At 69.3% G+C, this 227,575-nt stretch carries 228 protein-coding genes and 2 riboswitches (2 of these 230 running past the window's edge); of the genes, 137 read left to right on the plus strand and 91 right to left on the minus strand.

Annotation, left to right across the window (positions count from 1 at the left end):
• A protein-coding gene (locus BN977_RS20110; protein ID WP_036404013.1) for a hypothetical protein crosses the window boundary here: on the minus strand, positions 1-35 show its beginning. The gene continues 265 nt to the left of window position 1, outside the view; the window shows 35 of its 300 coding nt (coding positions 1-35); its start codon is at positions 33-35; the stop codon falls past the left edge of the window.
• Between the two features lie 112 nt (positions 36-147).
• On the opposite strand from BN977_RS20110, the gene BN977_RS20115 reads away from it, so the two are divergent.
• The 14 genes from BN977_RS20115 to BN977_RS20180 all read left to right on the plus strand — a co-directional run bounded on the left by BN977_RS20115 (position 148) and on the right by BN977_RS20180 (position 18,971).
• Complete coding sequence (locus tag BN977_RS20115) at positions 148-2,751, plus strand: helix-turn-helix transcriptional regulator (protein ID WP_234709707.1); 2,604 nt, start codon at positions 148-150, stop codon at positions 2,749-2,751.
• Between the two features lie 131 nt (positions 2,752-2,882).
• Positions 2,883-3,188, plus strand: a complete 306-nt coding sequence (locus BN977_RS20120) for a hypothetical protein (protein ID WP_051561739.1) — start codon at positions 2,883-2,885, stop codon at positions 3,186-3,188.
• A 214-nt stretch (positions 3,189-3,402) separates the two neighbouring features.
• On the plus strand, positions 3,403-6,276 hold the full coding sequence (locus tag BN977_RS33520; RefSeq protein ID WP_268817606.1) for an ATP-binding protein: 2,874 nt from the start codon (positions 3,403-3,405) through the stop codon (positions 6,274-6,276).
• The gene (locus tag BN977_RS20130) at positions 6,273-7,793 is read left to right on the plus strand and encodes a response regulator (protein ID WP_234709646.1); all 1,521 of its coding nucleotides are present in this window, start codon (positions 6,273-6,275) and stop codon (positions 7,791-7,793) included. Before BN977_RS33520 ends, BN977_RS20130 begins: the two co-directional genes overlap by 4 nt.
• A 4-nt stretch (positions 7,794-7,797) precedes the next feature.
• Entirely contained in the window at positions 7,798-9,366 is a 1,569-nt protein-coding gene (locus BN977_RS20135) for a peptide ligase PGM1-related protein (protein ID WP_036400949.1), read from the plus strand.
• The gene (locus BN977_RS20140; protein ID WP_036400952.1) at positions 9,366-9,980 is read left to right on the plus strand and encodes a hypothetical protein; all 615 of its coding nucleotides are present in this window, start codon (positions 9,366-9,368) and stop codon (positions 9,978-9,980) included. Before BN977_RS20135 ends, BN977_RS20140 begins: the two co-directional genes overlap by 1 nt.
• 145 nt (positions 9,981-10,125) lie before the next feature.
• A complete protein-coding gene (locus BN977_RS20145) occupies positions 10,126-10,356 on the plus strand; it encodes an Rv2628 protein family (protein WP_227456388.1) in 231 nt (76 codons plus the stop codon).
• 193 nt (positions 10,357-10,549) lie between these two features.
• Positions 10,550-12,403 carry a molecular chaperone DnaK gene (gene dnaK, locus BN977_RS20150; RefSeq protein ID WP_024454569.1) on the plus strand — a complete coding sequence of 618 codons (1,854 nt, stop codon included), beginning with the start codon at positions 10,550-10,552 and terminating at the stop codon, positions 12,401-12,403.
• Entirely contained in the window at positions 12,400-13,008 is a 609-nt protein-coding gene (grpE, locus tag BN977_RS20155; RefSeq protein WP_024454570.1) for a nucleotide exchange factor GrpE, read from the plus strand. The genes dnaK and grpE overlap by 4 nt, the downstream gene beginning before the upstream one ends.
• Before the next feature lie 20 nt (positions 13,009-13,028).
• A complete protein-coding gene (gene dnaJ / locus BN977_RS20160; RefSeq protein ID WP_024454571.1) occupies positions 13,029-14,216 on the plus strand; it encodes a molecular chaperone DnaJ in 1,188 nt (395 codons plus the stop codon).
• Positions 14,198-14,566 (plus strand): heat shock protein transcriptional repressor HspR, encoded by a 369-nt coding sequence (locus BN977_RS20165; protein ID WP_036400957.1) that lies wholly within the window; start codon positions 14,198-14,200, stop codon positions 14,564-14,566. The genes dnaJ and BN977_RS20165 overlap by 19 nt, the downstream gene beginning before the upstream one ends.
• Positions 14,567-14,644: 78 nt before the next feature.
• Positions 14,645-16,894 (plus strand): propanediol/glycerol family dehydratase large subunit, encoded by a 2,250-nt coding sequence (locus BN977_RS20170; RefSeq protein ID WP_036400965.1) that lies wholly within the window; start codon positions 14,645-14,647, stop codon positions 16,892-16,894.
• Positions 16,891-17,223: a diol dehydratase small subunit gene (locus BN977_RS20175; RefSeq protein WP_036400967.1), complete on the plus strand. Its 333-nt coding sequence runs from the start codon at positions 16,891-16,893 to the stop codon at positions 17,221-17,223. The genes BN977_RS20170 and BN977_RS20175 overlap by 4 nt, the downstream gene beginning before the upstream one ends.
• Complete coding sequence (locus BN977_RS20180) at positions 17,220-18,971, plus strand: diol dehydratase reactivase ATPase-like domain-containing protein (RefSeq protein WP_234709647.1); 1,752 nt, start codon at positions 17,220-17,222, stop codon at positions 18,969-18,971. The genes BN977_RS20175 and BN977_RS20180 overlap by 4 nt, the downstream gene beginning before the upstream one ends.
• Here BN977_RS20180 and BN977_RS20185 read toward each other — a convergent pair.
• From BN977_RS20185 to BN977_RS20195, 3 genes are read right to left on the minus strand one after another with little or no spacing between them, the layout of a single operon-like run.
• Positions 18,964-19,857 (minus strand): aldose 1-epimerase, encoded by an 894-nt coding sequence (locus tag BN977_RS20185; protein WP_036400969.1) that lies wholly within the window; start codon positions 19,855-19,857, stop codon positions 18,964-18,966. The two genes, BN977_RS20180 and BN977_RS20185, sit on opposite strands and share 8 nt — an antisense overlap.
• A gap of 14 nt (positions 19,858-19,871) precedes the next feature.
• Positions 19,872-21,020, minus strand: coding sequence for an FAD-binding oxidoreductase (locus BN977_RS20190; protein WP_036400972.1), 1,149 nt, complete (start codon positions 21,018-21,020; stop codon positions 19,872-19,874).
• Positions 21,021-21,035: 15 nt separating this feature from the next.
• The gene (locus BN977_RS20195; protein ID WP_036400974.1) at positions 21,036-22,022 is read right to left on the minus strand and encodes a membrane protein; all 987 of its coding nucleotides are present in this window, start codon (positions 22,020-22,022) and stop codon (positions 21,036-21,038) included.
• Positions 22,023-22,118: 96 nt separating this feature from the next.
• Here BN977_RS20195 and BN977_RS20200 point away from each other — a divergent pair, with 96 nt between their 5' ends.
• Positions 22,119-22,748 carry a TetR/AcrR family transcriptional regulator gene (locus BN977_RS20200; RefSeq protein ID WP_024454577.1) on the plus strand — a complete coding sequence of 210 codons (630 nt, stop codon included), beginning with the start codon at positions 22,119-22,121 and terminating at the stop codon, positions 22,746-22,748.
• Positions 22,749-22,751: 3 nt separating this feature from the next.
• Here the strand turns inward: BN977_RS20200 and BN977_RS20205 are convergent, their stop codons facing one another.
• Positions 22,752-23,420: a GAP family protein gene (locus BN977_RS20205; protein ID WP_024454578.1), complete on the minus strand. Its 669-nt coding sequence runs from the start codon at positions 23,418-23,420 to the stop codon at positions 22,752-22,754.
• A gap of 77 nt (positions 23,421-23,497) precedes the next feature.
• Between BN977_RS20205 and BN977_RS20210 the strand changes: the two genes are divergently transcribed.
• Positions 23,498-24,898, plus strand: a complete 1,401-nt coding sequence (locus tag BN977_RS20210) for a guanine deaminase (protein ID WP_051561741.1) — start codon at positions 23,498-23,500, stop codon at positions 24,896-24,898.
• A 7-nt stretch (positions 24,899-24,905) separates the two neighbouring features.
• A complete protein-coding gene (locus BN977_RS20215) occupies positions 24,906-25,856 on the plus strand; it encodes a putative antibiotic biosynthesis monooxygenase (protein ID WP_036400979.1) in 951 nt (316 codons plus the stop codon).
• 5 nt (positions 25,857-25,861) lie between these two features.
• Here BN977_RS20215 and BN977_RS20220 read toward each other — a convergent pair whose 3' ends face one another.
• The 3 genes from BN977_RS20220 to BN977_RS20230 form a co-directional block, all read right to left on the minus strand.
• On the minus strand, positions 25,862-26,272 hold the full coding sequence (locus BN977_RS20220; RefSeq protein WP_036400982.1) for an Rv0361 family membrane protein: 411 nt from the start codon (positions 26,270-26,272) through the stop codon (positions 25,862-25,864).
• A gap of 1 nt (position 26,273) precedes the next feature.
• Positions 26,274-26,891: a CYTH domain-containing protein gene (locus BN977_RS20225; protein ID WP_024454582.1), complete on the minus strand. Its 618-nt coding sequence runs from the start codon at positions 26,889-26,891 to the stop codon at positions 26,274-26,276.
• Positions 26,892-26,952: 61 nt separating this feature from the next.
• The gene (locus BN977_RS20230; RefSeq protein WP_036400985.1) at positions 26,953-27,693 is read right to left on the minus strand and encodes a GntR family transcriptional regulator; all 741 of its coding nucleotides are present in this window, start codon (positions 27,691-27,693) and stop codon (positions 26,953-26,955) included.
• A gap of 53 nt (positions 27,694-27,746) precedes the next feature.
• Here BN977_RS20230 and BN977_RS20235 point away from each other — a divergent pair, with 53 nt between their 5' ends.
• The 7 genes from BN977_RS20235 (at position 27,747) to BN977_RS20265 (ending at position 37,777) form a co-directional block, all read left to right on the plus strand.
• On the plus strand, positions 27,747-30,626 hold the full coding sequence (locus BN977_RS20235; protein WP_036400987.1) for an FAD-binding and (Fe-S)-binding domain-containing protein: 2,880 nt from the start codon (positions 27,747-27,749) through the stop codon (positions 30,624-30,626).
• A gap of 78 nt (positions 30,627-30,704) precedes the next feature.
• Positions 30,705-33,251 (plus strand): ATP-dependent chaperone ClpB, encoded by a 2,547-nt coding sequence (clpB, locus tag BN977_RS20240; protein WP_036400990.1) that lies wholly within the window; start codon positions 30,705-30,707, stop codon positions 33,249-33,251.
• A gap of 149 nt (positions 33,252-33,400) precedes the next feature.
• Positions 33,401-34,222, plus strand: coding sequence for a trehalose monomycolate transport factor TtfA (ttfA, locus tag BN977_RS20245; protein WP_036400993.1), 822 nt, complete (start codon positions 33,401-33,403; stop codon positions 34,220-34,222).
• Positions 34,219-35,004 carry an SDR family NAD(P)-dependent oxidoreductase gene (locus BN977_RS20250; RefSeq protein WP_036400996.1) on the plus strand — a complete coding sequence of 262 codons (786 nt, stop codon included), beginning with the start codon at positions 34,219-34,221 and terminating at the stop codon, positions 35,002-35,004. The genes ttfA and BN977_RS20250 overlap by 4 nt, the downstream gene beginning before the upstream one ends.
• On the plus strand, positions 35,005-35,898 hold the full coding sequence (locus tag BN977_RS20255) for a hypothetical protein (RefSeq protein WP_051561743.1): 894 nt from the start codon (positions 35,005-35,007) through the stop codon (positions 35,896-35,898).
• A 90-nt stretch (positions 35,899-35,988) separates the two neighbouring features.
• Complete coding sequence (locus BN977_RS20260) at positions 35,989-36,633, plus strand: TrmH family RNA methyltransferase (protein WP_036400999.1); 645 nt, start codon at positions 35,989-35,991, stop codon at positions 36,631-36,633.
• Between the two features lie 25 nt (positions 36,634-36,658).
• Complete coding sequence (locus tag BN977_RS20265; protein ID WP_036401001.1) at positions 36,659-37,777, plus strand: glycoside hydrolase family 76 protein; 1,119 nt, start codon at positions 36,659-36,661, stop codon at positions 37,775-37,777.
• On the opposite strand, the gene BN977_RS20270 is transcribed toward BN977_RS20265, so the two are convergent.
• The 3 genes from BN977_RS20270 to BN977_RS20280 all read right to left on the minus strand — a co-directional run bounded on the left by BN977_RS20270 (position 37,768) and on the right by BN977_RS20280 (position 40,280).
• Positions 37,768-38,997, minus strand: coding sequence for a threonine/serine exporter family protein (locus BN977_RS20270; RefSeq protein ID WP_036401003.1), 1,230 nt, complete (start codon positions 38,995-38,997; stop codon positions 37,768-37,770). The genes BN977_RS20265 and BN977_RS20270 overlap by 10 nt on opposite strands.
• Before the next feature lie 21 nt (positions 38,998-39,018).
• Positions 39,019-39,690 carry a VTT domain-containing protein gene (locus BN977_RS20275; protein ID WP_036401004.1) on the minus strand — a complete coding sequence of 224 codons (672 nt, stop codon included), beginning with the start codon at positions 39,688-39,690 and terminating at the stop codon, positions 39,019-39,021.
• Positions 39,691-39,785: 95 nt separating this feature from the next.
• Positions 39,786-40,280, minus strand: a complete 495-nt coding sequence (locus tag BN977_RS20280) for a lipoprotein LpqH (RefSeq protein WP_051561745.1) — start codon at positions 40,278-40,280, stop codon at positions 39,786-39,788.
• 92 nt (positions 40,281-40,372) lie between these two features.
• Between BN977_RS20280 and fbaA the strand changes: the two genes are divergently transcribed.
• On the plus strand, positions 40,373-41,410 hold the full coding sequence (fbaA, locus tag BN977_RS20285; RefSeq protein WP_024451626.1) for a class II fructose-bisphosphate aldolase: 1,038 nt from the start codon (positions 40,373-40,375) through the stop codon (positions 41,408-41,410).
• Positions 41,411-41,465: 55 nt separating this feature from the next.
• Here the strand turns inward: fbaA and BN977_RS20290 are convergent, their stop codons facing one another.
• Together BN977_RS20290 and BN977_RS20295 are read right to left on the minus strand one after the other, a co-directional pair.
• Complete coding sequence (locus BN977_RS20290; protein WP_024451627.1) at positions 41,466-42,188, minus strand: SDR family oxidoreductase; 723 nt, start codon at positions 42,186-42,188, stop codon at positions 41,466-41,468.
• Between the two features lie 25 nt (positions 42,189-42,213).
• Positions 42,214-42,990 (minus strand): SDR family oxidoreductase, encoded by a 777-nt coding sequence (locus BN977_RS20295; RefSeq protein ID WP_036401006.1) that lies wholly within the window; start codon positions 42,988-42,990, stop codon positions 42,214-42,216.
• Between the two features lie 131 nt (positions 42,991-43,121).
• Between BN977_RS20295 and BN977_RS20300 the strand changes: the two genes are divergently transcribed.
• Positions 43,122-44,045 (plus strand): helix-turn-helix transcriptional regulator, encoded by a 924-nt coding sequence (locus BN977_RS20300; protein ID WP_036401008.1) that lies wholly within the window; start codon positions 43,122-43,124, stop codon positions 44,043-44,045.
• Positions 44,042-44,473 carry an ester cyclase gene (locus BN977_RS20305; protein ID WP_036401010.1) on the plus strand — a complete coding sequence of 144 codons (432 nt, stop codon included), beginning with the start codon at positions 44,042-44,044 and terminating at the stop codon, positions 44,471-44,473. Before BN977_RS20300 ends, BN977_RS20305 begins: the two co-directional genes overlap by 4 nt.
• Positions 44,474-44,495: 22 nt before the next feature.
• Here the strand turns inward: BN977_RS20305 and BN977_RS20310 are convergent, their stop codons facing one another.
• Positions 44,496-45,200, minus strand: coding sequence for an Rv0361 family membrane protein (locus tag BN977_RS20310; RefSeq protein WP_024451630.1), 705 nt, complete (start codon positions 45,198-45,200; stop codon positions 44,496-44,498).
• Between the two features lie 81 nt (positions 45,201-45,281).
• Here BN977_RS20310 and BN977_RS20315 point away from each other — a divergent pair, with 81 nt between their 5' ends.
• Positions 45,282-45,698: a DUF3151 domain-containing protein gene (locus tag BN977_RS20315; protein ID WP_024451631.1), complete on the plus strand. Its 417-nt coding sequence runs from the start codon at positions 45,282-45,284 to the stop codon at positions 45,696-45,698.
• Here the strand turns inward: BN977_RS20315 and BN977_RS20320 are convergent.
• From BN977_RS20320 to BN977_RS20335, 4 genes are all read right to left on the minus strand, one after another.
• Positions 45,695-46,588, minus strand: a complete 894-nt coding sequence (locus BN977_RS20320) for a cation diffusion facilitator family transporter (RefSeq protein WP_036401012.1) — start codon at positions 46,586-46,588, stop codon at positions 45,695-45,697. The two genes, BN977_RS20315 and BN977_RS20320, sit on opposite strands and share 4 nt — an antisense overlap.
• A 42-nt stretch (positions 46,589-46,630) precedes the next feature.
• Positions 46,631-47,410, minus strand: coding sequence for a site-2 protease family protein (locus tag BN977_RS20325; protein WP_036401014.1), 780 nt, complete (start codon positions 47,408-47,410; stop codon positions 46,631-46,633).
• Positions 47,411-47,491: 81 nt separating this feature from the next.
• Positions 47,492-48,844 (minus strand): hypothetical protein, encoded by a 1,353-nt coding sequence (locus BN977_RS20330; RefSeq protein ID WP_036401017.1) that lies wholly within the window; start codon positions 48,842-48,844, stop codon positions 47,492-47,494.
• Between the two features lie 456 nt (positions 48,845-49,300).
• A complete protein-coding gene (locus tag BN977_RS20335) occupies positions 49,301-49,921 on the minus strand; it encodes a hypothetical protein (RefSeq protein WP_036401019.1) in 621 nt (206 codons plus the stop codon).
• An 81-nt stretch (positions 49,922-50,002) separates the two neighbouring features.
• Here BN977_RS20335 and BN977_RS20340 point away from each other — a divergent pair, with 81 nt between their 5' ends.
• The 3 genes from BN977_RS20340 to BN977_RS20350 all read left to right on the plus strand — a co-directional run bounded on the left by BN977_RS20340 (position 50,003) and on the right by BN977_RS20350 (position 52,239).
• Positions 50,003-51,298: an adenylosuccinate synthase gene (locus tag BN977_RS20340; RefSeq protein WP_036401022.1), complete on the plus strand. Its 1,296-nt coding sequence runs from the start codon at positions 50,003-50,005 to the stop codon at positions 51,296-51,298.
• Positions 51,295-51,939 (plus strand): PaaI family thioesterase, encoded by a 645-nt coding sequence (locus BN977_RS20345; RefSeq protein ID WP_024451637.1) that lies wholly within the window; start codon positions 51,295-51,297, stop codon positions 51,937-51,939. The genes BN977_RS20340 and BN977_RS20345 overlap by 4 nt, the downstream gene beginning before the upstream one ends.
• A gap of 96 nt (positions 51,940-52,035) precedes the next feature.
• Positions 52,036-52,239, plus strand: coding sequence for a cold-shock protein (locus tag BN977_RS20350; RefSeq protein ID WP_024451638.1), 204 nt, complete (start codon positions 52,036-52,038; stop codon positions 52,237-52,239).
• Between the two features lie 68 nt (positions 52,240-52,307).
• Here the strand turns inward: BN977_RS20350 and BN977_RS20355 are convergent, their stop codons facing one another.
• Positions 52,308-52,772, minus strand: coding sequence for a DUF5994 family protein (locus BN977_RS20355; RefSeq protein ID WP_036404027.1), 465 nt, complete (start codon positions 52,770-52,772; stop codon positions 52,308-52,310).
• A 444-nt stretch (positions 52,773-53,216) separates the two neighbouring features.
• Here BN977_RS20355 and BN977_RS20360 point away from each other — a divergent pair, with 444 nt between their 5' ends.
• The gene (locus BN977_RS20360) at positions 53,217-53,900 is read left to right on the plus strand and encodes a hypothetical protein (RefSeq protein WP_036401024.1); all 684 of its coding nucleotides are present in this window, start codon (positions 53,217-53,219) and stop codon (positions 53,898-53,900) included.
• A 131-nt stretch (positions 53,901-54,031) separates the two neighbouring features.
• Here BN977_RS20360 and BN977_RS20365 read toward each other — a convergent pair whose 3' ends face one another.
• The 5 genes from BN977_RS20365 to BN977_RS20385 are packed head-to-tail and all read right to left on the minus strand — an operon-like array spanning position 54,032 to position 58,988.
• On the minus strand, positions 54,032-54,223 hold the full coding sequence (locus tag BN977_RS20365; protein WP_024451641.1) for a ferredoxin: 192 nt from the start codon (positions 54,221-54,223) through the stop codon (positions 54,032-54,034).
• Positions 54,224-54,225: 2 nt separating this feature from the next.
• The gene (locus BN977_RS20370) at positions 54,226-55,428 is read right to left on the minus strand and encodes a cytochrome P450 (RefSeq protein WP_036401027.1); all 1,203 of its coding nucleotides are present in this window, start codon (positions 55,426-55,428) and stop codon (positions 54,226-54,228) included.
• 9 nt (positions 55,429-55,437) lie between these two features.
• Positions 55,438-56,244 carry an alpha/beta fold hydrolase gene (locus tag BN977_RS20375; RefSeq protein WP_036401029.1) on the minus strand — a complete coding sequence of 269 codons (807 nt, stop codon included), beginning with the start codon at positions 56,242-56,244 and terminating at the stop codon, positions 55,438-55,440.
• The gene (locus tag BN977_RS20380; protein WP_036401031.1) at positions 56,244-56,996 is read right to left on the minus strand and encodes a 5'-methylthioadenosine/adenosylhomocysteine nucleosidase; all 753 of its coding nucleotides are present in this window, start codon (positions 56,994-56,996) and stop codon (positions 56,244-56,246) included. Before BN977_RS20380 ends, BN977_RS20375 begins: the two co-directional genes overlap by 1 nt.
• Positions 56,997-57,005: 9 nt before the next feature.
• Positions 57,006-58,988 carry an MMPL family transporter gene (locus BN977_RS20385; protein WP_036401033.1) on the minus strand — a complete coding sequence of 661 codons (1,983 nt, stop codon included), beginning with the start codon at positions 58,986-58,988 and terminating at the stop codon, positions 57,006-57,008.
• 50 nt (positions 58,989-59,038) lie between these two features.
• Between BN977_RS20385 and BN977_RS20390 the strand changes: the two genes are divergently transcribed.
• A complete protein-coding gene (locus tag BN977_RS20390; protein WP_024451646.1) occupies positions 59,039-59,509 on the plus strand; it encodes a MarR family winged helix-turn-helix transcriptional regulator in 471 nt (156 codons plus the stop codon).
• Here BN977_RS20390 and BN977_RS20395 read toward each other — a convergent pair.
• Positions 59,496-61,091: a Na+/H+ antiporter gene (locus BN977_RS20395; RefSeq protein WP_036401036.1), complete on the minus strand. Its 1,596-nt coding sequence runs from the start codon at positions 61,089-61,091 to the stop codon at positions 59,496-59,498. The two genes, BN977_RS20390 and BN977_RS20395, sit on opposite strands and share 14 nt — an antisense overlap.
• 45 nt (positions 61,092-61,136) lie before the next feature.
• On the opposite strand from BN977_RS20395, the gene BN977_RS20400 reads away from it, so the two are divergent.
• The 11 genes from BN977_RS20400 to alr all read left to right on the plus strand — a co-directional run bounded on the left by BN977_RS20400 (position 61,137) and on the right by alr (position 71,363).
• Positions 61,137-61,466 (plus strand): UBP-type zinc finger domain-containing protein, encoded by a 330-nt coding sequence (locus BN977_RS20400; RefSeq protein ID WP_024451648.1) that lies wholly within the window; start codon positions 61,137-61,139, stop codon positions 61,464-61,466.
• Positions 61,467-61,489: 23 nt separating this feature from the next.
• On the plus strand, positions 61,490-62,725 hold the full coding sequence (purT, locus tag BN977_RS20405) for a formate-dependent phosphoribosylglycinamide formyltransferase (RefSeq protein ID WP_024451649.1): 1,236 nt from the start codon (positions 61,490-61,492) through the stop codon (positions 62,723-62,725).
• Positions 62,722-63,159 (plus strand): Rv0361 family membrane protein, encoded by a 438-nt coding sequence (locus tag BN977_RS20410; RefSeq protein ID WP_109762469.1) that lies wholly within the window; start codon positions 62,722-62,724, stop codon positions 63,157-63,159. Before purT ends, BN977_RS20410 begins: the two co-directional genes overlap by 4 nt.
• Positions 63,160-63,211: 52 nt before the next feature.
• On the plus strand, positions 63,212-63,643 hold the full coding sequence (locus BN977_RS20415; protein ID WP_036401042.1) for a rhodanese-like domain-containing protein: 432 nt from the start codon (positions 63,212-63,214) through the stop codon (positions 63,641-63,643).
• A gap of 8 nt (positions 63,644-63,651) precedes the next feature.
• Complete coding sequence (locus BN977_RS20420) at positions 63,652-64,869, plus strand: O-succinylhomoserine sulfhydrylase (RefSeq protein WP_036401044.1); 1,218 nt, start codon at positions 63,652-63,654, stop codon at positions 64,867-64,869.
• 3 nt (positions 64,870-64,872) lie between these two features.
• Positions 64,873-65,283 (plus strand): hypothetical protein, encoded by a 411-nt coding sequence (locus tag BN977_RS20425; RefSeq protein WP_024451653.1) that lies wholly within the window; start codon positions 64,873-64,875, stop codon positions 65,281-65,283.
• A gap of 12 nt (positions 65,284-65,295) precedes the next feature.
• Positions 65,296-66,690: an FGGY-family carbohydrate kinase gene (locus tag BN977_RS20430; RefSeq protein WP_036401047.1), complete on the plus strand. Its 1,395-nt coding sequence runs from the start codon at positions 65,296-65,298 to the stop codon at positions 66,688-66,690.
• Positions 66,691-66,701: 11 nt separating this feature from the next.
• Complete coding sequence (locus BN977_RS20435; protein ID WP_036404028.1) at positions 66,702-67,616, plus strand: LysR family transcriptional regulator; 915 nt, start codon at positions 66,702-66,704, stop codon at positions 67,614-67,616.
• A 150-nt stretch (positions 67,617-67,766) separates the two neighbouring features.
• Positions 67,767-69,224 carry an APC family permease gene (locus BN977_RS20440; RefSeq protein WP_234709648.1) on the plus strand — a complete coding sequence of 486 codons (1,458 nt, stop codon included), beginning with the start codon at positions 67,767-67,769 and terminating at the stop codon, positions 69,222-69,224.
• 13 nt (positions 69,225-69,237) lie between these two features.
• Complete coding sequence (locus BN977_RS20445; RefSeq protein WP_051561748.1) at positions 69,238-70,254, plus strand: aminotransferase class IV; 1,017 nt, start codon at positions 69,238-69,240, stop codon at positions 70,252-70,254.
• Positions 70,248-71,363 carry an alanine racemase gene (gene alr, locus BN977_RS20450; protein WP_036401049.1) on the plus strand — a complete coding sequence of 372 codons (1,116 nt, stop codon included), beginning with the start codon at positions 70,248-70,250 and terminating at the stop codon, positions 71,361-71,363. Before BN977_RS20445 ends, alr begins: the two co-directional genes overlap by 7 nt.
• Here alr and BN977_RS20455 read toward each other — a convergent pair.
• Complete coding sequence (locus BN977_RS20455) at positions 71,330-72,193, minus strand: SDR family oxidoreductase (protein ID WP_036401051.1); 864 nt, start codon at positions 72,191-72,193, stop codon at positions 71,330-71,332. The two genes, alr and BN977_RS20455, sit on opposite strands and share 34 nt — an antisense overlap.
• A gap of 20 nt (positions 72,194-72,213) precedes the next feature.
• Positions 72,214-73,317, minus strand: a complete 1,104-nt coding sequence (locus BN977_RS20460; protein ID WP_036401053.1) for an FAD-dependent oxidoreductase — start codon at positions 73,315-73,317, stop codon at positions 72,214-72,216.
• Between the two features lie 68 nt (positions 73,318-73,385).
• Here BN977_RS20460 and BN977_RS20465 point away from each other — a divergent pair, with 68 nt between their 5' ends.
• Positions 73,386-74,036: a TetR/AcrR family transcriptional regulator gene (locus BN977_RS20465; RefSeq protein WP_036401056.1), complete on the plus strand. Its 651-nt coding sequence runs from the start codon at positions 73,386-73,388 to the stop codon at positions 74,034-74,036.
• On the opposite strand, the gene BN977_RS20470 is transcribed toward BN977_RS20465, so the two are convergent.
• Positions 74,033-74,311 carry a barstar family protein gene (locus BN977_RS20470; protein WP_036401058.1) on the minus strand — a complete coding sequence of 93 codons (279 nt, stop codon included), beginning with the start codon at positions 74,309-74,311 and terminating at the stop codon, positions 74,033-74,035. The genes BN977_RS20465 and BN977_RS20470 overlap by 4 nt on opposite strands.
• Positions 74,308-74,661 (minus strand): guanyl-specific ribonuclease, encoded by a 354-nt coding sequence (locus BN977_RS20475; protein ID WP_036404035.1) that lies wholly within the window; start codon positions 74,659-74,661, stop codon positions 74,308-74,310. Before BN977_RS20475 ends, BN977_RS20470 begins: the two co-directional genes overlap by 4 nt.
• Positions 74,662-74,802: 141 nt before the next feature.
• Between BN977_RS20475 and BN977_RS20480 the strand changes: the two genes are divergently transcribed.
• Together BN977_RS20480 and BN977_RS20485 are read left to right on the plus strand one after the other, a co-directional pair.
• Complete coding sequence (locus BN977_RS20480; RefSeq protein WP_036401061.1) at positions 74,803-75,912, plus strand: LLM class flavin-dependent oxidoreductase; 1,110 nt, start codon at positions 74,803-74,805, stop codon at positions 75,910-75,912.
• 9 nt (positions 75,913-75,921) lie between these two features.
• On the plus strand, positions 75,922-76,212 hold the full coding sequence (locus BN977_RS20485) for a hypothetical protein (protein WP_024451667.1): 291 nt from the start codon (positions 75,922-75,924) through the stop codon (positions 76,210-76,212).
• Here the strand turns inward: BN977_RS20485 and BN977_RS20490 are convergent.
• Together BN977_RS20490 and BN977_RS20495 are read right to left on the minus strand one after the other, a co-directional pair.
• A complete protein-coding gene (locus tag BN977_RS20490) occupies positions 76,194-76,937 on the minus strand; it encodes a class I SAM-dependent methyltransferase (protein WP_051562115.1) in 744 nt (247 codons plus the stop codon). The genes BN977_RS20485 and BN977_RS20490 overlap by 19 nt on opposite strands.
• Before the next feature lie 14 nt (positions 76,938-76,951).
• Positions 76,952-77,695: an MBL fold metallo-hydrolase gene (locus BN977_RS20495; protein ID WP_036401065.1), complete on the minus strand. Its 744-nt coding sequence runs from the start codon at positions 77,693-77,695 to the stop codon at positions 76,952-76,954.
• Positions 77,696-77,731: 36 nt separating this feature from the next.
• On the opposite strand from BN977_RS20495, the gene fgd reads away from it, so the two are divergent.
• Entirely contained in the window at positions 77,732-78,742 is a 1,011-nt protein-coding gene (gene fgd / locus BN977_RS20500; protein WP_024451670.1) for a glucose-6-phosphate dehydrogenase (coenzyme-F420), read from the plus strand.
• Positions 78,743-78,775: 33 nt separating this feature from the next.
• On the opposite strand, the gene BN977_RS20505 is transcribed toward fgd, so the two are convergent.
• From BN977_RS20505 to BN977_RS20515, 3 genes are read right to left on the minus strand one after another with little or no spacing between them, the layout of a single operon-like run.
• Positions 78,776-79,558 carry a GntR family transcriptional regulator gene (locus BN977_RS20505; protein ID WP_036401069.1) on the minus strand — a complete coding sequence of 261 codons (783 nt, stop codon included), beginning with the start codon at positions 79,556-79,558 and terminating at the stop codon, positions 78,776-78,778.
• Between the two features lies 1 nt (position 79,559).
• Complete coding sequence (gene fabG / locus BN977_RS20510) at positions 79,560-80,333, minus strand: 3-oxoacyl-ACP reductase FabG (RefSeq protein WP_036401071.1); 774 nt, start codon at positions 80,331-80,333, stop codon at positions 79,560-79,562.
• A 9-nt stretch (positions 80,334-80,342) separates the two neighbouring features.
• The gene (locus tag BN977_RS20515) at positions 80,343-81,332 is read right to left on the minus strand and encodes a phosphotransferase enzyme family protein (protein WP_036401073.1); all 990 of its coding nucleotides are present in this window, start codon (positions 81,330-81,332) and stop codon (positions 80,343-80,345) included.
• Positions 81,333-81,583: 251 nt separating this feature from the next.
• Here BN977_RS20515 and BN977_RS20520 point away from each other — a divergent pair, with 251 nt between their 5' ends.
• The 6 genes from BN977_RS20520 (at position 81,584) to BN977_RS20545 (ending at position 89,690) form a co-directional block, all read left to right on the plus strand.
• Positions 81,584-83,143, plus strand: a complete 1,560-nt coding sequence (locus BN977_RS20520; RefSeq protein ID WP_036401075.1) for an APC family permease — start codon at positions 81,584-81,586, stop codon at positions 83,141-83,143.
• A gap of 6 nt (positions 83,144-83,149) precedes the next feature.
• The gene (locus BN977_RS20525; RefSeq protein WP_036401078.1) at positions 83,150-84,418 is read left to right on the plus strand and encodes an aspartate aminotransferase family protein; all 1,269 of its coding nucleotides are present in this window, start codon (positions 83,150-83,152) and stop codon (positions 84,416-84,418) included.
• Entirely contained in the window at positions 84,415-84,804 is a 390-nt protein-coding gene (locus BN977_RS20530) for a YybH family protein (protein WP_036401081.1), read from the plus strand. The genes BN977_RS20525 and BN977_RS20530 overlap by 4 nt, the downstream gene beginning before the upstream one ends.
• Before the next feature lie 200 nt (positions 84,805-85,004).
• Complete coding sequence (locus BN977_RS20535) at positions 85,005-86,465, plus strand: HNH endonuclease signature motif containing protein (protein WP_036401082.1); 1,461 nt, start codon at positions 85,005-85,007, stop codon at positions 86,463-86,465.
• Positions 86,466-86,505: 40 nt separating this feature from the next.
• Positions 86,506-88,581, plus strand: a complete 2,076-nt coding sequence (gene pta, locus BN977_RS20540) for a phosphate acetyltransferase (protein ID WP_036401085.1) — start codon at positions 86,506-86,508, stop codon at positions 88,579-88,581.
• Positions 88,581-89,690, plus strand: a complete 1,110-nt coding sequence (locus BN977_RS20545; RefSeq protein WP_036401087.1) for an acetate kinase — start codon at positions 88,581-88,583, stop codon at positions 89,688-89,690. The genes pta and BN977_RS20545 overlap by 1 nt, the downstream gene beginning before the upstream one ends.
• Here the strand turns inward: BN977_RS20545 and BN977_RS20550 are convergent.
• The 3 genes from BN977_RS20550 to glnX are packed head-to-tail and all read right to left on the minus strand — an operon-like array spanning position 89,687 to position 94,301.
• On the minus strand, positions 89,687-91,978 hold the full coding sequence (locus BN977_RS20550) for a serine/threonine-protein kinase PknG (RefSeq protein WP_036401089.1): 2,292 nt from the start codon (positions 91,976-91,978) through the stop codon (positions 89,687-89,689). The two genes, BN977_RS20545 and BN977_RS20550, sit on opposite strands and share 4 nt — an antisense overlap.
• On the minus strand, positions 91,978-92,985 hold the full coding sequence (locus tag BN977_RS20555) for a glutamate ABC transporter substrate-binding protein (protein ID WP_036401090.1): 1,008 nt from the start codon (positions 92,983-92,985) through the stop codon (positions 91,978-91,980). The genes BN977_RS20550 and BN977_RS20555 overlap by 1 nt, the downstream gene beginning before the upstream one ends.
• A complete protein-coding gene (gene glnX / locus BN977_RS20560) occupies positions 92,985-94,301 on the minus strand; it encodes a protein kinase G-activating protein GlnX (RefSeq protein ID WP_024451682.1) in 1,317 nt (438 codons plus the stop codon). The genes BN977_RS20555 and glnX overlap by 1 nt, the downstream gene beginning before the upstream one ends.
• Before the next feature lie 103 nt (positions 94,302-94,404).
• On the opposite strand from glnX, the gene BN977_RS20565 reads away from it, so the two are divergent.
• Positions 94,405-94,887, plus strand: coding sequence for an NUDIX hydrolase (locus BN977_RS20565; RefSeq protein ID WP_036401093.1), 483 nt, complete (start codon positions 94,405-94,407; stop codon positions 94,885-94,887).
• Here the strand turns inward: BN977_RS20565 and thiE are convergent.
• The gene (thiE, locus tag BN977_RS20570; RefSeq protein ID WP_036401096.1) at positions 94,877-95,512 is read right to left on the minus strand and encodes a thiamine phosphate synthase; all 636 of its coding nucleotides are present in this window, start codon (positions 95,510-95,512) and stop codon (positions 94,877-94,879) included. The genes BN977_RS20565 and thiE overlap by 11 nt on opposite strands.
• Before the next feature lie 34 nt (positions 95,513-95,546).
• A riboswitch (TPP riboswitch) is annotated at positions 95,547-95,658 on the plus strand.
• Between thiE and thiO the strand changes: the two genes are divergently transcribed.
• The 12 genes from thiO (at position 95,648) to BN977_RS20630 (ending at position 105,789) form a co-directional block, all read left to right on the plus strand.
• A complete protein-coding gene (gene thiO / locus BN977_RS20575) occupies positions 95,648-96,640 on the plus strand; it encodes a glycine oxidase ThiO (RefSeq protein WP_036401099.1) in 993 nt (330 codons plus the stop codon). Its footprint overlaps the riboswitch before it by 11 nt.
• A gap of 7 nt (positions 96,641-96,647) precedes the next feature.
• Positions 96,648-96,845, plus strand: coding sequence for a sulfur carrier protein ThiS (gene thiS, locus BN977_RS20580; protein WP_024451685.1), 198 nt, complete (start codon positions 96,648-96,650; stop codon positions 96,843-96,845).
• A 52-nt stretch (positions 96,846-96,897) separates the two neighbouring features.
• The gene (gene thiG / locus BN977_RS20585; protein ID WP_234709710.1) at positions 96,898-97,605 is read left to right on the plus strand and encodes a thiazole synthase; all 708 of its coding nucleotides are present in this window, start codon (positions 96,898-96,900) and stop codon (positions 97,603-97,605) included.
• Positions 97,602-98,357, plus strand: a complete 756-nt coding sequence (locus BN977_RS20590; RefSeq protein WP_036401105.1) for an SGNH/GDSL hydrolase family protein — start codon at positions 97,602-97,604, stop codon at positions 98,355-98,357. The genes thiG and BN977_RS20590 overlap by 4 nt, the downstream gene beginning before the upstream one ends.
• Positions 98,354-99,250, plus strand: a complete 897-nt coding sequence (locus BN977_RS20595; RefSeq protein ID WP_036401108.1) for an ABC transporter ATP-binding protein — start codon at positions 98,354-98,356, stop codon at positions 99,248-99,250. The genes BN977_RS20590 and BN977_RS20595 overlap by 4 nt, the downstream gene beginning before the upstream one ends.
• The gene (locus BN977_RS32920) at positions 99,247-99,915 is read left to right on the plus strand and encodes an ABC transporter permease (RefSeq protein WP_036401110.1); all 669 of its coding nucleotides are present in this window, start codon (positions 99,247-99,249) and stop codon (positions 99,913-99,915) included. Before BN977_RS20595 ends, BN977_RS32920 begins: the two co-directional genes overlap by 4 nt.
• Positions 99,916-99,940: 25 nt before the next feature.
• Positions 99,941-101,434 (plus strand): M28 family metallopeptidase, encoded by a 1,494-nt coding sequence (locus tag BN977_RS20605; RefSeq protein ID WP_036401112.1) that lies wholly within the window; start codon positions 99,941-99,943, stop codon positions 101,432-101,434.
• Positions 101,431-102,828, plus strand: a complete 1,398-nt coding sequence (locus BN977_RS20610) for a M28 family peptidase (protein WP_036401114.1) — start codon at positions 101,431-101,433, stop codon at positions 102,826-102,828. Before BN977_RS20605 ends, BN977_RS20610 begins: the two co-directional genes overlap by 4 nt.
• An 8-nt stretch (positions 102,829-102,836) precedes the next feature.
• Positions 102,837-103,112 (plus strand): hypothetical protein, encoded by a 276-nt coding sequence (locus BN977_RS20615; RefSeq protein ID WP_036401116.1) that lies wholly within the window; start codon positions 102,837-102,839, stop codon positions 103,110-103,112.
• 48 nt (positions 103,113-103,160) lie between these two features.
• Positions 103,161-104,249: a type III polyketide synthase gene (locus tag BN977_RS20620; RefSeq protein WP_024451693.1), complete on the plus strand. Its 1,089-nt coding sequence runs from the start codon at positions 103,161-103,163 to the stop codon at positions 104,247-104,249.
• Between the two features lie 5 nt (positions 104,250-104,254).
• Positions 104,255-104,749 carry an isoprenylcysteine carboxyl methyltransferase family protein gene (locus BN977_RS20625; RefSeq protein WP_036404037.1) on the plus strand — a complete coding sequence of 165 codons (495 nt, stop codon included), beginning with the start codon at positions 104,255-104,257 and terminating at the stop codon, positions 104,747-104,749.
• On the plus strand, positions 104,746-105,789 hold the full coding sequence (locus tag BN977_RS20630; RefSeq protein ID WP_036401119.1) for an NAD(P)/FAD-dependent oxidoreductase: 1,044 nt from the start codon (positions 104,746-104,748) through the stop codon (positions 105,787-105,789). Before BN977_RS20625 ends, BN977_RS20630 begins: the two co-directional genes overlap by 4 nt.
• Here the strand turns inward: BN977_RS20630 and BN977_RS20635 are convergent.
• The gene (locus BN977_RS20635; protein ID WP_024451696.1) at positions 105,770-107,041 is read right to left on the minus strand and encodes a uracil-xanthine permease family protein; all 1,272 of its coding nucleotides are present in this window, start codon (positions 107,039-107,041) and stop codon (positions 105,770-105,772) included. The two genes, BN977_RS20630 and BN977_RS20635, sit on opposite strands and share 20 nt — an antisense overlap.
• A 17-nt stretch (positions 107,042-107,058) precedes the next feature.
• Here BN977_RS20635 and BN977_RS20640 point away from each other — a divergent pair, with 17 nt between their 5' ends.
• On the plus strand, positions 107,059-108,690 hold the full coding sequence (locus BN977_RS20640; protein ID WP_036401122.1) for a SulP family inorganic anion transporter: 1,632 nt from the start codon (positions 107,059-107,061) through the stop codon (positions 108,688-108,690).
• A 41-nt stretch (positions 108,691-108,731) separates the two neighbouring features.
• Here BN977_RS20640 and BN977_RS20645 read toward each other — a convergent pair whose 3' ends face one another.
• Positions 108,732-109,502 carry an SDR family NAD(P)-dependent oxidoreductase gene (locus BN977_RS20645; RefSeq protein ID WP_036401125.1) on the minus strand — a complete coding sequence of 257 codons (771 nt, stop codon included), beginning with the start codon at positions 109,500-109,502 and terminating at the stop codon, positions 108,732-108,734.
• 14 nt (positions 109,503-109,516) lie between these two features.
• Positions 109,517-110,350, minus strand: a complete 834-nt coding sequence (locus tag BN977_RS20650) for a sugar phosphate isomerase/epimerase family protein (protein WP_036401127.1) — start codon at positions 110,348-110,350, stop codon at positions 109,517-109,519.
• Between the two features lie 197 nt (positions 110,351-110,547).
• Between BN977_RS20650 and BN977_RS20655 the strand changes: the two genes are divergently transcribed.
• From BN977_RS20655 to BN977_RS20670, 4 genes are read left to right on the plus strand one after another with little or no spacing between them, the layout of a single operon-like run.
• Entirely contained in the window at positions 110,548-111,882 is a 1,335-nt protein-coding gene (locus BN977_RS20655; protein WP_036401130.1) for an MFS transporter, read from the plus strand.
• Positions 111,882-112,712: a transketolase gene (locus BN977_RS20660; protein ID WP_036401133.1), complete on the plus strand. Its 831-nt coding sequence runs from the start codon at positions 111,882-111,884 to the stop codon at positions 112,710-112,712. The genes BN977_RS20655 and BN977_RS20660 overlap by 1 nt, the downstream gene beginning before the upstream one ends.
• 23 nt (positions 112,713-112,735) lie before the next feature.
• Positions 112,736-113,686 (plus strand): transketolase family protein, encoded by a 951-nt coding sequence (locus BN977_RS20665; protein ID WP_036404039.1) that lies wholly within the window; start codon positions 112,736-112,738, stop codon positions 113,684-113,686.
• 43 nt (positions 113,687-113,729) lie between these two features.
• A complete protein-coding gene (locus BN977_RS20670) occupies positions 113,730-114,389 on the plus strand; it encodes a GntR family transcriptional regulator (RefSeq protein ID WP_036404041.1) in 660 nt (219 codons plus the stop codon).
• A gap of 5 nt (positions 114,390-114,394) precedes the next feature.
• Here the strand turns inward: BN977_RS20670 and BN977_RS20675 are convergent, their stop codons facing one another.
• The 5 genes from BN977_RS20675 to thiC form a co-directional block, all read right to left on the minus strand.
• Complete coding sequence (locus tag BN977_RS20675) at positions 114,395-114,664, minus strand: DoxX-related protein (RefSeq protein ID WP_036401136.1); 270 nt, start codon at positions 114,662-114,664, stop codon at positions 114,395-114,397.
• A gap of 20 nt (positions 114,665-114,684) precedes the next feature.
• A complete protein-coding gene (locus BN977_RS20680) occupies positions 114,685-115,230 on the minus strand; it encodes a septum formation family protein (RefSeq protein ID WP_036401139.1) in 546 nt (181 codons plus the stop codon).
• The gene (locus BN977_RS20685) at positions 115,227-115,841 is read right to left on the minus strand and encodes an alpha/beta hydrolase family protein (RefSeq protein ID WP_036401142.1); all 615 of its coding nucleotides are present in this window, start codon (positions 115,839-115,841) and stop codon (positions 115,227-115,229) included. The genes BN977_RS20680 and BN977_RS20685 overlap by 4 nt, the downstream gene beginning before the upstream one ends.
• The gene (gene thiD / locus BN977_RS20690; RefSeq protein WP_036401144.1) at positions 115,831-116,667 is read right to left on the minus strand and encodes a bifunctional hydroxymethylpyrimidine kinase/phosphomethylpyrimidine kinase; all 837 of its coding nucleotides are present in this window, start codon (positions 116,665-116,667) and stop codon (positions 115,831-115,833) included. The genes BN977_RS20685 and thiD overlap by 11 nt, the downstream gene beginning before the upstream one ends.
• Positions 116,664-118,226, minus strand: a complete 1,563-nt coding sequence (thiC, locus tag BN977_RS20695; RefSeq protein ID WP_036401146.1) for a phosphomethylpyrimidine synthase ThiC — start codon at positions 118,224-118,226, stop codon at positions 116,664-116,666. The genes thiD and thiC overlap by 4 nt, the downstream gene beginning before the upstream one ends.
• A riboswitch (TPP riboswitch) is annotated at positions 118,218-118,330 on the minus strand. It overlaps the preceding gene by 9 nt.
• Positions 118,331-118,426: 96 nt before the next feature.
• Here thiC and BN977_RS20700 point away from each other — a divergent pair.
• Positions 118,427-120,166 carry an MFS transporter gene (locus BN977_RS20700; RefSeq protein ID WP_036401148.1) on the plus strand — a complete coding sequence of 580 codons (1,740 nt, stop codon included), beginning with the start codon at positions 118,427-118,429 and terminating at the stop codon, positions 120,164-120,166.
• A 238-nt stretch (positions 120,167-120,404) separates the two neighbouring features.
• Here the strand turns inward: BN977_RS20700 and BN977_RS20705 are convergent, their stop codons facing one another.
• Entirely contained in the window at positions 120,405-121,007 is a 603-nt protein-coding gene (locus tag BN977_RS20705) for a hypothetical protein (RefSeq protein WP_036401150.1), read from the minus strand.
• Between the two features lie 266 nt (positions 121,008-121,273).
• On the opposite strand from BN977_RS20705, the gene BN977_RS20710 reads away from it, so the two are divergent.
• From BN977_RS20710 to BN977_RS20740, 7 genes are read left to right on the plus strand one after another with little or no spacing between them, the layout of a single operon-like run.
• Positions 121,274-122,224 carry an alpha/beta hydrolase gene (locus BN977_RS20710; RefSeq protein WP_036401152.1) on the plus strand — a complete coding sequence of 317 codons (951 nt, stop codon included), beginning with the start codon at positions 121,274-121,276 and terminating at the stop codon, positions 122,222-122,224.
• Positions 122,221-123,063, plus strand: coding sequence for an SDR family NAD(P)-dependent oxidoreductase (locus BN977_RS20715; protein WP_024451708.1), 843 nt, complete (start codon positions 122,221-122,223; stop codon positions 123,061-123,063). The genes BN977_RS20710 and BN977_RS20715 overlap by 4 nt, the downstream gene beginning before the upstream one ends.
• A gap of 11 nt (positions 123,064-123,074) precedes the next feature.
• A complete protein-coding gene (locus BN977_RS20720) occupies positions 123,075-123,995 on the plus strand; it encodes a reductase (RefSeq protein WP_024451709.1) in 921 nt (306 codons plus the stop codon).
• 9 nt (positions 123,996-124,004) lie between these two features.
• Positions 124,005-125,459, plus strand: coding sequence for a flavin-containing monooxygenase (locus BN977_RS20725; RefSeq protein ID WP_036401155.1), 1,455 nt, complete (start codon positions 124,005-124,007; stop codon positions 125,457-125,459).
• Positions 125,460-125,468: 9 nt separating this feature from the next.
• Positions 125,469-126,215, plus strand: a complete 747-nt coding sequence (locus BN977_RS20730; protein WP_036404045.1) for a MerR family transcriptional regulator — start codon at positions 125,469-125,471, stop codon at positions 126,213-126,215.
• Positions 126,212-126,535, plus strand: coding sequence for a methyl-accepting chemotaxis protein (locus BN977_RS20735; RefSeq protein WP_051251965.1), 324 nt, complete (start codon positions 126,212-126,214; stop codon positions 126,533-126,535). Before BN977_RS20730 ends, BN977_RS20735 begins: the two co-directional genes overlap by 4 nt.
• Positions 126,535-127,110, plus strand: a complete 576-nt coding sequence (locus BN977_RS20740) for a class I SAM-dependent methyltransferase (RefSeq protein ID WP_036401157.1) — start codon at positions 126,535-126,537, stop codon at positions 127,108-127,110. Before BN977_RS20735 ends, BN977_RS20740 begins: the two co-directional genes overlap by 1 nt.
• Here the strand turns inward: BN977_RS20740 and BN977_RS20745 are convergent.
• From BN977_RS20745 to BN977_RS20775, 7 genes are read right to left on the minus strand one after another with little or no spacing between them, the layout of a single operon-like run.
• Positions 127,079-127,741 carry a YoaK family protein gene (locus BN977_RS20745; protein ID WP_051561753.1) on the minus strand — a complete coding sequence of 221 codons (663 nt, stop codon included), beginning with the start codon at positions 127,739-127,741 and terminating at the stop codon, positions 127,079-127,081. The two genes, BN977_RS20740 and BN977_RS20745, sit on opposite strands and share 32 nt — an antisense overlap.
• Entirely contained in the window at positions 127,738-128,505 is a 768-nt protein-coding gene (locus tag BN977_RS20750; protein WP_036401161.1) for an exodeoxyribonuclease III, read from the minus strand. The genes BN977_RS20745 and BN977_RS20750 overlap by 4 nt, the downstream gene beginning before the upstream one ends.
• Complete coding sequence (locus BN977_RS20755) at positions 128,496-131,924, minus strand: ATP-binding protein (protein WP_036401163.1); 3,429 nt, start codon at positions 131,922-131,924, stop codon at positions 128,496-128,498. The genes BN977_RS20750 and BN977_RS20755 overlap by 10 nt, the downstream gene beginning before the upstream one ends.
• A complete protein-coding gene (locus BN977_RS20760) occupies positions 131,917-132,585 on the minus strand; it encodes a DUF4194 domain-containing protein (protein WP_084172635.1) in 669 nt (222 codons plus the stop codon). The genes BN977_RS20755 and BN977_RS20760 overlap by 8 nt, the downstream gene beginning before the upstream one ends.
• Complete coding sequence (locus BN977_RS20765) at positions 132,582-134,015, minus strand: DUF3375 domain-containing protein (protein WP_036401165.1); 1,434 nt, start codon at positions 134,013-134,015, stop codon at positions 132,582-132,584. The genes BN977_RS20760 and BN977_RS20765 overlap by 4 nt, the downstream gene beginning before the upstream one ends.
• Positions 134,008-134,895 carry an N-acetylglutamate synthase, CG3035 family gene (locus tag BN977_RS20770; protein ID WP_036401168.1) on the minus strand — a complete coding sequence of 296 codons (888 nt, stop codon included), beginning with the start codon at positions 134,893-134,895 and terminating at the stop codon, positions 134,008-134,010. Before BN977_RS20770 ends, BN977_RS20765 begins: the two co-directional genes overlap by 8 nt.
• Positions 134,896-134,905: 10 nt before the next feature.
• Positions 134,906-135,499 carry a peptide deformylase gene (locus BN977_RS20775; protein WP_036401170.1) on the minus strand — a complete coding sequence of 198 codons (594 nt, stop codon included), beginning with the start codon at positions 135,497-135,499 and terminating at the stop codon, positions 134,906-134,908.
• A 130-nt stretch (positions 135,500-135,629) separates the two neighbouring features.
• Between BN977_RS20775 and BN977_RS20780 the strand changes: the two genes are divergently transcribed.
• From BN977_RS20780 to BN977_RS20805, 6 genes are read left to right on the plus strand one after another with little or no spacing between them, the layout of a single operon-like run.
• Positions 135,630-135,938: a nucleoid-associated protein NapA gene (locus BN977_RS20780; protein WP_024451719.1), complete on the plus strand. Its 309-nt coding sequence runs from the start codon at positions 135,630-135,632 to the stop codon at positions 135,936-135,938.
• 19 nt (positions 135,939-135,957) lie between these two features.
• Entirely contained in the window at positions 135,958-136,422 is a 465-nt protein-coding gene (locus BN977_RS20785) for a LytR C-terminal domain-containing protein (protein ID WP_036401172.1), read from the plus strand.
• Positions 136,423-136,432: 10 nt separating this feature from the next.
• Positions 136,433-137,107 carry a superoxide dismutase[Cu-Zn] gene (gene sodC, locus BN977_RS20790; RefSeq protein ID WP_036401176.1) on the plus strand — a complete coding sequence of 225 codons (675 nt, stop codon included), beginning with the start codon at positions 136,433-136,435 and terminating at the stop codon, positions 137,105-137,107.
• Entirely contained in the window at positions 137,088-138,218 is a 1,131-nt protein-coding gene (locus BN977_RS20795) for a glutamate--cysteine ligase (RefSeq protein WP_036401179.1), read from the plus strand. The genes sodC and BN977_RS20795 overlap by 20 nt, the downstream gene beginning before the upstream one ends.
• Positions 138,215-138,622, plus strand: a complete 408-nt coding sequence (locus BN977_RS20800; protein WP_109790257.1) for a hypothetical protein — start codon at positions 138,215-138,217, stop codon at positions 138,620-138,622. Before BN977_RS20795 ends, BN977_RS20800 begins: the two co-directional genes overlap by 4 nt.
• Positions 138,619-139,251 (plus strand): LON peptidase substrate-binding domain-containing protein, encoded by a 633-nt coding sequence (locus BN977_RS20805; protein WP_109790258.1) that lies wholly within the window; start codon positions 138,619-138,621, stop codon positions 139,249-139,251. The genes BN977_RS20800 and BN977_RS20805 overlap by 4 nt, the downstream gene beginning before the upstream one ends.
• A 1-nt stretch (position 139,252) precedes the next feature.
• Here the strand turns inward: BN977_RS20805 and mnhG are convergent, their stop codons facing one another.
• Genes mnhG through BN977_RS20835 form a run of 6 tightly spaced genes read right to left on the minus strand, consistent with a single transcriptional unit; the run spans position 139,253 to position 145,283 of the window.
• The gene (mnhG, locus tag BN977_RS20810) at positions 139,253-139,579 is read right to left on the minus strand and encodes a monovalent cation/H(+) antiporter subunit G (protein WP_428847405.1); all 327 of its coding nucleotides are present in this window, start codon (positions 139,577-139,579) and stop codon (positions 139,253-139,255) included.
• Complete coding sequence (locus tag BN977_RS20815; protein ID WP_036401184.1) at positions 139,579-139,845, minus strand: monovalent cation/H+ antiporter complex subunit F; 267 nt, start codon at positions 139,843-139,845, stop codon at positions 139,579-139,581. The genes mnhG and BN977_RS20815 overlap by 1 nt, the downstream gene beginning before the upstream one ends.
• The gene (locus BN977_RS20820) at positions 139,842-140,366 is read right to left on the minus strand and encodes a Na+/H+ antiporter subunit E (RefSeq protein ID WP_024451762.1); all 525 of its coding nucleotides are present in this window, start codon (positions 140,364-140,366) and stop codon (positions 139,842-139,844) included. The genes BN977_RS20815 and BN977_RS20820 overlap by 4 nt, the downstream gene beginning before the upstream one ends.
• Positions 140,367-140,374: 8 nt before the next feature.
• Positions 140,375-141,964, minus strand: coding sequence for a Na+/H+ antiporter subunit D (locus BN977_RS20825; RefSeq protein WP_024451763.1), 1,590 nt, complete (start codon positions 141,962-141,964; stop codon positions 140,375-140,377).
• Positions 141,961-142,419: a Na(+)/H(+) antiporter subunit C gene (locus BN977_RS20830; RefSeq protein ID WP_024451764.1), complete on the minus strand. Its 459-nt coding sequence runs from the start codon at positions 142,417-142,419 to the stop codon at positions 141,961-141,963. The genes BN977_RS20825 and BN977_RS20830 overlap by 4 nt, the downstream gene beginning before the upstream one ends.
• Positions 142,416-145,283 carry a Na+/H+ antiporter subunit A gene (locus BN977_RS20835; protein ID WP_036401188.1) on the minus strand — a complete coding sequence of 956 codons (2,868 nt, stop codon included), beginning with the start codon at positions 145,281-145,283 and terminating at the stop codon, positions 142,416-142,418. The genes BN977_RS20830 and BN977_RS20835 overlap by 4 nt, the downstream gene beginning before the upstream one ends.
• A gap of 146 nt (positions 145,284-145,429) precedes the next feature.
• Between BN977_RS20835 and BN977_RS20840 the strand changes: the two genes are divergently transcribed.
• Complete coding sequence (locus BN977_RS20840) at positions 145,430-146,770, plus strand: FAD-dependent monooxygenase (protein WP_036401190.1); 1,341 nt, start codon at positions 145,430-145,432, stop codon at positions 146,768-146,770.
• Here BN977_RS20840 and BN977_RS20845 read toward each other — a convergent pair.
• On the minus strand, positions 146,720-147,169 hold the full coding sequence (locus BN977_RS20845; RefSeq protein ID WP_051561755.1) for a DUF1707 domain-containing protein: 450 nt from the start codon (positions 147,167-147,169) through the stop codon (positions 146,720-146,722). The two genes, BN977_RS20840 and BN977_RS20845, sit on opposite strands and share 51 nt — an antisense overlap.
• 142 nt (positions 147,170-147,311) lie before the next feature.
• On the opposite strand from BN977_RS20845, the gene BN977_RS20850 reads away from it, so the two are divergent.
• The 9 genes from BN977_RS20850 to BN977_RS20890 all read left to right on the plus strand — a co-directional run bounded on the left by BN977_RS20850 (position 147,312) and on the right by BN977_RS20890 (position 159,172).
• Positions 147,312-147,749, plus strand: a complete 438-nt coding sequence (locus BN977_RS20850; protein ID WP_024451768.1) for an SRPBCC family protein — start codon at positions 147,312-147,314, stop codon at positions 147,747-147,749.
• 319 nt (positions 147,750-148,068) lie between these two features.
• Complete coding sequence (locus tag BN977_RS20855; protein ID WP_051561757.1) at positions 148,069-150,783, plus strand: phosphoenolpyruvate synthase; 2,715 nt, start codon at positions 148,069-148,071, stop codon at positions 150,781-150,783.
• The gene (locus tag BN977_RS20860; protein ID WP_036401193.1) at positions 150,776-153,967 is read left to right on the plus strand and encodes an AMP-binding protein; all 3,192 of its coding nucleotides are present in this window, start codon (positions 150,776-150,778) and stop codon (positions 153,965-153,967) included. The genes BN977_RS20855 and BN977_RS20860 overlap by 8 nt, the downstream gene beginning before the upstream one ends.
• On the plus strand, positions 153,964-154,209 hold the full coding sequence (locus BN977_RS32925; protein WP_051561761.1) for an acyl carrier protein: 246 nt from the start codon (positions 153,964-153,966) through the stop codon (positions 154,207-154,209). The genes BN977_RS20860 and BN977_RS32925 overlap by 4 nt, the downstream gene beginning before the upstream one ends.
• A complete protein-coding gene (locus tag BN977_RS20870; RefSeq protein ID WP_036401196.1) occupies positions 154,206-155,288 on the plus strand; it encodes an SDR family oxidoreductase in 1,083 nt (360 codons plus the stop codon). Before BN977_RS32925 ends, BN977_RS20870 begins: the two co-directional genes overlap by 4 nt.
• Positions 155,285-156,118: a nucleoside-diphosphate kinase gene (locus BN977_RS31535; RefSeq protein WP_051561763.1), complete on the plus strand. Its 834-nt coding sequence runs from the start codon at positions 155,285-155,287 to the stop codon at positions 156,116-156,118. The genes BN977_RS20870 and BN977_RS31535 overlap by 4 nt, the downstream gene beginning before the upstream one ends.
• A complete protein-coding gene (locus BN977_RS20880) occupies positions 156,115-157,047 on the plus strand; it encodes an AfsA-related hotdog domain-containing protein (protein WP_051561765.1) in 933 nt (310 codons plus the stop codon). The genes BN977_RS31535 and BN977_RS20880 overlap by 4 nt, the downstream gene beginning before the upstream one ends.
• Positions 157,034-157,876: a UbiA family prenyltransferase gene (locus tag BN977_RS20885; protein ID WP_084172636.1), complete on the plus strand. Its 843-nt coding sequence runs from the start codon at positions 157,034-157,036 to the stop codon at positions 157,874-157,876. The genes BN977_RS20880 and BN977_RS20885 overlap by 14 nt, the downstream gene beginning before the upstream one ends.
• 12 nt (positions 157,877-157,888) lie before the next feature.
• Entirely contained in the window at positions 157,889-159,172 is a 1,284-nt protein-coding gene (locus tag BN977_RS20890) for a glycosyltransferase (RefSeq protein WP_036401202.1), read from the plus strand.
• Here the strand turns inward: BN977_RS20890 and BN977_RS20895 are convergent.
• From BN977_RS20895 to BN977_RS20935, 9 genes are all read right to left on the minus strand, one after another.
• Positions 159,169-160,452: a cytochrome P450 gene (locus BN977_RS20895; protein WP_051561767.1), complete on the minus strand. Its 1,284-nt coding sequence runs from the start codon at positions 160,450-160,452 to the stop codon at positions 159,169-159,171. The genes BN977_RS20890 and BN977_RS20895 overlap by 4 nt on opposite strands.
• Positions 160,445-161,692 carry a phthiocerol/phthiodiolone dimycocerosyl transferase family protein gene (locus tag BN977_RS20900; protein WP_036401204.1) on the minus strand — a complete coding sequence of 416 codons (1,248 nt, stop codon included), beginning with the start codon at positions 161,690-161,692 and terminating at the stop codon, positions 160,445-160,447. The genes BN977_RS20895 and BN977_RS20900 overlap by 8 nt, the downstream gene beginning before the upstream one ends.
• 105 nt (positions 161,693-161,797) lie before the next feature.
• Positions 161,798-162,106, minus strand: coding sequence for a hypothetical protein (locus tag BN977_RS20905; protein ID WP_036401206.1), 309 nt, complete (start codon positions 162,104-162,106; stop codon positions 161,798-161,800).
• Positions 162,107-162,122: 16 nt separating this feature from the next.
• Complete coding sequence (locus BN977_RS20910; RefSeq protein WP_051561768.1) at positions 162,123-163,028, minus strand: M12 family metallopeptidase; 906 nt, start codon at positions 163,026-163,028, stop codon at positions 162,123-162,125.
• A gap of 148 nt (positions 163,029-163,176) precedes the next feature.
• Positions 163,177-165,318 carry an AAA family ATPase gene (locus tag BN977_RS20915; RefSeq protein ID WP_036401208.1) on the minus strand — a complete coding sequence of 714 codons (2,142 nt, stop codon included), beginning with the start codon at positions 165,316-165,318 and terminating at the stop codon, positions 163,177-163,179.
• Between the two features lie 10 nt (positions 165,319-165,328).
• A complete protein-coding gene (pssA, locus tag BN977_RS20920) occupies positions 165,329-166,198 on the minus strand; it encodes a CDP-diacylglycerol--serine O-phosphatidyltransferase (protein ID WP_024451781.1) in 870 nt (289 codons plus the stop codon).
• A 13-nt stretch (positions 166,199-166,211) separates the two neighbouring features.
• Positions 166,212-166,922: a phosphatidylserine decarboxylase gene (locus BN977_RS20925; protein ID WP_036401211.1), complete on the minus strand. Its 711-nt coding sequence runs from the start codon at positions 166,920-166,922 to the stop codon at positions 166,212-166,214.
• Positions 166,923-166,946: 24 nt separating this feature from the next.
• Complete coding sequence (gene moeA / locus BN977_RS20930; RefSeq protein ID WP_036401214.1) at positions 166,947-168,149, minus strand: molybdopterin molybdotransferase MoeA; 1,203 nt, start codon at positions 168,147-168,149, stop codon at positions 166,947-166,949.
• Complete coding sequence (locus BN977_RS20935; protein WP_036401217.1) at positions 168,149-169,075, minus strand: SDR family NAD(P)-dependent oxidoreductase; 927 nt, start codon at positions 169,073-169,075, stop codon at positions 168,149-168,151. The genes moeA and BN977_RS20935 overlap by 1 nt, the downstream gene beginning before the upstream one ends.
• Before the next feature lie 62 nt (positions 169,076-169,137).
• Here BN977_RS20935 and BN977_RS20940 point away from each other — a divergent pair, with 62 nt between their 5' ends.
• Positions 169,138-169,953, plus strand: coding sequence for an HAD-IIA family hydrolase (locus BN977_RS20940; protein ID WP_036401220.1), 816 nt, complete (start codon positions 169,138-169,140; stop codon positions 169,951-169,953).
• Here the strand turns inward: BN977_RS20940 and BN977_RS20945 are convergent.
• The gene (locus BN977_RS20945) at positions 169,950-171,680 is read right to left on the minus strand and encodes a DEAD/DEAH box helicase (protein WP_024451786.1); all 1,731 of its coding nucleotides are present in this window, start codon (positions 171,678-171,680) and stop codon (positions 169,950-169,952) included. The two genes, BN977_RS20940 and BN977_RS20945, sit on opposite strands and share 4 nt — an antisense overlap.
• A gap of 157 nt (positions 171,681-171,837) precedes the next feature.
• Between BN977_RS20945 and BN977_RS20950 the strand changes: the two genes are divergently transcribed.
• Positions 171,838-172,578 carry a polysaccharide deacetylase family protein gene (locus BN977_RS20950; RefSeq protein WP_234883934.1) on the plus strand — a complete coding sequence of 247 codons (741 nt, stop codon included), beginning with the start codon at positions 171,838-171,840 and terminating at the stop codon, positions 172,576-172,578.
• Here the strand turns inward: BN977_RS20950 and BN977_RS20955 are convergent.
• Positions 172,525-173,466 (minus strand): SDR family NAD(P)-dependent oxidoreductase, encoded by a 942-nt coding sequence (locus tag BN977_RS20955; RefSeq protein ID WP_051561770.1) that lies wholly within the window; start codon positions 173,464-173,466, stop codon positions 172,525-172,527. The two genes, BN977_RS20950 and BN977_RS20955, sit on opposite strands and share 54 nt — an antisense overlap.
• 101 nt (positions 173,467-173,567) lie before the next feature.
• Here BN977_RS20955 and BN977_RS20960 point away from each other — a divergent pair, with 101 nt between their 5' ends.
• The 3 genes from BN977_RS20960 to BN977_RS20970 all read left to right on the plus strand — a co-directional run bounded on the left by BN977_RS20960 (position 173,568) and on the right by BN977_RS20970 (position 176,903).
• Entirely contained in the window at positions 173,568-174,107 is a 540-nt protein-coding gene (locus BN977_RS20960; RefSeq protein WP_036401223.1) for a TetR/AcrR family transcriptional regulator, read from the plus strand.
• A gap of 190 nt (positions 174,108-174,297) precedes the next feature.
• Entirely contained in the window at positions 174,298-175,923 is a 1,626-nt protein-coding gene (gene groL / locus BN977_RS20965; protein ID WP_036401226.1) for a chaperonin GroEL, read from the plus strand.
• A gap of 146 nt (positions 175,924-176,069) precedes the next feature.
• A complete protein-coding gene (locus BN977_RS20970; protein WP_036401228.1) occupies positions 176,070-176,903 on the plus strand; it encodes an endonuclease domain-containing protein in 834 nt (277 codons plus the stop codon).
• 62 nt (positions 176,904-176,965) lie between these two features.
• On the opposite strand, the gene BN977_RS20975 is transcribed toward BN977_RS20970, so the two are convergent.
• Positions 176,966-178,285, minus strand: a complete 1,320-nt coding sequence (locus tag BN977_RS20975) for an MFS transporter (RefSeq protein WP_036401230.1) — start codon at positions 178,283-178,285, stop codon at positions 176,966-176,968.
• 70 nt (positions 178,286-178,355) lie between these two features.
• A complete protein-coding gene (locus tag BN977_RS20980) occupies positions 178,356-179,429 on the minus strand; it encodes an oxygenase MpaB family protein (protein WP_051561772.1) in 1,074 nt (357 codons plus the stop codon).
• Positions 179,430-179,478: 49 nt separating this feature from the next.
• Between BN977_RS20980 and BN977_RS20985 the strand changes: the two genes are divergently transcribed.
• Entirely contained in the window at positions 179,479-180,105 is a 627-nt protein-coding gene (locus tag BN977_RS20985; protein ID WP_165576359.1) for a TetR/AcrR family transcriptional regulator, read from the plus strand.
• A gap of 15 nt (positions 180,106-180,120) precedes the next feature.
• Here BN977_RS20985 and BN977_RS20990 read toward each other — a convergent pair whose 3' ends face one another.
• From BN977_RS20990 to BN977_RS21000, 3 genes are read right to left on the minus strand one after another with little or no spacing between them, the layout of a single operon-like run.
• Positions 180,121-180,720, minus strand: a complete 600-nt coding sequence (locus BN977_RS20990) for a TetR/AcrR family transcriptional regulator (RefSeq protein ID WP_036401233.1) — start codon at positions 180,718-180,720, stop codon at positions 180,121-180,123.
• A complete protein-coding gene (locus tag BN977_RS20995; protein WP_036404077.1) occupies positions 180,717-181,568 on the minus strand; it encodes an oxidoreductase in 852 nt (283 codons plus the stop codon). Before BN977_RS20995 ends, BN977_RS20990 begins: the two co-directional genes overlap by 4 nt.
• Positions 181,569-181,624: 56 nt before the next feature.
• The gene (locus BN977_RS21000; protein WP_036401235.1) at positions 181,625-183,346 is read right to left on the minus strand and encodes an N-acyl-D-amino-acid deacylase family protein; all 1,722 of its coding nucleotides are present in this window, start codon (positions 183,344-183,346) and stop codon (positions 181,625-181,627) included.
• A 22-nt stretch (positions 183,347-183,368) separates the two neighbouring features.
• On the opposite strand from BN977_RS21000, the gene BN977_RS21005 reads away from it, so the two are divergent.
• The 7 genes from BN977_RS21005 (at position 183,369) to BN977_RS21035 (ending at position 190,141) form a co-directional block, all read left to right on the plus strand.
• Entirely contained in the window at positions 183,369-183,746 is a 378-nt protein-coding gene (locus tag BN977_RS21005) for a VOC family protein (RefSeq protein WP_024454669.1), read from the plus strand.
• A gap of 37 nt (positions 183,747-183,783) precedes the next feature.
• Positions 183,784-184,749: an SDR family NAD(P)-dependent oxidoreductase gene (locus BN977_RS21010; protein ID WP_036401237.1), complete on the plus strand. Its 966-nt coding sequence runs from the start codon at positions 183,784-183,786 to the stop codon at positions 184,747-184,749.
• A gap of 135 nt (positions 184,750-184,884) precedes the next feature.
• Positions 184,885-186,207, plus strand: a complete 1,323-nt coding sequence (locus BN977_RS21015; RefSeq protein WP_131590187.1) for a hypothetical protein — start codon at positions 184,885-184,887, stop codon at positions 186,205-186,207.
• Between the two features lie 46 nt (positions 186,208-186,253).
• The gene (locus tag BN977_RS21020; protein WP_036404079.1) at positions 186,254-186,775 is read left to right on the plus strand and encodes a mycothiol transferase; all 522 of its coding nucleotides are present in this window, start codon (positions 186,254-186,256) and stop codon (positions 186,773-186,775) included.
• A gap of 53 nt (positions 186,776-186,828) precedes the next feature.
• On the plus strand, positions 186,829-188,340 hold the full coding sequence (locus tag BN977_RS21025; protein ID WP_036401242.1) for an aldehyde dehydrogenase family protein: 1,512 nt from the start codon (positions 186,829-186,831) through the stop codon (positions 188,338-188,340).
• 60 nt (positions 188,341-188,400) lie between these two features.
• Entirely contained in the window at positions 188,401-189,261 is an 861-nt protein-coding gene (gene ppk2, locus BN977_RS21030; RefSeq protein WP_024454675.1) for a polyphosphate kinase 2, read from the plus strand.
• Between the two features lie 28 nt (positions 189,262-189,289).
• Positions 189,290-190,141 (plus strand): hypothetical protein, encoded by an 852-nt coding sequence (locus tag BN977_RS21035; protein WP_036401244.1) that lies wholly within the window; start codon positions 189,290-189,292, stop codon positions 190,139-190,141.
• Here the strand turns inward: BN977_RS21035 and BN977_RS21040 are convergent.
• Positions 190,121-190,381: a hypothetical protein gene (locus BN977_RS21040; protein ID WP_036401246.1), complete on the minus strand. Its 261-nt coding sequence runs from the start codon at positions 190,379-190,381 to the stop codon at positions 190,121-190,123. The two genes, BN977_RS21035 and BN977_RS21040, sit on opposite strands and share 21 nt — an antisense overlap.
• Positions 190,382-190,386: 5 nt before the next feature.
• Positions 190,387-192,372: a prolyl oligopeptidase family serine peptidase gene (locus BN977_RS21045; protein WP_024453255.1), complete on the minus strand. Its 1,986-nt coding sequence runs from the start codon at positions 192,370-192,372 to the stop codon at positions 190,387-190,389.
• Between the two features lie 33 nt (positions 192,373-192,405).
• On the opposite strand from BN977_RS21045, the gene BN977_RS21050 reads away from it, so the two are divergent.
• Positions 192,406-192,906 (plus strand): DUF779 domain-containing protein, encoded by a 501-nt coding sequence (locus BN977_RS21050; RefSeq protein ID WP_024453254.1) that lies wholly within the window; start codon positions 192,406-192,408, stop codon positions 192,904-192,906.
• Here the strand turns inward: BN977_RS21050 and BN977_RS21055 are convergent.
• Positions 192,890-193,753, minus strand: a complete 864-nt coding sequence (locus BN977_RS21055; protein WP_024453253.1) for a cyclopropane mycolic acid synthase family methyltransferase — start codon at positions 193,751-193,753, stop codon at positions 192,890-192,892. The two genes, BN977_RS21050 and BN977_RS21055, sit on opposite strands and share 17 nt — an antisense overlap.
• Before the next feature lie 198 nt (positions 193,754-193,951).
• Here BN977_RS21055 and lpdA point away from each other — a divergent pair, with 198 nt between their 5' ends.
• The gene (gene lpdA / locus BN977_RS21060) at positions 193,952-195,346 is read left to right on the plus strand and encodes a dihydrolipoyl dehydrogenase (RefSeq protein WP_036401249.1); all 1,395 of its coding nucleotides are present in this window, start codon (positions 193,952-193,954) and stop codon (positions 195,344-195,346) included.
• Between the two features lie 6 nt (positions 195,347-195,352).
• A complete protein-coding gene (locus BN977_RS21065; RefSeq protein WP_036401252.1) occupies positions 195,353-195,622 on the plus strand; it encodes a hypothetical protein in 270 nt (89 codons plus the stop codon).
• Between the two features lie 3 nt (positions 195,623-195,625).
• Here the strand turns inward: BN977_RS21065 and BN977_RS21070 are convergent, their stop codons facing one another.
• Positions 195,626-196,177 carry a carboxymuconolactone decarboxylase family protein gene (locus tag BN977_RS21070; RefSeq protein ID WP_036401254.1) on the minus strand — a complete coding sequence of 184 codons (552 nt, stop codon included), beginning with the start codon at positions 196,175-196,177 and terminating at the stop codon, positions 195,626-195,628.
• Positions 196,174-197,616, minus strand: coding sequence for an acetate metabolism transcriptional regulator RamB (gene ramB / locus BN977_RS21075; RefSeq protein ID WP_036404081.1), 1,443 nt, complete (start codon positions 197,614-197,616; stop codon positions 196,174-196,176). Before ramB ends, BN977_RS21070 begins: the two co-directional genes overlap by 4 nt.
• A 65-nt stretch (positions 197,617-197,681) precedes the next feature.
• Here ramB and BN977_RS21080 point away from each other — a divergent pair, with 65 nt between their 5' ends.
• The 4 genes from BN977_RS21080 to BN977_RS21095 all read left to right on the plus strand — a co-directional run bounded on the left by BN977_RS21080 (position 197,682) and on the right by BN977_RS21095 (position 201,992).
• Entirely contained in the window at positions 197,682-198,479 is a 798-nt protein-coding gene (locus BN977_RS21080; RefSeq protein WP_227456288.1) for an acyl-[acyl-carrier-protein] thioesterase, read from the plus strand.
• A gap of 271 nt (positions 198,480-198,750) precedes the next feature.
• The gene (gene aceA, locus BN977_RS21085) at positions 198,751-200,037 is read left to right on the plus strand and encodes an isocitrate lyase (protein WP_036401256.1); all 1,287 of its coding nucleotides are present in this window, start codon (positions 198,751-198,753) and stop codon (positions 200,035-200,037) included.
• A gap of 108 nt (positions 200,038-200,145) precedes the next feature.
• Entirely contained in the window at positions 200,146-201,000 is an 855-nt protein-coding gene (locus BN977_RS21090; RefSeq protein ID WP_036401259.1) for a 3-hydroxybutyryl-CoA dehydrogenase, read from the plus strand.
• Positions 201,001-201,119: 119 nt separating this feature from the next.
• Positions 201,120-201,992, plus strand: a complete 873-nt coding sequence (locus BN977_RS21095) for a cyclopropane mycolic acid synthase family methyltransferase (RefSeq protein WP_024453245.1) — start codon at positions 201,120-201,122, stop codon at positions 201,990-201,992.
• A gap of 21 nt (positions 201,993-202,013) precedes the next feature.
• On the opposite strand, the gene BN977_RS21100 is transcribed toward BN977_RS21095, so the two are convergent.
• The 3 genes from BN977_RS21100 to BN977_RS21110 form a co-directional block, all read right to left on the minus strand.
• Positions 202,014-202,907, minus strand: a complete 894-nt coding sequence (locus tag BN977_RS21100) for a DUF559 domain-containing protein (RefSeq protein ID WP_051561776.1) — start codon at positions 202,905-202,907, stop codon at positions 202,014-202,016.
• Between the two features lie 110 nt (positions 202,908-203,017).
• Positions 203,018-203,887, minus strand: coding sequence for a polyphosphate kinase 2 family protein (locus BN977_RS21105; RefSeq protein ID WP_036401261.1), 870 nt, complete (start codon positions 203,885-203,887; stop codon positions 203,018-203,020).
• 16 nt (positions 203,888-203,903) lie between these two features.
• On the minus strand, positions 203,904-204,596 hold the full coding sequence (locus BN977_RS21110) for a TetR/AcrR family transcriptional regulator (RefSeq protein ID WP_036401264.1): 693 nt from the start codon (positions 204,594-204,596) through the stop codon (positions 203,904-203,906).
• 104 nt (positions 204,597-204,700) lie between these two features.
• Here BN977_RS21110 and BN977_RS21115 point away from each other — a divergent pair, with 104 nt between their 5' ends.
• The 5 genes from BN977_RS21115 to BN977_RS21135 all read left to right on the plus strand — a co-directional run bounded on the left by BN977_RS21115 (position 204,701) and on the right by BN977_RS21135 (position 207,983).
• Positions 204,701-206,020: a DUF445 domain-containing protein gene (locus BN977_RS21115; protein ID WP_051561778.1), complete on the plus strand. Its 1,320-nt coding sequence runs from the start codon at positions 204,701-204,703 to the stop codon at positions 206,018-206,020.
• Positions 206,021-206,107: 87 nt separating this feature from the next.
• Positions 206,108-206,602, plus strand: coding sequence for a helix-turn-helix domain-containing protein (locus tag BN977_RS21120; protein WP_036401266.1), 495 nt, complete (start codon positions 206,108-206,110; stop codon positions 206,600-206,602).
• A 19-nt stretch (positions 206,603-206,621) separates the two neighbouring features.
• A complete protein-coding gene (locus BN977_RS21125) occupies positions 206,622-207,251 on the plus strand; it encodes a heparin-binding hemagglutinin (protein WP_024453239.1) in 630 nt (209 codons plus the stop codon).
• 38 nt (positions 207,252-207,289) lie between these two features.
• Positions 207,290-207,574, plus strand: coding sequence for a DUF2516 family protein (locus BN977_RS21130; RefSeq protein ID WP_024453238.1), 285 nt, complete (start codon positions 207,290-207,292; stop codon positions 207,572-207,574).
• A 13-nt stretch (positions 207,575-207,587) separates the two neighbouring features.
• Entirely contained in the window at positions 207,588-207,983 is a 396-nt protein-coding gene (locus tag BN977_RS21135) for a DUF2599 domain-containing protein (RefSeq protein ID WP_036401268.1), read from the plus strand.
• Here the strand turns inward: BN977_RS21135 and BN977_RS21140 are convergent.
• From BN977_RS21140 to BN977_RS21155, 4 genes are read right to left on the minus strand one after another with little or no spacing between them, the layout of a single operon-like run.
• Positions 207,980-208,849: an LmeA family phospholipid-binding protein gene (locus tag BN977_RS21140; RefSeq protein ID WP_024453236.1), complete on the minus strand. Its 870-nt coding sequence runs from the start codon at positions 208,847-208,849 to the stop codon at positions 207,980-207,982. The genes BN977_RS21135 and BN977_RS21140 overlap by 4 nt on opposite strands.
• Entirely contained in the window at positions 208,846-209,652 is an 807-nt protein-coding gene (locus tag BN977_RS21145; RefSeq protein WP_036401270.1) for a carbon-nitrogen hydrolase family protein, read from the minus strand. Before BN977_RS21145 ends, BN977_RS21140 begins: the two co-directional genes overlap by 4 nt.
• 10 nt (positions 209,653-209,662) lie before the next feature.
• On the minus strand, positions 209,663-210,442 hold the full coding sequence (locus BN977_RS21150) for a class I SAM-dependent methyltransferase (RefSeq protein WP_191262561.1): 780 nt from the start codon (positions 210,440-210,442) through the stop codon (positions 209,663-209,665).
• Positions 210,439-210,960: a DUF2505 domain-containing protein gene (locus BN977_RS21155; protein WP_036404089.1), complete on the minus strand. Its 522-nt coding sequence runs from the start codon at positions 210,958-210,960 to the stop codon at positions 210,439-210,441. The genes BN977_RS21150 and BN977_RS21155 overlap by 4 nt, the downstream gene beginning before the upstream one ends.
• On the opposite strand from BN977_RS21155, the gene BN977_RS21160 reads away from it, so the two are divergent.
• Together BN977_RS21160 and BN977_RS21165 are read left to right on the plus strand one after the other, a co-directional pair.
• Positions 210,959-212,041, plus strand: coding sequence for a UDP-N-acetylmuramate dehydrogenase (locus BN977_RS21160; RefSeq protein ID WP_051561780.1), 1,083 nt, complete (start codon positions 210,959-210,961; stop codon positions 212,039-212,041). The genes BN977_RS21155 and BN977_RS21160 overlap by 2 nt on opposite strands.
• Positions 212,042-212,056: 15 nt before the next feature.
• On the plus strand, positions 212,057-213,379 hold the full coding sequence (locus BN977_RS21165; protein ID WP_036404091.1) for a L,D-transpeptidase: 1,323 nt from the start codon (positions 212,057-212,059) through the stop codon (positions 213,377-213,379).
• On the opposite strand, the gene BN977_RS21170 is transcribed toward BN977_RS21165, so the two are convergent.
• The gene (locus BN977_RS21170; RefSeq protein ID WP_036401275.1) at positions 213,363-214,112 is read right to left on the minus strand and encodes an SDR family NAD(P)-dependent oxidoreductase; all 750 of its coding nucleotides are present in this window, start codon (positions 214,110-214,112) and stop codon (positions 213,363-213,365) included. The genes BN977_RS21165 and BN977_RS21170 overlap by 17 nt on opposite strands.
• Positions 214,113-214,305: 193 nt before the next feature.
• On the opposite strand from BN977_RS21170, the gene BN977_RS21175 reads away from it, so the two are divergent.
• The 6 genes from BN977_RS21175 (at position 214,306) to regX (ending at position 220,295) form a co-directional block, all read left to right on the plus strand.
• Positions 214,306-215,628, plus strand: coding sequence for an ROK family protein (locus BN977_RS21175; protein WP_036401277.1), 1,323 nt, complete (start codon positions 214,306-214,308; stop codon positions 215,626-215,628).
• Between the two features lie 28 nt (positions 215,629-215,656).
• Positions 215,657-216,964, plus strand: coding sequence for a D-inositol-3-phosphate glycosyltransferase (mshA, locus tag BN977_RS21180; RefSeq protein ID WP_109790326.1), 1,308 nt, complete (start codon positions 215,657-215,659; stop codon positions 216,962-216,964).
• Positions 216,965-216,966: 2 nt separating this feature from the next.
• Complete coding sequence (locus BN977_RS21185; protein ID WP_036404093.1) at positions 216,967-217,473, plus strand: type III secretion system chaperone family protein; 507 nt, start codon at positions 216,967-216,969, stop codon at positions 217,471-217,473.
• Positions 217,474-217,486: 13 nt separating this feature from the next.
• Complete coding sequence (locus BN977_RS21190; protein WP_036401282.1) at positions 217,487-218,230, plus strand: phosphoglyceromutase; 744 nt, start codon at positions 217,487-217,489, stop codon at positions 218,228-218,230.
• A 123-nt stretch (positions 218,231-218,353) separates the two neighbouring features.
• The gene (locus BN977_RS21195) at positions 218,354-219,538 is read left to right on the plus strand and encodes a sensor histidine kinase (protein WP_024453226.1); all 1,185 of its coding nucleotides are present in this window, start codon (positions 218,354-218,356) and stop codon (positions 219,536-219,538) included.
• A gap of 70 nt (positions 219,539-219,608) precedes the next feature.
• The gene (regX, locus tag BN977_RS21200; protein WP_024453225.1) at positions 219,609-220,295 is read left to right on the plus strand and encodes a two-component sensory transduction protein RegX; all 687 of its coding nucleotides are present in this window, start codon (positions 219,609-219,611) and stop codon (positions 220,293-220,295) included.
• A gap of 4 nt (positions 220,296-220,299) precedes the next feature.
• Here regX and BN977_RS21205 read toward each other — a convergent pair whose 3' ends face one another.
• A complete protein-coding gene (locus tag BN977_RS21205) occupies positions 220,300-221,088 on the minus strand; it encodes a DUF3109 family protein (protein WP_227456287.1) in 789 nt (262 codons plus the stop codon).
• 34 nt (positions 221,089-221,122) lie between these two features.
• Here BN977_RS21205 and BN977_RS21210 point away from each other — a divergent pair, with 34 nt between their 5' ends.
• The 8 genes from BN977_RS21210 to BN977_RS21240 all read left to right on the plus strand — a co-directional run.
• Positions 221,123-222,097: a Ppx/GppA family phosphatase gene (locus BN977_RS21210; RefSeq protein WP_024453223.1), complete on the plus strand. Its 975-nt coding sequence runs from the start codon at positions 221,123-221,125 to the stop codon at positions 222,095-222,097.
• On the plus strand, positions 222,094-223,056 hold the full coding sequence (locus tag BN977_RS21215; RefSeq protein ID WP_036401285.1) for an Rv0497 family membrane protein: 963 nt from the start codon (positions 222,094-222,096) through the stop codon (positions 223,054-223,056). The genes BN977_RS21210 and BN977_RS21215 overlap by 4 nt, the downstream gene beginning before the upstream one ends.
• A gap of 4 nt (positions 223,057-223,060) precedes the next feature.
• Positions 223,061-223,906, plus strand: coding sequence for a sugar phosphate isomerase/epimerase family protein (locus tag BN977_RS21220; protein ID WP_036401288.1), 846 nt, complete (start codon positions 223,061-223,063; stop codon positions 223,904-223,906).
• 48 nt (positions 223,907-223,954) lie between these two features.
• A complete protein-coding gene (proC, locus tag BN977_RS21225) occupies positions 223,955-224,806 on the plus strand; it encodes a pyrroline-5-carboxylate reductase (RefSeq protein WP_024453220.1) in 852 nt (283 codons plus the stop codon).
• A gap of 139 nt (positions 224,807-224,945) precedes the next feature.
• Entirely contained in the window at positions 224,946-225,176 is a 231-nt protein-coding gene (locus BN977_RS21230) for a cell division/environmental response transcriptional regulator (protein ID WP_024453219.1), read from the plus strand.
• Positions 225,177-225,255: 79 nt separating this feature from the next.
• Positions 225,256-225,357, plus strand: coding sequence for a 30S ribosomal protein bS22 (locus BN977_RS32030; protein ID WP_003402602.1), 102 nt, complete (start codon positions 225,256-225,258; stop codon positions 225,355-225,357).
• 29 nt (positions 225,358-225,386) lie between these two features.
• Entirely contained in the window at positions 225,387-226,484 is a 1,098-nt protein-coding gene (locus BN977_RS21235) for an SDR family oxidoreductase (protein WP_036401292.1), read from the plus strand.
• 43 nt (positions 226,485-226,527) lie between these two features.
• Positions 226,528-227,575 carry the 5' portion of a lysophospholipid acyltransferase family protein gene (locus BN977_RS21240; RefSeq protein ID WP_036401295.1) on the plus strand. Its footprint extends 17 nt past the window's final position, so the window shows 1,048 of its 1,065 coding nt (coding positions 1-1,048); it begins with the start codon at positions 226,528-226,530; the stop codon falls past the right edge of the window.

The raw sequence follows: 227,575 nt of genomic DNA on the forward strand, positions 1-227,575 counted from the left end.
GCGACGACGGAGAACCTGCCGGCCGCGCGCTTCACGGTCTTGTGCATGGACACAGACCTTAGCGGCCGGCGGCGGCCTGACCTGCCGGATCGGTGGCTCAAGCGGCCGCCCGGCGGGTGCGGTTCTCCTAAGCTTCTGGGGGTGCGCATGTCCTGGCCGTTGACCGGCCGGTCTGCCGAGATGAGCGCGATCGCGGCGGCCATCGTGGCCCCGGGGGTTCCCGGGGTCGTGGTGTGCGGCGCCGCGGGTGTCGGTAAGAGCAGAATCGCTCGCGAAGCGCTGTCGGCCTCGGCGGCCCGCGGCGCCCTGACCCGCTGGGCGGTGGCCACCTCGTCGGCGCGAACGCTGCCGCTGGGCGCCTTCACCGCATGGGCGCAAGCGGGACTCACCGACCCGATCCGGCTGGTGCACGGCGTGATCGAGGCGCTCACCGCGGCCGCGCCCGGCGTCCCGGTGGTCATCGGGGTGGACGACGCCCCGCTGCTCGACGACCTGTCGACGTTCGTGGTGCAGCAGATCGTGCAACGGGGTGCGGCGAAGGTGGTGCTCACCGTGCGGGACGACGAACCGGTACCCGCTGCGGTGCAGGAGATCTGGCACGGCGCGGATTTCGATCGCATCGATCTGGAGCCGCTGGCGTCCGACGAGGTGGCGGCGCTGCTGGCCGCGGCGCTCGGCGGCCCGGTGGATCCCGATGCGGCCCAGCGCCTGTGGGAGATGACCCGCGGCAACGCGCTGTATCTGCACAACCTCGTCGAGCAGGAGGTTGCCGACGGGCGGCTGGAAAATCCGCACGGGCCGTGGCACTGGACCGGCGACCCGGTCGTGGCACCGGGTCTGGTCGAACTGATCGAAGCCCGGATGGGGGATCTGCCGGCGCCCGTCAGCGAGGTGGTGGACGTGCTGGCGGTCGGCGAACCGATCGAACTGGGGGCGCTCACCCGGATTGCCGGTGCGCCCGCGGTCGAAGAGGCCGACGCCCGCGGGCTGATCAAACTCAACAGCGTCGACGGTGCGGTCGAGGTGCGGGTCGCGCATCCGCTGTACGGCGAGGTGCGCCGCAAGCGTGCGGCCCCGACCCGGCTGCGACGGCTGCGCGGTTTGGTGGCAGGCGAATTGGCCGGATCGGCCGATCGTGATGACCTGCGGGTGGTGGTCCGGCGCGCGACCTTGACCATGGACTCCGATACGAAGCCCGATCCGGCGCTGCTGGTACGGGCCGCGCACGGTGCGGTGTGGCTGGCCGACCTGCCGCTGGCCGACCGGCTCGCGGAGGCCGCGATCCAGGCCGGGGCCGGATGGGAGGCCAATTTCGTTCGCGCCCATGCGCTGTCCTGGCTGAGCCAGGGCGACGCCGCCGACGCGGTGCTGGCGGGTATCGACGTCGACGACCTGAGCGATGTGGACCGGGACCGATTCGCCTTCCTGCGAGCCAGCAACATGTTGTGGGTGTTGCGGGATCCGGTTCGCGCCAAAGCGCTCATCGATGCCGCGGCGGCCGGCCCGCCGGCGCGGCGCAGTGGCTACCTGGAGGCCTTCCGCACGGTGTACTGGTTCGCCATGGACCAGCCGGAGCTGGCTGTCGAGGCGGCGGAAGGCCTTGTGCTCGAAGATCTTCCGGCTGTCGCCGATGCGGAGGTGGCCTGGGCCCTGGCGGCGATATGCGCGGACGCCGGCCGCACGGAGGAGGCGGTGGCGATCGCCGATGCCGGCTACGCGATCGCGGCGCGCTCGTTCGACGCGCCACAGATGCGGTTCAACATCGCCGACGCCCACGTCACCGCGCTGCTGCTCGCAGGCCGGGTCGGCGAGGCCCACGAGGTCGCCGACCGAGTGCGCACCCAGGCCGCGGATCTGCCGGGGGCGGCGCACCTGCTGGGTGCCGCCGTCGTGGGGCGGGCCGCCCTCGGGGCCGGTCGGCTCGATACCGCGGAGACGCTGCTGGACGGCGCTGCCTCGGCGCTGTCCGCATCCGGCCACGCGATCGGCTGGGGTTTCCGCTATCACTTCCCGCGTGCCATGGGTCTGGCGATCCAGGGGGCCGCGCGGGAGGCGGCCGGCGTGCTGGCCGAATTCGACGATCGGACGCGCCCGTTCCGCTCCCTGGACCACGAGCGCAGCCTGGCCCGCGCCTGGGTGGCCGCGAGCGAGGGCGCCGTCAGTCAAGCCGTCGCCACGCTGGCCGACGCCGCGCACCGTGCCTGCGCCAGAGGCCAATTCGCGGCCGAGGTGGTGTGCCTGCAAACCGCCGTGCAGTTCGGGGACCCGTCGGGTGCGGCACGACTGCGCGAACTCGCCGGGACGGTCGGCGGGCCGCGGGCGGGTGTCGCCGCCCGGTTCGCCGAGGCGCTGGGCGCCGGCGATGCCGGTGAACTCGCCGCGGTCAGTGTGGAATTCGAGCGGATGGGTGACCTCGTCGCCGCGGTGGACGCGTCGGCACTTGCCGCCGCGGAGTACCGCCGCCGCGAGTTGCGCGGATCGGCCCTGACGTCGGCGACCCGGGCGGAATCGCTGGCCGCCCGCTGCGGTGGTGCCGACACACCGGCGCTGCGCGCCGTGACGGAGCGGCTGCCGTTCACCGGCCGGGAACGTGAGATCGTCATGCTGGCCGCTCAGGGGCTGTCCAACCGCGCCATCGCCGAGCGGCTCACGGTGTCGGTGCGCACGGTCGAAAGCCATATGTACCGGGCGATGGCGAAGACCGGGACATCCAGCCGGGAGGAGCTGGCGGCCTTGTTTCCCCGGGGCTAAGTAGTGGCCGGCCGGTCGGCGGCCGGATTGCAGTGGGCCGGTACTCAAACCGCCGGCTCCGAATCGACCCACGATGGCCTGTATCGGGACCCGAATCGAGGTTCCGCCGGGTAATCCGAAGAAGGTCGATCATGAACATTCTCATCGGCACCGTCATCACGGCAGCGTTGTTCACGACGGTGGCGGGCAGCGCCCCGGCTGCCGTCGCCGCACCCACGGGGGCCGGCAGCGTGGACGCGACCATCGCCGACCTGGAGGAGCAGGGCTACACCGTCATCCTGGACCGGGAAGGCACCGCCGTGGGCGCGGACTGCTCGGTCCGATCCATCCGGCCCGGACAGGTGTACTCGCGTACCGACACCGGTGCGCCGGGGGCGGGCACCAGCCTGGTCACCACGCTGCTCAGCAAGACCGTGTACGTGGACGTGGATTGCTGACCCGGACTGCGCCGCATCGGTTCTTGCTTCGGCAACTATGTTGCGGCGCAGGGCAGCCGGGCTCCACCGCCGGCGGACAACGGCCAAACGGTCATTGCCCGCCGCGGCGTCGGCGGGGCGGTTACCATCGCCTCGAGAGGGCTGACGATAGAGGGATCATGAGCAATCGGGGCACTCTGGCGGCGTCGACTCGAACACCCGAGGCAGGCGGATGATGACCTGCGCCCAGGGCCATCCCTCGGTCGCCGGGGATTTCTGCGATGTGTGCGGGCAGCCCATCGCCGGCGCCGACGAAAGCCAAGCGGCACAGCCTGTTTCGCCGCACCCCGCCGCGGTCACGGCCTGCCCCACGTGCGGGGCGCTGCGCAGCGGACGGTTCTGCGAGAACTGCGGGCTGGACACCGGGCCGGCCGGTGAATGGGTGGCGGTGGTCAGTGCCGACCGCGACTTCTACGACCGCGTCGTCGCCCGCGGCGAACATGACACCGTCGAATACCCGCCGGTGTTCCAGGAAAGACGGATCAGCCTGCGGGGCAAGCAGATTCTGATCGGACGGCAGGCCGGCGGCGCAAGCGTGGCGCCCGATATCGACCTCGGTGTGCAACCGGCCGACCGGGGTGTGTCCGCCAGGCACGCCCTGCTGCGGCTCCGGGAAACCGGACCGACCATCACCGACCTGGGATCCACCAACGGAACCAGTCTCAACGGCAGCGAAGACCTGCTCGGCAGCGATGTCGAGACGCCGCTCAAGGACGGCGACCGCATCCACATCGGTGCCTGGACCACGATCACCGTCGCCCGGGCGACGGCCGAGGAACCCGCACCCGATCCGGGTGAGCGCACCACCCGCACGTCCCGGGGCTCGTTCCAGCTGCACCGCGAGCTGCGTGACGCCCGCGAACAGTCCGCGTCCAGCCGCGAGATCCTGTCCGCGCTCGCCCGCGACGTCGCCAACCCCGGTGCCGTTCTCGACACCGTCGTCGAGTACGCCGCCCGGCTGTGCCGTGCCAGGGCCGCCCAGCTGTTCCTGCTCAGCGGCGACATGTTCCACGTCTCACGGGTCTCGGGGGAGACCCCCGAGGAATATCGCCGGCTGCTGGTGGCCCATCCGATCGCCAGGAACCGGCTCTCGACCGTTGGGCGGGCTGCCGAGGACATGTGCACGCATCAGGTCGCCGACGTGCTCGCCGACGACGACTACGGACGCCTGGACCTGCAGCGGCTGGCCGGGTTCCGCACCCTGCTGTCGACGCCGATGATCGTGGCGGGCGAGGTGGTCGGGGTGCTGTCGATGTGGCGTACCGAGGTGGCACCCTTCGACGCCCGGGAGCGGGACCTGCTCGAGGAGTTCGCCGCGCAGGGGGCGATCGTGCTGCGGCAGGTCGACCTGATGCGGGCGCTGGAATCCCGGGGGGCCGAGCTGGCCAGCAAGGTGGCGCAGTTGGAGGCGCTGCGCGAGGTGGGTGAGGCGGTCGGTTCCAGCCTCGATCTGGATGAGGTGCTCGACCAGATCGTCCGGAATGCGGTGCGCCTGACCAACCTGGGCTTCGGCGACATCACCCTGGGCACCGACGGCGGGTCGATCCTGGAGTACCACGAGTCCGCCGACTCGTTCGATGTGCGCGCCGCGTTCGGCAGCAGTCCCGAACTGCTCGCCCAGCTGCGGCAGGTCACGATCGACCGCGACACGACGGTGGTGGCGCGGACGGCCCTGCAGCGGCGGGTGCTGGAGATCGCCGACATCGCCGAGGCCGACCCCGACCCCTACCTGGACGTGGTGCTGCGTGACGGCTGGCGCTCGTTGCTGTCGGTGCCGATGATCCGCAGCGACACGCTGGTCGGAGTCCTGGTGATCCGGCGCCGCGGAACCGGCGCCTTCCCGCCCGATGTGATCGAGATGCTGGAGGCGTTCGCCAGCCAGTCCGCGCTGGCCATCGTCAACGCCCGGTTGTTCCGCGAACTGGAGACCAAGACCCGCGAGCTCGAAGTCGCCGGCCGGCACAAGTCGGAGTTCCTGGCGAGCATGTCGCACGAACTGCGGACCCCGCTGAACGCCGTGATCGGGTTCTCCGAGGTGCTGCTGGACCGGTTGTTCGGTGAGGTCAACGACCGCCAGGACGAATACCTGCGCGATATCCGGAATTCGGGCCAGCACCTGCTCGAACTCATCAACGAGATCCTCGATCTGTCCAAGGTCGAGGACGGTCAGATGGAGCTGGAGCCGAGCACTTTCGTCGTCGCCGGCGTGGTGGAGTCCGCCTTGGCGATGGTCCGCGAGCGGGCCGCCCAGCACGGCATCGGCCTGACGGTGCACATCGGCGCGGACGTCGATCTGATCGAGGCCGACGAGCGCCGGTTCAAGCAGGTGTTGCTCAATCTGCTGTCCAATGCGGTGAAGTTCACCCCCGACGGCGGCAGCGTCACCGTGCGCGCCGACCGGGACGGTACCGAGCTGGTGGTGACGGTGACCGACACCGGGATCGGCGTGCCGCCGGAAGACCAGGACCGGATCTTCGAGTCGTTCCAACAGGGCGGCCGCGGCGCCCCGAAAGAGGAGGGCACCGGCCTCGGCCTGACCCTGTCACGGCGCATCGTCAGGCTGTTCGGCGGCCGGATGTGGCTGGAGAGCACCGTGGGGGCCGGCAGCACCTTCGGGTTCTCGGTACCCGGATTGCCGGAGCCGGCCACGGCCGCCACGGCGCGCCCCGACGGAACTCCCGTCGTTCTGGTGCTCGACGAGGACCGGGTGTCCCAAGACCTGGTCGACGCCTACCTGGAGCCGTTCCCCGTGGACGTGCTGCGCGCGTGGGACGGCGCCAAGGCCGTCGACCTGATCCGCGCGGTGCGGCCGGTCGCCGTGATCCTGGAGATCGGGCTGTCCCGGATGGACGGGTGGCAGGTGCTCGCCGCGCTCAAGGCCGATCCGGCCACCGCGACGATGCCGGTGGTGATCGCTTCGACGGTCGACAACCGGTCCCGCGGGTTGGCGTTGGGGGCGGCCGCATATCTGCTCAAGCCGGTGCGCCGGGACGAACTGGTCGGTGCGCTGCGCAGCGTGGGCGTGCTGCCGACGGTGGAGCCGGCGTGAGCGCCCGGCGCATCCTCGTGATCGAGGACAACACGCTCAACCTCAAACTGGTGCGCGACATTCTCCAGTTCGCCGGGCACCAGGTCTGCGAGGCCCGGTCCGGGGAGGACGGACTGCAGCTGGCCCAACGGGAGCCGCCCGATCTGGTGCTGATGGATCTGCAGCTCCCGGGGATCGACGGTTTCGAGACGCTGCACCGATTGCGGCGGGACGTCCTGGCGCCGGGTGTCCCGGTGGTGGCCGTCACCGCGCTGGCGATGGCCGAGGACCGGGAACGCGCCGCTGCGGCCGGGTTCGACGGCTATATCGAGAAGCCGATCAGTGTGCGCGCCCTGCCGGGGCAGATCGAGGGATTCTTGGCCGAGGCGACGCCGGCCACCGCCGGTGACGGTGCGGTGACCGTGCTCGCGGTGGACGACACACCCGCCAATCTGCGGCTGCTGGAGGCGGTGCTGAGACCCCAGGGCCACCGCGTCGTCACGGCGGCAACCGGCCCGGAGGCGCTGGAGGTGTTGTCCCGCGAGAACGTCGACCTGGTCCTCCTGGACATCGTGATGCCGGAGATGGACGGGTACGAGGTGTGCCGCCGGATCCGTTCGGTCCCCGCGACGGAGTTCCTGCCGGTGGTGATGATCACCGCCAGCGGTAACGAACAACGGCTTGCCGCACTGGAATCCGGCGCCGACGATTTCGTGTCCAAACCCTTCGACCAGAGTGAGCTGCTGGCCAGGGTGGCGTCATTGGCGCGCATCAAACGATTCCAGGACACCATCCGGCGCCAGGCCGACGAGTTGGCCCAGTGGAACCACGAACTGGAGGCCAGGGTAGCCCGGCAGGTGGCGGACCTGGAGCGCACCAACCGGTTGCGGCATTTCCTGTCACCACAATTGGCGGACCTGGTGGTCGGTGACGAGAGCATGCTGCGCAGCCATCGCCGCGAGATCGTGGTGCTGTTCACCGATCTGCGCAAGTTCACCCCGTTCGCCGAGACCAGCGAACCCGAGGAGGTGATGGGTGTGCTGGCCGAGTACCACCGCGTGATCGGGGCGCTGGTGCACGCCTACGGCGGAACCCTCGAGCGCTTCACCGGCGACGGGATCATGGTGTTCTTCAACGACCCTGTGCCGTGCGACGATCCGGCCGAACGTGCCGTTCGCACGGCGCTGGGCATCCGCGACCAGGTGCGTGAACTCGCGGTGCGGTGGGAACGCAACGGTTACGACCTGGCGCTGGGAATCGGTATCGCCCAAGGCTTTGCGACGCTGGGCCGGATCGGCTTCGAGGGCCGGTTCGACTATGCGGCGATCGGCAGCGTGACCAACCTCGCGGCCCGGCTGTGCGGCGACGCCGGGCCGTGGCAGGTGCTGGTCACCAACCGGGTACTGGCCCCCATCGCCGAGATCTGCACCGCAGAACTGTTCGGTGACGTGCAGCCCAAGGGCTTCAGCCGGTCGGTGCGCGTGCACAACGTCAACGGCATCGCGCCGTCAGCGGACAACGACACGAAGGACTGGTGAGACCATGACCGAAACCCCTACCCGACCGCTGGCCCTGCTTGACGACGCGGAGCGCTACCGGACCTTCGACGAGCTGCAAGGAACCATGCCCACGGTGTGGGAGTCGATGCGGCTCGGGTTCGCCGACGAATCGGTGGTGGTGGTGCCCTCGATCAGCACCGAGGGCACCACCACCCGCAGCGGAACCATCATGGCCGCCATGGAGGAACGGGCGTTGTTCCTGCTCCTGCTGCTGCGCCAACCGCAACTGCGGATGATCTACGTGACCTCCCAGCCGGTGTCGGAATCGATCGTGGAGTACTACCTCGGGCTGCTCCCCGGCGTGATCCCCAGCCATGCGCGGGCCCGGCTCACCCTGGTGGCGGTCGGCGATGCGTCCCCCGAACCGCTCAGCGCGAAACTGTTGGCCCGGCCGCGGCTGCTGCGCGAGATCCGGGCGCTCATCCCGAACCACCGCCGCAGTCACCTGGTCCCGTACAACACGACCGCGCTGGAACGGGATGTCGCACTGTCCCTGGGTATTCCGATGTACGGTTCGGATCCCCGCTTCGGTCACCTCGGTGGCAAGACGGGCTGCCGGCGGATGTTCGAAGAACTCGGGGTGCCCTGCCCGGTCGGCGCCGAGGACCTGCGCTCGGTCGACGACATCGTCGCCGGGATCCAGGCGATGCGGGCGCGGCGCCCGTCGCTGACCGAGGCGATCGTGAAACTGAACGAGGGCGTCTCCGGGCAGGGCAACGCCGTGGTCGACTTGCGGGAGTTGCCCGCCTGCGGGTCGCCCGAGGAGGCGGCGATCATCGCCGAACGGGTGCTGGCGATGCGGCTGGAGGCCGAGAACCTGGCTCTCGGTGTCTATCTGGAGGCGTTCGCCCGGCACGGCGGCATCGTCGAGGAACGGATCACCGGCCGGGAACTGACCAGCCCCAGCGTGCAGATGCGCGCGCTTCCGGACGGCACCGTGGAACTGCTGTCCACCCACGATCAACTGCTCGGCGGCAAGAGCGGCCAGCGCTACCTCGGTTGCGTGTTCCCGGCCGACTCCGCCTATGCCGCGGCCATCGCCGAGTCCGCGATGGTGATCGGTCGGCATCTGGCCGGGCTCGGGGTGCTCGGCCGGTTCGCGGTGGACTACGTCGTGGTGCAGGACGACAACGGTGAATGGACCCCGTACGCCATCGAACTGAACCTGCGCAAAGGGGGCACCACCCACCCGTTCCTGACCCTGCAGTTCCTCACCGACGGCAGTTACGGCGGCGCCGACGGAATGTACCGCACCCCGGCGGGGGCGCCGAAGTACCTGGTGGCCACCGATCATCTGGAAGACGACCGATTGAAGGCGCTGACGGTCGCCGACCTGTTCGACATCACGATGAATCACGGCCTGCACTTCGACCAATCACGATGTACGGGAGTCGTTTTCCACATGATCAGCTGTCTCACCGAATGTGGACGGGTGGGGCTGACCGCCGTCGGTGACAGCCCCGAGGAGGCGCGGCGGGTGTACGAGCAGGCGCAGTCGGTCCTGATCGCGGAGGCGACGGCGGCCCGCGAAGAAGGAATACTCGTCGGTTGATGCCGAGACCCGGGATCCGTGATCCCGTCTGGTACGTCGCCTACGGATCCAATATGTGCGCGGCGCGATTCCACTGCTATCTCGCCGGCGGCCGCCCGGTGGGTGCGCGCCGCACCTACGCGGGCTGCCGCGACCGGACGCCGCCGGCCCGCAGGGTCGCAACCGTGCTGCCGGGCCGGCTGGTGTTCGCGGGCCGCTCGACGGTGTGGGGTGGCGGGATGGCCTTCTACGATCCCGCCGCCGCCGGGCAACTGGCCGCGCGCGCCTACACGCTGAGCTTCGGTCAACTCCTCGACGTCGTCGCCCAGGAGATCCGGCATCCGGTGGGCAGCGCCCTGGTGCCCGGCGAGCGGGTCGGCCACGGGTGGGCGCTGCCGTCCGGGGTGTACGAGACGCTGCTGCACGTGGGGGATCTGGACGGGTTGCCGATGTTCACCCTGACGTCGTTGCGGGCCCTGGAACCGCGGACACCGTCGGCGCCCTACCTTCGCACCGTGCTGGCCGGCCTGGCTGAGACGTTCGGTTGCACCGCCGAGCAGCGGGCCGCGTATCTGCTGCACGCCCCCGGTGTCACCCCCGGCTGGACGGCCCGGCAGCTGGTCCAGTTCGGGTAGTCAGCACCGGCCTCCCCGAGAAGAACGACAGAAATCGGGAACGGCGAAAAATTTCCCAGGAATACCGATCCGTGAGCGGGTGTCGATACGTCGTATCAGTAGAAGCGCAACGAGAATCGACACCGAGCCAGAAGGGATGCGGGCCATGCGCAAGCGGCGAGCGGCGGTGTACGAAGTCCGCGATCGTCTGCACGACGGCCGCTGCCGCCTGGTGCACTCGGACGAGATCGTCCCGACGGTGTCGGACTGGCTGGCCGAGCTCGGCGTGCAGACCCCGTTGGTCGACGACCTGGCCCGGGCGGTGTGCGAGGGCGACTGGGCCGCCGCGCACGCCGTCGGCGACATGCTGGGCGTCGACATCTCGCTGGCCGCCTGAGCGCGCGGCACCCTTGCCCGGTGTCCCGGCCCCCTGGCTCGGGCGCGGGAACAAAATCGTGGACTGCCCCGTTGACCTGATCGACAACTTGAGTGCATCAGACTCAACTCTGGCTTGACAGGCGACCGCCGACAGGTGCAGGCTTGAGCGAGGTTCACTCAGATCCTTTCAAGCCAATCAGGAGGCAACCACTATGGCTCGTGCGGTCGGTATCGACCTCGGGACCACCAACTCCGTCGTCGCAGTGCTGGAGGGTGGCGACCCCGTCGTCGTCGCCAACTCCGAGGGCTCCCGGACCACCCCGTCGGTCGTCGCGTTCGCGCGCAACGGCGAGGTGCTGGTCGGTCAGCCCGCCAAGAACCAGGCGGTGACCAACGTCGACCGGACCATCCGGTCGGTGAAGCGGCACATCGGCACCGACTGGACCGTCGCGATCGACGGCAAGGACTACACCCCCCAGGAGATCAGCGCCCGCATCCTGCAGAAGCTGAAGCGGGACGCGGAGGCCTACCTGGGCGAGGACATCACCGACGCCGTGATCACGGTCCCGGCGTACTTCAACGACGCCCAGCGTCAGGCCACCAAGGATGCCGGCCAGATCGCCGGCCTCAACGTGCTGCGCATCGTCAACGAGCCCACGGCGGCCGCCCTGGCGTACGGCCTGGACAAGGGCGAGAAGGAACAGACCATCCTGGTCTTCGACCTCGGTGGCGGCACGTTCGACGTCTCGCTGCTGGAGATCGGCGACGGCGTCGTCGAGGTCCGCGCCACCTCCGGTGACAACCACCTCGGTGGCGACGACTGGGACGACCGGATCGTCGACTGGCTGGTGGAGAAGTTCAAGGGCACCAGCGGCATCGACCTGACCAAGGACAAGATGGCCATGCAGCGGCTGCGTGAAGCCGCCGAGAAGGCCAAGATCGAACTCAGCTCCTCGCAGAGCACCTCGATCAATCTGCCTTACATCACCGTCGACGCCGACAAGAACCCGCTGTTCCTCGACGAGCAGCTGACCCGCTCGGAGTTCCAGCGCATCACCCAGGACCTGCTGGACCGCACCCGCAAGCCGTTCCAGTCGGTCATCAAGGACGCCGGCATCTCGGTTTCGGAGATCGACCACGTCGTGCTGGTCGGTGGTTCCACCCGCATGCCCGCGGTGACCGATCTGGTCAAGGAACTGACCGGCGGCAAGGAGCCCAACAAGGGCGTCAACCCCGACGAGGTGGTGGCCGTGGGCGCCGCCCTGCAGGCCGGCGTGCTCAAGGGTGAGGTGAAAGACGTTCTGCTGCTTGACGTCACCCCGCTGTCCCTGGGCATCGAGACCAAGGGTGGCGTGATGACCAAGCTCATCGAGCGCAACACCACCATCCCCACCAAGCGGTCGGAGACCTTCACCACGGCCGACGACAACCAGCCGTCGGTGCAGATCCAGGTGTTCCAGGGTGAGCGCGAGATCGCCTCGCACAACAAGCTGCTCGGCTCCTTCGAGCTGACCGGTATCCCGCCGGCCCCGCGCGGTGTCCCGCAGATCGAGGTCACCTTCGACATCGATGCCAACGGCATCGTGCACGTCACCGCCAAGGACAAGGGCACCGGCAAGGAGAACACGATCCGCATCCAGGAAGGCTCGGGCCTGTCCAAGGAAGAGATCGACCGGATGATCAAGGACGCCGAGGCGCACGCCGAGGAGGACCGCAAGCGCCGCGAGGAGGCCGACGTCCGCAACCAGGCCGAGTCGCTGGTGTACCAGACGGAGAAGTTCGTCAAGGACCAGCGTGAGGCCGAGGGTGGATCCAAGGTTCCCGAGGACACCTTGACCAAGGTGGACGCCGCGATCGCCGAGGCCAAGACGGCCCTGGCCGGCACCGATATTGCCGCCATCAAGACGGCGATGGAGAAGCTGGGCACCGAGAGCCAGGCCCTGGGCCAGGCCATCTACGAGGCCACCCAGGCCGAACAGTCCGCCGGTGGTGAGTCCGGTGGGTCGTCCGCCGACGACAACGTGGTGGACGCCGAGGTCGTCGACGAGGATCAGGAGCGCAAGTGAGTCAGGACGATTCGCACGAGCCGGTGACCATCACCGACAAACGGCGCATCGACCCGGTCACCGGCGAAATCCGCGAGCAGGAGCCGACCCCTCAGGACAATCCTGAGGGCTCGGCGCCCGCCGAGACCGCCGGGGCGAGCGATCAGAAAATCGCCGAGTTGACCGCCGATCTGCAGCGCGTGCAGGCCGAGTTCGCCAACTACCGCAAGCGCGCCATGCGCGACCAGCAGGTCAGCGCCGAGCGCGCCAAGGTCGCCGTGATCACCCAATTGCTGGGTGTGCTCGACGACCTGGACCGGGCCCGCAGCCATGGCGACCTGGAATCCGGGCCGCTCAAGGCGGTCGCCGAGAAGCTGGTCAACACCCTTGAGGGACTGGGGCTTTCGGCCTTCGGCGCCGAGGGTGACCCGTTCGACCCGGCGCTGCACGAGGCCGTGCAGCACGATGGCGACGGATCGAATCCGGTGATCGGCACCGTGATGCGGCAGGGCTACAAGGTCGGCGATCAGGTGGTGCGCCACGCGATGGTCGGGGTGGTCGACACGGTCGAGGAGGCCGTCAATGCAGCGCCCGGCGAAGAACAACCCGCAGAATCAGAGAACTAGCACCGGAGAGGAGGTGACGCATGGCCCAGCGTGAATGGGTCGAGAAAGACTTCTACAAGGAGCTCGGCGTCTCCTCCGGCGCCACCAAGGACGAGATCAAGCGCGCCGCGCGCAAGATTCTCGCCGAGAACCATCCGGACCGGAATCCCGGTAACAGCGCCGCCGAGGACCGCTACAAGGCGGCTTCCGAGGCCAAAGAGGTGCTGACCGACGACGCCAAGCGCAAGGAGTACGACGAGACCCGTCGGCTCTTCGCCAACGGCGGATTCGGCCGGCGCTTCGGTGGCGGTGGTGGAAGTCCGTATGGCGGCGGTGGCTTCAGCTCCGACGGTGCCGAGTTCAACCTCGGCGACCTGTTCGACCAGGCCGGCCAGGCCGGTGGTGCCAATATCGGCGACCTGTTCGGTGGCCTGTTCGGCCGGGGCGCACAGCAGCCCAGGCCGAGCCGGCCCCGCCGGGGCAACGATCTGGAGACCGAGACCGAACTGTCGTTCATGGAGGCCACCAAGGGCGTGGCGATGCCGTTGCGGCTCACCAGCCCGGCCCCGTGCACGAACTGCCATGGCAGCGGGGCGCGCCCGGGCACCAGCCCGAAGGTGTGCCCCAACTGCAACGGCGCCGGGGTGATCAACCGCAACCAGGGCGCGTTCGGGTTCTCCGAACCGTGCACCGAGTGCCGCGGCAGCGGGTCGATCATCGAGCACCCGTGTGACGAGTGCAAGGGCACCGGCGTGACCACCCGGACCCGCACCATCAACGTCCGGATCCCTCCGGGCGTCGAGGACGGCCAGCGCATCCGGCTGGCCGGTCAGGGTGAGGCCGGGTTGCGCGGCGCCCCGTCGGGCGACCTGTATGTCACCGTGCACGTCCGGCCGGACAAGGTCTTCGGCCGCGACGGCGACGACCTGACGGTCACCGTTCCGGTCAGCTTCCATGAGCTGGCCTTGGGCACAACACTTTCCATCCCGACGCTGGAAGGCAAGGTGGGAGTGCGGGTGCCCAAGGGCACCTCGGACGGCCGCATCCTGCGGGTGCGGGGCCGCGGTGTGCCGAAGCGTTCCGGTGGTCACGGCGACCTGCTGGTGACGGTGAAGGTGGCGGTGCCGCCGAGCCTGGAAGGGGAGGCGGCCGAGGCGCTGGAGGCGTACGCCAAGGCGGAGCGGGCCAGTGGCTTCGATCCGCGGGCGGGATGGGCGGGCAACCTGTGAGTAAGAAAGACGACGCCCGCACGTTCCTGATCTCGGTGGCCGCCGAGCTGGCCGGCATGCACGCGCAGACCCTGCGCACCTACGACCGGCTCGGTTTGGTCAGCCCGCAGCGCACCTCCGGGGGCGGCCGCCGCTACTCGCAGCACGATGTCGATCTGCTGCGGGAGGTCCAGCGGCTGTCCCAGGACGAGGGCGTCAACCTGGCCGGGATCAAACGGATCATCGAGCTGACCAACCAGGTGGAGGCGTTGCAGGCCCGGATCGCCGAGCTGACCGCCGAACTGGAACGGGTGCGCAAGCCGAGCACCGCGGTGGTGCTGTGGCAACCGCACGGCAAACGCGTTCGCTGACCGGTCTTTTGGTTGGGTTCACCCAACAAATGGACTAACCCTTTACGAAAACGGTCCAGTCAGGGCAGGATTTGGTACATGGCCGAATCCTCCCCAGAACTGGGCCGTTTTCGTGTGCTCGACGCCAAACCCGTCAACCTCGACGGGTTCAGCGTCGCCGCGCCCGAACTCGGGCTGGCCGCCATGCACAGCCCGTTCGATCCAGAGCCCTCGCTGGTGGTCCGGGACGGCAAGGTCGTCGAGTTGGACGGCAAATCCGCCGAGTCCTTCGACGTGATCGACGAATTCATCGCGCTGTACGGCATCGACCTGGCCACCGCCGAGGAGGCCATGGCGCTCGACGATGTCACCCTGGCCCGGATGACGGTCGACATCAACGTGCCACGAGCCGAGGTGGTGCGGCTGATCGGCGGCACCACGCCGGCCAAGCTGGCCCGCGTCGTCGCGGTGCTCACGCCGGCCGAGATGCAGGTCGCGATGACCAAGATGCGCGCCCGCCGCACCCCGAGCAACCAGGCCCACGTCACCAACCAGCTGGACGACCCGCTGCTCATCGCCGCCGACGCGGCCAGCGCGGTGGCCTACGGTTTCCGCGAGGTGGAGACGACGGTCCCGGTGCTCGGCGACGCCCCGTCGAACGCGGTGGCCCTGCTGATCGGCTCCCAGGTCGGCGTGCCCGGCGCCATGGCGCAGTGCTCCATCGAGGAGGCGCTGGAACTGCGGCTCGGGCTGCGCGGGCTGACCAGCTACGCCGAGACCATCTCCATCTACGGCACCGAACAGGTCTTCACCGACGGCGACGACACCCCGTTCTCGAAAGCCATCCTCACCTCCGCCTACGCCTCGCGCGGCCTGAAGATGCGAGTCACCAGCGGCGGCGGCGCCGAGGTGCTGATGGGCGCGGCCGAGAAGTGCTCCATCCTCTACCTCGAATCCCGCTGCGTGTCGCTGGCCAGGGCGCTGGGCTCCCAGGGCGTGCAGAACGGCGGCATCGACGGCGTCGGCGTGGTGTCCTCGGTGCCCGAGGGGATGAAGGAACTGCTCGCCGAGAACCTCATGGTGATGATGCGCGACCTGGAATCCTGCGCGGGCAACGACAACCTGATCTCCGAATCCGATGTCCGGCGCAGCGCACACACCCTGCCGGTGCTGCTGGGCGGGGCCGACTTCATCTTCTCCGGTTTCGGCTCCATCCCGCGGTACGACAACGCGTTCGCGCTGTCCAACTTCAACGCCGACGACATGGACGACTTCCTTGTGCTGCAACGGGACTGGGGTGCCGACGGTGGCCTGCGCACCGTCAGCCAAGAACACCTGGCCCGGGTCCGCCGGCGCGCCGCGACCGCGGTGCAGGCGGTGTACCGCGATCTCGGCCTGGCCGACTACGACGACGACCGCGTCGAGGCCGCCGTCGTCGCCAACGATTCGCGCGACATGCCGCCGGGTGACCCGAAGGCCGTCGCCGAGGCCGCCGCGGCCATCGAGGCCCGCCAACTGACGGTGTTCGACGTGGTCGCCGCGCTGCACCGCACCGGTTACGCGCCGGAGGCCGAGGCCATCATGGCGCTGACCGCCGAGCGGTTGCGCGGGGACCAGTTGCAGACCTCGGCCATCTTCGACGAGCAGATGCGGGTGCTGTCCAAGATCACCGATCCCAACGACTACCGCGGCCCGGGAACGGGTTACGCGCTCACCGACGCGCGCCGTGCCGAGATCGACGATATCCGGCAGGCCCGCACCGCCGCCGAACTCACCGCCGACCAGGCCGAGTACGCTGGCCACCTGGTGGTCACCGAAGTCGAGGAGGCCCGCCAGGGCGCCAACCCGCGCGAGGTGTGCATCGGGCTCTCGCCCGCGCTGGGCCGCACCGTCTGGCTGACCCTGTGCGGGCTGACCGTCGGCGAGGCGATCCGGCAGATCACCGCCGGGTTGGAGGAGGAGGGCTGCGTGCCCCGGTTCGTGCGGGTGCGCTCCACCATCGACGTCGGGCTGATCGGCTTGACCGCGGCCAAACTGTCCGGCTCCGGCATCGGAATCGGCCTGCAGGGCAAGGGCACCGCGCTGATCCACCGCCGTGACCTGGCGCCGCTGGCCAACCTTGAACTGTTCAGCGTGGCCCCGCTGCTCACCGCCCGCAACTACCGTGAACTCGGCCGCAACGCCGCCCGGCACGCCAAGGGCATGGCACCCGTCCCGATCCTCACCGGAGGCACCGATGAATCCATCTCGGCGCGTTACCACGCCCGGGCCGTCGCGCTGGTGGCCCTGGAGCGCGACGCCAGCGAGCCCGGCGCCGCGCCGGTGACCGTGGCGGTGCGACGAGCATGACCAGTGAATTCACCGTGGCCGCCGCCGTCGAGGGCCGGCTGGGCCTGGCGGATCTGCGGATGGACCCGGCCACCCTGGCGCACCAGGCCGTCGTCGCCGAGGAGCACGGCAACCCGCAGCTGGCCGAGAACTTCCTGCGCGCAGCCGAATTGGCGCTCATCGACGGCGAAGAGGTGATGGCGCTGTACGAGGCGCTGCGGCCGCACCGCTCGACCGCCGCGGAACTGGAGGAACTGAGGGTGTCGCTGCAGAATCGCGGCGCCGTGCGGTGCGCCGAATTGGTCGCGCAGGCCGCCGCGGTGTACGCCCGGCGAGGCCTGTTGCGGTGACCCCACCGGTCACCATTGTCGCCGGGGCGAGCGAAGCGACGGGGGAGTTCATTGCCGGCATCGACGTCGGCAACCACACCACCGAGATCGTGCTGGCCCGGCTGCACGGCGGCCGCGCCGAACCGGTCGCGCACGGCCAGGCCCCGACCCGTGGCCGCAAGGGATCCCGGGATTCCCTGGAGGGCGCGGCCGCCCTGCTGACCCGCCTCGAGGTGCAGGCCGGCGTCACCGCCGAGCGGGTGGTGCTCTCGGCGATCCGCCCGGTGGACACCGCGACCGCGCCGCTGCCACCGGCCGCCTCGCCCCGGTCCCCGGTGATCAGCCTGCGCCGGCCCGATGCCAGCACCCCGGCGGGCACCGGCTACGGCGTCGGCCGGCATGTGCCGGTGCACGCGCTGACCGGCCCGGCCGCACCGCACCCGGTGGTGGTCTCCGTCGGGCCGGACATCGACTACGAGGATGCGGCCCAGTGCATTTCGGCGGCCGTGGCCGCCGGATGGAGCATCGCCGGCGTGTTGGCCGCCGAGGATGACGCGGTGCTGATCGCCAATCGGATCCCCATCCGGGTGCCGGTGGTGGACGAGGCCGACACCCAGCTGCTGGAACCCGGCGTGCTGGTCGCCGTCGAGGTGGTGCAGGAGGGCCGGGCCTACCGGTCGCTGGCCGACCCCATCGCGCTGGCCGCCGCCCTGCAGATCGACCCTGCCGAGCTGCCCTGGGTCGCCGAGTTCACCAGAGAGCTGGCCGACGCTCCGGCCATCGCGGTGACCCGGCGCACCCGGGCACCGGAACCGCCCGCGACCGACGACGATTACGTCGACTGCCGGATCGCCGGGCAGACCGTGCGCTTCGCCCCCGAGCAGGCCTATCCACTGCTGCGCGCCGAAGCGCCCGGCACCGCGGTGCGGGTCCGGTTACGGTCGCTGAAATCCGCCGAGGACGGTATCGCCGTCGACGACGCCTATTTCACCGACCTGGCCGCCATCGACGACGGGGCCTGGCTGCGCCGCGGGGTGGCCGAGACCCGCGGTGCCGTCGTCGCGCTGCTGGCCGCCGACCACGTGGCCGACGCCGCCGAGACGATGACCGAGCTGACCGGCCGGCCGGCGCAGACCCTGGCGGCCGAACCCGCCGCGGCCGCCAGCGGGGCGCTCACCACGCCCGGCCTGCCCGCCGATGTCGTCGTGTGTGACATCGGCGGCGGCACGGTCGATCTGATCGGGCCGGACCGCACGGTGACCGCCGCGGGGGCGGGGGAGACCATCACCTCGGCGGTGGCCCGGGTGCTCAACATCCCGCGGGCGCTGGCCGAACGCGTCAAGCGCAGCCCGGCGCTGCGCGTCGAGGGGCCGCACCTGGCCCACGAGGAGGACGGCCGCCGGGTGTTCCTGGACACGCCGGCCACCGCCGATGCCATCGGCCGGTTGTGCACCCGGGGCAGCGCGGGCCTGGTGCCGTTCTCCCGCACGCTGGCCGCCGAGGAGTGGCGCAGTCTGCGGCTGGCGGTCAAGGAGGCGACGGTGGCCTCGAATATCGTCCGGTGCCTCAAGGTGTTCGAGCGGATGCCTGCGGTGCTGGTGCTGGCCGGCGGTGGCGCACTGGACGACGAGCTGATCCGCACCGTCGGCGAGGCGCTGCGGGCCGCGGGCAGCGCCACGGTGGTGGGCCGGGCCAACATCGACGGCATCCACGGGCCCCGGTACGCGGTGGCCTCCGGCCTGGTGCACCTGGCCGCGGCGGTCAGCTGACCCGGATCGAAAAACGGGCGGTGACCGGACCGCCGGCCGCGACGGCATGGTCGCCGCGGCGCAGCGCGTCGGTGGTGGCGGCCATCGGTTCGATCGCCACCAGATCGTCGCCCGCGGGCGCGAACAGCTGCGCGGCCGGATACCCCTGCTCATAGGTCACCTCGATGCGGCGGCCGCCGCCGGACAACGCGAACACCGCGCCGTCGGCCACGCCGGTGAAACCGTCGTCGAGCACCCGGTCGCCGAGCGGCTCCGCCGCGGCCGGCCACTCCTGCCGCTCGCCGGTGGGGATACCGCGCTCGTCGGTCGGCAACCGGTGCAGCGCAGGGATTTCCAGCACCCACTCGGCCCGTGGTACGCCGGGGATCTGCAGGTACGGGTGGTACCCGAAGCACAGGGGCACGGCTGCAGCCGTCGTCGGGGTGACCGTGGTGGCCACGGTCAGTGTGCGGTCGGCCAGGGTGACATCCTGGGTCAGCAGGTGTGGGAACGGGAAGGCGGCCAGCAGCCGCGGGTTACCGCCGAAGTCCAGGGTGGCCGTGAGCCGATTGTCGGTGCGCGCGGTGACCAGCCAGCCCGGGTAGGCAGCCAGCACGCCGTGGATGGGCAGCCCGTTCGGGTCGGCGCGCACCCCGCCGGCCCCCGCGGTCAGCGTCACCACCGCGCCGTCGACGTCATAGGTGTTGGCGCTCAACCGATTCGCCCACGGGTACAGCAGCGGGATGCCCATCGTCTTGCCGTCGGTCACGTAGGCGTCCAGGCCGCGGCGCTGGCCCAGATATTCGGTGCCGTCCTCGGCCAGCGAGGTGCCGATCATGCCGGCGCCGGGCACGAAGGTGGCGGTCAGCGCGGATGACGGATCGTGCAGGGTGATGTGCTCTGACACCGGTGCATCCTCTCTCAGTACAGCGGATCGTGCTGGATACGTTCGGGTGGAGCACCTTTGGCGATCAGCGCCGCCTTGGTCGCGGCCACCATATCCGGGCCGCCGCAGATCAGGATCTGCCGGTCGCCCCAGCCGCCGTAGCGGGTCACCACGTCGGGCAACAGCCCGTTCTGGCGGACGTGCAGCCCGCGCGGCGGTTGCACGTCGGGATAATCGGTGGCCCACGGCGGGTCGGTGGCGAACTCGGACACCGGGGTGACCGACAGCCACGGATTGGTCGAGGCGATCTCCCACAGCGTGCGCAGGTCGTAGAGGTCGCAGGGGAACCGGCCGCCGAAGAACAGGTGCACCCGCGGATTCACCCCGTAGCGGCACAGATCCATGACCAGGGTGCGCAACGGCGCAAGGCCGGTGCTGCCGGCCACCATCAGCACGTCGCCGCCGTCACGGTCGACGTGCAGGGCGCCGTGCGGATTGGACAGCCGCCACCGGTCGCCCGGCCTGGTCTCGCCGATGATCGCGGTGCTCACCATGCCGCCCGTGACCGAGCGGACGTGGAATTCGATGGCGCCGCCCGGGTCGGCGGGGATGGACGGCGACAGGTATCGCCAGCGGCGCGGCCACTGCGGCACCTGCACCGACACGTACTGGCCCGGGTGATAGTTCAGCGGTTGGTCCAGCTGCAGCCGGACGATCGAGACATCGCGGGTGGCGCGGATGTGGTCGATGACGGTGCCGTCGTGGTACGGCAGCCCGCCGTCGGCGTCGGCGGCGCCGCGCATGACACCGACCAGCAGCGCCACGGTGTCCCCGGCGGCCTCGGCGACCCGGTCGTCCCAGCGGTCGCGCAGCTCGCTGCGCAGGGTGGCCAGCAGGGCGGTGCCGAGGGTGTCGTAGTGAGCGCCGATCACGCCGTACTTGCGGTGATCGCGGCCCAGTTGGGCGAGGAAGGCCACCGGTTCGTCGGCGCGCTGGGCGATCAGTTCGGTGAGCAACCAGCTCAGCGCGTGCGCGAAGTTGTGCCGCTGGTGCGCCAGGTCGGGCGGGAAGAGGTCGCGCGCGGTGGCGTCGACGGCGAACCAGCGGGTGTAGAACCGGCCGACCAGGTCCGCGTCGACCGCGGCGCGCAGCGTGTGCAGCGCGTCGCGGTCGTCGAGTCCCACGTGCGACGAGTGTAGTTAGCTCTTCCGCAGCCCCGCGGCGAGCAGGAGGACCAGTCCGGCCACCGCCCAGCAGGTGAGCACGGCGATCGCCATGGCGGCACCGGATCCGGCGAAGTACGCCGTCGACCGCAGCAGCGTCGCGGTCGCCCCCTGCGGTAACAACTGGCCGAACGTGCCCCAGCCGCCGGGCAGCATCTCGGGGGCACTCGTCAAGCCGGACAGCGGATTGCCGACCAGCAATGCCAGCGCGGCGCCGATGGCCAACCCCACCTTCCCGAACAAGGCGCCCAGCCCGAGCATCACCAGCAGGGCGGCCAGCACCCCCAGCGCCAGCCCGGCGGCGACGCCCCACAGGTTGTCCTCGATGGACCCGAGCACGTAGCGCAGCAGCAGCGCCACCGTCAGGCCCATCAAGCCGGCGAAGCCGACCGCGGCGGTCAGGGCGGTCCAGCGGGCGCCGGGGACCAGCAGCACCAACGCGATGGCGGGCAGGATCCCGGCCAGGGTGATCGGCAGGGCCGCGGCCGCCAGCCCGGCGCCGCGCGGATCCTGCGCCGTCGGCGGGGCGAGGTCCTCGGTGGACAGCGGACGCCCGGTCTGCTGGGCCAGTCCGGCGCCGATCTGGCCGAGCAGCTGCGCGACGACCGGACTGGCGCCCGTCGCGGTGAACACGGTGGGCTCGGGCCCGAACGAAACACCGCCGTAGACCTGCCGGTCGCGGATCGCCTCGCGCAGCGCCTGCTCGCCGGGGTAGTAGGTGACGTCGAACGCGCCGGGTGCCCGCTGTTCCAGCGCGCGGGCGACCTGGCCGGTGGCGGCCTGGGGTCCGGCGATCCCGATCGGGATGTCGTGCGGCCGGGACTTCGCCGCCGGCAGGGCGAACGCGACGGCGAGGACGGCCAGTGCGGCGGTGAGGACGAGCACCAGACCCGCGGCGCGGCCCGCCGCCGATGGCCGATACCCCGCTGCCCCGGCATGCCGGGGGACGGACTGAGTTGCCATGACGAACCCCTTTTTCAATGGGTGTTGAATTGATGTCTGGCAGCGTAGCCCCGTGTTCGCAACATTTCAACACTCATTGAAATGTTACTGTCGGATATGTCTTCACCAGCGAAGACGGCCGCACGCCGTGGCCGGCGTCAAGGGGAACCGGTATCGCGGGAGGCGGTGCTGGCCGCCGCCAAGGCCCGCTTCGCCGCCGACGGCTACGAGAAGACGACGCTGCGCGCCATCGCCCGCGACGCCCACGTCGACCCGTCGATGGTGCTGTACCTGTTCGGCTCCAAGGCCGACCTGTTCCGCGAGTCGCTCCGGCTGATCATCGATCCCACGACGCTGGTGGCCGCGATGTCCGACGGCGACGGCACCATCGGGGACCGGCTGGTGCGCCAGTACCTGCAGATCTGGGAAGCGCCGGAGAGCGCCGCCACCATGGTCGCGATGCTGCAGTCGGCGACGTCGAACCCCGATGCGCACGACGCCTTCCGCACGTTCATGCAGAACTACGTGCTCACCGCGGTCTCGGGTGCGCTCGGCGCCGAAACCGCCCCCCGGCTGCGGGCCATGCTGGCCGCCACCAATCTGGTGGGCACCGCGCTGCTGCGCTATGTGATGAAGGTGCCGCCGCTGGCCGACCTCCCGGCCGACCAGGTGGCCACCCTGATCGCCCCGACGGTCACCCGCTACCTGACCGCCGACGCCGACGAGCTGGGGTTGCCGCCGGACTGAGCGTCACAGTCCGTGAATTCCCTTGTACAACACCAGGACACCGATCACGACGAGGATCGCCGCGACCAGGGCGCCGTGCTGGCGCTCCAGCCACCGCGTGAGCCGGGCGAGCGGCTGGGCCAACCGGTCACCGGATACCGCGTAGGCCAGGATCGGGATGGCCACCGTCGACGCGGCCACCGCGACGAAATAGATCAGTGCCACCCAGGCGTGCACCCGGCCCAGTCCGGCGGTGCCGATGGCCAAACCGGCTGCGGCGCAGATGAACAACACCTTGGGGTTGACCACCGCCAGGACTGCCGCGGTCGCCAGCGCGCGCACCGGGGTGAGGTCGGCCAGCTTGCGCATCCAGGCCGGCGAATGCTCGGACTGGTTGCGGGTGAACCAGCGGTAGGCGCCGAACACGATGAGCAACGCACCCACCGCGATCCGCAGCCACGACGCCCAGACCGGCGGTTTGTCCAGCGTGCCCATCAGGTCGGAGACCTCGACGAAGATCCCGGTCAGCAGGCCCGTGCCGAGCAGCCAGCCCAGCAGGAACATCAGCCCGGTCCGGCGCGGTTGCGCGGTGTGCAGGGCCAACACGGCGGGGATGATGGTCAACGGTGACAGCGCGATCACCAGGGCCAGAGGGACGAGCTCGGTCAGCGTCGAACCGAAATTCCCGGACATAGCGCAGAACCTAACATCCACCACGGTTTGCGCCACTTGCCCGGCAATCCACCGGCATCCGTGTTCCCCTGGACACCGTGAGTCAGATCCACTACGGGCACATCTTCCACATCGCGGGCAGCCCGGCCATCAGCGAGTCACCGGGCGCCCTGGTGTCCATCCCCGACGGCGCGCTGGTGCTCGACGGCCGCGGGCGGATTGCCTTCTGCGGCAGCCGAACCGATATCCCGTCGGAGTATGCCGCCGCGGTGGTCCACGACCACCGGCCGGGTTATCTGCTGCCCGGCTTCGTCGACACCCACATCCATTTCCCGCAGACCTACGCCGGGGACTCCTACGGTGGCGGACAGCTGCTGGAGTGGCTCACCCAGTGCATCTTTCCCGCCGAGTCCCGGTTCGCCGACCCGGTCTTCGCGGCCGCGGCGGCCGCCGAGTTCTGCGACCGGCGGATCGCGGCGGGCACCACCGCCGCGATGGTGTTCGGCTCGGCCTTCCCGCACGCCCAGGATGCGTTGTTCACCGAGACGCAGCGGCGCGGGCTGCGGATCGTCAGCGGCCGCGGCATCCAGACCGTCGGCCCGGACTCGGCGGGCCCACTGCTCACCTCGGAGGACGACGCCATCCGGCTCACCCGGGCCGAGATCGATCGGTGGCACGCCGCGGACACCGGTGATGTGGACACCGCGCTGCTGCACGTCGCCGTGGTGCCCAGATTCGCCCTGTCGGTCACCACCGAGACGCTGAAAAACCTTGGCGATCTCTACGATTCGGTGCGCGATCGCGGCGTGTACATGCACACCCATCTCAACGAGAACAACCGCCCCGGCACGGGGGAGGTGGACGTCACCAAGTCGACCTACGGGGTGCAGTCCTATCTGGACACCTACGACGGCCGGTTCCTGCCGGGGTCCGCCGTCGGCGGGGCCAGCCTGCTGGGCCGGCGGACCGTCCTGGCGCACGCGGTGCACTGCACCGACGCCGAACTGGCCCGGATGGCCGAGACCGGCACCTCCATCTCGCACTGCCCGGTGTCACAACTGTTCCTCGGATCGGGCACCATGCCGTGGCGGCGCACCGTCGCATCGGGGGTGAACCTCTCGGCCGGAACGGATTTCGGTGGGGGTGACGAATGGCTCATCCCGAGGGTGCTGGGCGACGCGTTCAAGGTGCACATCTCCGAGGACGGGGACGCCGGAACGTCACTGCACCCCGCCGAGCTGTTGTTCCTGGGCACCCTCGGCGGGGCCAGGGCACTGGACATGGAACACCGGTTCGGCAACTTCGACGCCGGCAAAGAGGCCGACTTCGTCGTCGTCGACCCGGCCCGAACGCCCGCCCTGTCCGCCGCACTGACCACCGGGATCCGGTCGGCCGAACCCCAATTGGCGCGTGATCAAACACTTTTCGCGCTGCTGCTGGGGTTGCGTGAATCATCGGTCGCCGCCGTCTACGTCCAGGGCCGTCACCTGAACCCGTGAGGATGTCATGAGTGCCATCGTCGTCACTTTCTTCCATCGCCCCGCCGACCAGACCGCGTTCGACGCCTGGGCCGGCGAGCTGGCCGCCGTCGCCCGGGCTGCACCCGGCTTCGTCGACGCGGCGGTGTCGGTGCACACCGACCCGCGCCTGCAGCTGGCGGTGTCGGCCACCTTCGGCACCGAGGGACAGTTGCACGCCTGGCTGGACAGCGCGGCGCATGCGGCGGTGCTGCGCGACGGCCGGGCGCGCGGCCTGCACCGGGCGTCATCCGATCTGGTCGTGGTGGAGGGCGAGTGCACCCCGCCCGGGGTCGCGGTGTTCCGGCATCCGGTGTCGGTGGGCCGGGAAGCCGACTTCATCGCCGCGCAGGGCGATCTGACGACGGCCAGCGCGGGCTTCTCCGGTTACGAGGGCACGGTGGTGTTCCCCGGCACCGGGCCCGGAGGCGAGTGGCTGACACTGATCCGGTTCCGCACCGAGAACCTGCTGTCCGGCTGGCTGAAATCCCCGCAACGGATTGCGGCGCTGCCGTCGCTGCGCTCGGCGCTGGACCACGACTTCTCCACCTTCTCGCACACCACCCCGCTGGGCACCACGGTGCGTTTCGAGAACGGCAAGACGGAGATGACGCCGAGTTGGAAGACGGCGATGCTCGTGCTGATGGTGCTGTACCCGACGGTGATGCTGCTGGCGCGCTTCCTCGGTCCGGTACTCGACCGGTTCGGCGCCGAGCCCTGGCTGGCGATGTGGCTGAGCCAGGTGGCCAGCGTGTCACTGATGCAGTGGGTGCTGATGCCGTTCGCGGTGGCGCGGACCCGGCGCTGGCTGGATCCCGTGGCAGGCCGAAGCCGGGCGATCAGCGTGCGCGGCGCCGCGGCGGTGTGCGCGGTGTACGCTGTGACGCTCACCGTGTTCGCGAGCATCACCTGGTTGCAGTTCTGGGACTATCCGGGCTGAGCGCTTCAGAACTCGCACCATTTCCACTCGCCGCCTTCGTATTCGAAGGCGATGTCGTCGGGATCCTCGCCGTGGTTCTCGATCACGGCCGTCGCACTGCCGTCGCCGATCTCCAGGTCGGTGATCTCCAGATCCAGCCGGCCGGACCCCGACCGCGCCTCCCGCAGGCTGTCCTCGCCGAACTCACGCTGCCCCCGCATCTCGGCGCACATCAACTCCCGCATCTGGCCGAATTCCCGGTCGTTCCAAGCCTGCTCGAAGCGGTCGACCAGGTCGGCGATCCGGTCCTCGTCGGACCGCGGCAGCGCGGTCAGCCCCGGCGGTGGTACCGCGGCGCCGGGGGTCTCCCGGGTGCAGCCCGCCAGCGCGATGGCCGAACACAGCACCGCAGATGCCAACACCGGGGCCACGCGCATGTCAGGTCCCCCCGAACCGGTTCTGGCCCAGGTTGGCCACGAAGGTCGGTCCCTGCTCGGCGAACTCGCGCCGATAGGCGTCCGCCCATCCGCCGAACGGCCGGTGCGCCAGGTACTCGTTGCGGAACCGATCGTCTTCGGACACCTCGGTGACGCAGAAATCCGGGATCACCAGGTCGACGACGGGCCCGCCGCGCTCCACCTCGGCCAGCACCAGAGGGGCGTTGGCGCCCAGGAAGCGGTCCAGGATCCAGCCGTCCTCGTTCAGCCACACCGAGTAGCGGATCTTGGCCACCACATGCTCGGCGCGCTGCACGATCTGGCCCGCGACCATCGGGTCGAGTTCGCGTTCGGCCTCGTACCGGGTGCCGCCGGCCGCGGGGCCCTTGGCGGTCATGGTGCCGATCGACTCGTCACCCAGCGCCGCCACCAGGTCGGCGGGAGCCCGATCCGGTTCGGCGACAGCGGGTCCCTGCACGCGGACGCGGACCGCGTACCCGTCGGCCGCGAACAGGTAGGCCTGCACGATCAGGACGGGGCTGGGGTCCGATGCTGCGATGGCGGGCAGTTCGTCGACGACGAACTTCCGCTCGAATTCGAAATCTCGGTAGCCGGACATAACAAGACGCTAGCCCGCGACGTCGGAGAATGCCCTGATTCGCACCGCGGCGCACCCCGTGTCAGGTCACCGCCCGCGCCCACACGGTCGCGGTGTCCAACGGTGCATCCTGGTCGCGGATGGCCTGGGCGACCAACAGCTGCCCGGTCGAGGTGAGGTGGTGGCGCATCGCCGCGACGGCCTCAGCCGGCCGGTTCTCGGTGATGGCGGTGATCACCGGCCGGTGTTCGGCATCGATGTCGAACAGGCTGCGGTCCCGGTCGGCGGTGGTGGCACCGAGCAGGCGGGTGGACTCGCGCAGCGACCCGATGATCGCCCTGGCGCGGGCATTTCCGGCCGCGGCCAGGATGTCGTCGTGCAGCAGGTGGTCGTGCCGGGCGAAGGTGCGTTCGTCGCCGGCGTCGGCGGCGGTCCGCAGCAGCTGCATCCGGTGCCGCAGTTGCGCGCTCAGTGCCGCGTCGCAGCCGACGGCGGCCCGGCCGACCGCGGGCAGTTCCAGGGCCAGCCGGATGGCGAAGATGTCGGCGATCTCTTTCGGGTCGGGCAGCAGGATGCGGAAGCCCTGCCGGGCCTCGAATCGGATCAGCCCCACTTCCTCGAGCCGCAGCAGGGCATCGCGGACGGGGGTGCGCGATACCGCCAGCGCGTCGGCGAGGCGATAGACCGAGTACTTGACCCCGGGGCGCATGGTGCCGGCGTCGATGGCCGCGCGCACCGCCTCCATCACCTGCTCGGCGCGCCGGCCGCTGCCCTGCAGTGGGGCCAGTGCGAGCCCGTCGTCCTCGCGATCTGGACCGGCCATGGCCGCACTGTAGCAAGACCGGGCGGTTCCTAGCATGCTACGACTGACGTAGCATGCCAGGAATGACCGAGGTGCAAGCGCTGCACGCCGCCCTGCGGGCCGCCGGGATCGGCGACGTCCGGGTGGACGGCACCAGCAGGGCCGCCTATTCCTCGGACGCGTCGCTGTACCGGGTGATCCCGACCGCGGTGGTCTGTCCCGCCGACCATGACGAGGTGGCGGCGGTCCTGCGGGTGTGCCGGGAGCAGCGGGTGCCCGTCACCGCGCGCGGCGGCGGCACCTCGATCGCCGGTAATGCGGTGGGCGCCGGCGTGGTCCTCGACTTCAGCCGGTACATGAACCGGGTACTGGCCATCGATCCCGACGCCCGCACCGCCGTGGTGCAACCCGGTGTGGTGCAGGCGGTGCTGCAACGGGCGGCCGCGCCGTTCGGTCTGCGGTTCGGGCCGGACCCGTCGTCGCTGTCGCGCTGCACCATCGGCGGGATGATCGGCAACAACGCCTGCGGGTCCCGGGCCCTGGGCTACGGCCGGACCTCCGACAACGTCGCCGCCATGCGGGTTCTCACCGCGGCGGGCGACGACCTGCGGCTGGTGTCGGGATGGCGCGGCGCCGACCGTCCGGCCACACCGATGCTCGATGCGCTGGCCGACGTGACCCGGTCCGGACTGGCCACCATCCGCACCGAATTCGGCCGGTTCGGCAGGCAGGTCTCCGGATACTCCCTGGAACACCTGTTGCCCGAGAACGGGTTCGACGTCGCCCGGTTGCTGGTGGGCAGCGAGGGCACGCTCGCGGTGTGCATCGAGGCGACGGTGGATCTGGTGCGCGAACCCGCCCACCGGATACTGGTGGTGCTGGGCTACCCCGATATCGCGACGGCCGGTGACGCCGCCCCGGTGATCGTGGCGCACCGCCCGTCGGCGTGCGAAGGCATCGACTCCCGCATCGTCGACGTGGTGCGCGAGCGCAAGGGCGCCGGCGCCGTCCCGCCGTTACCCGCCGGTGCGGCATGGGTTTTCGTCGAAGTGGTGGGTGACACGAGCGACGAGGCGCACCGGCGCGCCGTCGAGGTGTCCCGCACCTGCGGTGCCGTCGACGCCCTGGTGGTCGAGGATCAGGCGCGGGCCGCCGCACTCTGGCGGATCCGGGCCGACGGAGCCGGCCTGGCCGCCCGCAGTCCCGTCGGACGGCCCGCGCACGCCGGCTGGGAGGACGCGGCCGTGCCGCCGGACCGGCTCGGCGACTATCTGCGCGAATTCGACGCGCTAATGGCCGAATTCGGGGTCACCGGCATGCCGTACGGCCATTTCGGCGAGGGCTGCCTGCACATCCGCATCGACCTGCCGCTGGACCGCCCCGGCGGCACCGCGGTGTTCCGGGATTTCGTGTCCGCCGCCGCCACCCTGGTGGCCGGCTACGGCGGATCGCTGTCCGGGGAGCACGGCGACGGCCGGGCACGTGGTGAACTGCTGCCGCTGATGTACTCGCCGGACGCGCTGGCGCTGCTGGCCGCGGTCAAACACACCTTCGACCCCGACGATCTGCTCAATCCCGGTGTGGTGGTGCGACCCGCTCCGCTGGACGCCGACCTGAGGGTGCCCGCCGCCCCGGCCCTGCGGCGCAACCTGGCCCTGGCCTACCGGCACGACGACGGGGACTTCAGCCAGGCGGTGCACCGGTGCACCGGGGTGGGCAAGTGCCGCGCGGACAACAGCGGGATCGGCGAGGTGATGTGCCCGTCGTATGCGGCCACCCGGGAGGAGAAGGACTCCACCCGGGGCCGGGCCCGGGTACTGCAGGAGATGGTCAACGGCGGTGAGGTGCGTGGCGGCTGGCGGTCCCCGGAAGTGCATGAGGCCCTGGACCTCTGCCTGTCGTGCAAGGGCTGCGCCTCGGACTGCCCGACGGGCGTCGACATGGCCGCCTACAAGGCCGAGGTGCTGCACCAGAGCTACCGGCGGCGGGTCCGCCCGGCGTCGCACTACTCGCTGGGCTGGCTGCCGCGCTGGGCGAAGGCGGCAGCGGTGGCCCCCCGGTTGGCCAACTCGGTGATCGGACTACCGGTTGTCGGGCGGGCAGCGCTGACGGCGGCCGGGGTGGACCCGCGCCGGTCGGTGCCCGCGTTCGCACCGGAGACGTTCCGGAGATGGTTCCGCCGCAACGTTTCCGGCGGCGATACGGCGGGGCCGCCGGGCACCGATGAGGTGCTGCTGTTCGTCGACACCTTCACCAACTACTTCGCGCCCGAGGTGGGTATCGCGACCGTCCGCGTCCTGCAGGACGCCGGATACCGGCCCCGGCTCACCGACGAGCAGCAGTGCTGCGGCCTGACCTGGATCTCCACCGGCCAGCTCGACGCGGCGCGGCGCATCCTCGGGCGCACCCTGTCCGCCCTGGCGCCGGCCGTGCAGCGCGGGGTACCGGTGCTGGGCATGGAACCGTCGTGCACCGCGGTGCTGCGCTCCGACGCGGCCGAACTCGTCGGCGGCGAGCACGCCGAGGCGGTCGGCGCCGCCACGCACAGCCTGGCCGAACTGCTCACCGCGCGGGGCTGGCAGCCGCCCCCGCTGGCGGGCACGACGGTGGTCGCCCAGCCGCACTGTCACCACCACTCGGTGCTGGGCTGGGGTGCCGACGCGCAGTTGCTGCGCGCGGCCGGCGCCGACGTGACCAGACTCGCGGGGTGCTGCGGCCTGGCCGGGAACTTCGGGGTGGAGAAGGGGCACTACGAGGTGTCGGTTGCCGTGGCCGAACAACAGCTGCTGCCCGCCGTGCGGGCGGCCGACGCTGCGACGCCGATCCTGGCCGACGGGTTCTCCTGCCGCACCCAACTCGACGATCTGACCGATCGCCGGGGTATCCACCTGGCGCAGCTGCTCGCCGAGCGGCTCCCGGAGCCCACTATCGCCAAAACTGATCCAAAAAGGTAAACTTGAGCGGAACAGACTCAACCTTGAGTACGTTGGACAGTACGACAAGCATTTTCTCCACAGGGAAAGGGAGGTGTCGTGGACTCGTTCAACCCGACCACGAAGACCCAGGCGGCGCTGACCTCGGCGCTGCAGGCGGCCACCGCCGCCGGCAATCCGCAGATCACGCCGGCCCATCTGTTGATGGCGCTGCTGACCCAGAACGACGGGATCGCCGCGCCACTGCTGCAAGCGGTCGGAGTCGAGCCCGCGACCATCCGGACCGAGGCCGAGCGCCTCGTCGGCCGGCTGCCGAGTGCCAGCGGTTCCAGTTCGCAACCGCAGCTCTCGCCGGAGTCGATCTCGGCCATCACCACCGCTCAGCAGCTGGCCACCGAGATGGACGACGAATACGTCTCCACCGAACACCTGCTGGTCGGCCTGGCCACCGGTAGCAGCGACACGGCCAAACTGCTGACCAACCACGGTGCCTCCCCGCAGGCGCTGCGGGACGCGTTCACCAAGGTGCGCGGCAGCGCGCGGGTCACCAGCCCCGACCCCGAGGGCACCTACCAGGCGCTGGAGAAGTACTCCACCGACCTGACCGCCCGCGCGCGCGACGGCAAGCTGGACCCCGTCATCGGCCGGGACAACGAGATCCGCCGCGTCGTGCAGGTACTGAGTCGCCGGACCAAGAACAACCCGGTGTTGATCGGTGAACCCGGCGTCGGCAAGACCGCGATCGTCGAGGGCCTGGCCCAACGCATCGTGGCCGGCGACGTGCCCGAAAGCCTGCGGGACAAGACCGTCGTCTCGCTCGACCTCGGGTCGATGGTGGCCGGCGCCAAGTACCGCGGCGAATTCGAGGAGCGGCTGAAGGCCGTCCTCGACGACATCAAGAACTCGGCCGGTCAGATCATCACGTTCATCGACGAGCTGCACACCATCGTCGGCGCGGGTGCGACCGGCGAGGGCGCGATGGACGCGGGCAACATGATCAAGCCCATGCTGGCCCGCGGTGAGCTGCGCCTGGTCGGCGCCACCACGCTCGATGAGTACCGCAAGTACATCGAGAAGGACGCCGCCCTGGAGCGGCGCTTCCAGCAGGTGCTGGTCGGCGAGCCGTCGGTGGAGGACACCGTCGGCATCCTGCGCGGGCTCAAGGACCGCTACGAGGTGCACCACGGTGTGCGCATCACCGACTCGGCGCTGGTGGCCGCGGCCACCCTCTCGGATCGCTACATCACCGCCCGCTTCCTGCCGGACAAGGCCATCGACCTGGTCGACGAGGCCGCCAGCCGGCTGAAGATGGAGATCGACTCGCGGCCCGTCGAGATCGACGAGGTCGAGCGCCTGGTGCGCCGCCTGGAGATCGAGGAGATGGCGCTGGCCAAGGAGGAGGACGAGGCGTCCAAGGAGCGGCTGGACAAGCTGCGCTCCGAGCTGGCCGACCAGAAAGAAAAGTTGGCGGAGCTCACGACTAGGTGGCAGAACGAGAAGGGCGCCATCGACGTCGTCCGCGACCTCAAGGAACAGTTGGAGGCGCTGCGCGGCGAGTCCGATCGGGCCGAGCGCGACGGCGACCTGGCCAAGGCCGCCGAGCTGCGCTACGGGCGCATCCCCGAGGTGGAGAAGAAGCTGGAGGCCGCCCTGCCGCAGGCTGAAGCGCGCGAAAACGTGATGCTCAAGGAGGAGGTCGGACCCGACGACATCGCCGAGGTGGTGTCGGCGTGGACCGGTATCCCGGCCGGGCGGATGCTCGAAGGTGAGACGGCCAAGCTGCTGCGCATGGAGCAGGAGCTGGGCAAGCGGGTGATCGGCCAGCGCAAGGCCGTGCAGGCCGTTTCCGACGCGGTGCGCCGGTCGCGGGCCGGTGTCGCCGACCCGAACCGGCCGACCGGCTCGTTCATGTTCCTCGGCCCCACCGGTGTCGGTAAGACCGAGCTGGCCAAGGCGCTGGCGGAGTTCCTGTTCGACGACGAGCGCGCGATGGTCCGCATCGACATGAGCGAGTACGGCGAGAAGCACTCGGTGGCCCGCCTGGTCGGTGCCCCGCCCGGGTACATCGGCTATGACCAGGGCGGTCAGCTGACCGAGGCGGTGCGCCGGCGGCCGTACACGGTGATCCTCTTCGACGAGGTCGAGAAGGCCCACCCGGACGTGTTCGACGTGCTGCTGCAGGTGCTCGACGAGGGCCGGCTCACCGACGGGCAGGGCCGCACCGTCGACTTCCGCAACACCATCCTCATCCTGACGTCCAACCTCGGGTCGGGCGGCAGCGAGGAGCAGGTGATGGCCGCGGTGCGCTCGGCGTTCAAGCCGGAGTTCATCAACCGCCTGGACGACGTGATCATCTTCCACGGCCTGGAGCCCGGTGAGTTGGTGTCCATCGTCGACATCCAGCTGGCCCAGCTGCAGAAGCGGCTGGCGCAGCGCCGCCTCACCCTCGAGGTGTCGCTGCCGGCCAAGCAATGGCTGGCGCAGCGCGGTTTCGACCCGCTCTACGGCGCCCGTCCGCTGCGGCGGCTGATCCAGCAGGCCATCGGCGACCAGCTGGCCAAGATGCTGCTGGCCGGTGACGTGCACGACGGCGACGTGGTGCCGGTCAACCTCGGCGCCGACGGCGAGAGCCTGGTGCTGGGCTGACCTTCCCGCCGAACAGACACAGACTCCCGCATTTCCGCCCGGAAATGCGGGAGTCTGTGTCTGGTGGGGCGCAATATCAGCGCAAGTAATCGGGTTGTGACCGCAACGAGTTCCCGGTAGAGGGGTACCAGCAAGTACGCTAGGTCCCAATGGTCCCTCTCTGGTTCACACTGTCCGCGCTCTGTTTCACCGGGGCGGCCGTGTTGTTGTATGTCGATATCGACCGCCGGCGCGGTTTGGGCCGGCGGCGTAAGTCGTGGGCGAAGTCGCATGGCTTCGACTACGAGCACGAATCCCACGACATCCTCGATCGCTGGAAGCGTGGCGTGATGTCCACGGTGGGTGAGCACGTCACCGCCCGCAACGTGGTGCTCGGTCAGATCCGCGGTGAGGCCGTGTTCATCTTCGACCTGGACGACGTCGCCACCGTGATCGCCCTGCACCGCAAGGTCGGCACGAACGTCGTCGTCGACCTGCGGCTCAAGGACATCAAGGAACCCCGCGAGAGCGATATCTGGCTGCTCGGCGCGATCGGCCCGCGGATGGTGTACTCCACCAATCTCGACGCCGCCCGCCGCGCCTGCGACCGCCGGATGGTGACGTTCGCCCACACCGCGCCCGACTGCGCCGAGATCATGTGGAACGAGCAGAACTGGACGCTGGTGGCCATGCCGATCAGCAGCAGCCGCGCCCAGTGGGACGAGGGCCTGCGCACCGTCCGGCAGTTCAACGACCTGCTGCGCGTGCTGCCGCCGATTCCGCAGCCGGGCCGCAACGGCGTCGGGGTGCACGCCGGTCAGCCCGCGCTCGCCCGCCGCGGTGGGTCGCCGAGCCGCCCGCTGCTGCCCCGGCCGGCCGAACTGCCCGCCGGCCGCGGTGACCTGCCGCCCGGCCGTGCCGACGTGAGTCGCTATGTCGACCAGCGCACACCGGTGCGCAATGGCCGGCAAGCTCCGCACTATCAGCGGTGACCGGACCCGCCAAACCCGTCGCACTGATCACCGGCCCGACGTCGGGGATCGGCGCCGGTTTCGCCCGTCGCTATGCCGCCGAGGGCTTCGACCTGGTCCTGGTGGCCCGCGACACCACCCGACTGGAAGCGCTCGCGGCCGAACTGCGTGACCACGCCCGAGTCGGCGTCGAGGTGCTGTCCGCCGACCTGGCCGTCGAAGCCGACCGCCGCAAGGTGGCCGACCGGCTGGCCGAGGGTGTGCAGGTACTGGTCAACAATGCCGGCTTCGGCACCTCGGGCGAGTTCTGGAAAACCGACTACGCGAGGCTGCAATCCCAGCTCGACGTCAACGTCACCGCCGTGATGGCGCTGACCCACGCCGCACTGCCGCCCATGCTGGCGGCGGGCACCGGCACCGTGATCAACGTGGCCAGCGTGGCCGGGCTGCTGCCGGGCCGGGGGTCCACCTATTCGGCGTCCAAGGCCTGGGTGATCTCGTTCTCCGAGGGGCTGGCCAACGGGCTCGGCGGGACCGGGGTGAGCGTGCACGCGCTGTGCCCCGGTTTCGTGCACACCGAGTTCCACGACCGCGCCGGCATCGAGATGTCCGGCACGCCGTCGTGGTTCTGGCTGGAGGTGCCCGACGTGGTGCGCGACTGCCTGGCGGCGGTCGCCAAGGGCGAGGTGGTGATCGTGCCCGGCGCGCAGTACAAGGCGCTGACCGCGGCCGGCCGGCTGGCACCGCGAAAGCTGGTGCGCATCGTCACCAAACGTGTCGGTAAGGGCCGCGGGCGGACCTGAATGCGGGTGAAGCGGACGGTAGCGGCCGTGCTGACGGTGCTGCTGCTGGCGGCGTGTTCCGGTGGTGACACCCCGGGTAACCCGTACGGTGCGCAGCAGGCCCGGATCGGCGAATCGCTGACGCTGCTCGGCTGGAACGTCTCGGTGGCCAATCTGCGCTTCGACGGTGACCGGGTGCTCGTCGATATTGACGCCGCCCCGGCCCAGGCCGGCGGCCCGCACGTCAAACCGGAGAGCCTGCGGTTCGGTCTGTACGGCGCGCTGGCCCATCCCATCGAGTCCAACGCCATCGGCGGCTGTGCCGACGCGACCAGCCTGAGCCTGCGGCCGGTGACCGGCGCCGACCCCCAACATCTCAGCGGCACAGTGTGTTTGGGTCCGCTGCGGGATCAGAGCCAGGTCCGCGGGGTGTACCTGTACTCGCCGGAGGAACGCATCCCGAAGACCACGGTGGCCTGGCCGGCGGCGTTCCCGGTGGGCCTGATGCCCACCGGCGACAGCGAAGCCGGACTGGTGCTGCACTCCACCAGCGTCGACGCGTTCCGCGCCGACGGCACCCAGCTCACCCAGGCCGCCCTCGGCGATCCGGCGGCGTTCGCCGGCAACGGCTACATGCTGATCGGCCTGTCCATCGACGGGACGGCGCAGCGTTATCGCGACGACTCGGCCGCGCGCGGTGGCCCACTAATGGTGCTCACCGGCCCGACCCTGCCGGGAAACGGCCTGTCCCATGCCTGTTCGGCGTACGGGTCCTCGCTGCTGATCCTGCCGGAGGCCAGCCTGGATGCCGTCGCGGTGCGCGCCTCGATGTGCACGCAGGGCGAGATCAACGCCGCACTGCTGTACCCGACGGTGTCGGTGGTGGGCACGCACGCGGGGCTGTGGACCAAGTGACCCGAAGTCGAGCGCGAGTGAGGATCGCAGCGAGGGACGAGCGAGGACCGGAGCGAGCGGGAGACGAGGCATGAACACCGGCCCCACCAAGTGACCGGCCCGACCGAGTGGGGCGAGACCCCCGGCGTCGGCCCGTGGGAGGGCCCGCTGCCCTCCGGAGATGACGCTTCCCGCTACGACCCGCAGCTGTTGCGCGACGGCGACACCCGCAACGTCGTCGACGCGTACCGGTACTGGACCCGGGAGGCCATCGTCGCCGATATCGATCGGCGCAGGCACCCGCTGCACATCGCGATCGAGAACTTCGGCAGCGACGCCAATATCGGCACCGTCGTGCGCACCGCCAACGCCTTCGCCGTGCACACCGTGCACATCGTGGGCCGGCGCCGGTGGAACCGCCGCGGTGCCATGGTCACCGACCGCTACCAGCGCCTGCAGCACCACGACAGCACCGCCGGGCTGCTGGAGTTCGCGGCCGGGGCCGGGCTGACGGTCGTCGCCGTCGACAACGTGCCCGGCTCGGTGCCGCTGGAAACCACCGTGTTGCCGCGGGACTGTCTGCTGGTGTTCGGTCAGGAGGGCCCCGGCATCACCCCGGAGGCCAGCGCCGGTGCGCGGATGACGGTGTCCATCGCGCAGTTCGGGTCGACCCGCAGCATCAACGCCGGTGTGGCCGCCGGCATCGCCATGCACGCCTGGATCCGCACCCATGCCGACATAACGGCGGCCTGGTAGGCCTCGATTGAGGCAGGATCTAGGCATGGATCAGGTGTGGGCCGACCGCGCAGCCAGTGCCGAGACCGCCATCGCCGAACGACACCTGAGGCGACTGTGGGGCCTGCCGGGCACCCAGCTCGGCGTCGTCGCCTGGCCCGCGGCCCGCAAACAGCGGTTGTTCGGCACGTGGCACTACTGGTGGCAGGCCCACCTGCTGGACTGCCTGATCGATGCACAGCTCAGAGACCCTGCGTCGCAACGTGTTTCGCTGATCACCCGGCAGGTTCGCGGTCACCATCTGCGCAACATCACCTGGACCAACGACTACTACGACGACATGGCGTGGCTGGCGCTGGCCCTGGAACGAGCCGGGCGCCTGGCCGGGGTGCACCGCCCGAGCGCATGCAAGAAGCTCGCCGACCAGTTCCTCACCGCCTGGGTGCCCGAGGACGGCGGCGGCATCCCCTGGCGCAAACAGGACCAGTTCTTCAACGCCCCCGCCAACGGCCCGGCCGCGATCTTCCTGGCCCGCTACGACCGGCTGCGCCGGGCCCAGCAGATGGCCGACTGGATCGACGAGACGTTGATCGACCCGGAAACCCACCTGGTGTTCGATGGCATCAAGGCCGGCTCCCTGGTGCGCGCTCAGTACACCTACTGCCAGGGGGTGGTGCTGGGTTTGGAGACCGAGCTGGCCGTCCGTACACAGGACTCAGCACACGCGGCGCGGGTGCACCGGCTGGTGGCCGCGGTGCGCGAACACATGACCACCGACGGTGTCATCCAGGGTGCGGGCGGCGGCGACGGCGGCCTGTTCAACGCGATCCTGGCCCGGTACCTGACGCTGGTGGCCACCGGCCTGCCCGGGGACACCGCCGACGATGTCACCGCACGGGCGACGGCCCGGGAAATGGTGCTCGCCTCCGCCGAAGCGGCCTGGGCCAACCGGCAGACGGTGGACGGGTGGCCGCTGTTCGGCGCGTTCTGGGACCGCCCGGCCGAGGTGCCGACGCCGGGCGGCAAACAGGCCGAGTTCGTCGAGGGCGCGGTCAACGCGTCCGAGATCCCCGAGCGCGACCTGTCGGTGCAGCTGTCGGGCTGGATGCTGATGGAGGCGGCGCACGCCCTCGAGGCCCCGCTGCAGGCGGCCGGTCAGTCCTGAGTGCCGCTGTCGCTGACCAGGCCCTCCCGGTGCGGGACGCTGCTCCACAGCGCGATGCCGATCTGGAAACCCAGCGCGATCGCGATCATCGACCCCAGCATCGCCAGCACCGCGCCGCCGCCGCGCCCGTTCGCCAGCTCGGCGACCCCGATCAGTCCCACCGAACTGGGTACCAGCAGCCAGAATCCGGGAGCCAGCACCACCTGCGCGGCCGGCGTCGTCGGCAACCGGCTGAGCGCCAACGCACACAACATCAGCACCAGGCCGCCCCCGAATCCGCTGACATAGCCGCCGAACACCGTGGCGGTGGCGGCCTGGGCGCCGTAGGTGACGAACAGGACCAGCACCAGCCACGGCCAGAAACCGCGTGGCGGACCGAGATTGAGGATGATGCCGACCGCGTACACCGCGACGCCCAACCACGGCGCCCACGCGCCGAGCTTGTTCACCGGCGCGTCGGTCAGTTCCGCGGTGGTGACACCCAGCAGCTGGATCGCGACGATGATCCCCAGGCCCAGCTGCGCCAGCCGCATCAGCCCACCGGTCAGCCGGGCCGCGCCGGAGACCATGTGCCCGGTGGACGCCTCGACCACCGCCAGGGTGATGGCCACCCCGGGCAGGAAGAACGTCAGCGGCGGGATCAGCACCCGCAGGCTGTCGTGGCCCATGTGCAGCAGCCGGCCCAGGCTGAACGCGACGTAGGTGACCAGGAACGCGCAGACCACCGGCATCAGCTGGCGCAGCCCGGGATTGCGTGCGGTGACGTGCATCAGCGCGCCGACGAGCAGACCGAACCCGCCGGCCGCGACGAGCGCGACCACCGTCGGCTGCAGGATGAGCGCGTACGCCGCGCTCTGCACCGCGCAGCCCAGGACCGCCACCCACGGTGGGAAACGCGGCGGCAGCGCGTGGATCCGCTCCAGCTCGGCCCAGCCCTGCGCGGCACCGACCTGCCCGCGCTCGGCGCGCGCGACCAGTTCGCCGAGCGGGAAGGTCTGGTCGTAGCGCAACGGCTTGTCGCGGTTGACGACCGTGATCAGTTCGCCGTCGCCGGCCTGGACGAAGTTGGGCAGTACCAGCACCGGGCAGTCGACGCCGTTACGGGCGGCCACCAGGGACAGGGTGCGCCGGACGATGGTGACCGGGTAGTCGGCGCCCAGCATCGCCGAGCCGAGTCGTGCGATGAATTCGACGACGGCGCGCTGGTCGACCTCGGCCATGAGGTCACATTAGAGCGGACGTCAGGCGTTGTCGGTGGCGTTCTTGGCGGCTTTGCGCCGCTTGTACCACTCCCAGATCATCGGGGCCAGGGACACCACGGCGATCAGGATGAAGATGGGCTCCAGCAGCTTCTGGATGATCTCGAACTGCCCCAGGCCGTAGCCCAGCAGCGTCAGGCCGACACCCCACAACACGGCGCCGATGATGTTGTAGAGGGTGAACACCGCGTATTTCATCTGCGCGGCGCCGGCCGTGATCGGGGCCAGCGTCCGCACGATCGGCACGAAACGGGCCAGCACGATCGCGAACGGTCCGCGCTGCTCGAAGAAGGCATGCGCCTCGTCGAGGTACTTCTGCTTGAGCACCTTGGCGTCCGGTTTGAACATGGCGGTGCCCAGGTAGCGGCCCACGAAGTAGCCGACCTGGCCGCCGAGCACGGCGGCCACCGGGATGAACACCAGCAATTGCCACAGCTCGAAGTTGGTGTCCACCGCGGCACTCTGCGCGGCGGTGCCGGCGGCCAGCATGCCGGCGACGAACAGCAGGGTGTCACCGGGCAGGATCGGGAACAGCACACCGGACTCGACGAAGACGACGACCAGGATGCCCACCAGGGCCCAGGTGCCGAACTGCTCGATCAGCTTGAGCGGGTCGAGGAAATCCGGCATCAGGGCCAGATGGGTGGTGGTCATGAGGCCCCAAGATACCGGGGGATGTTGACGGCGGGCAGGAGCGCAGCGACCGGGGGATGTTGACGGCGGGCAGGAGCGCAGCGACCGGGGGGTGTTTAAACCGGGCAGGTCACCGCGAGCGCGTAGGTGGTGGGCACGATGTGCGCCGGGTTCGTCGAGTCGGTGCCGTCACCCGCGCCCGTCACGGTCAGCGTGTCGCCGTTGCGGCTGGCCTTGGGGGGATCCTCGGACACGTCGGCGTCGTAGCCGATGGACACCCCGCCGGCGTCGCCGATGGTCACCGAGCGGACCGAGGGCACGTCGTCGTCGGTGATCACCACGGTCACCCCCAGCGACGTTTCCCCGATGGTGTACCTGCTGAAACCGTCCCGGTGCGAGCACACCACCGGGCCCAGCGGGCCGGCGTCGCGGCCGTTCACGATCAGCTGGGCCTGCCCGGGCGGCAGGTCGGTGGCCAGAACCGGGGCCGGGGCGACGGCCGGCGGCGGCGGTGCGGGCGGGGGCGGAGCCGGGGCGGGGTGCCGGGTACATGCCGCCGACAGCAGCACAGCACCCGACGCGACGACAGCGAGAGCCGAGCCGGTGCGCATCTGCGCAACGCTAATCCAGACCGCCCAGTGCCTGCTGACCCGCTTCTTGTCATACTGACCGGGTCAGCCGGACAGCCGAGAGGAAGTTTCCAATGCCCATCGCCACGCCCGAGGTCTATGCCGAGATGCTGGGCCGTGCCAAGGAGCACTCCTTCGCGTTCCCGGCGATCAACTGCACGTCGTCGGAGACCATCAACGCGGCCATCAAGGGCTTCGCCGACGCGGGCAGCGACGGCATCATCCAGTTCTCCACCGGCGGAGCCGAATTCGGTTCCGGACTGGGTGTGAAGGACATGGTCGTCGGTGCCACCGCGCTGGCCGAGTTCGCGCACGTGATCGCCGCCAAGTACCCGATCACCGTCGCGCTGCACACCGACCACTGCCCCAAGGACAAGCTGGACAGCTTCGTCCGCCCGCTCATCGCGATCTCGGCCGAGCGCGTCGCCAAGGGACAGGACCCGCTGTTCCAGTCGCACATGTGGGACGGCTCGGCGGTGCCGATCGACGAGAACCTGGAGATCGCGCAGGAGCTCCTCAAGCTGACGGCGGCCGCCAAGATCATCCTCGAGGTGGAGATCGGCGTCGTCGGCGGTGAAGAGGACGGCGTCGAGGCCGAGATCAACGAGAAGCTCTACACCAGCTCCGAGGACTTCCAGAAGACCATCGACGCCCTCGGCGCCGGGGAGCACGGCAAGTACCTGCTGGCCGCGACGTTCGGCAACGTGCACGGCGTGTACAAGCCGGGCAACGTGGTGCTCAAGCCCGAGGTGCTGGCCGAGGGCCAGAAGGTGGCCGCGGCCAAGCTGGGCCTGCCCGAGGGGTCCAAGCCGTTCGACTTCGTGTTCCACGGCGGCTCGGGTTCGCTGAAGTCCGAGATCGAGGACTCGCTGCGCTACGGCGTGGTGAAGATGAACGTCGACACCGACACCCAGTACGCCTTCACCCGACCGGTTGCCGCACACATGTTCTCCAACTACGACGGTGTGCTCAAGATCGACGGCGAGGTCGGCAACAAGAAGGTCTACGACCCGCGCAGCTACCTGAAGAAGGCCGAAGCCTCGATGACCCAGCGGGTCATCGAGGCCTGCAACGACCTGCACAGCGCGGGCCGGAGTGTGTCCGCCGGCTGAGCCGGCAATTCGGCTTGCGCCGGCTGAGCCGGCAGTTCGGCTTGCGCCGGCTGAGCTACTGGCGGCTGGCCGCCGGCCGGACGATCACCTCGTTGACATCGACGTCGGCGGGTTGGGCGACGGCGTAGGCGATCGCATCCGCGATCGCTGACGCCGGCAGCGCGACCGCGCGGTAGGCGCGCATCGCATCGCGTGCCGTGGCATCCGAAATCGACTCGGCCAGTTCGGATTCGGTGACGCCCGGGGAGATCAGGGTGGTCCGGATGTCGCCCGCCGATTCCTGGCGCAGCCCTTCGGTGATGGCCCGCACGGCGAACTTGGTGGCGCTGTACACCGCGGAGGTGGGCACCACCTCGCGGGCGCCGACCGACGCGACGTTGACGACGTGTCCGCCGCCCTGGGCCTGCATCACCGGCAGAACCGCGCTGATGCCGTGCAGCACCCCGCGAATGTTGACGTCGATCATCCGGTCCCATTCGTCGGTCTTGCGTGCCGCCAGCGGCGACAGCGGCATCACCCCGGCGTTGTTGACGATGACGTCCACCCGGCCGTAGCACCGGTGCGCGGCGTCCACGAACCGCTCCATGTCGGCGGCGTCGGTGACGTCCAGGCGTGCGAACGCGGCGTGTCCGCCGCCGGCCGTGATCCGGCGGGTCAGGTCTTCGAGCCGGTCGGTTCGTCGGGCGCCGAGGAACAGCCGGTACCCGTCCCGGGACAGCCGCTCGGCGGTGGCGGCGCCGATACCGCTGCTGGCCCCGGTGATCAGAACAACCTTCATGATGGTGTCTCCCGTTCCTTCGTGTTCAAATCGCTTGCTGGGTAGGAAGAATGGTGATCTCGGTGAGATTCACGTGCCTGGGCACCGAGGCGATGAAGGCCACCGTCTCGGCGATGTCGGCCGGGCTGAGCACGTCGATGTCGCGGAGCAGATCGGCCATCAGCCCACTGGCGTCCGGATCGGTGACGTGGTCGGGCAGCTCGGTGTCGACCATGCCCGGTTCGACGGTGGCGACCCGGACCCGCTTGCGGCCGAGTTCCACCCGCAGCAGCCGGGTCAACTGGCTCAGGTAGGCCTTGGTGGCCGAGTACACCGAGAACTTCTCCAGCACCCGGGTGGCCGCGATGGACGAGGTGGTGATCAGATCGCTGGGCCGGCCGTCCGCAGCGGCATGCACCAACTGGGGGACGAACGCGCCGATGGTGTTCATGACGCCGGTGATGTTCAGGTCGATCTGGCGCTGCCAGTCGTCGACCCGCAGCTCCTCGATCCCAGAGATCAGCTGAACGCCGGCGTTGGCGAACACCAGATCCGCCGGTCCCAGTTCGGCCGATACCCGGTCGGCGGCCGCGTGCACCGCGTCGCGGTCGGTGACGTCCAGCGGGATCGCCAGTGCGGTGCCCCCGGCGGTGGCGATGCGCGCCACCACGGCGTCCAGTCTGTCCTTGCGGCGAGCCAGGACGGCGACGTCGGCGCCGAGCGCGGCCAGACGTTCGGCGGTCGCCTCGCCGATTCCGCTGGAGGCTCCGGTCACCACGGCGGTCCGCCCGGCCAGTGGGGTGGAGCCGATGACTGTCGACATGTCGGTTTCCTTTCGTCGGTGGTCTGTGTTGCCCTCGAAACAACCACCGGAAAGTCGCTGCGGCGCCGGTCAACCCGGCCCGGCTCATCCTGGGACGAAATGGGCCACCCTCGCCCGCGCCGGCCGCCGGGATGCGCGCCAGACTGGTGGTCGTGGACAGCAATCGATCCGAACTGGCCGACTTCCTCAAGACGCGCCGGGCCCGGCTGGCTCCGGCCGATGTCGGGCTGAAGGGTGAACTCGCCCGCCGTCGGGTGCCCGGCCTGCGCCGGGAGGAATTGGCGCAATTGGCCGGGGTCAGCGTGGACTACTACACGCGACTGGAGCAGGGCCGCAGCCGAAGTGCCTCGGTCGACGTGCTCGACGCGCTGGCCACCGCGCTGCAGCTCGACGATGCCGAACGGGCGCACCTGCACCAGCTGGGCCGCCCGCAGCCCGTCGCCCGCCGCACCCCGTCGCGGCCGCAGCGCGTGCACCCGGCGACACTGGAACTGCTGGACCGACTGGATTTGGTCCACTCGCCGGCGTTCGTCCTGGGGCGGCGCCTGGATGTGCTGGCGCACAACCGGCTGGCCGGTGCCCTGATCACCGAGTTCCGCCGGCTCCCGGCGCCGCTGCGCAACCAGGCCCGGTTCGTCTTCCTCGATTCGCACGCCCGCGAGCTGTATGCGGACTGGCGGCAGGTGGCCATCGACACCGTCGCGATGTTGCGCCACGACGCCGGCCGCTATCCCGACGACCCCAAGCTGTCGGCGTTGATCGGTGAGCTGTCCATCCACTCCGAGGAATTCCGCACCTGGTGGTCCCGCCACGATGTACAGCGCCGGACGACCGGCACCAAGGGCTATCACCATCCGCTGGTCGGCGAACTCACCGTCGCCTACCAGGCGCTCAATCCCAGTGGCGACGAAGATCAGGTGTTGATCGTCTACACCACCGAGCCGGGCACCGCGTCGGACAACGCGCTACGGTTGCTCGCCACCTGGCACGGACACGACGCCGCACCCAGCGTGGCCGGACTCGACACCGCCGACAGCACGGAAGGACGCCGATGACCCACACCGACCGCGAAGCACAGGCCATGGCCGTGGTGCGCCGGAACACCGAAAAGGTGCAGGGGGAGGGGGATTTCGCGCTGTTCGAGGAGTTGTTCGCCGACGATTTCGTCGACCACACGCCTCAGCCCGGCACCACCGCGGACAAGGACGGCGTGCGGGTGCTGTACCACCGGCTTCGGGAGGCGTTCCCGGATTTCCGCCCGGAGATCCACTGGCAGACCGTCGACGGTGACGTGGTGACGACGTACAAGACCTACCACGGCACTCACCGCGGCGAGTTCCTCGGCATCGCGGCGACCGGCCGCACGGTGGCTTTCGACACGGTGGACGCGATGCGCGTCCACGACGGGCGCATCGTCGAGCACTGGGGCATCGCCAACCTGTACGGGGTGCTCGGCCAGCTCGGCGCCCGCATCGAGTCCTGACCGGCCGCGCGCCGAAATCGATTCAGGAGTTCTGGCAGATCTTCCACTGGTCGTCGCGGAACTGCAGATCGAAACTCCGGGTGGAGCGGGTCTGCGGCGCGTACGCCATGAAGGTCGTGACGTTGGCCTCGGCGTGGTCGTCGTGCACCACCACCTGGTCGATGCTCGCCACCACCGGGTACTGCTTGGCCGCGGCGACCCGGGCGTGGGTTTCGGCCCAGGCCTTGTCGTTGTACTGGACGTAGCTGTCGCGGGTGGCCCCGCAGGTGATGCTGCGCAGGGTGGCCAGGTCACCCCGCTGGATCGCGCCGTCGAAGTTGCCGATGGTGTTGCGCACCAGCTCCTCCTGCGACACCGCCGCGCTGCTCTTGCGGGTCAGCAGCACGGTGCCCAGCACGGCCAGCGCCACCAGCGCCGCGATCACCAGCACCACCGCGATCACCCAGCCCCAGCTGCGTCGGGTGCGGACCGGCTGGCCCGACTCATTGCGCGGTGGAATGACCTGTGGCGCAACGTTCTTCGGTGGTGCTCCGGCCGGCTGCGCCGCGATCAGCTCGGTGGCGTCCTCGGCGGAGAAGATCTCGGTCGGCGGTTCGGGGACCGCGTCGATGATCTGGGTGGAGCCGTCGAAGCCCGACGGCGCGGTGTACCGACGCTCGGGCGCGTCGTCCTCCGGTGTGCCCTCGCCGGATTTCTGCTCGTCGTCCGGCCCTGTTGGGTTCGACATCCCTACTGCGGTCCTCCCTTGCCGACGCTACTGATGAAGCCTAGCGATTGGCTGTCAACGCCCGCACGGCACAATGGGCTTATGACTCGGATGGGTGATCTCCTCGGTCCTGACCCGGTGCTGCTGCCGGGCGACACCGAGGCGGAGGAAGAGCTCGAAGCGGGGGAGAACCCGGCGATCGTCGCTGCCGCGCATCCCAGTGCGTCGGTGGCGTGGGCCGCGCTGGCCGAGGAGGCGCTGAGCGAGGACAAGGCGATCACGGCCTATGCCTACGCGCGCACCGGCTATCACCGCGGCCTGGACCAGCTGCGGCGCAACGGCTGGAAGGGCTTCGGTCCGGTGCCCTACAGCCACGAGCCCAACCGCGGCTTCCTGCGCTGTGTGGCGGCGCTGGCCAAGGCGGCCGACGCCATCGGCGAGACACCGGAGTACGCGCGCTGCCTGGATCTGCTCGACGACTGCGATCCCGCCGCGCGCGCCGAACTCGGCGTGTCCTAGTACTGCGCTTCGCAGTGGCAGCCGGACTGGTCCGGCGGCTCCACCTGGATGGTGGCATGGGCCAGCCCGCGCGCGGTGAGCACGGCCTTGGCGTCGTCGAGCACCAGGGCTGACTCCCGGGTGCTGGTCAGGTGCGCCGTTGCCATGTCCTTGCCGGGCACCAGCGTCCACACGTGCAGGTCGTGCACGCCGGTGACCCCGTCGACCGCCTCTAGCGCCGTGCGCAACTCGTCGACGTCGATGTGGTCGGGCGACGACTCGGACAGGATCCGCAGCGCGGCCCTGGCCAGTGCGATGGCGCGGGGCAACACCCACAGCGCGACCAGGACGGCGACCACCACGTCGGCGTAGGGCCAGCCGGTGGTGACGGTGACGATGCCGGCGATCAGCACGCCGATGCTGCCGACGGTGTCGGCGACGACCTCCATGTAGGCGCCCTTGACCGCCAGGCTGGCCTCGGATTGGGAGCGCAGCAGCAGCACCACCACGGCATTGGAGAGCAGGCCGGCCAGCGCGACGACGATCATCGGGACGCCGGGGATGGCGGGAGCCGCGCCCAGTCGTTCGATGGCCTCGTACAGGATGAAGCCGGCGACTCCGAGCAGCAGCACGGCGTTGGCGACCGCGGTGAACACCTCGGCGCGGTGCCAGCCGTAGGTGCGGGCGGCGGAGGTGGAACCGCGCCGGGCGATCAGCACGGCGGTCAAGCCCATGAACATGGCGACCAGGTCGGTGAGCATGTGGCCGGCGTCGGCGAGCAGGGCGATCGAGTTGATGGTCAACGCGGTGACCAGTTCGACGACGAAGAACACCGAGAGGATGACCGCGCCGAGCACCATCCGGCTTACGCGGGCATCGGCACCGTGGCTGTGGTCATGTCCTGCACCCATGTCCCGAAATATATGCGCAAAGTCGCATATGTCGCAAGGGGTCTACACCCACGCCGACCAGAACCGGGTCAGGGCTGCACCGTTTCCGACCAGCCAGTGCGGCACGCCGGACAGGTCGAAGAACCAGAACACCACCCCGAAGAACCACTGGTTGAGCTGCGGAACCAGCAGCAGGATCAGCAGGATGAAGAAACCCCATTGCTTGGCCGGTTCCAGGGCGCGGCGGTTGTCGTCGCTCAGATGTGGTTCCAGCGCGCCGTAACCGTCCAGGCCAGGGATGGGCAACAAGTTCAGCAGCAGCGCGGTCACCTGGAGGAAGCCCAGGAACGCCACACCGGCCCAGAACACTCCGTGTGCCGGGTCGAAGAAGATGGCCGTCACGGCCAGCAGCAGCACCGCCAGCACAGCGTTGGCCGCCGGGCCGGCCAGGCTGACCTGGGTGCGTTGGCGCGCGGTCATCCACGACGTCCGGACGTAGACCGCACCGCCCGGCAACCCGATCCCGCCCAGGGCGATGAAGATCAGCGGCAGCGCGATCGAGAGCACCGGGTTGGAGTATTTCAGCGGATTGAGCGTCAGATAACCGCGGACCGCGACATCGCGGTCGCCGAATCGCCACGCCGTGTAGGCGTGACCGAACTCGTGCAAGCACATCGACACCAACCAGCCGGCGACGACGAGCACGAACACCGCCGCATAGGACAACGGGCGGATGGTGTCCCCGCAGAACCAGGCCAGCGCGCCGCCGGCCACCGTGAGCGCGAGGATCGCCAGGAAGACCGGGCTGGGACGCACCGACTGGTGCAGGGGCCGGATGTTCACCCCACGAAAACTACCGGTCAGCGGGCATGGAGGTGGCCCCCGGGAAATCCCGGGGGCCACGGGTGCGAAAAGTGCGGAAGCTCAGGCCGCCTTCGCGTGCTTGGCTTCCTTCTTGGCGGTGCCGGCCCCGTCATTGTGGGCGGTGCCCGACGACGCGGTGGATTTGGTGGATTCCGCCGGCCCCGATGAGCCCGAGGCCGCGGCCGAGCCGGTGCCGCCCGACGTCGACGTGGCGCCGGTGTCCTTGGTGGCCGAGCCGGTGTCCTTGGTGGCCGAGCCGGTGCGGCCGGTCTTGGTCCCGGTGTCGGTCGCGCCCTTGGTGCCGGTGTCCTTGGTGCTCGACGAGTCGGTGTCCTTGGTGGTCTGCTTGCTCGGGGCGGTCGGGGCGGTCGGGGCGGTCGGGTTGCCGGCGTCGGTCTTGGGCGCGGTGGCCGGTGCCGGTGCCGTTGCCGACTCCGCCGTGGGGGCCTTGACGCGGAGGGTCACCGTCGACGCCGCGGTCGGCAGCGCCGTCGACGACACCGCGGTGGTGGGGGCGGTGGTCGGCGTCTTCGCCGATGCCGTCAACGCGTTGACGATGGTGTCCCGCACGTTCACCAGCGAGGCGACCAGGCCGGGCAGGGTGAGCGTGTTATCGGCGAAACCACCCGGATTGAACAGGCCGCCGGCGACCACGTTGATGCCCTCGAGACCGATCAAGCCTCCGACATTGGGTCCGTAGCCGCCGTTGAGCAGGCCGTTCACCATGACCGCGGGTGCCTGGACGACGGCGGTCAGCACCTTGCCGAGGTTGCCGGTGCGGACGGCGTCGACCACGCCCTGCACCGCCGCACCCACCGCGCCGAGGCCGCCGAGTGTCGGGCCCAAGACCGCCAGCCCCAGTTCGAGGCCGATGTTGGGCAGTTGGTTGGCCACGTTCGCCAGGTTCTGCAGCGGATCGGCGATCGCATGCTGCAGCGCCGGGAGCAGGGCGCCGGTGAGGGGATTCACGCCCGCGAGCAACGGTGTCAGCACCACATTGATCAGCGAGTTGAGCGAGGCCTCGACGTTGCCCTGCCCGAGTTCGGTGAGGGACTGTCTGAGCAGAGTGGGCACGTCGGTCATCACCGATTTGAGCAGGGCGCCGCCGCTGGCGCCGACGGCCGAGCCGAGTGCACCCAGGTTCGCGGCCTGGTTCTCCAGGATCTTCTGCAGCAGCGGGAAGGGCCCGTTCGCGAAGGCCGTCTGGCCGACACTCCTCACATTGGCGATGGTGTCCTGCAGCACCTGTCCGTACACGTCGAAGGGGCTGGCAGCGAGCGCCACGGCCGCGCTGCTCGCCTGGTGTACAGCAACCTCGATCTTGGTCACCGGCAAAACCGGCGACATGGCAATGGCACCGGCTGCGACGAGCGTGACACCGGCCGTCGCATAGGGACGCAGAGCAATCTGCATGATCTCTCCTCTGACATTCACTGTGACCCCCCACACGCGAAGCTAGACCAACATACTTGGAAGTAACATGCCCGTTCTGGTGCTGATCGGCAGACTGGGTGCGGTCGGTATCGGCCCGTACAGTCGAGACGAATTGCTGCTGAAACGCCATATTTCCGTGTCAGTTAAGGCGTTGCTAGCCCGCGGTGGCTGGCGCCGGAGGGGTGTGGGACGCGAGTGATATTCAGCCGAAGATCGGATGTTTGCCGGCTCGGTTCTCCCGGGGGATGAAGCCCGACGGCATGGCCGTGTCGCCTGCCGCCAACCTCTTTGCGTCGGCGCTCGACCCGGCTCGTACAGCGGGCTTTCAGCTAGTCGGCACCAAAGGTTGCAGCAAACACTCGACGGATCGCGTCACGAGGTTGCGGAGAGGGTCGGGTGCGGAACCACGTTGGTGATGCAGATCACATGCAGGTGTCAGCGGACCGCCAGCCAGCCCTGGGTGTGCCGATAGAACGTCGACCGTCGCACCGGCCGCGGCACCTGGACACCGTCGCGCACCACCAGCGCCCCGGTGGTGCCGAGTTGCACCGCACGGCCGGTCACCCATTGCTTGGGCCGCATCCGGGCGGTGAGGACACTGGCCCGCAGCCCTGGCTGCGTCGCGATCGGTTCGATGCGCACCGCGGTGGCCGTGCCGTCGAACAGCACGGTGTCGTCCACCACCGCCTCACCCTCGATCTGGCCGGCCGACTCGCCCGGCGGCAGCCAGAACGCGCTGCCGACCAGCACGGTGCCGGTCTCGTCCCGGATCAGCGGCAGTCGTGTCACCGCACCGGTGCGGGCCCGCCGACCCGAACGCCAGCGACCCACCCGGGCGACCTCGATATCGAGGCGGTCGGCGCGCATCAGCCGGCCCAACACCGTCGCGAGATCGGATTCGGACCCCAGCACGACGAGCCGGCGCGCGGTGAACGCGGCATCGATACCGGCCGGCTCGGTCACCATCACCGCAGGACAGCCCCCCAGCGCACGCGGTATCCGACGGTCACCGAAGACCAGCACGCTGATCTCTCGACCGCTGTCTGTGGTGGTCAACGCCTCTCCTGTGGCCGCGCTCGGATAAGGTGGGTCACCGGCTGCATCACATTTGAGCAGGAGACTCAGGGAGACAATGCCATGCCGGCAATCGTGCTCATCGGGGCCCAGTGGGGTGACGAGGGCAAAGGTAAGGCCACCGATCTTCTCGGTGGACGCGTGCACTGGGTTGTGCGCTACCAGGGCGGTAACAACGCGGGTCATACCGTGGTGCTGCCGACGGGCGAGAACTTCGCCCTGCACCTGATCCCCTCGGGCATCCTCACCCCGGGTGTCACCAACGTCATCGGCAACGGTGTCGTGGTCGACCCGGGGGTGCTGCTCACCGAGCTGTCCGGTCTGGAGGAGCGCGGCGTCGACACGTCCGGCCTGCTGATCTCCGCCGACGCGCACCTGCTCATGCCGTACCACGTCGCCATCGACAAGGTGACCGAGCGGTACATGGGCAGCAAGAAGATCGGCACCACCGGTCGCGGGATCGGTCCCTGTTATCAGGACAAGATCGCCCGCATCGGGATCCGGGTGGCCGACGTGCTCGACGAGCAGCAGCTGGCCAACAAGATCGAAGCCGCCCTGGAGTTCAAGAACCAGGTGCTGGTGAAGATCTACAACCGCAAGGCCCTGGACCCGGCCGAGGTCGTGGAGAACCTGCTGGCCCAGGCCGAGGGCTTCAAGCACCGCATCGCCGACGCCCGGCTGCTGCTGAACAAGGCGCTCGAGGACGGCGAGACGGTGCTGCTGGAGGGTTCGCAGGGCACCCTGCTCGATGTCGACCACGGCACCTATCCGTTCGTGACGTCGTCCAACCCGACCGCCGGTGGCGCGGCCGTGGGCTCGGGCATCGGGCCGACCCGCATCACCACGGTGCTCGGCATCCTGAAGGCCTACACCACCCGGGTGGGCTCGGGTCCCTTCCCGACCGAGCTGTTCGACGAGCACGGCGCCTACCTGGCCAAGACCGGCGGCGAGGTCGGCGTGACCACCGGGCGGCCGCGCCGCTGCGGCTGGTTCGACGCCGTCATCGCCCGCTACGCGACGCGGGTCAACGGCATCACCGATTACTTCCTGACCAAGCTGGACGTGCTGTCGAGTCTGGAGACGGTGCCGGTGTGCGTCGGCTACACCGTCGACGGCAAGCGCACCGACGAGATGCCGATGACCCAATCGGATATCGCCCGCGCCGAGCCGGTCTACGAAGAGCTGCCGGGCTGGTGGGAGGACATCTCCGGAGCCCGCGAGTTCGACGAGCTGCCCGCCAAGGCGCGGGACTACGTGCTGCGACTGGAGGAGCTGGCCGGAGCGTACGTGTCGTGCATCGGGGTCGGTCCCGGCAGGGACCAGACCATCGTGCGGCGCGACATCCTGGCGGCCCGGTGACCGATTTCGGGCTGGACCCGCGCCGCGCCGACCCCGAGTACGACCGGCATGGCGGATTTCCGCTGTTCGAGGCCGCCGACCCCGGGCCGGGGTTCGGTCGCTTCCTCGCGGCGATGCGCCGTGCGCAGGACCTGGCCGTGTCGGTCAACCCGGACAGCTCCACCTGGGACGAGGCCGCCGACCGGGTCGAGGACCTGGTCAAGCTGTTGGACCCGTACCGGGCGGCCGAGGGTGAAGGGCCTGCCAACCGGGTGCCGAGTCTGCCCGGGGCCGGCAGCCTGCTCATGCCGCCCTGGCACGTGACGAAGTTCGAGGCCGAGGGCGTGGAACTGCAGGTGCAGTTCAGCCGCTACCACGTGGGCGGCAACCATGCCGTGCACGGTGGCGTGCTGCCGCTGCTGTTCGATTCCATCTTCGGCATGGTCATCCACGCCGCGGGCCGGCCGATCAGCCGGACTGCCTTCCTGCACGTCGACTACCGCAGGGTGACGCCGATCGACACCACGCTGACCGCGCGGGGTTGGATCCGGGAAGCCGAGGGCCGCAAGGCTTTTGTCAACGCAGAGTTGCTCGACGGCGCGGGCAATGTGCTCGCGGAGAGCAACGGCCTGATGATCAGGTTGCTCCCGGGCCAGCCTTAGCGAAAATGCTCGATGGTGCGGTTTGGCCCACGGGGTGCTACCGTCGGGTTGCGCACATTTTGGTTGTTGCGCTTGTAAATGAGAGAAGTAAGTTCAATGGCACAGGGCACTGTGAAATGGTTCAACGGCGAAAAGGGCTTCGGCTTCATCGCTCCTGATGGCGGAGCGGCCGACGTCTTCGTCCACTACAGCGAGATCACCGGAAGCGGCTTCCGCTCGCTCGAGGAGAACGCTCGCGTTCAGTTCGAGGTCGAGCAGGGCGCGAAAGGCCCGCAGGCAGTGGGCGTTTCGGTCATCTGACCGAACCTGACTTGAAAGGCTGGCGCAGCTTCGGCTGTGCCAGCCTTTTCGTTTTGCCCCCGGCGCGATCAGGCGATGACGCGCCCCCAGCTCGAGCTCTCGGTTTGAGCGGCGAGCAGAATACGCTGCGCCGAACGAATGGGCGCACTCAACTCTTCGGAATGCCGGACCTCAAGTCCCGCACTAACTTTCATCACCATCAGACCTAGCTCGACCGAGGTGGTACTCGGTATCACGAGCAGTTTGGCGCGGGCTCGCGTCCCGAGGGCGAACAAAAGTCGGGGCCGGCGGCTGGCCGCGATCGCGGCTCCTCCGAGGGCCATCATGTGCAGGTCGGTCGGCCCCTCGACCGCCGACCAATTGACCCGAATGTCGGTGAGGTCGCCCAGCTTGGGGCGCAGTGCCGTCACAAGCTCGGTCAATTCGGCCGCGAGGGATGCACCGCGCGGCCACCACGCGCCGTCGATATCGGAGCCGAGATGTGCCGCGACGGTGAGGCGTACCGGGCGGGGCACACGCCGGGAAGGCGTCATCAGGCGCCACCGGCGGACCGGCACCCTCGCTTGGTGTCGGGGTGATCCGAGAAGGTGATCGTTGTGATGTCGTCGTTTCGGGTGTCTGCGGTAACCTCGGGTCGGTCGGGATGTGAGAACAGATCGTTGGAGTGCATACGCGTTCCTTGACGGTTGATTTCGTGTGCCAACACAAGACGCACAACGCGCCAAAAGAAAGCGGGTAAGTGCCTGAGCCTCGTCGGCTTGGATGTCTCCCACGCTACACCCGCCCTCTCTAGTACTTGGAGTTTCACCCATGACTTACCTCATTCGTCCCTGCCGAAGCCCGGGCTGCACTGCTGTCCCCGCCGCGGGCAGCCGCAGGTGCTGTCATCACGGCATCGTCAGACACGGGGTCGTGATCGCCCGGCGCTAGGGACCGTTCACCTGCGGCGGCTGCGCGCCAGGTGCGACCATGGCGCCGTGACAACGCCATTTCCGTTCCGCCGCCTGACCACACCGCGGGCCGCTGCGGTCGCGGGTGTGCTCTTTTCGTTGCTGTTCACCACCGCGCTGGTGCTGCTGTGGACGACGGTGCCCGACGGGGCCGCGCACGGCGCCCAGTGGACCGTTGCGGGCAGTGGTCACCTCAAGGTGGCCGCGACGCTCATGCCGTTCGCCGGGATCGCGTTCCTGTGGTTCATCGGGGTGGTGCGAGACGGGTTCGCCGGAGTGGAGGACAAGTTCTTCTCCTCGGTGTTCCTGGGTGCTGGGCTGCTGTTCCTGGCGATGGTGTTCGCCACCACATCGGTGGGAATCGGCTTGGCGCACAGCGGGACTGATGTGCTCGACGAGCCCGCGCGGGCCGAGGTGGTGGCCTTCGCCACCATGACGTTGACCGCACTCGGCAAGACCTACGCGCTGCGGATGGCTGCGGTCTTCATGATCTCGCTGGCCACCATCTGGCTGAAAACCGGTGTGATGCCACGTTGGCTGGCGTTGGCCACCTACACCATGGCGCTGATCGTGCTGGTGGCCGCCGACACGTCGGTCTGGCTGACACTGGTGTTCCCGGTGTGGGTGCTGGTGGTCAGCCTGATGCTGCTTGCGCGCGCCGGCGTGATCCACCTGCCGGGCCGGACGGCAGACGATAGCGAATCCACTTAGAACGGCCGGGGTTCGGTGTACAACGGCCCACCGGCAACTGGTTGCGGGAGATAAACGGCCGCAGCACTATTCGATCGTTGTCGCTGAAAAGTCGCTCGGAGGCGGGCAATCAGGGCACCACCCCGGACCGCCTAGGTGATCTCGCGCAGGGCACCGGCCGGGCACAGCCGCACCGCCTCCCTGGCATGTTCCTGCTCGCCGGCCGGCACCTCGTCGGCCAGCACGACCACCACACCGTCGTCGTCCTGATCGAAGACCGCCTCGGCGACCATCACACAATTTCCCGCGGAGATACACGCGTCGCGGTCGGCTTCCACCCTCATGTTCACCACCTCACCTGCAATGACCGTAATCCGTAGATGAAATGAAACGACCGGAATTCGACATCCTCGAAATCTTCGGCCAGGGCCAGTCCGGGGAAGCGGCGGAACAGCGCGGGAAAGGCGATCCGCATCTCCATCCGGGCCAACGGCGCACCGAGGCAATGGTGCACCCCGTGCCCGAACGCCAGGTGCCCCGGTGCCCCGCGCCGCACGTCCAGCTCATCGGGTGCGTCGACGAACGACGGATCCCGGTTGCCCGACGGCAGCGACGCGAACACCAGGCTGTGCGCCGGGATCGTCACCCCCGCGACCTCGACGGCAGCGGTGGTGAAGCGCGGAATGGCGTGCTGCACCACCGAAAGCCAGCGCAGCAGTTCCTCGATCGCCGGCGCCACCGCCTCGGGGTCATCGCGGACCAGCGCCAGCTGGTCGGGGTGGCGCAGCAACGCCAGCGTGCCCAACCCCAGCATGTTCGACGTGGTCTCATGCCCGGCCAGCAACAGCAGGCCGGCGATGCCCACCAGTTCGTCGTCGGTCAGCTCGGTGCCGTGTTCGCGGATCAGCATGCCGAGGATGTCCTCGCCGGGAGCCGCCCGGGCCGCCACGACCAGCCCGCGCATATAGTCGCGGCTTTCCCGCTGCAGCGCCATGCGCTCGGCGATGGGCAGCGACAGGTCGAGTTGGCGCCCGGATCGCTCCTGGAAGCCGGCGCGGTCGTCATACGGCACGCCGAGCAGCTCGCAGATGACCAAAGACGGTATGGGCAGGGCGAATTCGGCGATCAGATCGGTGGGTGGACCCGCCTCGGCCATCGCATCCAGCCGCTGCTCGACGATCTCGGCGATCCGCGGTTCCAGCCGCTTCATCCGCCGGATGGTGAACTCCGGGGTGAGCATCCGGCGCAGCCGCTGGTGCTCCGGGGGATCCTGGCCCAGCAGGTTGCCCGCCCGGGCGGCGGCCTGCTCGGCCGCGGACACCTCCGGCGCCCCGGGCAGCGTGAAATCCGCCGGCCGGCTGTTGGAGAAATGTTCGTGGTCGGCGAGGACGGCCTTGACGTCCTCGTGCCGGGTGATCAGGTAGGCCGGGTTGCCCAGGGGGCCGACGATCGACTGCACCCCCGCATCCGCGCGCAGCGCCGCGAGCTCGGGGGTGGGGTCGAAGGCGTTGCGCCGCATGTGTACCGGCGGCAGGACACGGGCCGTCATGCCCCGACGTTACCCGCCGAACACAAAGTCCTTGATCAGAGCGTTGACGACGGTCGGGTTCTCCAGCGCGGCCAGGTGAGCCACCCCGTCGAGCACGGCCGTGGCCGCACCCGGGATCGCGTCGGCCATCGCCAGCGTCTCCTCGAGCGGGAAGGTGGCATCCTCGGCACCGGCGACCACCAGTACCGGGCTGCGCACGCCGGCCAGCAGGGCGCGCTGATCCGGCCGGCGCGGCACCACGCTGCGCACCGCATGCGACACCGAGCCCACGTCGACGCGGGCCGCGGCCGCCCGGACGAAGGCCACCACATCGGGCCGGGTTCCCATGGTGGTCGGCCCGAGGAAGGCCTTGAGCACCTCGCGGGTGAGCGGGCCGCGGATACCGCCGAGCGCCCTGGCGGCCTGCAGCAGCAGCCCGTACTCGAATCGCTGCCGGGCGCCGGCCGGCGAGGCGGTGCAGTTCATCAGCACGGCCCGGCCGATGCGCTCCGGGAACCGGGCGGCGAACGTGCCGCCGATCATGCCGCCCCACGAATTGCCGACGAAGTGCGCGCGCTGTACCCCCAGCCCGTCCAGCAGGTCGACGACGACCTGCGCGCAATCGGCGAAACTGAAAGGCGCGGTCAACTTTTCGCTGCCACCGTGGCCGGGCGGGTCGATCAGCACCACCCGGTGGTCGGCACCGAACGCCTCGGCCTGGCCGGCCCACATGTCGCCGGTCATCAGCAGGCTGGGCCAGAACAGGATCACCTCGCCGGTGCCACGGGTCTGCACCCGCAACCGGCCCAGCGTCGTCGGCAGCGTGCGGTCGTCCATCAGATGACCGGCAGCAGTGAGTGCACGATGTGCACCGCGGCGTGCGCCACCTGCGTGGTGTACAGGGTGAAGTCCATGTCGGGGTCATGCCCGGCCAGGTCGGACAGCGCCCGGATCACCAGCCAGGGCACACCGAATGCGGCGCACACCTGAGCCACCGCCGCACCCTCCATCTCGACGGCCGACCCGCCCAGTTCCCGGTGCAGCCGCTCGCGGGTGACCGCGCAGTGCAGGTACGCGTCCCCGGAGAGGATGCTGCCGTAGGTGATCCGCGGTGGCCGGTCCTGGCCGCCGGCCTCCGCGTCGAGAATCGGCAGCAGCACCGTCGACAGCTTGCGCCGCACCCGGGCGAGCAAGTCGCCGTCCACGTCGAAGCCCAGTTCGTCGGTCGGGTTGAAGAACCGGACGTGCCCGGGCTGGTACAGCGAAAATCGCTCGTTCTCGATGATCCCGGAGTCGTTGGCCACGATCCGGTCGGCGATGACGATATCCCCGATCGCCAGGTCCGGGTCGAGCCCACCGGCGACGCCGGTGAAGATGACGGCGTCGCAGCCGAACCTGTCGACCAACAGCGTGGTGGCGGTGGCCGCGTTCACCTTGCCCATCCCGGACTCGGCGAGCACCACGTGGTGCCCGTCGATGTGACCGCCGGTGAACGACCACTGTGCCACCGTGGTCTGGGTGGCATCGGGCATGAGCTCGACGAAACTGCCGAGCTCGTCGGGTATCGCGCACAACACGCCGGTGCTCATGAGGAAACGTTAACGGTCGGCGTGCAGCCCGGGCCACCAGATGCGAGGGCCGACCAGGGTGAACAGCGCCGGGATGATCACCGTGCGCACCACGAAGGTGTCCAGCAGGATGCCGAGTCCGACGATGATGCCCAGCTGGGTCAGCACGATCAGCGGCAGCACCCCGAGCACACAGAACACCGCCGCCAACACGATGCCCGCGCTGGTGATCACCGCCCCGGTGGCCGACACCGCCCGCACGATGCCGGCCCGGTTACCGAACGCCGGCGTCTCCTCACGGGCCCGGGTCACCAGGAAGATGGTGTAGTCGACACCGAGGGCCACCAGGAACAGGAACGCGAACAGCGGGGTGGCGTTGTCCAGCGCCGGAAATCCGAACAGGTGCACGCTGGCCCAGCCGCCCAGGCCGAGGGCGGCCAGCGCGCTGAGCACCGTCACCGCGACCAGCAGCAGCGGGGCGAGCGCCGACCGCAGCAAGGCGAACAGCACCGCCAGCACGACGGCGAGGATCGCCGGGATCACCACCAGCCGGTCGCGGTGGGCGGCCGCGGCGGCGTCGCGGGCCTGCGCGTCCGAGCCGCCCACCACCGCGGCGTCGTCCGCCCGGTGCACCGAATCACGAAGGGCGTCAACGATGGTGAAGGCCTTCTTCGACGCCGGCTCGGCGTCGAGCACCACCGACCACTGCGTCACCCCGGTCGGCGACTGGCCCGCCGGGGCGGCCGACGTCACGCCCGGGGTGTCGGTGATGGCGCGCTGCACCGCCTCGGCGGACGCGGTCGGGGCGATGACCCGGGTCGGATCGGTCAGCCCGCTGGGGAAGTGCGCGGCCAGGGTCCGATACCCGGCCACCGACTCGGCCTGCACCCGGAACTGCTCGGTCTGCGACAACCCGACGGGCGTGGCGAACAGCCCGGCGCACAGCACCGCCAGGCCGGTCAGGGCCGTCGCCGCGACCGCGGCGGGCCGGCGGGCCACCCCCGCGGCGATCCGGTGCCAGAATCCGCTCTCGGTGAGCGGTTCGGCCGCCGCCCCGGCCCGCGGGATGAAGGGCCAGAACAGTCGCCGCCCGCACGCGCCGAGCAGCGGCGGCAGCACCAGCAGTACGAACACCGCGGCCACCACCAGACCGGAGGCCGCCTGCACGCCGAGGCTGCGATTGCTCGGGGCCGAGGCGAACACCAGCATCAGCAGGGCCAACACCACGGTGGCATTGCTGGCCAGGATCGCGGGCGCGCAGGCGCGCAGCGCCACCCGCAGGGCGTCGTGGTGGTCGGCGCGCACGTGCAGTTCCTCGCGGTAACGCGAGATCAACAGCAGCGCATAGTTCGTTCCCGCGCCGAACACCAACACGCTGGTGATCCCGCCCGTCGATCCGTCCGGGCTCAGCCCGAGCCCGGCGGCCACCGCGGTGCCGAGCACGCCGCCCACCCGGTCGGCGACCGCGATGACCAGCAGCGGCACCAGCCACAGCACGGGGGAGCGGTAGGTCAGGATGAGCAGCAGCGCCACCACCGCCGCCGTCACCGCGAGCAGCGTGATGTTGGCCCCGGCAAAGGAATTGGCGATATCGGCGCCGAACGCCGGCCCGCCGGTGACCTGGGCGCGCAGGCCGTCGGGCAGCTTCGCGGTCACTGCGGTGCGCAGGTCGCGCACCGCGTCGTCGAGGGCGAAACCGGACAGGTCCGCCGACAACGGGGCCACCGCGACCGCCGCCGCCCCGTCCGCGGAGACGCGGGCCCCGGGGCCGGCGGCCGCGACGTCGGCGTCGGTCAGCCGGCCGCCGTCGGTGCGGGTCACCACGATGATGGCCGGAACCTGTTCGCCGCCAGGGAAATCCGCGCGCAGCGCGTCGGCGCGGGCCGATTCGGCCGACGCCGGGACCGACACCGGTGATCGCGACCCGGAATCGCCGGACCCCAGCAGCGCCATCAGCGCCCCGGAGATCAGCACCACGACCACGGCCAGCGCCCAGGAGATACGTCGGGACATGCCTCAAATATTTCAGATACTTAAATTTTAATCAACTGTAAGATGCCGGCATGCCCGCATCCGACCGGCCCGCCCTCGAGGCGCAGATCTCCGCCGATGTGCGGGCGCTGACGGCGGAGTCCGAACAGATCGGGCGGACGTTCGCAGGGCAGAACAATCTGGGCGCCAACGACTTTCAGGCCTTACTGCACGTGATGGTCGCCGAGTCTGCCGGAACCCCACTGACCGCGGGAGAGCTGCGCAAGCTGCTGGGCACGTCCGGGGCGGCCATCACCTACCTGGTGGAACGGATGATCGCCTCGGGGCACCTGCGCCGCGACACCGATCCGGCCGACCGCCGCAAGGTCATCCTGCGTTACGACGACCACGGCCTGGCGGTGGCCAGGAAGTTCTTCACCCCGTTGGCCCGGCTCACCGGGCAGGCGCTGGCCGACCTGCCCGACGCGGATCTGGAAGCGGCGCACCGCGTTTTCACCGCGCTCACCGGCGCCATGGCGCAGTTTCGGGCTAGCGCCGATTGAGGGTGGCCTCTTCCAGGTCCAGCCCGCGCAGCACCGACCGCAGCACCTCGTCGTCGATGTTGCCGGCGTCGCGCTCGGCGATGAACGTCGCGCGTTCGGCGGCCAGCATCTCCAACCGCAACCGGCGGAACGCCGAGGCGGGGCTCTCCCCGAGTTCCTCCTCGCTGCGGCCCAGGCGCTCCCACGCCGCGTTGCGGCGGGCGGTGTTCCACTTCTGCAGCACCGCCGCGGCGCCGTCGCGCAGGGCGGTGCCGCTGGCGCGCTGTTCCTCCAGTAGTTCGTCGAGCCGCTCGGCCGCCGCCCGGGCGGCCTTGTCCTGGGCGGCGGCCTCGGCGAGCGCGTCCTGCTGGGCGTCGTCACCGCGCACGCAGAAGTGCCGGATCACCCACGGCAGGGTCAGGCCGTGCAACAGCAGCGTGCCGACCACCACCACGAAGGTGAGGAACACCAGTTGGGGGCGGCCCGGGAAGGCATCGCCGCTGAGCGTGGTCAGCGGGACACCGAACGCCGCCGCCAGTGACACCACGCCGCGCATGCCGGCCCATGCCAGCACGAAGACCTCCGCCGGACCCGGCCGCGGCTCGTTCTCCCTGACCCGTTTGATCAGCAGCCGCGGGGTGTAGGCGAACACGAACACCCACACGATGCGCACCACGATCACCGTCGCCAGCACCGCCACCGAGGACACCGCGATGGTCAGGAACGGGATACCGGTCAGCTCGTGCACCACCTCCGGCAGTTGCAGGCCGATCATCAGGAAGGCAAAGGATTCCAGGATGAGCTGCAACGCCTTCCACACCGCGTCGTCCTGCAGCCGGGTGGCATAGCCGGCCCGGGTCGAATGCTGGCCCAGGATCAGCGCGGCCACCACCACCGCCAGCACCCCGGAGCCGTGGATCTCCTCGGCGATCAGGTAGATCACGAACGGGGCGATCAGCCCGATGGCGCTCTCCACCAGCGGGTCGTCCAGCCGGTACCGGATGAAGGCGATCAACCAGCCGACCGCCAGGCCGACCACCAGGCCGCCGGCCACCGCCAACCCGAAGGTGGCCAACCCGGTGCGCCACGACGCCGACGCGCCGATCGCCGCCGCCAGCGCCACCTTGTAGGCGGTCAGCGCGGTGGCGTCGTTGAGCAGGCTCTCGCCGCCCAGCAGCGTCATGATCTGGCGCGGCAGCCCGAGCCGGCGGCCGACGGCCGTGGCCGACACCGCATCCGGCGGGGCCACGATGGCGCCCAGCGTCAGCGCCGCCGCGACCGTCAACTCGGGCACCGTGTGGAACGCGACGAACCCGACGGCCAGCGTCGTCGCCAGTGGCAGGCCCACCGCCAGCAACCCGATCGGGCGGATGTGCTGACGCATGGTGACGTAGCTGCTCTCCAAGCCCGCCGACCACAACAGCGGCGGCAGGATGACATTGAGCACCAGTTCCGGGTCCAGCTCCACCGCGCCGAATCCCGGGATCGCGCTCGCGGCCAGCCCGACCACCACCAGGGCCAGCGGTGCCGAGACGTCCAAACGACGGCTGACCCCCGCCAGCAGCACCGCGGCCGCCAGCACCGCGAGCAGTGTGCCCCCCATAGCGGTTGTCTCCTCTTTGATCGTCCGTCCGTATCCTTGATCAATATGCTGAGGAGATCACGCCGGCGCGAATCCGGAGCCGCCGGGGCCTCGGCACCGTCGGCCCCGGCCACCTGCGAACACCTCCAGGCCGCGGTGGACATCGTCGAACCCGAACCCCTGACGCCGGGGCGCTGCCAGGAGTGCGAGGCCGACGGCGAGAACGCCTGGGCGCACCTGCGGATGTGCCTCACCTGTGGGCACGTCGGATGCTGCGATTCCAGCCCGCACCAGCACGCGTCGGCGCACTTCAGGGAGACCGGCCATGCGGTGATGCGCTCGGCCGAGCCCGGTGAATCGTGGCGGTGGTGTTACGTCGACATCCGGTTGGGCTGACGATCTGGCAGGCTGGGTTGGCGATGACTGAGGACGCGAAGGACCCGACCGGCGCGGACGGTATGCGCAACATTGCCGCGCCCGTCGTGATGCTGCTCGGCTCCGGTGAGATGAGTCGTGAACTGACGCTGGCCTTTCAACGGCTGGGTGCCGTCGTGGTCGCGGTGGACCGGTACGCCGACGCCCCCGCGCACCAGGTCGCCGACCGCGCGGTCGTGGTCAAGATGAACGATCCCGAGGCGCTGACCGCGGTGATCGACAAGGAGCAGCCCCATTTCGTGGTCGTCGAATCCGGTGTGGTCGCCACCGATGTGCTGACCGGGCTGAGCGAACGCATCGAGGTCTTCCCGACACCGCACGCCACCCGGCTCAGCCTCGATCGCGAGGGCCTGCGCCGGCTGGCCGCCGACGAGCTTGGCCTGCCCACCGCCCCGTTCTGGTTCGCCGGGTCGGCCGCGGAATTGGCCACGATCGCCGAGCACGCCGGGTTCCCACTGACCGTCACCCCGGTCGAGGGTGCGCCCGGCGACGGCGTCTCGGTGCTGCTGCGGGCCGAGGACGTCGAACCGGCCTGGAACCGTGCGGTGGCCGCCGGGCGCATCACCCACACCCGGGTGATGGCCGAGACCGTCGTCGACGTCGACGACGAGGTGACGCTGCTGACCGTGCGCACCGCCGGGCCGACCGGTCCAGTGGTGCATTTCTGCGAGGCCATCGGGCACCGCGCCGCCGAGGACGGCACCCTGGCCACCTGGCAGCCGCACCGGCTGTCGCCGGCCGCGCTCGACGCGGCCAAGTCGATCGCCGCCCGCATCGTCAACTCGCTGGGCGGGCGCGGCATCTTCGCGGTGGAACTGCTGGTCCGGGGTGACGAGGTGTACTTCTCCACGGTACGGCCCCGCCCCGACGACGCCGGCCTGGTCACCGTGCGCAGCCAGCGGCTGTCCCAGTTCGAACTGCACGCCCGGGCCGTGCTGGGGCTGTCGGTGGACACCATCATGGTCTCGCCCGGCGCGGCCGAGGTGTCCTACGGCAGCGCCGAGACGCGCACCGAACCGGTGAGCGTGCCGGATGTACTGACGGTGCTCTCCGAGGCGCTGGAGGTCGCCGAGAGCGATGTCCGCCTGTTCGACCGGCTCGACGAGTCCGACGGCCGGTACCGGCTGGGTGCCACCCTGGCGACGGCGCCCGACGTCACCGTGGCCAGGGACCGTGCGCAGCGCACCTCGGTGGTGCTGCGTAAGCTCTGGCAGTCGTGACCGATCAGGACGCGCCCGCCGACCGGCCGACCCCCGCGCCGTTCCTGGGTGCCCTGGTCATCATCGTCATTGTGATCACCGCGATTTTTGTGTTCAACCGCAACAGCGGCGGTGGCGACCCGGAACTCATCGGCCGCGCCGTGTCCGGCCAGAACGACGCGCTGCAGCGGCAGAACTATCAGGACTTCCTCACCTACACCTGCGCCGGCCAACACGGCACCCAGGACGAGGTCCTTGCCAGGCAACGCGATTCGGCGGCCAAGCGCGGGGAACGGTATGTCGACGGTGTCGGCAACGTGGTGGTGGACGGCGATCACGCCACCGCCAAGGTGACCTACCACTTCAAGAACGACGAGGACACCAAGGTGGGCGCCGATCTGTCGTTCGTCAAGGAGGACGGCACCTGGAAGGTGTGCTCGGCCGGACCGGCCTGATCCGGCCAACCCTTCGCACCGTCGCACAGCCGCCGCTACTACGGTATGAGACGTGTCCACACCAGAAGGCCAGCGCTACGCCGGAGACATCACGCCGCAGCAAGCGTGGGAACTCCTCGTCGAGGATCCCAGCGCCGTCCTGGTCGACTGTCGCACCGAGGCCGAATGGCGGTTCGTCGGGGTGCCCGACCTGACCGAGTTGCGGCGGGACGTGGTGTACGTCGAGTGGAACCGGACCGACGGCACCCACAACGACGCATTCGTCGAGAACCTCACCGAGGCCGGCGTCGTTCCCGGCGAACGGCCGGTGATCTTCCTGTGCCGGTCCGGGAACCGCTCGATCGGCGCGGCCATCGCGGCCACCGAGGCCGGTATCGGACCGTCCTACAACGTGCTCGACGGATTCGAGGGCAACCTCGACGAGAACGGCCACCGCGGTGGCACGGGCTGGAAAGCGGTCGGACTTGCCTGGAAACAGAGTTAGGGACTCATATGAGTGAAGTGCCATCCGTGCCATCCGTCCGGGTCCCGGCCCCGCTGCCGGACGGGGTCAGCCAGGCCACCATCGGGGTGCGCGGCGGGCTGTTGCGCTCCGGTTTCGAGGAGACCGCCGAGGCGCTGTACCTGACCTCGGGCTACGTCTACGAGTCGGCCGCCGATGCCGAGAGGGCGTTCACCGGCGAGATCGACCGGTACGTGTACTCGCGCTACGGCAACCCGACCATCTCGATGTTCGAGGAGCGGCTGCGGCTCATCGAGGACGCCCCCGCGGCGTTCGCCACCGCCACCGGCATGGCGGCGGTGTTCACCGCGCTGGGTGCGCTGCTCGGCGCGGGGGACCGGCTGGTTGCCGCCCGCAGCCTGTTCGGCTCGTGCTTCGTGGTGTGCAACGAGATCCTGCCGCGCTGGGGTGTGGAGACCGTCTTCGTCGACGGCGACGACCTGTCGCAGTGGGAGCAGGCACTGTCGAAACCCACCCAGGCCGTGTTCTTCGAGACCCCGTCCAACCCGATGCAGTCGCTGGTCGACATCGCCGCCGTCTCCGAGCTGGCGCATGCCGCCGGCGCGAAGGTGGTGCTGGACAACGTGTTCGCCACCCCGCTGCTGCAGCAGGGCCTGCCGCTGGGCGCCGACGTGGTGGTGTATTCGGGCACCAAGCACATCGACGGCCAGGGCCGGGTGCTGGGCGGGGCCATCCTGGGCGACAAGGAGTACATCGACGGCCCGGTGCAGAAGCTGATGCGCCACACCGGCCCGGCGATCAGCGCGTTCAACGCCTGGACGCTGCTCAAAGGCCTTGAGACACTGGCGGTCCGGGTGGACTACGCGAACCGGTCCGCGCAGCGGGTGGCCGAGTTCCTGGAGGGGCACAAGGGCGTGAACTGGGTGAAATACCCGTTCCTGGAATCCCATCCGCAGTTCGACCTGGCCAAGCGGCAGATGCGCGGCGGTGGCACCGTGGTCACCTTCGACGTCGACGGCGGCAAGGAGCGGGCCTTCGAGGTCCTGGACAAGTTGGCGGTCATCGACATCTCCAACAACCTCGGTGACGCCAAATCGCTGATCACGCACCCGGCCACCACCACGCACCGCGCGATGGGCCCGGAGGGCCGGGCCGCGATCGGACTGGGCGACGGCGTGGTGCGCATCTCCGTCGGCCTGGAAGGCACCGAGGACCTGATCGCCGATCTGGACCGGGCGCTGGGCTGACCCGTGTCGCGCGGATCCGATCAGAAGAAGGCCCGGCGCAAGAAGCGGCAGGCCGGCCGCAACGCCAACTGGGTCCCCGAGGCGGTGATGGAACAGCTGTCGGCCATCGAGGACGCCGTCGTCGCCGACCTGGCCGCCTTCGACGAACGAATCACCGAGCGCGGCTGGACCTTCGACGAGGAGGAATCCGGCGAGGACTACGCCGTCTGGTTCTACGAGCCGTCCGGCGCCCAGGTCGCCGACGGCCTGCCGGTGACCTCGCTGTGGCTGGATGCGGCCGAGGACGGCGAAGTCGTGCGGGTGGTGCTGGTCGGCACCGCCGAACAGCACTCCTTCAGCCACGACGAGCTGTTCGAGCGGCTCGATGTCATCGAGACCTACCGCAACGGTGACCCGGTGCCGCAGTTCGGCTAGGGTCTGCATTCCATGACCCTCGTCGCGGGAATCGACTCCTCCACGCAGTCCTGCAAGGTGCTCATCTGTGACGCGGACACCGGCGCCGTCGCGCGCGAGGGCCGGGCCCGCCATCCCGACGGCACCGAAATCGATCCGGCGGCATGGGAATCGGCGGCATCGGCGGCCATCGAGCAGGCCGGCGGCCTGGGTGATGTCGCCGCCGTCTCGGTCGGCGCGCAACAGCACGGCATGGTGTGCCTGGACGACCGCGGCCAGGTGGTGCGCCCGGCGCTGCTGTGGAACGACACCCGCTCGGCCGGGGCGGCCGCGGATCTGGTGACCGAGCTCGGCGGGCCGGGCGCCTGGGCCGAGGCGGTCGGGGTGGTCCCGCTGGCCGCCATCACCGTGGCCAAGCTGCGCTGGCTGGCCGACCACGAACCGGCCGCCGCCGACCGCACGGCCGCGGTCTGCCTGCCGCACGACTGGCTGAGCTGGCGGCTGCGCGGGGCGACCGCTCTGGACGACATCGCCACCGACCGCAGTGATGCCAGTGGCACCGGCTATTTCGACGCCGCCGGCGACCGCTACCGCACCGATCTGCTGGAGCTCGCGCTGCGCGGCCGGACACCGGCGCTGCCGCAGGTGCTGTCCCCCGGGGCGGCCATCAGCGGCGCCGGCCCGGCGTTCGGGGCCGGGCTGGGTGACAATGCCGCGGCCGCACTGGGATTGGGTGTCGAGGACGGCGACGTCGTCGTCTCGATCGGCACCTCGGGCGTGGTGTCGGCCAGCACGTCGATACCGGCGCGGGACAGCGGCGGTTTCGTCGCCGGTTTCGCCGACGGCACGGGCCGGCACCTGCCGCTGGTGTGCACCCTCAACGGGGCCCGGGTGCTGGACGCCGCGGCCGAGCTGCTGCGCGTCGACCACGACGAGTTGTCCCGGCTGGCGTGCTCGGCCCCGGCCGGCAGCGAGGGCCTGGTGATGGTGCCGTACCTGGAAGGCGAGCGCACCCCGAACCGGCCGGAGGCCACCGGTGCCGTGCACGGGCTGCGGGTCGGCAACGCCACCGCCGCCAATCTGGCGCGGGCCGCGGTGGAGGGGCTGCTGTGCGCGCTGGCCGACGGGCTGGACCACCTCACCGCGATGGGGGTGCCCGCACGGCGGGTGTTGCTCGTCGGCGGTGGCGCCAAGTCCCTGGCGCTGCGCGAGATCGCGCCCACGGTGTTCGGTGTCCCCGTGCATGTTCCGGAGCCGGCCGAATACGTCGCGGTGGGTGCGGCGCGGCAGGCCGCCTGGGCGCACAGCGCCGCGGCGGCCCCGCCGGTGTGGGCGTCGCCGCCCGCCCAGCGGTTCGAGGCCGCCCCCGAACCCGCGGTCCGGGCCCGCTACGCCGAGGTCCGCGACCTGACCGAGGGCATGCACTGACGTTGCCGGATGTGACGCTGCGGCAACTCCGCTACTTCGCCGTCCTGGGCGAGGAGCTGAATTACCGCCGCGCCGCCGAGCGGCTGTTCATCACCCAGCCGGCGCTGTCCACCGCGATCAAAGCGCTGGAACAGGCGTTCGGGGTGGTGTTGTTGCGGCGCAACACCCGGGAGGTGGCGCTCACCGACCTGGGCGCGGCCTGGCTGCCGCAGGTGCAGCAGGCGCTGGCCGGGGTGGACGCGGTGGTGGACAACCTGGTGACGCTCTCGGGTACCCGGCAGGGCCGGCTGCGGCTCGGGTATCTGATCGGGACCGGCGCCGACCTGTTGTTCCGCATCGTGCGGCATTTCGAGGCGGCCTACCCCGATGTCAGCGTCGAACCGATCGAGTTCGACTTCGCCGACCCGACCGCCGGGCTGGCCTCCGGCGCCACCGAGGTCGCGTTGATCCGCCCGCCGGTGGACCTGCCCGAGCACCGGATGCTGATCCTGGATTCCGAATCCTGGGTGGCGTGCCTGCCCCGGGATCATCCGCTGGCCGGGCGGCGTGAGGTGCGGATCGCCGAGCTGCTCGACGACCCGATCGTGTGCGCGCCGCTGACCGCCGGCCCGTGGCGCGACTACTGGCTGGCGATGGACGTGCGCGGGAATCGGCCGCCGACCATCGCCGCGGTGGCGGCCACCTACGAGGCCGAGACCACCTCGATCGCCAGGGGCCTGGGCATCAGCTTCACGACGTCGTCGGTGGCGCGGTTCTACGACCGGCCCGGCATCGTCTACGTGCCGATCGTGGACCGGCCGCCCAGCCATGTCGCGTTGGCGTGGCAGCCGGGTGCGCTCAGCCCGCAGGCCGACGCCCTGATCCGGCACGTCCAGCAGCAGTGGAGTTTCGGGGACGGCGACGACATCCGACCCGACCTGCAGTGATAAATCTTCTTTATCACTAGATCAAAAGATGGAACTTCCGGTGACCGGCCGGTGGCGTTTTCCTTACAGCAGTCGTTCCCCGACTTCACCTGACCTGGAGTGATCATGACGGATGCGCTTGCTTCACCACCCCACTCGCCTCATTCATCCATGAACGCCGAAGACGCCAAGCTCGCCGAGCTCGGCTACACGCAGAAACTGGACCGCTCGGTCGGCACGCTGGCCTCGTTCGCCATCGGATTCGCCACCATCAGCGCCACCACCGCGGTGTTCACCGGTTTCGGCGCCGGCTACTTCACCGCCGGCGCACCCTTCGTGTGGACGCTGCTGCTCGCCGGCGCGGTGTTCGCGCTGTGGGCGTTCATCGCCGCCGACCTGACCGCCAAGCTGCCGTTGGCGGGCTATTCGTATCAGTGGATCAGCCGGATCAACGGCCCCAACCTGGCCTGGTTCACCGGGTTCATCGCGCTGATGGGCTGGGTGTGCGGCATGACCGGCGTCGGCTTCATCCTGTCCGGCTACCTCGGCGGGCTGTTCGGCTGGAGCATGAGCCAGAGCGCGCAGATCCTGCTGGCCATCGCCGTTGTGTTCGTCTGCGTGCTGATCAACATCTACGGCGTCCGGTTCGCCACCATGGTCAACAACATCGGCGTCAGCCTGGAACTGGTCATCACCGTCGGGGCCACCCTGCTGGTGGCCGTCATCGCCTTCTCCGCGCCGGAGAACCACCAGCCCATCTCGGTGCTGTTCACCGGCGGCGAGTCCGGCGACAAGGACTCCTACCTGCTGGCCTGGCTGGCCGCCGCGCTCGGCCCGTTCTTCGGCCTGATCGGCGTCGAGTCGGGGGCCGACGTCGCCGAGGAGACCAAGAACGCCCGGCACGTGGTGCCCAAGACGATGTTCTACGCACTGGTCACCTCGATCGTCATCGAGCTGGGCATGTACATCGTGTACGTGCTGGCCATCCGCGACACCGACGCGGTCGCCGCGAACTCGGCCGCGCCGATCGAGGAGATCATCAACCAGCAGGCCGGCCCCGTGGTCACGAAAATCGTTGTGGCCGTCGCCCTGACCAATATCCTGGCCTGCCTGCTGGCCAACATCCTGGTGGCCACCCGGCTGACCTACTCGATGGCCCGGGACAACATGCTGCCGTTCTCGAACCTCTGGCGGCACGTCTCGCCCAAGAGCAAGACCCCGACGTATGCGGTGCTCGGCCTGGGCTGCCTGTCGGCGCTGCTGCTGTGCTCGGCGCTGGTCAACGAGCAGGCCTTCAACTACATCATCGGCATCGCCTCGCTGCTGTTCTTCTTCGTCTACATCCTGCAGACCATCGGCCTGCTGATCGGCTACAAGCGGGGAACCATTCCGGTGGGCGAGCCCGGCACCTTCGACCTGGGCCGCTGGCGGCTGCCGCTGTACGTCACCGCGCTGGTGGTGTTCCTCGCCGTGGCCGTGGCCCTGCTCTTCCTCCCGCAGTTCACCAACAACAAGTGGGTGTTCCTCGGCATCGTCGCCCTCGCCGCCGTGTGGTGGGGCACCGGGCTCAAGTCGCGGCTGGCCCGCGGCGACGCCGGCGCCGAGTACGCCAAGACCCATTCAGCCTGAAAGGAATTCAGAGATGACGCTCGCAGACGCAGGAACCTCCAATCTGGTCGCCGTGGAACCCGGCGCCATCCGGGAGGACACCCCGCCCGGATCGGTGATCCAGTACAGCGATTACGAACTGGACACCTCCAGCCCGTTCGCCGGCGGCGTGGCCTGGATTGAGGGCGAGTACCTGCCCGCCGAAGAGGCCAAGATCTCCATCTTCGACACCGGCTTCGGGCACTCGGACCTGACCTACACCGTCGCTCACGTGTGGCACGGCAACATCTTCCGGCTCGGCGATCACCTGGACCGGCTGCTCGACGGTGCCGCCAAACTGCGCCTGGACGCCGGCTACTCCAAGGACGAGCTCGCCGAGATCACCAAGAAGTGCGTGAGCCTGTCCCAGCTGCGGGAGTCGTTCGTCAACCTGACCATCACCCGTGGTTACGGAAAACGCAAGGGCGAGAAGGATCTCACCAAGCTCACCCATCAGGTGTACATCTACGCCATCCCGTACCTGTGGGCGTTCCCGCCGGCCGAGCAGATCTTCGGTACCACCGCCGTCGTGCCGCGCCACGTCCGGCGGGCCGGGCGCAACACCGTCGACCCGACCATCAAGAACTACCAGTGGGGTGACCTCACCGCCGCCAGCTTCGAGGCCAAAGACCGCGGTGCGCGCACCGCGATCCTGCTGGACGCCGACAACTGCGTGGCCGAGGGGCCGGGATTCAACGTCTGCATCGTCAAGGACGGCAAGCTGGCCTCCCCGTCGCGAAACGCGTTGCCGGGCATCACCCGTAAGACGGTGTTCGAGCTGGCCGACCAGATGGGCATCGAGGCCACCCTGCGCGATGTCACCAGCCACGAGCTCTACGACGCCGACGAACTGATGGCCGTCACCACCGCCGGTGGGGTCACCCCGATCAACTCGCTGGACGGCGAACCGATCGGCGACGGCACGCCCGGCCCGGTGACGGTGGCCATCCGGGACCGGTTCTGGGCGTTGATGGACGAGCCGGGACCGCTGATCGAAGCGATCGAATACTGAGTCCGGAGGCGGTCGTCGACCTGGGGGCCATCGCGCACAACGTCGGCGTGCTGCGCGAGCGGTCCGGCGCCGAGGTGATCGCGGTGGTCAAGGCCGACGGCTACGGACACGGGGCGGTCGAGGTGTCCCGGGCCGCGCTGGCGGCCGGGGCCACCGAACTCGGCGTCGCCACCGTGGGTGAGGCGCTCGCGTTGCGGGCGGCCGGCGTCACCGCCCCGGTGATCGCCTGGCTGCACACGCCCTCGACCGATTTCGCGGCGGCCCTCGCCGCCGACGTCGAGGTGGTGGTGTCCACGCCGGCCCAGCTGGCGGCGGTCGTCGCCGCGGCGCACCGGCTGGGCCGCACCGCGACGGTCGGGGTCAAGGTCGACACCGGCCTGGCCCGCAGCGGGGTGTCCGAACGGGAGTGGCCCGAGGTCTGCGCGCTGCTCAAGGATGATGCGGTCCAGTTGCGGACGGTGATGTGCCACCTGGCCCGCGGGGACGAACCGGGGCATCCGCTCAACGCCGCCCAGGCGGCCGGCCTGGACGCTGCGGTGGCCGACCTGCACCGGGCCGGTCTGCCACCGCAGCGGGTGCACATCGCCAATTCGGCTGCCGCGCTGACGGATCGGAGCCTGTGCCGGGACGTGGTGCGCACCGGGATCGCGCTGTACGGCCGCAGCCCGGTGCCCGGGCTCGGCGATTTCGGGCTGACCCCGGCCATGACGCTGACCGCCGAGGTGGCCCTGGTCAAGAGAATCGCTGCGGGACAGGGCGTTTCGTACAACCACACCTGGGTGGCCCCGCGCGACACCGTCGTCGCGGTGCTGGCCTGCGGCTATGCCGACGGGGTGCCGAGGGCGCTGAGCAACCGGCTGCCGGTGCACATCGACGGCCGGCGTTTCGCGGGCGTCGGGCGGATCTGCATGGATCAGCTGGTGGTAGACCTCGGCCACGACGGCGGTGGCGTGGCCGAGGGGGATCGGGCGGTGCTGTTCGGCGGTGCCGGGGCGAGCGCCGGTGACTGGGCGGACGCCACCGGCACCATCGACTACGAGATCCTCACCGGGATCGGCGGGCGCACCCAGCGGCGTTACGTGGATCCGCCGGACTCGATGACACCCTGAGCGGCCCGGGCGCGGTCCTCGTAGGCCTTGCGCTTGGCCTTGTCGAACTCCAGGAACACGTTGTCCAGGCCGAGCGCCTTGTTCATCGCGCGACGGGCCTTGGGCGGCAGCATCTGCGCGGCCTGCGCGGTGAACCGCAACGCCGGCGGCACCGACACGTGGGTCTTCGGCTTGTTCAGGGTCTTGACGATGGCAGCCGCGATGTCTTCCGGTTCCACCGGTTTGATGGCGCCGCCGGATTTGGTGCCCGAGATCAGTTCGGTGTTGGTGAAGGGCGGCATGATCACCGAGACGTTCACACCGTAGGGGGCCATCTCGTCGGCCAGCGCGGTGGACAGTCCGACGACGGCGTACTTGGCACCGACATAGACCACCTGGCCGGGCAGCGGTATCAGGCCGGACAGTGAGGCGATGTTGATGACGTGGCCGCGGCGGCGCTTGACCATGTCCGGCAGGGCCAGCTGACAGCCGGTGAGCACGCCGTAGACGTTGACCTCGAGTGAGGACCGGATCGACTGCTCGGTCTCGTCCAGGAACGGGCCCACCGGCATCACGCCGGCGTTGTTGATCAGGACGTCGATGTGCCCGCCGCCGTCGGTGCGGGCCTTGTCGAGGAAGGTCGCGAAGGATTCCCGGTCGGTGACGTCGAGGGGGTAGCCGGAGACCTGGCCGAGTTTGGTCAGTTCGACGACGGCCGATTCTTGCAGGGCGACGTCACGGTCGCCGATCACGACGCGGGCACCGCGGCGCAGCAGCTCCTTGGCGGTGGCATAACCGATCCCGCGAGCGGCGCCGGTGATCGCGATGGTCCTGCCCCTGATGTTGTCCATGGCGGCGAACTTTACACGTGTCAAGTTTCTCGCGAAAGGGTGGCCAGCAGCTCGGAGGGCTCGTCCAGGTTCTCCTGCATCCGCGCGGCGTCCAGCGCCGCTGTTGCGCTGCGCGGGAACATCGTCGCCTCGTAGGCGGCCAGGGCCGCTTCGGTGTCGCCCGGGTGGGTGGCCAGCGCGGCGCCGAGTTCGGCGCCGTCCAGCATCGCCAGGTTGGCGCCCTCACCCGACGGCGGCGACAGGTGCGCCGCATCGCCGATGAGCGTCACGCCGGCGATGCGGTCCCAGCGATGACCGATCGGCAGAGTGTGGATCATCCGGACCGTGGGGCCGGCGTCGCAGTCGGTGATGAGCGCGGTGAGTTCGGGTGCCCAGCCGTCGAATTCGGCCGCGACGCGTGCGGGATCGGTGAGTCCGGCCGCGGTGATCCACTCGGCCGGGCGGTGCAGGGCGATATAGGCGTGCAGGACACCATCCGGCTCACGGTGCGCGCCGATCCACTTGCCCGGGGCCACCGCGAACAGCGAGCCCGCCCCGACCGCCGCGGCGGCCGCCGGGTGCTTGGTGTCGGCGTCGTACAGATAGGTCTCGACGAACGTCATGCCGGAGTAGACCGGGGTCGCGTCCGACAGCAACGGCCGGATCTTCGACCAGGCACCGTCGGCGCCGACCAGCAGCTCGGTGTGCACGGCCGTGCCGTCGGCGAAGCCGAGCTCGTGCCGGCCCCCGCCGAGCGGTCGGGCGCCGGTGACCTTGTGCCCCCAGCGGACGGTTCCGTCGGGCAGCGAGTCCAGCAGCACCCGGCGCAGTTCCCCGCGCAGCACCTCGGGGCGGGCGCCGGTGCCGTCGTCGGGCTCGTCGAGCAGCACCGTGCCGTCGGGGGCCAGCACGCGGTCGGCCTCGGCGCCGCGGTGGATGATCGCGCGGAACCGTTCGGTCAACCCGGCCATCTCCAGCGCCGGCTGGCCGGTGTCGGCGTGGATGTCCAGTTGGCCGCCCTGGGCGCGGCTGCCCGCCGACCCCTCGGCCTCGTACACCGTGCTGGTGATGCCGTGCACGTGCAGCACCCGGGCGAGCACCAGGCCGCCGATGCCGGCGCCCACGATCGTGACGTGTGGTCTCATCTGACCCCCTTTTGGAACGTTGTTCCAATCAAGGTTGGAACAACGTTCCAGGTCTGTCAAGATGAGGCATGTCCCAACGGCGCACCGAGGCACTGTCGAGGGAGCGCATCGTCGCGGCGGCGATCGAGATCCTGGATTCCGACGGTGAGGCCGCGTTGACCTTCCGGGCGCTCGCGACCCGGCTGAACACCGGTGCCGGGGCCATCTACCACCACGTCGCCGACAAGAACGCGCTCCTGGCCGCAGCGGCCGACAGCATCGTCGCGAGGGCGCTGCCCTCGGCGCCGGACGACGGCGAACCCGAGGCGGCGATCCGCGCCATCGCGCTGGCCGTGTTCGACGCCTTCGATGCGCACCCGTGGGTGGGTGCCCAGTTGCATCGCCGTCCGTGGTCGGCGTTGTTGCAGATCTTCGAGTCGATCGGCGGGCGGATGGATGCCCTCGGCGTTCCCCAAGGCGCACAGTTCAATTCGGCCTCCGCGCTGCTGAACTACATCCTGGGGGTGGCGGGGCAGAACGCGGCCAACGCCCGCTCGCAGGTCGCGGGGCCCGACCGCACCGCATTCCTGGCCGAGGTGGCCGCGCAGTGGACGCGGCGCGACCCGGTGCGGTATCCCTTCGTGCACCAGGTGGCCGGGCAGCTGGCCGATCACGATGACCGCGACCAATATCTGGCCGGTATCGACCTGATCCTGGCCGGCATCGCGAACGTGCGTTAACCGGCCAACCACAGATCCACGCCGGCATCGGCGAACACCCGCAGCAGCGTGCTCCACACCGGCTCGCCGATCGCGGCCCGCGCCGGCTTGTACGGCGCGAGCACGAACCGGAAACCCCCGTCGGCAGGGGTGCCGAAGCCGCCGCGCAGGCAATCGGCCAGCGCATCCAGGTTGGAGCCGAAGTAGCCGCCGTCCCCGTTGACCGCCCGCCCGATCTCGGTGAAGAAATCGGCCCGCGAAGCGACCCGGGAACCGTCGATCGTGTAGGTCTTCATACGCCTCCGATCAGGCAGAACGACGCGTAGTGATCGCCGGTGTAGTAGAACTCGGCCGGATCGGTCAGCGGCGTGCCGCCGGTGATGATGCGCCGGGTGCCGCGATGGGGCTGCCCCGGGGTGGGCACCGTGTACTCGTGGTAGTAACCCCGCTCGTGCTGCGGCAACCTGCCCTCGTAGTTGCCGAACACCACCCCGTCGTTGCGCGGGTAGGGGAACGGCCCGCCGGACTCGATGCGGTGCACCGTCTCGGTGGCCTGCGGCGGCAGGCCGTCCAGATCGCAGGTGCCGCCCGTGCCGGTCCGGGCGGCCGTCGTGCAGCCGGACAGCAGGCCGCACAGCACGGCCAGGACCACCGTTGTCAGGGCCGCGCCGCGCACCGGGTCGACGCTAGCAGGCCGGATTTCGGCTCACGGTGATCCGATCATGCCCATCCGGAATGCGGGCCGCGCGGACAGGTTAGACATGAGGAGACGATCAGAGGAGCTGTGATGACCGTACCGCTGTCCATCCTGGACCTCGCGCCGATCAGCGCGGGCAGCGACGCGGCCACCGCGCTGCGCAACACCGTCGACCTGGCCCGGCACGCCGAGCTGTGGGGCTATCGCCGCTACTGGGTGGCCGAGCACCACTATGTCGCCGTGGCCAGCTCGTCGCCCGCCGTGCTGATCGGCCAGATCGCGGCGGCCACCACCACCATCCGGGTGGGCGCGGCCGCCGTGCAGCTCGGGCACACCACACCGGTGGCGGTGGTGGAGAGCTTCGGCATCCTGGACGCCTTCCACCCGGGCCGGATCGACCTCGGCGTGGGCCGGTCCGGCCAGCGCCGCACCGAATCGCTGCGGGACGCGCCGCGCACCCCGGCACCGCCGCGGGAACGGCACGAGGTCGACGGTGTCGTGGTGCCCCCGCCCTTCGACGTCGGCGCGCTGATGCGCGACCCACGGCTGCGGGCAGTGATGGCCACCTTGCAGCAGCCCGGCGCGGTGGCACCGGATTTCGGCGAACAAGTGGCCGACATCCTCGCCCTGCTCGACGGCAGCTACCGCACCGAAGGTTTCGAGGCGCATGTCACGCCCGGTGAGTCGACCACGCTGCGGCCGTGGATCTTCGGCAGCTCCAAGGGGCAGAGCGCCCAGGTCGCCGGCGCGCTCGGGCTACCGTTCGTGGCGGCCTATCACATCGCTCCGGGCACTGCCCTGGAAGCGGTCACCGCCTACCGCAAGGCTTTTCGGCCGTCGGCCGGCCTCGCCGAGCCCTATGTGGTGGTCTCGGCCGACGTATTGGTCGCCGACGACGACGCCACCGCGCGGCAACTGGCCGCCAGCTACGGGCACTGGGTGTACTCGATCCGGGCGCAGGGCGGGGCGGCGCCCTATCCGGATCCGGACACCGTCGCGCCGCTGACCGCCGAGCAGCGGGCGCTGGTGCAGGATCGCACCGAAACCCAGTTCGTCGGCAACCCCGACACGGTGGCCGACCGGCTGGCCGCGCTGCAGCGGGTGACCGGCGCCGACGAGCTGGTCATCACCTCGGTGGCCTACCGGCACGAGGACCGGCTGCGGTCCCATGAGCTGATCGCCAAGAGGTGGGCAGGCTAATCTGATGCCGTGTCGCAAACGACCGTCGGGCTGCTGATCCTGGCGGCGGCCCTGTTGACGGCGCTGGCCGGGGTCGGCCTGCGGATCGTCGTCGGCCGCAAGAGCGAATCACCGGCCGTCCGTCGCACGGTGATCACATTGCGCGCCAACAAAATCGGCCGGTTGCTGTTCGGCAGGGTGCTCACCGACCCGTTCGACGACGACGAGCTGGACGGGATGATCCTGATGCCGGCCATCGTGCTGGCCTGCGGTCTGTTCCTGACCGGGGTGTTCCTGCTCGGTTACGACGTGCTCACCTGAGCCGTGCACAGCACCGCCAGCGCGTCGTTGGTGGCCGCCACGCCGGCGGGCCCGATGAGGGCCGTCAGCCGGTTGCGCAGCTCGTCCTGATCGGCGGCCGGCAGCCGCAGCACGTTGGAGTAGGTGGTCACCATGGCGACCCAGTCCGCGCCGCTGTAGTGCGGATGTTCGACGTAACGTCGGCGTTCACCGCGCAGCCCGGCCGCCGCCAGCAGCGGGTCGAGGTCGTCACCCTCGATATCGGTGGACGGGCGCTGCCAGTCCTCGAGCAGGCCCGCGTACGCCCGGCCGAGCTCGTCGCGGTCCGGGGTGACGGGCACGACGCGGTTCCACAGCAGCGCCAGCCGGCCACCGGGGGCCAGCAGCGCCCGCACCTTGCGCAGCGCCGGCTCCGGATCCACCCAGTGGAACGACTGCGCGAACACCACCAGGTCGAAACTGCGGCCGCGGGGCTCCCAGTCCTCGAACGTCGCCACCTCGACGGCCAGCCCCTTGTGCGCGGCCACCTCGGCCATCAGCGGATCCGGTTCCACGGCCAGCACGTCGGCGCCGGCGTCGCGCAACTGGGCGGTGGCGATACCGGTGCCCGCCCCGACGTCGAGCACGGTGATCCCTTGGCGGTCAACCAGATCGGTGATGAGGGCGGCCGGGTAACGGGGGCGGTGCCGGTCGTAGCGGGCGGCCGCCGAGCCGAACGAATTCGCCCGCAGCCGGTCGGTGTGCAGCGGCGCCTGCTCGCTCACCGGGCGGCCTGTTCGGCCGCGTCCCGGATCGGTCCGCGCCACACCGGTCCGTGCCCGGGCAACAGGATCTCGGCGTCCAGCATGCCCAGCGCCCCGAGGCTGCGGACACAGCCGTCCTGATCGTGGTTGAACAGCCCCGGCAGCAGCTGCGGCCCCCGCCGGGTGCTCAGTGGATGTCCGGTCACCAGCGCGTCACCGGCCACCAGCACCCTGTCCACCAGATACGAGCAGTGTCCACCGGTGTGACCGGGCGTCGGGATGGCCACCGGGGTGCCGGGCAGCGTCGAGGCGACGGCGTCGTCCAGGGCCTGCGTCGAGCCGATGCCCTCATGGGTCAGGCCGCCCTTGCGGATCAGCGCCAGCGACCAGGTGAGGTAGCGCGGCTGCCAGGCACGGGCCAGCACATCCACCGGGGCGGCCTGCTCCAGGTATTCCCGCTTGGCATGGCCGACCTCGGCGGCGTGCGTATACACCGGTGTGCCATGGGTTTTCGCGAACCAGATGGCCGAACCCAGGTGGTCCACATGGGCGTGGGTCAACAGGATGGCGCGCACATCCTCGGGGCCGAAACCGAGATCGCGGACGGTCCGCACCACGTCGTCGCGATCGCCGGGATAACCGGCGTCGATCAACAGCACCCCGCCGCCGTCGGGTCCGGCACCGGTGACCAGCGTCCAGTTGACCAGGTCGGTCTGCGCGAAGTGCACGGTCTCGGTGATCGCCGTCAGGGACACTGCCATGCCCGCGAGTCTATGCAGGGGAGTAGAAACGTAGACGTGGCTGAACTCAAATTGGGGTACAAGGCATCAGCAGAACAGTTCGCTCCTCGCGAGCTGGTGGAGTTGGCAGTGGCCGCCGAAGCGGCCGGCATGGACAGCGCCACCGTCAGTGACCATTTCCAGCCGTGGCGGCACGAAGGCGGGCACGCCCCGTGGTCGCTGGCCTGGATCGCGGCGGTGGGCGAACGCACCCAGCGGCTGGTCCTCGGCACGTCGGTGCTGACCCCGACGTTCCGGTACAACCCGGCCGTGATCGCGCAGGCTTTCGCGACCCTGGGCTGTCTGTATCCGGACCGCATCTTCCTGGGGGTCGGCACCGGTGAGGCGCTCAACGAGATCGCCACCGGGTACGAGGGCGAGTGGCCCGAGTTCAAGGAGCGCTATGCCCGGCTGCGCGAATCCGTGCGGCTGATGCGCGAACTGTGGCTCGGTGACCGCGTGGACTTCGAGGGCGACTACTACAAGACCAAGGGCGCCTCGATCTACGACGTGCCCGAGGGCGGCATCCCGATCTACATCGCCGCCGGCGGGCCGCAGGTGGCCAAGTACGCCGGCCGGTCCGGTGACGGCTTCATCTGCACCTCGGGCAAGGGTGAGGAGCTGTACAAGGACAAGCTCATCCCGGCCATGCGCGAGGGCGCCGAGGCGGCGGGCAAGAATCCCGACGATATCGACCGGATGATCGAGATCAAGATCTCGTATGACACCGATCCCGAACTGGCCCTGGAGAACACCCGGTTCTGGGCACCGCTGTCGTTGACCGCGGAGCAGAAGCACTCCATCGACGACCCGATCGAGATGGAGAAGGCCGCCGACGCGCTGCCCATCGAGCAGGTGGCCAAGCGCTGGATCGTCGCGTCCGATCCGGACGAGGCCGTCGAGAAGGTCGCCGACTACGTCAAGTGGGGGCTGAACCACCTGGTGTTCCACGCGCCCGGGCACGACCAGCGCCGCTTCCTGGACCTGTTCAAGCGCGATCTGGAACCGCGGCTGCGCAAGCTGGGTTAGGCACCGGCGGGCAGGAGCGCAGCGACCGGGGGATCAGGCACTGACGATGCGTTCCACCATGCCGTCGCCGGCCCGGCGCTCCCGCTCCGGATGCACGGTCATGGTGGCGGTCAGCCGCACCCGGTCGGCCCGGAACAGGTCGTAGGCGTATTCGAACGGCCGGCCGGCCGCGTCCCTGGCCACCCTGGTGATGGCCAACAGCGGCCGGCGGTGGGCGATGTCGAGCCACTGCGCCTCGCGCGGGCTGGCGCTGACCACCTCGATGGTCTCGTTCGAGGTGGCCGGCACCAGGCCGTAGCGCACCCGCAACAGTTCGTACAGGGAACCGCCCAGCGGCTGCTCCAGCAGGTCGCTCACCTGGTCGGTGATGAAGCAGGACATGTCCACCGACAGCGGTACCCCGTCGGCATAGCGCAACCGCCGGATGACGAAGACCTCGGCGGTGTCCGGGATCTCCAGCGCCGCGGACTCGGCGGCGGTGGCCGGCCTGCGGTCGGTGGCCAGCACCTTGGTGGAGCTGGTGTGGCCGCCGCTCTGCAACAACGCGGGCAGCCCGGTCAGCTCGGCGGCGTTGCGCTGCACCACATCCGCGCGCACGAAGGTGCCGCCGCGGCGGCCGGTGCGCCGTTCCAGCACGCCGGCCTCACTCAGCGGCAGCAGCGCGCTACGCAGCGTCGCCCGCGACACCCCGAACTTGTCGGCCATCTCGCGTTCGGTGCCCAACCGGTTTCCCGGCCGCAGCGCCCCGCTGGACAACATGGACAGGATCCGCCGGCGTACGTCCTCGGCGACCGCACCCCCCGGTGTCTCCTCCATGTCAGGCCAAAGCGTCCAGCGACTCGGGCAGCACCTGCCCACCGTCGACGGCGATGGCCTGGCCGGTGATGTACGCCGCCTCGGTGGTGGCCAGGAATGCCGCCAGGTGGCCGATGTCCTCCGGGGTGCCCAGTGCCCCGGCCGGGATGGACCGGGCCATGCTGGCGATGTACTCCTCGCCGTTGCCGATCAAGCCCTCGGTCATGATGTTGCCCGGCAGGATGGCGTTGACGGTGATCTTGTGCGGCGCCAGCTCGATGGCCGCGGTGCGCATGAAGCCCAGCTGCGCCGATTTGGTGGCGCCGTAGTGCGACCAGCCGGGGTAGCCGGTGATGGGACCGGTGATCGACGAGGTCAGGATGACCCGGCCGCTGCCCGACGCGATCAGGGCGTCCAGGCAGGCCTGCACGGCGAAGAAGGTGCCGTTGACGTTGATGCCCATGATCTGGTTGAGCTGCTCAGGGGTCATGGTCGCCAGCGGTGCGTCCGGGAAGATACCGGCGTTGGCGCACAACACATCCAGACCACCGAAGGCTTCGGTGACCGCCGCGGCCATCTCGGTGCAGGACTGGCGGTCACTGACGTCGACGCGGACCCCGATCACCTTCCCGCTGCCCAGTCCGTCCAGGGCGGCGACCGCCTCGTCGAGGTCGGCGGCCGAACGGGCGGCGACGGCCACGTCGGCGCCGGCGCGGGCGAACACCGTCGCGATACCGCGGCCGATGCCCTTGCTACCGCCGGTCACCAGCACCGAGCGGGACTGCAGGTCGAACATGGGTCTCCTTTACCGTAACCAGCTGTCGTCGTTGAGATAGCGTTCGGCCAGCCGGGCGGTCCCGACGGCGTAGCCCGGGCCGATCGCGATGGCCGCGTCGGCATCGGCGTGGGAGGCGATCCACGCGGTGAGCTGAATCCGCCGCAGCATGACGAAGGTCGGGATGAGCGCCAGATGCTCGTCGGGCAACCTGCGCACCTTCTGATAGCCACGCAGCCATTCGGCCACGATTCTGCCGGCTTCCGGGGTGTCCTCGATCCACGACACCACCGCGCCCAGATCGGCCAGGTGCCACCCCCAGCCGGCGTCGTCGAAGTCGATCACGGTGATGCCGTCGGACGGCGCCGCCGGGTCGATCATCAGGTTGGACAGCCGCAAGTCCGCGTGAATCAGACCGAATCGGTCTGCGCCGGTGCCGAATTCGGCGAGTGTCTCGGTGATGTGGTGTACCGCCCGCATGATGGTGGCGCGGTCGGCCTCGGCCAGGCCCGGCGCCGCGCGCCAGTCTCCCCAGCGCGCCCCCGGCCCGAGGATGTCGTCGAGGTCCCAGCGGAACCGGGTGAAGCCGGCCGGGACGGACCAGTCCTGTACGTGCTCGTGCATGATGGCCGTCAATTCGCCGAGGGTGGCGAAGCCGACGGCGTCGGGCGCCTCCTCGGCGGTGCACCCCGGTATCAGGGTGACGGCGTCGACGTAGAGCTCGCGGCCGTCCACTTCCGCCGTCACCACCTCGAGGCCGGCGGCCGAGCGGACCAATTCCGGTGTGTCGACCACGGTCTCCGCCCGCAGCGCCGCCATCCAGGCCAGTTCCGAGCGGATGGCGTCCAGCGAGTGGTAGCCCGGCCGGTGCACCCGCAGCACGATCGGGTCGTCGTCGCCCACCAGGTAGGTGGCGTTCTCGGAGAGGCTGAGCAGGCGCAGCGGGGTGTCCAGGTCGCGGCCGTAGGCGGCCAGTGCCGCCCGGGCGAAGCGTTCGTGGTCGGCAGGCAGTCCCGGCATGCCGAACAGTGTGGCGCAAGTATCGATCCAAAGCAGACCAAATAGGCGAGATTTACCTCCCTGTTGCAAAAACTCCGGCCGTGAAACGTGCTGGAAACATGGCGTGTGATTGCTGAGTCTTCCAGTTGACCAAGCAATCTCGCCGAGGTAAGAATGGCCCGCGTCGCACAACGTCACCAGCACCGAAGCGGGTGGCTTTCGGATACCAGACCAAATCTCGGTCGCAGTAAAACCCCTCAGATAGGGATTCAATGAGCGAAATCATCGATCCACCGGCGCCGTCGGGCACCGATACCGTCCAACGCCTGAAGCCCAATGCGGTCGGGCTGGTGGGCGTGCTGTTCATGGCGGTCGCCACCGCCGCGCCCATCACCGCCATGGTCGGCAACGTGCCGATCTCCGTCGGCTTCGGTAACGGGGCCTACGCGCCTGCCGGTTACTTCGTCGCCACCATCGTGCTGACCCTGTTCGCCATCGGCTACGCCAAGATGAGCAAGCACATCACCGCGACCGGCGCCTTCTACGGGTACATCTCCCATGGTCTCGGCCGCATCGTCGGGCTGGGTGCGGGCTTCCTGACCGCGCTGGCGTACATGGTGTTCGAGGCGTCGCTGATCGGCATCTTCTCGTTCTTCGGCAACGACCTGTTCTCGTCGCTGTTCAACATCCACGTGCCGTGGATCGTGTTCGCGCTGGTGATGCTGGCCATCAACGCCGTGCTCACCTACTTCGACATCAACCTGGCCGCCAAGGTGCTCGGCGTCTTCCTCATCACCGAGATCGTGATGCTGGCGCTGATGGCGCTGTCGGTGCTCTTCACCGGCGGTGGCCCGCAGGGCTGGTCGTGGGGTTCACTCAACCCGATCAACGGTTTTCACAGCCTCTCGGGTGTGGTGGCCGGTCCGGACGGCTCCCTGATCACCGTCGCCGGCTCCGCTGGTGTCGGCCTGTTCTTCGCCTTCTGGTCCTGGGTCGGGTTCGAATCCAGCGCCATGTACGGCGAGGAATCGCGCAACCCCAAGAAGATCATCCCGATCGCCGTGGTGAGCTCGGTCATCGGTATCGGCGTGTTCTACGTGCTGGTGTCCTGGCTGGCGATCGTCGGCACCGGACCGGAGAATGCCGTTGCGCTGGCGCAGGATTCGGCGACGGCCGGAAACATCTTCTTCAACCCGGTGCATGAGCACCTGGGCCAGTGGGCGGTCGACCTGTTCAAGATCCTGCTGATGACGGGGTCGTTCGCCTGCGGTATGGCGTTCCACAACTGCGCCGCGCGCTACCTGTACGCGCTGGGCCGGGAGGACGTCATCCCCGGGATGCGCAAGACCCTCGGCGCCACCCACCCGGTGCACGGTTCCCCGCACATCGCCGGCTTCGTGCAGACCGGTTTCGCCACCCTGGTGGTGCTGTTCTTCGAGTTCACCCAGCGTGATCCCTACACCGGCCTGTACGGCCTGATGGCCTTGCTGGGCACCACCGCCATCATGATCGTGCAGGCGCTGGCGGCGTTCTCGGTGATCTCGTACTTCCATGTGCAGAAACGTCATCCGGAGACGGCCAACTGGTTCAGCACCTTCCTGGCGCCGCTGTTGGGTGGGCTCGGCATGGTGTACGTGATCTACCTGCTGGCCAAGAACGCCTCGTTCGCCGCGGGCGCGGCGGCCACGGACTGGATCTTCGCGGCCATCCCGTGGGTGGTCGCCGTGGTGGGCATCGGGGGCGTGCTGTGGGCGCTGCTGCTGAAGTTCCGGGATCCGCAGCGGTATGCCGAACTGGGCCGTACCGTGTTGGAAGAAGCCCACGAACGCTAGGCACCCATGTCCAATGCCAAGGCATTCTCAAAGATCATGGACTCCAACAGCTATCAGGGCGGTCTGCAGGACGACCCCCTGATAGCTGCCAGGGAGCGGATGCTGGGCCCGGCGTACCGGCTGTTCTACGAACGGCCGGTACACCTGGTCCGGGGGCGGGGCACCCTGCTGTACGACGCCGACGGCAAGGAGTACCTGGACGCCTACAACAACGTCGCCAGCGTCGGGCATGCCAACCCGCACGTCGTGGACGCGGTGACCCGCCAGCTGAGCCTGCTCAACACCCACACCCGCTATCTGCACGAGGGGATCGTCGACTACTCCGCCCGGCTGCTGGCGACGTTTCCCGATCTGGGGGCCGACGACTCGTATCAGGTGATGTACGCCTGCACCGGTTCGGAGGTCAACGATCTGGCGTTGCGGGTGGCCCAGTTCTACACCGGGGCCACCGGCGTCATCATCACCAACGATGCCTACCACGGCAATACCGCTGCGGTGACGGCGATTTCGCCGTCCATCGGCGGTGCGGCCGTGGTCGGGCCGCATGTCCGCACCGTCTCACCCGACCTGGGTGGGGTGGACGCGGCGATCGCCGACCTGAGGGCCTGCGGGCTCGGGGTGAGCGCACTGATCGTGGACACCGTGTTCTCCTCGGACGGCATCTATCCGGATCCGTCGGTGCTCGGCCCGGCGGTCGAGGCGGTGCGCGCCGCCGGTGGGGTGTTCATCGCCGACGAGGTGCAGCCCGGCTTCGGGCGCACCGGTGACGCCATGTGGGGCTTCGATCGGCACGGCGTGGTGCCCGATCTGGTCACCATGGGCAAGCCGATGGCCAACGGGCTTCCGGTCGCGGCGATGGCGGCGCGCAGCTCCGTGCTGGAGGAATTCGCCAGGGGGATACCGTATTTCAACACCTTCGGTGGCAACCCGGTGTCGATGGCGGCGGCCGCCGCGGTGCTCGACGTGATCGAGGACGAGAAGTTGGTGGCCAATGCCGCCGAGGTGGGTGGGGCACTGCGGGGCGCGTTGACGCGGCTGGGCGACGGCCATCCGGTGGTGCGCGAGGTGCGCGGCGCCGGACTCTACATCGGGGTGGAGGTCGACTCGGCGGGCACCGCCAAGCAGATGGTCAACGCCATGCGGGAACGCCGGGTACTGATCTCGGTGTGCGGTGCGGACAGCAATGTGCTGAAGATCCGGCCGCCGCTGGTGTTCTCGATGGCCGATGTGGACCGGTTCTGCACGGAGTTCGAAGGGGTGCTGCACCAACTGTGACCGAGGACGATGTGCTCGCAGCCGCCGATGCCCTGATTGCCGCGTTCGCCGCCACCGACACCGCGGCCTACTTCGACTGTTTCAGTCCCGACGCCACGTTCGTATTCCATCCGGAGCCTGCGCGGTTGGACAGCCGGGCCGCCTACGAGGCGCTGTGGGCGGGCTGGCTGGCCGCGGGCTGGCGGGTGGTGTCGTGCACCAGCACCGACCAGCTGGTCCAGCTCTACGGTGACGTAGCGGTGTTCACCCATTCGCTGCGGACCATCACATCCGAAAACGGCGTGGAATCGAGCATCGACGAGCGCGAGACCATCGTTTTCACCCGGGTGGGGGAGCGGTTGCTCGCCGTGCACGAGCATCTGTCGCCGGTGGCCGGCGGGGACTGAACGCTGCCGACGCGCCAGTGTTGGAGGGTCATCAGTGCCCGCCTCCGAGCGACTTTTCAGCGACAGTTCCGCACCGGCGGTTGACTGCCGTCGTAGCTGAATGTCAAGTCCGAATCGCGTTACACCACAGCATCTGTGGATGAATCCGCGATTGTGGATAACTCGCGGATCTGTCGGTGGTGGCGCGTAGCGTTTCGAACATGTCAGCGAATGCGGTGGCGGATCGGGCGACGGTGTTGGCCGCCTTCGACGCCTACGACTCCGCGTGCGAAGCCCTGGCCGGACTGGACTTCACCGCGTTCACCGTTGCTGAGTTGTTGGCGTTGCAGTCCCGCCGTGAACACCGGGCCCGCACCACCGCCGGTGTGGACCACCGGATCATGGCCGCCCTGCAGACCCTGGTGACACCCGCCGAGATCGGCGAACGCACCTGGACCAAGGTGTTGATGACGCGCATGCGCATCGGTGAGGCCGAGGCCAAGCGCCGGGTCGAGTTCGCCGAGGATCTCGGCCCGCGATACCCGGCATGCGGCGGCACCATCGAACCGGCCCTGCCGCCGACCGCGGCGGCATTGGCCCAGGGGGCGATCAGCATCGACCATGTCTGCGCCATCCGCGACGGGCTGAGGAGGGCCGCCAAGGTCTGCGACCCCGCTGGCTGCTCGGCGCTGGAGGCCACGCTGGCCACTGCGGCCCGGCACGTATCTCCTGCGGAGGTGTCCGCCCTGGCCGATCGCGCGGTGTACCTGATGAATCAGGATGGCCTGGAGGGCCCGGACCCCGCTGCCACCAAACGCGGCCTCACGATCGGGCGCCAGGGACCCGACGGGCTCTCCCGGGTCAGCGGTCATGTCGACGCGGAGACGGCCGGCTACCTGCGGACCCTCAACACCGTCCTGGCCGCCAGGGGCGTCAACAACCCCGACGATCCCGACTCGGTCAACCCGTTGCTCCCCAGGGACAAGCCCCAGCCGAGTGCCGCCGAGGATGCCGCCGACGACCCCGGCTGCACGCAACCCTCGCCTCGGGCGCGCGATATGCGCACCCCAGCTCAACGCAACCACGATGCCCTCAAGGCGATCCTGCGCCACGCCCTGATGTCCGGCCGGCTCGGGCAACACAACGGGCTGCCGGTCACCCTGCTCATCTCGACGACACTGTCCGAGTTGGCGGCCAAGGCCGGAATCGCCGTCACCAGTGTCGGCACCCTCGTGCCGATGCGCGATGTCATCCGGTTGGCCGGCCACGCCGAGCATTACCTGGCCGTGTTCGACGGGCACAAGAGCCTGCCGCTCTACCTGGGCCGCGCAAGGCGCACCGCTTCGGTCGGTCAACGCCTGGCCATGGTCGCGCGGGATCGCGGGTGCAGCCGACCGGGCTGCACCCGGCCCGCCGCGCAATGCCAAGGCATGCACGTCGACCAGGACTGGATCGACGGCGGCCCGACCGACGCCGACAATCTCGGCCTTGGCTGCGACCGGGACAACCAGCTGGCCTTCGACACCGGCTGGACCACCGAGATCGGGGACGACGGCCGCGTCCACTGGCTGCCCCCGCCCCTTCTCGATACCGGTCAAGACAGGATCAACCACCACTTCCACCCCGAGGAGCTCCTACACCCACCCGACAAGGACGACAAGGACGACGGGGACGACCCATGATGAGTTGGCTCACGTTGGGTCATTTGGTTGGCTCTTACCCATGGCCCCCGCTGCGTCCGCGATCTACATCGCCTCACCCGAAGGTGACACCGGCAAGTCCACCATCGCGCTCGGCATCCTGGCGCGGCTGGCGGCGACCGTCGCCAAGGTCGGCGTCTTCCGGCCGATCGCCCGCTCCGGAGAGGACGGCAGCGACTACATCCTGGAGCTGCTGCTGGGCCATGCCACCGCCGGCCTGGACTACCAGGACTGCGTCGGTGTCAGCTACCAGCGCCTGCACGAAGACCTCGACGGCGCCATCGCCGAGATCGTCGAGCGCTACCACCACGTTGCCGACGCGTGCGATGCCGTCGTCATCGTGGGCAGTGACTACACCGACGTCGCCAGCCCCAGCGAGTTGGCCGTCAACGCGCGCATCGCCGTCAACCTGGGTGCCCCCGTCGTGCTGGCGGTGCGCGCCTCGGACCGGACCCCCGCGGAGGTCGCGCAGGTCGCCGAGCTGTGCCTGGCCGAGCTGGTCGCCCAGCACGCGCACACCGCCGCAGTGGTGGCCAACCGCTGCGATCCCACCCAGCTGACCGAGGTGGCCGCGGCGCTGGCCCCGCTCGGCCCGAAAAGCTATGTGCTGCCCGAGGAGCCGCTGCTGGTCGCGCCGTCGGTGGCCGAACTGCGCGACGCGGTGGGCGGCACGCTGACCGGTGGGGACGCGGCGCTGCTCAACCGCGAGGCGCTCAGCGTGCTGGTGGCCGGCATGACGGCCGAGCATGTGCTGGAACGGCTGCGCGACGGGATGGCCGTCATCACCCCGGGCGACCGCTCCGACGTGGTGATGGCGGTGATGGGCGCGCACGCCGCGGAAACCTTCCCCTCACTGTCCTGCCTGATCCTCAACGGCGGCCTGCAACTGCATCCCGCCGTGGCCAAACTGGTCGACGGGCTCAAGCTCCGCCTGCCGGTCATCGCCACCGACTCGGGCACCTACGACACCGCACGCGCGGTGGCCAAGGCCCGCGGCCGGGTGACGGCCGCCTCCACCCGCAAGATCGACACCGCGCTAACCCTGATGGAAGCCCACGTCGACACCGCGGATCTGCTTGCGCAGCTGGCCATTCCGATCCCCGAGGTGATCACCCCGCAGATGTTCACCTACCAGCTGCAGGACCGGGCCCGCGGCGACCGTAAACGCATCGTGCTGCCCGAGGGCGACGACGACCGGATCCTGCAGGCCGCCGGCCGGCTGCTGGCGCACAAGGTGGCCGACCTGACCATCCTCGGTGACGAACCCGCGGTCCGTGGCCGCGCCGCCGAACTGGGCGTCGACCTGGACGGCGCCCAGGTGCTGGACCCGCGCACCAGTGAACTCTGCGACCAGTTCGCCCAGCAGTACGCCGAACTGCGCCGCAAGAAGGGGGTCACCGTCGAACAGGCCCGCGAGATCATCCACGACGTCTCGTATTTCGGCACCATGCTGGTACACAACGGCATGGTCGACGGCATGGTCTCGGGCGCGGCGCACACCACCGCGCACACCGTCCGGCCCGCCTTCGAGATCATCAGGACCCAGCCCGGGGTGTCCACCGTATCGTCCATCTTCCTGATGTGCCTGGCGGATCGCGTGCTCGCCTACGGCGACTGCGCCATCGTGCCCGACCCGACCTCCGAGCAACTCGCCGATATCGCGATCTCCTCGGCGCGCACCGCCGCCCAGTTCGGCATCGACCCGCGCGTTGCGATGCTGTCCTACTCCACCGGCACGTCGGGCACGGGGGCGGATGTCGACAAGGTCAGGGCGGCAACCGAACTCGTCCGGGAACGGGAACCCAACCTGCTGGTCGAGGGCCCCATCCAGTATGACGCCGCCGTCGAGCCGTCCGTGGCGGTCACCAAGATGCCGGATTCGCCGGTGGCCGGCCGGGCCACCGTGCTGATCTTCCCCGACCTGAACACCGGCAACAACACCTATAAGGCGGTGCAGCGCAGCGCCGGCGCCATCGCCATCGGGCCGGTGCTGCAAGGGCTGAACAAGCCCGTCAACGACCTGTCCCGCGGTGCGCTGGTGGAAGATATCGTCAACACCGTGGCGATCACCGCGATTCAGGCGCAGGGCACCCGCTGATGTCTGTACTGGTGCTCAACTCCGGCTCGTCGTCGGTCAAATATCAAGTGGTGCAGCCCGATTCCGGTATCTCGCTGTGCACCGGCATCGTCGAACGGGTCACCGACTACAGCGTCGCCCTGCGTGAGGTGTTCGACGGCCTGACCGCCGCGGGCATCAGCACCGACGATCTGGTGGCGGTCGGGCACCGAGTGGTGCACGGCGGTGTGCGTTTCTACCAACCGACGGTCATCGACGACACCCTGCTCGCCGAGCTGGAGAAGCTGTCCCCGCTGGCCCCGCTGCACAATCCGCCCGCACTGCTGGGCATCGCCGAAGCCCGCAAGCTGCTCCCCGGCCTGCCGCACGTCGCGGTGTTCGACACCGCCTTCTTCCATGACCTGCCCGCCGCCGCGGCCGAGTACGCCATCGACCGGGACGTGGCGCGGCAGTGGCACATCCGGCGCTACGGATTCCACGGCACGTCCCACCGCTACGTCAGCGAACAGGCGGCCATCTTCCTGGATGCGCCGCTGGAATCGCTGAATCAGATTGTGCTGCACCTGGGTAACGGTGCCTCGGCATCCGCTGTCGCCGGCGGCAGGCCGATCGACACCTCGATGGGCCTGACCCCGATGGAGGGGCTGGTGATGGGCACCCGCTCCGGTGACCTGGACCCGGGCATCATCACCTACCTGTGGCGCACCGCCGGCATGACGGTGCAGGACATCGAGACCATGCTCAACCGCCACTCCGGCGTGCTCGGACTGGGCGGCGAGACCGATTTCCGCGAACTGCACAAGCGCATCGACGACGGCGACGCCGACGCGCGGCTGGCCTACGACGTCTACATCCACCGGCTCCGCAAGTACGTCGGGGCCTACCTGGCGCTGCTGGGCCGGACCGACGTCATCACCTTCACCGCCGGCGTGGGGGAGAACGACGCCCTGGTGCGCCGCGACGCCCTGGCCGGGTTGGCCACCCTCGGCATTGAACTCGACGAAACCCGCAACACCGCAACGCAGCGCGCCGCCCGGCGCATCTCGGCGGACGCCTCGCCCATCACGGTGCTCGTCATCCCCACCAACGAGGAACTGGCCATCGCCCGGGCCTGTGCCCAGGTGATCTAGAAGGTACTCATCGGCCGCACGCTGTTGGCCAGGTCGATCAGCGCGTAGCGGTGCGCCTGGGTGGGCGCCACCCGGGCCAGACTGCGCAGCGACGCTTCGACGCCGAGCTGCAACCCGTGCTGGGTGAACGGGAAACCGAGAATGTGGTTGGTGCTGGCCGTGTTGTCGGCCAGCCAGTCCATCGCGGTACCCAGCACCAGGGCGCGGATCTGCAGCACGCGCGGTTCGCCCTCCGGCAACGCCTCCACCCGCCGGGCCGCGTCGCGGATCTGGCGCTCGGACACCTCGCTGATCGAACGGCCGGACAGCAGCGTCACCGCACTGGTCAGCCGGGCCGTGGTGAAATGCCGTGAGGTGGCCGGAACCAGGTCCAGGGTGCGCACAGCGTCGTCGCGGTGACCGTCGGCGGACTGCGCACGCGCCAGCCCGAAACCCGCCGAGATGACCCCGTTGTCGGTGCGCCACACCGTCTCGTAGAAGCGCCGCTCGTCGGCGCTACCGGCCAGTTCGGCCGTCGCCGCCAGCGCCACCTTCGGTGCCAGCTCGCCCGGCAGCGTGTCCAGCACCTCGACGAAATACTTGGTGGCCGTGTCGTAATCGGCGGTCAGCAGGGCGGCCACCCCGCGGAACCACGACAGCCGCCAGCGCCAGCCGACCCGCTCCACCCGATCGGCCAGCTGGGCCAGGTCGTCGAGCTTGCGGGTGGCCTTGGCGACATCGCCGAGGTCCAGCAGCGCCCGCACCTCCATCAGTGGCAGTTCGAGCGACTGGGACAGGTCGATCCCCTCGGAGTCCAGGGTGCCGTGCCGGGCCGCGCGCAGCGAATCCAGAGTCTGCACAGGCTGACTGAGCACCGTCGCGGACAGGATCGGGGCGCCGACGTCGGCCGGGTCGACCAGCGGCACCTGCAGCGCCTTGACGATGTCGGGTGCGGTCAGCTTCGCCGAGTGCACCTGCCCGTCCAGGTAGACATCGGTGTGCGCCACCAGCAGGTCCACCCCGAACGTCGACCGGGGCGGGCTGAACACCGTCGACAGGCCCGGGCGCGGCACCCCGGTGTCCTGCGCGACCACCTCACGCAGCACCCCCATCAGCTGCCCGGACATCTCCTCGGCGCTGGTGAACCGCCGGGCCGGATCCGGGTCGATGGCCCGGCGCAGCAACCGGCCGAACGAGTCGTACTTGCGCAGCACCGGATCGTCGTCGGGCAGGCCGTCCACATAACGGCCCTTGCGGGTGCGCAGCTTGAGGGTCAGCGCGGCCAGGGTGCGCCCCACCGTGTAGATGTCGGTCTGCACCGTCGGCCCGGTCCGGATGATCTCGGGGGCCTGGTAACCCGGTGTGCCGTAGAGGAACCCGAACGAATTGATCCGCGACACCGCACCCAGGTCGATGAGCTTGAGCTGCTCCTCGGTGACCATGATGTTCTCGGGCTTGAGGTCGTTGTACACCAGGCCCAACGAATGCAGGTAGCCCAGCGCGGGCAGGATCTCCAACATGTACGCAATGGCTTGGGCCACCGGCAGTTTGGTGCCCTTGCGCTGTTTCAGCGACGTTCCGCCGACGTACTCCATGACGATGTAGCCGACCGGGTCGCCGTGCTTGTCGTCGTGTTCGACGAAGTTGAAGATCTTCACGATGGCGGGGTGGGTGACCTCGGCCAGGAACTGGCGTTCGGCCATCGCGGTGGCCTGCGCCTCGGCATCGCCGGAATGCACCAGGCCCTTGAGTACCACCGGGCGGTAGTTCACGTTGGTGTCGAAGGCCAGATACACCCAGCCCAGGCCGCCGTGCGCGATGCAGCCCTTGATCAGGTACTGGTCCACCACCATGTCGCCCGGGCTGAGTTGCGGCAGAAAGGAATACGCGCTGCCGCAGTACGGGCAGACCCCTTCGGAGCGGGCCGGCCCGTCCTTGGAGGCCCGGCCCACCGGCTTCCCGCAGTTCCAGCAGAACCGCTTCGACTCGGCCACCACGGGATTGGTCATCAACGCCGCGAGCGGGTTGCGTTCGGTCACCCGGGGAATCTCGACGAGACCGCCGCCGAGGCGCCGGGTCGGCGACCGCGGCCGGGTCACCGTCGTCATCCGCTCGTTGGGCTCGGTGGTGGCCGAGCCGGCCGAGGCCCGCGACGTCCGGCTGGTGTCCCCGAAATCCGGGCGGTAGACGGCCTGGGTGGCCATCGGCCGGACCGTCGCCGCGGACTCGTCGTCGAAATCCTCGAACTCCTCCAGGTCGGCCAGGCTGGCCGGCCGGGTGCCCGGATCGTCCATCTCCGGATCGCTCATCAGTCCACGTACCTTGCGACCGGCGGTGCGGGCGTCGGGCCCAGAACGGTCAACCACTTGCGGTACAACGTGTTCCACGTCCCGTCCCGGCGGATCCGGTCCAGCGTGCCGTTGACGAAGCGGACCAGGCCGGGATTGTCCTTGTTGATCCCGATGCCGTACGGCTCCTCGGCCATGCTCGGGCCGACGATGTGCAGGTACGGGTCCTGGCTGACCAGTCCGGCCAGGATGGTGTCGTCGGTGCTGACCGCGTCGACCTGCCGCTGCTGCAGCGCCACCAGGCAGTCCGCCCAGGTCACCGTCTCCAGGATGACCGGCGGCGGGACGATCTGCTTCACCCGGTCCAGCGAGGTGGTGCCGGTCGCCGCGCACACCCGCTTGCCGCCCAGATCGGCGGCCTGCCGGATCCGGGAATCCCGCGGCGCCAGGATGCGCTGGTTGGCCGACAGGTACTCGGTGGAGAACGCCACCAACTCCTTGCGCGCACAGGTGATGCTCATGGTCTTGACCACGATGTCCACCTGGTCGTTCTGCAGCGCGGTGAGCCGGTCCGCCGAGGACAGGATGCGGTACTCCACCTGCGAGGGGGTGCCGAAGATGTCGCGGGCGACCTCACCGGCGATGTCGACGTCGAACCCGGTGATGGTCCCCGTGATGGGATCGCGGAACGAGAACAGGTTGGAGCCGATGTCCAGCCCGACGATCAGCCTGCCGCGGTTGCGGATCTTCTCGACGGCCTCCTCGGCCTGCCTGCGGTCCGGGAACGGGCGCAGGCTGGCGGTGCGGTCACAGTGTTCGTTGGTCGCCGGCGCTTCGGGCGACGGGTCGGGCGCCAATTGCTGCATGCCGGCCGGGGTCGGCGGGGCCAGCGTGACCTCGGGCAGCGGCGCGGCGGGCGCGGCCTGCTCGCAGCCGGCCAGCACGGCGGCCGCCGCCACCAGAGCGAACACCCGGGACTTCGCGCGAGCCCTCAGCACACCTGTTCTGTTCTTCGCGCGAGCGCTCATCACCGGTACTCACTCAGCCGGGGCCACAGACCCAGTGTCACCGCGACGGCGGCGAGCACGCTCAGCGCGGCGGCGCCGAACGTCGCCCCCGACAGCACCCGGCGGGCGTTGACGATATCGGTGCGCAGTTGGTTGCGGCTGTCCTCGATGCCCTTGGTCAGCGCGGCGTCCAGCTTGCCGAAGGCCGGGGTGGAGTCGTCCTCGCCGGTCCCCAGCGCCACCTGGGTGGCGGCCTGGTAGTCGCCGACGGCGATGTAGGCGTTGATCCGGTCGTCGGCGGCGCGCCACCGCCGCAGCAGCTGTTCGGCGTCGGCGAGTTCGCCCTTGTTCTTGGCATCGCTGGCCAGATAGATCGACAGCTGCTGCTGCATGGCGTCGATGCGCTGATAATAGGACTGCTTGCGGATGTCCTCGTCGCCGCGCCGGACCAGGGCCAGCGTCTCGTCGGCGCGGGCCTGCTGCGCCGTGATCGCCATCGTGGTGACCGTCTTGAGCGACTGCGCCGCAGTATTTTTCGCGCTGCGACTGTCGGCGGTCGAGATGACCAGTGCGGTACCCACCCAGACCACCATAATCAGCACCGCCAGTCCGCCCGCGACGAAACCGACGTTGATCCGCCGCCGGGTCCGCCGGGTCAGCCAGCGGTTGGCGAACAACCCGAACAGGATGGTCGCCAGCACCACGATGATGACCGAGGCCGGGATCCGGGCCGAGGCGGCGGTCTCGGCGTCGACGCGGGCCGAGGTGGCCTCGTACAGCCGCTGGGCGTCGGGCAGGATCTGGGTCTGCATCAGCGCCGAGGCCTCGGACAGATAGGACGAACCGACCGGATTCCCGGCCCGGTTGTTGGTCCTGGCCGTTTCCACCAGGCCGGTGTAGACCGCCAGCTCGGCGTTGACCCGGCCGAGCAGCTGGATCATCGGCTCGTCGGTCAGCCCGCTGGATGCCCGCGTCACGGCCACTGCGGCATCGGTGATGGCCTGCTCGTAGCGCTGCCGGACATCGGTGGGTTCGGCGCCGGCGATGAACGCCGTCGCGGCGGCCGCGTCGGCCACCGACAGGGTGGTGTAGAGCTGGCCGGCCGCGAACGCCAGCGGTTCGGTGTGGTCGAGCACCGTGGTCAGCGCTTGCTGGCGGTCGTTGACCGTCCGCGAGGTGGCGAACGCGCACGCGATGACCAGCGCGCACAGCACGACGCCGATCGTCAGGATGCGGCCCGGCGTGGTCCACAGGAACCACCACCGCGGATGCCCCCCGACGGCCGGCGACCGTGACGCCAGCGGTTCGGTCGACGGGTGCGCCAACTCCACGGTCACGGGTGCGCGGACCTCCCTCACAACGTGATCGGTGTGCGATTAATGAAAGTCTAAGAGAGATTGGAGTGACGTGTGGGAATTCGTGGCCCCTTATCCTGAACCTGTGCGTGGCGACGGTGACGGGTGGGTGATGTCCGACGGCGGTGCGCACTACTGGGGCCGCCACGGCGCGGCCGGATTGCTGCTGCGCGCGCCGGCTCCCGGCGGGGTCGCGGCGGTGCTGCTGCAGCACCGCGCCCCGTGGAGTCATCAGGGCGGCACCTGGGGTTTGCCCGGTGGCGCCCGCGACAGCCACGAGTCGGTCGAGGAGGCCGCGGTCCGGGAGGCCCACGAGGAGGCCGGCCTGGAGCCCGCGATGATGACGGTGCGCGTCGCGGTGGTCACCCATCAGGTGCCCGGCTGGTCGTACACCACCGTCATCGCCGACGCCTCCGAACTGCTGATCACCACGCCCAACCGGGAGAGCTCCGAGCTGCGCTGGGTGATCGAGGACGAGGTCGCCGACCTGCCGCTGCACCCCGGGTTCGCGGCCAGCTGGGACCGGCTGCGCAGCCTCGCCGCCGGCATCCCGCTGCTCAGGCCGTGAGCGCGTCCTTGAGGTGACGCGCGGCGGCCCGCGGGTCGTCGGCGTCGGTGATGGCACGCACCACCACGATCCGGCGCGCCCCGGCGGCCAGCACCTCGGGCAGCCGGTCGGCGTCGATCCCGCCGATGGCGAACCACGGCTTGGCCGGTGCCAGCGCGGCGGTGTGCCGGACCAGGTCCAGCCCCGGTGCCGGGCGGCCCGGTTTGGTCGGGGTCGGCCAGCACGGCCCGGTGCAGAAATAGTCGACCGGTTCGGCGAGCGCGGCGGCCACCTGCTGCTCGTCGTGCGTGGAGCGGCCGATCAGCGGTTCGGGGCCGATGATCGAGCGGGCCACCTCCAGCGGCAGATCGTCCTGCCCGAGGTGCAGCACGTCCGACCCCGCGGCGCGCGCGACGTCGGCGCGGTCGTTGACCGCCAGCAGGGCGCCGTGCCGGCGGGCGGCGTCGGCCAGGATCTCCAGCGCGGCGAGTTCCTGCCGGGCCTCCAAACCCTTGTCGCGCAGCTGGATGATGTCCACCCCACCGGCCAGCGCCGCGTCGGCGAACTCGGCGAGGTCACCGCGCGCCAGCCGGGCGTCGGTGCAGAGGTACAGCCTGGCATCGGCGAGGCGGGCGCGTGCATCCACAGCGCCGAGGTTATCGGGCGGGCCGAGTACCCTGGACACCCGACGCGGGAGTCCCGGGACCGGGGCTGAGAGTGGGCCAATCACCGGCCCTGACCGTTGCACCTGATCCGGGTCATGCCGGCGAAGGGAGAGGGAATGTCTGAGCGTGCACTGGCCGTGATCGGCGGCGGCGTCATCGGCCTGTCGGTCGCGCGCCGCGCCGCGCAGGACGGCTGGTCGGTCCGGGTGCACCGCACCGATGCCCGCGGGGCGTCGTGGGTGGCCGGCGGGATGCTCGCCCCGCACAGCGAGGGCTGGCCGGGTGAGGACGCCCAGTTGGCACTGGGGCTGGAATCGCTCAAGCTGTGGCACACCGGCTTCCTGGACGGGCTGCCCGGCGAGGTGGTCACCGCCCGGGAATCGCTGGTGGTGGCGGTGGACCGGGCCGATGTCGCCGACCTGCGCACCGTCGCCGAGTGGCTGTCGGTGCAGGGACAGCCGGTCCGCCCGACGACGGCGGCCCGCGATATCGAGCCGCTGCTGGCCCAGGGCATCCGGCACGGGTTCGTGGCCGAGACCGAGCTGGCGGTGGACAACCGCCGGCTGGTGCGGGCGCTGGAAGAGGCGTGCACCGCGCTCGGCGTGCAGTGGGCGCCACCGGTCACCGACCTGGCCGAGGTGCCCGGGTTGCGGGTGATCGCCAACGGTATCGACGCGCCGGCGCTGTGGCCGGGCCTGCAGGTGCGCCCGGTGAAGGGGGAGGTGCTGCGGCTGCGCTGGCGTAAGGGCTGTATGCCCATGCCGGACAGGGTCATTCGGGCCAGGGTGCACGGCAGGCAGGTGTACCTGGTGCCGCGCCCGGACGGCGTGGTGGTCGGCGCCACCCAGTACGAGCACGGCCGGGACACCGCACCGGTGGTCACCGGCGTGCGCGACCTGCTCGACGACGCGTGCGCCGTGCTGCCGGCGCTGGGGGAGTACGAACTGGCCGAGTGCGCCGCCGGATTGCGGCCGATGACCCCCGACGGGCTACCGATCGTCGGCAGACTCGACGAACGCACGCTGGTGGCCACCGGCCACGGGCGCAACGGATTCCTGCTGGCGCCGTGGACTGCCGAGCGGATCGCCGCCGAATTGGCACAGGGTTAGGAGCACGATGATATTGCTGGTCAACGGCGAGGAAGCCGATGTGCGGGACGCGATCACCGTCGGAGAGCTGGTGAGCGACTTGGGTTTTCCGGAGAAGGGGATCGCCGTCGCGGTCGACTGGGAGGTGCTGCCGCGCTCGGCGTGGGACACCGTGCTCAACGACGGCGCCCGGGTGGAGGTCGTGACGGCGGTGCAGGGTGGCTGATTCGGAGGGCAAGCTGACCATCGCCGGCCGGGAGTTCGGTTCCCGGCTGATCATGGGCACCGGTGGCGCGGCCAACCTCGCCGTCCTGGAGGAGGCGCTGATCGCCTCCGGTACCGAGCTCACCACGGTGGCGATGCGCCGCGTCGACGCCGAAACCGGCACGGGGGTGCTGGATCTGCTCAGCCGGCTGGGCATCACCCCGCTGCCCAACACCGCGGGCTGCCGCGGCGCCGCCGAGGCCGTGCTGACCGCGCAGCTGGCCCGCGAGGCGCTCGGCACCGAATGGGTGAAACTCGAGGTCATCGCCGACGAGCGCACCCTGCTACCGGATGCGATCGAATTGGTCAGGGCCGCAGAACAACTCGTCGACGACGGCTTCGTCGTGCTGCCCTACACCAACGACGACCCGGTGCTGGCCCGCCGGCTGGAGGACACCGGCTGCGCGGCAGTCATGCCGCTGGGCTCGCCGATCGGCACCGGGCTGGGCATCGCCAACCCGCACCACATCGAGATGATCGTGGACCGGGCCGGGGTTCCGGTGATCCTGGACGCCGGTATCGGCACCGCCAGCGATGCCGCGCTCGCCATGGAACTCGGCTGCGACGCCGTGCTGCTGGCCACCGCCGTCACCCGGGCTGCCGACCCGCCGGTGATGGCCGCGGCGATGGCCTCGGCGGTCACCGCCGGTCACCTGGCCCGCCGCGCCGGCCGGATCCCGAAACGTTTCTGGGCGCAGGCGTCGAGCCCCGCCGTCCCGTGAAACGGTATGTCGCGCTGGGCAGTTCGATGGCCGCGGGTCCGGGTATCACACCACGGGCGGCCGGGTCACCGTGGCCTGCGATGCGCTCGGCGCGCAACTACCCGCACCTGACCGCCGCGCGGCTCGGACTGGATCTGGTGGATGTCACCTACTCGGGTGCCACCTGCGCGCACATCCTGACCGACCACCAGCACAAGACACCTCCGCAGCTCGAGGCGCTGGACGGATCCGAGGAGCTGGTGACCATCACCATCGGCGGCAACGACGTGGGATACGTTCCGCTGCTCACCCTGGCGGCACTGCCCGCGCCACTGCGCCGGATCGCACCGGCGAAAGACCTGTTCGACCCGGCGGCCCGCGACGCGGCCCTGGCGACCGTGCGCGACACGCTGGTGCGGGTGGGTGCGGCCGTCCGGGACCGGGCACCGCACGCCCGCGTGGTGTTCGTCGACTACCTGACGCTGCTGCCCCCGTCGGGCACCCCGCCGCCGATACCGGCGGACCTGTTCGCCCTGGGCCACCGGGTCGCCGCCGGCCTGGAAGCCGCCACCGCCGACGCGGCCGCCGCCACCGGGTGCGAGGTGGTGCGCGCCGGCGCGGCCAGCCGAGACCACCACCCGTGGTCCCGGGAACCCTGGACCACCAAGCCCAGTTGGCTGATCATTCCGGTACCCGGCCGCGGGGCGGCCCCGCTGCACCCCAACGCCGCGGGCATGCGAGCGGTGGCCGAACTGGTGGTCGCGGCACTGTGATCGAACTGACCGGCCTGACCAAACGCTTCGGGCGCACCACCGCCGTCGACGACCTGACCTGCACCGTCGAATCCGGGGTGGTCACAGGGTTTCTCGGCCCGAACGGCGCGGGTAAGTCGACCACCATGCGGATGATCGTCGGGCTGGACCGGCCGACGGCGGGCACCGTGACCGTGCTCGGCAAGCGCTACCACGAACTCACCCATCCGCTGCGCACCGTCGGCGCGCTGCTGGATGCCCGGCAGGTGCACCCGAACCGGTCGGCCCGCGCGCACCTGCGCTGGATCGCGGCCAGTAACCGGATCCGCGCCGACCGGGTGGACGAGGTGCTCGACACCGTCGGACTCACCGAGGCCGCCGACAAGCGGGCCGGGACGTTCTCGCTGGGCATGAGCCAGCGGTTGGGCATCGCGACGGCGCTGCTGGGCGATCCGCAGGTGCTGCTGTTCGACGAGCCGGTCAACGGGCTGGACCCCGAGGGCATCCGGTGGGTGCGCACCTTGATGCGGACGCTGGCCGCCGAGGGGCGCACCGTGTTCGTGTCCAGCCACCTGCTCGCCGAGATGGCCAACACCGCGGACCGGTTGGTGGTGATCGGCCGCGGCCGCCTGGTCGCGGCCACCTCCATGGACGAATTCCTGGCGTCGTCGGCCGATGTTCTGGTCCGCAGTCCGCAGGCCGACCGGCTGACCGGGGTGTTGACCGCCGAGGGGCTGTCGGTGACCGGCGACGGCGCCGGGTTGCGGGTGGCCGCGGCGACCACCGAGCGGGTCGGTGACCTGGCCGCCCGGCACGGCATCACCTTGCACGAGCTGACGGCGGTGCGCACCTCGCTGGAGGAGGCGTACCTGAACCTGACCGATGACAGCACCGACTACCGGGCCGGCCGATGACCATCACCAGCGAATACCTCAAACTCCGCAGCACCCCGTCGCCGCTGTGGTCGGCGCTGGCCGCCGTGGCGCTCAGCCTCGGCCTGGCCACCGCCATCCCGCGGCAGCCCGAACTCGGGGCCGCCATGTTCGGCGTGCCGGTGCTCATGGTGCTCTCGGCGCTGACCGTCACCGGCGAATACCGCACCGCGATGATCCGCACCACCTTCCTCGGCACCCCCAACCGGGTGCGCGTGCTGGCCGCCAAAGCGCTTGTCGCCGCGGCATTCTCCGCGGTGGTGAGTGCCGTGGCCACCCTCGGATCCTTCCTGCTGGCCACCGGCGCGCCGGGGTGGCCGACGGTGGGCGCGGTGACGCTGTACGCGGCGCTGGGGGCGGTGCTGGCCGTCGGGCTGGGCGCGGTGGTGCGGCACAGCGCCGCCGCCGTGGCGGTGCTGCTGCTGTTGCCGTTCGTGGTGGAGCCGCTGGTCGGGGTGAGCCCGCAGCTGGGTTCCCGCATCGGCCCGCTGCTGCCGTTCACCAACGCCAACGCGTTCACCGGTGTCACCTGGATCCAGAGTTTCACCATGTGGTGGGGGCCGGCGGGTTCGGCGCTGTACTTCGCCGCCGTCGCGGCGGCGGTGTTCGCCGTGGCCGCCGTGCTGGTGACTCGCCGGGATGCCTGAACGGTGTCCGCTACCGTGGGGTCCTATGCGGCTCAGATCACAGGCGGCCCTGTTCACGGTCGTCGCGTCGGTGCTCGTCGGCTGCGGCCACCAGCAGCCCGCCCCGCCGGCACCGGCCACCCCGGAAACACCCGCATCGGAGTACGCGGGAACCCTCCGGGACCGGGTCACCGCCGACGCGATGATGGCCCACCTGACCAAGCTGCAGCAGATCGCCGACGCCAACGACGGCACCAGGGCGATGGGCACCCCCGGATACCAGGCCAGTGTCGACTATGTCGCGAACACGCTGCGGGACAAGGGGTTCGATGTGCAGACCCCCGAGTTCGAGGTGCGCCTGCCGTTCGCCGAAGAACCGGTGCTCACCGTGTCCGGCGCGCGGGTGCCTGCCAAGCCGCTGAACTACACCATCGGCACCCCCGACGGCGGGGTGCGCGGGCCGCTGGTCGCCGCGCGTGCCGACGACAGCCCGGGCTGCGCCGAATCCGACTACGACGGCCTGCCGGTCCGCGGTGCGGTGGTGCTGGTCGACCGCGGCACCTGTCCGTTCGGTGACAAACAGGCCAACGCCGCCAAACGCGGGGCGGTGGCGCTGATTGTCGCCAACAACGTCGACGGTGACGAATTCGGTGGCACCCTCGGCGAAGACACCGACGTGCAGATCCCCGTCGTGAGTGTGACCAAGGCGGAGGGCGCCCGGCTGCGCGCCGCACCCGGACCGGTGACCCTGACCATGAAGGCCGGTGTCAACGTCGACCGCACCCGCAATGTCATCGCGCAGACCAAGACCGGCTCCGCCGCAGACGTGGTGATGGTCGGTGCCCACCTGGACAGCGTTCCCGAAGGCCCGGGGATCAACGACAACGGCTCGGGGGTGGCCGCCGTGCTGGAAACAGCGCTGCAGATGGGTAGTTCACCCGATGTGCGCAATGCCGTGCGGTTCGGCTTCTGGGGTGCCGAGGAACTGGGCCTGCTCGGTTCCGACAACTATGTCTCCACGCTCGGGGTGGACCAGCTCAAAGACATTGCGCTGTATCTGAATTTCGACATGCTCGGGTCGCCCAACCCCGCCTACTTCACCTACGACGGTGACCAGTCGCTGCCACCGGCCAAGGACGGCAGCGTGCCCAGGGTGCCGGAGGGCTCGGCAGGCATCGAACGCACCCTGGTGGCCTACCTGGACGCGGCGGGAAAACCCGCCCGCGACACCTCATTCGACGGCCGCTCCGACTATGACGGCTTCACCAAGGCCGGGATCCCGTCCGGCGGGCTGTTCTCCGGCGCGGACGAGGACATGACCGAGGAAGAGGCGCGACTCTGGGGCGGCAAGGCGAACCAGCCGTTCGACCCGAACTATCACAAGGCCACCGACACGCTCGACCATGTCGACCGCACCTCGCTGGACATCCAGGGCAAGGGCGTCGCCTACACGGTCGGGCTGTACGCCCAGGATCAGCGGGGCCGCAACGGGGTTCCGGTCCGCGACGACCGCACCCGGCACCCCCTGTCCGGCTCATGAGGCGGCTGCTCGCGGTCGCTTGCACCGCCGCGGCGCTGGCCGCCTGCTCGCCGGCCGCCACGCCCGCGCCGGTGACGGCCCGCGATCTCGCGGACCGGGTGACCGCCGACGCGATGTACACCCATCTGAACAAGCTCAACGAGATCGGAGGCCGCCAACCGGGCACACCGGGTTTCGACGCCGCCGTGGACTACGTAGCCGGTGTCTTGCGGGACAACGGTTTCGACGTCCAGACCCCGGAGTTCGAGTGGCTGGACGCCGGTGACCCCGGCGCACCCACGCTGGAGGTGGCCGGCAGGCGGTATCCCGTCGACCAGGGCTCGCCGCTGGTACCCACCCCGGCGGGTGGGCTCACCGCGGTGAGCGTCCGGCCGGCCAAACCGGCGGGCTGCACGGCGGCCGACTACCGCGGTGGCCCTAGCGTCCGAGGGGCGTTGGTGATCGTCGACGCCCTCGGTTGCTCGGTCGTCGACAAACAGGACGCTGCGGTGGCCGCCGGTGCTGCCGGGCTGCTGGTGGTGGCCACCGACGGCGTGCCCGGCCTGTTCCCGCCGGGGTACTACCAGCAGCTCAAGGTTCCGGTCGCGATCATCGACCGCACCGCGGACGCCGCGCTGCGGCGCACCAACGCACCCGTGCGCCTGACCCTGGACGGCAAGGCCACGCTGGCGCGCTCGCGCAGCGTCATCGCCCAGACGCACACCGGCGACGCCGGCAAGGTGATCGCCGCCGGGGCGCAGCTGGACAGCGCCCCGAACAGTCCGGGGATGAACGACAACGGCACCGGCGTGGCGGCGCTGCTGGCCACCGCGACGGCGCTGGGCTCTCGGCCGGCCATCGCCAACGCGGTCCGGTTCAGCTTCTGGGGATCCGAGAATCTCGGCGCGGCAAGCAAATACCTGGCCGGTCTGGACGCCGGGCAACGCGCCCAGATCGCGCTGTACCTGGACGCCGATACGCTCGGCTCGCCCAACGCCGGCTACTTCACCTTCGACGGCGACCAGTCCGGTCCGGCCAACCCCGACATTCCCGCGGTGCCCGACGGTTCGGCGGGCATCGAGCGCACGCTGGCCGGCTACCTGAATCTGGCCGGTGTCCGCCCGGCCGACATGCCGTTGGACCGGTTGACCGACTACGGCGCGTTCCTGACGGCCGGGATTCCCGCGGGCGGCGTCACCACCGGGGCGCAGCAGAAGAAGACAGCGGTGCAGGCCCGGCTGTGGGGCGGCAAGGCCGGTGTGCCGTTCGACCCCAACGCCGGCGGTCCCGGCGACGGCATCGGCAATGTGGACCGGCGCGCGCTGTCGATCACGGGACCGGCCATCGCGTTCGCCGTCGGCACCTACGCTCAATCCACCGACGGCCCCAACGGGGTGCCGCACCGCAAACCCTGAGGAGGGTCGTGTACCTGCGCATCGACACCCGCGTCACCCCGCCGCACGTGCAGCTATGTGAGCCAGAGGATTTCACCGCGTTCAAGGTGGTGGTGGTGACGGCAAAACACTCCTGGGTGGATCCCGGTGATCTCACCGAATTGGCGGGCCGCGGCGGCGACGCGCAGTGGCAGCAGAACCTGGCCGCGATGATCGGTTACGCACGATCCAAGGGCTGGACCGACGACACCGGTCGCATCCGCGCGCATGTCGAGTTCGACGAAGTGACCGACGGCACAATCTGATTCCGGCGCCGCGGTGAACCGCGGGACGTAGCGCCCCGTGGCAAGGGTATGGGAATTAATGTCGCCGAAGTGTCGAATCACAGCACCATCGCCGGAGTTCACGGCGTCCTTCCGCCGCACCGCTACACCCAGGACGAGGTCACCGAGACGCTGCTGGCCCTGCCCGGCTACCGGGAGCACGAGCCGGTGGTCCGGGCGCTGCACAAGAGTGCCAAGGTCCAGAGCAGGTATCTGGTCCGGCCGATCGAGGAGTATGCCCGGCTCACCGATTTCGGCGAGACCAACAACCTGTTCATCGAGCATGCAACGGATCTCGGGTGCGCCGCGCTGTCCGGCGCCCTGGACGAGGCGGGCCTGCGGCCCGAGGACGTCGACCTGATCATCACCACCACCGTCACCGGGGCGGTGGTCCCCTCCCTGGACGCCAGGATCGCCGGCCGGCTGGGCCTGCGCCCCGATGTGCGGCGGCTGCCGATCTTCGGGCTGGGTTGCGTGGCCGGTGCCGCGGGCATCGCGCGGCTGCACGACTACCTGCGCGGCGCGCCGGACAAGGTGGCGGTGCTGGTGTCGGTGGAGCTGTGTTCGCTTACCAGCAAACACAACCCGTCGATGCCGACCCTGGTGGCCGGGGCCCTGTTCGGGGACGGCGCTTCCGCCGTGGTCGCCGTCGGTCGGGACCGCGCGGAGCGGCTCGACCCGACCGGACCCGATGTGCTGGACTCGACCAGCCACCTGTACCCGGACTCGTTGCACGCGATGGGCTGGGATATCGGCACCAAGGGTTTCGAGATCGTGCTCAGCGCCGAAGTGCCCGCCTTCGTCGGCCGTTACCTCGGTGACGATGTGACGGGTTTCCTTGCCGCCCATGACCTCACCGTGGACGACGTGAGCACCTGGGTGAGCCATCCGGGCGGCCCCAAGGTGATCGAGGCCATCATCGACACCCTCGGCCTGCCCTCGGACGCGCTCGACCTGACCTGGCAGTCACTGGCCGAGGTCGGCAATCTGTCGTCGTCATCGGTGCTGCACGTGCTGCGCGACACCATCCGCAAACGCCCGCCCGCCGGTACCCCCGGTGTCCTGATGGCCATGGGGCCGGGCTTCTGCTCCGAACTCGTCCTGCTGCGGTGGCGCTGATCGCCATGCGAGGTTTTCTCACGCTGATCCTGCTGGTGGCCGTCGAGCGGGTGGCCGAGCTGGTGGTGTCCAACCGCAACCTGGAGTGGAGCAAAGCCCACGGCGGCAAGGAGTTCGGTGCCGGGCACTACCCCGTGATGGTGGCCCTGCACACCGGGCTGCTGGTCGGTGCGGTCGCCGAGGCGCGGGCACGCAGACGCTGGGTGTGGCCGGCGTTCTGGGTGGTGGTGGTCGCCCAGGCGTTGCGCTGGTGGTGCATCACCACGCTGGGCAAACAGTGGAACACCAGGGTGGTGGTGGTGCCGGGTGCCGCGCGGGTGACCGGCGGCCCGTACCGCGTCATCCCGCACCCGAACTATGTGGCGGTGGTGCTCGAAGGGGCGGCACTGCCGTTGGTCGGCGGCGCCTGGGTCACCGCGCTGATCTTCTCGGCCGCCAATGCGGCGTTGCTGCGCACCAGGATCCGCGTCGAGAACGCGGCGTTGCAGAGCTTGTCGTGATCGATCTGCTCGTTGCGGGCGGCGGGCCGGCCGGGCTGGCCACGGCGGTGCACGCCGCCCGGGCGGGTCTGGAGGTGGTGGTGGTCGAACACCGCCGCGGCCCGATCGACAAGGCGTGCGGGGAAGGCCTGATGCCGCATTCGCTGGCACACCTGCGGCGCATCGGGGTCGAGCCGCAGGGCGAACCGTTCTACGGCATCCGCTATCTGGACGGCAAGCGCACCGCCGAGGCACGGTTCCGGCACGGCCCCGGCCGCGGCGTGCGCCGGACGGTGCTGCATGCCGGATTGGCCGACGCGGCGGCCGCGGCCGGGGTGCGGGTGGTGCACGGTGACGTCGGGACCGTCACCCAGGACGCCGAATCGGTCTCGGCGGCCGGCTTCCGCGCCCGCTACCTGGCCGCCGCCGACGGCCTGCATTCACCGATCCGGCGGGCGATGGGATTGTCGGCGGGCGAGGCATCCAGGCGCAGGTGGGGAATCCGGCGGCACGTGCAGATCGCGCCGTGGTCGGATTGCGTCGAGGTGTACTGGGGACGGGGAGCCGAGGAGGGCAATACAGCACAAGCTGCGGAAGCCTATGTGACCCCGGTGAGCCCGGACTGCGTCGGCGTCGCCATCCTGAAGTCGACCCGTGGCGGATTCGACGAACACCTGCGCCAGTTCCCCGCCCTGGCGGACCGGATCGGCGGACTGCCGCACGGCCAGGACCGGGCGGCCGGACCGCTGCGCCAACGGGTCCGGCACCGCACCGCCGGGCGGGTGCTGCTGGTCGGTGACGCCGCGGGGTACGTCGACGCGCTGACCGGCGAGGGGATGGGGCTGGCGTTCGGCGCGGCCGAACTCCTGGTCGACTGCCTGGTCACCGGCAGCACCGCCGACTACGACCGTCGATGGCGGGCGCTGACCCGGCGCTACCGGTTTCTGACGGCGGCCCTGTTGCAGGCCACCGCCATCGGGCCGATCCGCACCGGCGTCACCCCGGCCTCGGCGGCGCTGCCGGCGGTGTTCTCCCGGATCGTCAATGCACTGGCTCACTAGATTCGCGGCGGCTGGGCGCGCCCAGCAGTCGCATCCCGTGGTACACCACCAGCGCCGCGATGGCGCCCAGCGCGATGCCGGTGAACGTCAATGAGCCGATCTGCCAGGTGAAGTCGGCGATCCCGATGATCAGCGGGATGGCCGCGGTCATCTGGTTCACCGGCAGCGAGAAGTCCACGTGGTTGGTCAGCCAGATCCGGATACCCAGCACCCCGACCAGGCCGTAGAGCACGATCGTCGCGCCGCCCAGCACACCGGGCGGGATGGCCGAGATGGTGGCACCGACCTTGGGGCACAACGACAATACGATCGCCACCGCGGCGGCCACCCAGTACGCGGCGGTCGAATAGATCCGCGTCGCCGCCATCACGCCGATGTTCTCGGCGTAGGTGGTGGTGGCCGATCCGCCGCCGGCACCGGCCAGCACGGTGGCCACCCCGTCGGCGGCCAGCGCGCGGCCCAGCACCGGATCCAGGTCCGTACCGGTCATCTGGCCGACCGACTTGACGTGCCCGATGTTCTCGGCGACCAGCGCGATCACCGCGGGCAGGAACAGCGGCAGCACCGACACGTCGAACGAGGGCGTCTGGAACTGCGGTAGCCCGATCCAGGGCGCCGCCGCGATCGCCGCGGTGTCCACCTCGCCGAGCGCCAGCGCCAGCAGATAGCCGATCACCACCGCCAGGAAGATCGCCAGCCGCCCGACCAGCCCCTTGAAGAACGCAAGCGTGCCGACCAACAGCACCAGCGTGACGATGCCGACCAGTGGGCCCTTCTCGAAGTTGTTCTTGGCGGCCGGCGCCAGGTTGAAACCGATCAGCGCGACGATGGCACCGGTCACCACCGGCGGCAGGGACACGTCGATCCAGTGCGTGCCGACCACGTGCACGACCACGCCGATCACGATGAGCAGCAGACCCACCGCCACCAAACCGCCCAGCGCGCTGCCGGTTCCATGGGCGGCGACGGCCGCGGTGACGGGCGCGATCACCGAGAAGCTGGAACCCAGATAGCTGGGCAGCCGGTTGCCGGTGATGAGCAGGAAGGCGATGGTGCCCACCCCGGAGAACAGCAGGGTGGTGGCGGGCGGGAAACCGGTCAGCACCGGCACCAGGAAGGTGGCACCGAACATCGCCACCACATGCTGGGCGCCGATGCCGATGGTCCGCGGCCAGCTCAGCCTCTCATCGGGGGCGACGACGAACTGACCGTCGTTGCGGGACTCGACGTACTTCCAACGCAGTGTGCTCACGTAGTTGACTACACACCATGAGCGGGCGCCGCGCACAGTATCAGGGGGAGTGGCTGCGCGGTGACGTGCTCGCCGGTGTCACCGTCGCCGCGTACCTGGTGCCCCAGGTGATGGCCTATGCCACGGTGGCCGGGCTGCCACCCGTTGCCGGGCTGTGGGCCTCGCTGCTGCCGCTGGCGGTATACGCGGTGCTGGGATCCTCGCGCCAGTTGTCGGTGGGGCCGGAATCCACCACGGCGCTGATGACCGCCACCGCGCTGGCCCCGCTGGCGATCACCGACGCCGCCCGCTACGCCGCCCTGGCGGCCGGCTTGGCGCTGCTGGTGGGCGCGCTCTGCCTGATCGCGGGATGGTGCCGGCTGGGCTTCCTGGCCGACCTGCTGTCGCGGCCCGTCCTGGTCGGGTACATGACCGGTGTCGCCGTCATCATGATCGGCGGCCAGCTGGGCAAGGTCACCGGGGTGCAGGTGCACGGCGACGAATTCGTGGACCAGATACGGTCTTTCGCGGTCGGACTGGGCGGCGTGCATTGGCCCACGCTGGCCCTCGCGACCGCCGTGCTGGCCCTGCTGGTGGTCATGTACCGGCTGTCCCCGCGGTTCCCCGGCCCCCTGGTGGCGGTGTTGCTGGCCACCGCGGTGGCGTGGGCGCTTGGCTTGCCCGAGTACGGGATCCGCGTGGTCGGCGCCATCCCGGCGGGTTTCGCGGTGCCCGGTCTGCCGGATGTGTCGGTGTCCGACCTCGCGACGCTGCTGGTGCCGGCCTGCGGTATCGCGGTGGTGGCGTTTTCCGACAACGCCCTGACGGCACGGGTTTTCGCCGCCCGCAAGGGTGAGTCCATCGATGCCAACGCCGAGCTGCGGGCGCTGGGCGTCTGTAACCTGAGTGCCGGCCTGAGCCAAGGCTTTCCGGTCAGTTCCAGCGGCAGCCGCACCGCGCTGGGGGATACCGTCGGCAGCCGCACCCAGCTGTACTCCCTGGTGATGCTGGCCACCGTGATCGTGGTGATGATCGCCGGGCGTGGCCTGCCGGAGCACTTTCCCATCGCCGCCCTGGGCGCCCTGGTGGTCTACGCCGCGGTCCGGCTGGTCGATACCGGGGAGTTCCGCCGGCTGGCCCGGTTCCGGCGCAGTGAGCTGATTCTCGCGGTGGCGACCACCGTGGCGGTGCTGGGTCTGGGCGTGCTCTACGGGGTGCTGGTGGCGATCGCGCTGTCGCTGCTGGACATGCTGCGCCGGATCGCCCGCCCGCATGACAGCGTGCTCGGGTACGTGCCCGGCTTGCCCGGCATGCACGATGTGGACGACTATCCCGACGCCGAACCGGTGCCCGGGCTGGTGGTGTACCGCTACGACGCACCGCTGTTCTTCGCCAACGCCGAGGATTTCCGGTCCCGGGCGATGGCCGCGGTGGACCAGGCCGGCGCTCCCGTCGAGTGGTTCGTCTACAACGCCGAGGCCAACGTGGATCCCGACCTCACCGCGGTCGACGTGTTGGAACAATTGCGGGCCGACCTGACCGCGCGCGGCATCGTGTTCGCCATGGCGCGGGTCAAACAGGACCTGCTCGACGATCTACGGGCCGCGGGTTTCCAGTCCCCGATGTACCCGACGCTGCCCACCGCGGTGGAGGCGTTCCGCAACCGTTGATCAGCCTGAATCGTTCAACAGTCGCGTCATCTCCCGTCCTGTCAGTGAATGTGACTGCCGCCGTTGATGTCGACGGTGGTGCCGGTGAGGTAGCTGGCGTCCTGGCTGGACAGGAAGGTGATGACGGCGGCCACCTCTTCGGTGGTCGCGGTGCGGCCCACGGGGATGTCGGCGGCCAGCTTGGCCTCTTGCTCGGCCGTGGATCCGACGCGGATGTTGGTGTCCACCGCGCCGGGGGTGACGGCGTTGACGGTGACGCCGGTGTGCGCGATCTCGCGGGCCAGTGATTTGGTGAAGCCGAGGATGGCGGCCTTCGCCGAGGAGTAGGGCACCTTGCCGAAGACGCCGCCGCCGCGCTGTGCCGACACCGAGGACATGTTGACGATGCGGCCCCAGCCGGCGTCGATCATGTCGGGCAGGAAAGCCCTTGTCACCAAATAGGTCCCGGTGGCGTTGACGGCCATGACGGTGTTCCAGAGGTCCAGGGTGGTCTCCAGGAAGGGGGTGGGGGAGGTGATCCCTGCAATGTTGGCCAGCGCCCCGACCACCGGCAGATTGCCGGCGGCCACCTCGGCGGCGACGGCCTGGTACGCGGCGGTGACGGACTCCTCCGAGGTGACGTCGACGGCGTGGCCGAAGGCCGGCACGGCGAACTGGTTGCCGATGTCGGCGGCAACCTTCGCCGAGCGCTCACCGTCCAGGTCGAGGACCACGACGGCCCGGCCCTCGCGGGCATAGCGCTGCGCGACGGTCATGCCGATGCCCTTGTCGGAGGTGGCGCCGGTGACGACGGCGGTGAGTTGCACGCTCATGGTGGTGACTCCTTCTATATCAGTTGCGAAATCAGTTGCCCCGCTGCGACTGCGGCCGCCGGGCGTTGGTCGTGGGTGACGTCGCGGGTTTCCAGCTCCAGCGAGAAGTGGCCGGCGAAACCGAGGTCGGCGAGGGCCTTGAGCCCGCGGTCGAAGTCCACCTGCCCGCGACCGACGGACAGGTTGATGTTGCCGGGCACCGCGTCCCGGATGTGGACGTGACTGATCCGGGGCCCGAACAGGGTGACGAATCGGACCGGGTCGGCGCCGGAGGCGACGATGTGGCTGAAATCCATGACGATGCCGACGTGGGGTGACAGCCGGTCGGTGAGTCGCTGCGCTCGTTCGAGGGTGCAGCACAGCCGGTGCACGTGCAGGGATTCGGTCCACAGCGCCACACCGTGGGCCGCGGCCACCCGTGCGGCGGCCGCCAGTTCGGCGGCGACGGCATCGAGATCGCGGTCCAGGGTGTCGACCGGCTGGTGCCGTAGCGCCCCGCACGGCAGCACCAGGGCGGTGGCGCCTGTCGCCGCCGTCAGCTCGAGGAGCAGGGCCAGATGCCGGTCCCGCTCGGCGCGCCCGGCGGCGCTGAGCGGCCGGTTGAGGTCACCGATGTCGCCGTTGACGGAGCGCACGGTCAGGCCGGAGGCCGCGACGGTGGCTGCCACCTCGGTGACGGCGGCGGCGTCGAGCACATAGGGCACGTGGTCGCACACCCCGGGCAGCGCGCCGAGGTCGATTTCGGTGAATCCCAGGCCGGCGATGGTGTCCAGGGCGGCGGGCAGCGGTTGGTGCCGGAAGCTGATCGTCGAGCAGCCCAGCCGCGCGTCGAAGCGGGTGGTCGGCACCGCGGCCCCTTTCCTCGGAGGTTGTGACCGTGACCACAGTAGGTCAGGCAACTGTTGACAGTCAACTGGCGACTAAAAGTTTGTGTTGACTGTTGACATTAGATGTGGGCGCGATCACACTAGGTGTCCTACCGCACTGTTGACCGTCGACAGTGAACGGACTGTCCAGGTAGAGCCGGATTTGAAAGGATGCACTCATGAGCGACGACGCTCTGAAGATGCGGGGTCCCGTGCACGGCACCAAGGACGCCAGGCGCGTCGCGGTCGGTTCGGCCGTCGGCGCCGTCATCGAAACCTATGACTTCATCGGCTTCGGTACCGCGGCCGCGCTCTACTTCGGTACCGCCTTCTTCCCCCACTCCAGCCCGGTGGCGGGCACCCTGGCCGCTTTCGCCACCCTCGGCGTGGGCTTCGCGGCGCGGCCCCTCGGCGGCATCATCGGCGGACATCTCGGCGACAAGGTCGGACGCAAGCCAGTCCTGGTCGCCTCGCTGATCGTCATGGGTCTGGCCACCTTCGCCATCGGACTGTTGCCGACCTATGCCGCCGTCGGCGTGCTGGCGCCCGCATTGCTGGTGACCGTGCGGATCATCCAGGGCCTGGCGTTCGGTGCCGAATGGGGTGGCGCGATCCTGATGAGCTACGAGCACGCGCCGTGGAAGGAGAAGGGGCGCTACACCGGCATCGTGCAGGCCGGTTTCCCGGTTGGTCTGCTGCTGGCCAATCTGGTCTTCCTGGTCAGCGTGCACCTCGGCGGTGACTGGGCGTGGCGGGTCCCCTTCCTGGCGAGCATCGTGCTGGTGGCGGTCGGGCTGATCATCCGGGCCAGGGTGCCCGAGTCCCCGGTGTTCACCGATGTCAAGGACAAGGGCGCCATCGTCCGGGCACCGATCGTCGAGGTGGTCAAGAGCGATTGGCGGAACATCTTGCGCGGCATCGGCCTACGAGTCGCGGAGACGGCCGGGTACGCGGTGTCCATCACCTACATGATCTCGTACCTCAAGAGTGCGAAGCTGGCCACGGCCACCGAAACCCTTGTCGCGCTGTGCATCGCCGCCGCGCTGGGCATCCTGGCCACCGTGGCATGGGCCCGGCTGACCGACAAGGTGGGGCGTCGGCCGGTGTACATCTGGGTGTGCGCGTTCGGCATTCCGTTCGGCGTGCTGATGTTCGTGCTGGTGAACACGGGTCTGTTCGCACTCATCGTCGCGACCTTCGTGGTGGCCTACGGCGTGAGCCAGAACGCCCTCGCCGGAGCGCAGGGTGCCTGGTTCCCCGAGCTGTTCACCGCCAACACCCGCGCCTCCGGTGCCTCGCTGGCCTACCAGATCTCGGCCATGGTCTCCGGTTTCACGCCGTTCATCACCACGCTGCTGTTCGAGGGATTCGGCTGGGCGGGACCGGCTCTGCTGTTCTCGGCGTATGCCGCGATCGGGTTGTGTGCCGCGCTGGTCACCCGGGAGACCTGGGGTCCCGCCGAGCGTGCCGCCGCCGATCGGGCGATCGCCACCAACCACGCGCTGGCCGCCTGATGCGCGCGCAGCGGGTACGTGCGGCCGCCTACCGGATGCGCCACCACGTGCTGGACATGGGTGAGGCACAGGGTCAGGGCTATGTCGGTCAGGCGCTCGGCGCCGCCGACATGCTGGCCACCGTGTATGTCGACCAATTGCGTTTTCGCCCGGACAATCCGGGCTGGGAGGGGCGGGACCGCTTCCTGCTGTCCACCGGGCATTACGCCATCGGCCTGTACGCGGCACTCGCCGAGGCCGGCATCATCGATACCGCCGAACTGCAGTCCTACGGTTCGGACGGGTCACGGCTGCCGATGTCCGGAATGGCCAGCTACACGCCGGGAATGGAGATCTCCGGCGGCTCGCTGGGCCACGGGCTCACCATCGCGGTCGGCATGGCACTCGGGCTCCGGTACCAGGGTTCGCCGGCGCGGGTGATCAACTTCCTGTCCGACGGTGAACTCGACGAGGGCTCGACGTGGGAGGCCGCCATGGGCGCCGCGCATCATGGTCTGGGCAATCTGATCGGGATGGTCGACATCAACGCGCTGCAGGCCGACGGCCCCACCGCCGGCGTGCTGCGCACCGAACCGGTGCCCGACAAGTGGGCGGCCTGCGGCTGGCAGGTGCAACGTGTCGACGGCAACGATGTCGACGCGCTGCTGGCGGCCTTCGATGCGGTAGGGCCCGACCGGCCGTCGGTGATCTTGTGTGATACCAGGATCGGCCGGGGTGTCCCGCTGTTGGAAACCCGGGAGAAGGCGCATTTCATGCGCATCGACGCCGACGAATGGCAGGTCTGCCGCGAGCAGCTGACCGCCGGTTATCAAGAGGGAGCACTGTTGTGAGCACCGCACTGCGCACGTCGGCGATGATCGCCTCGTTCGCCGACCCCGGTCAGCGCACCATCCCCGCGCCGTTCGGGCATGCCCTGGTGGCCGCGGCCGAGGCGGATGAGCGAATCGTCGGACTGACCGCCGATTTGGGCAAGTACACCGATATGCACATCTTCGCCGCGGCGTTCCCGCAGCGGTTTTTCCAGATGGGCATGGCCGAGCAACTGTTGTTCGGAGCTGCCGCCGGGATGGCCGAGACCGGGCTGATCCCCTTCGCCTCAACGTATTCGGTGTTCGCTGCGCGCCGGGCCTATGACTTCATCTGCCTGGATATCGCCGAACCGAATCTCAACGTCAACATCGTCGGTGGGCTGCCCGGTCTGACGACGGGCTACGGGCCGTCGCATCAGGCCACCGAGGATGTCGCGATCTTCCGCGGGATGCCGGGGCTGACCATCGTCGATCCCTGCGATGCGGTCGACATCACCGCGGCCGTGCCGCAGCTGGCCGCGTACCCCGGGCCCACCTACCTGCGGCTGCTGCGCGGGCAGGTGCCCGCGGTGCTGGACGAGTACGACTACACCTTCGAGCTCGGCAAGGCCAAGGTGCTGCGCCCCGGTAACGACGTGGTGTTCGTCTCCAGCGGGCTGATGACCATGCGGGCTCTGCAGGCGGCCGAGCAGCTCGCCGCGCACCATGTCGACGTCGCCGTCGTGCACACCCCGACGCTCAAGCCCTTCGACGCCGAAACCGTGCTGCGCGAGCTGAATTCGGACCGGTTGGCGGTGACCCTGGAGAACCACACCGTCGTCGGCGGGCTGTTCGAGACGGTGGCGGCCGCGGCGGTGCGGGCCGGGGTGCGCACGACGGTGGTGCCGGTCGCGCTGCCCGACGAGTTCCTGGCGGCCGGCGCCCTGCCCACGCTGCACGAACGCTACGGGCTGTCGACGGCGCGTGTTGTCGCGGCCGTCCTGGACCGACTGTAGGATCGCTGTCGACAGCCAAATGTTGACAATGAGCGAGGCGATCATGTCGGTGGACTCCCCGTCGCTGCTGCGCCTGGAGAAGACGAGCCTGCGCGAGCAGGCCCTCTCCGCGTTGCGGCGTGCTATCACCACCGGCCAGCTGCGCCCCGGCACCCATCTGGTGGAGACCGACCTCTCCGAGGCGCTGCAGATCAGCCGCGGCACGCTGCGCGAGGCCATGCGCCAACTTCAGCAGGAGGGGCTGATCTCGGCAGGCGCCCGCGGCCGGTTGTCGGTGCGCCACCTGGACACCAAGGAGATCAGGGACATCTTCGACGTCCGGGCCGCGTTGGAATCACTTGCCGCGCATGCGCTGGCGTCACGACCCGATCGTTCGGGCGCCGTCACCGAGCTGCGCGGGGCGGTGGCCGAGATGGAACGCTGGGCCGCGGCCAATCTCGAGGACCGCATCGAGGCGGACCTGAAATTCCACCGCACCATGTGTCACCTGTCGGGCAACGAGACGCTCCTGCACTCCTGGACGTCTCTGGAGGGCAGCATCCGGATGTCCATCATGTTCGCCGGAGTGGACCGCGCCCTGAAGAACATGGACGCCAAGCGTCACCTCGACATCGTCGACGCCATCGAATCCGGCGATGCGGCACGGGCCGCGGCAACGGTGCGCGAGCATATGAGCGGTGCCGCCGCGGTCCTGGTGGACTGACCGCGCTAGCGGTTGCGAATCGCGTTGGCGGCCAGGTAGCCGACGTAGCCCAGCGAGCCGATCTTGGCCAGCTTGCGGGTCTTCGGGATCAGCAGGCCGACGCCGATGGCGGTCTCGATGCCGCCGTTGGTCTTGATGTGGCGATCGGTGTCACGCGGGAACGCGGGCCGGGTGATCGACTCGAACAGCTGCGGGGCGACGAAATGTGCGACACCGGTTCCCGCGAAGGCCAGTCCGGTGAGGACGACGGCCGGGGACTTCTTCTTCTCGGACACGGGACCGACGGTACCGCACGTCAATTCTTGAGCGATCCGGTCCTCGGGGTGTCGGTGGTCGCGATGCACGTGACGGCGCGGTCACCGCGTTTCCAGGACGCCTCGGTCGGATACAGCACGAACATGCCGACCTCGGGATCCTCCATGGCCGCGGACGAATACGCCTCCAGCGCGGGCTGGCATTTGTCCTGGTAGCCGATGATCTTGTCCTGACCCGGGAAGTCGTCACCCGGCACGGTGATGACGGCGAACACCTCGCCCTTGTGCGGTTCGGTGCAGGCGACGGTCTTCACCGACGACACCAGGCTGGAGTCCGACGGGATCTCGCCGAGGCAGTCGCCCATGCCGATCTCGGCGGCGTCCACCACATCGGAGTTCTTGACCAGCAACACGATTGCCACCACGCCGAGGGCGGCCAGCAGCACGAACCCACCGGCGATCAGCCCGATGATCAGACCCCACCGGGTCTTGCGTGGCGGTGGGGGCGGCGCCTGGTACGGGTAGCCGTACCCGTACGAATACGGCTGCGGCGGCGGTGGCGGTGCCCCGTATGGCGGCTGCGTCATGGAATGACGATAACCGCGGCGGCGACCGCGAGCACAGGAACGTCCAAGGTCTTGGAGGCCAGATCATGCCGGGCGCCGGTGATCTCGACGACGGTGCTGGGCCCGGCGACCAGCGCCGCGGCGGCCCTGATCTCGTCGATGCCGCCGAACGGGTCCGCGGTGCCGTGGGTGAACACCGTGGGCACGGTGATCCGGGGCAGATGCTCGGTGCGGGCCCGCTCCGGCTTGCCCGGCGGGTGCAGGGGATAGGAGAACAGGGTGAGCACATCCGGGCCGTCCGGCCCGGCGGCGACCATGGACGTCATCCGCCCGCCGTAGGAATGTCCGCCGGCGAGCACCGGCCCGTGGCCCAGGCTTCGGGCCCACCCGATCGCCTCGGCGATACCGTCCTGATCGGCGCTGGCCGAGCCCGACGGCGGCCCCTTGGGGCGGCGCCGCCGGTAGGGCAGGTTGTAGCGCACGGCCAGGAACCCGGTGCGGGCCCACTCGTCGCAGATGCGGATCAGCAGCGGGGAGTCCCGGTTGCCGCCGGCGCCGTGGGTGAGTACCACGACCCCTTTCGGGGTGCCGTCGGGCTCGTGCGCCACGCCGGCCAGGTCCTCAAGACTCATGTTGCAACCTGAACAGCGCATTCACCGGGCCGTGCCCGTGCCCCAACGGGTATGCGGCCCTGAGACATTCGGTGATCCAGCGTTTGGCGAAGGCGACCGCGTCGGGCACGGTGTAGCCGTGCGCCAGCGCGCAGGTGGTGGCCGCGGCCAGGGTGTCGCCCGCCCCGTGGTCATGCCCCGTGTCGACGCGTTCGACGTCGAACTCGTAGAAATCGGTGCCGTTGTACAGCAGATCGGGGCTGTGCGCCGAGGACCGCAGATGCCCACCCTTGACCAGGGCCCAGCGCGGCCCCAGCGCGTGCAGGGCCTTGGCGGCGTCGCGCTGGCTGGCGGGGTCCACCACCTCGATCCCGGTGATCAGCCGCACCTCGTCGAGGTTCGGGGTCACCAGGGTGGCGATCGGGAACAGGTCGTGGCGCACCGAATCCAGTGCCGACGGATGCAGCAGCGGGTCACCGTGCATGGACGCGCACACCGGATCGACCACCAGCGGGATGTCGCCGTCGAGCCCACGCCAGGTGGCGGCCACGGCGCCGATGATCTCGGCCGAGGCCAGCATGCCGGTCTTGGCGGCCTCGATGCCGATATCACCGGCCACCGCCTCGATCTGGCCGGCGATGACATCCACCGGGATCTCGTGAAAGCCCTTGACGCCCACCGAGTTCTGCACGGTGACGGCGGTGACCGCGACGCACCCGTGCAGCCCCAGCATCGCGAAGGTGCGCAGGTCGGCCTGGATGCCCGCCCCGCCGCCGGAATCGCTTCCGGCGATGGTCATCACCCGGTGCGGCGTCTGCCCGGGCGGGGTCAATGGCAGAAAGCTCATGAGGTCAAGGGTAGATACACGCGGTTCCCCTGCTCCGCGAACTCCTCCGATTTCTGGTCCATCGCGTCGCGGATGTCCTGGGTGATCCGCATCGAGCAGAACTTCGGCCCGCACATCGAGCAGAAGTGCGCGGTCTTGGCCGGTTCGGCGGGCAGCGTCTCGTCGTGGAACTCGCGCGCGGTGTCCGGATCCAGCGACAGCGCGAACTGGTCGTGCCAACGGAATTCGAAGCGCGCCAGCGACAGTGCGTCGTCGCGTTCCTGCGCCCGCGGGTGCCCCTTGGCCAGATCGGCGGCGTGTGCGGCGATCTTGTAGGCGATCACCCCGTCCTTGACGTCCTTGCGGTCGGGCAGGCCCAGGTGCTCCTTCGGGGTCACGTAGCACAGCATCGCGGTGCCGGCCTGGGCGATGATGGCCGCCCCGATCGCGCTGGTGATGTGGTCGTAGGCCGGCGCGATATCGGTGGCCAGCGGGCCCAGCGTGTAGAACGGGGCCTCCTCGCAGAGTTCTTCCTCCAGGCGTACGTTCTCGACGATCTTGTGCATCGGCACGTGGCCGGGGCCTTCGATCATCACCTGCACGCCATGGGATTTCGCGATCTTGGTGAGTTCACCGAGGGTCTCCAACTCGGCGAACTGCGCGGCGTCGTTGGCGTCGGCGATCGAGCCAGGGCGCAGGCCGTCACCGAGGGAGAAGGTGACGTCGTAGCGGGCCAGGATCTCGCACAGTTCACCGAAGTTCTCGTACAGGAACGATTCCCGGTGCTGCGCCAGCATCCAGGCGGCCATGATCGATCCGCCGCGACTGACGATGCCGGTGACCCGCTTGACGGTCAGCGGGATGTAGCGCAGCAGCACCCCGGCATGCACGGTCATGTAGTCCACGCCCTGCTCGCACTGCTCGATCACGGTGTCGCGGTACATCTCCCAGGTGAGTTTGGTGGGATCGCCGTTGACCTTCTCCAGGGCCTGGTAGATCGGCACGGTGCCGACCGGCACGGGGGAGTTGCGCAGGATCCACTCGCGGGTCAGGTGGATATCGCGCCCGGTGGACAGGTCCATGATGGTGTCCGCGCCCCACCGGGTGGCCCACACCATCTTGTCGACCTCTTCGGCGATCGAGCTGCTCACCGCGGAGTTGCCGATATTGGCGTTGACCTTCACCGCGAAGGCCTTGCCGATGATCATCGGTTCGCATTCGGGGTGGTTGTGGTTGGCCGGGATGACGGCGCGGCCGCGGGCCACCTCGTCGCGCACCAGCTCGGCGGGCATGCCCTCGCGTTCGGCGATGAACGCCATCTCCGCGGTGATCTCGCCGGCGCGGGCCCGCTGCAGCTGGGTGCCACGCTCACGCACCACCCCTGACCGGGGCGGCAGGCCCTTCTCCAGGTCGATGGTGGCGTTGGCGTCGGTGTACGGCCCGGACGTGTCGTACAGGTCGAAATGCTCCCCGGTGGTCAGGTGCACGCGGCGCAGCGGAACGCCGCGCTCGGTGTAGACCTTGGAGCTGCCCGCGATGGGGCCGGTCGTCACGGAATCGACGGAAACAGAAACAGTCATCAACAGATCTCCCTACGCCGGCATTACCCGGTCAGGTTCGTACGGTCGACGGCCCATCCAGCCGTCCTCTCAGCGCACTTGGGTGCGCTCCCGTGTTGGACGGGTTCCAAGTTAGCCGACCTCGCCGCGAATGTGAATTGCAGGGAGATCGTTTGGATAGCTAATATATGTTTTTCCCCGATCTGTAGAGCTGAAGACGGATGACGACTGAGACTGAGCTGACTGCCGAGGCCGAAACCGCCCGCCGCCGCACGCGGATGGACCACGATCACCCCTTCTACAAGTGGGTGGTGCTGTCCAACACGACGCTGGGCATCCTGCTGGCGTCGATCAACGCGTCGATCGTGTTGATCTCGCTACCCGCGATCTTCCGCGGTATCGGGCTGAATCCGCTGGCCCCCGGGAACGTCAGCTACCTGCTCTGGATGCTGATGGGCTACCTGGTGGTGACGGCCGTGCTGGTGGTGCCGTTCGGGCGGCTCGGTGACATGTTCGGCCGGGTCCGCATCTACAACCTCGGGTTCGTGGTCTTCACCCTGGCCGCCATTGCGTTGTCCTTCGATCCGTTCCACCTCGGCGGCGGCGCGGTATGGCTGATCGCCTGGCGGGTGATCCAGGGCATCGGCGGGGCCATGCTGATGGCGTCCTCGTCGGCGATCCTCACCGACGCGTTCCCGGCCAATCAGCGCGGGATGGCGCTCGGGGTGAACATGGTCGCCGCCGTCGCCGGCTCCTTCCTGGGCCTGCTCATCGGCGGCTTTCTGTCCGAGTGGCACTGGAAGGCGGTGTTCTGGGTCGGCGTGCCGATCGGCGTGCTGGGCACCGTCTGGAGCTACCGCTCACTGCGCGAGCTCGGGGTGCGCACCGCGGGCCGACTGGACTGGGCCGGCACCCTGACGTTCGGGCTGGGGCTGACGGTGCTGCTGATCGGCATCACCTACGGCATCCAGCCGTACGGGGAGTCGACCACCGGCTGGACCAGCCCGTGGGTGCTGGGCGCCATCGTCGGTGGCCTGCTGCTGCTGGTGGCGTTCTGCCTTGTCGAGTTACACGTCGAGTCCCCGATGGTGGATATCCGGCTGTTCCGGTCCGCGGCGTTCGGCATGGGCAACCTGGCCGGGCTGATGTCCTCGGTGGGCCGCGGCGGTCTGCAGTTCATGCTCATCATCTGGCTGCAGGGCATCTGGCTGCCGCTGCACGGCTACAGCTTCGAGTCGACGCCGCTGTGGGCCGGCATCTACCTGCTGCCGGTCACCGTCGGGTTCCTGGTGGCCGCACCCATTGCCGGTTCGCTGTCCGACCGCTTCGGCGCGCGTCCCCTGACGGTCGGCGGAATGCTGTTGATGGCAGCCACTTTCGTGGCCCTGCTGCTCATCCCGGTCAATTTCGACTACTGGGTGTTCGCGGTGCTGGTGTTCCTCAACGGATTGGGCGGCGGCATCTTCACCGCGCCGAACACCGCAGCCATCATGTCCAGCGTGCCCGCCGATCAGCGTGGCGCCGCCTCTGGGGTACGGGCCACCTTCTTCAACGCGGGATCGTCGTTGTCCATCGGCATCTTCTTCTCGCTGATGATCGTCGGGCTGGCCGGCACCCTGCCGTCGGCACTGAGCACCGGCCTTACGGATCAAGGGGTTTCGCCATCGGTGGCACACGACGTGGCGAACCTGCCGCCGGTCGGCAGCTTGTTCGCGGCGTTCCTCGGCTACAACCCGATGGCCGAATTGCTGGCGCCCTATGACGCCCTGCACCAGCCCGGCGTCAACGCCGACGTGCTGACCGGGCAGACGTTCTTCCCGCAGCTGATCACCGAACCGTTCCACTCGGGACTGGTCGTGGTGTTCAGCGCCGCCGCGGTCATGATGGTCATCGGGGCGATCGCCTCGCTGTTCAACCCGGGCCGCTACGGCACGGATCCGGGTGCCGACAACGCGGCCTGATTCGCCGGCTGCTCGCCCAAACGCACATTTCGGTCACTTTGTGCGAGTACGTTTCGGCATTTCGTCGATCTCGGCGCATTGTTCGAGGCGGCGCGTTCGGCGTTGATGCGTTGGGTGCGTTCGTCGGTTCGGCCGTGTTGTCCGCCGCTGTGTTGCAGCAGCGCCCCGGGGGTGGTGGGCCGCTGTGATCTGGGCTTGCCGGAGGGGTGGCCAGGACTTTGGCGCTCTCGACTTGGCGCTACCACCACTCAAGAACCATTGGCGGTGGCTTCGGTTTTCCGCGACGAAGGGCGGCCAAATCCTTCTGAGTGCAGGGACGTGTGCCGACGTAGAGCTCGCGCAGATACTCGGCATGCGTGCCACCCTGTTCTTCGTATGCGTCCGTGAAGAGGGCGAGAGCCTTGAATGCGTCGCGCGTAATGCGCATGAGCGCACCGAAGGAGATGTCCTCTTGACGCCACTCAGCCGGGCTTTCGGGCACCCGATCCTGACTGAGATGAACGACGTGTTTAGACGCCATCGACCAGACACGTTCCATGCGCCGCGCGATCCCTGGCGGCGGATTCCAGTCCAGAACAAATGACCGAGCCGTGATATCCCTTGCGGGCATCTTCCAAAAGAACTCGGCGGCAAGACGAGCGTTCGTGAAGTAGGAGTCGACGCAGGCGATGTACACGGGGAATGTGAGAGTGCTGTGTTGTAAAGGCGAGGCGTCGCATGCCCATCGCGGGAGGTCCGCCAGATTCATCATGATGTGCTCAAGCGTGTCGAGCGCGCGACGTTCGGGCGGCTGCTGAAACCACTCTACGAGGTCTGTGTCATCGATGTCGTCTTCAGACATCCTGTGATTGTTGCCGATCCGCATGCTGCTGCTGGAGCGGTGGTCGTCCGCGAGTCGCGAGGGCAACGGGAACGGTCACCCCGGGAGATGGCCGAGGGGTGACCGCTCATGGCTGTAGACGCGTCGGAGACGCCCGGGTGAGTTCGATCGACGGCTAGCCCACCTAACCGACGAGGATGCCCGCATGCACGCGCGACCGCTGAGGCAGATTGTCCACCGCCAACTGTGCCATTGACAAATGACACAGTTGATGATGACCTAATGGTGTGACGGACACTGAGGTACCGGCCCGCGCCACGTTGCGTGCGGTGGTCTCGGCCACGGCGACCCGCTGGACGCTGGGCTGCCTGACCAGCGTGATCCCGATGACGGCGCCGGGGGTGTGGTTCGGCAGGCAGCTGATCGCCACCATCATGGCCGTCGGGGGCTCGATGCCCGCGGGCGCCAGGATCATCCCGGAATCCGGCGGCGAATGGGTGCTCGGACCGGGCGTCGAATTCGGCCGTCGCGCAGGCTATTACGTGCACGGTAGCGCGTACGTCATCTGCTCGGCGAAAACCCACCGCAAGCTGGTCGCCCGGCTGTCCGAAGCCACCGGCCTACCCTTCTTCGTGGTGGACTACCGGCTGGCCCCCGAACACCGGTTCCCGACCGCGGCGCGCGACGTCGAAGCCGGCTACCGCTGGCTGCTCGCACAGGGCTACCGGGCGTCCGACATCGTCATCGGGGCCGACTCCGCCGGCGGGCACCTGACCTGCGACCTGCTGCTGGCCCACGCCGACGATCCCGCGTTCCAGCCGGCCGGCGTGGTGCTGTTCTCCCCACTGATCGACCTCACGCTCGGGCTGGCCGAACAGCAGGAGCGCACCCATCGGGATCCGGCGATGTCGGCGGGTGCGGCCCGCAAGATGGTGGGCCTGTACACACACGGCCAGGACCCCGCGCATCCGCGACTGCGCCTCGACTTCACCAAAGCGCGGGCGCTGCCGCCCGTCCTGATCCAGGCCGGCGGCTTCGAGATGCTGCGCGCCGACGCCCGCCACCTGGACGCCGAACTGCGCAAGGCCGGCGGCCGCAGCACGCTCGAGGTGTGGCCCGGCATGGTGCACGTCTTCCAGGCCCTGCCGAACGTGGCGCCCGAGGCCAAAGCCGCGCTGCGCCGGGCGGCGAGCTTCATCACCGGCCAGTTTTCCGACGACCTGCAGGAGATCTGTTGATATTCAACCTGTTCGGCGGCCGCAAACGCACCACCGACGCCAAAGCGGTGGTGACCGGTGCCGGCAGCGGAATCGGCCGGTCGTTCGCGCTCGAGCTCGCCCGCCGCGGTGGCGAGGTCATCTGCGCGGACATCGACGCCGACCGCGCCGCCGAAACCGTCGGCCTGATCGATCGGCTCTGGACGGGCAAGGGCCACGCCGTGCAGTGCGACGTCTCCGACCGCAGCGCGATCGAACTGCTGGCCAAGCAGGCGCAGGACGTCTTCGGTGGCCCGCCCACGTTGGTGATCAACAACGCCGGCGTCGGGATCGGCGGAAAACCGGTCGGCGACATCGGGTTCGACGACTGGGACTGGGCGCTCGGGATCAACCTGTGGGGCGTGGTGTACGGCTGCGAGGTCTTCACGCCGATCCTGCGCAAGGCCGGCCGCGGCGGGATCATCAACGTGGCCTCGGCCGCGGGCTTCGCGGCGGCACCGTCGATGGCCGCCTACAACGTCTCCAAGGCGGGCGTGATGTCCCTGTCCGAAACCCTGGCCGCCGAACTGGACGGCACCGATATCACGGTGACCGTGCTGTGCCCGACATTCGTGAAAACCAATGTGTTCCAAGACGGGCGGATCACCCCCGGTTCGATGAACCTGAGCCAGCAGCTGGCGCGGTGGACCGGCCTGTCCGCCGACAACGTCGCCGCCCGCACCCTCAACGCCCACGACGACGGGCGGCTCTACGTGGTCCCGCAGCTCGACGCCACCGTCATCTGGCACCTGAAACGGCACTTCCCCTCCCTGTACGTCCGCGGCGCCGGGCTACTCGGCCGTCTGCTCCCGGAAAACTGAAAGGCTCAATCATGGCGATGGATCTCGACAACATGCTGCAGATGATCAAGGACAAGCAGTGGGCCCTGGTCGACATCGACTGGGACGCACCGGGCGCCGAGCTCATCGACGCAGACCTGTGGGCCAAGCTCAAGCCGTTCATGACCGACCTGATGTGGATCGAGAATGTCGGCGCGCGCGGATTCGCCGCCCTGGCCAAGAAGGCCCCGACCCCGACGCTGAAGAGCATCTACGAACATTTCCACGCCGAGGAGCAGAAGCACGCCAACGCCGAACTGGCGTTGATGCGCCGCTGGGGCATGCTCGAGGACGACGAGATCCCGCCGCCCAGTGTGAACGTGCAGCTGGTGATCAACTGGCTGGACAAGTACTCCGACGGCATGGACCTGACCTTCCTGGGCACCGTCATCCCGATGCTCGAGGTGGCGCTCGACGGTGCGCTGATCAAGTTCATCACCGACGAGGTCAAGGACCCGGTGGCCCAGGAGGTGTTCAAACGCATCAACTCCGACGAGTCCCGGCATCTGGCGGTGGATTTCGAGGTGATGGACATCATCGGCCACGCCGACATGCGCAAGCTGCTGATCAAACTGGTCGGCGGTTGGGTCAAACCCACCTTCCTGGTCGGCGTGCTCAGCTACGTGCCGCTGCTGAACAAGATGCGCGACAACATCGTGGCCATGGGTGTCGACGAGGAGCGCCTCTACCAAGCCATGCGTCGCTTCCAAAGCGTCGGCGAGCGAAGCCAGTTCGCGCGGCGGGTGCCGATGTACCGGATCATCTCCTGGCAGGGCCGCAAGGTGATCGACCGCACCTCGAAATACCATTGGATGGCCGACTCGCTGGTGAAGATCACCGGCGTGATCCCGATCTCGCTGGTGCGCAACAATCCCACCTGGTCGCAGGAACTGACCTACGAGCCCGTTGCCTAGGAGACGCTGATGACTGTTTCTGTTGCCATCATCGGCGCCGGGTTCGCCGGTATCGGCGCGGCCATCCGGCTCAAGGACCGCGGTATCACCGACTTCGTGATCTACGAGCGGGACACCCGGGTCGGCGGGACCTGGCGGGACAACACCTATCCCGGTGCGGCCTGCGATATCCCGTCCCGGCTGTACTCCTACAGCTTCGCGCCCAACCCCGACTGGTCGCACACCTACTCGGGCAGCGCCGAAATCCTGCGGTACATCGAGACCATGGTCACCGAGGCCGGCATCGAGCCGCACATCCGGTTCGAGCACACCGTCACCGGCGTGGTCTACGACCAGGCGGCGGGGGAGTGGACGGTCAGCTTCACCGACCGCGACCCGGTGCGCGCGCGGGCCGTGATCGTCGCCTCCGGGCCGCTGGCCAACGTGAGCCTGCCCGACATCCCGGGCATCGACACCTTCGAGGGCAAGAAGATCCACAGCGCCCGCTGGGATCACGGGTACGACTTCGCCGGTAAGAAGGTCGCCGTCGTCGGCACCGGTGCCAGTGGCGTCCAGATCGTGCCGGAACTGGTGAAGGTCGCCGAGTCGGTGAAGGTGTTCCAGCGCACCGCCGGATGGGTGTTGCCGCGGTACAACACCACGACCGCCGACTGGCTCAAGGACATCTACAAGACCGTGCCGCTGGCCGAGAAGCTGATGCGGTCCGCCTGGTTCTGGGGCCACGAGTCGGTGGCGCTCGGTGTGGTCTGGGACACCCCGTTCACCCGGCTGGTGGAAACCGTCAGCAGGGCGAATCTGCGTGCGCAGGTGAAGGATCCGTGGCTGCGCCGACAGCTCACGCCGGACTTCTCCGCCGGCTGCAAACGCCTGCTGATGACCAGTGACTACTACCCGGCCCTGCAGGCGGACAACTGCAAGTTGGTCACCTGGCCGATTGCGCGGCTGTCCGCCAACGGGATTCGGACCGTCGAGGGTATCGAGCACCAGTTCGACGCCATCGTGTTCGCCACCGGTTTCGACGTGTCCAAGACCGGGACGCCGTTCCCGGTCACCGGTGTCGACGGGCGGGTGCTGGCCTCGGAATGGAGCCGCGGCGCCTACGCCTACCGCAGCGTCGCGGTTTCCGGTTACCCCAACCTGTACTTCACCTTCGGGCCCAACTCGGGCCCCGGGCACAGCTCGGCGTTGGTGTATATGGAGGCGCAGATCGACTACATCACCGACGCGATCGGCAAGCTGCTGCAGTTCGGGTGGAAGGCGCTGGACGTCCGTCCCGACGTGCAGGCCCGCTACAACGAGCGGATCCAGCGTCGGCTGCGGTCCACGACGTGGAATTCCGGATGCCAGAGCTGGTATCTGACCGAGGACGGATTCAACGCGACCATGTTCCCCGGTTTCGCCACCCAGTACGTCAACCAGTTGAAGGCACTGGATCTGCGGGACTACCGGATCACCGCCGCCTAGACTTCGATGGTGGCCGAATACCGGATTGACGACCTCGCGCGGGAGGCGGGGACGACGACCCGGAATGTCCGCGTCTACCAAGAGAGCGGGTTGCTGCCGCGGCCGCAGCGCCGCGGGCGGGTCGCCATCTACACCGACAGGCACCTGCGCCAGTTGCAGGCGATCGTCCGGCTGCTCAGTGAGGGCTTCACCGTCAAGCACATCCTGAAGTTCCTGACCGGGCTGCAGCGCGGCGAGGGCCTGGTGGAGGTGCTGGACCTGGAAGAGCTCGGCGAGCTGGTCACCGAACCGTGGTCACGCCCGGTGCCCGAGACGATGACCCGCGCGCAACTGCAGGCCCGGCTCGGCGAGCTCAACGCGGCCACCGTGCGCAAGCTGATCACCAACGGGATCATCGAGCCCGCCGAGGACGCGGACACCTATCGGGTGCGGGACCGCCGGGTCATCGACGACTTCGGCAAACTGGTTTCCCGCGGTATGCCGCTGGCGGCGATCCTGAAGACGACGGCGGCGGTGGACAAGAAGCTCGACGAGGCCGCCCGGGCGCTGACCGAAGCCGGCCACGCCGAGGTGGTCCGGCAGCGCGGCACCGGCTGGTATCCGAGCACCGATGTGGAACTGGCGTGGGCCGCCGACCTGATCGACGTCATGCGCCGGGTGGCACGGCGGTCGGCGCACGCCAGTCTGGACCGGGCACTGGACGAGGCGGTGCGTGCCGAGCTACGGCGCTATCAGCAGGGGGAGCAGCAGACGTGAGACGGCTCAGGGTTCTTGAGGACATCACCGAACTGCGCCGGTCGGCACAGTTCATCGCGCAGAACATCGCCGAACTGAGCGAGAGCGCGGCCGGCATCAATCGCCACGCCGAGAAGATCGCCGGCGAGATCGCCACCCTGACCGAAGCCGCCAGCGGCATCGACTCCTCCGCGGAGAAGATCGCCGCCGGCGCCAACGCGATCGCCGAGACGCTGCCGCGCATCCAGCGGCTGGCCGAGGTCGTCGACCCGCTGGAGAGCACCGTGGCGCGGCTGGGCTGGGTGGTGGACCGGATACCCGGCGGAAAGCGCACCCAGTGATGACGCCCAGCGCCGCGACCGCCGCGATCACCCGGTTCTGGAGTCTGGCCGCGCCGCTGTACGACCAGCGCTGCCTGCAGCGTTGGGTGTACCGGCCCGCCCAAGACGAGGTGATCGCCCAGCTGCGCCGCCACGGGTCCCGTCAGATCGCCGATATCGCCTGCGGCACCGGCATTCTCACCAGCCGGATCCAACGTGAGTTGCTGCCCGACGAGGTGTACGGCATCGACCTGGCCGACGGCATGCTGGCGCAGGCGCGCAAACGCTCCGACCGGGTGCGCTGGATGTCCGCGCCCGCCGAGACGTTGCCGTTCACCGACGGTTTCCTGGACGCCGTGGTGACGACGTCGGCCTTCCACTTCTTCGACCAGCCGGCGGCGCTACGGGAGTTCCGCCGCGTGCTGGTGCCGGGCGGCGTGGTGGTGGCCACCAGCATCAGCCCCGGCGCGCGAGCGGTCCGGGCGTTGTTCACCGACGCCGGCCTCACCGTCGCCGATCAGCACCGGGTGCGCCGGCCGCTCTGGGGGCCCGTCTCGGACCTCATCACAGTCGGCGTGAAACCGCCGCAGACGTAGCCACGGCGGCCAACAGCAGCGTGGCCAGCCCCAGCGCCCAGGCGTGATACCCGTGCACCACCAGCGCGGCACCGGCCAGCGCGCCGAGGAACATGGCCAGCACCGGCACCAGCCTGCGGCCGGCCTTGCTGCCATGCCCCGACGCGGCGTCCGAGGCGATCCCGGTGAGGGTCAGGGTGAGCACCGTGGTGGTGAGGTCGGGCACCGACAGCGCCCGCGCCGTCGCGTTCTGCAGACCCATGCCGACGCCCAGCAGCACGATCAGCGTGCTCATGATCCAGCTTCGGTAGGGTGCCGGCGCGGCGATGACCACCACCAGAGCGGCTGCGACGCAGATCAATTCGATGACCGTCGACGTCAACAGGTGCTTTCGCCGGTCCTCGCCCAGACGCTTGCGCAGCGACCCGCCGAACGCGGCGCCGATCAGAAAGGTGGCGACGGCGAGCAGCAGGGCCCACCACACGAAACCCGGTGCCCCCGCCAGGGCGAACCCGCTGAACACCACGTTGCCGGTCATATTGGCGACCAGGACATGCCCGAGCGCCAGGTAGCTGAACGCGTCCACCACGCCGGTGACGACCGTCAGGAGCAGCAGCAGCCTCGGGAGGGGAGCGTTCAATCCTTCGGTCACGCCAGGTCCACCAGCACCGGCGCGTGATCGCTGGGCTGCTTGCCCTTACGTTCTTCGCGGACGATCTCGGCGTGCGTGACGCGGGCCGCGAACTCCGCCGAGCCGAGGATGAAGTCGATACGCATACCCTGCTTCTTCGGGAAGCGCAGCTGGGTGTAATCCCAGTAGGTGTAGACACCGGGGCCCGGCGTGTACGGGCGCACCACGTCGGTGAACCCGGCCTCGTGGAAGGCGCGGAACGCGGCCCGCTCCGGCTCCGAAACATGGGTGGAGCCCTGGAAGACGGCGGGATCCCAGACGTCCTCGTCGGTGGGCGCGATGTTCCAGTCACCCATCAGCGCTACCGGGCCCGGCCATTCGGCAGACGAAACCCGGAGGGCCTCAAGCCATTCCAGCTTGTAGGTGTAGTGCTTGTCGGCCAGCGTGCGGCCGTTGGGGATGTAGAGGCTCCACAGCCGGACCCCGCCGCAGGTCGCCCCGATGGCCCGTGCCTCGGCCAGCCCGTCCCACAACGGCTGACCGGGGAAGCCGATCTCGACATCGTCGAGGCCGACCCGCGACGCGATCGCCACCCCGTTCCACTGGTTCAACCCGATATGGGCGACCTCGTAGCCCAGCGCGGCGAACGGCATGGCCGGGAACTGCGCATCGGTGCACTTGGTTTCCTGCATGGCCAGCACGTCGACGTCGGCGCGCGCCAGCCAGTCGGTGACGCGGTCGACGCGGGTCCGGATGGAGTTGACGTTCCAGGTGGCTACACGCACGCCAGATCCTTACGCAGGGCGGTGAAATCGGTGATGGTCTTGGTGGCCACTGACGCGACCGGGCGGGCGTTGCGGCCGGTGGCCTCGGTCTTGGACACCATCACCACCCCGTCGATATAGGGCTGGATGGTGGTGGCGTTCTGCACGGTGGCCACGATGACCAACTGGAAGCCGAACTTGCGGAACGCCTCCAGCGCCTGAGAGGCGAACTGCGGATCGGATTTGGAGAACGCCTCGTCCAGCATCAGCTGTGCGAAAACCGGGGTGTTGTCCCCGCTGTCGGGATTGGCCAGGTTGAAGCTCAGCGCACCGGCCAGACAGAACGCCATCAGCTTCTCCTGCTCACCGCCGGAGTTGTCCCCGGCATTGCTGTGCGTGCGGATCAGTTCGTCGGTGCGCACATCCCACTCGGCGCAGTCGAAGGTGAACCGGTTGCGCACGTCCAGCGCGTCGCGGGTCCAGTTGCGGTCCTCGGGGGCGGTGCTGGCCAACCGGTTCCGCAACCGCAGGATATCGGCGTACTGCTCCAGGATCGCCTTCTTGTCGCCCATGCTGACCTCGGCCACCCGGCGCGAGATCGCCTTGACGATCTCGGTGAGCTCGGAGACGGCGGCCAGGCTGCGTGGGGTGGCGCGCAGCGTCAGCCGGGTGCCGCGGTTGAATTCCACCGCGCTCAACCCGCCGTTGACGCGGTCGATCTGCTCGCTGATCCGCCGGGTCTCCTGCTCGGCCACCCGGTGCAGCGTCAGGATGGCGTCGGGGGCCTGTTCGGTGATCAACCGCATCATCCGGTCATAGGCGTCCGGCAACTCCCGTTCGTCGATGTGCCGGCACACCGCCACGTAGTCATGCACCCGCTCGTCCAGATCGTCGGAGTCGTTCGGGATGGCGTCCGGGAACGAGGTGTCGAAGGTGGCGATGATGCGGGACAGCTCTTCATGAGAGCGCCTGCGGCTTTCGGTCAGCTGATCGCGTTCCCGGCGGACCGCGGCGAACAACGCGTCGCGGTGCGGCTCGGGGTTGAGCAGCTCGAGGGTGACCGGCAGCTCGGCGGCGAACCGGCGCAACAGCTCGGTGGCCGGCTCGGAGACCGCCGGCGGGGAGAGCCGGTCGGCCAGCTCCAGCAGCTGGGTGCGGCGGCTGTCCAGATCATCACGCCGGGTCTGGATCGCACCGCGGCGGGTCATCAGCGTCTGGATGTCGGTCCAGCATTCCTCGGCCCGGGCGCTCAGGGCTTCGATGTCCGGGTGGTCGGCCAGCAGCAGTTCGTACTGTTCGCGCAGCCGATCGGCGTGCCCGTCGGCGGTCTCGATGTCGATCTGGCTCCACTGCGGGAACTGCTCGTAGATGGCCCTGCAGGCCGCGGCCCGGTCCCGCCACTGCTGGCGTTGCGCAGCAATGTCATCGGCGGCCTTGCGGGCCCGCGCGAAGGACTCCTCGGCCTCGGCCAGCTCGGTGTGCAGCGCTTCCAGCTTGGCGCTGATGTCACCCTGGTAGATGTACTCCGACGGTTTCAGCGGCCTGCGGTCGTCCTTCACGGCAACCCGGTCGGATTCCTTGTACAGCCCCGAATCGGTGACCGCGCGGCGGAACCGGGCGAACACGTCGGGGGTGTCGACGCAGATGTGGTCACCGGCGGCGGTGATCACGTCGAGCGCCTCGGCCGCGCAGGCGTGGTCCGGGTTGACCAGGAACAGCTTGCCGGCCAGCGTTCGCGAGGAGTCGGAGACGGATCGCGCAGACACAGTGTTCGGCTCGGGTTCGGTGCCGCCGGCGCTGTTGCGGACATGGTGCAGCGCCAGCCGGCCGCGCATATTGGTCTCGTTGACGAACCGCAGCACCTTGGCGTGGTGCCGGTCGGGCACCAGCAACCGCAGCCCGACACCACGCAGTACCTTCTCGACCGCCACCCGCCAGCGCTGCTGGTCCGGTCGCAGGTCGAAAAGCTCTGCGACATACGGTAACTCGCCGGGGTCCACGCCGATCGCGGTGCAGATGTGGTCGCGCATCGCCACCGCGAACTCGGGCAGCGCCGAGCCCACCTGCTCCACCCGCTTGAGCTCCTTGGCGGCGTTGTCGCGCAGGATGCGGGCCGACTTCTGGGCGTACTCGGCGTCGGTCGAGGCCTCGCGGCCCCACTCCAGCTTGCCGAGCATCTCGGTGGCCTGCTTGGTGAGCGCCTCACGCAGCTCCCAGAACTCGTCGGCACTGTCCGGCACGTCGATGCCCTGGGCGGTGACCAGTTCCTCGAACGCGGCGCGCCGGCGCGACACCTCCTCGGCCTGTGCTTCGGCGGCGGTGACCTGGGCCTGCAGCGGGCCCACATTCGCGCTGGCGCCGCTGATCTGGGCGTTGAGCGAATCACCCTCGGCCTTGGCCAGATTCAGCTGGCGGGTCAGGTCGGCGTACTCGTTGTCCAACTGGGTGATGGTGGCGTCCAACGCCTCGATCTGGGCCGGGCACTCGCGCAGCCGGACGTGATCGGTGTAGGCCCGCACCATCGGCGGGTCGACCAGGTCGATGATGCCCAGATCGCTGGACTCCGAGGCGTAGCGCACCTGGATCGCCTCGATATCGCCGAGGATCTTGCGTTTGCGTTGCGCGACGGCCAGCAGCTCGCGGGCCTCCACCAGCGGGTCGATCTGCTTGAGCGCCTCGGGCAGCCGGGCCAGGCTGTCCGGCTCGTCGAGCATGAAGTCGCGGACGAACTGTTCTAGCCCGCCGACGCTTTTCAGCGATTTGGCCTTGCCGAGCAGCTGCTGGGCGGCGTCGGAGGACCGGATGCCGATGGACGAGTACAACTGGGCCAGATACTGGGACTCCACCTTGGTGGAGAACCGCCAACCTCCATATTCCCCGTCGCTTCGCTCGCCCCGGGTGTATTTCCCGTCGCTTCGCTCGCCCCCGGTGTCCTTGAACACGCTCGCATCGAACCGCCCCGCCGCCCACCGGTTGCACACATCCTCGATGCTCAGATCGCCGTCGCCGAGCACGTAGCGGCTGGACGAATCCGAACGGGATTCGCCGGTCAGCCATTTCAGTACCAGGCCGGTGATGGCGCGCCCGGTGTTGCTGCGGTAGGTGACCGCCACCGCCGACCAGGTGGTGCCCTCACCGCGCAGGTACATGACCTGGCTGGTGCCCCCGTCGCTGCGCTGGCCCCAGGCCCCGCGCACATACTTGTCCACGGTGCGCCGCCCGGCGCTGGACCCGGCGGCGGTGTTGTCGCCGGAGGCGTTGAAGTTGCGCCGGTTGAACGGCAGGAAGCCCAGCGAGATCGCGTCCAGCAGTGAGGATTTACCGCTGCCCGAGGCGCCCGCGATCAGCGCGCCCCCCGGCCCGAAGCCGATGTCGTGGTAACCGTCGAACACGCCCCAGTTGATGACCTGCAGCCGCGACAGGTGGAACTGCTCACTCATCGCCTGCCCCGCCCTTCAGGAGTGCCTCGAACTGCTGCTGCAGTTCGGTGATCACCGAGGCCGTCATGATGGCGCTGATCACCGGGCTGACCGTGTAGCTGTCCTCGTCGTCGCGGGTCTTGCGCAGGATCTCCAGCCCGGCCAGGCGTGCGACGGCGGCGTCGATGCGCGCGGTGAAGGTGACGGCGTCGCGGTCGGTGTCGTTGAGCACCCCGGCGAACAGGCCGTGGATCTCGTCGCGGCTGATGACGAAACTCGCGTCACCGCCGGCGCGCATCATCTGCGCCAGGTGCAGCGCCAGGATGGAGTCGTAGGTGCCCAGCGGTTCCCGGCGCAGCAGCTTGACGCCCCGGGCCGACTCGTACCGGGCCTGCTCGATGAACGCGATCTCCACGCCCTCGGCGATCTGCAACTGCAGGTCCAGTTCGGACAGCCGGACCGCCAGGTCGGCCCGGTATTCCTTGATCCAGCTGTAGATATCGCTGTCGGATTCGTTGCTGATGTAGCGGCGGGTGAGCAGGTGCTGCAGCGCCCAGCAGGCACGGTCGGGCAGCGCGCTGACGTCGCCCTCGAACCGGGGCCGGCGCGGCTGCTGCGGCGCGGTGCGGCCGGTGCGGTCGACCTCGGGCAGGGAGGCGAAATCAACTGGCGTATCGGTCACGATGCAACTCCCGCAATGGGTTCGGTGAACATCAGGTGCGGAACCTCCATCTCGCGGTCGCGGCCGTCGAGCGAATGGAACCGGACGCGCGCCGGTTCGGTATCGGTCTTGCCCGTATCTGGATTGCCGCCTCCGGCGGCGGGTTGCTTGAGGGCCCACGACCACAGCACGATCACGTGCCCCAGGTACGGGGTGTCCAGCATGGAGACCGCGTCGGGCAGGGATAACGGGGCATCGCGCAGCGCGGCGTTGACCATCGCCGACATCGCGGGCGCGTCCACCTGGGTGGTCAGTGCCGCGAAGGTGGACAGATCCACGTCGCCCTCGGCGATGGCCGCCGGTTTCGGTGCGGACAGGTCGTTGATCCGGAAGCTCAGGGCGCCCACCGAACTGATGGTGTGCCGGGCCAGTGGCACGTCGATGTCCAGGCGGGAGTCCGTCAGCGACACCTTGAGCAGTGCGCGGGCCGCGCCGATGGCCTCGTTGAGCTGCCGCGCGATGCCGCGGCTCTGCTCCAGCGTGCCGAACGCGGTGAACCGCTTGACCCGCTGCGCGCAGCGCTGCTGGATGCGTTCCACCTCGTCGATCTGGTGCCCGACCAGTTCGAAGAACCCGGCCATCACCTTGCGCAGCGCCGGGTCCAGGTCGGGCAGGGCGCCGGCCACCGCGGCGATATCGCCCTCGAACGCCATGCGCTGCTCGGGGTCGTTGATCATCCGCAGGAACGCCCGGTGCGAATCACGGCCGGCGGACTCCCAGGCCTCCTGATAGTCGGCGTACATCTGCCGCTGCCGGTCGCGGTATTCGGTATTGGTCTCGATCGGGTCGTCGAGGGCGGCGGTGGCCTGCTCGATCATGGTGCCGTACAAGCCGATATCGGTGATCAGCCGTTCCATCTGCAGGGCGATGGCGCGGGCCTCGTCGTACATCGAGGTGACATCGGGCTCGGGACGCAACCCGGCGTCGAGTTCCTCCAGCTCGCGGTGCAGGGCCGCGATCTCGGCCTCGATGCCGGCCCGGATGCGTGCCGGATCGTTGTCGACGCGGACGGCGACCTGTTTGAGCCGGGAGGCGATGCCGTTGATGGAACCGCCGGTGGCGATGGTGTCGTTGCGGCGCATGCCCCGGACGAAATCCAGCGCCCGCCGGGCGTCCTGGGTCAGGTAGCAGACGTTGCGGTCACCCTTCACGACGCGGTGCAGCCAGCCCTGGCTGGCCCACGTCTTGATCAGGGTCAGCCCGGACTGCTCGATCTCGTCGAGGTCTTCCAGGTCGCGGTCCAGCCGCACCACCAGATCGGTCTCGGGCACCACGCCCTCGAGCAGGTGCCGCTCCATCAGCGTGGCGTAGATGGCCAGGTTCTGGGTGGCCAGCAGCCGGACCGCGCGGGTGGACTGCACGTCGCGGTTGAGTTGGAGTAACTCATGCATCGGGAAGGAGGCTTTCTGCGCGCAGGTACCGCAGCGTGTGGTGCAGGCGGAAACCCATCGAGTGATACAGCGTGGCGGCGGGCTCGTTGTCGGCGAGCACCTGCACGTAGGCCCGAGTGGCCCCGTGCCCGGCCGCCCAGCCCAGCAGTGCAGAACATACCGTGCGGGCGTGACCGCGGCGCCGCGCTTCCTCGGTGACCCGCACACAGGAGATGCCCACCCAGACGGTGCCGTCCGGCGCCGTCGTCACCGCGCCACGGCCCACGGCTTCTCTACCGATCGTGGCGAAACCAACCTGGCCGTCGACGACGGCCGTGAGCACCTCGACCGGGACGTTGCGCTGGTAGGTCGCCAGCCACTGGTCGTCCGGGCGGGACGGGAAATCGGCGGGGGCGACGTCGGGGCCGATATCGCGGACCAGTACACGAGTGGCCTTGACACCGGGCGTCGTGACCGGCAGCAGCCGGTCCGGCAACGCCAGCCAGGCCGGCAGGCCGCGCGCGGCATACCACTCGGCGATGGCGGCCACGGCGTGCGTCGTGGCCTCGAAGAGCAGGGGCACCGCGGAATTGGCGCGGCTGGTGTAGCCATCCCCGATTCCTGGGCCGGCGCGCAGCAGCCAACCGTCGTGCCAGTGCTGCTCGGTGCCCGGCCAGGCCAGCGCCGCGGCGTGTTCCAGCGCGCGGATCTCGGAATTGCGCACCGTGACATGGGACAGTTCGCGCACCGACACCACATCGCCAGGGGCGATGTGGACCGTCTCACCGGACTTGGTGCGCACCGACACGACGGGGGTGAGCGCTTGGATCTCGCCCACGACGTCGGAGAAGCCGTCGGGCACGCGATAGCGCAGCGACACCCGGTCACCGACGGTGGTCATCTAGCGGGCATCAGTGGCCGAACGGATCAGGATCCTCGCCGGGCATCCAGCTCAGACCGGGGACACCCCACTTGTTGGCCTTCACCATCCGCTTGGCGGCGCGGGCGTGCCGGCCGATCAACCCGTCCAGGTAGGTGAAACCGTCGAGGTGGCCGGTCTCGTGCTGCAGCATCCGGGCGAACAGGCCGGTGCCCTCCAGGGTGATCGGGGTGCCGTCGGCGTCCAGGCCGGTGACGCGGGCCCAGTCGGCGCGACCCCGCGGGAACGACTCACCCGGCACCGACAGGCACCCTTCGTCGTCGTTGTCGGGGTCGGGCATGGTCTCGGGCAGCTCCGAGGTCTCCAGCACCGGGTTGACCACCACACCGCGCCGGCGCACGGTCTTGCCGCGTTCGTCGGCGCAGTCGTAGACGAACACGCGCTCGGTGCGGCCAATCTGGTTGGCGGCCAGGCCAACCCCGTTGGCGGCGTCCATGGTGTCGTACATGTCGGTGATCAGCGCGGCCAGTTCGGCGGGCAGGGTGCCGTCAGGTCTGACGGGAACCGGGGTGGTCGCGGTGTGCAGGACGGGATCGCCCACGATGCGAATCGGTACAACAGCCACGGTTGGCAAGCTTAAGTCAGCCGACTCGCGGGTAACGATCACGCCCGCATTACCGCAGCCATGATTGAATGAGCGCCGAACAACAGTCTTGTAATTCTTCAGATGATGTCGGAAGGGCCCAAGGAGCGAGATGGACGGCGCTATCGCGCGGACTGAGCAATCCGGGGATGATTCCGAGCCCGCCGATGGCCTGACGCGCCGCGAACACGACATCCTGGCCTTCGAACGCCAGTGGTGGAAGTACGCGGGATCCAAGGAAGAAGCCATCAAGGAACTGTTCGGGTTGTCCCCGTCGCGTTACTACCAGGTGCTCAACGCGCTGGTGGACCGGCCGGAGGCGCTCGCGGCCGACCCGATGCTGGTCAAGCGGCTGCGCCGGGTGCGCGCCAGCCGGCAGAAGGCCAAGGCCGCCCGGCGGCTCGGGTTCGAGGTCACCTAGACCGCTAGTCTGGGCTGCGATGAACCAGCGTGACTCCTCCGGGCTGCCCCTGCGCGCCATGGTGATGGTGCTGCTCTTCCTCGGCGTGGTCTTCTTGCTGGTGGCATTCCAGTACATGGGCTCCGACGACGACGCCGACAGCAGCGACTCCACCTCGGCCGGCGTGACCACCAGCGCCACCACGACCACCAAGACCTCGGCGGCGCCCGCGCCGAAGGCCGACGTCCGGGTGTTCAACATCTCCGACGTGGCCGGCGCCGCGGAGAGCACGGCCACCAAGCTGCGCGACGCGCAGTGGAACGTGACCGAGACCGGCAACCTCACCCTGGAAGGCGTCACCGCGACGACGGTGTACTTCGGCGAGGCCGCCGGGGAGAAGGAAGCCGCCGAAGCGGTGGGCAAGCTCCTCGATGCGCCGGTCGAACCGCGGGTGCCCGCACTCGCCGAGCAACCGCCGGGCGTGATCGTGGCGGTCACCGGCTAGGCTCTCGGGCATGCCGATCTCAGCTCCGCTTCGTGCCGTTGCCGCCGCAGCCTTCCTGGTCCCGATCGCCGCTGCCTGCTCGCCCTACGAGCCGGTTGCCACCCAGCCCGGGACCACCCCGGCGATCTGGACCGGCTCGCCCGCCCCGTCGGCCGAGGCCGGCCACGGCGAGGGCGACCAGGCCCCGGCCGCCGGGCACGGCGAGAAGCTCAGCGCGCAACTGAAGCTGGCCGACGGGACCGCCGTCGCCACCGCGGATTTCGAGTTCGCCGACGGTGTCGCGACCGTCACCGTGCAGACCACCACCCCCGGCAAGCTGGCCCCCGGCTTCCACGGCCTGCACATCCACTCGGTCGGCAAGTGTGAGGGCGACTTCACCAGCGCCGGTGGGCATCTGCAGGTGCCCGGGCACACCGCTCACCCGGCCAGTGGCGACCTGAGCTCCCTGCAGGTGCGCAGCGACGGCACCGGCAAGCTGGTGACGACGACGGACGCGTTCACCGCCGAGCAGCTGCTGGCCGGCACCCAGACCGCGATCATCATTCACGAGAAGGCCGACAACTTCGCCAACATTCCTGCCGAGCGCTACCAGCAGGTGAACGGCACCCCGGGTCCGGACGAGACCACCATGGCGACCGGCGATGCCGGCAAGCGGGTAGCTTGCGGTGTCATCGGCGCCGAATAGATCCAGGATCGACTTCGCCGGGTCACCCCGGCCGACCCTTGGTGTCGAGTGGGAGTTCGCCCTCATCGACCCGGTGACCCGCGACCTGGCCAACGAGGCCGCGGCCGTCATCGCCGAGTTGGGCGAAACCCCGCACGTCCACAAGGAATTGCTGCGCAACACCGTCGAGATCGTCACCGGCATCTGTGACACCGTCCCACAGGCCATCGACGATCTGCACGGCACGCTGAGCACCGTGCAGCGCATCGTGCACGCCCGCGGCATGGAGCTGTTCTGCGCGGGCACCCACCCGTTCGCCGAATGGGAGATGCAGGAGCTCACCGAGGGCGCGCGGTATGCCGAACTGATCAAGCGCACCCAATGGTGGGGCCGCCAGATGCTGATCTGGGGCGTGCACGTGCACGTCGGGATCTCGTCGGCGCACAAGGTGATGCCGATCATCACCTCACTGCTCAACCAGTACCCGCACCTGCTGGCACTGTCCGCGTCGTCGCCGTACTGGGACGGCGAGGACACCGGGTACGCGAGCAACCGGGCGATGATGTTCCAGCAGCTGCCGACGGCCGGGCTGCCGTTCCATTTCCAGAAGTGGTCGGATTTCGAACGATTCGTCTACGACCAGAAGAAGACCGGCATCATCGACCACATGAACGAGATCCGGTGGGATATCCGGCCCTCGCCGCACCTGGGCACCATCGAGGTACGGATCTTCGACGGGGTGTCCAATCTGGCCGAACTGGGTGCGCTGGTGGCGCTGACCCACAGCCTGATCGTGGACCTGGACCGCCGCCTGGACGCCGGCGAGCAGTTGCCCACCATGCCGCCGTGGCATGTCCAGGAGAACAAGTGGCGCGCCGCGCGGTACGGGCTGGACGCCGAGATCATCCTGGACGCCGACAGCAACGAGCGGTTGGTCACCGATGATCTCGACGATCTGCTGACCCGACTGCAGCCCGTGGCGGCCTCGCTCGGGTGCGCCGACGAGCTGACCAGGGTCGAGTCGATCTACCGGCTGGGCGGGTCGTATCAGCGGCAGCGCCGGGTGGCCGAGGAACACGACGGCGACCTGCGGGCCGTCGTCGACGGGTTGATCGGGGAGTTGGTGCTGTGAAGGTCCGCGCCGTCGTCCTGGTGCTCGCCGCCGCGCTGGCGCTGGCGGGCTGCAGCAAGGAGATCGAGGGCACCCCGATGGCCGACCCGGCCGCGACGGTGTCCGAAACACCCACCACGACACGGCCGCCCAGGACCATCGAGATCCCGATTCCGTCGTTCCCGAACCTGCCGATCCCGACGCCGGGCGGACCGCCGCCGACCGGGCTGGCCGCCACCACGTGCGGTGACTACCAGACCATGGACAAGACCCAGCAGCGCCAGGTGATCGATGCCATCGGCAAGGACAACCAGCTGGTGCAGATGAATCCAGAACTGTGGCTCGGGCTGGCCAGCGCCATGTGCGCCTTCACCCCGAAGACCACGCTGGTTCGCGACGCCGTTGCGGGACAAGGATTCCGGTGAGTGTGACGCCGATGTTCCCGCTCGAGGTGGCGATGCTGCCCGGGGAGCAGTTGCCGCTGCGGATCTTCGAACCGCGGTATTCGGCGATGATCGCCGATTGCCTGGCCGCCGACCGCGCGTTCGGCGTGGTGCTGATCGCCGCGGGCCGTGAGGTCGGCGGCGGCGATGCCCGCAACGACGTCGGCGCGCTGGCCCGGATCGCCGAGGTGACCGAGCAGGGCGGCGGCCGGTACCGGTTGCGTGCCGAGATGACGGAACGGCTGCGGGTGACCCAGTGGCTCGACGACGACCCATACCCTCGGGCCGAGGTGGCGCCATGGCCCGACGAGCCGGGCGCCCCGGTCACCGGTTCCGACATCATCGACGTGGAAGACGCTGTACTGGGCGTCTTTTCGCGGGTAGCCGAGGCCAAACAGCAGGAGTTGCCCTCGCGCGAGGAGCTGCTCGGCTCGGTCGAGCCGGGACAGGACGCCGGGGAGCGGCTGTACGCACTGGCCGCCCGGCTGCCCATCGGTCAGGCCGACCGATACGCGGTGCTGGCCGCGCCGTCCGCGTCGGCCCGGCTTGCGGTGCTGACCGAGGCCGTCGAGACGCTGCGCGCGATGGTGGAGTTCCAGCTCGCGGAATAGTTCAGTCCGACACGTCGCCCAGCTCGTCGGAGGCCAACCGGTCCTTCAAATTCTGTTCCCGGTAGGCCAGCTGACCCACCCGGTTGGCCACCACCGGCGCGGTGATCAGGGTGAACAGCCCCGCCAGGATGACCATGCCGACATCGGCGTTGCCGCGCAACCGGATCGCCGCACCGGCCAACACCAGCAGCAGCCCCAGCACCTGCGGTTTGGATGCGGCGTGCATGCGCGACAAGGTGTCCGGGAACCGCACCACCCCGATCGCCGCGGTGAGCGCCAACGCCGAACCGCCCAGCACCAGGACGGCGGCGAGCACGTCGAGGATCATCAGCCGTCCTCCCTGTCACGCACCCGGAACCGAGCCACGCTCACCGAGCCGACGAAGCTGATCAGCGCCAGCGCGGTCAGGCTGTAGGTCACGGTGGTGTCCAGGCTGAACGCCGCCCAGGTGCCGATCGCGCACATCGACACGGCCACAAAGGTATCCAGCGCCACCAATCGGTCCAGCGTGCTCGGCCCGGCCAGCAGCCGGTACATCGTCACCGCCGCCGCGGTCGACAGCATCACCGCCGCGATCACCCATACGGTCATCATGCGCGGGCCCCCTGCCAGTCGGAGTCGCGCTCGAACGCGGCCACCATCAACCGCTCCACCGTGGCGGTCTGGCGGTAGAACCGGTCCACCGCGCGCTGCGATCCGACGTCGATGACATGCACGTAGATGAGCCGGCGGGTCTGGTCGATCTCCAACACGATCGAACCGGGGATGAGGTTGATGACGTTGACCGCCAGCGCCAGCACCAGATCGGACTTGATGTCCAGGCGGGCCCGCAGCACCGCGGTCGGCGGAATCCGCCCGGGTTTGATCGCCAGCCAGGCCACCTGGGTCGACGACACCACCAGTGACCACGTGACATAGGCGACCAGCACCACGAAGGACAGCGGACGCAGCCGCCCCTCCACGGGTACCGGGGGCAGCGGCAGCAGCACCGTGATGACCAGGGCGACCACCAGGCCGCTGACGATATTGGCCACCGAGACGGTGCCCCACAACAGAATCCACACCAGCGTCAGCCAGCACAGTGTCCAGATCCGCAGCATCGCTCGCCTCGTCAGCACCGCTCTCATTTCAGCACCGCCGAGATGTACTGCCCCCGGTCGAGCACCTGCGCCGCGGCGCGCTCGCTGTAGGCGAAGATGGGTCCGGCCGCCACGGTCAGCACCAGGCCGACGACGATCAGCGCCCCGGTGGGGATCAACATCGCGACCGGCATCCGGCCGACATCGTCGCGGTCGACGAACTCGATATCGTCGGAATCGTCGAGCAGCGCGGTGGGGGCCGCGGCGGACAGGTTGCCCTCGGGCGCGTCCGCGCGGGTCCGCCAGAACGCCTTGGTCCACACCCGCGCCACCGCGTAGAGGGTCAGCAGGCTGGTCACCACGCTGCCGGCCACCAGCACCCAGGCCAGCGCCGAGCCCGCCTGACCGCCGGCTTCCAGCAATGCCACCTTGCCGACGAACCCTGAAAACGGCGGGATACCGCCCAGATTCAGTGCCGGGATGACGAACACGAACGCCAGTAGCGGACTGGCCGCGGCCAGCCCGCCGAGGCGCTGCAGGGTCGACGCCCCGGCCTGGCGTTCGATGAGGCCGACGACGAGGAACAGCGTGGTCTGCACGACGATGTGATGCGCCACGTAGTAGATGGCGCCCGACATGCCCAGCTGGTTGGACAGCGCGATACCGAAGACCATGTAGCCGATGTGGCTGACCAGGGTGAAGGACAGCAGTCGTTTGATGTCGTTCTGGGCCAGCGCGCCGAGGATGCCCACCACCATGGTGAGCAGCGCGGCGACCAGCAGCACGTTGTCCAGGCCGCCGCCGGGGAACAGCAGTGAATGCGCCCGGATGATCGCGTACACACCGACCTTGGTGAGCAGGCCGGCGAACACCGCGGTCACCGGCGCCGGCGCGGTGGGGTAGGACTCGGGCAGCCAGGACGACAACGGGAAGACCGCGGCCTTGATGCCGAACGCCACCAGCAACACCGCGAACAGCGCGGTGCGCGTCCCGGCGGGCACATCGTCCAGCCGCACCGCCAACTCGGCCATGTTCAGGGTGCCCGCCGCGGCGTACACCATCGCCAAGCCGATGAGGAACACCAGCGAGGACACCATCGACACCATCACGTACGCGATGCCCGCGCGCACCCGGTCGGCGCTGGCGCCGATGGTCAGCAGCACGAAACTCGCCGACAACAGCACCTCGAACCCGACGAACAGGTTGAACAGGTCGCCCGCCAGGAACGCCGTGCACACCCCCGCCGACAGGATCAGATAGGTGGGCAGGAAGATCGACACCGGCTGGCGGTCGTTGCCGTCGCGGATACCCTGCCCGATGGCGTAGAAGACCACCGCCAGCAACACGATTGCCGACACCACCAACATCAGCGCCGACAATCGGTCGGCGACCAGGGTGATACCCAGCGGCCCCATCCCGGGCTCGCTCTGTCCCCAGCCGCCGACCTGCACGGCGGCGGTGCCGTCGCGGTCGACGAGGTACAGCAGCGTCGCGCACACGGCCACCACCGCGCTCAGCGCTCCCAACGCCACCAGCTGCTGCAGCCGCGGGGCGCGCCCGGCGAACAGGCTGACCGCCGCGGCGATGGTCGGGATCAGCACCGGCAGCGGGGTGAGGATCGTCGAGAGACTCATCGCGAACCCTCCGCACCCGGCAGCGCGTCCAGTTCGTCGGGCGCATCGGTGTCGCGGGAGGGCACCACGTCGGGCACGTCGTCGGCATCCAGTTCCGCGCCCTCGGCCACCCGTGCCGTCTCGGGATCGGTCTCCACCTCTTCGGCCGTGTTCAGCTGATACGACCGGTAGGCCAGCGCCAGGACGAACGCCGCGATGCCCATGCTGATGACGATGGCGGTCAGGATCATGCCCTGCGCCAGCGGGTCGGCGGTGGTGGTCTGCCCGTCGCTGGTGCGCCCGCGGATCGGCGGGTTACCCGCGTCGCCGCCGACGGTGAGGATGAGCAGGTTGACCGCGTTGCCGATGAGCAACAGGCCCAACAACATCCGGGTCAGGTTGCGTTCCAGCAGCAGGTAGACCCCGGCACTGGTGAGGCCGCCGATCATGACCAGGGGAAGCAGATGAGCTGTCATGAGCGGGCCATCTCCACGTCGACGCGGGCACCCAGGCTGCGCAGGATGTCGAGCACCAGGCCCACCACGATCAGGTAGACCCCGAGGTCGAAGAACAGCGCCGTCACCATCTTGACCGGGCCCAGCACCGGGATGTCGAGATGGATGACCGCCGAGGACAGCACCGGTGCGCCGAGGAACAGCGAGGTGATCGCGGTGCCCGCGGACAACGCCAGACCGGTGCCGAGCACCTTGCCGGCGTCCAGCGGCAGCGTCTCACCCAGTTCGTAGCGGCCACCGGCCAGATAGCGCAACACCAACGCCAGTCCGGCGGTCAGCCCGCCCGCGAAACCGCCACCGGGGGTGTTGTGGCCGGCGAAGAAGAAGTATGCCGACAGCACCATGATGAGCGGGAAGATGAGCCGGGTGGCCACCTCGAGCACCAGCGAGCGGTGTCGCGGGTCGCGTAGGTCGCTGCCCCGCAGCCAGGTGATATCCCCGACGGCCGGGCTGTAGGCGCTGACCGGCCCGATGTCCGGTTGTCCCGCGGCGCTCGTGCCGGCCTGCGGTACCCGCGGTGCCGCGCCGAAACGCCGGTGCCGGAACACCATTGACGCGACACCGGTCGCGGCCACCAACAGCACCGAGATCTCGCCCATGGTGTCCCACGCGCGGATGTCGACGAGCAGCACGTTGACCGTGTTCGCGCCGTGCCCGCGGTAGTACGCCGCGTCGGGCAGCAGCGCCGCGATCGGGGTGGTGCTGCGGGCGGCCATCGCGAACACCGCCAGCCCGGTGACCGACGCGCCGACGGCGAGCGCCAGCGCCGCGCGCGGCAGCCGGTGGCGCTTGATGTTGGTGCGGTCGGCCTCGGCGGGCAGGGTGCGCAGCACCAGCACGAAGATGACCAGCACCAGCGTCTCGACCAGGAATTGGGTCAACGCCAAGTCCGGTGCGCCGTGGAACGCGAAGATGACACCGCAGCCGTACCCGGTCACCCCGACCAGCAGGACCGCGGCCAGCCGGTTGCGCATGACGGTCGCGCCGACGGCCGCGGCCAGCATCAGCAGACCGACGACCACCTGCAGCGGGGAATCCCACAACCGCAGCTGCGGGTGGTCGCGGGCGCCGGACAGCAGCGCACCGACCGGCAACACCACCAGCGTGCTGAGGATGACGGCCTGGGTCGCGGGGATGGACCCGCGCTGGGTCTGGCCGGTCAGCCGGACGGCGGCGATGTCCAGGCCCCGGATCACCGCGTCGTAGAAGCGGTCGGCGTTGCCCAGCGGTAGGTAGGCGCCGTGGGACCGCGGCAGCCGGCCGCGGCCGAAGAACAGTGCGGTGCCCGCGGCCAGCACCACCACCGACAGCAGCAGCGGCAATCCCAGTCCGTGCCAGAGCGCCAGGTGGTAATCCGACTCGCCGGGCACGGTGTCGGCGTAGTCGTCGAGCCTGTCGTCCATCGGTGCGGGGAACAGCCCGAACAGCAGGCCGGCCGCGGCGAGGACGGCCGGCGCGGCCAGGAAGGACCGCGACGGCCGGTGCATCTCGGCGACGCGCACGCTCGGGTCGGGTGCACCCTTGTCCGCGAACGCACCCCACAGGAAGCGCAGGCTGTAGACGGTGGTGAACACCGATCCGAGGACGATCCCGGCCAGCACATAGGGCGCGGCCGCGCCCAGCGAGGCGCTGTGCAGGACCGTCTCCAGGTCGGCTTCCTTGGCGACGAAGCCGAAGAACGGGGGCAGCGCGGCCATGCTGGCGGTGGCGCCGACGGCGATCACCAACAGCGGTCTGTTCCGTCTGCCCAGGCCGGCCAGCTTGCGGATGTCGCGGGTGCCGGTGGCGTGGTCGATGATGCCGACGACCATGAACAGCGCCGCCTTGAACATGGCGTGCGCGCACAGCATGGCCAGCCCGGCCAGCATCATGTCCGGGCCGCCCGCCCCGACCATCACGGTGATCAGGCCGAGCTGGCTGACGGTGCCGAACGCCAGGATCAGCTTGAGGTCGTATTCGCGGATGGCGCGCCAGCCCGCCAGCAGCATGGTCAACAGGCCCAGCCCCACCACCATCGGCCGCCACAGCGGGTTGTCGGCGAAACCCGGGGTCAGCCGCGCCACCAGGTACACGCCGGCCTTCACCATCGCCGCGGCGTGCAGGTACGCGCTGACCGGGGTGGGGGCGGCCATGGCGCCGGGCAGCCAGAAGTGCAGCGGCACGATGGCTGATTTGGACAGCGCGCCGACGAGGATCAACACGATGCCCACCGAGGCCGCGGTGCCGGTGGGCGGGGCGGCGACGAGTTCGGAGAGCAGGTAGGTGCCGGAAAGCTGGCCCAACACGATGATGCCCACCAGCATGGCCAGGCCGCCGAACGTCGTCACCAGCAGCGCCTGGGTGGCGGCGCGCCGGCTGGTGGCCCGCTCCGCGTAGTGCCCGACCAGCAGGAAGGACAGCACGGTGGTGGTCTCCCAGAAGATGTAGAGCACCAGCATGTTGTCGCTGACCACCAACCCGAACATGGCGCCGGAGAAGGCGACCAGTTCGGCGGCGAAGCTGGGCAGCCGCTTCTCGGTGTGGCCGTCGTGATGGTGGAAGTAGCCCGCGCAATAGAAAAGGACGAGAGCACCGATACCCAGCACCAGCACGCTCATGATGGCGGCCAGCGAATCGAACCGCAGCGTGATGTCCATCGACAGCTCGGGCACCCACGGGAGGTGCAGCGTGGGGGTGTGGTCGTCGCCCGGCCAGTTCCGCACCACCCACACCAGTGAGCCCAGCGGAACCAGCGACAGCGGGTAGAACGCCTGCCGGCCCCACTTGGCCACCAGGAGCGGCGCCAGCGCGGTGGCGACCGCGTGGGCGAGCAGGACGGCGAGCATGGCACTCCGATCGGGTTGGGTCGGGGTGTCAGCCAATTCGGCTATGGAACTTCAACTGACTTTGTCGTAACGGCTATGTCGTAACCGCCATTCTACGTGGGCGGTTGTGCCTACCATCAGCGTGCGCGACGAAGGAGCGAAAGCCCTTGGCGACCAATGGCGTTGTGGTGGTGGGTGCCGGCCCGACCGGTTTGATGCTGGCCTGCGAGCTGGCGCTGGGTGGGGCGCCGGTGCATGTCCTGGAAACCCGGACCTCGGTACCCAACGTCACCCGGGCCTTCGCCGTGCATGCGCGCACGCTCGAACTGCTCGACGCGCGGGGGCTGGCCGCCGACTTGATACCGCACGGCGTGCCCGTGTACGAACTGGCCCCTCCGGGTGGCGCCACCCTGGATCTGAGGGACCTGCCCACCCGGTTCGGGATGGTGTTGATCGTGCCGCAGAGCGGTACCGAGCATCTGCTGGAGCGGCGCGCCGCGCAGCTCGGGGTGACGGTGCGGCGCGGTGCCGAGGTGGTGGATCTGAATCAGCATCCCGGCGGGGTGACGGTCGGCCTGGCCGGCGGCGAGACCGTGCCGGCCGACTATGTGGTGGGTTGCGATGGTGCGCACAGCACGGTGCGCCGGCTGGCGGGCATCGATTTCGTCGGCAAGCAGTACCAGACCCATATCCTGCTGGCCGACGTCCGCCTCGGCGCGCCGCCGGGTGAGACGCTGTTCGCCAGCACCGGACCCGACGGTGTGGTGTTGTGTATCCCCTTCGGGGACGGCTGGTTTCGCGCCATCGCGTGGGACCGGCTGCGCGAGCAGGCGGCGCTGGACGAGCCGGTGACCGTGGCCGAGATCCGCGGCGCGTTCCGGCGCATCGCCGGGCACGACTTCGGGATGGGCGAGATGCGCTGGAGTTCACGGTTCCTCAGCGAGCGTCGGCAGGCGCGGCACTACCGGTCCGGCCGGGTGTTCCTGGCCGGCGATGCCGCGCACGTGCATTCCCCGCTCGGCGGGCAGGGCATGAACACCGGGCTGGGCGACGCCGTCAACCTGGGCTGGAAGCTGGCCGCCGCGGTCCGCGGACAGGCACCCGGGTGGCTGCTGGACAGCTATGAGACCGAACGGCATCCGGTGGGCGAAGCGGTGCTGCAGCTGACCGACGCCTTCAACCAACTGGTCCTGGGCTCGTGGGCGACGCGGCATCTCCGCGCGCTGGCGGTCGCGACGGCGATCCGGTTCCCGCCCACCCGGCGGTTCGTGACCGGGCGGCTCAGCGGGATCGGGATCGCCTACCCGCGCGGCCGCTCGGACCATCGCCTGGTGGGCCGGCGGATGCCCGACGTGGATCTGCGCGACGGGAGGTTCGCGGTGGTCGAGGACCGCCCCGGATTGCCGCCCGCGGTCCTGGTCCGGCCGGACGGCTACGTCGCGTGGGCGGGGGAGCGGTCAGGGTTGCCGGCAGCGGCCGCGCGCTGGCATGCCGGGCTCGACGCCTGACACCAGCGCCGCCGACACCGGCACGATGTGCGAGGCGACGCCCAGGCCCCAGCCGAGAATCGGCCACACCGGCCAGAAGTACCACTGGCCCGCCGCCAGTCCGACGGTCAGCCAGATGGCCAACATGAGGACCGACCCGGCCAGGTAGGCGCCGAGGTGGATCCGCATGCCCAGCCGCGCGGCGCGGTGCCGGGCGGCCCGGCGGCGCGGATCGGCCCCGCGGAGCCGGGCGGTCGGCAGGTCGGCGGTCACCGAGCGCAGTTCGTCGGTGGTGTGCGCGGCGAAGGCCAGCCGTAGCCGCTCTTCGTAGTCGGTCATGGGCAGGTAGCCCTGCGTCAGGGCCAGGCCGAGATCGTCGGCGGTGCGGGCACGTTCCTGATCGCCTACCAAGGTGGCCATGGTGTCCTCGAATCTAGTCAGTGGCTAGTTTCACTATCGCACGCAGAACTTGTCACCGTCAAGATAAGTTGTGCCCGCGAGGTGCGAGCCGGCTGACCGGCCGGCAGCCCCTCCGGTCGACGCCGTCCGTAAGCTGTTGGCCGTGAACACGATTGTCTCCGCGAGCCGGGATATCGCGGCCCCCGCCGCCACGCTCTTCGAGCTGATCGCCGACCCGGCACAGCAGCCCCGCTGGGACGGCAACGACAATCTCGCCGACGCGCCCGCGGGCCAGCGCGTGCACGCCGTCGGCGACGTGTTCCGGATGAACATCACGACGGGCGCCGTGCGGGTCAACCGGATCGTCGAATTCGAAGAGGGCAGGCGCATCGCCTGGCTGCCGTCCGAGGAGGGCAAGGAGCCTCCCGGTCACCTGTGGCGGTGGGAGCTGGAACCGATCGACGAGGCCACCACCCGCGTCACCCACACCTACGACTGGACCCGGCTGACCGACGAGAAGCGGATGGTCCGGGCTCGGGCGACCACGTCCGACAAACTCCTGGCATCGATCGACCGGCTGGCCGCGATCAGCGCGCCGTAGCGATTCGAGTAGTCCACTACGCGTTCCCGCTCGGCGGTGGAACCGCAGTCTGTACTGCAACCACCACGAGGGGAACGAAATGACGAGCACTCCGCGTGCCCTGATCCGACCGCGTTTCCGCATTCGGCAAACGCCGTCACCCGCTGCCGCACGGGCAATGGCCTGACGAGCTAACGGCGATAACGGCGGAACCGTTCTTCATCCCCTTTGAAATGGGAATTACGGGCTCCAAGATTTCGCCAAGACGGATTGTGTTTTCTCAGCTCGCGATTGACTGGTCGCGCCGACCCATATCCCCCTCCGTCACCCGAGGACCGCGATGCCACTGCTCATCACCGATCAGGCACCCGGTGACCGGGTGCGCGCGATGGCCGGCGGCAAGGCGCAGAACCTCTTCGAGCTGTCCCGTTCCGGCTTCCCGGTGCCGACGTGGGCGGTGTTGGGCACCGACGCGTTCCGGCTCGCGATCGACGCGGCGGGGGTGCGGCTGAGCACGGCGCCGATGGCGTTGTCCGAGCGGGTTGCCGAGGCCGCGTACGCCGAATCCGCGATACGCGAATTGGTCATGCCCGCGCAGATCCGGGAAGCCATTCTCGGTGCACTCGAATACACCGGAAACGGAAATGTCGCGGTGCGCTCCTCGGGCTGCCAAGAGGACGGCGCGGCGAATTCCTTTGCCGGATTATTCGACACCGTTCTCAATGTGACGGGAATCGATGCCGCCGAGGCAGCGGTCCGCCGTTGCTGGGCCTCCGCATTCTCCCGACGCGCCGCGCAATATCGGCATCTGCGCGGAATCGACACCGCCGATATCGCCCTGGCCGTCATCGTGCAGCGGTTGGTGCTGCCCCGGACCAGCGGCGTGATGTTCACCGCCGACCCGGTGACAGGTACGCCGGACCGAATCGTCATCAACGCCGTGCACGGGCTCGGTGAGGGACTGGTCTCGGGGGCGGTCGACTCCGACGCCGTCGTCGTCGCCAAGCACAGCGGAGCGGTCCTCGAAGAGACCACCGCCACCAAGTCGCAGATGATCCTGCCCGGCGCGGGCGGCGGTGTCCGCACCGCCGAGGTGCCGGCCGACCGCCAGCGGGTGCACCTCGTCGACCCCGGGCTACGGTCGGCGCTGACCGAACTCGGGATGCGGTTGGAGCGCCATTTCGGCACACCCCAGGACATCGAATGGGCGGTCGACGAGGACGGCCGCACCTGGATCCTGCAGTCCCGCCCGATCACCACCCTGGGCGGTCGAACTGCTGAGGGCCCAGAGCATTTCGGCGAGGACGTCGACCCCGGAGCGGTCCGGATCTGGGACAACTCGAACATCATCGAGAGCTTCGCCGGCGTCACCTCGCCGCTGACCTTCACCACCGCCCGCACGCTCTACGCCGACGTCTACCGCGAGTACGCGCGCAGCCTGAAAGTGCCACCGGCACAACTGGACCAGATGCAGGCGTGGCTGCCGGTGATGCTCGGCCAATTCCACGGCCACGTCTACTACAACCTGCTGCACTGGTACCGCATGGTGGGCATTGCCCCCGGCTACCCGCTGAACCGCCGGGTGCTGGAGGTCGCGCTCGGCGTCGGTGAACCGCTGGACGCCGCGACGGCGCGGCGGCTGAAACCGTTCACCTTCACCAGCACCGGCGCCACGATCGTGCACCGGGCCCGCACCACGCTGACCTATGCCCGGCGGTTCCACGCCATCGACGACCTGGTGCGCGAATTCGACCGCAAATTCCATGATTTCGTCACCCGGCACGGACTGGCCGACGTCTCCGAGCTGGACGGGCCGCAGGCCTACCGGAAATTCCGCCACATCCACGACGAGGTCGCCTCGATCTGGGGACCGATGATGGTGCTGGACGCCGTGCTGCTGACCTCGGTCGGTCTGCTCGCGGTGCTGACGAAGGCGTTCCTGCCGAACGCCCCGGAATGGTTCGGCTTCGCGATCGTCAATCCCGGCACCGACGTGGTGTCCATCGAACCGGCCCGGGCGCTCGCCGACATCGCCGCGTTCGCGCACAGCGCGCCCGAATTGTGGGCCTTCATCGATGCGGCCGACCCGGCCACCGCCTACCCGCAATTGGTGGAGTACGCCGAGGACGACCCCGGCTCCGCCTGGCAGCTGCTGCTCGGCAAGATCGACGACTACATCGACCGGTTCGGGTACCGCTGCCTGGACGAACTCAAGCTCGAAGCACCGGATCTGCGCCAGGATCCATCCGGCATCTTCCACATGCTGCGGATGGCCGCTCCCGAGGGCGCCGACCGCCCGAACGACGCCGCACAGGCGTATCTCGACGCGCACCTGCACGGCCCGCGCCGCAGGATCTTCGACGCGCTGCGCGGCAAGATCCAGCGCGCGGCCACCCACCGCGAGCACCTGCGGTTCGCCCGCACCCAAGGTTTCGGGATCCTGAAATCACTGGTCGCGGTGATGGCGCGGGACCTGCAGCAGCGCGGCATCGTCGACACCACCGGCGACGTCTTCCAACTGACCCGCGACGAGCTGTTCGGGCTCTACGACGGTTCGACCACCCGGGCGCAGGCACGGGCGGCCATCGCCCGGCGCACGGCCCTGGAGCCGGGATACCGGGAACTGAAGGCCCCGCCCCGGTTCGTCACGACCGGATCCGGCTATACCGCGGCCGAATTGGCCGGCGCGGGCTGGCGGCGCAGGGATGCCGTGGCCGAGGCGACGGCGGGCACGGTGCTGACCGGGACCCCGTCGAGTCCCGGGGTGGTGACCGGGCGCGCGGTCGTGGTGGAACGACCGGAGGACTTCTCCAGCGGCATCCTGGTGGCCTACCGCACCGACCCGGGCTGGGTGGCGGCGCTGCCGTTCGCCTCGGCCCTGCTCATCGAACGCGCGTCTCCGCTGACGCATGTCGCGATCATCGCCCGCGAGTTGGGGGTGCCCACCGTGGTGCAGATCGACGGCCTGACCGATCTCGTGCGCACCGGCATGACCGTCAGCGTGGACGGCGCGGCCGGCAGCGTCACCCTGCTGCAGGAGCGCTCCGATGTCTGAGGTGCAGGCCATCCGCGGCTGGCTGGACACGCCCAGCGCCGACACCGGTGTGCACCTGGCGGACGACGACGGCTGGGACTATCTGCCGTATTCGGCGCTGGCCGAACAGGTTCGGCGGATCGCCGGACTGCTGGTGGATCGCGGCGTCGGCGCCGGGCACACCGTGTGCGTCCTGATGCCCACCTCACATCTGTGCCTGGCGGCGATGTTCGCGGTGACGGCCGCGGGTGCGACGCTGACACCGGTCGCACCGCCACTGTTCCACGACACCGACCAGTACCTGCGGCATCTGCGCGGAATCTTGCAGAGTTCGCAGGCGCACACCGTGATCACCTGCTCGGCATTCGCCGGGGTCGTCGCGCAGGCGGCGGACGGCCCGGCCCGGATCGTGCTCGACGACACCCCCGACGGTGCGCCGCTGACCGATCTGGGCGATCCGGGTGCCGATGTGCTGCTGCAGATGACCTCCGGGTCGACCGGCCGGCCCCGCGGGGCACGGATCAGCTGGCGCAATCTGGCGGTCAACCTGGACGCCATCGACGCGGTGTGCCATCTGACCGCCGGTGACGCCACCGCGTCGTGGCTGCCGCTCTACCACGATATGGGGTTGATAGGCACCGTCTTTCAAGCGGTCACCCGGCAGCGCGGGCTACACCTGATGCGGCCGGACCAGTTCATCCGGGACCCGGGGCGCTGGTTGCGCGCGGCCGTCGAGACCGGACACACCGTGTCGCCCCCGTTCGGGCTGGCCTACACCGGCCGGCGGCTCACACCGGCCGACATCGACGACCTGGACCTGTCGCGGTTGCGCACCATCGTGGTCGGGGCCGAACCGATCGATCCCGACGCCCTGCGCGCGTTCACCGAACTGACGGCGCCCCTGGGCTTTTCCCCGCGCGCCTTCCTGCCGTCCTACGGCCTGGCCGAGGCCACCCTGATCGCCACCGCGCACCGGCTGGGCGAACCGCTGCGGACGGTGCGCATCGACAAAGCCGCGCTGCGACACGGCAAGCCGGTGCCGGTGGCCGAGCACGGCGCGCAGGTCGTTTCCGTGGGTGCACCGATCCCGGGACACCGGGTACGGATCGAGGGCGCCGCCGCCGACGGCGAACTCGGTGAGATCGTGCTGTCCGGGGACTCGGTCTTCGGGGGATACCGCGGTGACCCGGACAGCACGACCCGCCGCATCGGCGACGAATTGCACACCGGCGACGCCGGATTCCTGCTCAACGGGCAGCTCTACGTGCTCGGGCGGATGGGCACCAGCCTCAAGGTCAACGGCCGCACCGTGTTCGCCGAGGACCTCGACGTCACCGGCCGGGCGGTGGCCGTCGCGGTCAACGAGGGAGACCGGCCCGCGGTGGCGATGTTCGTCGAACAACCGTGCCGCACCCCGATTCCCGCGCTGCGCTCCGCGCTGGCCGCGCAGGTCGGTGCCGACACCCCGGTGTGGTTCGTCGGCGTGCCCCGCGGCGGGCTGGCCCGCACCTCCAGCGGCAAGCCGCGCCGCTCCCATATGTGGCAGCAGTGGCGATCGGGTCGGCTGGCCGGCGCCGAACTGCTGTCGGCGCCCGGGCCGGGTCCGCTGGACACGGTCCGGGCATTGTTCGACAAGGCACGCGAACACGCGGTGATCCCGGACGACGCGACGGTGCATTTCGAGGGCTCCCTGGCCGAGGGCTTCGGCAACGACGGCTCCGATATCGATCTGCTCCTGCTGCTGCCCGGCGCCGGCGCGGAAGCCGTGATGCCGACCGTGTTGTTCATCGACGGTCACCGGGTGGAGATCCGGGCCCAGTCACACGCGCAGGTCCGCAAGCGCCTGCACCAGATCCGGCGTGCCCTGGACACCGGCGCGCCGGTCACCGAGGACGTGCTGAACCGGGTGCAGCGCTTCCTGCGCGGCACCGTGCTGCGCACCGGTCCGGGATACGGGGACCTGCGCGACATCGTGAGCTATCCCGAGTTGACCGGCCTGCTGTCGCGGTGGTGGCAGCGCCGCGCCGACCACTGCCTTCGGCACGGCGCCGCGCTGGCCCTGCTGGGCGGGCCCACCGACACCGAGGCGGTGGCCTGGGCGCGCGAAGGCCTGACCCAGACCATGAAGGCGTTCCTGGCCCGGCACGGTGAGGGCTACCTGGAAGTCAAATGGCTGCCGCTGCAGATCGACCGGCTGCGCCGATCCGGGGCCGACACCGCACTGCTGGACGAGTACCAGCGGTTGGCGGCCGCCCCAACCGTGGCGGGCGCGCTCGCACTGGCCGCCCGGCTGGGCGGGCCGGCCGTCGCCTTGGACCCGCACGATGTGGTGCTGAAGAAGGTCCCGCACGTCACCACCTGGCCGATCCGCTCGGCCACCCATGTGGTGCGCGGCAAGTCGGACCTGTTCGTGCTGTCGCCGGCGTGCGCGCAGTCCTGGCGTCAGGTGGTGTTCGGGCAGACGCTGGCGCAGACCGCCGCCGCGCCGGCGCACCTCCGGTTGTTCGTCCGGCACGGGTTCGTCGCGCTGCACTGGCGCGGCGCCGGCACCATCAAACCCGTTGCCGCGATGTGTGACCCGGTTCGGCCGCTGACCCCGCCGCCGTCGGTGCGGCGGCCGGTGCTCACCATCGACGGTGCGCCGGCCGACGGCGACATCGCCAGGTCGGCCCTGCCGCCCAAGGCCTTCGCGGAGGCCGCGAGCGCGCTGGTGCTGGCCAACATGGTGCTGGAGAACGCACGCGAGGACTTCGACGGTGCGGTCAAGGACGGGCAATGGCAGGTGGCCGCCCTGTGCGGCCGGCGCATCGTCACCATGGCGGTCCGGATCCTGGCCAGCGCGTGGGGTGTCACCCCCTTGCCGGGGGATCCGGTGCTGCTGTCCGACCTGGACACGCTGGTACCGGAGCATCCGCGACTGGCCGCCCACGCCCGTCGACTGGCCGGGTGTTCGATCGGCGACCAGGACGACGCGGCCCGCCTGCAGGCCGACCTGGACCGGCTCGTCGCCGACGTGCAGACCGTCACCGGCGGCGAGATGTTCCCCTCGTCGTTCGCCTCGCGTACGCAGTGGCAGGACACCCTGAAATACGGCTACCAGTGGCTGCGGATGGGTGGATATCTGGACGCCTACGTGGAACTGGACGAGGCCAGAGATCTGCTGGCCAGCGGGGGAGCACAACCCTCGGAGCGGGGTCGGGCATGACGAATCTGCAGCGCGACGTGCTCACCCTGGTCGCGGCCATGGCGCCGGACACCGCGGGGCAACCCGAATTGCACAGTGCACTGGTCACCGACCTCGGGTACAGCTCCCTGCGACTGCTGGAGTTGGCCATCGCCGTCGAGCGGGCCTTCGCCCTGCCGCCGCTGCCCCAGGAGGCGCTGGCAACCGTGACGACCGTCGCGGACCTGGTGGAAGTGGTTCGCACGCAGAAGGATCCGTCATGACCGGCGCTCGGGGGGTGTTGGTCACCGGCGCGGCCGGGCATGTCGGCGCCGACACGGTGGCCCGGCTGGTGCGCAGCGGTCACCACGTCGTTGCGCTGGTGCACCGGCGGGCCGAGATCGTCGCCAACAACGGGCGCGCGGTGCGGCCGGCCCGGACCGTGTACGGCGACGTCCGTGCGCCGGGCTTCGGGTTGGACGCCGGCACGCGCCGCGAGCTCGCCGGCGAGATCGACGTCATCGTGCACGGTGCGGCGGTCACCGATTTCGGCCTGCCCGAACACCGATACACCGAACTGAACGTGCAGGGCACCGCGCACGCCGTGGCGTGCGCGCGCGAATGGGACGCCGATCTGCTCTACGTCAGCACCGCCTACGTGTGCGGCGAGTACGACGGCACCTTCACCGAGGACCAGCTCGACGTCGGGCAGCGGTTCGGCAACGACTACGAACGCAGCAAATTCCGGGCCGAACAGCTGGTGCGGGCCTGCGGGCTGCGGTGGGCGATCGTGCGCCCCGGCATCGTCTCCGGCGAATACCGCACCGGGCACAGCCGCGAACACAAGCACATCTACCAGGTGCTCAAACTGATCGTCGAAGGAAAGTTGCAAACCCTGCCGGGCAATTACGCGGCGACACTCGGCCTTTCGCCGATCGGTCACGTCGCCGACACGATCGCCACGGTGGCCGGGCAGGTCGGCAGCCACGCCGGTCACACCTTCCACGCCGTCGGTGCCGCCCCGGTCTCGCTGCGCACCATGTCGGACATCCTGGCCGAGTACCCGTCGTTCCGGGTCGCGGACTTCGTGCCACCGGCCACCTTCGACCCGGACGACCTCGACGATATCGAGCGCGGCTACTACGACAAGGTCGGCCGCCTCTACACCAGCTACCTGTCGCGGCGGGTGTGCTTCGACAGCACCACCACCCGGGACCGGCTCGGCATCTGCGCACCGCATGCCGGTGCCGGCTACTTCCGCCGGATTCTCGACTCGTGCCTGCGCACCGGATACCTGGGCAGGCCGCAACCGTCCATCGCCGAGGTGCTGGCCACCTGGCAGACCGAGAGCAGCCCCGCATGACCCACAGTGACGTCGTCAGCAGGTACGCCACCGACACGTATTTCGTCCAGACCCACGACGTGCTGGACCGCTTGCACCTCGACGCGGCCGAATTCTCCTTCGGCCGCGCGGTGCTGCTGCTCAAACCGGATGCCGCGGTGACCGGTGGGATGAGCCGGGCGGTGACCTGGTTGCGCGGCAACGACTACCGCATCGTCGGGGCGCACCCGGTTCGGCTCACCCCGCTACATCTGCGTGCGCTGTGGTACTTCAACTGGCATCGTGCCACCGCCGACCGGCGCCGGCTGGCCGATCAGTTGGCGCAGCTCAGTCCGTCGCTGGTGCTGATCGTCACCCATCCCGACCGCACCCAGCCGGTGTCGGTGCGCCTGACCGCCGACAAGGGCCCGGCCGATCCGGCGCAGCGGGCGCCCGGTCAGCTGCGGCACGCCCTGTCGTCCGGCACCTATCTGCTCAACCAGGTGCATTCCCCGGACGACCCCGACGACGTGCTGCGTGAGCTGAGCATCTACTTCCCGGAAACCGTTCTGGGCGATGTCATCTCGGCAGCCCGCGCCGGCGCCGACGCGTCGGACGACGCGACCCGGCTGGCGGCCGAGATCGAAGCCGGCGTACCGCGGCGCAACGGTGACCTGGCCGCCGCCCAGGACGACACCTGGCGGCGGCTGCGGGAAGCCGGACAGCTCGCACGGCCCGCAACGGGCCAGGACTGGCTGGCGGCCATCGACACCGCCGACCGGCAACGCATTCCGCTCGATGCGTGGTATCGCATCGTCCTGCAATCGGCCTATCTGCCCATGCACCGGGCCCAACAGAACGGTGAATCATGAACGCCAGCAACCATTCCCGGACCATCGACCGCGAACTCGTGCACAAACGCGCGGTCTCGGAGGTACTCGTCACCTCCGTCACCGGAGCCGCCGAGTCGACCGATCCATGGCTGTGCCATGCTCAGCTGCCCCGACGGCACAGCTTCCACACCGACATGACCGGTGCACAGGGCCAGTACCACGACCCGCTGCTGGTCATGGAGGCCTTCCGGCAGGCCTGCATCGCGGCCAGTCACCTGTTCTACGACGTCGCCCTGGATGCCCGGCACACGGTCCGCTACTACGAGCTGACGGTGGTCGACCCGGCCGCGCTGCGGCGCGGCCGGCAGACCCTGGACCTGGAATTCACCATCATGGTGCGCAGGGAATTCCGCCGCGGGCAGGACGGGCCCGTGCAAGGCCTCGACGTGGCCGGGGTCGCCACCCACGAGGGCACCAAGCTGATGGAGCTCTCCGGTGCCTTCGGCTGGATGTCGGCGGCCAAGTGGACGGCGTTACGGGCCGGTGCCAGTTGGGATCCCGGGCCGCAGATCACGCCGGCCCATCCGGACCGGGTGGGCCGGTCCTGCCGGGAGAACGTGGTGATCGGTGAGCCGGCACCGCACGCCGACGGGGCGTGTGCGCCGGTGGTGGTCGACATCGCGCACCCGACGATCTTCGATCACCCACTGGACCACCTGCCCGGCGGCCTGATCATCGAAGCCGGCCGCCAGCTGGCCATGACCTTGCTGGGCGGCCGCGCCGCCGCGGTCACCGGTCCGGCCCGGATGCGCTGCGATTTCCAGTCGTTCACCGAGCTCGACGCGCCCAGTACCGTCACGATGGCACCGGCCGGCGAGGATGCGCTGACCTTCCGCGGTGCGGTGACCCAGTCCGGGCAGACGCGAGCGACCGTCGAACTGACCTTCGCCGCCGATGACCATATCTAGATTCCTGGCCGAACGATATCTACCGGTCTACCCGGTCTATCTGACGTTGTGGGTGCTCGCCGTCGAGAGCATGACGCACGTGCTGGCCGGGGCGCCGGGCGGGTGGCGCCCGACCTGGGACACCGCGCTGAAAGCGTTGGCGCTCATCGCTGCCGGCGCGTTTCTGCGGATGGTCGACGATCAGAAGGATCTCGACTACGACCGGCGGTACAACCCGTCACGCCCGTTGGTGCAGGGGCGCATCAGCACGCGGGAACTGCAGGTGGCGATGGCTCCGGCCGCCATGGTGGCGCTGCTGCTGGCCGCGGCGGTTTCCCTGCCTGCCGCGGCCGTCCTGGCATCGGCACTGGGATACGGGCTGGCGTTGTGGTGGGCGGAATCCCGGCTCCCGGCGGTGCGGGACAACCCGTTGGTCAATCTTGCGGTGGTGTGCCCGGCCCAGTTCCTGGTGACCGGATTCATCATGTTCGGGCAGCCCGGCCTCGGCCCGTCCGCGCTGGCCGTACCGCTGGTGTTCACCAGTGCCTTCCTGCACCTGGAATTCGCCAGGAAGACCTCGCGGCACGTCGCCGCCGATGATCCGCACTCGTACGCCCGCATCCTCGGGGTTAACGGGAGTGCCTGGGCCGCATGGGCATTCGGGGTCGGTGCGGTGTTGCTGGCGGTGGCCGTGACCGGCAGCCGGCCGCTGCTTGCGGTGGCGGTGCTGCCCTGTGTGGGATTGTGGATCTTCGGCCGCCGACGACCAGTTGACCATCCCCGGGTCTGGCCCACCGTCTTCGTCATCGCCTTCTACCTCTGCATCATCGTCACGGGCCTGTTCGGCTAGAAAGGTGCCATCGTGCGCATCCTCATCCCTCTCGTCGGCAGCCGCGGCGACGTCCAGCCCGGGATCGCGCTGGGCCTGGAGCTGGAACGCCGGGGACACACCGTCATCATCGGCGCGCCACCGAATTTCGTCGACTTCGTCGGCAGAACCGGTCTGACGGCCCGTCGCTTCGGGCCCGACGTGCATGCCCTGTACTCGTCACCCGAGGGGCAGCGTGCGTTGGCCGCCGGCAATTCGTTCAAACTGATGTCGATGGTGTCGGGCCAGATGGCCGACTACGCCGACCGGATGGACGACGAGCTGCTCGACATCGCGCAGGACGCCGAGATGATCATCTGCACCACCTTCAGCGAGGACAGGTCGGTGATCCTGGCCGAGGCGCGCGATATCCCGATGGTCACCCTGCACACCTACCCCAGTCGCCGCAACGGCAGCTACGCCCCACCGGGGGCGCTGCCGCACCACTGGCCGACACCCGCCGTGGTGAACCGCGCCGCCTGGTCGGCGGTCGAGCGGCTGCGCACCGTGGTGTTCGGCAAGTACCTCAACAACCTGCGCACCAAGCTGGACCTGCCGAAGTCCAGGTCGAGCACCGAAGCACTGCTCGCCCGGCGCCGGGTGCCCGAACTGCAGATGTACGATCCTGCGTTGGTGCCCGGGCTGGCCGAGGAGTGGGGCGCCGCACGGCCTTTCGTCGGATTCCTGTGGCTGCCCCGGTCGGCGCGGGAAGCGATCGGCGAGTTGGCCGACCAGCACACCGAGGTGCTGGAGTGGGCGAAAGCCGGGACCCCGCCCATCTTCTTCGGGTTCGGCAGCCTGCCGATCCAGGACTTCGGATCGGTGATCGGGCTGATCCGGCGGATCTGCGATCGCACCGGCCAGCGGGCGCTGATCAGCGTGGGCGGCGCGGCGCTGGGCGCCGACACCGTGCACACCGGCTCCAACCTGCTCATCGTCGACGCCCTGGCGCACGACCTGGTCTTCCCGTACTGCGGCGCCGCCGTGCACCACGGCGGCATCGGTACCCTGTTCGAGAGTCTGCGCGCCGGCCTGCCGACCCTGGTGTGTTCGGTGTCCTTCGATCAGCCGTTGTGGGGCAACCAGGTCGAGCGCCTCGGCGTCGGCGCGCACGTGCCGTTCACCAAACTCGGCGCCGACACCTTGAGCGGTGCGATCGACACCCTGCTGGACGAGCGGACCCGTGTCGCGGCGGCCGCGCTGGGGGCGCGGCTGCGGGCGACCGGTGACGGGGTGCCGCGGGTGTGCGATATCGCCGAGAAGACCGCAGCCGGCTAACGTCGCGCCGTCAGCGTCACCGGCAGCGTGGCCGGTGACAGCACGAAGTCCTTGCCCTGGGCCTTGACGGCGAAATCGTCGGGCAGGGTCACCCGCCAGTGGGAGAACAACGCGGCCGCCTGCGCGGTGATCGACAGCAGCGCGAATTGGCTTCCTGGACAATGTCGTTGGCCCATGCCGAACGGCATCATGGCCTGCCGGTCAGCGGTGTCACCGTCCCACCGGTCCGGGTCGAAGACCGCCGCACGCGGGAAGTAGCGCTCCTGGTGGTGCACCAGGTAGGGACTGAACAGGATGTTGGTGCCGTCGGGGAAGTCGGCAGAGCCGATGCGGACCGGTCCGTCGGAGGTGAGCAGGCTGATCCACGGCGCCCACACCCGCAGCGTCTCGGTGAGCACCTTGCGCAGCAACGGCCGCTCGGGGCCGGCATCCAGTTCGGCGTGCACCCGTTCGGCCAGTTGCGGTGCCCGGGCGACCTCGTAGATGAGCCACGAGAAGATCGAGGATTGCGAACCGATTCCGGCGGCCAGCGCCAGCAGCAGCTCGTCGACCATGTCGTCGTCGGACAACGTCGCGCCGGTCTCGGCGTCGACATGATGCAGCAGGGCCGAGAGCATATCGCCGCGATCGGGGTCGTCACGGCGCTGCCGGATCAGGGACCGCATGGCGGCGCGGACCTCCCGGGACCGGCCGATAAACCTACGGTCGGCCCAGAACCGAAGCCGGCGAATCGGTTTGGGCAGCGCACCGCGGATGATGACCTCGGACAGCAGCCACGGCACCCGTTCCCGGATGAAGCCGATCGCACCATCGTCGGTGTCGGATTGGAAGAGGGTGGCGAACATGGTGCGGGTCACCAGGTCGTGTACCCGCAGGCGCAGGTCCCCGCACGGACCCGCACTCAGGGAGGCCGACCATTCGTCGGCGATGGTGGTCACGGTGCGCGTGTACTCGGTCAGCCGGCCCTGCCGGAACACCGGGGCGATCAGCCTGCGGCGCAGGTCGTGCTCGTCACCGCTGAGCACATTGGTGGCCCCGCTGACCAGATCGCTGATCGCCTCCCGCAGCGCCTCGCGGTGGAAGTTGCCCGCCCGGCCCAGGCTGACGTCGCGGATCAACTCGGGCGTGGTCAGCAGGTAGGAGGCTTGCGGGCCGAGGTAGACGCGCAGGATCGGCTCGTGGCTGGGTAGGGAGAGCAGGAATTTCCGCGGGTCGCCGGCGACCAGGTGAGTATGCCCCAGAACCGGTACTCTGCCTGCGGCGGTGGGTATCTCAGCCATCCAGCATCGCCAGCAGCAGCGCCCTGATCCGGTCGGCGAAGGCCTGGGCCCGGTCGGCGGTGAGCACCGCGGCGGGATAGGTGGTCTGGATGTTGAGCCGGCCGCCGTAACTGAACACGGCGTGATGCCGGCCGGTGGACAGCGGCAGATTCTCCGGCGGGCCACCGGCGGCCAGCACGGCGTAGTTCGCGTTACCGCGGACCCGGAAGTCGGACGCCGGCACCGGCAGCGACCCGAAATCGCCCATGTTCGAGACGGAGATCGGCTCCAGGTTGTCGCTGCTGGCCCAGCGGGCGATGATCTCCGGGATGTGCAGGCAGGTCTGCTGTACCACCCCGTCGTCCAGATCGGTGTGCAGCTGCGCCAGGATCTGCTCGCCGATCGCGCGCGCGTCGTCGCCGCGGCCGACGGACACCTGCGCGCACGAATAACCCAGCACGTTGGTCCCGTCGGCGTCCCGCGCCGGTGGCGTCAGCCACTTGCGGATGTTGACGTGGGAGATCAGCCCGAGCGGCAGCGCACCGTCCGGCTCCAGCAGCTCACGCTCGGCGGAAAGGACCGCGCCGCAGATCAATCCGTGCAACGTCTCCTGGTGGGCCTTGGCCGACGCGCGCAGGGCGGCAGTCTCGTCGGGACCGAACACGGTGATCAACCGGTGCAGGGCGAACGGGTCCGCGCCGGTGATCCGGCCGACCGGGTCTGCGAACGGGTGCACGGGTACCCCGTCGAGCCGTTCGGCGCCGGTGCGGGTGCCCTTGGTGACGCCGCGGTCGGCGAGCAGGGTCTCGGTGGCCGCCGGGACCGGTGCCGGCTCCGGTGCCGGAATCGTTGCGCCGGCAACGATCTGGGTGTAGTTCTCCCAGAGGGTGCGGAACCAGTGGTACATCAGGATGCCGTCGGCGATGGCGTGGTGGGTGATCAGGCTGGCCCATTCGCCGGTGACATCGAGACCCGCGACCGGGGCGCCGAAGGCGATGGGGGTGGTGGTGTTGTGCTCCGGGTCGACCCGGCCGGTGCTCACCGGCTCGGGTGCGGCGCCGTCCACCGCCAGCTCCAGGCCCGCCGCACCGAACTCGATCCGCCCGGTCAGCACCGGATTACGCTGCACCAGTAGCTCCCACGCGCGCCCCAGTGCGTCCCGGTCCAGCGGTTCGGTGACCCGAATCGCCATCACCGTCGTCTCGGACACCAGCGCGTGGATCGACTCGAACGGGGAAAGCGGCCGTCCGTGCGGGCTCACTGGCTCAATGTAGCCGGTGGTTGGGCATCAGGTAGCCGATTGCGCACTGCACCGCGTCCCAGCGGTTCTCGCCCTTCGGTGACACAGTGCATCCGGCAACGTGTCCTAGCTGACCATGATGCCCACGGTCTGTCGGTCCTCCGATGACTGAAAAGGATCACCGGCGATGATCTCAAGCGATGCTCTACCTGGGGCGCAAGCGCGCACCAGCACCACATTCGGTGGCCCTTGCGGGGCGAGCACCTCACCGTTCGTGGCGAGGATGGCCTCGCTGAAGATGCCGAGGATTTCGATACTCGTTCCCTCGCGTACGACGGCGCCGGACGCCGAAAACCTGAGTACGTCTTCGACGTTGACAGTGAGATGAGCCGGTGGTGGTCCCGGTTCGTGCGTGATATCGACGTAGTGGGCCATGCCCGGAACGCTACCGTCACACTGAGACGTCCACGTCTTCTTCTACGCCCCAATCATCGGCGGGGTCCGCGTAGCCGGCGCGGTCACCCGCGGAGTGTAATTTCGGGTACACCCGCGCAGCGAACGCGTAATCGGTTGCGTTGATATCGGTGCCGCCCCGGATGGGTTTGCCGTCATACGTGATCGCTCCCGGCAGCTGGTAACACATGATCGAGTCCTGGTCGGCGGCGGTTCCGATGATCGACGCGCTGTTCAGCGGTGTCAGCACTTGCTGGTCGACCATCTCCTTCGACCAGCCCTGGTTGGCCAGGAAATACGGATATGCCTTGGCCGGGTCGATTCGCTCCACCAGCTCTTTGCGCATGTGTTCGTGTGGGAAGCCGAGGGTGTGCCCCGCCTCGTGACGGATGACCCGCCGGAACTCCGAGTCCGGGGTGTTCATCGTGAAGTTCTGGAGATTCATCGTTTGCCGATTGGGCGGAACCAGCTTGATGTCGGAGCCGAGGTAGGACCAGTAACCGCCCGGTCCGCGAGATATGCGGACATCACCCACACCTGCGGTTTGGGTGAACGAGACGCCGGTCCGCAGGCTCCAGGCATTGAGATGGCTGACGATGCGGGCCCGCAGGTCCGACGGCGTGGCCTCCATGAAGCTGACCGAAAACACGCGCTGAGCAGGACCCCAGTACTTCGTTGTCAGCAGCGTGAGCGCCAGTGGCGCATCGGGAAGGGATGCAGCAATATTGGCGAACTCGAGGAGCGGTGCGTTCGCCGGGTTGAGTCTGATGCTCACCTTCGCGGCACGTTCGGTCAACCGGAGCGGCAGACGCTTGATGCTGCAGGCGACGTCCGGCGGGGAATCCGACGGCTCGTGGCCGTTCGACGCATCAGACATCGTGGATTCGAGTTGTGTGGCGGTCATGACAATGTCCTCTCGTTGTGATCACTGCGGCCGGTGCAGCAGCGATCACACCGAGTATCTGGCGGCGCAGGGGAGAGGATTCGAGTAGTGCACTACTCGGGTTCGGGGCCGAGTCGCGCAGTACGTTTGACTGCAGACCGGAACCGGTTCAGCGATTCTCGCTGAACGCCCGCAGCGAGGCCACCTGCTCGGGATCCAGTGAGGGCCGCACGGTCTCGCGGGCCTTGGCGACATCGTCCATCGTCACGTCGGCGGCGTCGATCGAGCGGCGCATCGCCGCCAGCGCGGCTTCGCGCAGCAGCGCCACGCAGTCGGCGGCGCTGTAGCCGTCCAGTTCCACGGCCAGCGCCTCCAGGTCGACATCGGGGGCCAGCGGGATGGACTTGCCGGCGGTGCGCAGGATGTCCTTGCGCGCCTGCGCATCCGGCGGTTCGACGAAGACCAGCTTCTCCAGCCGACCGGGCCGCAGCAGTGCCGGGTCGATGAGGTCGGGCCGGTTGGTGGCGCCGAGCACCACCACATCGCGCAGCGGTTCGATCCCGTCCAATTCGGTCAGCAGCGCGGCCACCACCCGGTCGGTGACCCCGGAATCATGGCTCTGCCCGCGCCGCGGTGCCAACGCGTCGATCTCGTCGAGGAATACCAGCGACGGCGCGGAATCCCTTGCCCGCCTGAACAATTCGCGCACCGCCTTCTCCGACGCGCCCACCCACTTGTCCATCAGCTCGGCACCCTTGACCGCGTGCACGCTCAGCCGGCCCGAGCTGGCCAGCGCCCGCACCACGAACGTCTTACCGCAGCCGGGTGGGCCGTACAGCAGCACACCCCGAGGCGGCTGCACGCCCAGCCGGGCGAAGGTGTCGGGGTGCTGCAGTGGCCACAGCACGGCCTCGGTCAGCGCCTGCTTGGTCGCCACCATGTCGCCGACGTCGTCGAGGGTGACCGAGCCGACGGCCACCTCCTCGGTTGCCGAGCGGGACAGCGGGCGGATCACCGACAGCGCGCCGGTCAGGTCGTCCTGGGTCAGCGTCGGCGGCTGCCCGTCACCGCTGGCCCGCGCCGCCGCGCGCAGGGCGGCCTCCCGAACCAGCGCGGCGAGGTCGGCCACGACGAAACCCGGTGTGCGTTCCGCGATGTCGTCCAACGTCAGATCGGTGACCGGTACGCCACGCAGCAGCACCTCCAGCAGCGCCGCGCGGGTGGCGGCGTCCGGCAGGCTCACCCCGAGCTCCCGGTCGCACAGTTCGGGTGCGCGCAGCCGGGCGTCCACGTTGTCGGGCACCGCGGAGGTGGCGATGAATGCCACCCCCTTGGTGGCCACCGCGGTACGCAGCTCGGCCAGGATCAGGGTCGCGACGGGCTCCGCGGCGGCCGGTAGCAGCGCGTCGATATCGGTGATCAGCAGCACGCCGCCGCCGTCGCGCACCTTGGCCACCGTCGCCGCCACCGTGGAGAGCCGGTCCTCGGCGCGCAACGCCCCGATCTCGGGCCCATCGAGCTCGACGAGCCTGCGGTGGGCGCACACCGCGCGCACCAGGGTGGCCTTGCCGGCGCCGGCCGGCCCGGACACCAGCACCCCGAGATTGGCTGTGGCGCCCAGGGTTTCCAGCAACTGCGGCTCGTCGAGCGCCAGCTTGAGCCATTCGGTCAGCTTGCCGGCCTGGACGTGCGCGCCCTTGAGGTCGTCGAACGGGATCGCCGCCGTCGCCACGGTGGTGCGCAGCGGAACCGGCTCGGAGACGCCGTCGCCCCAGGACACCATCGAATTGGGTTGCACGCTGACCGTCCCGGCGGGGTCCACACCGGTGACGGTGAGCAGTTCCGAGGTCCAGGTGATGCCCACCGAGGTGGCCAGCGCCGTCGTCGCCGCCGACGTGGAGGTGCCCGGCCCCAGATCGCGGGGCAGCAGCGACACGGTGTCGCCGACCGTCATCACCTTGCCCAGCAACGCCATTCGCAAGGTGGCCGGTGACACGGACTGGGTGGCCAGCCGCGACCCGGTCAGCGTGACCGATTTCGCGCCGTACACCGTCACCGGCTCCACCACCACCGCAGCGTTCTCGCGCAATCCCGCGTTGGACAGCGTGACATCGTCGAGCAGGGCCACCCCGGCGGGGGTGCCGTCGGGCGCCACCCCGACTACCGCGGCGGTGGGCCGCGCCCCCAGCAGTGACACCGCGTCCCATTCCCGGATGCCGAGTGCCGCGATGGCCTCCGGATGCAGGCGCACCACGCCGCGGCGCGAATCCAGCGCCGAGGTGTTCAGGCGCGCGGTCAGCGTCAGGGTCATCCGGTGTGACTCACTGCCGCCCGGGCGGCTTACGCAGGCCGAGCCGGGAGACCGAGCGCCGGTGCGGCTGCTGGGTGCGCCGAATGGCCCGGCGCGCTGCGCGTTGCTGACGCGGTTTGTCGTTCCAGGATTCCGGGTGGGCGGCCACCCAGCGCTTGCTGCGCACCGCGAACGGGATGTGGATGACGTAGGCGACGATGATCACCATGATCACGATGTAGCCGTACAGCACCGAGGCGGCGACGCCGATCGCCAGCAGGGCCAGCAGCGGCGCCACCATGTTCGGCGGCACCGAGAAGGTGTGCACCTTGCGCATCGGGATGGCGCTGACCACCAGCAGCGAGACGCCGATCATCCAGGCGATCACCACCCATTCGGCGGCCGGGGTGTTCCACCAGTCGCCGGGGAACTGCATCTTGACCGCGATCGGGCCGATCGCGCCGATGGCGCCGGCCGGGGCCGGCATGCCCATGAAGTATTCCTTCTCGTACGCGGGCAGATCGGCGTCGAGCATGGCGTTGAACCGGGCCAGCCGCAGCACGATGCACACCGCGTAGAACAGCACCACGATCCAGCCGATCTGCGAATGCGACAGCAGCGTGGCGTACACGATGAAGGCAGGCGCCACACCGAAATTCACCGCGTCGGCCAGCGAGTCGATCTCCTCGCCCATGCGGGAGGTGGCCTTGAGCATCCGGGCGGTGCGGCCGTCGAGCGCATCCAGGATGGCGGCGACGGCCAGCAGTGCCATCGCCTCGGTGGGCCGGCCGTCCAGGGCGAACTTCACCGCCGAGAGCCCGAGGCAGATGGCGGCGACGGTCATCGCGCTGGGCAGGATCCGCAGGCTCACCGTCGGCGGCTTGATCCGGGCCTTGATCATTTTTCCCCGGCGATCATCGCAACTCGGCCAACACGGTTTCGCCGCCGATCGCGCGTTGCCCGATCTCGACGGCCACCTTGGCGCCGTCGGGCAGGTAGGTGTCCAGCCGGGACCCGAAACGGATCAGGCCGTACGTTTCGCCGAGGGCCAGTTTGTCGCCGGGGCGGGCGGTGCAGACGATCCGCCGGGCCAGCAGGCCGGCGATCTGCACGGCGACCACGTCCACCCCGTCCGGGGTGCGGATCAGCAGGCTGTTGCGTTCGTTGGCCTCGCTGGCGGTGTCCTTGTCGGCGGACTGGAACTGGCCGGGCCGGTGCCGCACGGCCACCACCTCGCCGGCCGCCGGGGCGCGCTGCACATGCGCGTCGAACAGCGACAGGAAGATGCTGATCCGTGTCATCGGGGTGTCCGGCAGACCGAGCTCGGCCGGCGGCACCGCCTGGTCGATCAGGGTGACCCGGCCGTCGGCGGGCGCCACCACGACACCCGGCCGGGTGGGCGGCACCCGCGGCGGGTGCCGGAAGAACAACGCGCAGAAGCTCGCGGCGGACAGGCCGGTGTTGCGCAGCCAGCGCCGGTTGCGCCCGGCGAGCGCGATGCCCAGGCCACCGGCGATGAACGGCAGGCCGGCCGGGTGGATCGGGGGGACGGTCGAGCGGACGAGCTCGACGAAGCGCTCGGCTTCGGAGGAGGTGTCGTCGGAGGGGCGGGCAGGTCTGGCCATGGCGGCTCCCGATTCTACGTGGATTCAGCCGGCTGACAGGTCCCAGACCCGGACGGCGGATCCGGCCGCGATCTGCTCGACGTCCTCGTCGATGTCCAGCAGGCAGTTCGACGACGCCAGCCAGCGCAGGTGGTGCGAGGCCGGTGGCCCGAAACTGGTCACCGTCTCACCCGCCAGCATGCCCCTGCGGAACTGTCGTTTGCCCTTCGGCGAGGTCAGGTCGTCGGTCAGCGTCACGGTGCGCCGGGGCCGGTCGCCCACCAGCCCCATGGCGGCGCGCAACGGGGCCCGCACGAACACCTCGAAGGACACCAGTGAGCTCACCGGATTGCCGGGCAGCGTGACGATGGGCGTGCCGGCCACCGTGCCGGAGCCCTGCGGCATGCCGGGCTGCATGGCCACCTTGACGAACTCCACCTCACCGGACAAGGCGTCCTTGACCACCTCGTAGGCGCCCGCGCTGACCCCTCCGGTGGTGATGATCAGGTCGGCGGCCGTGGTGTAGCTGCTCAGCGCGTCCCGGAAGGCGTCGACATCGTCACCCACCATCGGGCAGGCGACCACCTCGCCGCCGGCATCGCGGACGGCGGCGGCCAGCATCACGGCGTTGGACTCGTAGATCTGGCCGGGCAGCAGCGCCGTGCCCGGCGCCACCAACTCCGAGCCGGTCGACATCACCAGCACCCGCTGCCGCGGCAGCACGGTCAGCTCACCGAGGCCCAGCGCCGCGGCCAGGCCGAGCGCCGCCGGGGTGAGCACCTGACCGGCGCGCAGCACCGTCGTCCCGGCCGCGACGTCCTCGCCCGCGCGCCGGACGTGCTGACCGGCGCGCGCGGCGGTGCGGATCGCGACGGTCGGGGAGGGCTTCGCGAAGTCCGCGTCCGTGGCCTCCACCGGAACCACGGCGGTCGCCCCGGCCGGCAGCGGAGCGCCGGTCATGATCCGTTGCGCCGTACCGGGTTTCAGCGCGCCGGTGTCGGTGCGCCCGGCCGGGATGTCGTCGGCGACGGGCAGGACGACCGGGTGCTCGGCGCCGGCGCCGGCGATGTCGTCGGCGTACACCGCGAAGCCGTCCATCGCCGAGTTGTCGAAGCCGGGCAGCGCCAGCGGCGCCACCACGTCGGCGGCCAGGGCCAGCCCCAGCGCGTCGGCCAGCGGCATCACGACGGGGTCGCGCGGCGTGATCAGGCCCGCGATGACGCGCTGGTGTTCGTCGACCGTGCGCATCAGACCGGGAACGTCACGCCGGTGAGTTCCTCCGAGACCGTCCACAGCCGGCGCGCCAGCTCGACATCGTGCGACTGGTCGGTCGAGGTGACCAGTTCGGGATGGCCGATGAGCCCGAACGACGCGACCGGGAAGGCCGGGCCGTAGTACTGGCCACCGCGCACGGCCGGATCGGTCGCGGCGCGCAGGGTCGCCAGAGCGCCTACCTGCGCGCTGTTGGTGACCAGCCCGGTGAGGGTGGCGACGCCGGGCAGCTCGTTGCCGGGGGTGTGCCGCATCAGTTCGGTGTTGGAGATCCCGGGATGGGCGGCCACCGCGATGGTCGCGTTGTGATGCGAGGAGAGCCGGCGCTGCAGCTCGTAGGTGAACAGCAGATTGGACAGCTTGGACTGGCCGTACGCGGCCACCCGGTTGTAGCTGCGTTCCCACTGCAGATCGTCGAAATGGATGCCGGCCTGGATCCGGTGGGCGATGCTGGCCACCGCCACCACGCGCGAACCCGCAACGGGCAGAAGACGATCCAGCAGCAGGCCGGTCAGCGCGAACGGGCCCAGGTGGTTGGTGCCGAACTGCAGCTCGAACCCGTCGGCGGTGGTCTGCTTGGGCGGGTACATCACGCCGGCGTTGTTGATCAGCAGATCGATCTTGTCGAATTCGTCGCGCAGCTGGCCGGCCGCCTCGCGGATTGAGGCCAGCGATCCCAGATCCAGCTTCTGCACCGTGACGTCGCCCGGGATCTTGGCCGCCGCGGCGGCCCCCTTGGCGGTGTCGCGCACCGCGATGACGACGCGGGCACCGCGGGCGGCCAGCACCCGCGCGGTTTCGAACCCCAGCCCGGTGTTGGCGCCGGTGACGATCGCGATCTTGCCGGTCTGGTCGGGCACGTCGGCCTCGGTCCAGCGGCGTCCGAAGAACAGGCTCCCCATGTTCGGCAACACTACTGGGCGGCCCGAGTTGCGCCAGAGGACCGGCCGTTTACTGTCGGCACATGGCGATCGGTGGCGTGCTGTTCGATATCGACGGTGTCCTGGTGACGTCGTGGCAACCGATTCCCGGCGCGGCCGAGGCGCTGCAGGCGCTTTCGGCGAACCAGATCGCCCGCAGCTACCTGACCAACACCACCACCCGCACCCGTCGGCAGATCGCCGACCTGCTCACCGCGGCCGGCATGGCCGTCGCGCCCGACGAGGTGGTGACCTCGGCGCTGCTCACCGCGGAGTACGTGCGGGACCGCTATCCCGGCGCCCGGTGTTTCCTGGTGAACAGCGGGGACATCGCCGAGGACATGGCGGGCGTGGACATCGTCTACTCGCATCAGTTCACCGGGCCTGCGGCGCCGGAGACCCCGGATGTCGTGCTGCTCGGCGGCGCGGGCCCGGAATACAGCCACCTGACCCTGAGCTGGGTGTACGACTGGATGGCCCAGGGCGTGCCGGTGGTGGCGATGCACCGCAGCACCGCGTGGACCACCACCGACGGACTGCGGGTGGACACCGGGATGTACCTGATCGGGATGGAGGAGACATCCGGGCGCAAGGCCACCGCGGTCGGTAAGCCGGCCCCGCAGGGTTTCCTGGCCGCCGCGAACCGGCTGGGCGTGGACCCCGAGGAGATGTACATGGTCGGCGACGACCTCAACAACGACGTGCTGGCGGCCCAGGTGGTCGGTATGACCGGTGTGCTGGTGCGCACCGGCAAGTTCCGGCAGGCCACCTTGGACCGTTGGGCCGCAGACGATTTCGCCATGCAGCCGAACCGCGTCATCGATTCGGTGGCCGACCTGCCCGAGCTGCTGGGGCTCTAACCGCCCGACAGTTCGCGCTGCATCTCGCGCACCGCGTCGATGCGTTCCTGCAGCTGTTCGCGGGTGGCCGCCGCGACCGGCGGGCCGCCGCGGCGGCGGCGCAGCTCGTTGTGGATCCAGCCGTGCGGCCGCCCGGTGCGGTGGTGCAGGGCCGACACCAGCACGTTGAGCTCGCGGCGCAGGTCCCGCAACTGATTGTGGGTGGTCTGCGGGGGCGGTGCACCCGAAGCTGTGCGCTTCTGCAACTGCTCGTCCTGGCGGCGGCGCAGCAGATCGCGCATCTGATCGGTGTCCAGCAGCCCGGGGATGCCGAGATAGTCGGCCTCCTCCTCGCTGCCGGCCGGGGTGGACGTGCCGAACGAGGAGCCCTCGAAGATCACCTGGTCGAGCTCGGCCTCGGCCCCGAGGTACTCGAAACCCCGGTCCAGGTCCGACTTCTCGTCCTTGCGCTTCTCGGCGTCTTCGAGCAGTTCGTCGTCCAGGCCGTCCTTCTCCCGGTGCGGCTTGCCCAGCACGTGGTTGCGCTGCTCCTCCATCTCGGAGGCCAGCTGCAGCAGGTTGGGCACCGAGGGCAGGAAGATGCTCGCCGTCTCACCGGGGCGGCGGCTGCGGACGAACCGGCCGATGGCCTGCGCGAAGAACAGCGGTGTGGAAGCGCTGGTGGCGTACACGCCGACCGCCAGCCGCGGCACGTCGACACCCTCGGACACCATCCGCACCGCCACCATCCACCGGCTGGTGGATTCGGAGAACTGCGAGATCTTGTTCGAGGCCGTCGGGTCGTCGGACAGCACCACGGTCGGCTCCTCGCCGGTGATGGTGGTGAGCAGCTTGGCGTAGGCGCGGGCCGCGGTCTGGTCGGTGGCGATGATCATGCCGCCGGCGTCGGGCACGTGCTGACGCTTCTGCTGCAGCCGGGTGTCGGCGGCGGCGATCACCGCGGGCATCCACTCGCCGGCGGGGTTCAGCGCGGTGCGCCAGGCCCGCGCGGTCTGCTCGGCGGTCAGCGGTTCCCCGAGCCGGGCCGCGTGTTCCTCGCCGGCGCTGTCCCGCCACCGGGCCTCACCCGAGTAGGCCATGAACACGACCGGGCGCACGACGCCGTCGGCCAGCGCGTCGGCGTAGCCGTAGACGTGGTCGGCCTGTGAGCGCTGGAAACCGGCGCCGTCGGTCTCGTAGGTGACGAACGGGATCGGGCTGTCGTCGCTGCGGAACGGGGTACCGGTCAGGGCCAGCCGGTGGGTGGCATCGCTGTAGGCCTCCCGGATGCCGTCACCCCAGCTCTTGGCGTCACCGCCGTGGTGGATCTCGTCGAAGATGACCAGGGTCCGGTGGTTCTCGGTGCGCACCCGGTGCCGGGTCGGGTGGCTGGCCACCTGGGCGTAGGTGACGGCGATGCCGTGGTAGTCGCTCGAGGTCTGGCCGGCCGAGTTGCTGAATTTCGGGTCGATCGCGATGCCGACCCGGCTCGCGGCCTGCGACCACTGGGTCTTGAGGTGTTCGGTGGGGACCACCACGACCACCTGGTCGACGGTGCGATCGCTCAGCAACTCCCCGGCGATGCGCAGGGCGAAGGTGGTCTTGCCGGCGCCGGGGGTCGCGACAGCCAGGAAATCCTTGGGCTTGGCGGACAGATACTTCACCAATGCCCGACGTTGCCAGCCCCGCAAAGCCTGGGTGCTGGGCGTCCCGGCCGCGCCGGAAACCGGCACCGTGTTAGGCCGCACCCGAGACTCCTATCTGGTCGAAGGGCAGTCTAGGGCAAGGGGTTCCGGGTTCGCATACCCGCAGGACGTGTCGCGCGGGGCGCGCCGGGGGCTCCAGCAAACCCACAGTTGCGCGACACAGTGCGTTCAGAGTCGGTGCCTAGCCTCCGGACAGGTGATGACCAGGCGGATGTTCCTGGCGGCCGGGTCCGCCGCGGTCGCTGCGGGGGTGTGCGCACCGCGGGCGGCGGCCGCCCGCGTGCCCGGCCAGTGGGGGATGGCGCTGCCGGGGATCGGCACCTCGTTCGTGCCCGACGGGCGCCAGCTGGCCCTGACGTTCGACGCCTGCCCGGGCAGCGGCTGCGACGACGCCCTGCTGGACACGTTGCGACGCAACCAGGTGCCGGCGGTGCTGTTCCTGAACGCCAGGTGGATCGACCAGCACCCCGACCGGGCCGCGGAACTGGCCGCCGACCCGTTGTTCGAGATCGGCAATCACGGCCTCCGGCATGTGCCGCTGTCGGTGACCGGCCGCTCGGCGTACGGCATCCCCGGCACCCGCTCGGCCGCCGAGGTGGTCGACGAGGTCTCGGCCGGCAGGCAGAAGATCATCGAGCTGACCGGCAAGCCGCCCACCTGGTTCCGGCCCGGCACCGCCCACTACGACGACGTCGCGGTGTCGATGGTGCACGACCTCGGCGAGCGACCGCTGGGCTTCACGGTCAACGGCGACGCCGGGGCGACGCTGCCCGCGGCGAAGGTGCGAGCCAACGTGCTGGGCGCCGCCCCGGGGTCGATCGTCATCTCCCATATGAACCACCCCGAGGGCGGCACGGCCGCCGGGTATGCCGCGGCGATCCCGCAGTTACGCGCGGCCGGATGGGAGTTCGTCCCATTGCGTGACCGGGTCGTCCAGTGACTCCGGGAAGGTCACGCCGGTGAGCTCCTCGGACACCGCCCACAGCCGGCGCTGGGCCTCGATGTCGTAGGAGTATTCGGTGGAGGTCACCACCTTGGGATGGCCCTTCTGTTCGGCGAACCCGTCGGGCCCGTAGTACTGGCCGCCCAGCGCGCCCGGATCGGTGGCGGCCCGCAGGGTGGGCAGCGCCCCCATCGCGGCCTCCTGGAACAGTGCGCGTGCCAGCGGAAGGGCCAGCTGGAAGGCGCGCGGCAGGTGGCGCGCCAGTTCGGTGTCCGAGCCGCCCGGGTGTGCGGCCAGCGCCGTCGTGCGCTGCCCGGTCAGCCGGCGTTGCAGCTCGTAGGTGAACATCAGGTTGGCCAGCTTGGACTGGCCGTAGGCGACGAGGCGGTTGTACTCGCGCTCCCACTGCAGATCCTCGAACCGGATGGCGCGGGCGAAGCGGTGCCCGACGCTGCTGACCGTCACCACCCGGGAACCGGGTACCGGCAGCAGCCGGTCGAGCAACAGCCCGGTGAGGGCGAAGTGGCCGAGGTGGTTGGTGCCGAACTGCAGCTCGAACCCGTCGGCGGTGGTCTGCTTGGGCGGGGTCATCACACCGGCGTTGTTGATCAGCAGATCGATGGTGCCGTACGTGGCCTTGAGTTCCTCGGCGGCCTCGCGCACCGAGGCCAGTGAGCCGAGGTCGAGCCGCTGCAGGACGACGTCGCCGCCGATCCGCTCGGCGGCCGCGCGGCCCTTGTCCAGATTGCGGACGGCCAGCACGACGTGCGCGCCCTTGTCCGCGAGTGCCTTGGCGGTCTCGAAGCCGAGGCCGGTGTTGGCGCCGGTGACGATGGCGGTGCGGCCCGTCTGAGCGGGAATGTTGGCAGTGCTCCAGTGCGACATGAGAAACTCCTTGGGCGGGTTAAGCGGAGTAGGTTCTCCGGTTAGTTGCGACTATACGGAACGCACGCCCCGCTTTGTTGATTCCCGTGAGGTGATGAGTCGTGCGTGCGGATGCGGCCCGCAATCGAGCCAAGGTGCTCGAGGTCGCCTACCAGACCTTTGCGGCCGACGGGCTGGGCGTTCCCATCGACGAGATCGCCCGCCGGGCCGGGGTGGGGGCGGGCACCGTCTACCGGCATTTCCCCACCAAGGAAGACCTGTTCCGGGCGGTCGTGGAAGACCGGTTGCGGCAGATCATCGACGAGGGCCGCGCCCTGCTGGCGGCCGATCCGGCCGACGGCCTGTTCGCGCTGATCCGCGCGATGGTGCTGCAGTGGGGCGCCACCGACCGGGGCCTGGTCGACGCGCTGGCCGGCGCCGGGGTGGACGTCAACAGCGCCCTGCCCGAGGCCGAGACGGAGTTCCTCGGCATGGTCGGGGACCTGCTGCTGGCGGCGCAACGCGCCGGGGCGGTGCGCCCGGATGTCACCGTCCCCGAAGTGAAGGCGCTCGTCGTCGGTCTGCAGGCGATGCAGGCCTACAACGCCGGGGTTGCCGAACGCGGCACCGAAGTGGTGATCGACGGTTTGCGCCCGCGGTGAACCGGGCGTCGCCGACCTTGCACTCGCCCTGGTCGAGTGCTAAGAACGTACTTGGCACTCTCGACTGGTGAGTGCTAGGTCGGGACGGTGAGGCCGGGGCCGCACCTGCGGGAGCACACTCCAGCCGTCCGTCGCGGGCACTGCGCCCGGCCACAGACGTGCAATTCCCAACCGGAGGAATCACTTCGCAATGGCTAAGACAATTGCGTATGACGAAGAGGCCCGTCGCGGCCTCGAGCGGGGCCTGAACAGCCTCGCCGACGCGGTCAAGGTGACGCTGGGCCCCAAGGGCCGCAACGTCGTCCTGGAGAAGAAGTGGGGCGCCCCCACGATCACCAACGACGGTGTGTCCATCGCCAAGGAGATCGAGCTCGAGGACCCGTACGAGAAGATCGGCGCTGAGCTGGTCAAAGAGGTCGCCAAGAAGACCGACGACGTCGCGGGCGACGGCACCACCACCGCCACCGTCCTGGCCCAGGCCCTGGTTCGCGAAGGCCTGCGCAACGTCGCTGCCGGCGCCAACCCGCTCGGCCTGAAGCGCGGCATCGAGAAGGCTGTCGAGGCCGTCACCGCTCGCCTGCTGTCGACCGCCAAGGAGGTCGAGACCAAGGAGCAGATCGCTGCCACCGCCGGTATCTCGGCCGGTGACCAGTCGATCGGCGACCTGATCGCCGAGGCGCTCGACAAGGTCGGCAACGAGGGTGTCATCACCGTCGAGGAGTCCAACACCTTCGGCCTGCAGCTGGAGCTCACCGAGGGTATGCGCTTCGACAAGGGCTACATCTCGGGCTACTTCGTGACCGACGCCGAGCGTCAGGAAGCCGTCCTGGAGGATCCCTACATCCTGCTGGTCAGCTCGAAGGTCTCGACCGTCAAGGACCTGCTGCCGCTGCTGGAGAAGGTCATCCAGTCCGGCAAGCCGCTGCTGATCATCGCCGAGGACGTCGAGGGCGAGGCCCTGTCGACCCTGGTGGTCAACAAGATCCGTGGCACCTTCAAGTCGGTCGCCGTCAAGGCCCCCGGCTTCGGTGACCGCCGCAAGGCCATGCTGCAGGACATCGCCATCCTCACCGGTGGCCAGGTCATCAGCGAAGAGGTCGGCCTGTCGCTGGAGACCGCCGACCTGGCGCTGCTCGGCCAGGCCCGCAAGGTCGTCGTCACCAAGGACGAGACCACCATCGTCGAGGGTGCCGGTGACTCCGACGCCATCGCCGGTCGGGTGGCCCAGATCCGCGCCGAGATCGAGAACAGCGACTCCGACTACGACCGCGAGAAGCTGCAGGAGCGCCTGGCCAAGCTGGCCGGCGGTGTTGCGGTGATCAAGGCCGGCGCCGCCACCGAGGTGGAGCTCAAGGAGCGCAAGCACCGCATCGAGGACGCCGTTCGCAACGCGAAGGCCGCCGTCGAAGAGGGCATCGTCGCCGGTGGTGGCGTGGCCCTGCTGCAGTCGGCTCCGGCCCTGGACGAGCTGAAGCTCGAGGGTGACGAGGCGACCGGTGCCAACATCGTGCGCGTCGCGCTGTCGGCCCCGCTGAAGCAGATCGCCTTCAACGGTGGTCTGGAGCCGGGCGTCGTCGCCGAGAAGGTGTCGAACCTGGAAGCCGGTCACGGCCTGAACGCCGCGACCAACGTGTACGAGGACCTGCTGGCCGCCGGCGTTGCCGACCCGGTCAAGGTCACCCGCTCGGCGCTGCAGAACGCGGCGTCCATCGCGGCGCTGTTCCTCACCACCGAGGCCGTCGTCGCCGACAAGCCGGAGAAGGCCGCCGCACCTGCGGGCGACCCGACCGGTGGCATGGGCGGTATGGACTTCTAAGTCCCAGCACGAAAAACGCCCTGGCTCGCGCAGCGAGCCAGGGCGTTTTTCGTGCGTCATCCCCAATGTGGGGTCTATGCACACGAACGGCCCAGAAGGCGGACGCAGCGCCCACATTCGTCGGTGCCTGCCGCGAGTTTGCCCCCATGGAACCTTTCATCGGCAGTGCGGCCATCGGTCGTGGTGAATTCACCAGGCGCGGGTTGGCCCGCGATCACGTCGCGCTCTACCGTGACGTGTACGTCCGGCGCGACGTCGAGCTGACGGCTCGGATCAGAGCGCAGGCGGCCTGGTTGTCCTCGGGCGCGACGCTGGTCGGGGTGTCGGCCGCCGCGATGCTCGGCACCAAATGGCTGAACCCCGAGGCCCCCGCCGAGATCATCCGCGCGGACCGGCACTCGCAGGCCGGAATGGTCGTGCGCTCGTGGAAAGTCGCGGACGGCGAGACGTGCCGGGTGCGCGGCATCGAATGCACGACACCCGCCCGTACCGCCTTCGACCTGGGACGGCGCCATCGGGACGACATGGCCGTCGTCGTGGTGGACGCCGTGTTGAACGCAACCGGTGTGACGGCCGAGGACGTGGCACGCACGGCCGCGGCGCATCCGGGTATGCGCGGTGTCGCGACGCTGCGGTCGGTGTTGGGCCTCGTCGACGGGGGAGCCGAATCACCCCAGGAAACCAGATTGCGTCTGGTGCTCGTGCGGGCTGGCCTGCCGCGCCCGGAGACTCAGATCGCCTTCCCCCAACTGCGTATCCGCGCGGATATGGGATGGCGGGAATGGCAGGTGATCGCGGAGTACGACGGAATCCAGCATTGGTCCGACGCGCGCCAGCGCTCATGGGACATCGACCGCATCGCGCTCCTCGAAGAGGCCGGCTGGGCGGTCGTTCGGGTCAGCGCCGACATGATGAGACGGCCGGACGTCATCGTGGCCCGGGTCCGCGCGAAATTGCGGGCGGCGGGCTGCCCCGTCTGACGAGTGTGGGCCCTGTGTACGCCGATTCCGGCTCGCGCGTGCACAGGACCCACATTCGACGACTAAATCTCGTGCAGGGGAGTGGGTTTCAGCACCAGCGTGGCGGCGACGCTGATCACCGACGTCCCGGCCAGGTACGCGCACGCGATCCACGGTGAGCCGCCGGCCGCCCCGATCAGGGCGGTGAGGATCAGCGGGGTCAGGCCCGAGGCGTACACACCGGAGAGCTGGTAGACCGTGGACAGCCCGGTGTAGCGGATCCGTGCCGGGAACAGCGATGCGTACAGCGTGCCCTGCGCCCCATAGAACAGCGCATGGATGACACCGAACACCACCAGCATCGCCACCGCGTACAACGCGATGTTCCTGGTGCCGAACAGCGCGAACACCGGGAACACCGCCAGCCCGTAGGCCGCGATACCGGTCGCATAGATCCGCTTGGCGCCGAACCGGTCGGTCAGTATCCCGGAGATCGGCAGCAGGGCGGCCATCAACAGTGCGGCCACCGTGACCGACACCAGCACCGGCACCTTCTCCAGCTTGAGCGTCCCGGTGGCGTAGGAGATCGCGAACACGCCCCAGGTGTTGAACGCCGCACCCTCGCCCCAGCGGGACAACATGCCCAGCACGGTGGAGCGCAGCACCGGTGGCTTGAACACCTCGCGTAGCGGTACCGCGGCACGGTCGTCGGTGTCGCGTACCTTCTCGAATGCCGGTGTCTCGCTTGCCTTCAGCCGCACCACCACGCCGAACGCCACGAGCACGATGCTCAGCAGGAAGGCGATGCGCCACCCGTAGGCCAGGAACGCGGCGTCCGACAGCGTGGCCTGCAGCACCGCGAACACCCCGGTGCCCAGGGCCAGGCCGAGCGCCAAGCCGATCTGCGGGATGCTGCCGAACAGGCCGCGCCGGCGCCGTGGGCTGTGCTCGACGGCGAGCAGCACCGCGCCGGCCCATTCCCCGCCCAGCGCGAAGCCCTGGACGATGCGAAGCAGCAGCAACAGGATCGGTGCCACCACACCGATCTGCGCGGCGGTGGGCAGCACGCCCATCAGCGCGGTGGCCCCGCCCATCAGGAACATCGTCAGCGCGAGGGTCTTCTTGCGGCCGATGCGATCCCCGACGTGGCCGAACACGAAACCGCCGATGGGGCGGACCACGAAGCCGACCGCGAAGGTCGCGAACGACAGCAGGGTCCCGACGAAGGTGGTCTGGTCCGGGAAGAACGCGTGGTTGAACACCAGGCTGGCCGCGGTGGCGTAGAGGAAGAAGTCGTACCACTCGATGGTGGTGCCGACCAGGCTGGCCCACAACGCGGTGCGCGCTTGCGGGGAGATGGCCCGGTCCTGGTCACCGGGGGCCGGCGCATCGGTCACAGTCACGGGAATCAATCACCGCACAGCACGGACCCCGCCGACCAGTATTAGGCGCGCGGTGATCGAAAAGGCGGCCTCAGCCGAGCGACCCCAGGATCGGCTGGGATTCCAGCAGACCGTCATCGCTGGGCGCGGCACCGTCGGTGAACACACGCTGGTGTTGCCGGGCCCGCCACTCCAGATGTGCCTCGGCGGGCTTGTCGTAGCCGTAACGGCCACGCGCCTCGGCCGGGGTGACAACCTCGCGGCGGCGGGCGGGCACGCCGCGCAACACGGGGGCGACGACCGCGACGGTGGCCGGCGAGATCATCCGGATCACCCGCAGCCGCACGGCGGGCGGGCTGATCTGCAGCGCCGCGAACGACGCCCGCAGGACGGGCCGGACCAGGGCGTCGGTCAGGCGCGACTGCGGCAGTCCGCCCATCTCGCGCATCCACTGCGGCAGCGTGGCGATGACGCCCGCGCGCAGGAAACGGTTGATCACCCAGGTGGCTGGGGTGAACACACCCCGCATCGGCGACACCAGGGCCGCCCCGTTGACCAGGTGGTCCATCGCCTGCCGGGCGATCGGTGAGCCGGCGAGCCGGGGACGCATGGTCTCGAAATAGGCACGGATGCCCTCGCGGTCGCGGGGGACGTCGGCGGGGTCGCAGGTCTGCAGTTCGGCGGCGACGGCGCACTCGGCCCAGTACTGGCGCTCTTCGTCGTCGGACAGCTTGCCGGGCCCGTAGGTCTCGTAGGCGTACAGGATGGAGTGCCAGGCCGTCAGGTGGATCCACAGCTGGGACTCGGGATCGTTGGCGTCGTAGCGCTTTCCGCTGTACGGGTCGTTGCCGATCGCCTTGGAGTGCACCTTGACCAACACGTCGGCGGCCTTCGACGTGGTCCGCGAGTCGCCGAAGGCGACCAGCGCGAAGTAGTGCAGCGTGCGGTCATAGCGGGTCCGGGGGCGCCGGTAGATGTCGTGGGTCTTGTCGACCGCGGCGACCAGGGCGGGGTCGAGCTCCTCGACCACCACCGCCCGGATGAAACCCACGGTCAGCGACGTGGGATAGCTCCACACCTTCCACGTCACCGAACCGGGCCCGAAGAAGCCGTAGTCCTCGGCCGGCTCCGTGGGCACCGGGGCGCGAAGTTGTTGCAGCACCATGAGCGGTCCTCCCCCTGACACTTCCTACGTTCGTGTAGCATTTTCCTACATGACTGTAGGAACTGCCGTCAAGAGGCGGGCTTCGCACCTCGGCCCGGAACGCAGGCGCCCCTTGGTGCTCGACGCCGCGATGGAGATCGCGCTGGCCGACGGCATTCCCGCCGTCACCATCGAGGCCATCGCCGGCAGGCTCGGTGTCACCCGCCCGGTCGTCTACGCCTGCTACGCCAATCGGGTCGACCTGTTGACGGCCCTGTTGGAACGCGAGGAGCGCACCCTGCTGGAGGGGGTGCTGAGCGCCTACCCGGCACCGGGGAGCTTTCCGAAGACCGAAGCCGCCTACGTCGCCGGCATGCAGGCGCTGTTGGGCACGGTCGCCACGCATCCCGACACGTGGCGAATGTTGTTCTGCGCCAACCCGGGCCGTGATGTGGCGGAAACCTTCTCGCGTGGCCGGCGCCGCATCGCCGAGCAGTTCGAGCACCTGGTGCGTCCCGACTTGGCGCGCTGGGGCACGGTCGACGCCGAACGTAAGGCGCCCGTGCTGGTCGAACTGTTCGTGTCCATGGCCGAAAGCGCGGTGCGCAGCCTGCTCGACGCGGACAACGCCTACACCGCGGACGAACTGGGAGAACTGGTGGGCCGGGCGGCCTTTCGGGCGATCCGCGGCGCCTGACCGCGGCGGCCCGGGTCACCGAGGGGCCGCGAGCCGCAGCCAGATCTCGGTGCAGGTCTGCCGCGCCTGGGCCAGGCGGGCCGGCGACACCCGGGAGGCCTGATAGAAGTTGCGCTCGATCATCCAGCACAGCGCTTCGGCGAGGGCCGTGGATTGGTCGGGGCGCTTACCGGCCGGCACCCCCATGTGCTCGAGGATCGCCTTGATGGCGGCGATGAAGATGTCGGCCGTCTCTTTCCACAGCGTGTCGATCTGCGGGATGGTGGCGGTCAGGTCGATCGCCGTGCGCATGACGACACCGTGCTCACGCCACAGATCCTCGGTCCGTCTCATCGCGGTGTCGATCGCCTTCGCCCCGCTGGCGGCGTCTTCGCTTGCGGCGCGGGACTTCTCGTGCAGTACCGCGACGGTGCGGGCGAACAGCGCCGTGATGACCTCCTGCTTCGATCCGAAGTAGAAGTAGAGCGCCCCGCGGGTGATGCCGGCGCCTTCGGCGACGTCGGCGATCGTCATCGCGTCATAACCGATGGTGCCCAAGAGCTCCTCGGCCGCGTCCAGGATCGCCGCCTCGCGCAGATCACCCTTGCGGGGTTCCCCGGTTCGCCGCCTGGTCAACTGGCCGCAATCTGATGGCCGTCCGGGAAATCGGTACTGCGCGACAGGGATTCCCAGGCCGCGATGTCGGCGTCGACGGCATCCCGGCCCGCGCGCACCAGCCGCAGTGCATCGGATCCCAGCAGGAGGTGCCGGGGTGGCTCGGCGGCGTCGACGACGGTCAGGACGGCCGCTGCGGCCTTCGCCGGATCGCCGAGTTGATTGCCGTCGGCGTTGCGCCGTGCCCGCCGGATCGGTTCGAACACCGCGTCGTAGTCGTCGATGGCGCGTTCGGTGCGGACCATCGACCGGCCCGCCCAATCGGTGCGGAACGAGCCGGGTTCGATTGCCGTGACGTGGATTCCGAACCCCGCGGCTTCCTTGCCGATGCTCTCCAGCAGGCCTTCGAGGGCGTACTTGCTGGCGCAGTACGCCGAAAGTCCCGGCACCGTCATCAAGCCGCCCATCGAGGTGACGGCCATGATGTGCCCGGCCCGCCGCTTGCGCATGGAGGGCAGCACCGCTTGCACCGTGGCGGCCGCGCCGAACACGTTGGTCTCGAACTGCGCGCGCATCTCCGCCAGCGGCGTCTCCTCGAAGACGCCCTCCAATCCGTACCCGGCGTTGGCGATCAGGACATCGATGGGTCCGATGGACGCCTCGGCCTCGGCGACCGTGTCGACGACCGCCCCGTGGTCGGTGACATCGAGGATTCGGCCGTGCGCGTTCGCACCCAACGCCTCGAAAGGGGCGAGATCGGCGGTCTTGCGTACCGTCCCGACGACGGTGTGGCCGGCCTCCAGCGCGGCCTGCGCGAAGGCGCGGCCGAGTCCGGTGCTGACTCCGGTGATGAAGAATGTCTTGGACATGACCCGACCATACGCGCTGATCGACACGGTGTCGATTTTTCTAGTCGTAGCGTCGATTAGTTGGGTGCCGGCTGCCTGCCCCGAATCAGCTTGCCCGGCCGGGCCGCGGTCGGCTTCCCGCGCTCGGCGATGATCTCGCCGGACACGATGGTGGCGACGTAGCCGTCGGCGGCCTGGTCGAGCCGGCGCCCACCGGCAGGCAGGTCATGGGCCACCGTCGGCTTGTGCAGGCGCAGCGCGTCGTGATCGATGACGTTGAGGTCGGCCTTATAGCCGACGGCGATGCGGCCGCGATCGGCCAAGCCGGCCACCCGCGCGGGCACCGTGGTCAACTCCCGCACCACCTCGGCGACACCGAGCCGGCCGGTGGCCCGGTCCCGCGCCCAGTGCGTCAGCATGTAGGTGGGAAAGCTTGCGTCACAGATCATTCCGTAATGCGCCCCGCCGTCGCCGAGGCCGAGCACCACGTCGTCGCGGCGGATCAGGTCGGCGACGGTGTCCAGCGACCCGTCCCGGAAGTTGGCCAGCGTGACCAGCAGCATGGCGCGCCCGTCGTCGTCGAGCAGCCGGTCGTAGGCCTCCTCGGCCGGTGACACCCCGCGGGCCGCCGCGCGGGCGGCGATGCTGTCCGACGGATCCGGCTCGTAGTTCGGCGGGTCACCCAGCGGGAAGATGTAATCCCACGCCTGCACGGCGAACATCAGCGGATGCCCGTCGCCGGCCGGGGAGTCGTTCAGAATCCGTTCGCGCACTTCGGGTTTACGCATCTGCGTGACCCGCTCGGCCAGCGGCAACCCCTCGAGCGCGCGGTAACTGGGGTAGGTGATGAACGGGTTGCCGGACAACTGCAGGCCGATCACCAGGCCGATTGGGCGCGGGAAGATCTGTGCGGTGATCTGCCCACCATCCGTGTTGGCCTTTTCCACCATCCGCAACGCATCCAGATGCAGAGCGGGACCGGCGTTGCCGATCGCCAGCGTGAACGTCACCGGCAGGCCCACGTCGGCCGCGACGTCGAACACCGCCTGCAGCGCCCCCTCATAGTCGGCGGCCAACAGGTCGGGCACGAACTGGATCAGCCCGCCGCCGGCATCCTTGACCCCGAGCGCGATCGCCTCGATCTCGTCGTGGCCCGCTTCGTAACTCGGGATGGGCTGGCCGCTCTCGGTCTTGTGGATGGTCAACCTGGACGACGCGAAGCCGAGCGCGCCGACCTCGACGGCTTCGGCGGCGAGCTTGCGCATCTGCGCGAGATCCTCGGCGGTGGCCGGCTCGCGATCCACGCCGCGGCGGCCCATCACGTACACCCGCAGCGGCGAGTGGGGCAGGAAGGCCGCCACGTCGATATCGCGGCGGCGCGCGTCCAGGGCATCGAGAAATTCCGGGAAGGTCTCCCAGGTCCAGGGCAGGCCGTCGACCATCACCACCCCGGGGATATCCTCCACCCCGGCCATCACGTCCACCAGCGTCTCGTGATCGGCCGGCCGGCAGGGTGCGAAACCCACTCCGCAGTTGCCCATCACGGCGGTGGTGACCCCGTGCGCCGACGACGGGGTCATCCGATCGCTCCAGATCGCCTGCCCGTCGTAGTGGGTGTGCAGGTCCACGAAGCCGGGGGTGACGAGCAGTCCGGTGGCGTCGATGTCCCGGCTGCCGGACCCGGGCACGGTGCCGACCGCGGTGATCACCCCGTCGGTGACGGCCACGTCGCCGTCGTACGGTTCCTCGCCCGACCCGTCGACGATGGTTCCGTTCCGGATCACGAGGTCGTGTGTCATACCTCGAACCTACGATGACGCGATGATCGATCACCTGGGAATCAACTGTGCAAACTTCGCCAAGTCGCAGGAGTTCTACGACACCGTGCTGGGCGTCCTCGGATTCACCCGGCAGATGGATGTCGGGGTCGCCGTCGGCTACGGCCGCGACGGCAAGCCCGACTTCTGGATCGCCGATGTCAACGCCGGCGATGCCACCGGCCCCAACCGGGAAGTGCATCTGGCCTTCCAGGCCGCCGACACCGATGCGGTGCAGAAGTTCTACGACGCGGCCGTCGGCCTCGGCGCGGAGTCGCTGCACGCGCCCCGGTTGTGGCCGGAATACCACCCCGGCTACTTCGGCGCCTTCGTGCGCGATCCGGACGGCAACAACGTGGAAGCGGTCTTCCACGGGGCGTGACGGGAATCATTCGGCAGGACAGCGGTTGGAAACCGTTATGAGCCTTTCGACTCTTCCGTCCCATGCTGCCCCCGTCAGGACGCCGTTCGGTTTCGACTCCACCGCGGCCGAGGTCAGCGCAGGCGTCGACCTGTCCGGTAAGACCGCGATCGTGACGGGCGCGTCGTCCGGGATCGGGGTGGAGACGGCGCGCGCACTGGCCGGTGCCGGCGCCGCCGTCACGCTCGCGGTGCGTGATGTCGACGCCACCCGGCCGATCGCCGAGGACATCCGCCGCGTCACCGGCAACGACGCGGTGACGGTCGCGGCACTGGACCTCAGCAAGCCGGACAGCGTGGTCGCCTTCGCCAGTGGGTGGACCGGCCCGCTGCACATCCTGGTGAACAATGCCGGCGTCATGGCCGTGCAGCAGCTGACGCTCACCGACGCGGGGCACGAACTGCAGTTCGCGACCAACCATCTGGGGCACTTCGGGCTCGCCATCGGTCTGTACGACGCGTTGCGCCAAGCCGGCGGGGCCCGCATCGTGTCGGTGAGTTCGTCCGGGCATCTGCGGTCACCGGTGGTGTTCGACGACATCGACTATGCGTTCCGCGAGTACGACCCATTCGGCGCGTACGGGCAGAGCAAGACCGCCAATGTGCTGTTCGCCGTCGAGGCCAGCCGGCGCTGGGCCGGTGACGGCATCACCGCCAATGCGCTGATGCCCGGAGGTATCGCCACCGCGCTGCAGCGCCACCTGCCGTTCGGCTACAGCGCGGAAGCGCGTGAGCGGTTCCGCCGGGCGGGCACCCGATTCAAGAGCGTCGAGCAGGGCGCGGCCACCTCCGTTCTGCTGGCCGCTTCGCCGTTGGTGGAGGGCGTGGCCGGCCGGTACTTCGAGGACTGCAACGAGGCCGCCGTCGTCGGCCGGCGCGATACCGGTATCGGGGGTGTCGCCCCGTACGCCCTGGACCCGGAGAACGCCGAACGGCTGTGGGACGTATCGCTGGCCATGTTGTGAGGGCATGTCGTCCGAACGGGTGAAACTGCTGGTGAAAGGGATATCAGCGGCGCGAAAGCATTGACCGGAGGCGGCGCGGCGGCAGATTCTGAGAACGTCCTGTTACGTAGCCGTCAATTAATCCGGGGGCGCATCATGTCGGTCAACGTTCGTCCGCATACCAAGATGATGTCGGCGCTGCTGGCCGCCGGCGTGGTCGCCGCCGCCACCCCGGCGTGGGTGCCGCTGGCGCAGCAAGCAGCGCCCGCCGTCAGCACCGCGGCGGTGCAACCGGCCTCGGTGGTCACCGATCTGCTCTACAACCTCGGCACCGTCGTCAACGGGGTGACCACGATTGTGGAGGCACCCATCGAAGCGGCGCTGTGGAGTCCGGACTATGCGATCAGCACCGTGCTGATCGGCCTGCGGGATCCGGCCCTCATCGGCAGCCTGCTCAGCTTCGTCGCTCAGCAGTACCTGAATCCGACGTATGGCGGGTTCGCCGACTACGGCGTCAGCGGCCTCTCGGATATCGCCTCGGTCCTCCCGGCGCCGCTCGGAACCTGGCTGACCGGGGCGATTGCCGGCACGGTCGCCCGCATCGGATCCCTTTTCGACGCGCTGCCCGACCCGAGCGCCGGTGATACGGCGTTCTACGACTTCGTGAACGACAACTTCGTCGGCAATATCGTCGACGACATCAACTGGCTGGCGCTGGCTCCGGTCTACTCGATCGCCGACACGGTGAGCTATCTGGGGTACCTGCCGTACGAACTGGAGGCCTCCCTCGAATCCGCACTGCGCAATCCGTCCGAGATCCCGGGCCTGATCAGCAACCTGGTGTGGGGGCTGATCGAGCCCTACAACGGGCTGCTGGGCCGGATCGTGGACAACTTCGTGGCCCCGCTGACCTATCTGCCGGGGATCGGGGACCTCATCACGAACGTGTACACGGCGATCGCCGACGGCGTCCAGAATCTCTTGGACCTGTTGCCCACGCCGGTGACGCCCACGCCGTTCCTCTCGGCGCTGGCCTCGACGTCGACCACGACGGGCCTGGTGGCCGCGCTGCCGTCGAGCGCCGATGTGGTGACACTCGATGTGCCCACGACCGCGGACCAGCTGGCCACGACACCCGATGCCGAGCGCAAACAGATTGCCGCCGTGGAGGATTCGTCCGGCGCGGTGGAAGAGGTGACGCCCACGCCGGTCACCGATCCCGTTGCGGAGCCGGATCCGGCACCCGCCGGTGACGTCACCGACGATGCCCCCGAGGCGGCCGCTCAGGACGCCAAGGACACCGAACCCAAGGCGGCCGACGAGACCAAGCCCGCCGGCGCCGGACGGCACCGGGCCGATGCCGACAAGGACGAGACCGGCTCCGAGCCGAAGGCCTCAGAACCGAAGGCCTCAGAACCGAAAGCCTCAGAACCGAAGGCTTCCGAGCAGAAGGACTCCGAGCCGAAGGCCGCCGCCTGACGTCGACCCGATCGCGATGTCGGTGGCGCCGAGTACGTTGGCGACCATGACAGGGGACATCGACGCCGCCCGCGAACTGCTCCGCGATTCGTTCACCCGGATCATCGAGCATGTCGAGGAACTGACCGAAGGTCTCACGCAGGAGCTGTCGTCGTGGCGGCCCACCCCGCAGGCCAACAGCATCGCCTGGCTCATCTGGCACAGTGCCCGGCAACAGGACATGCAACTCGCCGATATCGCCGGGGCCGAGCAGGTGTGGATCCGCGACGGTTGGCGGGATCGCTTCGCACTCGACCTGCCCGGGAACGACATGGGCTACGGCCACACCGCCGACGAGGTGGGCAAGGTCCGCGCCCCGGCCGAGTTACTGGCGGGCTATTACCGCGCGGTGCACAAGTTCAGCCTGGAGTACATCGCCTCGGTCGGCGCCGACGAATTGGCGCGCATCGTGGACGAGCGCTGGGACCCGCCGGTGACCGCAAGTGTGCGGCTGGTGAGCATCGTCGACGACGCTGCTCAGCACCTCGGGCAGGCGGCTTATGTGCGGGGGATCGCACCCCGGAATTGACAGGTGTCAACCCCGGTGCGAGCTGCGTCACACTCGCGGTTTAGCATGGCCCTATGACTGCCACCGCAGACCGCTCTGACGTTGCCACCATCCACAACCCCGCCACCGGCGCCGTGGCCGGCGAGGTGCGCTGGACCGCTGCCGCCGACGTGCCGCGGATCGCCGCCGGCCTGCGCGAGGCGCAGCGCGAGTGGGAAGCCCGCGGCGCCAAGGGTCGTGCCAAGGTGCTGGCCCGCTACGCCGTCTGGCTGGGCGACCACCGGGACGAGATCGAGCAACTTCTGATCGCCGAGACCGGCAAGTCCGCAACGGACGCCGCCCAAGAAGTGCCGCTGCTGCTCATCATCCTGTCCTACTACATCAAGGCGGTGGAGAAGGCGATGGCGCCGGAGACCCGGCCCGCGCCGCTGCCGTTCCTGTCGATCAAGAAGATCGCCGTGCACTACCGGCCGCGCCCGGTGGTCGGCGTCATCGCGCCATGGAACTATCCGGTGGCCAACGCGCTGATGGATGCCATCGGTGCGCTGGCGGCCGGCTGCGCGGTGCTGCTCAAGCCGTCCGAGCGCACCCCGCTGACCGCCGAACTGCTGGTGCGCGGCTGGCTGGATTGCGGGGCTCCCGAAGTGCTGGCGCTGGCCCAGGGCGCCCGGGAGGTGTCCGAGGCCGTCATCGACAACTCCGACTACATCCAGTTCACCGGCTCCTGCGCCACCGGCGTCAAGGTGATGGAGCGGGCCGCGCGGCGGCTCACCCCGGTCAGCCTGGAGCTCGGGGGTAAGGACCCGATGATCGTGCTGGAGGACGCCGATATCGACCTGGCCGCCAACGCCGCGGTCTGGGGGGCGATGTTCAACGCCGGCCAGACCTGCGTGTCGGTCGAGCGGGTGTACGTGCTGGATCCGGTCTACGACCAGTTCGTCGCCGCCGTGGTGAAGGCCGTCGAGAACCTCAAGGTGGGCGCGGGGCAGGGATACGACCTCGGTGCGCTGATCGACGAGTCCCAGGTCGCGGTGACCGCACGGCACGTCGACGACGCGCTGGCCAAGGGCGCCAGGGCGCTCACCGGCGGGAAGCGGCCCGACGGGCCGGGCAGCTTCTACCCGCCGACGGTGCTGGTCGACGTCGACCACTCGATGGCGTGCATGACCGAGGAGACCTTCGGTCCGACGCTGCCCATCATGAAGGTGTCGTCGGTGGGCGAGGCCGTCCGGCTGGCCAACGACAGCCCCTACGGGTTGAGTGCTGCGGTGTTCTCCAAGAATGTCGAGCGAGCCAAAGACATTGCGCTGCAACTGGATTGTGGCGCCGTGAACGTCAACGACGTGATCTCCAACCTGATGTGCACCACGGCGCCGATGGGCGGCTGGAAGACCTCGGGGATCGGGGCCCGGTTCGGTGGCGTCGACGGTGTGCGCAAGTTCTGCCGGCAGGAGACGGTGGTGGTGCCCCGGATCAGCGTCGGCGCCGGCGGCAACTACTACAACAACTCGCTCAAGGCGCTGGCCCGGATGAACAAGATGATGACCAAGATGGCGCTGTCACGTCCCAGGCGCGAGGCCAAATAGCGCACCGGCTGTTCACCTGGGTGTCACCGGCTGGTACGCCCGGCTGGATAGCGTCGTCGCGTGACGACTCTGGACACCACCGGCTACTCCGTCCGAGATGACGACGATGACGACCCCGAGTTGCTGTTGCAGCCCAGCGGTGAGGTCGTCGACACCTGGCGCGAGGGCTACCCGTACGACGAGCGGATGAAGCGCAGCGAGTACGAGGAGCAGAAGCGGCTGCTGCAGATCGAGCTGCTGAAGCTGCAGAAGTGGAGCCAGGCCAACGGTCACCGGCATGTCATCGTGTTCGAGGGCCGCGACGCCGCAGGTAAGGGCGGCACCATCAAGCGGTTCATGGAACACCTCAACCCGCGCGGCGCCCGGGTGGTGGCCCTGGAGAAGCCGACCGAGAAGGAACGCACCCAGTGGTACTTCCAACGCTACGTCACCCACCTGCCCGGCGCGGGTGAGATCGTTCTGTTCGACCGGTCCTGGTACAACCGGGCCGGTGTCGAGCGGGTGATGGGTTATTGCACCCCCAAACAGCACGCCGAATTCATCCGCCAAACACCGCTTTTCGAGCAGATGCTGGTCAACGACGGCATCAGCCTGACCAAGCTGTGGTTCTCGGTGACCCAGTCCGAACAGCGCACCCGGTTCACCATCCGCCAGGTCGACCCGGTCCGGCAGTGGAAGCTCTCGCCGACGGATCTGGCCTCGCTGGACAAGTGGGACGACTACACCGCGGCCAAGGAAGACATGTTCGCCTGGACCGACACCGAGATCGCGCCGTGGACCGTGGTGAAAAGCAACGACAAGAAACGCGCCAGGATCAACGCGATGCGCTATGTCCTGGGTAAGTTCGACTACGACAACAAGGACCATGAGGTGGTCGGCCAGGCCGACCCGCTGATCGTGGGGCGCGCACTGTCCGACTGACGCGCCCCCTTGAGCCGAGGAGGGCGCCGTGCGGTTTCTGCTGGCGGCCCTGCTCTGGCTGATCACCACCGCGCTACTGGCCGTCACGGTGCCCGCGTTGTGGGCGCAGCACACCGTGGTTTCCGAGGACGGGTACGCCGCCCTGGCCGCGTCGGCCGCCAAGGATCCGGCGCTGCAGCAGGCGATGGCATCCGAACTGGGGGCGCAGCTGATGACGGCCACCGGCGCCTCCGGTGTGCAGGGCACGGTGCTCGACGCGGCGGTGAATGCGTACACGGCCAGCGAGGTGTTCCCCGGCCAGTTCGCGACCGTGAACCGGGTCGCGCACCGGTGGTTGTTCACCGACACGGTGACCCGCTCGGATGACTCGGGCCGCTGGGTGGTGGACCTGGCGCCGATGCTGGCCGACACCTCGATCAAGCAGACGCTGGCCGGTTTCGGCGTGCAGCCGCCGGCCACGCTGGAGGTGCCGCTCACCGAGAAGGTGTCCGCCCATCTGCGGCCCGGGCAGCTGCGATTGGTCGGGGTCTGGGGGCCGTGGGCCAGTATCGGGGCTGCGGTGCTGACCGGCGTGTTTGCGCTGCTGACCTTGGCCGCCGCGCGGGCGCGTGGCAAAGCCCTTGCCGCACTCGGGGTTTCGGCCCTCCTGGTGGGGGCGGCCGGCTGGGCCGGTATCGAGATCGGGCGCCGTTTCGTCGATGACGCGCTGAATCACACCACCGGTGACGTGCACGCGATCGCCGACGTGATGGTCGACCACGCGGTGGGCAGCATGCATATGTGGCTCAACCTGACCCTGACGGTCGGCGGTGGCCTGGTGATCATCGGGGTGATCGTGGCGCTGCTGAGCGGGCTCGGCTCACGGCGTGATGACGTGTGACGGGTCGCGGCGCTTGCCGTCCAGTACGGCACGTTCGGCACGGACCCAGTTCTGGGTGAGCCCGAGCGCGACGAGAATGTCGGCGGTCGTGATGAGCAGCCCGATGTAGTACATCCACTTCATGCTCGGATCGCGCGGCACGGTGAAGAAGATGACCAGGAAGATCGGCCCGACGATGCCGAACACGAACGTCATGCCCTGGAACACCAGATAACGGCAGAAAACGGTCCAGGGCGTCATTGGCGTCAGCCTAATGTCCGCCACAGATACGTGTAGATCAATGCCGCACGGAACGCGGCCTGCGCATTGTCGGCCGCGCCACCGTGCCCGCCCTCGATGTTCTCGTAGTAGTCCACCCGGTGGCCGGCCGCCTCCAGGGCGGCGGTCATCTTGCGGGCATGCCCGGGATGCACCCGGTCGTCACGGGTCGAGGTGGTGATCAGGATCGGCGGGTACTGCCGGTCGGCCGAAATATTCTGGTACGGCGAATATTTCGAGATGAACTCCCAGTCCTCGGGGTCATCCGGGTTGCCGTATTCGGCCACCCACGACGCACCGGCCAGCAGCAGGTGGAAACGCTTCATGTCCAGCAGTGGCACGCTGCACACCAGCGCGCCGAACAACTCCGGGTAGCGGGTCAGCATGATGCCCATCAGCAGTCCGCCGTTGCTGCCGCCCTGGGCGCCCAACTGCGGCACCGTCGTCACCCCGCGGGCGACCAGGTCACGGGCCACCGCGGCGAAATCCTCGTCCACCAGGTGCCGTCCGGCGCGCATCGCCTGGGTGTGCCAGCGCGGCCCGTATTCACCGCCGCCGCGGATGTTGGCCAGCACGTACGTGCCGCCGCGGGCCAGCCACAGCCGGCCCAGCACACCGTCGTAGGCGGGGGTGCGCGACACCTCGAATCCGCCGTAACCGCCCAGCAGGGTGGGTCCGCTCGCGCCGGGCCGCCCGACCACGAAGTAGGGCACCCGGGTGCCGTCGGCGGACACCGCGAAATGCTGGCTCACCTCCAGCCCGTCGGCGTCGAAGAACGCCGGGGCACGCTTGATCTCGGTGAACTCGCCGGCATCCGTTCCCAGCAGCAGCCGCGACGGGGTGACGAATCCGCTTGAGTCCAGGAAGATCTCGTCCCCGTGCGGATCGGCGCCCGCGATCACCGTGTTGGTGTTGGCGGGCAGCCCCGGCACGTCGGTGGCCGTCCACTCACCGGGGGTGAGGATCTGCACCCGGCTGGCGACATCGGCCAGCGTCACCACCACCAGTTTGTCCCGGGTCCACGAGTACTGGTGCAGGCAGGTGTGCTCGTCCGGCTCGAACACCACCGTGACATCGGCTGAGCCGCCGACGAATTCGTGGTAGTCGGCGGCCAGCAGCGACCCCGCGGTGTAGCCCTTCCAGTCGGTGCGCAACTCGATCAGCAGCCAATCGCGGTGCACCGACACCGTCGCATCGGTGGGCGCGTCGATCGGGATCAGCTCACCGTCGCGCAGCTCGTAGATCTCGTCGTTGAAGAAATCGACCGCCCGGCTGATCAGCGTCCGCTCGAATCCGGGTGTGCGGTCCACCGAGGCCGCGACGATGACGTCGCTGCGTTCACCGGCGTACACCGTCGGTGCGTCGGCAAGGTCCTGGCCGCGCTGCCAGCGCTTGACCAGCCGCGCGTAACCCGAATCGGTCAGCGAGCCCTCGCCGAAATCGGTGCCCACCAGCACGGTATCCGGGCCGGCCCAGGCGATCTGTGTCTTGGCCTCGGGCAGCTCGAATCCGCCGGCCACGAATTCCCGTGTGATCATGTCGAACTCGCGCACCACCACGGCGTCGGCGCCGCCGCGGGACAGGCTGATCAGCGCCCGGGAATGATCGGGTTCGATCACGTCGGCGCCGGCCCAGACCCAGTTCTCGTCGTCGGTGCGGGCAAGTTCGTCGACGTCGATGACGACGTCCCAGACCGGCGAGTCGGTCCGGTAGGAGTCCAGCGTCGTACGGCGCCACAATCCCCGCGGGTTGGTCTCGTCGCGCCAGAAGTTGTAGAGATGCTCGCCGCGGCGGCGCACGTACGGGATCCGGGCGTCGGTGTCGAGCACCTCCAGGGCCTGGGTCCGCATGGCCTCGAACTGCTCACCGGCCAGCGCGGCCAGCGTCGGCTCGTTGTGGGCGCGCACCCACGCCAGCGCGTCGTCGCCGGTGACATCCTCTAGCCAAAGGTGGAGGTCTGATCCAGAACTCATGTGACCTTTCTACCGTGGGCGTAGCGTGGGCTCATGACCAGCCGCGCCCTCATCACCCAGGCCGCCGCCGACCTGCTCGCGTCACTGCAGAAGCGCCACGGCGCGTTGATGTTTCACCAGTCCGGCGGCTGCTGCGACGGCTCCTCGCCGATGTGCTATCCGCGCGGCGACTTCATCGTCGGTGACCGGGACATCCTGCTGGGGGTGCTGGACGTCGGGGGCGGGGAGGACAGCGGCGTCCCGGTGTGGATCTCCGGCCCGCAGTTCGAGGTGTGGCAGCACACCCAGCTGATCATCGACGTGGTGCCCGGCCGGGGCAGCGGATTCAGCCTGGAGGCCCCGGAGGGCATGCGCTTCCTGTCCCGCGGCCGGGTGTTCACCGACGACGAGACCGCCGAACTGGCCGGCCGGCCCCCGATCACGGGTGCGCAGTACGCTGCCGGCGCCCGCCCCGCGGACGACGGGACCCGGATCGTGGCCGACGCGTCGCAGGCGCTCTCGGACGCCTGCCCGGTGCCTACTTCTCGCAGGTGAACTGCACGACGTCGGTCTGCCGGTTGCGGAACAGTTGGGCGCAACCGGTCAGGTACTTCATGTAGCGGTCGTAGACCTCTTCGGACTGGATGGCGATCGCCTCGTCCCGGTGGGCCTCCAGATTGGCCGCCCAGATGTCCAGCGTCTTGGCGTAGTGCGGCTGCAGCGACTGCTTGCGCGTCACCGTGAACCCGGCGGCCTCGGCGTGCTCCTCGACCATCGGGATCGACGGCAGCCGGCCGCCGGGGAAGATCTCGGTGAGGATGAACTTGATGAACCGGGCCAACTCGAAGGTCAGCGGAATGCCCTGCTCCTTGGCCAGCGCGGGGTGCGGCGCGGTAATCGTGTGCAGCAGCATCACCCCGTCCGACGGCAACACCTGATACGCCTTGGCGAAGAAATCGGTGTACCGGTCATGCCCGAAATGCTCGAACGCGCCGATCGACACGATGCGGTCCACGGGCTCGTCGAACTGCTCCCAGCCCTGCAGCAGCACCCGTCGCGTCCGGGTCGTATCGAGCTGGTCGAAGGTCTCCTGCACATGGGCGGCCTGGTTCTTCGACAACGTCAGGCCCACCACGTTGACGTCGTACTTCTCGATCGCGCGTCGCATGGTGGCGCCCCAGCCACACCCGACGTCGAGCAGCGTCATCCCAGGCTGCAACCCAAGTTTGCCAAGGGAAAGATCGATCTTGGCGATCTGGGCCTCTTCGAGCGTCATATCGTCGCGCTCGAAGTACGCGCAGCTGTAAGTCTGGGTGGGGTCCTGGAAGAGCCGGAAGAAGTCGTCGGACAGGTCGTAGTGGGCCTGCACGTCCTCGAAGTGAGGCTTCAACTGTTTGGGCATGGATGATGGCCTCTCGATTGACCTGGCGGCGGGGTTTACCCCGCGGGTTCACCTTTGAAACCACGAAACTGGAGCCTGAATCGTTCAGACGCCCCCCGTTCTCCTGTATTCGTAGCTGACGGGGCAGGGGATGGGACGACTTTGGACAACCAGGTGCGCCGAAAAACGCGGGCGGGTGCGCCCCGATAGGGTATTGGCGTGACCCACTATGACGTCGTCGTACTCGGAGCTGGCCCCGGCGGATATGTCGCGGCCATCCGCGCTGCCCAACTCGGCCTGAACACCGCCATCGTCGAACCGAAGTACTGGGGTGGGGTGTGCCTCAACGTCGGGTGTATCCCGTCCAAGGCGCTGCTGCGCAACGCCGAACTGGCCCACATCTTCACCAAAGAGGCCAAGACCTTCGGCATCAGTGGTGAAGCGACCTTCGACTACGGCGCCGCCTTCGACCGCAGCCGCAAGGTGGCCGACGGCCGGGTCGCCGGTGTGCACTTCCTGATGAAGAAGAACAAGATCACCGAGATCCACGGTTACGGGAAGTTCACCGGTCCCAACGGGCTGACCGTCGACCTCAACGAGGGCGGAACCGAAGAGGTCACCTTCGACAACGCGATCATCGCCACCGGGTCGTCCACGCGTCTGGTCCCGGGCACCTCACTGAGTGAGAACGTCGTCACCTACGAGAGCCAGATCCTGTCCCGGGAGCTGCCCGGCTCGATCATCATCGCCGGCGCCGGGGCCATCGGCATGGAGTTCGCCTACGTGCTGAAGAACTACGGGGTGGACGTCACCATCGTCGAGTTCCTGCCGCGGGCGCTGCCCAACGAGGATGCCGAGGTGTCCAAGGAGATCGAGAAGCAGTACAAGAAGCTCGGCGTCAAAATCCTCACCGGGACCAAGGTCGAGTCCATCGACGATTCCGGCAGTGAGGTCACCGTCAGGGTCAGCAAGGACGGCAAGACCGAGGACCTCAAGGCCGACAAGGTGTTGCAGGCCATCGGTTTCGGGCCCAACGTCGAGGGCTACGGGCTGGAGAACACCGGTGTCGCGCTGACCGAGCGCAAGGCGATCGCCATCGACGACTACATGCGCACCAACGTGGGCCACATCTACGCCATCGGGGACGTCACCGCCAAGCTGCAGCTGGCCCACGTCGCCGAGGCGATGGGTGTGGTGGCCGCCGAGACCATCGCCGGGGCCGAGACGCTGGCACTGGGCGACTACCGGATGATGCCGCGCGCGACGTTCTGCCAGCCGCAGGTGGCCAGCTTCGGTCTGACGGAGGAGCAGGCCCGCGCCGAGGGTTACGACGTCGTCGTCGCCAAGTTCCCGTTCACCGCCAACGGCAAGGCCCACGGGCTGGCCGACCCCACCGGTTTCGTCAAGCTGGTCGCCGACAAGAAGCACCTCGAGCTGCTCGGCGGGCACCTGATCGGTCCGGACGTCTCCGAGCTGCTGCCCGAGCTGACGCTGGCGCAGAAGTGGGACCTGACCGCCAACGAGCTGGCCCGCAACGTGCACACCCATCCGACCCTGTCGGAGGCGCTGCAGGAGTGCTTCCACGGCCTGGTCGGCCACATGATCAACTTCTGATCGCCGGTGCGCGCGAGGGTTGTCGCCGCCATCGGCGGGCTGGTGATCGGCCACATCCTGTGGCTGCTAGCCATCACGCTGGCGATCAACACCAGTGACGTCAGTTTCTGGGTGTTGATCGTCTCGGCGGTGATCATCGCGCTGGCGATCGTGGTCGGGTGGCTGGGCTGGCGGTCGTATCAGCGCAAGGATCAGGTGTGGACGGCGTTCCTGTGGGCGCTGCCGATCGCCCCGGTGCTGATGACGATCGCCGTGCTCGGCGTGACGTATCTGTAGCCGTCAGTCCGGGAAGTCCAGCGGTATCCGCAAGGTCGCCATGGTGGCCGCCAGCGCGTCGTATTGCCCTGCGAGCGTGCAGAATTCGATGAGCTGGGCGCGGTTGTAGAGCTTGGCCAGCGCGGTCCAGGTCTCGCTGGACATCGACCGGGTGATGACGAACTCGTCGGTCGCGGTGATCAGTGTTCGCTGCCGCGGGGTGAGGCCCTGCGCGTCGGGACCCTCGAAGATGGCGGCCTGGGTGGCGGCGTCCAGGCCCCGGCTGCGGGCCAGTCGACGATGCTGCTGCAACTCGTATTCGCAGTCACGCAGATACCCCACCCGCAGGATCACCGTCTCGGCGTCCTGGCGGGACAGCTTGCCGGCGTAGAGCAGATATCCGGAGAACGGCAACCAGGCCAGGAACAGCAGCCGGTGCTGGCCGAGCACGTTCATCAGATGGAACTTCGGGGCCCGGATGCCGCGGGCACCCGCCTTGGCGATCGCCCAGTTGACCGGGCCCAGTTCACGGAGTCCGCCCGGCGGGATGCGTGCGGGGGTGTCAGATCCAGTCATGTCTGCTTCACCAGATAGGGAGACACCGTGCTGCGGTGCTCGTCGAGGTCGAGGGCGCGGCCGAGTGCGGGGAATGCACGCTGCGGGCAGTTGTCGCGCTCGCAGACGCGGCAGCCGGCACCGATCGGGATCGCTGCGATCTTGGAATCACCGGTCAGCGCCAACCCTTCGGAGTAGACCAGCCGGTGCGCATGGCGGAGTTCACAGCCCAGGCCGATCGCGAACGTCTTTCCAGGCTGACCATAGCGCGCGGCGCGGCGTTCGACCGTGCGCGCCACCCACATGTACTGGCGGCCGTCGGGCATCTGGGCGATCTGCACCAGGATCTTGCCGGGGTTGGCGAACGTCTCGTAGACATTCCACAGCGGGCAGGTGCCGCCCGCCGACGAGAAGTGAAAACCGGTGGCGGACTGGCGTTTCGACATGTTGCCGGCGCGGTCGACGCGCACGAACGACAGCGGCACGCCGCGCATGGAGGGCCGCTGCAGGGTGGACAGCCGGTGCGCGATGGTCTCGTAGGAGACCGAGTAGTACGCCGACAGCCGCTCGACGTCGTAGCGGAACTCTTCGGCGACGGTGTGGAACTGGGTGTAGGGCAGCACGGTGGCCGCGGCGAAGTAATTGGCCAGCCCGAGCCGCGCCAGGGTGCGGGATTCGTCGCTGGTGAACTTGCCCTCGTCGGTCAGTTTGTCGATGAGGTCGCCGAACTCCAGGTAGGCCAGCTCGGCGGCGAGCTTGAACACGTACTGGCCGCTGGCCAGATGGCTGCCGATCTCCAGCGTCCGGGTCTCGGGGTCGAAACGGTGCAGCACCCCCTCGCCCAGGGTCTGGCGTTTGACGATGTGCACGCCGTGCACCGCCGTCAGCCGGGCCGAGAGTTCGCCGGCCAGGTCGGCCCGGTTCATCCGCATCCGGATGGTCAGATCCTCGGCGGCGGTGTCGAGTTCGTGCAGGTAATTCTGCCGCTGGTAGAAGTAGTCGCGGACTTCTTCGTGCGGCATGGTGATGGTGCCGGAGCCGCTGCCGCCGGCGGCGGGGCCACCCGTGCTGAACCGGTCCTCGGTGGCGGCGGCCAGTTGCGTGGTGGCGAGCCGGTAGCGCTGGTGCAGGTTCACCATGGCGCGGGCGACCGACGGATGCGCGGCCACCAGATCGGCGATCTCGGCGGCGTCGACATCCAGGTCGAGATCGCGATCCATAGTGATCTCGCGCAGCTCGGCGACCAGGCGGGTGTCGTCCTGGGAGGCGAAAAAGGTGGCGTCCACCCCGAACACCTCGGTGATGCGCAGCAGCACGGCGACGGTCAGGGGCCGCACGTCGTGTTCGATCTGGTTGAGATAGCTGGGGGAGATCTCCAGCATCTGCGCCAGGGATGCCTGGCTGAACCCGCGTTCGCTGCGCAGCTGGCGAACCCGCGATCCGACGAACGTCTTGGCCACCCGGTCCAGGGTAATGAGCATTGCAAAGATTGGCTTTGCATTGTTCGCAAGCCAATATGGACCGCATGACCGGTTTGGCGAAGACCATGATGCCCGTGCCCGACGGCCACCCCGATGTGTTCGACACCTCGTGGTCGCTGCGGATGGCCGATGTGGACCGGGACGGCCGGCTGCGTTTCGACGGTGCCACCCGGCACATCCAGGACGTCGGCCAGGACCAGCTGCGGCAGATGGGTTATGAGGAAGTCCACCCGGCCTGGATCGTCCGCCGGACGATGATCGACCTGGTGGAACCGATCGAGTTCCCCGACATCCTGCGGCTGCGGCGGTGGTGTTCGGGCACCTCGACGCGCTGGTGCGAGATGCGGGTTCGGATCGACGGCCGCAAGGGCGGCCTCATCGAGTCCGAAGCGTTCTGGATCTGCTTCAGCCGGGAGACGCAGAGCCCGGGCCGCATCGCCGACGACTTCCTCGCCGGGCTGCGCCGCACGACGGATGTGGACCGGCTGCGGTGGAAGGCCTATCTCAAAGCCGGCGCCCGCGAAGACGCCGTCGCCGTCCGCAAGTACCCGGTGCGCGTCACCGATATCGACCTGTTCGACCACATGAACAACTCGGTCTACTGGAGCGTCGTCGAGGACTACCTCGACACCGTCCCCGAGCTTCTCAAGGCGCCGCTGCGGGTGACCATCGAGCACGACTCCGCGGTCGCCCTCGGCGACGATCTGGACATCATGGTGCACGTGTATCCGCCCGGATCGACCGACAAATTCGGTCCGGAGCTCACCGACCGCACTGTTACAACGCTCACATACGCCGTCGGTGACGAGACCAAAGCGGTCGCCAGCCTGTTCGCTCGCTGACCCCCGCCGTTTAACAGTACGGGCGTACTGACCAGCGACAATTGGCTACCGGCAAGTAAATTCTGAACCGGTACAGCAGCTTGCGTGCTTCGCAAAGTTAGCAAGTTAGCGCGCAGCGTTAGCCAAAATTGGCAACTGAAACGGGTGGACCTGCGCATATGCAGTAGGGCATCCTCGGATTAGCACACCCGCGAGGGCGCGGTGGCATTAACAACCGGCAGTGTTGAAACGGCCGCGGCGACCTCGCACCTGTTAACCCGTTAGGAGAGCCATGTCCACCGTTGGCACGCCGAAGAGCCCGGAACAGATCCAGCACGACTGGGACCACAACCCCCGCTGGAAGGGCATCACCCGTACCTACACCCCCGAGGACGTCGTCGCGCTGCAGGGCCACGTCGTCGAGGAGAACACCCTGGCCCGCCGCGGCGCCGAGGTGCTGTGGGACCAGCTGCACAACATGGACTACGTCAACGCGCTCGGCGCGCTGACCGGCAACCAGGCCGTGCAGCAGGTGCGCGCCGGCCTCAAGGCCATCTACCTGTCCGGGTGGCAGGTCGCCGGTGACGCCAACCTGTCCGGCCACACCTACCCGGACCAGAGCCTGTACCCGGCCAACTCGGTGCCGCAGGTGGTCCGCCGCATCAACAACGCGCTGCTGCGCGCCGACCAGATCGCCAAGGTCGAGGGCGACACCTCGGTGGAGAACTGGCTGGCCCCGATCGTCGCCGACGGTGAGGCCGGCTTCGGTGGCGCGCTCAACGTCTACGAACTCCAGAAGGCCATGATCGCCGCCGGTGTCGCCGGTTCGCACTGGGAGGACCAGCTGGCCTCGGAGAAGAAGTGCGGCCACCTCGGTGGCAAGGTGCTGATCCCGACCCAGCAGCACATCCGCACCCTGACCTCGGCCCGGTTGGCTGCCGACGTCGCCGACGTGCCGACCCTGGTCATCGCCCGCACCGACGCCGAGGCCGCCACCCTGATCACCTCCGACGTGGACGAGCGCGACCGCCCGTTCATCACCGGTGAGCGCACCTCCGAGGGCTTCTACCGGGTGCAGAACGGCCTGGAGCCGTGCATCGCCCGGGCCAAGGCCTACGCGCCGTACGCCGACCTGATCTGGATGGAGACCGGCACTCCGGACCTGGAGCTGGCCAAGAAGTTCGCCGAGGGCGTCAAGGCCGAGTTCCCGGACCAGATGCTGTCCTACAACTGCTCGCCGTCGTTCAACTGGAAGCAGCACCTGGACGACGACACCATCGCCAAGTTCCAGCGCGAGCTCGGCGCGATGGGCTTCAAGTTCCAGTTCATCACGCTGGCCGGCTTCCACGCCCTGAACTACTCGATGTTCGACCTGGCCCACGGCTACGCCCGCGAGCAGATGAAGGCCTACGTCGACCTGCAGGAGCGCGAGTTCGCCGCCGAGGAGCGCGGTTACACCGCTACCAAGCACCAGCGTGAGGTCGGCGCCGGCTACTTCGACCGGATCGCCACCACCGTGGACCCGAACAGCTCGACCACCGCGCTGGCCGGTTCCACCGAAGAGGGTCAGTTCCACTAAGTCAGTTCCAGCAGGCCCGTTCCGCCAGGGAACCGAACGCATGACAGCATGAGCCCCGCCCGGACTTCTGGGCGGGGCTCATCGCTGCAGACAGTGAGGGAGATTCAGTTGAGCATCGAACGAGTCGGCGTGATCGGCGCCGGGCAGATGGGCGGCGGCATCGCCGAGGTGTGCGCCAAGGCCGGTGCGCAGGTCGTGGTCTACGAACCCGCCGCCGAACTGCTGGACGCCGGCAAGGCGCGGATCACCGCGTCGCTGGATCGTGCGGCGGCCAAGGGCAAGCTCAGCCAGGACGACCGCGATGCCGCGCTGGGCCGGCTGACCTTCACGACGGCGCTGGCGGATTTCGCCGACCGGCAGCTGGTGATCGAGGCCATCGTCGAGGACGAAGCGGTCAAGACGAAGGTCTTCGCCGAACTCGACGCGATCGTCACCGACCCCGACGCCGTGCTGGCGTCGAACACCTCCAGCATTCCGATCATGAAGATCGCAGCGGCGACGAAGAACCCGCAGCGGGTGCTCGGGCTGCACTTCTTCAATCCGGTGCCGGTGCTGCCGCTGGTGGAACTCATCTCGACGCTGGTCACCTCCGGCGACGCGCTGGAGCGTGTCGAAGAATTCGCTGGCAAGATCCTGGGAAAGCAGGTCGTGCGCTGCGGCGACCGATCCGGCTTCGTGGTGAACGCACTGCTGGTGCCGTACCTGCTGGCCGCCATCCGGATGGTGGAGTCCGGCTTTGCCACCGTGGCGGACATCGACACCGCCGTCGTCGCAGGGTTGTCGCACCCCATGGGCCCGCTGCGGCTGTCGGACCTGGTCGGTCTGGACACCCTCAAGCTGATCGCCGACAAGATGTACGAAGAGTTCAAGGAACCGCTCTACGGTCCGCCGCCGCTGCTGTTGCGCATGGTGGAGGCGGGCCAATTGGGCAAGAAGTCGGGTAAGGGCTTCTACGACTACTGACCGGTCCCTAATGTTTAGCACAGCTAATATGGGGTACCATCGTCGGATGCGGCTCGAGTAGGCCTCCGGGGGGTCTTCGGGCTGCGGTCGCCAAATCAACAGACGAGGTTATTTTTCGCATGTCAAACGTCGAGTCCGATCTTGCGCCGTACTACGAGGAGTCGCAGTCGATCTACGACATCTCGAACGAGTTCTATGCCCTGTTCCTCGGGCCGACCATGGGCTACACCTGTGGTTACTACGAGCGCGAGGACATGACCCTCGACGAGTCGCAGAACGCGAAGTTCGACCTGGCGCTGGGCAAGCTGGGCCTGGAGCCCGGCATGACGTTGCTGGACATCGGCTGTGGTTGGGGCGGTGCCCTGGAACGCGCCCTCATCAAGTACGACGTCAACGTCATCGGCATCACGCTGAGCAAGGCGCAGTCCGACTACGCCCGCGAGCGGCTGGCCAAGATCGACACCAAGCGCAACGTCGAGATCCGGCTGCAGGGCTGGGAAGAGTTCAACGAGCCCGTCGACCGCATCGTGTCGATCGGCGCGTTCGAGGCCTTCAAGCAGGAGCGCTACCCGGTGTTCTTCGAGCGGGCCTACAGCATCCTGCCCGACGACGGCGTCATGCTGCTGCACACCATCCTGGCGCACACCCAGCAGTTCTTCCGCGAGAACAACATCAAGATCACGCTCAGTGACCTGAAGTTCATGAAGTTCATCGGCGAGGAGATCTTCCCCGGCGGGCAGCTGCCCGCGGTCGAGGACATCGAGAAGCTGGCCGCCGACACCGGCTTCGAGCTCAAGCGCACCCACCTGCTGCAGCCGCACTACGCCCGCACGCTGGACATGTGGGCCGCCAACCTGGAGGCCAAGAAGGCCGAGGCCATCGCCCTGCAGGGGCAAGAGGTCTACGACCGGTTCATGAAGTACCTGACCGGCTGCGCCGACTTCTTCCGCCGCGGCATCACCAACATCGGCCAGTTCACCCTGGCCAAGTAGGTCTCCCGAAAAGCGCCGAGCCTACGGTTTCTGGCGAGATTCACCTCGATTCTCGCCATTTTCCGTAGGCTCGGCGCTTTTTAGTGCGTGCTGGACGCGCGCGATCACGGCGTCCGGCGCATGGCGCAGGTGCCGTGCGCTGACCCGCACGATGGTCCAGCCCCTGGCTGCCAGGAATTCCAGCCGGTCGATGTCCGCGCTGTGGTTGACCGGATCGCTCCAGTGTTGCTCCCCGTCGTATTCGACGCCCACCATCGACTTGCGCCAGCCCATGTCGATCCGGCGCACCACCCGGCCCCACTCGTCGCACACCGGTATCTGGGTGGCCGGCCGCGGTAGCCCCGCGCGCACCAGGAGCAAGCGGACGCGGGTCTCCTGCGGTGATTCCGCTCCCGGGTCCACCAGGTCGAGGACCTTGCGCAGGCGGCGGATCCGCCGGGCGCCTGGATAGCGGTCGGCGATGGCGGCCACATCCGCGACGCCGACGCCCGTGTGGTTGAGCAGCGCGTCGATGCGGATGACGCCGGTGTCCTCGGGCAGGCGTCGGCCCAGGTCGTAACAGGTGCGCGCGACCGTCGTGCACCGGATGTCGCCGATCGTGGTGAGTTCGTCGTCGGCGATCTCGCCGGAATGGACCACGATGCCCGGGGGACTGGGTGTGCGCACCCGGGCCAGTTCGGCTGGGGCGTCGGCCGGCAGCCATCTGCTGCCCAGCATCGCCGCGGCCGAGTGGCCCACCACGGTCGCGCGCCGGCCCGACCACAACCAGGCCGCGATCGCCCGCGACCGGGCGTCCAGCTCGATATCGGCTGGTGCGTAGACGTTGCGGTGCAGCTTGCGGAACCTCGTCTGCAAACCGTGCCGGGTGACCGCCCGGGCTGCCAACGCCTCCGTGCCCAGGAAGATCTGCCCCACACCGGTTTCGACGCGGGGCGGCCGCGTGCGGTTCCACCCCCGCCGGGACTACGGTTGTTGCGGCGAAAACGCCTCGAACACGTCAGAAACCGTAGGCTCGGCGCGCCCGGTCAGGCCTTCGCCAGTCGCTTCTTCTCGGCCTTGACGTCGAAGTCCGGCGGCGGCCAGGCGAGGTTGAACTCCTTGAGCGCCTCGATCAGCAGTTCCAGGATGGCCAGCCGGCTGTACCACTTGCGGTTGCACGGGATGACATGCCAGGGCGCGTAATCGGTCGACGTGCGGTCCAGCATCACCTGATAGGCCTCCTGGTACTTGGGCCACAGCAGCCGCTCATCGATATCGGCTGGGTTGTACTTCCAGTACTTGTCCGGCCGGTCCAGGCGTTCGGCCAGGCGCTTCTTCTGCTCGTCGAGTGAGACGAACATGGCCACCTTGACGATCTTGGTGCCGCCCTCGACCAGTTCCTTCTCGAACGCGTTGATCTCGTCGTAGCGCGCGCCCCACACCTCCGGCGGCACCAGATCGTGCACCCGCACGATCAGCACGTCCTCGTAGTGCGAACGGTCGAACACCCCGATGTGCCCAGCCGCGGGCAGCGCGTTGCGGATCCGCCACAGATAGTGGTGCGCCAGCTCCTCCTCGGTCGGCTTGCCGAAGCTGGCATAGTCGATGCCCTGTGGATTGCCCGCTCCCACAACGTGTTTGACGATGCCACCCTTGCCCGCGGTGTCCATCCCCTGCAACACCAGCAGCAGCGAGCGGGTGTCGCCGGCCCGGCTGTTGGCGTACAGCATCTCCTGCAGCTCGGCGAACCGGATATTGCGCTCGGCCTGCAGCACCGGCGCGTCGCGTTTGGAGCCGACGAACCCCGGGGTGGCGTCCGGGTCGATCGCCGCCACCTTGGCACCGGGCTTGAATTCCAGATGGGTGTGCGGCTCGTGGGTCCACAGGGCGGGTAGATCGGAGTCGGGAGAGGTCACGCCGCCAGTCAAGCAGCTACCGCGGCAACGATGGCGGCGGATGGGGCTGCGAGTTGAACTTTTCCAGCGAGCCGCCCACCTCGACGATGCCGCACAGCGCGCTCCAGGACAGCATCGTCAGGTAGTCGATCAGTTCGTCGGTGCTCATCCGGGGATTGGACATCCAGGAGTGGGTGGCCAGCTGCACCCCGCCGACGATGTGGAATGCCCACGGCTCCACGCCTTTGGTGTCCATGCCCACACTGCCCATCCGGCGGCGCAGCATGACCGCGAGCATCCGCGCGATGATCTGCTCGGAGTCGTTGATGGCCTTGGTCCGGCTGGCCGAGCTGTTGGACATCACGAACCGGTACGGCTCCGGCTCGGCGGCCACGGTGTCGACGTAGACCCGGATGATCTCGCGCACCAAGGCATAACCGTCCAGATTCGAGGACAGCGCCGCGGCCATGTTGGGGATCAGGGTGGTCTGGGCGAACCGCATCATCACCGCGGTGGTGAGGTCGTTCTTGTCGACGAAGTAGCGGTACAGCACGGTCTTGGACACGCCGATCTCGGCAGCGATCTCGTCCATGCTGACGTTGCTGCCGCGCTGGCGAATCGCCTCCAGAGTGCCGTCCACGAGCTCGTTTCGACGGTCCACCTTGTGTTGATGCCAGCGTCGTTTGCGGCCGTCGGTTTTTACCACCGCCGTTGCGCTCTGCTGTGCCACTGTCGGGAAAATCCGTTCACTAGGTCGTCTCGATAATACGGTGGTGAGGGCCGCCCGGTCGATCGACTGCGCCGCGCCGTCGGCCGGTAGCGGATGATGGAGGTGTGGCGCACAGACCAGCCCCCGGACCGCCGTCGCTGACCGCCGGTTTCGCTGCATCGCTCGGCGGGGCGGAATCCGAAGCCGACCGGGAACGCCGCCGCGCGCTGCGCCGGATGAAGGCCGTCGCGCTCGGTTTCCTGATCGGCGCGACGGTGATCTTCCTCGCCTGTACCTGGCTGCAATCTCGCGGCGTGACCGGCTGGGTCGGCTATGTCCGCGCCGCCGCCGAGGCCGGCATGGTCGGTGCGCTGGCCGACTGGTTCGCGGTGACGGCGCTGTTCAAGCACCCGCTGGGCATCCCCATCCCGCACACCGCGATCATCAAGCGCAAGAAGGACCAGCTCGGCGAGGGGTTGGGCACCTTCGTCCGGGAGAACTTCATGTCACCCGAGGTGGTCGCGACCAAGCTGCGCGACGCCGAGGTCGCCGGCCGGATGGGCAAGTGGTTGTGCGAGTACAGCCACGCCGAACGGGTGGCGGCCGAGGTGTCCACGGTGCTGCGGGTGCTCGTCGAGATGCTGCGTGACGAGGACGTCCAGCATGTGCTGGACCGGATGATCGTCAAGCGCATCGCCGAACCGCAGTGGGGACCGCCGGTGGGCCGCGTGCTGTCCGGCCTGCTGGCCGAGCAGCGCCAGGAGGCCCTGCTGCAGTTGCTGGCCGACCGGGCCTTCCAGTGGTCGCTGAACGCGGGTGAGGTGATCGAGCGGGTCATCGAGCGCGATTCGCCGTCGTGGTCGCCGCGCTGGGTGGACCACCTGGTGGGCGATCGCATCCACCGTGAGCTGATGGACTTCACCGACAAGGTGCGCCGCGATCCCAACCACGAGTTGCGGCGGTCGGCGACCAAGTTCCTGTTCGAGTTCGCCGACGACCTGCAGCACGACGAGGCCACCATCGCGCGTGCCGAGCGGGTCAAGGAGCAGATCATGGCCCGGGACGAGGTGACCAAGGCCGCCGAGACGGCCTGGACCGCGGCCAAGCGCATCGTGCTGGAGTCGGTCGATGATCCGTCCTCGGCCCTGCGCACCCGGATCGCCGACTCGGTGGTCCGGATCGGGGAGTCGCTGCGCGACGACGCCGCCCTGCGCGACAAGGTGGACAACTGGATCGTGCGTGCCGCGCAGCACCTGGTCGCCCAGTATGGGACCGAGATCACAGCGATCATCACCGAGACGATCGAGCGCTGGGACGCCGACGAGGCCAGCCGCCGGATCGAGCTGCACGTGGGCCGCGACCTGCAGTTCATCCGGATCAACGGCACCGTGGTGGGGTCGCTGGCCGGCCTGGTGATCTATTCGGTGGCGCAGCTGCTCTTCTGAAGCACTGCTAGCTAGTGCTTGCAATAGTTAGCACTCGGTCGTACCGTGGGTTGTAGTCAGTAGCAATCCATCGGATCGAGGCTTGTGATGTCGCAGGACGAAGACACCGCTTCGGCCAACGACAAGATCGTTGCCGTGGTGGGCAATGCCGCCTCCGACATCGGCAGCTTCATCCGTGCCCAGCGCGAGGCGGCGCAAGTTTCGGTGCGCCAACTCGCGGAGAAGGCCGGCGTCAGCAATCCCTACCTCAGCCAGATCGAGCGGGGACTGCGCAAACCGTCGGCCGACGTGCTCAACCAGATTGCCAAGGCGCTCCGGGTTTCGGCCGAGGTCCTCTATGTGCAGGCCGGGATTCTCGAACCGTCCGAGGGTAGTCAGGTCCGTGACGCGATCATCGGCGATAACGCGATCACCGAGCGGCAGAAGCAGGTGCTGCTCGACATCTACACGTCGTTCTGTCAGCAGAACGAAGCCGAAGCAGCCGCCGGATCCGGGGCTGAGGGGGAAGCGGAAGGGGTGCCGCCCACGTCTGAATCTCGAACCACCACTGAATCCGAACAATCTCCGACAACCGAACACTGACCTTTCGAAAGGAACAACCATGCCCGAGAAGACCCAGCCCACCATCGAGGACCTCAAGGCCCCGCTGCTCGCCGCCGTCGGCGCCGCCGACCTGGCCCTGGCCACCGTCAACGAGATCGTCGCCAGCCTGCGCGAGCGCGCCGAGGACGCCCGCACCGACGCCCAGGGCCGCGTCGAAGAGGGCCGCGCCCGGCTGACCAAGCTGCAGGAAGAGCTGCCCGGACAGTTCGAGGAACTGCGCGACAAGCTGACCTCCGAGGAACTGCGCAAGGCCGCCGAGAAGTACACCGAAGAGGCGACGGCGACCTACAACAAGCTGGTCGAGCGCGGCGAGGCCGCCCTGGAGCGGCTGCGCAACCAGCCCGCGCTCGAGGGTGCCGCGGCCCGCGTCGAAGGCGTCACCGACCAGGCTGTCGAGCTGACCCAGGATGCGCTGGGCACCGTCGCGTCGCAGACCCGCGCCGTCGGGGAGCGGGCCGCCAAGCTGGTCGGCGTCGAACTGCCGAAGAAGGCCGCCGCCCCCGAGAAGGCCGCTCCCGCCAAGAAGGCGCCGGCCAAGAAGGCCCCGGCCAAGAAGGCCGCTCCGGCCGCCTCCACCACCACGGCCGCCGCCAAGAAGGCCCCGGCCAAGAAGGTCACCCAGAAGTAAGTTCGACGCCAGGGACGGCACCCGCCTAGGCTGCACGTGTGATGCTTGCAGACCTGGCGGGTGCCATTCTTTTTGTGCTGGTCGGGATCGTCGTCCTGGTCGGCGTGTATTCGTTCGTCCATGCGGCGATGCAACGGCCCGACGCCTACACCGCCACCGGCAAGCTCACCAAGCCGGTGTGGCTGTTGATCCTCGGGGTCGGCGTGCTGCTGGCCCTGCTGATGCGCGACGCGTTCGGTGCGGCCATCTGCGCCTGCGCGGCGGGCGTCTATCTCGTCGACGTCCGGCCGAAGATCCTTGAGATCCAAGGCAAGTCGCGCTGACGGGCGACCTGCGATGCGCTCGCTGATCGCCGCGCTCGTGGCGGCGGCCGCTGCGCTGGGCGCGGCCCCTGTCGCCCACGCCGACGGCCATTACGTCGACCACACCCAATGGGTGAAATGGGGCGACCTGTCCAGCCTGCGGGTCTATCCCACCCCGGCCGCGCGCGCCGAGTCCGCCCGCCCCGGCACACTCGCGGAGGCCGCCGCGGCGTGGGCCGAGGTGCTGGCCGACGCGCCCGACGCCGATCTGCCGGGCATGCGCGCCCAGTTTTTGTGCCACTGGCAGTACGCCGAGATCGCCGAGCCGGGAAAGCACAGCTGGAATCTGGAGCCGTGGCGCCCGGAGGTCAGCGACGCCGCGATGTTCGCCGCCGGGTGCAACCCCGGCGGCACCGAGGAACCGTTCTAGTCCAGCCCGGCGAAGCAGGGATCGCCGCCCTGACCGCTGCGGCCCGGGGGCATCGTCGCGTTGCGGGTCAGGAACTTCGCGGTCACCCCGGTGTCGGTGACCTGCACGCTGTCGGCGTGGATGCCCAGCGGAATGTCCTTGGTGATCTGCTCGAGGAACGCGTCCAGAGCAGGCTGCACCGTCTCGCGCGGCAGCATGAAGCCCAGCCCGGACAGGCTCTGCACCTCCAGGGTCAGGTTGTTGTTCCGCACCTCGGGCTTGACGACGATGCTGCCGAGTGCGGCCTGCAGTTCGATGGTGCCGTCACTGGGATGGGTGCTGACGCTGCTGACGAAGCTGCCGACCAGGGGAATCTGGTTCTGGATGGTGTTCTTGATGCCGTCGGCGGTCCAGGTGATGTTCGCGTCCAGCGCGCCGATGGTGCCGGGCGCGTTCTGGTTTCCGGTCAGCCGGACGTCGTTGATGATGATCTGGGCCTTCATCCCGTCGGCCTCGCGGATCCTGTTGCCCGCGGTGGTCACCGTGATGTTGTTGTAGTGCTTGGCCAGATGCTGCAGCAGGAACGGGGTCTTGCCGAACGACACGTCGACGTTGTCCTGCACCACGCAGGAGGTGATCTGGGTGACGGTCTTGTCGGCGATGTGCCGGGCCACCAGCTCCGAACCCACGGCGCCGGCGACCACCAGGGCCAGCACGATGACCACCACCAGCACGATCGACAGCGGATCGCGGAACAGGCCCGCGATCTTGGCGCCGACGGACTTCGGCGGCTCGGCGCCGGGCGGGGGTGGCGGCAGCGGAGCTCCCGCGCCGGCAGGAGGCCCGGCGGGCGCTGCTTCGGTGGGTTGAGCCCAGGGATCGGTCACGCAGTCGATTGTGCCTTAGCGAACGGCGTGCGATTGCGCAGCACCGCGATCGTCTCCCTGGCGCGGGCGGCCGCGTCGAGGTCGATATCGGTCACCACCAGCTGCGGTTCGGCTCCGGCCGCCTGCACGATCTCGCCCAGCGCGGACGCCACCAGGCTGCCGCCGACCCCGGTCGGGCCGAGTGCGGCGATCTCGTCACCGGGGTAGGCCTGGTCCACCGCGGCCACCACCGCGGTGGTGTCGATGGCGCGGGCCCGGGCCAGCAGGGTCCACTGGTCCAGCTTGCCTGCGCCGGTGCCCCAGGACGCGTGCACGGTGATCAGCTGGGCGCCGCGGTCGGCCAGCTCGAGGTAGAGCTCGGGGAACCGGACGTCGTAGCAGAGCGTCAGGCCGACCTTGACGCCGTTCACGTCTATCACGACCGGCTCGCTGCCCGGTGCGACGGTCTTGGACTCGGCGAAGCCGAACGCGTCGTACAGGTGGATCTTGTCGTAATGCGCGTCGGCGCCCGGGCCGGACGCGATGAGCGTGTTGGTGACCCGCCCGTCACCCGACGGGCAGAACATCCCGGCGACGACGGTGATCCCGGTTTCCCGGGCGACGGCGCGCACCCCGTCGGCCCAGCGGCCGTCCAGCGGCTCGGCCACCGGCGCCAGCGGCACACCGAACCGGCACATGGTGGCCTCGGGGAACAACACCAGGGCCGCCCCGTCCGCGGCGGCCTCGCGGGTGTACCGCGTGACGAGCTCCAGGTTCGCGGCCGGATCGGTACCGGACCGGATCTGGGCCAGGGCAATCCGCATAGCATCCAGCCTAGTGCGGTGCGACGGCCTGCCAGGGCATCGTGAGCACCCCGTCGCGCAGCCGGCGGCGCGACGGCTGCACCGGCAGCCCCTGGGCGCGCAGCGCGTCGAGCATCGCCCGCCAGCGCACCCGCGGGCCGAACACGCCCTGCCCGGCGGCGGCCGCCCAGGCCCGGTCCGCCGCGGTCAGCAGGTCGTGGATCGGCTGGCCGGCGACGTTGTGGTGGATGAGCACCTTCGGCAGCCGCTCGGCCAGATCGGACGGGCGCTCGATCGCGAACGGATCGCAGGCCAAGGTCAGGCTGACCGGTCCGGCCGCGTCGAGCAGCACCCAGCAGCAGCGCCGGCCCAGCTCGTCGCAGGTGCCGTCGACGATCAGCCCGCCGGGCGCCAGCCGGGTGCGCAGCTGTGCCCACGCGGCGTCCACCTCGGTCACCGGGTACTGGCGCAGCACGTTGAAGGCGCGCACCAGCACCGGCCGCAGGCCGGCCAGTTCGAAACCGCCCAGCGCGAATTCGACATCGGTGTCCGCCGCGCGGGCGGTGGCCACCCGCTGCGGGTCGATCTCCAGGCCGACCACCCGGACATCGGCCCGGACCGTGCGCAGCCGGGCGGCCAGCTCCACGGTGGTGACCGGCAGCGCGCCGTAGCCGAGGTCGACGACGAGCGGCTCGGCGGCGGCCAGCAGTGCCGCGCGGACGGCGGGGGAGTGCACCAGCCAGCGGTCGCTGCGGCGCAGCCGGTTGTAGCCCGTGGTGCCACGCGTCGGCTGGCCGATGGGCTTGCTCAGCCGTGCTCCCTGATCCACTCGCTGGTGAAGACCTGCTCCAACCGCAGCATCTCGACCAAATGGCCGCCGATGAAATTCTCCAGCTTCCCGCCCACGAGCGGGATCTTGACCTCGATGGTGACGTGCACATCGCCGCGCGCGCCGTCAGTGGTGTCAAAGAGCGTCGCGGTGGCCGCCACCCTGGCCGGGGTGCCGGGCAGATCGCCCTTGATGGTCGCGGTGGCGCGTCCGGTCCCGGAGTCCGCGCCGCGCAGCGGGGTCCAGCGCTCCTCGCGGATCAGGGTCAGGTCGCCGCGGTGGAACTGTGTGACCAGCGCGGGCAGTTTGGTGGGCCGGACGGTCTGGGTGGTCACCACCTCGATACCGCCGTCGGCACCCGTCTCCAACACATCGAGGGAGATCTCGTCGCAGCCGGACTTCTCCAACCGAGCCAGCCAGTACTGCTTCTCGGAGAACGCCGCGTGCACTTCGGCGGCGGTGTATTCGTAGGTGGCTGCCAGGTCGAATGAACGTGGCATGCCGTCCACGCTACCGTTACCACCCGTGGTCAGTGAGTCTTTCGTGGGCGCGGCGGTTGCCCGCGACGTCCCGCTGGCACCGCTGACCACGCTGCGGGTGGGCCCCGTCGCCGACCGGCTGATCACCTGCGACACCACCGAGAAACTCGTCGGTGTGCTGCGCGCGCTGCCCGTCGCCGACGACGTGCTGGTGCTGGCGGGCGGCTCGAACGTGCTGCTGGCCGACGATCTGAGCGGCCTGACCGTGGTGGCGGTGGCCAACACCGAGATCACCGTCACGGGAGCGACCGTCCGCGCGGAGGCCGGGGCGCTGTGGGACGACGTGGTGGTCACCGCCCTGGCGCACGGGCTGGGCGGGCTGGAATGCCTGTCCGGCATCCCCGGCTCGGCGGGCGCGACGCCGGTGCAGAACGTGGGCGCCTACGGCGCCGAGGTGGCCGACACCCTCTCCCGGATACGACTGTTGGACCGCCGGACCGGGGAGGACCGCTGGGTGGACCCGGCCGAACTGGGCTTCGGCTACCGGCACAGCGTCCTGAAGAACTCGTCGCGGGCGGTGGTGCTGGAGGTCGAGTTCGCGCTCGATCCGGGCGGGCGCAGCGCGCCGCTGCGCTACGGCGAGCTGGCCACCGCGCTGGGCGTCGCGGCGGGGGAGCGGACCGACCCGATCCGGGTGCGGGAGGCCGTGCTGGCGCTGCGCGCCGCCAAGGGCATGGTGCTGGATGCGGGCGACCAGGACACCTGGAGCGCGGGGTCGTTCTTCACCAATCCGGTGGTGCAGCCGGCGGTCCTCGACCGCGTCCGGGCCGCTCATCCGGGCCGGGTGCCGAACTATCCGGCGCCCGACGGGGTCAAGCTGGCGGCGGGCTGGCTGGTCGAGCAGGCCGGTTTCGGCAAGGGATTCCCGGGTCCGGACGCGGCGGCGACGCTGTCCACCAAGCACGCGCTGGCGCTCACCAATCGGGGCCGGGCCACCTCGGCCGACCTCATCGCGCTGGCCAGGACGGTGCGGGACGGGGTGCGCAACCATTTCGGGATCGAGCTCACACCCGAGCCGATTCTGCTTGGGTGCCGGCTCTAGGTACCCTTGATCCACGTGAGCCCCGCAGGTGAGACGTCCCCGCTCGTGAATCGGCGGCGTGCCCTCACCGTGCTCGCAGCCGGCAGTGCCGGTCTGCTGGCCGCGTGTGCGGGCAAATCGATCAAACCCGACGCCCAGTCCGCGGCCCCGGCGCCGGCCCCGGTGATCACCTACACGCCGGTCGACAAGGCCGACGACGTGGTGCCGACCTCGCCGATCGGCGTCTCGGTCAGCGACGGCTGGTTCCAGCACATCAGCCTCACCAACGCCGCGGGCAAGGCCGTGGCCGGGGCCCTCAACCAGGACCGCACCGGCTTCACCGTCACCGAACCGCTCGGTTACGGCGTGCAGTACACCTGGGCCGGTTCGGTGGTCGGGCGCGACGGCAAGGCCGTGCCGGTCGAGGGCAGCTTCACCACGGTGAACCCGACCACCACCGTCAACGGCCAGTTCCAGTTGGCCGACGGGCAGGTGGTGGGTGTCGCGGCGCCGATCATCCTGCAGTTCGACGCGGCCATCGACGACAAGTACCGGGCCGGTATCGAGAAGGCTCTGAAGGTCACCACCACTCCGGCGGTGGAGGGCAGCTGGGCCTGGTTGCCCGACGAGGTGGGCGGGTCCCGGGTGCACTACCGCACCAGGGAGTACTACCCGGCCGGCACCAAGGTGAACGTGCGGGCCGCCCTCTACGGCGTACCGTTCGGTGAAGATGCTTACGGTGCAACCGATTCCACGCTCGACATCAGCATCGGCCGGCGCCAGGTGGTCAAGGCCGAGGCCTCCAGTCACCGCATCCAGGTGATCACCGACGAGGGCGTCATCATGGATTTCCCGTGCAGCTACGGCGAGGGCGACCTGGACCGCAACGTCACCCGCAGCGGCATCCACGTGGTCACCGAGAAGTACGAGGACTTCTACATGACCAACCCGGCCGCCGGGTACGCCAACGTGCGCGAGCGCTTCGCCGTGCGGATCTCCAACAACGGTGAGTTCATCCACTGCAACCCGAACAGCATCGGCGCGCAGGGCAACACCAACGTCACCAACGGCTGCATCAACCTGAACCTGGAGAACTCGCAGCAGTACTTCAACAGCGCGATGTACGGCGATCCGGTGGAGGTCACCGGCACCCGCATCGACCTGTCCTACGCCGACGGTGACATCTGGGACTGGGCGGTGCCCTGGGACGAGTGGAAGGCCATGTCGGCGCTGAGTTCGCAGAAGCCGCCCAAGGACATCCCGGCCTCGGCCCCGGCCACGCCGACCGACGCCCCCACCCTGTCGGGCACGCCGACGACCACCCCGTCGACCAGTCCGGCCGCTACACCCGGCGGTTGAACCGCCCGTGCGGGGCCTGATCGCGCGGCCGGATCACGATCTGGTCCAGGTTGACGTGGGCGGGGCGCGAGGCGACGAAGCCGATCACCTCGGCGACGTCCTCGGCCACCAGCGGGGTGATGCCCTCGTAGACCGCCTCGGCGCGGCCCTGGTCGCCCTTGAACCGCACCAGGGAGAATTCGGTTTCGACCGCGCCGGGCGCAATCTCGGTGAGCCGCACAGGTTTTCCGAGTAGTTCACCGCGCAGCGTGCGATGCAGGGCGCCCTGGGCGTGTTTGGCCGAGGTGTAGCCGGCGCCGCCGTCGTAGGTTTCGAACGCCGCGATCGAAGTGACGGTGACGACCAGCCCGTCGCCGGACGCGACGAGTTTGGGCAGCAGCGCCCGGGTCACCCGCAGCGTGCCCAGCACGTTGGTCTCCCACATCCACCGCCAGTCGTCCAGGTCGGCACCGGCGACCGGCTCCAGGCCCTTGGCCCCGCCGGCGTTGTTCACCAGCACCGAGACGCCGTCCAGCGTCTCGGCGAGCCGGTCGACGTCGGCGTCGGAAGTGACGTCCGCCACAATCGCCGACCCGCCGATCTCCCGGGCGAGTGCCTCGATGCGGTCGGCGCGGCGGGCCACGCAAACCACATGAAAGCCAAGGCCGGCAAGGGTTTTCGCGGTCGCCGCACCGATGCCGGAACTGGCGCCGGTGACCACGGCGACGCGAGGGGTGGCTGATGAGGAAGTCATATCCCGAACTTTAGTTGCCGTGCTAAGTTCACCGTGTGTTGCAGACCAGTCCGGTGCTCTTCGTGCGGCGTGCGTGTTGTTGTTGCGCATCCCGCCGCGCCCGACTGTTCTAGCGGACTCTTTCGTCCTCGCTGAAGTCGACGGTGTGGCAGAAGCCCCCACCATCGCCGAACTTCAGACAAGGACCCCCGCCATGCGCACCGCCACCATCACCGCTTCCACCGCTTCCTCAGCCACCGCCGCTGCCGCCGCCCCGACTGTGGCCCACGCGAAGGCCCACGCCAAGCGCGCCCTGTTGGCCCGCCACCACATCGTCGCCCCGTCGCTGAAGGTCGCCGACGTGGCCGCCGCGGCCGTGTTCGGCGCCGCCCGCCAGCGCGGACCGATCGCCCGCGACGCCATCGCCCGGGTCACCGGCCTGAGCATCGCCACGGTGAACCGGCAGGTCACCGCCCTGCTGGACGCGGGTGTGCTGCGCGAGCGGGCCGACCTCGCGGTGTCCGGCGCCATCGGCCGGCCCCGCGTCCCGGTGGAGGTCAACCACGAGCCCTTCCTCACCCTCGGCCTGCACATCGGCGCCCGCACCACCAGCATCGTGGCGACCGACCTGTTCGGCCGCACCCTCGACGTCGTCGAGACCCCCACCCCGCGCGGCACCCAGAACGCCGCGCTGGCCTCGCTGGCCGGCAGCGCGCGGCGCTACCTGAGCCGCTGGCACCGCAGGCGCCCGCTGTGGGTCGGGGTGGCCGCCGGTGGTGTGGTCGACAGCGTGTCCGGTTACCTCGACCACCCGCGGCTGGGCTGGTCGGAGGCGCCCGTCGGCCCGGTGCTGGCCGAGACGCTGGGCCTGCCGGTGTCGGTGGCCTCGCACGTCGACGCGATGGCCGGCGCCGAATTGCTGCTCGGGGTGCGCCGGCCGGGTACCCAGACCGGCACCAGCCTGTACGTCTACGCCCGGGAAACGGTCGGCTACGCGCTGTCCATCGGCGGCCGGGTGCACTCGCCCGCCAGCGGCCCCGGCACCATCGCCGCACTCCCGGTGAACTCCGAATTGCTGGGCGGCAGTGGACAATTGGAGTCCACCGTCAGCGACGAGGCGGTGCTCACCGCGGCCCGGGCCCAGCGCATCATCCCGGCCGAGGGCCCGGCGTCCACACTGACCGCGGTGCTGCGCGCCGCCCGAGCCGGCCACGACGGCGCCCGCGCCCTGCTCAACGAGCGCGCCCGGGTGCTCGGCGAGGCGGTGGCCCTGCTGCGCGACATGCTCAACCCCGACGACCTGGTGGTCGGCGGGCAGGCCTTCACCGAATACCCGGAGGGCATGGAGGTGCTGGAGCGGGCGTTCGTGGCGCGGTCGGTGCTGCCGGCCCGGGACATCCGGGTGACCGCGTTCGGCAACCGCGTCCAGGAGGCCGGCGCCGGTGTGGTGTCCCTCGGCGGGCTCTACGCCGACCCGATCGCCGCCATGCGCCGCGCTCAGCTGCGCCGCGGCGAGCTCGTGACGCCCGGGGTGTAGACATGTCGATGTGCGTCTTCCAACCGAACTGAGCGCCGTCGCCGCTCCGGTGGCCAAGCGGGTGGCGGTGCTGTCGGTGCACACGTCGCCGCTGGCCCAACCCGGCACCGGCGATGCCGGCGGGATGAACGTCTACGTGCTGCAGACCGCACTGGAACTGGCTCGGCGCGGCGTCGACGTGGAGATCTTCACCAGGGCGACGTCCTCGGCGGACGAGCCGGTGGTCCGGGTCGCCCCCGGCGTGCTGGTGCGCAACGTGGTGGCCGGCCCGTTCGAGGGGCTGGACAAGAACGACCTGCCGACGCAGCTGTGCGCGTTCACCGCCGGGGTGCTGCGCGCCGAGGCCAACCACGAACCCGGGTACTACGACATCGTGCACTCGCACTACTGGCTGTCCGGCCAGGTCGGCTGGCTGGCCCGCGACCGATGGGCGGTGCCGCTGGTGCACACCGCGCACACGCTCGCGGCGGTGAAGAACGCTTCGCTGGCCGCCGGCGACACCCCGGAGCCCGCGCTGCGCGCGATCGGTGAACAGCAGGTGGTCGACGAGGCGGACCGGCTCATCGTCAACACCGAACTCGAAGCGCAGCAACTGGTTTCGCTGCACCACGCGAGCCGCGCCCAGATCGACGTGGTGCACCCCGGGGTCGACCTGGCGGTCTTCACCCCCGGCGACAAGCGCGCCGCGCGGGCCGCGCTCGGGCTGGATCCCACCGAACCGATCGTGGCCTTCGTGGGCCGCATCCAGCCGTTGAAGGCGCCGGACGTGCTGCTGCGCGCGGTGGCCGAACTTCCCCGCGCCCGGGTCGTGGTGGCGGGCGGGCCGTCCGGGTCCGGGCTGGCCGCCCCCGACGGTCTGATCCGGCTGGCCGACCAGCTCGGGATCACCGACCGGGTCACCTTCCTGCCGCCGCAGTCGCGCGCCCAACTGGTCGACGTCTACCGCGCCGCCGACCTGGTCGCGGTGCCCAGCTACTCGGAGTCCTTCGGCCTGGTCGCGGTCGAGGCGCAGGCCTGCGGCACCCCGGTGGTGGCCGCCGCGGTGGGCGGCCTGCCGGTCGCGGTGCGCGACGGCGTGACCGGCGCCCTGGTCGACGGCCACGACCCCGAGCGGTGGGCCGCGGTCATCGGCGCGCTGCTGGCGAGCGGGCCGGAACGCCTGGGTGCCGCGGCCGTCGCGCATGCCGCCACCTTCTCCTGGGCGCACACGGTGGACGCCCTGCTGGCCGGCTACGGCCGGGCCATCGCCGACTACCGGGCGCGGCACCCACGCCGGGACGCGACGGCGCGGCGCGGCGGGCGGCGGTTCAGCATGCGACGGGGGGTGCGGTTGTGACGGTGAGCCCGGTGCAGGACCTCATCGAGGCGACGCTGCAGGAGCACGAGCTGGAGTACGCCCACCACCGGGGCGCACACGGTGGGCTGCCCGGACTGGTGGTCGCGCTGCCGGGGGAGCGGCGGCTCAAGACCAACACCATCCTGAGCATCGGTGAGCACTCGGTGCGGGTCGAGGCGTTCGTGTGCCGCAAACCGGACGAGAACTTCGAGGGCGTGTACCGGTTCCTGCTCAAGCGCAACCGCAGGCTCTACGGCGTCGCCTACACCCTGGACAACCTCGGCGACATCTACCTGGTGGGCCGGATGGCCCTGGAGACCGTCACCGCCGACGAGATCGACCGGGTGCTCGGCCAGGTGCTGGAGGCGGTCGACTCGGACTTCAACACGTTGCTGGAGTTGGGTTTTCGGTCCTCCATCGAGAAGGAGTACCAGTGGCGGGTGGCCCGCGGGGAATCGCTGAAGAACCTGCAGGCCTTCGCGCATCTGATCGACCACGACGACTCGTGACAGAATGCCCGTCATGGCGACCCTGATCCTGCTGCGCCACGGCGAGAGCCAGTGGAACGAGAAGAACCTGTTCACCGGATGGGTCGATGTCGACCTCACCGACAAGGGCCGGGCCGAGGCGGTGCGCGGCGGCACGCTGCTGCGCGAGCAGGGTGTGCTGCCCGACGTGCTGTACACGTCGCTGCTGCGCCGCGCCATCACCACCGCGCATCTGGCGCTGGACGCCGCCGACCGGCTGTGGATCCCGGTGCACCGGGACTGGCGGCTCAACGAGCGCCACTACGGCGCGCTGCAGGGCCTGGACAAGGCCGAGACGCTGGCCAAGTACGGCGAGGAGCAGTTCATGGCCTGGCGGCGCAGCTATGACACCCCGCCGCCGCCCATCGAGAAGGGCAGTGAGTTCAGCCAGGATGCCGACCCGCGGTACGCTGACATCGGCGGCGGCCCGCTGACCGAATGCCTGGCCGACGTGGTGGCCCGGTTCGTGCCGTACTTCGAGCAGGCCATCGTGCCGGACCTCAAGGCGGGCAAGACCGTGCTGATCGCCGCGCACGGCAACTCGCTGCGCGCGCTGGTCAAGTACCTGGACGGGATGTCCGACGACGAGGTCGTCGGGCTGAACATCCCCACCGGCATCCCGCTGCGCTACGACCTGGACGCCGATCTCAAGCCCACGGTGCCGGGCGGTCAGTACCTGGATCCGGAGGCGGCCGCGGCGGGCGCGGCGGCCGTGGCCGCGCAGGGCGCCAAGAAATAGCTCGGCAAATAGCGGGTTAACTCAGGTGAACGCGGGCCGAACTCCTGTGTTTGCTTGTGTGACATGTCCCGATTTGGCCGCACGCTGCTGGGATGACGTTCACCGGATGCGTACGATTTTCGCGTGAGTGTGGCATCCGTGCTGCTGCTGACGGCAGCCGTGACGCTGCTCGCGCTCGGGATCGGCGTGGCGGCGGGAGCCGTCATCTCCCGGGTCCGCCAGCAGCGCCGAGCGCGTCGTGATGCCGAAGAGGGCGGGATCACCGTCTCCCAGATGCTCAGCCACGTTGTGGGCCTCTCGCCGATGGGCATCGTCGTGGTCGACGCCTTCCGCGACGTGGTCTACATGAACGACCAGGCCGCCGAACTCGGGTTGGTGCGCGACCGCCTGCTCGACGAACGCGCCTGGCAGGCCGTGCAGCGCTGCCTGTCCAGTGGCGAGGATGTCGACATCGACCTGTCGCCGCGCAAACGCGCACCCACCGGCCGGTCCGGGTTGTCCGTGCGCGGGCACGTGCGGCTGCTCACCGAGGAGGACCGCCGGTTCGCGGTGGTGTTCGTGGGGGACCAGTCCGAGCAGGCGCGGATGGAAGCCACCCGCCGCGACTTCGTGGCCAACGTCAGCCACGAGCTGAAAACCCCCGTCGGGGCCATGGGGGTGCTGGCCGAGGCGCTGCTGGCCTCGGCCGACGACCCCGAGACGGTGCGCCGGTTCGCCGACAAGATGCTGGTGGAATCGCACCGGCTGGCCAGCATGGTGGGCGAGCTCATCGAGTTGTCCCGGCTCCAGGGCGCCGAGCCGCTGCCCGATCTCGAGGTCGTCGACGTGGACACCGTCGTCTCCGAGGCGCTGTCCCGGCACAAGGTGTCGGCCGACAACGCCGACATCTCGATCACCACCGACGCCCCGACCGGCTACCGGGTGCTTGGCGACCAGGGCCTGTTGGTGACGGCCATCGCCAACCTGGTGTCCAACGCCATCGCGTACTCCCCGAACGGGTCGAGTGTGTCGATCAGCCGGCGCAGGCGCGGCAACGACATCGAGATCGCGGTGACCGATCGCGGTATCGGCATCGCCAGGGCCGACCAGGAACGGGTCTTCGAGCGGTTCTTCCGGGTGGACAAGGCCCGGTCCCGCGCCACCGGCGGCACCGGGCTGGGCCTGGCGATCGTCAAACACGTTGCGGCCAACCACAACGGCACCATCCGGCTGTGGAGCCAGCCCGGCACCGGCTCGACGTTCACCCTGTCGATCCCGGCCTACCACGACACCGACGACTCGTACGAACGAGATGACCGAGAGGACTGACCGAACCGATGACCAGTGTTCTGATAGTTGAAGACTTCAGCCACGACGCGACGGAAGGCACGAAGAACCGATGACCAGTGTCCTGATCGTGGAAGATGAAGAGTCGCTGGCCGATCCGCTGGCCTTCCTGCTGCGCAAGGAGGGGTTCGAGGCCACCGTGGTGGGCGACGGCCCGTCCGCGCTGGCGGAATTCGAGCGGGTGGGCGCCGACATCGTCCTGCTCGACCTGATGCTTCCGGGCATGAGCGGCACCGACGTCTGCAAGCAGCTGCGGTCGCGGTCCAGCGTGCCGGTCATCATGGTGACCGCGCGGGACAGCGAGATCGACAAGGTGGTCGGCCTGGAACTGGGCGCCGACGACTACGTCACCAAGCCGTACTCGGCGCGTGAGCTCATCGCCCGCATCCGTGCGGTGCTGCGCCGCGGCGCCGACACCGACGAAACCGGTTCCGGCGACGGCATTTTGGAGGCCGGCCCGGTGCGCATGGATGTGGAGCGGCACGTCGTCAGCGTGAACGGCGAACCGATCACATTGCCGCTCAAGGAGTTCGACCTGCTGGAGTACCTGATGCGCAACAGCGGCCGGGTGCTCACCCGCGGCCAGCTGATCGACCGGGTCTGGGGTGCCGACTACGTCGGCGACACCAAGACCCTGGACGTGCACGTCAAGCGGCTGCGCAGCAAGATCGAGGCCGACCCGGCCAACCCGGTGCACCTCGTCACCGTGCGCGGCCTGGGTTACAAGCTGGAGGGTTAGCGGGCTACTCCGCGGCCCGGGTCGCCGGGTGCACGGCGATCAAGCCGAGCATGCCCCGGCGCCGGCACATGGCGGCCAGTTCGGCGTACGCCTTCTCGCCGAGCAGCTCGGTCAGCTCGGGCGCGTAGGACTCCCACACCGGCCGGGCGCCGACATGGGCGGCCGGGTCGCCGGTGCAGTACCAGTGCAGGTCCGCACCGCCCTCACCCCAACCGCGCCGGTCGTACTCGGTGATCGTGGTCTTGAGGATGTCGGTGCCGTCCGGGCGGGTCACCCACTCCTGCGTGCGCCGGATCGGCAGCTGCCAGCACACCTCCGGCTTCATGGTCAGCGGTTCCACGCCCAGCTTGAGCGCCTTGCTGTGCAGCGCACAGCCGATACCGGCGGGGAAACCCGGCCGGTTCAGGAAGATGCAGGCGCCCTTGTACTTTCGGGTTCGCAGGTTGGGCTTGCCGTCGTACTCGTCCATCTCCAGGTAGCCCTTGCGGCCCAGCCCCTTGTCGCGGAACTGCCAGTCGTCGGCGGTCAGCTGTTTCACCGCATCGTCGAGCGAGGCGCGGTCGTCGTCGTCGGACAGGAACGCGCCATGCGAGCAGCAACCGTCGTCCGGCCGGCCGGCCACCGTGCCCTGGCAGGCCGGTGTGCCGAACACACAGGTCCACCGAGACAGCAGCCAGGTCATATCCGCGGCGATGACGTGCTGCGGATTGTCGGGGTCGAAGAACTCCACCCATTCCCGGGCGAAGTCCAGTTCGACCTCGTTGCCCAACCCGCCGACGTGCGATGTGCTCACGGGAGTAAACGGTAAACCCACTAACGTGGTCCGCGTGCGATTGGGCGTGCTCGACGTAGGCAGCAATACGGTTCATCTGTTGGTGGTCGACGCGCGCCGCGGCGGCCATCCGACGCCGATGAGCTCCACCAAGGCCGCGTTGCGGCTGGCCGAGTCGATCGACTCGTCGGGCAAGCTCACCCGCAAGGGGGCCGACAAGCTGGTGGACACGGTCACCGAGTTCGCCAGCATCGCCACCAGCTCGGGCTGCGCCGAACTGATGGCCTTCGCGACCTCGGCGGTCCGCGACGCCACCAACTCCGAGGATGTGCTGGCCCGGGTGCAGACCGAGGCCGGGGTGTCGCTGCGGGTGCTCAGCGGGGTGGACGAATCCCGGCTGACGTTCCTGGCGGTGCGCCGCTGGTACGGCTGGAGCGCGGGCCGGATCATCAACATCGACATCGGCGGCGGCTCGCTGGAGCTGTCCAGCGGGGTCGACGAGGAGCCCGAGGTGGCGTTGTCGCTGCCGCTGGGGGCGGGCCGGCTGACCAGGGAGTGGCTGGCCGACGATCCGCCCGGGCGGCGCAAGGTGGCCGCGCTGCGGGACTGGCTGGCCACCGAGATGTCGGAGGCCGGGTCGACGATCCAGGCGGCGGGCAGCCCCGATCTGGCGGTCGCCACGTCCAAGACGTTCCGTTCGCTGGCCCGGCTCACCGGCGCGGCGCCCTCGGCGGCCGGGCCGCGGGTCAAGCGCACCCTGACCGCCGCGGGATTGCGGCAGCTCATAGCGTTCATCTCTAGGATGACAACGGCCGACCGAGCCGAGTTGGAGGGGGTGAGTGCCGAACGGGCGCCACAGATCGTGGCCGGAGCCCTGGTAGCTGAAGCCAGCATGCGCGCGCTCGGTATCGAGCAGGTGGAGATCTGCCCCTGGGCGTTGCGGGAAGGCCTCATCCTGCGGAAACTCGACAGTGAGGCCGACGGCACAGCCTTGGTGGAGACAGCATTGCCCAAAGGCAACAGACGATGACAGAACCGAACGACACCACCAGCACCCGCCCCATCTCGGTGGCGGAGCTGCTGGCGAAGAACGGCAGCATCGGCGCCCCGTCGCCCGGCGGGCGGCGCCGGCGCCGGCGTGGCAACGCCGATGCCGTCACCGTGGCCGAACTCACCGGCGAGATCCCGATCGTCAACTATCACACCGGCGAGCACGAGGTGATCGACGCCGAGACCACCCCCGACAACGGTCGGGTCGAGGCACCGAGCGAGGAGCCGGCGGCGCCGGCCGAAGCCGAGGTCGCCGTCGAAGCCCAGTCGGTGCTGGAACAGCCCCAGGTCACCGAGGACGAGCCGGACGCCCAGCCCGAGCCCGAGGCCCAGCCCGAGCCCGTGCCGCACTACACGCACCACGGCCTGCGCCGCTCGGCCGCGCTGCCCGCGGGCGGCGCCGAGGAGATGAGCCCGGACCCGCTGATCGACGACGACGAACTCGCCGCCGTCGATCTCACGGATGTCGATCTCACCGCCGACCCGCAGGCGGTCACCGGCGGCACGGACGCCCTGCCGTCGGCCTTCCCGTCGTACCTGTCCCGGGTGCCCGGCCCGGAGGACATCGATCTGGGCGGCCCGGACACCGCGGCCACCCTGACCGACACCGCCGTGGTCACCGACGAGCCCGGGGCGGAGCTCGCCGAGGAAGCCGAGGCGGAGCCGGCCACCAGCCGGTCGCCGTTCCTGCACGGGGTGTGGATCGTCGCGCAGAGCATCTTCGCCGTGCTGTTCGGCGCCGGCTTGTTCGTGGCCTTTGACCAGCTGTGGAAGTGGAACAACATCGTCGCCCTGGTGCTGTCGGTGCTGGTCATCCTCGGCCTGGTGGTCGGGGTGCGCGTGGTGCGCAGGACCGAGGACATCGCCAGCACCCTGATCGCGGTGGCCGTCGGGGCGCTGGTCACGCTCGGGCCGCTGGCCCTGCTGCAGTCCACCTGATTCGGTGCGTCCCGCCATCAAGGTCGGCCTGTCCACCGCCTCGGTGTACCCGCTGCGGACCGAGGCCGCCTTCGACTACGCCGCCCGCCTGGGTTACGACGGGGTCGAGCTGATGGTGTGGGCCGAACCGGTCAGCCAGGACATCGACGCCATCGAGGCCCTGTCGCAGCGCTACGGCATCCCGGTGCTGTCCGTGCACGCGCCGTGCCTGTTGATCTCGCAGCGGGTGTGGGGCGCCAACCCGATCCCCAAACTGGAGCGCAGTGTGCGCGCCGCCGAGCAGCTGGGAGCCCAGACGGTGGTGGTGCACCCGCCGTTCCGCTGGCAACGGCGATACGCCGAGGGTTTCGCCGCGCAGGTCGCCGAGCTGGAGCGCGGGAGCGACGTGCTGGTGGCGGTGGAGAACATGTTCCCGTTCCGCGCCGACCGGTTCTGGGGTACCGGGGCGCCGTCGGTCGAGCGGATGCGCAAGCGCGGCGGCCGGCCCGGCCCGGCGATCTCCGCCTTCGCGCCGTCCTACGACCCGCTCGACGGCGGCCATGCCCACTTCACGCTCGACCTGTCGCACAGCGCCACCGCGGGCACCGATGCGATCGACATGGCGCGGCGGATGGGTGCGGGGCTGGCGCATCTGCACCTGTGCGACGGCAGCGGCGCGTCGACCGACGAGCACCTGGTGCCCGGCCGCGGCACCCAGCCCGCCGCGGAGATCTGCCGGATGCTGGCCGCCTCCGATTTCACCGGTCACGTGATCCTGGAGGTCACCACCTCCCAGGCCCGCACCGCCGCCGAGCGCGAGGCCCTGCTCGTCGAATCGCTGACCTTCGCCAGGCAACACCTGCTGCGCTGAGGGCCGCCCACGGTGCCCAGGCGGTGCCGCGCGTGCAATGCTTTTCCCGTGTCAAGGATTGCAATCATCGGCGGGGGCAGCATCGGTGAAGCGCTGCTCTCGGGACTGTTACGAGCCGGCCGCCAGGTCAAGGACCTGGTCGTCGCGGAGAAGTTCGCCGAGCGCGCCCAGTACCTGTCCGACACCTACTCGGTGCTGGTCACCTCGGTCGCGGATGCGGCCGAGAACGCCACCTACGTGATCGTCGCGGTGAAGCCCGGCGACGTGGAGTCGGCGCTGGCCGAGATCGCCGAGGCCGTCGGCAAGGCCGACGACAACAGCGCCGAGCAGGTCGTGGTCAGCGTGGCGGCCGGCGTCAGCACGTCGTTCTACGAGTCCAAGCTGCCCGCAGGCGCCCCGGTGATCCGGGTGATGCCCAACGCCCCGATGGTGGTCGGCGGGGGCGTCAGCGCGCTGTCCAGAGGCCGCTTCGCCACCGAGGAGCAACTCAAGGAGGTGTCGGCCATCTTCGACACCGTGGGCGGGGTGCTCACCGTGCCGGAGGCGCAGCTCGACGCCGTGACGGCGCTGTCGGGATCCGGCCCGGCGTACTTCTTCCTGATGGTCGAGGCCATGGTCGACGCCGGGGTCGACGCGGGTTTGCCACGTGCGGTGGCCACCGATCTGGTGGCGCAGACGATGGCGGGTTCGGCCGCGATGCTGCTGGACCGCCTCGACAGCGCACCAGATGCCGCATTGGACACCACAGCGGCGCAGTTGCGAGCTATCGTGACCTCACCGGGTGGTACCACCGCCGCTGGGCTGCGTGAACTGGAACGCGGGGGCCTGCGGGCCGCGGTCGCCAACGCGGTGACAGCTGCGAAAACCCGCTCTGAGCAGCTCGGAATTACATCAGAGTAATTCAAGAATTTCGGACGGATTACCCCACACCCGTCGCAATAACCCCAATGGCCACGCTATTCTCCTCGTTGTATGCACGCGTTCGTGCCAGCGGTGGGGAAGCCGCTGGAACTGGCCGTGCCTTAAGGATTGGGTTGCGATGACGTCAATGAACGGGCCATCGGCGCGGGATTCGGCTGGCGAAGGCCAGCCCAAAGCTCAATTTCTGACCGTTGCCGAAGTGGCCAGCCTGATGCGAGTCAGCAAGATGACCGTTTACCGGCTGGTGCACAACGGTGAGCTGCCGGCGGTGCGGGTGGGCCGGTCGTTCCGCGTGCACGCGAAGGCGGTGCACGATCTGCTGGAGACGTCGTACTTCAGCGCGGGCTAGAAGCCGGTTTCCGCTGGCATCGGGTTGCCCGGTAATGTGGCCCGGTCAGTTCCTTCATTTTTGGTAGGTAGCGGAGTTCATGGGTTCAGTCATCAAGAAGCGGCGTAAGCGCATGTCGAAGAAGAAGCACCGCAAGCTGCTTCGCCGTACACGGGTCCAGCGCAGAAAACTCGGTAAGTAGTTTTTCGCGCTTCTCGGTAGGCTCGCCCGATGGATGCGCAGGGATCCGGCGACAGCGGTGACACCAGGGGCACCGGAGGCTCGGCAACGGGCCCCAAGGTCGTCCTGGTCACCGGTGCGTGCCGGTTTCTCGGCGGCTACCTGACGGCGCGCCTTGCCCAGAACCCGGCGATCGATCACGTCATCGCGGTCGACGCCATCGCACCGAGCAAGGATCTGTTGCGCCGGATGGGGCGCGCGGAGTTCGTACGCGCCGACATCCGCAACCCGTTCATCGCCAAGGTCATCCGCAACGGCAACGTCGACACCGTCGTGCATGCCGCCGCGGCGTCCTACGCGCCGCGGGCCGGTGGCCGGGCCACGCTCAAAGAGCTCAACGTCATGGGCGCGATCCAGCTGTTCGCGGCGTGCCAGAAGGCTCCGACCGTGCGACGGGTGGTGCTCAAGTCCACCTCCGAGGTCTACGGGTCCAGTGCCCGCGATCCGGTGCTGTTCACCGAGGACGAGAGTGCCCGCCGCCCACTCGGCGAGGGCTTCGCCAGGGACAGCATCGACATCGAGGGGTATGCGCGCGGCCTGGCCAGGCGCAGGCCCGATATCGCCCTGACGATCCTGCGGCTGGCCAACATGATCGGACCGGCCATGGATACCGCGCTGTCGCGGTATCTCGCGGGTCCGGTGGTGCCCTCGGTGCTCGGACACGACGCCCGGCTGCAACTGCTGCACGAGCAGGACGCGCTCGGCGCGCTGGAGCGCGCCACCATCGCCGGCCGCGCGGGCACCTTCAACATCGGCGCCTCGGGCATCATCATGATGAGTCAGGCGATCCGGCGCTCCGGCCGGGTCGCGCTGCCGGTGCCGCGGCAGGCGCTGCAACTCGTCGACTCGCTGAGGCGCGCAACAAGTTACACTGAACTCGATCGCGAGCAGTTGAACTACTTGAGCTATGGCCGGGTGATGGACACCGCGCGGATGCGAAACGACCTAGGCTACCTGCCCAAGTGGACCACTGTGGAGGCATTCGACGACTACGTGCGTGGTCGGGGTTTGACGCCGATCATCGACCCGAAATGGGTACGCTCAATGGAGAGCCGCGCCGTGTCTGTGGCGCAGCAATGGGGACGGTAGCGGCAGGTCGGGCACTCCAACGGGGCGGGGAGAAGGTGGCGACGTGGCGGGTGAATCAAAAGCCAAAGTGATTCCGCTGCACTCGAATTCGGGCCGGTCCGCGGCCGCGCAGCGCCGGGCCGCGCAGCGTGCGGACAGCGTGCGCCGACATCCGTCCCTGCTCACCGATCCGGGTACCCGCGCCTCCGCCGAGCAGATCGCCGCGGTGGTGCGCGAGATCGACCAGCACCGCGGCGCCGGCGCGGGAGATGAGCAGGACACCCCCAACGAGCTGTGCAAGGCCATCACCGCCATCGCCGATTTCGCCGTGAAGCGGATGACCGGTGACTACACGGTCGACGAGTTCGGCTTCGACCCGCACCTGACCAATGCGGTGGTAATGCCAATGCTGCGAGTGCTTTTCACGTCGTGGTTCCGGGTTGAGGTCAGCGGGATCGAAAACCTCCCGCGCGAGGGCGCCGCGCTGATCGTGGCCAACCACGCCGGTGTGCTGCCCTTCGACGGGCTGATGGCCTCGGTCGCCGTGCACGATCACCATCCGCTGCACCGGGACCTGCGGCTGCTGGCCGCCGACCTGGTGTTCGACCTCCCGGTGGTCGGTCAGGCCGCGCGCAAGGCCGGCCACACCGTCGCCTGCACCTCCGACGCGCACCGGCTGCTGGCCGCCGGTGAACTCACGGCGGTGTTCCCCGAGGGTTTCAAGGGCCTCGGCAAGCCCTTCAAGGACCGCTACAAACTGCAGCGCTTCGGTCGCGGCGGGTTCGTCTCGGCGGCGCTGCGGGCCCAGGTGCCCATCGTGCCGTGCTCCATCGTCGGCTCCGAGGAGATCTACCCCAAGATCGGCGACATCAAGTTGCTGGCCCGGCTGTTCGGGCTGCCCTACTTCCCGGTCACGCCACTGTTCCCGCTGGCCGGGCCGCTCGGTGTGGTGCCGCTGCCGTCGAAATGGCATATCCAGTTCGGTGAGCCCATCCCCACCGCGGACTACGACGAGTCGGCGGCCGAGGACCCGATGGTCACGTTCGAGCTGACCGACCACGTGCGCGAGACCATCCAGCACACCCTGTACCAGCTGCTGGCGGCCCGGCGGA

The sequence above is a fragment of the Mycolicibacterium cosmeticum genome (assembly GCF_000613185.1).
GTDB classification, from domain to species: Bacteria; Actinomycetota; Actinomycetes; order Mycobacteriales; family Mycobacteriaceae; genus Mycobacterium; species Mycobacterium cosmeticum.

Coding starts and splice junctions, on each gene's coding strand:
- BN977_RS20115 (WP_234709707.1), top strand. CDS start 148: ATGTCCTGGCCGTTGACCGGCCGGTCTGCCGAGATGAGCGCGATCGCG.
- BN977_RS20120 (WP_051561739.1), top strand. CDS start 2,883: ATGAACATTCTCATCGGCACCGTCATCACGGCAGCGTTGTTCACGACG.
- BN977_RS33520 (WP_268817606.1), top strand. CDS start 3,403: ATGACCTGCGCCCAGGGCCATCCCTCGGTCGCCGGGGATTTCTGCGAT.
- BN977_RS20135 (WP_036400949.1), top strand. CDS start 7,798: ATGACCGAAACCCCTACCCGACCGCTGGCCCTGCTTGACGACGCGGAG.
- BN977_RS20140 (WP_036400952.1), top strand. CDS start 9,366: ATGCCGAGACCCGGGATCCGTGATCCCGTCTGGTACGTCGCCTACGGA.
- BN977_RS20145 (WP_227456388.1), top strand. CDS start 10,126: ATGCGCAAGCGGCGAGCGGCGGTGTACGAAGTCCGCGATCGTCTGCAC.
- dnaK (WP_024454569.1), top strand. CDS start 10,550: ATGGCTCGTGCGGTCGGTATCGACCTCGGGACCACCAACTCCGTCGTC.
- dnaJ (WP_024454571.1), top strand. CDS start 13,029: ATGGCCCAGCGTGAATGGGTCGAGAAAGACTTCTACAAGGAGCTCGGC.
- BN977_RS20165 (WP_036400957.1), top strand. CDS start 14,198: ATGGGCGGGCAACCTGTGAGTAAGAAAGACGACGCCCGCACGTTCCTG.
- BN977_RS20170 (WP_036400965.1), top strand. CDS start 14,645: ATGGCCGAATCCTCCCCAGAACTGGGCCGTTTTCGTGTGCTCGACGCC.
- BN977_RS20175 (WP_036400967.1), top strand. CDS start 16,891: ATGACCAGTGAATTCACCGTGGCCGCCGCCGTCGAGGGCCGGCTGGGC.
- BN977_RS20195 (WP_036400974.1), bottom strand. CDS start 22,022: ATGGCAACTCAGTCCGTCCCCCGGCATGCCGGGGCAGCGGGGTATCGG.
- BN977_RS20200 (WP_024454577.1), top strand. CDS start 22,119: ATGTCTTCACCAGCGAAGACGGCCGCACGCCGTGGCCGGCGTCAAGGG.
- BN977_RS20205 (WP_024454578.1), bottom strand. CDS start 23,420: ATGTCCGGGAATTTCGGTTCGACGCTGACCGAGCTCGTCCCTCTGGCC.
- BN977_RS20215 (WP_036400979.1), top strand. CDS start 24,906: ATGAGTGCCATCGTCGTCACTTTCTTCCATCGCCCCGCCGACCAGACC.
- BN977_RS20220 (WP_036400982.1), bottom strand. CDS start 26,272: ATGCGCGTGGCCCCGGTGTTGGCATCTGCGGTGCTGTGTTCGGCCATC.
- BN977_RS20225 (WP_024454582.1), bottom strand. CDS start 26,891: ATGTCCGGCTACCGAGATTTCGAATTCGAGCGGAAGTTCGTCGTCGAC.
- BN977_RS20230 (WP_036400985.1), bottom strand. CDS start 27,693: ATGGCCGGTCCAGATCGCGAGGACGACGGGCTCGCACTGGCCCCACTG.
- BN977_RS20235 (WP_036400987.1), top strand. CDS start 27,747: ATGCCAGGAATGACCGAGGTGCAAGCGCTGCACGCCGCCCTGCGGGCC.
- ttfA (WP_036400993.1), top strand. CDS start 33,401: ATGGTCCCTCTCTGGTTCACACTGTCCGCGCTCTGTTTCACCGGGGCG.
- BN977_RS20255 (WP_051561743.1), top strand. CDS start 35,005: ATGCGGGTGAAGCGGACGGTAGCGGCCGTGCTGACGGTGCTGCTGCTG.
- BN977_RS20265 (WP_036401001.1), top strand. CDS start 36,659: ATGGATCAGGTGTGGGCCGACCGCGCAGCCAGTGCCGAGACCGCCATC.
- BN977_RS20270 (WP_036401003.1), bottom strand. CDS start 38,997: ATGGCCGAGGTCGACCAGCGCGCCGTCGTCGAATTCATCGCACGACTC.
- BN977_RS20275 (WP_036401004.1), bottom strand. CDS start 39,690: ATGACCACCACCCATCTGGCCCTGATGCCGGATTTCCTCGACCCGCTC.
- BN977_RS20280 (WP_051561745.1), bottom strand. CDS start 40,280: ATGCGCACCGGCTCGGCTCTCGCTGTCGTCGCGTCGGGTGCTGTGCTG.
- fbaA (WP_024451626.1), top strand. CDS start 40,373: ATGCCCATCGCCACGCCCGAGGTCTATGCCGAGATGCTGGGCCGTGCC.
- BN977_RS20290 (WP_024451627.1), bottom strand. CDS start 42,188: ATGAAGGTTGTTCTGATCACCGGGGCCAGCAGCGGTATCGGCGCCGCC.
- BN977_RS20295 (WP_036401006.1), bottom strand. CDS start 42,990: ATGTCGACAGTCATCGGCTCCACCCCACTGGCCGGGCGGACCGCCGTG.
- BN977_RS20300 (WP_036401008.1), top strand. CDS start 43,122: ATGCGCGCCAGACTGGTGGTCGTGGACAGCAATCGATCCGAACTGGCC.
- BN977_RS20305 (WP_036401010.1), top strand. CDS start 44,042: ATGACCCACACCGACCGCGAAGCACAGGCCATGGCCGTGGTGCGCCGG.
- BN977_RS20310 (WP_024451630.1), bottom strand. CDS start 45,200: ATGTCGAACCCAACAGGGCCGGACGACGAGCAGAAATCCGGCGAGGGC.
- BN977_RS20315 (WP_024451631.1), top strand. CDS start 45,282: ATGACTCGGATGGGTGATCTCCTCGGTCCTGACCCGGTGCTGCTGCCG.
- BN977_RS20320 (WP_036401012.1), bottom strand. CDS start 46,588: ATGGGTGCAGGACATGACCACAGCCACGGTGCCGATGCCCGCGTAAGC.
- BN977_RS20330 (WP_036401017.1), bottom strand. CDS start 48,844: ATGCAGATTGCTCTGCGTCCCTATGCGACGGCCGGTGTCACGCTCGTC.
- BN977_RS20340 (WP_036401022.1), top strand. CDS start 50,003: ATGCCGGCAATCGTGCTCATCGGGGCCCAGTGGGGTGACGAGGGCAAA.
- BN977_RS20350 (WP_024451638.1), top strand. CDS start 52,036: ATGGCACAGGGCACTGTGAAATGGTTCAACGGCGAAAAGGGCTTCGGC.
- BN977_RS20355 (WP_036404027.1), bottom strand. CDS start 52,772: ATGACGCCTTCCCGGCGTGTGCCCCGCCCGGTACGCCTCACCGTCGCG.
- BN977_RS20365 (WP_024451641.1), bottom strand. CDS start 54,223: ATGAGGGTGGAAGCCGACCGCGACGCGTGTATCTCCGCGGGAAATTGT.
- BN977_RS20370 (WP_036401027.1), bottom strand. CDS start 55,428: ATGACGGCCCGTGTCCTGCCGCCGGTACACATGCGGCGCAACGCCTTC.
- BN977_RS20375 (WP_036401029.1), bottom strand. CDS start 56,244: ATGGACGACCGCACGCTGCCGACGACGCTGGGCCGGTTGCGGGTGCAG.
- BN977_RS20380 (WP_036401031.1), bottom strand. CDS start 56,996: ATGAGCACCGGCGTGTTGTGCGCGATACCCGACGAGCTCGGCAGTTTC.
- BN977_RS20385 (WP_036401033.1), bottom strand. CDS start 58,988: ATGTCCCGACGTATCTCCTGGGCGCTGGCCGTGGTCGTGGTGCTGATC.
- BN977_RS20390 (WP_024451646.1), top strand. CDS start 59,039: ATGCCCGCATCCGACCGGCCCGCCCTCGAGGCGCAGATCTCCGCCGAT.
- BN977_RS20395 (WP_036401036.1), bottom strand. CDS start 61,091: ATGGGGGGCACACTGCTCGCGGTGCTGGCGGCCGCGGTGCTGCTGGCG.
- BN977_RS20400 (WP_024451648.1), top strand. CDS start 61,137: ATGCTGAGGAGATCACGCCGGCGCGAATCCGGAGCCGCCGGGGCCTCG.
- purT (WP_024451649.1), top strand. CDS start 61,490: ATGACTGAGGACGCGAAGGACCCGACCGGCGCGGACGGTATGCGCAAC.
- BN977_RS20420 (WP_036401044.1), top strand. CDS start 63,652: ATGAGTGAAGTGCCATCCGTGCCATCCGTCCGGGTCCCGGCCCCGCTG.
- BN977_RS20430 (WP_036401047.1), top strand. CDS start 65,296: ATGACCCTCGTCGCGGGAATCGACTCCTCCACGCAGTCCTGCAAGGTG.
- BN977_RS20440 (WP_234709648.1), top strand. CDS start 67,767: ATGAACGCCGAAGACGCCAAGCTCGCCGAGCTCGGCTACACGCAGAAA.
- BN977_RS20445 (WP_051561748.1), top strand. CDS start 69,238: ATGACGCTCGCAGACGCAGGAACCTCCAATCTGGTCGCCGTGGAACCC.
- BN977_RS20455 (WP_036401051.1), bottom strand. CDS start 72,193: ATGGACAACATCAGGGGCAGGACCATCGCGATCACCGGCGCCGCTCGC.
- BN977_RS20460 (WP_036401053.1), bottom strand. CDS start 73,317: ATGAGACCACACGTCACGATCGTGGGCGCCGGCATCGGCGGCCTGGTG.
- BN977_RS20465 (WP_036401056.1), top strand. CDS start 73,386: ATGTCCCAACGGCGCACCGAGGCACTGTCGAGGGAGCGCATCGTCGCG.
- BN977_RS20470 (WP_036401058.1), bottom strand. CDS start 74,311: ATGAAGACCTACACGATCGACGGTTCCCGGGTCGCTTCGCGGGCCGAT.
- BN977_RS20480 (WP_036401061.1), top strand. CDS start 74,803: ATGACCGTACCGCTGTCCATCCTGGACCTCGCGCCGATCAGCGCGGGC.
- BN977_RS20495 (WP_036401065.1), bottom strand. CDS start 77,695: ATGGCAGTGTCCCTGACGGCGATCACCGAGACCGTGCACTTCGCGCAG.
- BN977_RS20505 (WP_036401069.1), bottom strand. CDS start 79,558: ATGGAGGAGACACCGGGGGGTGCGGTCGCCGAGGACGTACGCCGGCGG.
- fabG (WP_036401071.1), bottom strand. CDS start 80,333: ATGTTCGACCTGCAGTCCCGCTCGGTGCTGGTGACCGGCGGTAGCAAG.
- BN977_RS20515 (WP_036401073.1), bottom strand. CDS start 81,332: ATGCCGGGACTGCCTGCCGACCACGAACGCTTCGCCCGGGCGGCACTG.
- BN977_RS20520 (WP_036401075.1), top strand. CDS start 81,584: ATGAGCGAAATCATCGATCCACCGGCGCCGTCGGGCACCGATACCGTC.
- BN977_RS20525 (WP_036401078.1), top strand. CDS start 83,150: ATGTCCAATGCCAAGGCATTCTCAAAGATCATGGACTCCAACAGCTAT.
- BN977_RS20535 (WP_036401082.1), top strand. CDS start 85,005: ATGTCAGCGAATGCGGTGGCGGATCGGGCGACGGTGTTGGCCGCCTTC.
- pta (WP_036401085.1), top strand. CDS start 86,506: ATGGCCCCCGCTGCGTCCGCGATCTACATCGCCTCACCCGAAGGTGAC.
- BN977_RS20545 (WP_036401087.1), top strand. CDS start 88,581: ATGTCTGTACTGGTGCTCAACTCCGGCTCGTCGTCGGTCAAATATCAA.
- BN977_RS20550 (WP_036401089.1), bottom strand. CDS start 91,978: ATGAGCGATCCGGAGATGGACGATCCGGGCACCCGGCCGGCCAGCCTG.
- BN977_RS20555 (WP_036401090.1), bottom strand. CDS start 92,985: ATGAGCGCTCGCGCGAAGAACAGAACAGGTGTGCTGAGGGCTCGCGCG.
- thiO (WP_036401099.1), top strand. CDS start 95,648: ATGTCTGAGCGTGCACTGGCCGTGATCGGCGGCGGCGTCATCGGCCTG.
- thiS (WP_024451685.1), top strand. CDS start 96,648: ATGATATTGCTGGTCAACGGCGAGGAAGCCGATGTGCGGGACGCGATC.
- thiG (WP_234709710.1), top strand. CDS start 96,898: ATGGGCACCGGTGGCGCGGCCAACCTCGCCGTCCTGGAGGAGGCGCTG.
- BN977_RS32920 (WP_036401110.1), top strand. CDS start 99,247: ATGACCATCACCAGCGAATACCTCAAACTCCGCAGCACCCCGTCGCCG.
- BN977_RS20605 (WP_036401112.1), top strand. CDS start 99,941: ATGCGGCTCAGATCACAGGCGGCCCTGTTCACGGTCGTCGCGTCGGTG.
- BN977_RS20610 (WP_036401114.1), top strand. CDS start 101,431: ATGAGGCGGCTGCTCGCGGTCGCTTGCACCGCCGCGGCGCTGGCCGCC.
- BN977_RS20620 (WP_024451693.1), top strand. CDS start 103,161: ATGGGAATTAATGTCGCCGAAGTGTCGAATCACAGCACCATCGCCGGA.
- BN977_RS20625 (WP_036404037.1), top strand. CDS start 104,255: ATGCGAGGTTTTCTCACGCTGATCCTGCTGGTGGCCGTCGAGCGGGTG.
- BN977_RS20640 (WP_036401122.1), top strand. CDS start 107,059: ATGAGCGGGCGCCGCGCACAGTATCAGGGGGAGTGGCTGCGCGGTGAC.
- BN977_RS20645 (WP_036401125.1), bottom strand. CDS start 109,502: ATGAGCGTGCAACTCACCGCCGTCGTCACCGGCGCCACCTCCGACAAG.
- BN977_RS20655 (WP_036401130.1), top strand. CDS start 110,548: ATGAGCGACGACGCTCTGAAGATGCGGGGTCCCGTGCACGGCACCAAG.
- BN977_RS20660 (WP_036401133.1), top strand. CDS start 111,882: ATGCGCGCGCAGCGGGTACGTGCGGCCGCCTACCGGATGCGCCACCAC.
- BN977_RS20665 (WP_036404039.1), top strand. CDS start 112,736: ATGATCGCCTCGTTCGCCGACCCCGGTCAGCGCACCATCCCCGCGCCG.
- BN977_RS20670 (WP_036404041.1), top strand. CDS start 113,730: ATGTCGGTGGACTCCCCGTCGCTGCTGCGCCTGGAGAAGACGAGCCTG.
- BN977_RS20680 (WP_036401139.1), bottom strand. CDS start 115,230: ATGACGCAGCCGCCATACGGGGCACCGCCACCGCCGCCGCAGCCGTAT.
- BN977_RS20685 (WP_036401142.1), bottom strand. CDS start 115,841: ATGAGTCTTGAGGACCTGGCCGGCGTGGCGCACGAGCCCGACGGCACC.
- thiD (WP_036401144.1), bottom strand. CDS start 116,667: ATGAGCTTTCTGCCATTGACCCCGCCCGGGCAGACGCCGCACCGGGTG.
- thiC (WP_036401146.1), bottom strand. CDS start 118,226: ATGACTGTTTCTGTTTCCGTCGATTCCGTGACGACCGGCCCCATCGCG.
- BN977_RS20700 (WP_036401148.1), top strand. CDS start 118,427: ATGACGACTGAGACTGAGCTGACTGCCGAGGCCGAAACCGCCCGCCGC.
- BN977_RS20705 (WP_036401150.1), bottom strand. CDS start 121,007: ATGTCTGAAGACGACATCGATGACACAGACCTCGTAGAGTGGTTTCAG.
- BN977_RS20720 (WP_024451709.1), top strand. CDS start 123,075: ATGGCGATGGATCTCGACAACATGCTGCAGATGATCAAGGACAAGCAG.
- BN977_RS20725 (WP_036401155.1), top strand. CDS start 124,005: ATGACTGTTTCTGTTGCCATCATCGGCGCCGGGTTCGCCGGTATCGGC.
- BN977_RS20740 (WP_036401157.1), top strand. CDS start 126,535: ATGACGCCCAGCGCCGCGACCGCCGCGATCACCCGGTTCTGGAGTCTG.
- BN977_RS20755 (WP_036401163.1), bottom strand. CDS start 131,924: ATGAGTGAGCAGTTCCACCTGTCGCGGCTGCAGGTCATCAACTGGGGC.
- BN977_RS20765 (WP_036401165.1), bottom strand. CDS start 134,015: ATGCATGAGTTACTCCAACTCAACCGCGACGTGCAGTCCACCCGCGCG.
- BN977_RS20770 (WP_036401168.1), bottom strand. CDS start 134,895: ATGACCACCGTCGGTGACCGGGTGTCGCTGCGCTATCGCGTGCCCGAC.
- BN977_RS20780 (WP_024451719.1), top strand. CDS start 135,630: ATGGACGGCGCTATCGCGCGGACTGAGCAATCCGGGGATGATTCCGAG.
- BN977_RS20785 (WP_036401172.1), top strand. CDS start 135,958: ATGAACCAGCGTGACTCCTCCGGGCTGCCCCTGCGCGCCATGGTGATG.
- sodC (WP_036401176.1), top strand. CDS start 136,433: ATGCCGATCTCAGCTCCGCTTCGTGCCGTTGCCGCCGCAGCCTTCCTG.
- mnhG (WP_428847405.1), bottom strand. CDS start 139,579: ATGATCCTCGACGTGCTCGCCGCCGTCCTGGTGCTGGGCGGTTCGGCG.
- BN977_RS20815 (WP_036401184.1), bottom strand. CDS start 139,845: ATGATGACCGTATGGGTGATCGCGGCGGTGATGCTGTCGACCGCGGCG.
- BN977_RS20825 (WP_024451763.1), bottom strand. CDS start 141,964: ATGAGTCTCTCGACGATCCTCACCCCGCTGCCGGTGCTGATCCCGACC.
- BN977_RS20830 (WP_024451764.1), bottom strand. CDS start 142,419: ATGACAGCTCATCTGCTTCCCCTGGTCATGATCGGCGGCCTCACCAGT.
- BN977_RS20835 (WP_036401188.1), bottom strand. CDS start 145,283: ATGCTCGCCGTCCTGCTCGCCCACGCGGTCGCCACCGCGCTGGCGCCG.
- BN977_RS20845 (WP_051561755.1), bottom strand. CDS start 147,169: ATGGCCACCTTGGTAGGCGATCAGGAACGTGCCCGCACCGCCGACGAT.
- BN977_RS20855 (WP_051561757.1), top strand. CDS start 148,069: ATGCCACTGCTCATCACCGATCAGGCACCCGGTGACCGGGTGCGCGCG.
- BN977_RS20860 (WP_036401193.1), top strand. CDS start 150,776: ATGTCTGAGGTGCAGGCCATCCGCGGCTGGCTGGACACGCCCAGCGCC.
- BN977_RS32925 (WP_051561761.1), top strand. CDS start 153,964: ATGACGAATCTGCAGCGCGACGTGCTCACCCTGGTCGCGGCCATGGCG.
- BN977_RS20870 (WP_036401196.1), top strand. CDS start 154,206: ATGACCGGCGCTCGGGGGGTGTTGGTCACCGGCGCGGCCGGGCATGTC.
- BN977_RS31535 (WP_051561763.1), top strand. CDS start 155,285: ATGACCCACAGTGACGTCGTCAGCAGGTACGCCACCGACACGTATTTC.
- BN977_RS20880 (WP_051561765.1), top strand. CDS start 156,115: ATGAACGCCAGCAACCATTCCCGGACCATCGACCGCGAACTCGTGCAC.
- BN977_RS20885 (WP_084172636.1), top strand. CDS start 157,034: ATGACCATATCTAGATTCCTGGCCGAACGATATCTACCGGTCTACCCG.
- BN977_RS20895 (WP_051561767.1), bottom strand. CDS start 160,452: ATGGCTGAGATACCCACCGCCGCAGGCAGAGTACCGGTTCTGGGGCAT.
- BN977_RS20905 (WP_036401206.1), bottom strand. CDS start 162,106: ATGGCCCACTACGTCGATATCACGCACGAACCGGGACCACCACCGGCT.
- BN977_RS20910 (WP_051561768.1), bottom strand. CDS start 163,028: ATGACCGCCACACAACTCGAATCCACGATGTCTGATGCGTCGAACGGC.
- BN977_RS20915 (WP_036401208.1), bottom strand. CDS start 165,318: ATGACCCTGACGCTGACCGCGCGCCTGAACACCTCGGCGCTGGATTCG.
- pssA (WP_024451781.1), bottom strand. CDS start 166,198: ATGATCAAGGCCCGGATCAAGCCGCCGACGGTGAGCCTGCGGATCCTG.
- BN977_RS20925 (WP_036401211.1), bottom strand. CDS start 166,922: ATGGCCAGACCTGCCCGCCCCTCCGACGACACCTCCTCCGAAGCCGAG.
- moeA (WP_036401214.1), bottom strand. CDS start 168,149: ATGCGCACGGTCGACGAACACCAGCGCGTCATCGCGGGCCTGATCACG.
- BN977_RS20935 (WP_036401217.1), bottom strand. CDS start 169,075: ATGGGGAGCCTGTTCTTCGGACGCCGCTGGACCGAGGCCGACGTGCCC.
- BN977_RS20940 (WP_036401220.1), top strand. CDS start 169,138: ATGGCGATCGGTGGCGTGCTGTTCGATATCGACGGTGTCCTGGTGACG.
- BN977_RS20950 (WP_234883934.1), top strand. CDS start 171,838: ATGACCAGGCGGATGTTCCTGGCGGCCGGGTCCGCCGCGGTCGCTGCG.
- BN977_RS20955 (WP_051561770.1), bottom strand. CDS start 173,466: ATGTCGCACTGGAGCACTGCCAACATTCCCGCTCAGACGGGCCGCACC.
- groL (WP_036401226.1), top strand. CDS start 174,298: ATGGCTAAGACAATTGCGTATGACGAAGAGGCCCGTCGCGGCCTCGAG.
- BN977_RS20970 (WP_036401228.1), top strand. CDS start 176,070: ATGGAACCTTTCATCGGCAGTGCGGCCATCGGTCGTGGTGAATTCACC.
- BN977_RS20980 (WP_051561772.1), bottom strand. CDS start 179,429: ATGGTGCTGCAACAACTTCGCGCCCCGGTGCCCACGGAGCCGGCCGAG.
- BN977_RS20985 (WP_165576359.1), top strand. CDS start 179,479: ATGACTGTAGGAACTGCCGTCAAGAGGCGGGCTTCGCACCTCGGCCCG.
- BN977_RS20995 (WP_036404077.1), bottom strand. CDS start 181,568: ATGTCCAAGACATTCTTCATCACCGGAGTCAGCACCGGACTCGGCCGC.
- BN977_RS21000 (WP_036401235.1), bottom strand. CDS start 183,346: ATGACACACGACCTCGTGATCCGGAACGGAACCATCGTCGACGGGTCG.
- BN977_RS21005 (WP_024454669.1), top strand. CDS start 183,369: ATGATCGATCACCTGGGAATCAACTGTGCAAACTTCGCCAAGTCGCAG.
- BN977_RS21010 (WP_036401237.1), top strand. CDS start 183,784: ATGAGCCTTTCGACTCTTCCGTCCCATGCTGCCCCCGTCAGGACGCCG.
- BN977_RS21015 (WP_131590187.1), top strand. CDS start 184,885: ATGTCGGTCAACGTTCGTCCGCATACCAAGATGATGTCGGCGCTGCTG.
- BN977_RS21020 (WP_036404079.1), top strand. CDS start 186,254: ATGACAGGGGACATCGACGCCGCCCGCGAACTGCTCCGCGATTCGTTC.
- BN977_RS21025 (WP_036401242.1), top strand. CDS start 186,829: ATGACTGCCACCGCAGACCGCTCTGACGTTGCCACCATCCACAACCCC.
- BN977_RS21040 (WP_036401246.1), bottom strand. CDS start 190,381: ATGACGCCCTGGACCGTTTTCTGCCGTTATCTGGTGTTCCAGGGCATG.
- BN977_RS21045 (WP_024453255.1), bottom strand. CDS start 192,372: ATGAGTTCTGGATCAGACCTCCACCTTTGGCTAGAGGATGTCACCGGC.
- BN977_RS21050 (WP_024453254.1), top strand. CDS start 192,406: ATGACCAGCCGCGCCCTCATCACCCAGGCCGCCGCCGACCTGCTCGCG.
- BN977_RS21055 (WP_024453253.1), bottom strand. CDS start 193,753: ATGCCCAAACAGTTGAAGCCTCACTTCGAGGACGTGCAGGCCCACTAC.
- BN977_RS21070 (WP_036401254.1), bottom strand. CDS start 196,177: ATGACTGGATCTGACACCCCCGCACGCATCCCGCCGGGCGGACTCCGT.
- BN977_RS21080 (WP_227456288.1), top strand. CDS start 197,682: ATGACCGGTTTGGCGAAGACCATGATGCCCGTGCCCGACGGCCACCCC.
- aceA (WP_036401256.1), top strand. CDS start 198,751: ATGTCCACCGTTGGCACGCCGAAGAGCCCGGAACAGATCCAGCACGAC.
- BN977_RS21095 (WP_024453245.1), top strand. CDS start 201,120: ATGTCAAACGTCGAGTCCGATCTTGCGCCGTACTACGAGGAGTCGCAG.
- BN977_RS21120 (WP_036401266.1), top strand. CDS start 206,108: ATGTCGCAGGACGAAGACACCGCTTCGGCCAACGACAAGATCGTTGCC.
- BN977_RS21125 (WP_024453239.1), top strand. CDS start 206,622: ATGCCCGAGAAGACCCAGCCCACCATCGAGGACCTCAAGGCCCCGCTG.
- BN977_RS21135 (WP_036401268.1), top strand. CDS start 207,588: ATGCGCTCGCTGATCGCCGCGCTCGTGGCGGCGGCCGCTGCGCTGGGC.
- BN977_RS21145 (WP_036401270.1), bottom strand. CDS start 209,652: ATGCGGATTGCCCTGGCCCAGATCCGGTCCGGTACCGATCCGGCCGCG.
- BN977_RS21160 (WP_051561780.1), top strand. CDS start 210,959: ATGCCGTCCACGCTACCGTTACCACCCGTGGTCAGTGAGTCTTTCGTG.
- BN977_RS21155 (WP_036404089.1), bottom strand. CDS start 210,960: ATGCCACGTTCATTCGACCTGGCAGCCACCTACGAATACACCGCCGCC.
- BN977_RS21170 (WP_036401275.1), bottom strand. CDS start 214,112: ATGACTTCCTCATCAGCCACCCCTCGCGTCGCCGTGGTCACCGGCGCC.
- BN977_RS21175 (WP_036401277.1), top strand. CDS start 214,306: ATGCGCACCGCCACCATCACCGCTTCCACCGCTTCCTCAGCCACCGCC.
- BN977_RS21190 (WP_036401282.1), top strand. CDS start 217,487: ATGGCGACCCTGATCCTGCTGCGCCACGGCGAGAGCCAGTGGAACGAG.
- regX (WP_024453225.1), top strand. CDS start 219,609: ATGACCAGTGTCCTGATCGTGGAAGATGAAGAGTCGCTGGCCGATCCG.
- BN977_RS21215 (WP_036401285.1), top strand. CDS start 222,094: ATGACAGAACCGAACGACACCACCAGCACCCGCCCCATCTCGGTGGCG.
- BN977_RS21230 (WP_024453219.1), top strand. CDS start 224,946: ATGACGTCAATGAACGGGCCATCGGCGCGGGATTCGGCTGGCGAAGGC.
- BN977_RS32030 (WP_003402602.1), top strand. CDS start 225,256: ATGGGTTCAGTCATCAAGAAGCGGCGTAAGCGCATGTCGAAGAAGAAG.
- BN977_RS21235 (WP_036401292.1), top strand. CDS start 225,387: ATGGATGCGCAGGGATCCGGCGACAGCGGTGACACCAGGGGCACCGGA.